The sequence below is a fragment of the Pseudomonas sp. S2_E01 genome (assembly GCF_054668365.1).
Genome location: NZ_CP162762.1, coordinates 6049779 through 6280464, shown reverse-complemented (window position 1 = coordinate 6280464; position 230686 = coordinate 6049779). Strand labels below are relative to the sequence as shown.

Here is a 230686-nt window from a genome sequence, read left to right as displayed (position 1 = left end):
TTCATACAGGACTTTGCCTGGCTGAATCTGGGCAACCCAGTATTCGACGTTACCCTTACCTTTACCCATCCGAACTTCGAGTGGCTTCTTGGAAATAGGCTTGTCCGGGAATACACGGATCCAGATCTTGCCGCCACGTTTTACGTGACGGGTCAGAGCACGACGCGCTGACTCGATCTGACGAGCGGTGAGACGACCACGAGCAACAGACTTCAGCGCGAACTCGCCGAAGCTGACTTTGCTACCGCGCAATGCCAGACCACGGTTGTGGCCGGTCATCTGCTTGCGGAACTTCGTACGCTTAGGTTGCAACATTTGGCGTACCCCTTACTTAGCAGCTTTTTTACGAGGCGCTGGTGCTTGTGGCTTCAGCTCTTCTTGGCGACCACCAATTACTTCGCCTTTGAAGATCCAAACCTTTACACCGATCACACCATAGGTGGTGTGAGCTTCGTAGTTGGCATAGTCGATGTCGGCACGCAGGGTGTGCAGTGGCACACGACCTTCGCGATACCATTCAGTACGTGCGATTTCAGCACCGCCGAGACGACCGCTCACTTGGATTTTGATGCCTTTGGCACCAATGCGCATGGCGTTCTGTACTGCGCGCTTCATAGCGCGACGGAACATTACACGACGCTCCAGCTGCTGAGCTACGCTCTGCGCAACCAGCATACCGTCGAGCTCCGGCTTGCGGATCTCTTCGATATTGATGTGCACAGGCACACCCATTTGCTTGGTCAGGTCCTGACGCAGTTTCTCAACATCTTCACCTTTCTTCCCGATAACGATACCTGGACGAGCGGTGTGGATGGTGATGCGTGCAGTTTGGGCCGGACGATGGATATCGATACGGCTTACGGACGCGCTTTTTAGTTTGTCTTGGAGGTACTCACGCACATTCAGATCTGCGAGCAAATAGTCCGCATAAGTCCGACCGTCTGCGTACCAGACGGAGGTGTGCTCCTTGACGATTCCCAGGCGAATGCCAATGGGATGTACTTTCTGACCCATCTCTTCGACTCCGTTACTTGTCAGCAACCTTGACAGTGATATGGCAAGACCGCTTGACGATGCGATCAGCACGGCCTTTGGCACGTGGCATGATGCGCTTCAGCGAACGCCCTTCGTTGACGAAAACGGTGCTGACCTTCAGGTCATCAACGTCTGCGCCTTCGTTATGCTCGGCGTTGGCTACGGCCGACTCCAGCACTTTCTTCATGATCTCGGCGGCTTTCTTACTGCTGAAAGCCAACAGGTTGAGCGCTTCGCCCACCTTCTTCCCGCGGATCTGGTCGGCGACCAAGCGGGCTTTCTGGGCGGAGATTCGAGCGCCCGACAACTTAGCGGCTACTTCCATTTCCTAACCCCTTAACGCTTGGCTTTCTTGTCAGCCACGTGCCCGCGATAGTTACGGGTACCGGCGAACTCGCCCAGTTTGTGGCCGACCATGTCTTCGTTCACGAGAACTGGGACGTGCTGACGACCGTTGTGTACTGCGATGGTCAGACCGACCATTTGTGGCAGGATCATCGAACGACGCGACCAGGTTTTCACCGGTTTGCGATCATTCTTTTCCGCCGCCACTTCGATCTTCTTCAGTAGGTGAAGATCGATAAAAGGACCTTTTTTCAGAGAACGTGGCACTGTCGTATCCCTCTATTTACTTGCGACGACGGACGATCATTTTGTCGGTACGCTTATTACCACGAGTCTTCGCGCCCTTAGTCGGGAAGCCCCATGGCGATACCGGATGACGACCACCAGAGGTACGACCTTCACCACCACCATGTGGGTGGTCAACCGGGTTCATGGCAACACCACGAACGGTTGGGCGAACGCCACGCCAGCGTTTGGCACCAGCTTTACCCAGCGAACGCAGGCTGTGCTCGGAGTTCGAGACTTCGCCCAGGGTCGCACGGCATTCAGCCAGCACTTTACGCATCTCACCAGAACGCAGACGCAGGGTCACGTAGACACCTTCACGAGCGATCAGCTGAGCCGAAGCACCAGCGGAACGAGCGATCTGTGCGCCTTTACCTGGCTTCAATTCGATGCCGTGTACGGTGCTACCAACTGGAATGTTGCGCAGTTGCAGAGCGTTGCCCGGCTTGATCGGTGCCAAGGCACCTGCGATCAGCTGGTCGCCAGCGCTCACGCCTTTAGGGGCGATGATGTAGCGACGCTCGCCATCTGCGTACAGCAGCAGAGCGATGTGAGCAGTACGGTTTGGATCGTATTCGATACGCTCGACAGTGGCAGCGATGCCATCTTTGTCGTTGCGACGGAAGTCGACCAGACGGTAATGCTGCTTATGACCACCACCAACGTGACGCGTGGTAATACGGCCATTGTTGTTACGACCACCAGACTTCGATTTTTTCTCGAGCAGCGGTGCGTGAGGAGCGCCTTTATGCAGCTCCTGGTTGACCACCTTGACCACAAAACGGCGGCCAGGGGAAGTCGGTTTGCATTTAACGATTGCCATGATGCACCCCTTCCTTACTCAGCACTGCTGCTGAAATCGAGATCTTGGCCTGGCTGAAGGGAGATAACTGCCTTCTTCCAGTCATTACGCTTGCCCAGACCGCGAGCAGTGCGCTTGCTCTTACCCAGAACGTTCAGGGTAGTAACACGCTCTACTTTCACGCTGAACAGGCTTTCGACGGCCTTCTTGATTTCCAGCTTGGTTGCGTCAGTAGCAACCTTGAAAACGAACTGGCCTTTTTTGTCAGCCAGAACCGTAGCCTTTTCGGAAACGTGCGGGCCAAGCAGAACTTTAAATACGCGTTCCTGGTTCATCCCAGCAGCTCCTCGAATTTCTTCACGGCCGACACGGTGATCAACACCTTGTCGTATGCGATCAGACTAACTGGATCGGAACCTTGCACATCACGTACATCGACGTGTGGCAGGTTGCGAGCAGCCAGGTACAGGTTCTGGTCAACAGCGTCCGACACGATCAGAACGTCGGTCAGGCTCATGTTGGTCAGTTTGCCCAGCAGGTCTTTGGTTTTCGGGGTTTCAACAGCGAAATCCTGAACCACAACCAGACGATCAGTACGCACCAGCTCAGCAAGAATGGAACGCATTGCTGCGCGATACATCTTCTTGTTCAGCTTTTGGGAGTGATCCTGAGGACGAGCTGCGAAAGTGGTACCGCCGCCACGCCAGATTGGGCTACGAATGGTACCGGCACGAGCACGGCCAGTACCTTTCTGACGCCATGGGCGCTTGCCGCCACCGGAAACGTCGGAACGGGTCTTTTGCTGCTTGCTACCTTGACGGCCGCCGGCCATGTAGGCCACGACTGCTTGGTGAACCAGCGTCTCGTTGAATTCGCCGCCAAATGTCAGTTCGGAAACTTCGATCGCTTGAGCGTCATTTACATTTAATTGCATGTCAGCTTCCCCTTAACCGCGAGCCTTGGCTGCTGGACGTACAACCACGTTGCCGCCAGTAGCGCCAGGAACAGCACCCTTGACCAACAACAGATTGCGTTCAGCGTCCACGCGCACTACTTCGAGGGACTGCACGGTCACGCGCTCAGCGCCCATATGACCGGACATTTTTTTGCCCTTGAATACACGACCAGGAGTCTGGCACTGGCCGATAGAGCCTGGAACGCGGTGGGATACGGAGTTACCGTGGGTGTTATCTTGCCCGCGGAAGTTCCAACGCTTGATCGTACCCTGGAAGCCTTTACCCTTGGACTGACCGGTTACATCAACCAGTTGACCAGCGGCGAAGAGTTCAGCGTTGATCAGATCGCCGGCCTGGTACTCGCCTTCTTCAAGGCGGAATTCCATTACGGTACGACCAGCGGCTACGTTCGCCTTGGCGAAGTGGCCAGCCTGAGCTGCTGTTACACGCGAAGCGCGACGCTCGCCGACAGTGACTTGCACTGCACGATAGCCATCGGTTTCTTCAGTTTTGAACTGGGTGACGCGATTCGGCTCGATCTCAATGACCGTGACCGGAATGGAGACACCTTCTTCGGTGAAAATACGGGTCATACCGCATTTACGACCGACTACACCAATAGTCATGTTGTAAACCTCATGAGTGTACGGGGCTTTCACCCGCTATGGCCGCCCATTTCAGAGCGTTACACGACCAAGACCGAGTCTTAGCCGAGGCTGATCTGCACTTCCACACCGGCCGCAAGATCAAGCTTCATAAGAGCATCAACGGTTTTATCCGTTGGCTGGACGATGTCCAGAACGCGCTTATGAGTACGGATCTCGTACTGGTCACGCGCGTCTTTGTTGACGTGCGGGGAGACCAGAACGGTGAACCGCTCTTTACGGGTAGGCAGTGGAATTGGACCACGCACTTGAGCACCAGTACGTTTCGCGGTTTCCACGATTTCCTGGGTTGATTGGTCGATCAGGCGATGGTCAAAAGCCTTCAACCTGATACGGATTTGCTGATTTTGCATTGGATTTCAGACTCCGGCTGCTATTCCCACCGGGCGCAATACGCCCGTTAAAAGGAGGCGCAATTCTATAGACGCCCCAGATAGGTGTCAACCCAATAAAAAAGCCCCCGCTGAGCGGGGGCTTTTTCAAAGCATCGAAGCTATCTCAAAAAGAGATTACTCGATGATTTTAGCTACGACGCCAGCGCCGACGGTACGACCGCCTTCACGGATAGCGAAACGCAGGCCGTCTTCCATCGCGATGGTTTTGATCAGGGTAACTTCCATTTGGATGTTATCACCTGGCATTACCATTTCAACGCCTTCTGGCAGCTGGCAGTTACCAGTCACGTCAGTAGTACGGAAGTAGAACTGTGGACGGTAGCCTTTGAAGAACGGAGTGTGACGACCGCCTTCTTCCTTGCTCAGAACGTAAACTTCTGCGGTGAACTTGGTGTGCGGCTTAACCGAACCTGGCTTAACCAGAACCTGGCCACGCTCAACGTCGTCACGCTTGGTACCACGCAGCAGAACGCCGCAGTTCTCGCCAGCACGACCTTCGTCGAGCAGTTTGCGGAACATTTCAACACCGGTGCAGGTGGTGGTAGTGGTGTCACGCAGACCAACGATTTCCAGTGCATCTTGAACGCGAACGATACCGCGCTCGATACGACCGGTTACCACAGTACCGCGACCGGAGATCGAGAATACGTCTTCGATTGGCATCAGGAACGGCTTGTCGATCATACGAACTGGTTCTGGGATGTAGCTGTCCAGAGTCTCTACCAGCTTCTTGACAGCGGTAGTGCCCATTTCGTTGTCGTCTTTGCCTTCCAGCGCCATACGAGCAGAACCGATGATGATTGGAGTGTCATCACCTGGGAAGTCGTAAGTGCTCAGCAGGTCGCGCACTTCCATCTCAACCAGTTCCAGCAGCTCAGCGTCGTCTACCAGGTCAGCCTTGTTCAGGAAAACCACGATGTACGGAACGCCTACCTGGCGGGACAGCAGGATGTGCTCACGGGTTTGTGGCATCGGACCATCAGCGGCCGAGCAAACCAGAATCGCGCCGTCCATCTGGGCAGCACCGGTGATCATGTTCTTCACGTAGTCAGCGTGACCTGGGCAGTCAACGTGAGCGTAGTGACGGATCAGCGAGTTGTATTCAACGTGCGCGGTGTTGATGGTGATACCACGAGCTTTTTCTTCTGGCGCGCTGTCGATCTTGTCGAATTCAACTACGGCCGAACCGAAAACTTCGGAGCAGACGCGAGTCAGAGCTGCGGTCAGAGTGGTTTTACCGTGGTCAACGTGACCGATGGTGCCAACGTTGACGTGCGGAAGGGAACGATCAAATTTTTCTTTAGCCACGACAATTAACTCCTAGCCTAAAGGGGCTGAATCAGCCTTGTTTTTTGGTTACAGTTTCGACGATGTGCGACGGAGCTGTATCGTATTTTTTGAATTCCATAGAGTAGCTTGCGCGACCCTGGGACATGGAACGAACGTCGGTCGCATAACCGAACATCTCACCCAGCGGAACTTCGGCGCGGATAACTTTGCCGGAGACCGTGTCTTCCATACCCTGAATCATGCCACGGCGACGGTTAAGGTCGCCCATCACATCACCCATATAGTCTTCAGGCGTAACAACCTCTACCGCCATGATCGGCTCGAGCAACTCACCACCGCCCTTCTGGGCCAGTTGCTTGGTCGCCATGGAAGCAGCCACCTTGAACGCCATCTCGTTGGAGTCGACGTCGTGGTAGGAACCATCGAACACAGTAGCCTTCAGGCCGATCAGCGGATAACCGGCAACTACGCCGTTTTTCATCTGCTCTTCGATACCTTTCTGGATAGCCGGGATGTATTCCTTAGGAACCACACCACCCACTACTTCGTTCACGAATTGCAGACCTTCCTGACCTTCGTCAGCAGGGGCAAAACGAATCCAGCAGTGACCAAACTGGCCACGACCACCGGATTGACGAACGAACTTGCCTTCGATTTCGCAGTTCTTCGTGATGCGCTCACGATACGAAACTTGAGGCTTACCGATGTTGGCTTCAACGTTGAACTCACGGCGCATCCGGTCAACCAGGATGTCCAGGTGCAACTCACCCATACCAGAGATGATCGTCTGACCAGTCTCTTCATCAGTCTTGACGCGGAAAGACGGGTCTTCCTGAGCGAGCTTGCCCAGAGCGATACCCATTTTTTCCTGGTCATCCTTGGTCTTAGGCTCAACGGCAACCGAAATAACCGGCTCCGGGAAGTCCATGCGAACCAGGATGATTGGCTTGTCAGCGCTGCACAAAGTCTCACCAGTGGTGACGTCCTTCATGCCGATCAAGGCCGCGATGTCACCAGCGCGTACTTCCTTGATTTCTTCACGGGCGTTTGCGTGCATTTGCACCATACGGCCCACGCGCTCTTTCTTGCCTTTGACCGAGTTGATCACGCCGTCACCGGAGTTCAACACGCCCGAATAAACACGGACGAAGGTCAGAGTACCCACGAACGGGTCGGTAGCGATCTTGAACGCCAGTGCTGCGAACGGCTCTTCGTCGTTTGCATGACGCTCCATTTCCTCTTCCTCGTTATCAGGGTTGGAACCCTTGATAGCAGGAATGTCGGTTGGAGCAGGCAGGAAGTCGATAACGGCGTCGAGAACCAGGGGAACACCCTTGTTCTTGAAGGAAGAACCGCAAACAGCCAGAACGATTTCGCCGGCGATAGTACGCTGACGCAAAGCAGCCTTGATCTCTTCGATCGACAGCTCTTCGCCTTCCAGGTACTTGTTCATCAGCTCTTCGTTGGCTTCGGCAGCAGCTTCAACCATGTTGTTGCGCCACTCTTCAGCCAGCTCTTGCAGCTCGGCAGGGATGTCCTTGCGAACAGGGACCATACCCTTGTCGGAGTCGTTCCAGTAGACAGCTTGCATGTTGATCAGATCGATCTGACCCTGGAAGTTGTCTTCGGAACCGATAGCCAACTGAATCGGCACCGGAGTGTGACCCAGACGCTGCTTGATCTGACCAATCACGCGCAGGAAGTTAGCGCCGGCACGGTCCATCTTGTTTACGTAAACAAGACGTGGAACACCGTATTTGTTGGCTTGGCGCCATACGGTTTCGGACTGCGGCTCAACGCCCGAAGTACCGCAGAACACAACGACAGCGCCGTCGAGTACGCGCAGGGAGCGCTCTACTTCAATGGTGAAGTCTACGTGGCCCGGGGTATCGATAACGTTGAAGCGATGCTCGTGCGAGTACTGCTTCTCGGAACCTTTCCAGAAGGCGGTGATGGCAGCAGAAGTAATGGTAATACCACGCTCCTGCTCCTGCACCATCCAGTCTGTGGTCGCGGCGCCATCATGCACCTCGCCCATTTTGTGACTTTTGCCGGTGTAAAAAAGGACGCGCTCGGTGGTGGTGGTTTTACCAGCATCCACGTGAGCGACGATACCGATGTTACGGTAGCGGCTAATCGGAGTAGTACGAGCCATAAAGCCCTCGCAAAATTAGTGAAGCTTAAATTAGAAGCGGTAGTGCGAGAAAGCCTTGTTGGCTTCGGCCATACGGTGCACGTCTTCACGCTTCTTAACTGCAGCACCTTTGCCTTCAGCAGCATCCAGCAGTTCGCCAGCCAAACGCAGAGCCATGGACTTCTCGCCGCGCTTGCGGGCGAAGTCTACCAACCAGCGCATTGCCAGAGCGTTACGACGGGAAGGACGAACCTCGACCGGAACCTGGTAAGTAGCACCACCAACGCGGCGCGACTTCACTTCGACCAGCGGAGCGATGGCGTCGAGTGCTTTTTCGAAGAGTTCCAGGGGATCGGTGCCAGCCTTACGAGCCGCAACGGTTTCCAGGGCACCATAAACGATACGCTCGGCAACGGCTTTCTTGCCGCTTTCCATAACGTGGTTCATGAATTTGGCGAGGATTTGGCTTCCGTATTTCGGATCGTCCAGAATCTCACGCTTTGCTGCTACGCGACGTCTTGGCATTGATAAGCCCTCAAACGGTCTTCAGGTTAGTTCGGAACAGATCTCGAGAGATACGTGCCCGACCTTACTCTTATCGACTCAATAAATTAGAAAACTGCAAAGCGGCCAATTACTTCGGACGCTTGGTACCGTACTTCGAACGACCCTGGTTACGACCTTTGACACCGGAAGTATCCAACGAACCGCGAACGGTGTGATAACGAACACCTGGCAAGTCTTTTACACGACCGCCGCGGATCAGTACCACGCTGTGCTCTTGCAGGTTGTGACCTTCACCACCGATGTACGAGGAAACCTCGAAACCGTTGGTCAGGCGCACACGGCATACTTTACGCAGTGCCGAGTTAGGTTTTTTCGGCGTGGTGGTGTACACACGGGTGCACACGCCACGACGTTGCGGGCAGTTCTGCAGCGCAGGCACGTCGGATTTCTCGACGATACGCTTACGCGGCTGACGTACCAGCTGGTTGATAGTTGCCATCTACTAGCTCCACTGTTGTCTTGCGACGCTATTGTCTTGCAAGAAAAGCAAAATGGCAGGAACGAGTTCCCGCCAAATTTAGGGGTACAAGAGTCTAAAGAGGATCTTGGCCCCAGTCAAGGCAAGGCCCCGACCTCCCCGCTCATCCAACCTCGACAATTTGTCTCGATTCGATGAACGGAATGGCCAGGGCCTTACGCTCGTTTATCGCAGAACTCAGTTACCGCTCGAGTTCAGCGCTTCGGTCAGCGCAGCTTCTACTTCACTGGCGCTTACGCGCAACGGCTTGTCGGCTTCACGGCGACGCTTACGCTCGCTGTGATAGGCCAGGCCGGTACCCGCCGGGATCAGACGACCCACGACCACGTTTTCTTTCAGGCCGCGCAGGTAATCGCGCTTGCCGGTTACCGCCGCTTCGGTCAGTACACGGGTGGTTTCCTGGAAGGAAGCCGCCGAGATGAACGATTCGGTGGACAACGACGCCTTGGTGATACCCAGCAGTACGCGAGTGAACTTGGAGACAAACTTGTCTTCCGCAGCCAGACGCTCGTTCTCTACCAGTACGTGAGTCAGTTCCATCTGGTCGCCCTTGATGAAACTGGAATCGCCGGATTCAGCGATTTCAACTTTACGCAGCATCTGACGCAGGATGGTCTCGATGTGCTTGTCGTTGATCTTCACGCCTTGCAGGCGATAAACGTCCTGGATCTCGTTCACGATGTACTTGGCCAGCGCACTCACACCCAGCAGACGCAGGATGTCGTGTGGATCGCTCGGGCCGTCGGAGATAACTTCGCCACGGTTTACCTGTTCGCCTTCGAAGACGTTCAGGTGACGCCACTTCGGAATCAGCTCTTCGTACGGATCGCTACCGTCGTTCGGAGTAATGACCAGACGGCGCTTGCCCTTGGTTTCTTTACCGAACGCGATGGTGCCGCTGACTTCAGCCAGAATCGACGCTTCTTTCGGACGACGGGCTTCGAACAAGTCGGCAACACGCGGCAGACCACCGGTGATGTCACGAGTCTTCGAGGTCTCTTGCGGGATACGAGCGATAACATCACCGATCGCGATCTTCGCACCATCCGCTACACCGACCAGGGCGTTGGCTGGCAGGAAGTACTGAGCGATAACGTCAGTGCCTGGCAGCAACAGATCCTTGCCGTTGTCGTCGACCATCTTCACGGCTGGACGAATGTCCTTGCCGGCAGCTGGACGATCTTTGGCGTCGAGTACTTCAATGTTGGTCATACCGGTCAATTCGTCAGTCTGACGCTTGATCGTGATGCCTTCTTCCATGCCCACGTAGGTCACGGTACCTTTCATTTCGGTAACGATTGGGTGAGTGTGCGGATCCCACTTGGCAACGATTGCGCCAGCGTCGACCTTGTCACCTTCTTTAACCGAAATCACAGCACCGTACGGCAGCTTGTAACGCTCGCGCTCACGACCGAAGTCATCAGCGATAGCCAGCTCACCGGAACGGGAGACAGCAACCAGGTGACCATCCACTCGCTCAACGTGCTTCAGGTTGTGCAGACGGACGGTACCGCCGTTCTTAACCTGAACGCTGTCGGCTGCGGAGGTCCGGCTTGCCGCACCACCGATGTGGAACGTCCGCATCGTCAGCTGGGTACCCGGCTCACCGATGGACTGTGCAGCGATAACGCCGACCGATTCACCGATGTTCACCTGGTGACCACGAGCCAGATCACGGCCGTAGCACTTGGCGCAAATGCCATAGCGGGTTTCGCAGCTGATCGGCGAACGCACGATCACTTCGTCGATGCTGTTCAGCTCGATGAACTCGACCCACTTCTCGTCTACCAGGGTGCCAGCAGGAACGATGACGTCCTCGGTACCCGGCTTGAATACGTCACGGGCGATGACACGACCCAATACGCGCTCACCCAACGGCTCGACAACGTCACCGCCTTCAATGTGCGGCGTCATCAGCAAGCCTTGCTCGGTCCCGCAATCGATCTCGGTCACGACCAGATCCTGCGCCACGTCTACCAGACGACGAGTCAGGTAACCGGAGTTCGCAGTTTTCAACGCGGTATCCGCCAGACCTTTACGAGCACCGTGAGTGGAAATGAAGTACTGGAGTACGCTCAAACCTTCACGGAAGTTCGCAGTAATCGGCGTTTCGATGATGGAACCGTCCGGCTTGGCCATCAGGCCACGCATACCGGCGAGCTGACGGATCTGCGCAGCAGAACCCCGTGCGCCCGAGTCGGCCATCATGTACATCGAGTTGAAGGATTCCTGGTCGACTTCGTCGCCATGACGGTCGATGACTTTCTCTTTCGAGAGGTTGGCCATCATCGCCTTGGAAACTTCGTCGTTCGCCTTGGACCAGAGGTCGATCACCTTGTTGTACTTCTCGCCCTGGGTTACCAGGCCGGAGGCGTACTGGCTTTCGATCTCTTTCACTTCGTCGGTAGCGGTACCGATGATTCGAGCTTTTTCATCCGGGATAACGAAGTCGTTAACACCGATGGAAACGCCGGAGATGGTCGAATAGGCAAAACCGGTGTACATCAACTGGTCAGCGAAGATCACGGTCTCTTTCAGACCGACCACGCGGTAGCACTGGTTGATCAGCTTGGAGATCGCCTTTTTCTTCATCGGCAGGTTGACGACGTCGAAGGACAGACCTTTTGGCACAACCTGGAACAGCAGCGCACGGCCGACAGTGGTGTCGACGATACGGGTACCGGTCACGCTACCACCGTCACGATCGTTGACGGTTTCGTTGATCCGCACTTTGACTTTCGCGTGCAGTGCGGCTTCGCCGGCACGGAACACACGGTCAACTTCCTGCAGATCCGCGAACACACGACCTTCGCCCTTGGCGTTGATCGCTTCACGAGTCATGTAGTACAGACCCAGTACAACGTCCTGCGACGGAACGATGATTGGCTCACCGTTGGCTGGCGACAGAATGTTGTTGGTCGACATCATCAACGCACGCGCTTCCAGCTGGGCTTCCAGCGTCAGCGGTACGTGCACGGCCATTTGGTCGCCGTCGAAGTCGGCGTTGTACGCAGCACAAACCAACGGGTGCAGCTGAATAGCCTTACCTTCGATCAGTACTGGTTCAAACGCCTGGATACCCAGACGGTGAAGGGTCGGTGCACGGTTGAGGAGTACCGGGTGTTCGCGAATGACTTCAGCGAGAACGTCCCATACTTCCGGCAGCTCGCGCTCGACCATCTTTTTGGCGGCCTTGATGGTGGTCGCCAGACCACGCATTTCCAGCTTGCCGAAAATGAACGGCTTGAACAGCTCGAGAGCCATTTTCTTCGGCAGACCGCACTGGTGCAGACGCAGGGTCGGACCTACGGTAATTACCGAACGACCGGAGTAGTCAACACGCTTACCGAGCAAGTTCTGACGGAAACGACCTTGCTTACCCTTGATCATGTCAGCCAGGGATTTCAGAGGACGCTTGTTCGAACCGGTAATGGCGCGTCCACGACGGCCGTTGTCGAGCAGTGCATCGACAGCTTCCTGCAACATACGCTTTTCGTTGCGCACGATGATGTCCGGAGCGGACAGATCGAGCAGGCGCTTCAAGCGGTTGTTACGGTTGATCACTCGACGATACAAATCGTTGAGGTCGGAAGTCGCGAAGCGACCGCCATCCAGCGGGACCAGTGGACGCAGATCTGGCGGCAGAACCGGCAGAACGGTCAGCACCATCCATTCTGGCAAGTTGCCGGAACCCTGGAAGGCTTCCATCAACTTCAGACGCTTGGACAGCTTCTTGATTTTGGTCTCGGAGTTGGTTTGCGGAATTTCTTCGCGCAGACGACCAATCTCGTGCTCCAGGTCGATAGCGTGCAGCAGTTCGCGGACAGCTTCGGCACCCATGCGGGCATCGAAATCGTCACCGAATTCTTCCAGCGCTTCGAAGTACTGCTCGTCGTTGAGCAACTGACCTTTTTCAAGGGTGGTCATCCCTGGATCGATAACGACATAGCTCTCGAAGTAGAGAACGCGCTCGATATCACGCAGGGTCATGTCCATCAGCAAGCCGATACGCGACGGCAGCGATTTCAGGAACCAGATGTGAGCAACCGGCGAAGCCAGTTCGATGTGCGCCATGCGCTCACGACGAACTTTGGCCAGTGCGACTTCAACGCCGCACTTTTCGCAGATCACACCACGGTGCTTCAAGCGCTTGTACTTACCGCACAGGCACTCGTAATCCTTCACCGGGCCAAAGATCTTGGCGCAGAACAGGCCGTCACGCTCAGGTTTGAACGTACGGTAGTTGATGGTTTCCGGCTTTTTAACTTCACCGAACGACCACGAACGGATCATCTCAGGCGATGCCAACCCGATACGGATGGCGTCGAACTCTTCGACTTGACCCTGGTTTTTCAGCAAATTCAGTAGGTCTTTCAAGGCCTTTCCTCCTGGCGGAGCAGAGAGCGGGCAATCCTGCCCCGCTCTCGATTCGCGTCACGTGTTATTCGGTTTCCAGATCGATATCGATGCCGAGGGAACGAATTTCCTTGATCAACACGTTGAAGGACTCGGGCATGCCCGGCTCCATACGGTGATCGCCGTCCACGATGTTTTTGTACATCTTGGTCCGACCGTTCACATCGTCCGACTTCACTGTGAGCATTTCTTGCAGAGTGTATGCAGCACCGTATGCTTCCAGTGCCCAGACCTCCATCTCCCCGAAACGCTGACCACCGAACTGCGCCTTACCACCCAGCGGCTGCTGGGTAACCAGGCTGTACGAACCGGTAGAACGAGCGTGCATCTTGTCGTCTACCAAGTGGTTCAGCTTCAGCATGTACATGTAGCCAACGGTAACCGGGCGCTCGAACTTGTTGCCGGTACGGCCGTCAGTCAGTTGCATCTGGCCGCTTTCCGGCAGGTCTGCCAGTTTCAGCATGGCCTTGATTTCAACTTCCTTGGCACCGTCGAATACCGGAGTGGCCATTGGAACGCCGCCACGCAGATTGTTCGCAAGATCCAGGATTTCCTGGTCGGAGAAGTCATCGAGGCTCTCCTGACGACCACCGATCTCGTTGTAGATCTCGTGCAGGAACTTACGCAGCTCGGCAACCTTACGCTGCTCTTCAACCATGCGGTTGATCTTCTCGCCCAGACCTTTGGCCGCGAGGCCCAGGTGGGTTTCGAGGATCTGACCAACGTTCATACGCGAAGGTACGCCCAGTGGGTTGAGTACGACGTCGACCGGCGTGCCATTGGCATCGTGCGGCATGTCTTCAACCGGCATGATCACGGAGACCACACCCTTGTTACCGTGACGACCGGCCATCTTGTCGCCCGGCTGGATGCGACGACGGATTGCCAGGTAGACCTTGACGATTTTCAGCACGCCTGGAGCCAGGTCATCGCCCTGCTGCAGTTTGCGCTTCTTGTCTTCGAACTTGTCGTCCAGCAGACGGCGGCGATCGACGATGTAAGCCTGAGCCTTCTCGAGCTGCTCGTTCAGAGCATCTTCAGCCATGCGCAGCTTGAACCACTGACCATGCTCAAGACCGTCGAGCACTTCATCGGTGATGTCCTGGCCTTTCTTCAGACCAGCGCCGCCTTCGGCTTTGTGGCCAACCAGAGCGGAGCGCAGACGTTCGAAGGTAGCGCCTTCAACGATACGGAACTCTTCGTTCAGATCCTTGCGGATCTCGTCGAGCTGGCTCTTCTCGATGGACAGGGCACGACTGTCGCGCTCAACGCCATCACGGGTGAAGACCTGAACGTCGATGACAGTACCTTTGGTACCGGTTGGTACGCGCAGGGAAGTGTCCTTAACGTCGCTAGCCTTCTCACCGAAGATCGCGCGCAGCAGTTTTTCTTCTGGCGTCAGTTGGGTCTCGCCTTTCGGAGTGACCTTGCCGACCAGAATGTCGCCCGGGCCAACTTCGGCGCCGACGTAAACGATACCGGCTTCGTCCAGCTTGTTCAGCGCAGCTTCACCCACGTTCGGGATGTCCGCAGTGATTTCCTCTGGGCCAAGCTTGGTGTCACGAGCCACGCAGGTCAGTTCCTGAATGTGGATCGTGGTGAAGCGATCTTCCTGAACCACACGCTCGGACAGGCAGATGGAGTCTTCGAAGTTGAAGCCGTTCCATGCCATGAACGCGATACGCATGTTCTGACCCAAAGCCAGTTCACCCATATCGGTGGACGGACCGTCAGCCATGATGTCGCTACGCTGAACCCGATCACCCTTACGCACCAGCGGACGCTGGTTGATGCAGGTGTTCTGGTTGGAGCGGGTGTATTTGGTCAGGTTGTAGATGTCGACACCGGCTTCGCCAGTTTCAACTTCATCATCTGCAACACGAACCACGATACGGCTGGCGTCGACGGAATCGATAACGCCGCCACGACGAGCCACGACGCAAACGCCGGAGTCACGAGCTACGTTACGCTCCATGCCGGTACCGACCAGCGGCTTGTCAGCGCGCAGCGTTGGTACAGCTTGACGCTGCATGTTCGAACCCATCAACGCACGGTTGGCGTCGTCGTGCTCGAGGAACGGGATCAGCGACGCTGCGACCGAAACTACCTGCTTCGGCGACACGTCCATCAAGGTGACGTCTTCCGGCGCCTTGACGGTGAACTCGTTCAGGTGACGAACAGCTACCAGCTCGTCGATCAGGACTTTCTTGTCGCTCATCGTGGCGGAAGCCTGGGCGATCACGTGATCAGCTTCTTCGATGGCGGACAGGAATACGATCTCGTCAGTGACCAGAGCGTCTTTCACCACACGGTACGGGCTCTCGAGGAAACCGTACTGGTTGGTGCGCGCATACGCAGCCAGGGAGTTGATCAGACCGATGTTCGGACCTTCCGGCGTTTCAATCGGGCATACACGACCGTAGTGAGTCGGGTGTACGTCACGAACTTCGAAGCCTGCACGTTCACGAGTCAAACCACCTGGGCCGAGTGCGGAAACACGACGCTTGTGGGTGATCTCGGACAGCGGGTTGTTCTGGTCCATGAACTGGGACAGCTGGCTCGAACCGAAGAACTCTTTCACCGCCGCAGCCACTGGCTTGGCGTTGATGAGGTCTTGCGGCATCAGGCCTTCGCTTTCAGCCATCGACAGACGCTCTTTGACCGCGCGCTCAACACGCACCAAGCCAACGCGGAACTGGTTTTCGGCCATCTCGCCTACACAGCGAACACGACGGTTACCCAGGTGGTCGATGTCATCGACGATGCCTTTGCCGTTACGGATGTCGACCAGCGTCTTCAGTACCGCAACGATGTCTTCCTTGGACAACACGCCCGAACCTTCGATTTCGGTACGACCGATACGACGGTTGAACTTCATCCGGCCGACCGCAGACAGGTCATAGCGCTCAGGGCTGAAGAACAGGTTGTTGAACAGGGTCTCGGCAGCATCCTTGGTTGGCGGCTCGCCTGGACGCATCATGCGATAGATTTCGACCAGCGCCTCCAATTGGTTGCTGGTGGAATCGATCTTCAGGGTGTCGGAGACGAACGGACCACAGTCGATATCGTTGGTGTACAACGTCTCGATGCGAACGACCTGAGCCTTGGCAATTTTTGCCAGCACTTCTGTCGTCAGCTCGGTGTTGCATTCAGCCAGGATTTCACCGGTAGCCGGGTGCACGATGACCTTGGCGGTGGTGCGACCCAGGACGTAGTCCAGAGGCACTTCCAGCTCTTTGATCCCGGCTTTTTCCAGCTGGTTGATGTGGCGAGCAGTGATACGGCGACCTTGCTCGACAATAACCTTGCCTTTGTCATCCTGGATGTCCAGGACCGCAATTTCACCGCGCAGACGCTGAGGCACCAGTTCCAGGCTCAGGTTTTCGCCTTTCACATGGAATACGTTGGTGGTGTAGAACGCGTCCAGCACTTCTTCAGTGGTGTAACCGAGCGCGCGCAGCAATACCGATGCTGGCAGCTTGCGGCGACGGTCGATACGCACGAACACGCAGTCTTTCGGGTCGAACTCGAAGTCCAACCACGAACCGCGGTAAGGGATGATCCGCGCCGAGTACAGCAGCTTGCCGGAGCTGTGCGTCTTGCCACGATCGTGGTCGAAGAACACGCCAGGGGAGCGGTGCAGCTGGGAAACGATTACACGCTCAGTACCGTTGATTACGAAGGTACCGTTTTCAGTCATCAGGGGAATTTCACCCATGTAGACTTCTTGCTCTTTGATGTCCTTGATCGCTTTGTTCGACGATTCTTTGTCGAAAATGATCAGGCGCACTTTTACCCGCAAAGGTACGGCGTAAGTCACACCGCGCAATACGCATTCTTTGACATCAAATGCCGGTTCGCCCAGGCGATAACCGACGTACTCCAAGGCAGCATTGCCGGAGTAGCTGATGATCGGGAAAACGGATTTGAAGGCCGCATGCAGGCCCACGTCGCGGAACTGATCTTTAGTCGCTCCCGCTTGCAAGAATTCACGATACGAATCCAGCTGGATGGCCAGGAGGTAAGGCACATCCATGACGTCCGGCAACTTGCTAAAGTCCTTGCGGATACGTTTTTTCTCAGTATATGAGTAAGCCATCAGCGTTCCCCAGCTTGGTCACCTGCTTGTTTGGCCCCTCCCGACGGGAGCAGCCAGAAAATCGTGCAAACCCCATGGTTTGCGCCACCATATCGGGTGGTTACAGCTCGTTATCAGCACCGACCCAGTCGGCTGCCAATAACGGAAAAAGGCCGGTGGCAAGAGCCACCAGCCATCAGCCTGTCGCTTAACGCTCGGGCTGGAGGAGCAAAGTCGATGCTTACTTCAGCTCGACTTTAGCGCCTGCTTCTTCCAGCTTCTTCTTAGCGTCTTCAGCAGCTTCTTTCGAAACGCCTTCAGCTACAACCTGAGGAGCGCCGTCGACTTTCTCTTTGGCTTCTTTCAGGCCCAGACCAGTCAGTTCACGAACTGCCTTGATCACGTTTACTTTCTTCTCGCCGGCTTCAAGCAGAACAACGTTGAATTCGGTTTGCTCTTCAACAACAGCGGCAGCAGCAGCTGGACCAGCAGCAGCAACAGCAGCGGTCACGCCGAAGGTTTCTTCCATTGCTTTGATCAGCTCAACAACTTCCAGAACGGTTTTCTGGCCGATTGCTTCGATGATTTGTTCGTTAGTCAGAGACATGACTTGAATCCTGTATTGGGGTGACAGCTTACGCAGCCATCAAATTAAACATATGATTTGGAAAGATTCGACTGAGCCTTAGGCTGCAGCAGCTTCTTTCTGGTCGCGAACGGCTGCCAGAGTACGAGCCAGCTTGCTGGTAGCGCCTTGAATCACGCTCATCAGTTTCGCAATAGCTTCGTCGCGGGTCGGCAGGGTAGCCAACACGTCGATCTGGTTAGCGGCAAGAAACTTGCCATCAAACGCAGCTGCCTTGATCTCGAACTTGTCCTGACCCTTGGCGAACTCTTTGAAAATCCGGGCAGCAGCGCCTGGATGTTCCTTGGAGAATGCAATCAGGGTAGGGCCGGTGAACACGTCGTTGAGGACACTGAATTCAGTGTCAGCAACAGCGCGCTTGAGCAGGGTGTTACGTACAACACGTACGTAAACGCCAGCTTCACGAGCCTCTTTACGGAGTCCGGTCATTGCGCCTACTGTTACGCCACGGGCATCAGCCACGACAGCGGACAGAGCGACTTTGGCAGCCTCGTTGACTTCAGCGACGATGGCCTTCTTGTCTTCGAGTTTAATTGCCACGGGTTTAACTCCTGCTTGTTACCGTTTCATCCAGTCGGAACCGGATGTCGTTTTGGTGTCTGATTCGGTAAGGAACCGGGAGCACCATCTGCGTAGGCTTGTGGTTTAAGACTTGCGTCGCCTACGGTCTTGGATAGCCCCCGCCAGGCAGGGACCCCAATTTTTCAATTGGCGCAATCACTTGCGCCAATTTATGTCTTACGCGTCGAGCGAGCTTTGGTCGATGACCAGACCTGGGCCCATAGTGGTGCTCAGGGTAACGCGCTTGACGTAAATGCCTTTCGAAGAAGCTGGCTTGATACGCTTCAGATCAGCGATCAGGGCTTCAACGTTTTCCTTCAGCTTGACGGCATCGAAGCCGATCTTGCCAACGGAAGTGTGGATGATGCCGTTTTTGTCGGTGCGATAACGAACCTGACCAGCCTTCGCGTTCTTGACTGCGGTAGCTACGTCTGGAGTAACGGTGCCGACTTTAGGGTTAGGCATCAGGCCACGTGGACCGAGGATCTGACCCAACTGACCTACAACGCGCATGGCATCCGGGGATGCGATAACTACGTCATAGTTCAGGTCGCCGCCTTTCATTTCGGCAGCCAGTTCGTCCATACCTACACGGTCAGCGCCGGCAGCCAGAGCGGCCTCGGCAGCTGGACCCTGGGTGAACACAGCAACGCGTACGGTCTTGCCAGTGCCGTGTGGCAGCACGGTAGCGCTACGAACGACCTGGTCGGATTTACGCGGGTCAACGCCCAGGTTTACAGCAACGTCGAACGACTCGCTGAACTTGACAGTCGACAGCTCAGACAGCAGAGCAGCAGCGTCTACAAAGTTGTAGGCCTTGCCTGCTTCGATTTTGCCGGCGATAGCCTTTTGACGCTTGGTCAGCTTAGCCATTACACACCCTCCACGTTAAGGCCCATGCTACGAGCAGAACCGGCGATGGTACGCACAGCCGCATCCATATCAGCTGCAGTCAGATCCGCGTTTTTGGTTTTCGCGATTTCTTCCAGCTGAGCACGAGTCACAGTGCCAACCTTAACGGTGTTCGGACGAGCGGAACCGCTGGTCAGACCGGCCGCCTTCTTCAGCAGAACCGAAGCAGGGGTGGATTTGGTTTCGAAAGTGAAGCTACGGTCGCTGTAGACAGTGATGATCACTGGAGTCGGCAGACCTGGCTCAAGACCCTGAGTACGGGCATTGAAAGCCTTGCAGAATTCCATGATGTTCACGCCGTGCTGACCCAGTGCAGGGCCAACAGGTGGACTTGGGTTAGCCTGAGCGGCCTTCACTTGCAGCTTGATGTAAGCGGTAATCTTCTTGGCCATGAGGCACTCCAATTACGGGTTCGAACGCCTCGAAAGGCTCCCCGGTTACTTGCGCGTTTATCCCAGTGACGACAAAACCCCACAGCCTGGGGCTGCGGGGTTGGGATGCTTGTACAGCTAGACCTTTTCGACCTGGCTGAACTCCAACTCTACCGGAGTAGAGCGACCGAAAATGAGCACCGCCACTTGGATCCGGCTCTTTTCGTAGTTAACTTCTTCAACGGTGCCGGTAAAGTCGGCAAACGGACCATCATTGACACGCACCGACTCGCCCGGCTCGAACAACGTCTTCGGCTTAGGCTTGTCGCTACCATCAGCAACGCGACGCAGAATCGCTTCCGCTTCTTTATCTGTGATAGGTGCAGGCTTGTCGGCGGTACCGCCAATGAAGCCCATCACACGAGGAGTATCCTTGACCAAGTGCCAAGTACCCTCGTTCATATCCATCTGAACCAGCACATAACCTGGGAAGAACTTACGCTCGCTTTTGCGTTTCTGGCCATTACGCATTTCAACCACTTCTTCAGTGGGAACCAGAATTTCGCCGAAGCCATCTTCCATGCCAGCCAGCTTTACGCGCTCAATCAGCGAGCGCATGACATGCTTCTCGTAACCGGAGTAAGCATGCACAACATACCAACGCTTAGCCACGGGACACCCTTAGCCGACAATCAAGGAGACAAGCCAACCGAGCAGGGAATCAAGACCCCACAACAGCAGCGCCATAACCAGCACCACAGCCACAACGATCAGCGTGGTCTGCGTGGTCTCTTGGCGCGTTGGCCATACGACTTTACGAATCTCGGTGCGAGCTTCCTTAACCAGTACAAAGAAAGACTTGCCCTTGACGGTCTGCAGGCCTACAAAGGCAGCTACAGCAGCAATGACGAGCAACGCTAGTACGCGGTACAGGATCGGCGAAGCAGAGTAATACTGATTACCAACAACGCCAACAACCACCAAAGCGACTACTACTAGCCACTTGAGCAGATCGAAGCGAGAGCCTTGAGCTTCAGCTTTAGGAGTCATCTATGAAGATCCTGTGAAAAGAAAGCCAGATGCACCGAGTGAATCTGGCAGGTCAGGAGGGAATCGAACCCCCAACCTACGGTTTTGGAGACCGTCGCTCTGCCAATTGAGCTACTGACCTAAAACAAAATCAGGCCGACCATTATGCCGGCCTGAAAAAGACATTACAACAACTTACTCGACAACCCAGCCCTCAACACCGGCGGGATGACTACCCTCCTGAGCAAAAACCCTCCCAGGAAAGGAGCAGAACAAACCAAGCAAGCCATTAAAACAAAGGCAGATATTTTCATATCTGCCTTGTTATATGGAGCTCTTGAGCGGATTTGAACCGCTGACCTCACCCTTACCAAGGGTGTGCTCTACCAACTGAGCTACAAGAGCGTAACACCTTGCAAAACCTGCAAGTTTGGAGCGGGTAGCGGGAATCGAACCCGCATCATCAGCTTGGAAGGCTGAGGTTCTACCACTAAACTATACCCGCGGAGCTTGCAGCTCTCGCTAAAAATGGTGGAGGGGGAAGGATTCGAACCTTCGAAGTCGTAGACGTCAGATTTACAGTCTGATCCCTTTGGCCGCTCGGGAACCCCTCCTAAGCGAGCCGGCATTTTACATCATGCCAGCCTTCTGTCAAGCATTTTTCTCATTAAAAACCTGAGCTTAGCTGCGTTGACCTCACTTCACACCGTAGCCCTTTAAAGGTCTTCACTGCGAAGCGGGCGCCATTCTATGCAAACTACTCGGCGGACGCAACCCCCTCGCAGGGCATTATTTTATGTTTTAAGTCATTGAATTCTCTAGAAAGGTTTTGGAGCTGCACATCGTCAAGCCAGCGTCGGCTTTCAGGGGCCACCTGCACCCAGAAACCCGCGAGTTCCGGGTTGCTCCTCGAGAGAGGCTGATATTTGATCTCCATACCTTTTAAGCGCGCTTCCACCGCCTGGAGCGACTCCTGTCGCGCGAAACCACCCAGGTAAAGACATTCATTGTCCGACTGCACAGGCTTTCCCTTGGCCCGAGACGCATCAGTCGCCTCGCTCAGCAAGCGAATATCCTGCTGATTTCCTTTGTAGAGACTCAAAGGGGTAACGTCCTTCGCGCGCAGGGGAGCCTCTTGTTGATGCCATATGTAATAGAACACATTGAGAACGAGCAGCAGCAGGAACAACCAACGCATAAGAACCTCAGGACAAAGGACATGCCATAGCCAAACCCACGAATACCAGATCAGGAACCACCCTGGCTTCAGGCACGACCCCGGACACCAACTCCGCGTCCCCTCCTGTCAGGAACAACGAAAAATCTGCCCCCCAATAGGTACGCGCAAGTTCCAGTTGAGTCAGAACGAACCCCCGCAACATCAGGGAGCAACCACGCTCTACCGCCTCGACAGTCGTCCGCCCCGGCACAAGGCTCTCCAGGGCGCGCTCGGCAGCCAAGTCTCCATAGCGAATTTTACGAGTATGGGTGCGCAGTTGATTTCGCATAAGCGGCATTCCAGGGCAAATGAAGCCCCCAAGATGCTGACCATCAGCGGCAATAAAATCCGCCGTGACGGCGGTCCCGAAATCCAGCACCAGGCATGCACCGGCAGCCAAATGATATCCGCCAAGCATCGCCAGCCAGCGATCCAGACCGAGGCGCTCGAATTCCTCGTAGCCGTTGCGGACCCCCGACATTTCGCGCGCAGGGGCCGCACATGCCACTGAAACGCCAAAGGCGCCGGTCAACAGGGCGACCAGCGCAGCAGTCTCTTCATCCGTCCTCACACTGACCAACCGGCAGAATTTGAGATCCAGCCCGGCGAGCGCTCCCAGACTTTCTAGAAGCGCGAGATTCGAATCGACGACACCTTCACCTATCGTGCGGCACTTGTCAGCAGCAAGCACCCGCCACTTGATGAAACTGTTTCCGCAGTCGAGCTCAAGAATCATCGCGCAACCTCAAACTGAGCTCACCACCACTAAAGACTTTTTCCACACCTTCCACCTTCAAGCGCAGCGCACCCTGACTATCAATACCAAGCACTTCGCCATCGACCTGGTTGACTCCAGCGATCAACGACACCGCCCGTCCCTGCCACAGATGACTCTGTTCCCACTCCACTTGGATCGCAGCAAATCCGCCATTACGATGACGATCCAAGTAAAGCCGTAGCATTTGCCCTAATTTCGCGACCAGGTGATTGCGATCGACTGCGACTCCCGACTCAAGCCGCATGGATGTCCATTGCTGATCAACCTCATCGGTCACCTGCATGTTCACATTGATTCCCACACCGAGAACGACGTGACAGACATCAGCGGGATCGCCGACCAATTCAAGCAGGATCCCGGCGATTTTCTTGCGTCCGACCAGAACATCGTTAGGCCACTTCAAACCAGCACCCGACACACCCAGGCCTCGCAAGGTTTGCATGACTGCAAGCCCGACAACAAGACTCAACCCTTCCAGCTGTCGCATGCCGCCGTCAATACGCAACACCAGGCTGTAGTAGATGTTCTCCGCGAACGGGCTCGCCCATCGGCGCCCTCGACGCCCGCGCCCTGAGGTCTGCCGTTCGGCGAGCACCAGAAATGGTGCGGCCACGCCCCGCTCTACCGCGCGCAGCGCTTCGGCATTGGTAGAGTCAATTGAGTCAAATACCAGGATGGGCCAATTACAAGCAGGCGAGTGCTCCGTGATCGCGTCCGAATCCAGCAAGGTCAACGGCGCAGCCAGTTGATAGCCACGACCTCGCACCTTATGGATAGACAGACCCAGTTCAGCCTCTAAAAGCTGAAGCTGTTTCCATACGGCACTGCGACTGACACCCAACGCAGCACCCAGCGCCTGCCCCGAATGAAATCGACCATCCTTAAGAAGCTCTAACAACGTCAGCATGCAGGTCTCGCCTCACAATGAGGCACGCATGATAGCCACGCCTTGATCCCTTGCATAGAAAGCGTGTCAGGCAGATTTGCGAGCGACAAAAACAAAACCCCAACTGCTTTCGCAATTGGGGTTTCGGAATTTAATCTTGACGATGACCTACTCTCACATGGGGAAACCCCACACTACCATCGGCGATGCATCGTTTCACTGCTGAGTTCGGGATGGGATCAGGTGGTTCCAATGCTCTATGGTCGTCAAGAAATTCTTGAGCTGACGTGTCTTTCGACATTCCAGCGAATCGGGTATGTGATGGCTTTCGGTGCTTTGTGAGCTGCAAACTTTCGGTTCGTTTCGTCTTCACAACACCGCAATCTGGCCTTTCGACTCAAATTGCTTGGGTGTTATATGGTCAAGCCTCACGGGCAATTAGTATTGGTTAGCTCAACGCCTCACAGCGCTTACACACCCAACCTATCAACGTCGTAGTCTTCGACGGCCCTTCAGGGAACTCAAGGTTCCAGTGAGATCTCATCTTGAGGCAAGTTTCCCGCTTAGATGCTTTCAGCGGTTATCTTTCCCGAACATAGCTACCCGGCAATGCCACTGGCGTGACAACCGGAACACCAGAGGTTCGTCCACTCCGGTCCTCTCGTACTAGGAGCAGCCCCTCTCAAATCTCAAACGTCCACGGCAGATAGGGACCGAACTGTCTCACGACGTTCTAAACCCAGCTCGCGTACCACTTTAAATGGCGAACAGCCATACCCTTGGGACCGGCTTCAGCCCCAGGATGTGATGAGCCGACATCGAGGTGCCAAACACCGCCGTCGATATGAACTCTTGGGCGGTATCAGCCTGTTATCCCCGGAGTACCTTTTATCCGTTGAGCGATGGCCCTTCCATACAGAACCACCGGATCACTAAGACCTACTTTCGTACCTGCTCGACGTGTCTGTCTCGCAGTCAAGCGCGCTTTTGCCTTTATACTCTACGACCGATTTCCGACCGGTCTGAGCGCACCTTCGTACTCCTCCGTTACTCTTTAGGAGGAGACCGCCCCAGTCAAACTACCCACCATACACTGTCCTCGATCCGGATAACGGACCTGAGTTAGAACCTCAAAGTTGCCAGGGTGGTATTTCAAGGATGGCTCCACGCGAACTGGCGTCCACGCTTCAAAGCCTCCCACCTATCCTACACAAGCAAATTCAAAGTCCAGTGCAAAGCTATAGTAAAGGTTCACGGGGTCTTTCCGTCTAGCCGCGGATACACTGCATCTTCACAGCGATTTCAATTTCACTGAGTCTCGGGTGGAGACAGCGCCGCCATCGTTACGCCATTCGTGCAGGTCGGAACTTACCCGACAAGGAATTTCGCTACCTTAGGACCGTTATAGTTACGGCCGCCGTTTACCGGGGCTTCGATCAAGAGCTTCGCGTTAGCTAACCCCATCAATTAACCTTCCGGCACCGGGCAGGCGTCACACCCTATACGTCCACTTTCGTGTTTGCAGAGTGCTGTGTTTTTAATAAACAGTCGCAGCGGCCTGGTATCTTCGACCGGCATGGGCTTACGGAGCAAGTCCTTCACCCTCACCGGCGCACCTTCTCCCGAAGTTACGGTGCCATTTTGCCTAGTTCCTTCACCCGAGTTCTCTCAAGCGCCTTGGTATTCTCTACCCAACCACCTGTGTCGGTTTGGGGTACGGTTCCTGGTTACCTGAAGCTTAGAAGCTTTTCTTGGAAGCATGGCATCAACCACTTCGTGTTCTAAAAGAACACTCGTCATCAGCTCTCGGCCTTAGAATCCCGGATTTACCTAAGATTCCAGCCTACCACCTTAAACTTGGACAACCAACGCCAAGCTGGCCTAGCCTTCTCCGTCCCTCCATCGCAATAACCAGAAGTACAGGAATATTAACCTGTTTTCCATCGACTACGCTTTTCAGCCTCGCCTTAGGGACCGACTAACCCTGCGTCGATTAACGTTGCGCAGGAAACCTTGGTCTTTCGGCGTGGGTGTTTTTCACACCCATTGTCGTTACTCATGTCAGCATTCGCACTTCTGATACCTCCAGCAAGCTTCTCAACTCACCTTCACAGGCTTACAGAACGCTCCTCTACCGCATCATCCGAAGATGATACCCGTAGCTTCGGTGTATGGTTTGAGCCCCGTTACATCTTCCGCGCAGGCCGACTCGACTAGTGAGCTATTACGCTTTCTTTAAAGGGTGGCTGCTTCTAAGCCAACCTCCTAGCTGTCTAAGCCTTCCCACATCGTTTCCCACTTAACCATAACTTTGGGACCTTAGCTGACGGTCTGGGTTGTTTCCCTTTTCACGACGGACGTTAGCACCCGCCGTGTGTCTCCCATGCTCGGCACTTGTAGGTATTCGGAGTTTGCATCGGTTTGGTAAGTCGGGATGACCCCCTAGCCGAAACAGTGCTCTACCCCCTACAGTGATACATGAGGCGCTACCTAAATAGCTTTCGAGGAGAACCAGCTATCTCCGAGCTTGATTAGCCTTTCACTCCGATCCACAGGTCATCCGCTAACTTTTCAACGGTAGTCGGTTCGGTCCTCCAGTCAGTGTTACCTAACCTTCAACCTGCCCATGGATAGATCGCCCGGTTTCGGGTCTATACCCAGCGACTAAACGCCCTATTAAGACTCGCTTTCGCTACGCCTCCCCTATTCGGTTAAGCTCGCCACTGAATATAAGTCGCTGACCCATTATACAAAAGGTACGCAGTCACAGAACAAAGTCTGCTCCCACTGCTTGTACGCATACGGTTTCAGGATCTATTTCACTCCCCTCTCCGGGGTTCTTTTCGCCTTTCCCTCACGGTACTAGTTCACTATCGGTCAGTCAGTAGTATTTAGCCTTGGAGGATGGTCCCCCCATATTCAGACAAAGTTTCTCGTGCTCCGTCCTACTCGATTTCATGACTAAGAGACTTTCGCGTACAGGGCTATCACCCACTATGGCCGCACTTTCCAGAGCGTTCCGCTAATCTCAAAGCCACTTAAGGGCTAGTCCCCGTTCGCTCGCCACTACTAAGGGAATCTCGGTTGATTTCTTTTCCTCAGGGTACTTAGATGTTTCAGTTCCCCTGGTTCGCCTCTTAAGCCTATGTATTCAGCTTAAGATAACCATCTTATGATGGCTGGGTTCCCCCATTCAGACATCTCCGGATCAAAGTCTGTTTGCCGACTCCCCGAAGCTTTTCGCAGGCTACCACGTCTTTCATCGCCTCTGACTGCCAAGGCATCCACCGTATGCGCTTCTTCACTTGACCATATAACCCCAAGCAATCTGGTTATACTGTGAAGACGACATTCGCCGAAAATTCGCAAAACTCTTAAGAGTCACTCACAAATTTTACCTTAGCCTGATCCGTTACCAGTGAAAGTAACGTTCAGTCTATCTTTCTATCACATACCCAAATTTTTAAAGAACGAACTAGTCAAAGACTAGAAATCAACATTCATCATCAGTTCGATGGAATGCTCATTTCTAAGCTTTTACAAACAGAAGCAGTAGTGGTGGAGCCAAACGGGATCGAACCGTTGACCTCCTGCGTGCAAGGCAGGCGCTCTCCCAGCTGAGCTATGGCCCCGTATTTCTACAGGCGTTTCCCACACAAAATTGGTGGGTCTGGGCAGATTCGAACTGCCGACCTCACCCTTATCAGGGGTGCGCTCTAACCAACTGAGCTACAGACCCAATTTCGGGCTGCTTCTTTCGTCTTCTTCAATGAATCAAGCAATTCGTGTGGGAGCTCATGGAGCAACTGAGTCGTCGATTAAGGAGGTGATCCAGCCGCAGGTTCCCCTACGGCTACCTTGTTACGACTTCACCCCAGTCATGAATCACACCGTGGTAACCGTCCTCCCGAAGGTTAGACTAGCTACTTCTGGTGCAACCCACTCCCATGGTGTGACGGGCGGTGTGTACAAGGCCCGGGAACGTATTCACCGCGACATTCTGATTCGCGATTACTAGCGATTCCGACTTCACGCAGTCGAGTTGCAGACTGCGATCCGGACTACGATCGGTTTTGTGGGATTAGCTCCACCTCGCGGCTTGGCAACCCTCTGTACCGACCATTGTAGCACGTGTGTAGCCCAGGCCGTAAGGGCCATGATGACTTGACGTCATCCCCACCTTCCTCCGGTTTGTCACCGGCAGTCTCCTTAGAGTGCCCACCATAACGTGCTGGTAACTAAGGACAAGGGTTGCGCTCGTTACGGGACTTAACCCAACATCTCACGACACGAGCTGACGACAGCCATGCAGCACCTGTCTCAATGCTCCCGAAGGCACCAATCCATCTCTGGAAAGTTCATTGGATGTCAAGGCCTGGTAAGGTTCTTCGCGTTGCTTCGAATTAAACCACATGCTCCACCGCTTGTGCGGGCCCCCGTCAATTCATTTGAGTTTTAACCTTGCGGCCGTACTCCCCAGGCGGTCAACTTAATGCGTTAGCTGCGCCACTAAAGACTCAAGGTCCCCAACGGCTAGTTGACATCGTTTACGGCGTGGACTACCAGGGTATCTAATCCTGTTTGCTCCCCACGCTTTCGCACCTCAGTGTCAGTATCAGTCCAGGTGGTCGCCTTCGCCACTGGTGTTCCTTCCTATATCTACGCATTTCACCGCTACACAGGAAATTCCACCACCCTCTACCATACTCTAGCTTGTCAGTTTTGAATGCAGTTCCCAGGTTGAGCCCGGGGCTTTCACATCCAACTTAACAAACCACCTACGCGCGCTTTACGCCCAGTAATTCCGATTAACGCTTGCACCCTCTGTATTACCGCGGCTGCTGGCACAGAGTTAGCCGGTGCTTATTCTGTCGGTAACGTCAAAATTGCAGAGTATTAATCTACAACCCTTCCTCCCAACTTAAAGTGCTTTACAATCCGAAGACCTTCTTCACACACGCGGCATGGCTGGATCAGGCTTTCGCCCATTGTCCAATATTCCCCACTGCTGCCTCCCGTAGGAGTCTGGACCGTGTCTCAGTTCCAGTGTGACTGATCATCCTCTCAGACCAGTTACGGATCGTCGCCTTGGTGAGCCATTACCTCACCAACTAGCTAATCCGACCTAGGCTCATCTGATAGCGCAAGGCCCGAAGGTCCCCTGCTTTCTCCCGTAGGACGTATGCGGTATTAGCGTCCGTTTCCGGACGTTATCCCCCACTACCAGGCAGATTCCTAGGCATTACTCACCCGTCCGCCGCTCTCAAGAGAAGCAAGCTTCTCTCTACCGCTCGACTTGCATGTGTTAGGCCTGCCGCCAGCGTTCAATCTGAGCCATGATCAAACTCTTCAGTTCAAACATCTTTGGGTTTTGAGAAAACCCTAAACTTGGCTCAGCAATCGTTGGTTACATCTTTGATTTCTCGCGGAGTAACTTGTGATGCTGATAATCTGTTGACTAGCAGTCTGACTCCACAAGCACCCACACGAATTGCTTGATTCAGTTGTTAAAGAGCGGTTGGTTAAGAGCTTTCGTCTCAACCGAGACGCGCATTCTACAGCGCCTGCTGTATCTGTCAAGCGGTTATTTTAAGAAGTTTTCAAAGTTTCCTCTGCAACTTCAACCACTTGCGCTTCCGATCTCTCGTCAGCGGGAGGCGAATTCTACAGCGTTACACGCTGCTGTCAACACCTCTTTTTCACCGCTTTCGACCGAGAAGATCGAACCGCCTATCAAGCGACAACTTCCTGCCTGACCGACTCCTTCCAGGCTTCGATGACCTGAAGCTGAACACTGCCGAAAACCGCGTAACTCGTTGTTTACCAAGGAGTTTTCCGTTTCGACTGCGCCGGAAGTGGGGCGAATTATAGACTCCTGAAATTCGCCGTCAACCCCTAATTTCAGCTTTATTCGGATTTGAGCGAAATACGCGCAAATGCCTTCTTGCCTGCCTGGCAAACGTGAGTGGCACCCAGTGCATATATAAAGGTGCGATCGACAACCTCACCATCCACACGCACACCACCGGAATTGAGCAGGTCACGCGCAACAGCCGAGTTCTTCACCAGGCCTGCTTTATTAAGCACAGCAGCGATCGGCATATCCTCAGCAGCAGACAGTTCGATTTCCGGCAGATCATCCGGCAGCTCGCCATCCTTCATACGGTTGCCAGCACCGCGATGCGCATTCGCCGCAGCCTCTTCCCCATGGAAGCGCGCAACGATTTCTTCGGCCAACTTGATCTTGATGTCACGCGGGTTGGCACCCGCCTCGACCTCGGCACGAAACGCATTGATCTCGTCCATGGACCGAAAGCTGAGCAGCTCGAAGTAACGCCACATCAGTGCATCCGGAATGGAAACCAGCTTGCTGTACATCACGCCCGGCGCTTCCTGAATACCGACGTAGTTGCCCAAGGACTTGGACATCTTTTTCACGCCATCCAGACCTTCGAGCAGCGGCATAGTCAGAATGCACTGGGGCTCCTGACCATAACCACGCTGCAATTCGCGCCCCATCAGCAAATTGAATTTCTGGTCGGTGCCACCCAGTTCGACATCCGCGCGCAGGGCAACCGAGTCATAACCCTGGACAAGCGGATAAAGGAACTCATGGATGGCGATGGGCTGATTGGTCGTATAGCGCTTGTCGAAGTCGTCACGCTCAAGCATGCGAGCGACGGTGTATTGCGAGGTCAGCCGTATGAAGTCCGCTGGCCCCATCTGATCCATCCAGGTGGAGTTGAAGGCTACTTCGGTTTTAGCCGGATCGAGAATCTTGAACACTTGAGTCTTGTAGGTCTCGGCGTTCTCGAGAACCTGCTCGCGAGTCAGCGGAGGACGCGTGGCACTTTTGCCACTCGGATCACCGATCATCCCGGTGAAGTCACCAATAAGGAAGATCACCTGATGCCCCAGCTCCTGGAACTGGCGCAGCTTATTAATAAGCACGGTGTGTCCCAGGTGCAAATCCGGCGCAGTCGGATCGAAGCCAGCCTTAATACGGAGTGGCTGGCCGCGCTTGAGCTTTTCTACCAGCTCGGACTCGACCAACAATTCTTCTGCACCACGTTTGATCAGCGCTAGCTGCTCTTCAACCGACTTCATAACAGACCCGCAAGGCTCGAATTCAAAGGGAACCAACCATACAAGATCACGCGTCAAATACAAAATTTGGCCAGCGCAATGACGCCAATCCACCGGCAGAACGTCCGCAGACTTGCTTCACAGATGATTTGGTTATATTTTATACAGTTATTTCATCTTCATCATGTCATTCATCTTTTCCAATTCATCTTTTTCAAAGTCAAAACTACTTATGACCAACGAATCGTCTAAAGCGCCGCCGCTTTACCCGAAGACCCATCTGCTCGCAGCAAGCGGCATCGCTGCCCTCTTGAGCCTGGCGCTTCTGGTATTCCCTTCCAGTGATGTAGAAGCCAAAAAGACAACCTTGAGTCTTGAACTGGAAAGCCCTGCTGAACAACTGACACAAGATCAAGACGCTGCCGATGCAGCTCAAGCCACAAATGAGGCGGTAACTTCTCCTTTCGCCCAGATCGATAACGGCACCGAAGAGGTTCAGGAAACAGCTCAGGCCGCACCTGCAACTGAAGAGATCAAAAACCCGAACCATCGGGAAGTGATCGTCGCAAAAGGCGACACGCTTTCGACTCTGTTCGAAAAGGTCGGCCTCCCTGCCACCGCAGTGCATGAAGTGCTCGCCAGCGACAAACAGGCCAAGCAGTTCAGCCAGCTCAAGCACGGCCAGAAGCTCGAATTCGAACTCAACCCGCAAGGCCAGCTGACCAACCTGCACAGCAAGGTCAGCGACCTGGAAAGCATTACCCTGACCAAAAATGACAAGGGCTATGTCTTCAACCGCATCACTACCAAGCCAACTGTGCGCTCGGCCTACGCTCATGGCGTGATCAACAGCTCGCTGTCGCAATCGGCTGCACGGGCCGGCTTGTCGCATAGCCTGACCATGGACATGGCCAGCGTCTTCGGCTACGACATCGACTTCGCCCAGGATATTCGCCAGGGCGATGAGTTCGACGTGATCTACGAACAGAAAGTCGTCAATGGCAAGTCGATTGGCAACGGGCCGATCCTCTCCGCGCGCTTCACAAACCGCGGCAAGACTTACACTGCCGTTCGCTACACCAATAAACAAGGCAACAGCAGCTACTACACAGCTGACGGCAACAGCATGCGCAAGGCGTTCATCCGCACGCCGGTAGACTTCGCCCGCATCAGTTCGAAATTCTCCATGGGACGCAAGCATCCGATCCTGAACAAGATCCGCGCCCACAAAGGCGTTGACTATGCTGCACCGCGCGGCACGCCAATCAAGGCAGCGGGAGACGGCAAGGTATTGCTGGCCGGCCGTCGTGGCGGTTACGGCAACACCGTGATCATTCAGCATGGCAACACCTACCGCACGCTATACGGACACATGCAGGGTTTCGCCAAAGGCGTACAGACCGGCAGCTCCGTCAAGCAGGGTCAGGTCATTGGCTACATCGGCACCACCGGTCTTTCCACCGGTCCACATTTGCATTACGAGTTCCAGGTCAACGGCGTACACGTAGACCCGCTGAGCCAGAAACTCGCGATGGCCGACCCCATCTCCAAGGGCGAGCGCTCGCGCTTCCTCGCCCAAAGCCAGCCACTGATGGCGCGCATGGATCAAGAGAAAGCCACCATGCTGGCTTCGAAGCGCTAAGCAATGCCGCTCTATATAGGTGTGATGTCCGGGACCAGCCTCGATGGCCTGGACATTGCGCTGATCGAACTGAATGGGGCGATCAAGCTGATCGCCACGCATTACACTCCGATGCCTGAATCCCTGCGCGCCGAGTTGCTGGGTTTGTGCGCCAGCGGGCCTGACGAGATTGCCCGCTCAGCCATTGCCGAACAGCACTGGGTGAAGCTCGCGGCAGATGGCATTCATGCCCTTCTGAATCAACACAACCTGAAAGCCCAGGACATCCTGGCGATTGGCAGCCATGGCCAGACCATCCGCCACGAGCCGGCACGCGGCTTCACCGTCCAGATTGGCAACCCTGCCCTGCTGACAGAACTGACCGGCATTACGGTCGTAAGCGACTTTCGCAGTCGAGACGTAGCGGCCGGCGGCCAAGGCGCACCTCTGGTTCCTGCATTTCACGAAGCACTCTTTGAAGAACAGGCAGGCAATCGTGCTGTGCTCAACATCGGCGGGTTCAGCAACCTCAGCCTGATCGAGCCCGGCAAACCGGTGGCCGGCTTCGACTGCGGACCTGGAAATGTGCTGCTCGATGCCTGGATTCACCAGCAACGAGGGGAAAACTTCGACCGCAACGGCCAATGGGCCGCCAGCGGCAAAGTGAAACCTGTGCTGCTCAAAGCACTGCTCAGTGACGCGTTCTTCGTGACCAAAGGCCCTAAGAGTACCGGCCGCGAAGTGTTCAACCTGCCATGGCTGACACAGCATCTTTCCGGTCTGCCACCGTTTGCCGCTGAAGATGTGCAGGCGACGCTGCTGGAGCTGACCGCGCTGACCATCATTGAATCGCTGCAAAGCGCCCAAGCGGATACCCGGGAGCTGCTGGTGTGCGGAGGTGGCGCGCACAACGCTAAGCTTATGGCGCGCCTGGCCAGCCTGCTGCCGAACGCAACGGTCAGCAGCACCGCTACGCACGGGGTTGACCCGGACTGGGTCGAGGCCATGGCTTTCGCCTGGCTGGCCCATTGCTGCCTGGAAGGCATCGCGGCCAATCGCCCGAGCGTCACCGGTGCTCGCGGCCTGCGGGTACTCGGCGCCATCTACCCGGCCTGAAGCCAGACAGCAAAACGCCGCAGGACCCGGAAGTCTTGCGGCGCTGGATACTGCCTTGAAATGCGATCAGATCGAGAACGAAGAACCGCAACCACAAGTGGTGGTGGCATTCGGGTTCTTGATGACGAAACGCGAACCCTCCAAACCTTCCTGGTAATCCACCTCGGCACCTGCCAGGTACTGGAAGCTCATCGGGTCAACGACCAGGCTCACGCCCTCGCGCTCGACGATGGTGTCATCATCGGCCACTTCCTCATCGAAGGTGAAGCCGTACTGGAAACCTGAACAACCACCGCCCGTAACGAATACGCGCAGCTTCAAGCGATCATTCCCCTCTTCATCGACCAGGCTCTTCACCTTGTGCGCGGCACCGTGGGTGAATTGCAAAGCCGTGGGGGTGAAGGATTCGACGCTCATGCTAACTATCTCCCGACGTTACGCCGCCATAATGCGTGATGACGCGCATTATCCGCTTCTCCGAGAAAATTGGTCAACTATTTGGGGAGCAGCGGCAAGCTTTGAGCTGCAAGCTTCAAGCTGCTCGCCGACAACTTGCAGCTTGCAGCTTGAGGCTGATGTCAAGGCAACATACCTGCATGGGACAAGCCCAGACGCTCATCCAGACCGAACAGGATGTTCAGGTTTTGCACCGCCTGACCGGACGCGCCCTTGACCAGGTTGTCGATCACCGACAACACCACCACCAGGTCACCGTCCTGCGGACGATGCACAGCGATACGGCAAACGTTGGCGCCGCGCACGCTGCGGGTTTCCGGGTGGCTGCCCGCCGGCATCACATCAACGAAAGGTTCATTGGCATAACGTTTTTCATACAACGCCTGCAAATCCACCGAGCGGTCAACCACTGTCGCGTAAAGCGTCGAGTGAATGCCACGGATCATCGGAGTCAGGTGAGGCACGAAGGTCAGACCGACGTCCTTACCCGCTGCACGCCGCAGGCCCTGGCGAATCTCGGGCAGGTGACGGTGACCTTTGACGGCGTACGCCTTCATGCTTTCCGACGTTTCGGAATACAGCGAACCTACCGAAGCACCACGACCGGCACCACTGACGCCGGATTTGCAGTCCGCGATCAAGCGCGTGGTATCGACCAGGCCAGCTTCAAGCAATGGCAGGAAACCCAATTGGGTGGCGGTTGGATAGCAACCCGGCACGGCGATCAAACGAGTGTGCTTGATCTGCTCGCGATTGACTTCCGGCAAGCCATAGACGGCCTCTTCCAGCAGTTGCGGGGCGCCATGCGGCTGGCCGTACCACTTGGCCCACTCGTCAGCGTCCTGCAGACGGAAGTCCGCCGACAGGTCGATAACCTTGGTCCCGGCCGCCAACAGCTCGCCGGCCAGTGCATGGGCCACCCCATGAGGCGTGGCGAAAAACACCACATCGCAGGCGCCCAAGGTCTTCACGTCCGGAACGCTGAATGCCAGGCCGTCGTAATGACCGCGCAGATTGGGATACATATCTGCCACGGCCAGGCCGGCCTCGGATCGGGAAGTGATGACGACCACTTCAGCTTGCGGATGCTGTGCCAACAGACGCAGCAGTTCGACACCGGTGTAACCCGTGCCGCCGACGATACCGACCTTGACCATAAAACTGCCCTCAACGAACCCACTGGAAAGCCGTCGATGATAGGGGCGGCGAGCGCCTGCGACAACCGTCAAGGTGACGTGCGGGCGCTCAAGCCTCTACTATTCGGGCTACCGTGAACCTGGGAATAATCAAAAATGCTTTATCTGTGGCTCAAAGCGCTTCATATCGTCAGCATGGTCTGCTGGTTTGCCGGCCTGTTTTACCTGCCGCGCCTGTTCGTCTATCACGCGCAAAGCGCAGACGCCATTAGCCAGGAACGCTTCAGCGTCATGGAGCGCAAGCTGTACCGCGGCATCATGGGGCCGGCGATGATTGCCACGCTGATCTTCGGCATCGCGCTGATTGGCCTGAACCCGAGCATCTTCAGTCAAGGCGGCTGGATTCACGCCAAGTTGACGCTGGTGGTGATCCTTATTGGCTACCATCACATGTGCGGCGCGCAGGTGAAACGCTTTGCCCGTGGCGAGAACACCCGCAGCCATGTCTTTTATCGCTGGTTCAATGAAGTGCCGGTTCTGCTATTGCTGGCTATCGTAATTCTGGTCGTCGTTCGACCGTTCTAACTTTAATCAGCCACCCCGGGGTACTGCCAATGTCGCTGCCTGCCTTGCTCGAACAACGCCTGCGCCTGCCCGTCGTGGCGGCGCCGATGTTTCTGATTTCCAATCCTCAATTGGTACTCGCCTGCTGTCGCAACGGCGTTGTCGGCAGCTTTCCTGCGCTGAACCAGCGCGAGAGCAGCGGATTTGAGGCCTGGCTGGAAGAAATCGAAACCGGCCTGGCGACATTGGAGAATCCCGCACCCTATGCGGTGAACCTGATCGTCCACAACAGCAATCCACGACTGCAAGCGGACCTGCAAATCTGCATCGAGCACAAAGTGCCGATTGTGATCACCAGCCTTGGCGCGGTGAAAGAGCTGGTCGATGCGGTTCACAGCTATGGCGGACTGGTTTTCCATGACGTAACGACGCGTCGGCATGCCGAGAAAGCCGCCGAGGCCGGCGTCGACGGTTTGATCGCTGTCGCGGCGGGCGCTGGAGGCCATGCCGGCACCTGGAGCCCGTTTTCGCTGGTCGCCGAAATCCGTCAGTTCTTCGACAAAACACTATTGCTCGCCGGCTGCTTGAACCATGGACACGAGATTCTCGCCGCGCAATTGCTCGGCGCGGATCTGGCCTACTTTGGTACGCGCTTTATCGGCACCACCGAAAGTCATGCACCTGACGCCTATAAAGACATGCTTCTGGCGTCCCGCGCCGCGGACATCATTCATACGCCTGCGGTGTCGGGTGTGCCTGCAAGCTTCATGCGGCAAAGCCTGGAAGCCGCCGGTTTCGACATGACGGCGCTGCAAAACAAGGGAGACGTCAATTTCGGTTCCAAGCTCAAACCCATAAGCGACGAGGCCAAGGCCTGGAAAACTGTCTGGTCCGCCGGACAGGGAGTTGGCGGGATCAGCGACGTGCCTGGCGTAGATCAACTGGTCGCACGGCTGGACGCGGAGTACCGCAAGGCCCTTGAGCTTTCGGCACAGCTTGCGACACGCTGGCCACGCTAAGCGGAAAACTTGGCCAGTCATCCCCGGCTGGCCGTAAACTTGCGACGCATACCCCCCACTATTCAAAACCTCGCGACAAGGATGCCTCGCAATGAGTGACAACCGTTTCAAGATCGTTTTCAACGGCGCGCTACGACCGGGTGTCGAAATCACCACGGCCAAACTCAACCTGGCGGCGTTGTACAAAAGTGATGTTGCGGCAGTGGAACGGCTATTCACCGGGCAGGCGGTGACCCTCAAACAGGGCCTGTCACAGGAGCAAGCGCAAACCTACCTGGAGGCGCTGGCCAAAACCGGGATCGATGCCCGGATTGAAGCCGAACCTGCGATTGAGTTGAGCCTGGCCGACATTCAACATGCGCCTGCCAGCAAGGCGCCCGCATTCGCTGACCCCGAGTCGCCCTATGCCCCGCCCCGCGCCAGCGTTGGCGATAAGCTCCCAGAGTTTGCCGAGCTCAAACCCTTCAGCTTCGCAGGACGCATCGGCCGCCTGCGGTACCTGGCCTGGACCATGGTCCTGATCCTCGTGGTCATCGGCGCCGGCACGACCGCAGCTGTTTTCGCCATCGGGCTGATCAGCAGCGACTCATCTGCCGGGTTGATTCTTGGCGGGCTACTGGCGTTCTTCCTGTGCCTGGCCATTGGGCTCGTCAGCATCCAGATCTGCGTTCAGCGTCTGCACGACATCGGCTGGTCCGGCTGGCTCTGGTTGTTGCACCTCGTTCCAATCGTAGGCAGCGTCTTTCCGTTCGTGATCATGTGCGTGCCGGGCAACCAGGCAGTCAACCGCTACGGCCCTCCGCCTCCGCCCAACAGCACCGCCGTCAAAGTCCTCTCATCGTTGTGGCTCGTACTGATTGCCGTCGTCTTCATTGGTGCACTGGCCGGCGGCTTCAGTACGCTGCAGCAACAATACGAAAGTGCCGCCGAAGCCAGCTACGACAGCAGTGTGATCGACGAAGTGGAAGTCGAGCCGGCCCAGGCCATCGAAATGCCGGATACCGCAGACGAAGAAACCGAACAAGTCCCGGCCCCTGTAGAATCTGCCAAAGAATGAACGGCGCTCCCCGCTCGTGACACCTGCGTCGCGGCGCGCAGCTGCTGCGATGGAGAACTGAATGACCCGTTACGCACTGATCACCGGCGCTTCCAGTGGCATCGGCCTGGCGATGGCCGAGGCGCTGGCTCGCCGTGGCCGCAGCTTGATTCTGGTGGCACGACAACGTGATCAGCTGGAAAGCATCGCCATTGAACTGACGCAGCGATTTGGCGTGGAAGTGTTGTTCCGAGCCTGCGACCTGGGCGAGCCGCTGAGGCTGTCCGGGTTCCTGCTGGAGCTGGAAGAAAGCGATCGGCAAATCGACTTGCTGGTCAACTGCGCCGGCATCGGCACCTGTGGCCCATTCCTCGCGCAAGACTGGATGACCGAGCAGGACCTGATCGAAGTGAACATTCTCGCCCTCACCCGCCTTTGCCACGCCATCGGCAACAGCATGGCGCTGCATGGGGGCGGACAGATCCTCAACGTCGCATCGCTCGCAGCTTTCCATCCCGGTCCCTGGATGAGCACCTATTACGCCAGCAAGGCCTACGTGCTGCATTTCTCCGAAGGGCTGCGCGTCGAGCTGAAGAAGTGCGCAGTCAAGGTTTCGGTGCTCTGTCCGGGCCCCACCCGCACCGCGTTCTACCGCACAGCACAGATGGACACCGACAAATTGGCCAACAGCAATCTGCTGATGAGCCCCGAGGAGGTCGCTCTCTACACCGTGCGCGCCCTGGAAAAAAACCGCGCCATCATTATTCCCGGTCGCCGCAACCGCTGGGTCGCCTGTCTGTCGCGGCTCGGGACGCGCTGGTTGAATCGGACAATCACTGGCATGGTCAACAAGGCTTACTGCCCACGCTGACGGCCGCAAGGCAAAAGGCTGGGCTCGAACAATCCCCATGGGTACACTCAGGCCAGCCCAAACAACGGAGAAAACAGCTGTGGATACTCTGTTCACCAAGATCATCAACCGGGAAATCCCGGCGAAGATTATCTACGAGGACGACCAGGTACTGGCCTTCCACGATATCGCCCCACAAGCGCCGGTACATTTTCTGGTGATCCCGAAGAAACCCGTGCGCACCCTCAACGACCTCACCGAGGACGACAAGGCACTGGCAGGGCATATTCTGTTCACTGCCCAGCGCCTGGCGCTGGAGCTGGGCTGTGAAGAGGGTTTCCGCGTAGTGATGAACTGCAACGAATTGGGTGGGCAGACCGTCTACCACATTCACATGCACGTCCTGGGTCAACGCCAGATGAACTGGCCACCGGGCTGATTGCTCCTCGCCTGTCTGTAGGAGCCAGCTTGCTGGCGATGGTCGAGAACGATATACGGGATGCCAGACAGCCCGCGTCGCCTGAACCACCATCGCCAGCAAGCTGGCTCCTACAGATACAGACGAAACCGTCGTGCAATGACCCAGCGCAAACCTTCCCCGGCCGATTGGGTTAAACTGGCGCCGAGATTCTTCCCGGAGGTCAGCATGACTACCCAACGTCACTACTCGCCCATTGATCGTCTACTGCTGCAAGCCGATGCCGCCATGCGTACCCTGCTGCCTTTCAGCGGCCAGCCGTACCGTCCGTCGCCCGCCATCGTGCAGCCGGAAGCGCAAATGAGCGACGAAGACACCCGGCATGTCGCCGGCCTGATGCGTATCAACCATACCGGCGAAGTGTGCGCCCAGGCGCTATACCAGGGGCAAGCGCTGACGGCCAAGCTGCCGCAGGTTCGCGCTGCCATGGAGCATGCTGCCGAGGAAGAAATCGACCATCTGGTGTGGTGCGAACAACGCATTCATCAGTTGGGCAGCCATACCAGTATTCTCAATCCACTGTTCTATGGCATGTCGTTCGGGATTGGTGCGGTGGCCGGGCTGATCAGCGACAAAGTCAGCCTGGGTTTCGTTGCCGCCACCGAACATCAGGTGTGCAAGCATTTGAACGAGCACCTGGAACAGTTGCCGGCAGAAGATGAGAAGTCCCGGGCGATTCTCGAGCAGATGCGTATCGATGAGGAGCATCATGCCGAGAGTGCTCTGGAAGCGGGTGGTTTCCGTTTTCCGGCGCCGGTGAAGTTCGGGATGAGTTTGTTGGCCAAGGTGATGACCAAGAGTACTTATCGAATTTGAGGTTTAGGTTGACTGGGCGGGCCTTATCGCGACGGTTCGACGCTTCGACAAGCTCGCTCCTACAGGAGCGAGCCGTGACCCAGGTATGAAAAAGGCGACTGCCGTGAGGGAGTCGCCTTTTTTGTGTTCGAAGTTCTTAGTTCGGCATGTTGCGCGCGTAGAAGATTTCGAGCATTTCGTGCTTCACACGTTCGGTCACCTGGGCGCGCTGCTCAGGGGACAGGCTACCGGTGGCGTCGCCGAACAGGTAGTTATCCAGTTCGAAGTTCTTCAGCAGCATTTTGGTGTGGAACAGGTTTTCCTGATACACGTTCACGTCGGTCATCTGATACGCGTCGCGCGTGTCGTCAGACAGGTAGTTCTGGATCGAGTTGATCTCGTGATCGATGAAGTGCTTCTTGCCTTCGACATCACGGGTGAAACCGCGTACGCGATAATCCACGGTCACGATGTCCGAATCGAACTGGTGAATCAGGAAGTTGAGCGCCTTGAGCGGTGAAATGACGCCACAGGTCGATACGTCGATATCGACACGGAAGGTAGCAATACCATCGTCCGGATGGATTTCCGGGTAGGTGTGCACCGTGATGTGGCTCTTGTCGAGGTGGGCCAGGATGATTTCCGGCAACGGGCCCGGGGACTCTTCGATCTGGCTCTCGGTCGGGGTCACCGGTTCTTCAGAGATCAGGATCGTAACGCTGGCGCCCTGCGGTTCGTAGTCCTGACTGGCGATGTTCAGGATGTTGGCACCAATGATATCGACAACTTCCGTGAGGATCTGCGTCAGACGTTTCGCGTTGTACTCTTCATTGATGTACTCGACGTAGGCCTGCTGGTCTTGCGGGGTTTCCGCGTAGCAGATGTCATAGATGTTGAAGCTCAAGGTCTTTGTCAGGTTATTGAACCCGTGGAGCTTGAGTTTGCTTTTCACCGTTAAAAACTCTCTATGTATTGCGGCCCGGCCGCGTGATCAAGCATGCCCGTCAGATGCGAACGACGCACCTGCGTAGGACGGTTAACACCTCTTCGCGATGGCGATTTTGGTTGTCTGATCGGGTAAGCGGCCTGTCGGCTGACGGGCCACCACCCTGAAAAAAGTGGCGCATTATGCAGACGTCAGCCATGGATCGCCAGAGTCTGCACTGCTTTTATGATAGTTGAATGTCGATTCAACCCAACTCGACGATTTCGTAGTCGTGGGTAATCGCAACGCCGGCGGCGCCGAGCATGATGGACGCCGAGCAATACTTCTCGGCAGACAGCTCAATGGCGCGTTTGACCTGGGCTTCTTTCAGCCCACGGCCCTTGACCACAAAGTGCATGTGAATCTTGGTGAAGACCTTTGGATCCTCGCTCGCACGCTCGGCCTCGAGGAAGGCTTCGCAGCTTTCAACGGCCTGGCGGGATTTCTTGAGGATGCTGACCACATCGAAATTGCTGCATCCACCTACACCCAGCAGGAGCATTTCCATCGGCCGCACGCCCAGGTTACGACCACCGGCATCGGGCGGACCGTCCATGACCACGACATGACCGCTACCGGACTCGCCGAGGAACATGGCTTCGCCAGCCCATTGAATGCGTGCCTTCATCGCCAAGACTCCACTGTCTAAAAAAGGGTCGCCAGCTTAGCACAGGGCCCAGGATTGACAGCGCCCGCCTTCCTAGGACATAACCGGTCGCTTTGTAGGTAAATTCTCGAATATAGCAGGGAGTGTCTGTTAAGCTGACGCCAAATAGCTGGCGCTTAGCCAGCTTTGCAGCAACCTCAGCGCCTCATAAAAAAACCAAACACACCGTGCAGTCTTTTCGAGATACAACCATGGTTGTTATTGCCCCAACCCCCAAAATCAAGAACCTCGACAAGTTGTTGATGCATTGCCAGCGTCGGCGTCATGCCGCCAAGAGCAATATCATTTGTGCAGGCGACCGCTCAGAAACGCTGTTCTACATCATTAGGGGCTCGGTCACCATCCTGATCGAGGATGACGACGGCCGCGAAATGATCATCGCCTACCTCAACACCGGGGACTTTTTTGGTGAGTTGGGCCTGTTTGAGCAAGCCGGCCAGGAACAGGAACGCAGTGCCTGGGTTCGCGCGAAAGTCGAGTGCGAGGTCGCGGAAATCAGCTACACGAAATTTCGCGAGCTCTCCCATCAAGACCCCGACATTCTTTACGCGCTTAGCGGACAAATCGCACAACGCCTGCGTAACACCACACGCAAGGTCGGCGACCTGGCCTTCTTCGACGTGACCGGCCGTGTTGCCCGCTGCCTGTTGGAACTGTGCAAACAGCCCGACGCCATGACTCACCCCGATGGCATGCAGATCAAGGTTACGCGTCAGGAGATCGGGCGGATTGTCGGGTGCTCTCGGGAAATGGTCGGGCGTGTGCTCAAGGATCTGGAAGAGCGCAACCTGGTGAACGTCAAAGGCAAGACCATGGTGGTGTTCGGGACTCGATAAGCCCAAAACTCAACCGCCGAACATCTCTCCCAGCAGTTGCCGATAGAGTTCGTCCAGACGTGTCAGCGCATCCGGCGCCGTGAATTTCTCGTGCAGGGCGATGTGGCTCTGCGCACGGACGCGTTGCTCCAGGCCACAGGCCTCGTTGAAGCGATTGACGGCCGTGACCATCGATTCACGCTCGTCATCCAGCAGCATCGCCCCGTGCACCAGCCCCACCGGACGCTGTCCACCCTGACTCTGGCGCCAGCGCTGGGCGGTGCCGACCATCTTGCGTCCGTCCAGGTTGACGTTGAAGCGGCCGTCGCAAAATGCACCGTCGATTTCCCCAAGTGACGACGCGCCACCCAGTTCGTCGAGCAATTCACAGATCGGATTACACAGGCGCAGGTAGCCGGACTCGATTCGGTTCAAATCCCCTTCGCTGCGCGGTGGTGCGTAGACGAGGGCGATATTGAGGGTGGACGCCGATTGGGGAACCGGCTCACCACCGGTTTCGCGCAGCAGCACAGGCCAGCCGGCAGCGGCACTGACTTCGCAGGCATGATCGAAATCGGGCAGACGATTCAGGCGGCGCGGCATGACCAATGCCCGGTCGCTGGGTTGCCAGAACAGCAGGCCGAACTCTGAAGCGCCGGCGCAGACCGAGGCGAGCAGGTCCTGTTCGGCTTGCAGGCCGGCGTCGATGGTCAGGGACAGGGCTCGCGACATGGGTGGCTCCGGCAGGCTTCAGTTCTTTGGGGGATTTGAAGGCCTCATCGCGGGCAAGCCCGCGATGGGGTCGACTCGATCAGTCGAGCGTGGAACCACTCACCGGAACACCACGTTCCGGGAAGAACAGGCGCTGCAACTCCATGCCCGGTTGCTCGGCGCGCATGAACGCTTCGCCCACCAGAAAGGCGTATACGTCGCTGATTTCCATCAGTTCCACATCCGCCCGATTGAGAATGCCGCTTTCAGTGATCACCAGGCGATCGCGCGGGATTCGCGGCAACAGGTCCAGTGTGGTTTCCAGGCTGACCTCGAAGGTGTGCAGATTACGGTTGTTCACACCCACCAACGGCGTGTCGAGGGTGTTCAATGCCCGCTCCAGTTCGTCGCCATCATGAACTTCCACCAGCACATCGAGGCCAACGCTCTTGGCCACCGCTGCCAGTTCGGCCATTTTCACGTCATCCAGCGCGGAGACGATCAACAGCACACAGTCAGCGCCTAATGCCCGCGCCTCGACGATCTGGTAGGGATCGATCATGAAGTCCTTGCGGATCACTGGCAGCTTGCAGGCGGCACGTGCCTGTTGCAGGTAAACATCGGCGCCCTGGAAGTAGTCGACGTCAGTGAGCACGGAAAGGCAGGTCGCGCCGCCCTTCTCATAGCTCCTGGCGATTTCCTCAGGCACAAAGTGCTCGCGGATCACGCCTTTACTTGGCGACGCTTTCTTGATTTCGGCAATCACCGCCGGCTGTTTCGACTTGGCCTGTGCGATCAATGCCTGGGCAAAGCCTCGCGGGGCGTCGGCCGCCTTGGCCAGGGTTTCCAGCTCCGCGAGGCTCACACGAGCATTACGCTCAGCGACTTCCTCGACCTTGCGCGCCAGAATTTTTTCCAGAACCGTGGGTACACTCATCCCTCATTCTCCACTTTGAATACCGCCGTAAACGCACCCAACTCCTCCAGTTTTTCTCGAGCGAGACCGGTGTGCAGCGCGTCATGCGCCAGGGCAACGCCCTCTTTCAGACTGCTGGCGTGATCGGCGGCGTACAGCGCAGCACCCGCGTTGAGCATGATCATTTCGGCAGCTTTCTGACCGTTTTCAGTTTTGCGCTTGCCCAGGGCATCGCGAATCAGCTCGTAGGAGGCTGCCGGGCTTTCCACCGCCAACCCATGCAGGCTCTGGCTCTTCATGCCCAGGTCTTCGGGCTCGACCCAATACTCGGTGATCTGGTCGTTTTTCAGTTCAGCCACAAATGTCGGCGCGGCCAGGCTGAATTCATCCAGGCCGTCCTTGGAGTGCACCACCAGCACGTGTTTGCTGCCCAGGCGCTGCAATACTTCGGCCAGAGGCCGGCACAAGGCCTGGGTGAAAACACCTACCACCTGATGCTTGACGCCGGCCGGATTCGTAAGCGGGCCGAGCATGTTGAACAGGGTACGCAGGCCCAACTCCTTGCGCGGGCCGGCAGCATGCTTCATCGCGCTGTGGTGCGTCTGCGCAAACATGAAGCCGATGCCGACGTTATCGATGCAGCGCGCCACTTGCACCGGAGTCAGGTTCAAGTAGATACCGGCCGCCTCCAGCAAGTCGGCACTGCCGCTCTTGCCCGACACCGCGCGATTGCCATGCTTGGCCACGGTGCAGCCGGCGGCCGACACCACGAACGCAGATGCGGTCGACACGTTGAAAATATTGGCGCCGTCACCACCGGTGCCCACCACATCGACTACGCCATCAAGGGTGTTGAGTTCGACTTTGTCCGCCAGCTCGCGCATGACCGACACGGCACCCACGATTTCGTCGATGCTTTCACTCTTCATGCGCATGGCCATCATGAACGCGCCGATCTGCGCATCCGTGCATTGCCCGGTCATGATTTCGCGCATTACATCGCGCATCTCTTCGGTGCTGAGGTCGAGGTGATCGACGATACGGCTCAGGGCAGTCTTGATGTTCATTGAAAGTCCTTAGCGCGTGCCGCCGGTTTGTTTAAGAAAGTTGGCAAACAGTTCGTGCCCTTGTTCGGTCAGGATCGACTCAGGGTGAAACTGCACGCCCTCGATGTTCAGTGTCTTGTGACGCAGGCCCATGATCTCGTCGATCGAACCATCTTCCAGCTGGGTCCAGGCGGTCAACTCCAAACAGTCAGGCAGAGTTTCGCGCTTGACGATCAAGGAGTGGTAGCGAGTAACTGTCAGAGGATGATTCAACCCTTCGAACACGCCCTTGTCTTCGTGGAACACCGGGCTGGTCTTGCCGTGCATCACCTGACGGGCGCGGACCACGTCACCACCGAACGCCTGGCCGATGGATTGGTGACCCAGGCAGACGCCAAGAATCGGCAATTTACCGCCAAAATGCTTGATCACGTCGATAGAAACGCCCGCTTCCGTCGGCGTGCAGGGACCAGGGGAAACCACGATCCGCTCAGGGTTCAGGGCTTCGATTTCGGCGATGGTAAGCTCATCGTTGCGCACGACCTTGACCTCGGCACCGAGCTCGCCGAGGTATTGCACAACGTTGTAAGTAAAAGAGTCGTAGTTATCGATCATCAGCAACATGGCTGGAAAACCTCTTGAATTCACTGACTTTAAAGGCTGCCTTCGAAGGAGTGACCCGCAGCGTCCAGCACTCCGTCAACCAGAGCGGCATGGCATACGGGCCGCGCTCATCGGTCAGCTTTGCGGGGTTTGCTCAGCCAGGGCGACTGCACGGAACATCGCCCGACGCTTGTTCAGGGTTTCTTCCCACTCCAGCACCGGCACCGAGTCGGCGACGATGCCGCCCCCGGCCTGCACGTGCAGTTCGCCGTCCTTGATCACCGCGGTCCGAATGGCGATCGCGGTGTCCATGTTGCCGTTCCAGGCGAAATACCCGACCGCGCCGCCGTAGACGCCCCGTTTGACCGGCTCCAGCTCGTCGATGATCTCCATTGCGCGAATCTTCGGTGCACCGGACAAGGTGCCCGCCGGCAGGATGGCGCGCAATGCGTCCATCGCCGTCAACCCGGCCTTCAACTGGCCAGTGACGTTGGAAACGATGTGCATGACGTTTGAGTAACGTTCGATGACCATCTTTTCCGTGAGTTTTACCGAGCCGACTTCCGACACGCGACCGGTGTCATTGCGCCCCAGGTCGATCAGCATCAGGTGTTCGGCGATTTCCTTGTCGTCGGACAGCAGGTCCTTTTCCAGGGCCAGATCCGCCTCTTCAGTGGCGCCGCGCGGCCGAGTACCGGCGATCGGGCGCACCGTGATCAGGTTGTCCTCGACCCGCACCAGCACTTCCGGCGAGCTGCCGACGACGTGGAAGTCGCCGAAGTTGAAGAAGTACATATAAGGCGTCGGGTTGAAGCAACGCAGCGCCCGGTACAGATCGATAGGCGCAGCCTTGAAGTCGATCGACATGCGCTGGGACGGCACGACCTGCATGCAGTCACCGGCGAGGATGTATTCCTTGATGGTGTCGACGGCTTTTTCGTAATCGTGCTGGGTGAAACTGGAGCGGAATACAGGATCAGCGGCTTGCTGCTGACTGAAATCCAGGCCCCGGCGCGGGGTGATCGGCTGACGCAGTTTTTCCAGCAACGCTTCCAGGCGCACGCGCCCTTGCTCGAAGGCGTCTTCCTGCGCCGGATCGGCCAGGACGATTGCGTGCATCTTGCCGGCGAGGTTGTCGAACACCACCACGGCATCGGAGACCATCAGCAGAATATCCGGCACGCCCAGCGGGTCCGGGTTGGGGCATTTTCCGAGACGTTTTTCCACGTAACGCACGCAGTCGTAACCGAAGTAGCCCACCAGTCCGCCATTGAAGCGCGGCAGCCCCGGGATGGTCGGGACGTTGTAACGGGCCTTGAAGGTTTCGACGAACGCCAGCGGATCGTCCACGTCATGGCTTTCGATCTCGACACCGTCATGGGTCACGCTGACGTGATGATCGTGTACCCGCAGCACGGTACGGCATGGCAGGCCGATGATCGAGTATCGGCCCCACTTCTCACCGCCTTGCACCGATTCGAGCAGGTAGGAATTAGGTTCGTCGGCCAGTTTCAGGTAGATCGACAGCGGCGTGTCGAAGTCGGCCAGGGTTTCGCAGGCAAGCGGAATGCGGTTGTAGCCGGCAGCGGCCAAGCGCAGGAATTCTTCGCGGATCATGGTGTAGCCTCGTGGCTTGAGGTGCGAACAGTCAGGTATGCAAACGCGCCGGACATACCGGCCAGGAAAAAGTCAGGCGCGCCAACGCCAGCGGGCCAGGGCCTTGATAACTTTCATCCAGAGTTTGCGAGTGACCACCACGATGGCGTTTCCAGAAGGGGATTGAACAGCGTCGCCCAACGTTATCTCAGCAGCCGGATCCAGGCAACCGGGAATTAACGTGCGCAGATCGTCAATGACCAGTGCTGGCGACTCTTCGGCAATCGGGCGACCGTGGTTGTAGCCATAGCTCAAGGCCACGCACTTGACCCCCGCCGCCTTCGCCGCCAGCACATCGCTGCGCGAATCGCCGACAAACAACGATTGCGACGCCGGGACGTTGGCCATTTTCATCACGAAAAACAGCGCAGCCGGGTCGGGTTTCTTCTGCGGCAGGGTATCACCACCGATGATCCACTTGAAATAACGGCCGATTTTCATCTGATCCAGCAGCGGCGCGACGAAGCGCTCCGGCTTGTTGGTGATCAGGGCCATTTCCACGCCTTGCTTGCTCAACCACTTGAGGGTGTCACGCACACCGGGGTAAACCACTGTCAGCTCGTGGCCATCCTCATAGAAACCGTTGAATAACTGCAGGGCATGCTCGGCCTCGACCTCATCGACACCCTCGGCATCGATGTGATTGGCCAGGGCGCGGCGCACCAGCATGTGTACGCCATTGCCAACCCACTGGCGCACCGCATCGATACCGGCCGGTGGGCGCCCGAGCTTGAGCAGCATGTTGTCCACCGCCGCCGCGAGGTCAGGGACGGAATCGATCAGAGTGCCATCCAGATCGAACATCACCAGACGCGGCAGGCGGCCGGGGAACAGCTGCTCGAAGCCACTCATGGGCGAGTCAGCGCCAGTTCGGCGCGCATCTTCTCGATCACTTCCTGATAGTTCGGCGCATTAAAGATCGCCGAGCCCGCCACGAAGGTGTCGGCGCCAGCGGCGGCGATTTCACGGATGTTGTTGACGTTCACGCCGCCATCGATTTCCAGGCGGATATCGCGACCGGACGCATCGATCAGCGCGCGGGCTTCACGCAGCTTGTCGAGGGTGCCCGGGATGAATTTCTGCCCGCCAAAGCCCGGGTTTACGCTCATCAGCAGAATCATGTCAACCTTGTCCATCACGTACTTGAGCACGTCCAGCGGAGTCGCCGGGTTGAACACCAGGCCCGACTTGCAGCCGCCTTCGCGGATCAGTTGCAGGGAACGGTCGATGTGCTGAGTGGCTTCGGGGTGGAAGGTGATGTACGTCGCGCCCGCTTCGATAAAGTCACCGACGATGCGGTCCACCGGGCTGACCATCAGGTGCGCGTCGATCGGCGCGGTCACGCCATACTTGCGCAGCGCAGCGCAGACCATCGGGCCGATGGTCAGGTTCGGTACGTAATGGTTGTCCATGACATCGAAGTGTACGAAGTCGGCGCCGGCGGCCAGGACATTGTCCACTTCCTCGCCCAGACGGGCGAAGTCGGCGGAGAGAATCGACGGAGCAATTACGAAGGGCTGCATGACGCACCTTTTCTGAGCTAAATCACGATGGCGCGCATTGTATACCTCATGCTTTGGCGTGCGCACCGTGAGCGCGATGATCAGTAGGCCGAGCGATAGATCTTCTCGATATCAATGGCGCTCAACTTGCGCGGATTGTTGCGCATCAAGCGCTCGATACCTGCGGCTTCCGCCGCCATGGCGGGAATGGCATCCTCCGGGACCCCGAAACTGCGCAAACCTGGCGGAATTTCCACTGCCGCGCATAACTCGGTCATCGCCTCGACGGCTTTGTCGGCCGATTCGTGGGCACTCAGGTGAGCGGTTTTCACCCCCATGGCTTCGGCAATATCCTGCATGCGCTCGACACAGGCCATCTTGTTCCAGGTCATGACATAGGGCAGCAACAAGGCGTTGCTGACACCGTGGGCGATGTTGAAACGCCCACCCAGCGGATACGCCAACGCATGCACCGCCCCAACACCGGCATTGCCGAAGGCCATGCCGGCCATCAAGCTGGCGGTGGCCATGTCTTCGCGCGCTTGCAGGTTGGATGGGTTGGCATAGGCCTTGGGCAGCGCCTTGGCGATCAGCTTGATCGCACCGATGGCCAGCGCATCGGTAATCGCCGAGGCGTTGATCGACAGATAGGCCTCGATGGCGTGCACCAGCGCATCAACGCCACTGGCGGCGGTCACGCTGCGCGGGCAGGTCAGGGTCATTTGCGGGCTGACCAGCGCCACGTCGGGCAACAGATAGTCACTGACGATGCCTTTTTTCAGCTGCGCGGCCTTGTCGGAGAGGATCGCAACGTTGGTCACTTCAGAGCCGGTGCCGGCGGTGGTTGGGATCGCGATCAGCGGTGGACCCTTGCGCGGCACCTGGTCGACGCCGAACAGATCTTCCAATGCGCCGTGATAACCGGCGTACGCCGCGACACATTTGGCGATGTCAATGGCACTGCCACCCCCGAGGCCGATCAGGCCGTCATGTCCGCCTTCGCGGTAAACCCGCATGCAGTCTTCGACGATGGCGATTTCCGGATCGGGCAGCACACGGTCAAAAATCTCGTAAGTACGATCACCCAGCTGTGCCAGCGCCAGGGCAACCGTGCCGGACTTGACCAACGCCGCATCCGTGACGATCAGCGGGTTGTCGATGTCCAGACGGTTGAGTTCGGCGGACAACTGCTCGATGGCAGCGGCGCCCGTGATCAGTTTGTGAGCGATTTTGAACGAGGAAAGACTCATCGTGCGCAGCCTCTTATAGCTAGGGGAGCTGGGCACAATAGTAGCTGGGGAATTGGGGTTGTCTCCCATTCAGGTTGTGAATGGGAGACAGGGGCGGCATTTACACCTGCGCGGTCCGCAATTTCTCGCTACGGCCACGCAGCCATTCCAGGGTCAGCAGCAGGATCACCGAGAAAGCGATCAGCAGCGTTGCGGCGGCGGCGATGGTCGGGCTGAGGTTTTCGCGAATGCCGCTGAACATCTGCCGTGGCAGGGTCGCTTGCTCAGGACCGGCGAGGAAAAGCGTCACCACCACTTCATCGAACGAGGTAGCGAAGGCAAACAGCGCCCCCGAGATCACGCCCGGCGCAATCAGCGGCAACGTCACCCGGCGGAACGTCGTCAGCGGCGAAGCCCCGAGGCTGGCAGCGGCGCGCACCAGGTTGTGGTTGAAGCCCTGCAAGGTCGCCGACACGGTAATGATCACGAACGGTACTCCCAGCACCGCATGCACCACGATCAGCGAGAAGAAGCTGTTGCCCAGGCCCAGTGGCGCGAAAAACAGATAACTCGCTACACCGATGATGACCACCGGCACCACCATCGGCGAAATCACCAGCGCCATTACCAGGGATTTGCCCGGGAAGTCCCCGCGCGTCAGACCAATCGCCGCCAGCGTGCCGAAAACCATCGCCAGTGCCGTAGCCGCCGGGGCGACGATGATGCTGTTCTTCAGCGCGCGCATCCATTCCGCCGAGGCGAAGAAATCGTGGTACCACTGCAACGAGAAGCCCTGTAGCGGATACACCAGGAAACTGCCGGAGTTGAACGACAACGGGATGATCACCAGCACCGGCAGCACCAGGAACAACAGGATCAGGCCGCACAGAATCCGCAAACTGTAGAACCACACCCGCTCGATGGGCGACATATAAGGACTCAGCATTTCAATCTCCCCTTAGCTCAGACGCAGGCGACTGGCGCCCACCAGCCAGCTGTAAATCAGATAAAGCACGACGGTTGCCAACAGCAGCAGCCCACCGAGTGCGGTCGCCATCCCCCAGTTGATGCTTGTGTTGGTGTAGAAGGCGACGAAGTAGCTGACCATCTGATCGTTCGGGCTGCCCAGCAGTGCCGGGGTGATGTAGTAGCCAATGGCAAGGATGAATACCAGCAGGCAACCAGCGCCGACACCGGCATAGGTTTGCGGGAAGTACACCCGCCAGAAACTCGCGAACGGATGGCAGCCGAGGGAAATCGCTGCGCGCATGTAAGTCGGCGAAATGCCCTTCATCACGCTGTAGATGGGCAGAATCATGAATGGCAGCAGGATGTGCACCATGGAGATGTAGACCCCGGTGCGGTTGAACACCAGCTCCAGCGGCTTATCGATGATGCCCATGGCCATCAGCGCGCTGTTGATCAGGCCGCCCGACTGCAGCAAAACGATCCACGCGGCGACCCGCACCAGGATCGACGTCCAGAACGGCAACAGCACCAGAATCATCAACAGGTTGCTCTGGCGCGCTGGCAGGTTTGCCAGCAGATAGGCCAATGGATACGCCAGCACCAGGCAGAGCGCAGTGATGATCAGGCCCATCCAGAACGTACGGGCGAAAATGTCGAGATAGATCGCTTGATCGGGGGTGGCCGGTGCCACCTCTCCAAGGTCATCGATGCGATGATCGACCGCAGCCAGCAGGTAATATGGCGTGATGCTGCTAGTGTTGCGGCGCACCGCTTGCCAATAGGCCGGATCGCCCCAGCGCTCATCGAGGCCTTCCAGCGCATCTTTATAAGAAGCCGGCACATCGGCGAATGGCAAGGCACGGGCGGTTTTGGTCAGCAGGCTGCGATAGCCGGCCAACTCCATGTTCAGGCGCTTGGACAAGTCACCCAGGGTCTGATTCTTGCGGGCTTCGGCGAGGTCTTCGGCGGCCGCTTTGTACACAGGTTCTGCGGGCAGGCCGCGGCCGTCCCAACTGGCAATGGCCTCGACCGTGCGCGGCATGCCGCCGACCACTTCAGGGTTGCCAACGCTTTTGTAGAGCAGCGCCACGATCGGCACCAGGAACACCAGCAACAGAAACAGCACCAGCGGCGCAATCAACGCCTGGGCTTTCCAGCGGTTGACACGCTCGGCGTGCTTGAGCCGCTGCTTCAAAGTGGGGTCAGTGCCCGCGTTCGCGGGAACGGCGATAGCCATGGCGTACTCCGGAAATCTATTGTTCTAATTCAAACGAACGGTAGGAGCGGGCTTGCCCGCGATTGTGTCGGCGAATTCAACAGCAATGGCGACTGGCAGACCGCTATCGCGGGCAAGCTCGCTCCTACAGGGGTGAGTGGTTAGCCCACCCCGGCAGGTGTTGCTTATTTGGCAGCCCAGGCGTTGAAGCGCTGTTCCAGTTGCTCGCCGTTGTCAGCCCAGAAGCTGACATCGATCTGCACCTGGTTGGCGATGTTTTCCGGGGTGGTCGGCATGTCTTTCAGGACATCCTTGTTCAACAGCGGCACAGCCTGGGTGTTGGCCGGGCCGTAGGCGATGTTTTCCGAGTAGGTCTTCTGCTGTTGCGGCTGCACCGAGAAGGCGATGAATTTCTTCGCCGCTTCGGCACGCGCCTTGTCCAGCCCACGTGGAATGGCCCATGCGTCAAAGTCATAGATGCCGCCGTTCCACACGACCTTCAGGTTGCTTTCTTTCTGCACCGCAGCGATACGACCGTTGTAGGCCGAGCTCATGACCACGTCACCAGAGGCCAAGTATTGCGGCGGTTGTGCGCCCGCTTCCCACCACTGGATGTTTGGCTTGAGTTCATCGAGCTTTTTGAATGCGCGGTCCTGGCCATCTTTGCCGGCCAGCACTTTGTAGACGTCTTTTGGCGCAACGCCGTCGGCCATCAGGGCGAATTCCAGGGTGTACTTGGCGCCTTTACGCAGGCCGCGCTTACCCGGGAATTGCTTGGTGTCCCAGAAGTCCGCCCAACTGGTTGGTGCGGTTTTCAGTTTGTCGGCGTTGTAGGCCAACACGGTGGACCACACGAAGAAGCCCACGCCGCAAGGCTGGATGGCGCCCTTGACGTAGTCTTCGGTCTTGCCGAACAGCGCAGGGTCGAGCTGCTCGAACATGTCTTCGTCGCAACCACGGGACAGTTCCGGCGATTCAACTTCCACCAGGTCCCAGGACACGCTCTTGGTGTCGACCATGGCCTTGACCTTGGCCATTTCACCGTTGTACTCGCCCGCTACGATCTTGCCGTTACCCGCCGCTTCCCACGGTGCGTAGAAGGCTTTGACTTGCGCCGCCTTGTTCGCCCCACCAAAGGAGACGACGGTCAGGTCCGGGCCCGCCGCCATCGCGTGTGCCGCACCGATCATGCCCATGACCAGGGCGGTGAATTTCAGGGATCTCAACATTTATTGTTTTCTCCATGTGCAGGGTTGGTTGAAGCAGGGGGGCGATTAATTCGCCTCTAAAAGAGGGTCGAGCGCGCGAACGTGTTCGACCTGCCAGCCAAGCGGTACCACGTCACCGACGGCGAGCTGCGGATCGAGCTCGGCAATCGGTTGTTTCACGAAGAAGTCAGTCTTGCCGCAGACTTCCAGGCGAACTCGGACGTGGTCGCCCAGATAGATGAATTCCGCCACCCTCCCTGAGAAGCGGTTGACGCAGGACTCGCTCGAACCATTGAGGCTCACGCGCTCCGGACGAATCGACAGCGTGACGGGTTCGCCGGTCTTGCCGACATTGACCGCCAGGGCTTCAACCTTTTCACCACGACCTAACTCGACGACGCAGCGGTCGCCGGTCTGGCTGTGCAAACGGCCATTGAGACGGTTGTTCTCGCCGATAAAGTTAGCGACGAAGGTGTTTTTCGGTTCTTCATAAAGGTGGCGCGGTGGGGCGATCTGCTGGATTTCGCCCTGGTGGAACACCGCCACGCGGTCGGACATGGTCAGGGCTTCGCCCTGGTCGTGGGTCACGTAAACCACGGTTACGCCGAGGCGCTCGTGCAGGTGCTTGATCTCCATCTGCATGTGTTCACGCAGTTGCTTGTCCAATGCGCCGAGCGGTTCGTCCATCAGCACCAGTTGCGGTTCGAATACCAAGGCGCGAGCCAGGGCTACACGCTGTTGCTGTCCACCCGACAGTTGCGCCGGGTAGCGTTGGGCGAAGGTATCCAATTGCACCATGCTCAGGACACGTTTGACCCGTTCGCTGACATCACTTTTGTTCAGGCCACGCACGGTCAACGGGAACGCGAGGTTCTCCGACACGGTCATGTGGGGGAACAGCGCGTAGTTCTGGAACACCATACCGATGTCACGTTTGTGCGGCGGCACGTTGTTGATGGAGCGCCCCGCCAGAAGGATTTCACCGGCGGTCGGGGTTTCGAAACCGGCGAGCATCATCAGGCTGGTGGTCTTGCCCGAGCCCGAGGGCCCGAGCAAGGTGAGGAACTCGCCTTTGCGAATGTCCAGGTTGAGGTCTTTGACGATCAGGTTCTCGCCGTCGTAGCTCTTCTGCACTCCACGAAAGCTGACCAGAATGTCACTGGCCCCTGCGCTTGAATCAACCTGGCTCATACCCACACCTTTGTTATTGATGACTGCTGTGGACTAAGCCTAGTGGACGCTTTGGAGCACGCAAATCGGGGCGCAGGAGAGAATCGCCTCAGCAGGACGGAAGGTCGAGGGTAGGGATTGCCCTACAAGGATGGCGCGCATTGGCATCCGCAGTTGTGAGCTTCAAGCGGCAAACCGCAAGCAATGGCAAAAGCGGTGCGCGGGCGTGTCGCAAATGGATATGAACACCGCATATACCCTGTAGGAGCGAGCTTGCTCGCGATTGCGTAGCGCGGGCTTGCACATTGAGATCTGACACACCGCATCGCGAGCATGCTCGCTCCTACAGGGCGGGATGCGTAGGCCTTAGAGGAGCTTATGCTCCATCGCGTACTTCACCAATTCGGCCAGGGAGGTGATGTTGAGTTTTTGCATCAGCCGCGCCTTGTGGGTGCTGATGGTCTTGTTGCTCAGGGCCAGTTGCTGGGCGATGTCATTGACGTTGGCGCCCTGGGCCAAGCGTTCGAACACCGAGAACTCACGCTCCGAGAGCAACGAATGCAAAGGCCGCGAATCGGTCAGACCGACTTCGAAGACCATGCGGTCGGCCAGTTCCGGGTCGATGTAGCGCCCGCCGGAGGCAACTTTACGGATCGCCGTCAGCAATAGCGCCGGGTCGCTGTCCTTGGTGGCATAACCCGCCGCGCCAACTTTCAAGGCCCGTGCCGCCATTTGCGCTTCGTCGTGCATCGACAACACCAGGATAGCCGGCGGATTGTTCAGCGCGCGGATCCGCGGAATCGCCTCCAGGCCATTGACCCCGGGCATGGAGATGTCCAGCAGCACCACTTCACACGGGACATGACGCAAGGTCTCGAGCAATTGCTCGCCATTGCTCGCCTCCCCCGCCACCTGCAGATCCTTGGCCAGGCCAATCAACTGTTTGATGCCTTCGCGAACGATGGTGTGGTCTTCGGCTACCAGTACACGGATCACTTTCTTCTCCAGATCAGGCCTTATCCACCGGTACGCGCACACTCAACGTCGTGCCCTCCCCCGGCTCACTCTCCAGCAACAACTGTCCACCCATGATCAGCACCCGCTCGCGCATGCCGACCAAACCAAAGGATGTTGGCCGACCAGTGGCGGCGATAAATCCTACGCCATCATCGCTGATCGTAAGACACAACTCGTCGCCTTCTAGAGTCAGTGTCAATTCGACAGTATGCGCCTGAGCGTGGCGCATGACATTGGTCAGCGCCTCCTGAAGGATTCGGAACAGGCCGATGGCCTTGGCATCACTGAGCACTGGCAGACTCTCCGGCACTTGCACCAGGCACGGGATCTGTGTGCGCGCCTCGAAGCGCCGCGCCTGCCATTCGATGGCCGAGGCAATCCCTGCATCGAGAATCGGTGGACGCAGCGCCGTCGCGACATCACGCACCAATTGGAACAACTGGGCAATCAGGCGCTTCATGCTATTGAGGCGTTCGTTCAGACCCGGGTCCAACTGGGCGTAGGCCAGTTCGCACATGGACGTTTCGAGCTTCAATACCGTCAACATCTGGCCCAATTCATCATGAACTTCGCGAGCGATCCGCGCCTTTTCCTCTTCCCTCACACTTTCCAGATGCGCGGACAACTCGCGCAGTTGTTCGCGTGAACTGGCCAGCTCCAGTTCGATACGCTTGCTCTCGCTGATATCCCAGACAATACCGTCCCACACCGAGCTGCCATCCTCGAGTCGACGGGTAATGGCCTTGATCTCGGCCCAGCGCAACTCACCCAGACGCGTGAGAATCCGTCCCTGCCACGACCAGTCGCTGTCAGTGTCCAGCGCCTGATCCTGGGTCTGGTGGTAACTGGCCTTGTCCTCCGGGTAAACCAGGCTGCGCAAGCCCTTGTCGCGATGGGCCAGGGTTGCCGGCGAGTAACCCACCAAGCTTTCACTGCCCTCACTGATGTAGGCAAAGTCGATCTGCCCGGTGACCGGTGCACGCTCCAGGCGAAAGACCAGTCCCGGTACGTTGGCGGCGATCCCTTGCAGGCGAGCCTCGCTTTCCTGCAAGGCAGCCAGTGCGCGACGGCGCTCGGTCACATCGTTGAGGTAAACCACCAGGTATTCGCCACCACGAAAACGCAGGAAGCTCAGGGAAACATCGGTTGGGAGTATGCTGCCATCGGCCCGCAAGCAATTGGTTTCGAAGCTGAGCGGTCCTTCCTCACTGGCCCGCGCACGTTTCCACAGGTTCAACCAGCGGTCCATGTGCAGTCCGGGTTCGAAGTCGATCAGCGGCCGGTCGATGATGCCTCCCACGGGATAGCCGAGCATGGCTTCGGCCGCGCGGTTGGCATAGCGCACGTGGCTGTCCCAGTTCACCCAGAGGATACCGACAGTACTCTGGTCAATGGAAAACTGAGTCAGGCGCAGCGCTTCTTCACTGGCGACGCGCAGGGCAATGTCCTCCCGGGCGGCGAGCAGGCGCTGCTCCAGGCTGTGTTGCTGCCGACGCTGCCAGAACACGATGGCCATGCTGCTCAACATCAACACGGCCAACAGCAGGCTGAGGTTCTGCCAAAACCCCCGAGATTCGGTCAGGCGTGGATACTTGGGTTGCAGCCATTGATTGTGCAACTGCTCCAGGTCCTTGGCAGGAATCACCCGCAGTGCGCTTTCAACAATGCCGGCGAGTTCCGGCCAGTCGCGCCGCGTGGCCACGCGCAGCAGTTGGGGCAAACCGATGTCGCCGACCACCACCAAGCCCGCAAAATCCGGCTCAACCGACAGCCGCCCCAGCTGCGCTTCGTCTATCACCGCGTAGCTGGCCTGCTGGCTGACGAGCAACTGCAAGGCCTGGCGCTCGAGGGGAACGCCCTGAAGATTCAAATGCGGGTAATTGCTGCGCAGGTAGTCGGCGGTGGCGCTGGGCATGCGCACGGCAACGCGCACCTGGCTGTCGAGTTTTTCCAGCTCCACCAACCCCGTGGCTTTCTGGTCACTGACCACCAGTTGCGGCACCCGCATGTACGGGTCGGAAAATTGCCACAGGCGCAGGCCGCCGGGGGTTTGCGCCAGCCCAGGGGCGATGTCGATTTCGCCTTCGCGGAGGGCGGCCTCCAGTTGCGCCAGATCGGGAAAGTTGCGCCAACTCAGCTCGACCTTGAGCGACTTCGCCAACCACTTCATCAGCTCGATGTTCACCCCGGACAGACGCTGCAAACGGCGATCGTATTGGGCAAAGGGAGCCTGCAAGACTACGCCGACGCGGAGTTCATTGTGCTGCGCCAGCCATTGTTGCTGGCTGGCAGACAGCGGCGCGACCTGCACAGGTGGCGCAGGCGTGGCCCAGCTCATCAAGGGAAACCACAAACAGCCGATAACCCACAGGCAGCGAAAACGCTTCATCGAAATCTCACACACTGACAAATACTGACCAACCCATTAGGCTGCCGGAATAACTTCTGGCCTGGAATATCCGATGCCCCCTGTCTTTCGCCTGGCACTGCCAGCATTGTGCCTGTCGCTGATCCTGCCTTGTGCCTTTTCCGTCGAGGCCGCTGACCCGACACCCGCTGCTGCGCAACAACCCGCCGACGAGAAGCCGGTGGAACGTCAGCCGCTGCTTGAGCGTAGCCAGGAAGAATCGACAGCACTTGAACGAAAAATCCCGCCGCAGGAACAGCAACAACTGCAGGCCGGCAGCGATACGTTTCTGGCCTTGTGGAAACCGGCCAACACTGCCGAACCCAAGGGTGCAGTCATTATCATCCCGGGCGCCGGTGAAACCGTTGACTGGCCGCAAGCAATCAGTCCACTGCGCCAAAAACTTCCGGACGCGCAGTGGAGCAGCCTGAGTATCACTCTGCCCGATCAACAAAGCGATGTCATCGCGCCCCGGGTTATCGAAGTCCCTTCCACGGTAAAAGCGCCTGATGTCGGCAGCAAGGACTCGACCACTGCCGCCCCCATCGAGCAGGCGGCCGGCGGTGAAACCGATATGGTTGACAAGGCGGTTGTCGAAACCAGCGACGAACAAGCCAAAGCCGATGCCGAGCGGATCTTCGCACGCATCGATGCCGCCATGGCCTACGCCGAACAACAAAGCGCTCGCAGCATCGTGCTGCTCGGCCATGGCACGGGCGCCTATTGGGCGGCGCGTTATCTGAGCGAGAAACAGCCCTCGCAGGTGGAAAAGTTCGTGATGGTTGCGGCCCAGGCACCCACGGCGGTGAAGCCTGAGCTGGTGGAGTTGACGCCAACCCTGAAACTGCCAACGGCCGACATCTTCTACATGGACAAGCGGCTGGATCGCAACGCAGCGCTGGAACGCTTGCAGGCCAGCAAGCGCCTGAAGGCGTCGGCATACAGCCAGGTGTCGCTCAAGACGATACCGGGCAACGATAAAGACCAACAGGAACAATTGGTGCGTCGGGTGCGAGGGTGGTTGAATCCTCAGTCCCAAACGGATTGATAGACCGAGTCGCCTCCATCGCGAGCCTGCTCGCGATGGGCGCACCAACAATCTCCCTGCTAAAAATCCCGTTTCTGACGAATCAACGTGTAGGCACTATGTAATTCACGCGTCATATCAGTGGCCTCTCGCACCTGGGCTGCCGTGGCGCCGCTGCCGGCGACCTTGTCGGGATGATGCCGACTGAGCATGCGTCGATAGGCGCGTTTGATCTGCGCCGGCTCTGTGTCAGCGGCCACCCCCAGTAACTGCATGGCGTCCTTGTAAACCTGGGTACTGTTGGGCATTGAGCGTCTGGCGGGCTCGTAATCCGCCGCCAGTGCCTGCACCTGATATGACTTCCAGCCGAGCCACTTGCCCCATTGTGCGATCAGCTTGCGCTCGGCAGTACCGGCGCGACCGTCAGCCCAGACCATTCGCCAGCAGGCGCGCAATACGCCCTCGGCCGCATGAGGCTGAACACTCAGTCGGCGCAGGTAGCGGCGTAATGGGTCATGACCTGACTTTCCCCGGTTGAATGCCGCGATGGCCCGCTGCCTGGCCGCCTCAGTCATCTCCAGCGACTCCATTTCCCGTCTCGCCTGCTGGATATGGCCGTCCATCACCCTTCCGTTACTCTTGGCCAACCGCCCCAGCAGCACGAATAACAATTCATCGTTACGCAGGGCCGACCGACCACCGAGCATTTCGCGCAACTGCGCCCAACTGTGCAATTGCAAGCGTCGATCCAGTGCCTGGCCCAGTAAAGCGCCAAGCAAGGCCCCCGGAATGCTGGCGACAAAAAAGCCTGCTCCGGCTCCAATCAGAGTCCCTGGCCACAACATGTCAGCGACCCGATTCGATCAAGGTTTCGACTTGCGCAAGTCGCTCGAGCGTGCCGACATCCACCCAACGACCACACAACCGCTCCCCAGTCACTTGCCCTTCAGCCATCGCCTTGCGCAACAGCGGCGCCAGCTTGAACGCTCCGGCCGAACAGCCATCGAACAATTGCGGATGCAGCACAGCGATACCGCTGTAGGTCAGGTTCGACCCTTTCGGTTGACCGTCCTGTACTTCACCATCGACCAGCAGGAAATCACCGCCCGGGTGATGAAGCGGGTTATCCACAAGCACCAAATGAGCCAAGCCGGTGATTGGCTGGTGCAACACGCTGAAATCGTAATCGGTCCAGATATCGCCATTAACCACCACAAACGCTTCATCGCCGAGCAACGGCAACGCACGGAAGATTCCGCCGCCAGTTTCCAGCGGCTCACCTTCCGGCGAGTACTCAATGTTCACGCCATACCGTGAGCCGTCACCCAGATAGTCTTCAATCTGCTGACCCAGCCACGCATGGTTGATCACGATGTCGGTGAATCCTGCACCAGCCAGTGCGTGCAGGTGATACTCGATCAACGGAACGCCGTTGGCTCGCACCAGGGGCTTGGGTGTCGTCAGTGTCAGGGGGCGCATGCGTTCCCCCTTGCCAGCCGCGAGAATCATTGCCTTCATGCATTGGCTCCGGCACGCAGACTGAGAAGTAGCACATCCAGTTCGGCCAGTTCTGGCCGGCGAGCGATCACCGCCTCTATATAAGCAAAGAATCGCGGCACGTCAGCCAGGTAACGTGGTTTGCCGTCACGGTGGCAGATGCGGGCGAAAATGCCGATGACCTTCAAATGACGCTGAACGCCCATCAGGTCGCTGGCCCGCAGGAAGTCCTCGAAGTCAGGCTGTACCGGAATGCCCAGGGTAGCGGCCTGCTTCCAGTAATTTTCCAACCAGCCGAGCACCCGCTCTTCCGGCCAACTGAGGAAAGCATCCTTGAACAGGCAAGTGACGTCATAGGTCACGGGGCCGTAGACCGCGTCCTGGAAATCCAGCACGCCGGGGTTGGGTTCACTGAGCATCAGATTGCGCGGCATGTAGTCGCGATGAACCAGCACTTTGGGCTGGGCCAGGGCACTGTCGATCAACAACTGCGTCAAGTTATCCCAGAGCACTTGTTGAGCCGGGTCGAACTCTATGCCCAACTCGCGCTTCACGTACCACTCGGGGAACAACTCCAATTCGCGACGCAGCAGCGCTACGTCATAACTGGGAAGCGGCGCAACCATCGGCAACTGCTGAAAAGCGAGCAAGGCTTGCAACGCATCGCTGAACAAACCGTCTGCATTTTCATTGTCAATGACGTCCAGATACGTCTTGTTGCCCAGGTCATTGAGCAAAAGAAACCCGCGCTCGAGGTCTTCGGCATAAATTTTCGGCACATTTATTCCGGATTTCGCCAATAAAAAAGCGATATCCACGAAGGGTTTGCAGTTTTCCTGGGGTGGAGGAGCGTCCATGACGATAAAACTTCTTCCCGCTCCCTCCCACCGGAAATAGCGTCGAAAACTCGCGTCACTACTGGCCGCAGTCAACGTGGCCGGGGGTACGGCGCCCCAACCCTGCTCTGCAAAGAGGACCGCCAATTGCTCATCGAGCCAAACTTTCAGGTGTTGCAAACGTACATCTTGGTCAGGCATTACAAGGGTCTCCGACGGCCCTAGCCGTCAAGCGGGTCATGCTTTATTATCCAGCATCTTTTTCAGACCATCGAGAGGCGTGCGGCCCACACCGCGGGCAGATGGCACGCAGGAAGCCCGGACTAATAAGATGGCATTGAAATCCCCCGCGTTTCGTAAAAAATTTCCGTTGTTGGTTACCGGCAGTCTGCTGGCCCTGCAACCTTTAGCCACTTCGTACGTGGTCGCTGCGGAACAGTATGACTGCTCCGTCTCTGCTTCGGGTGCCTGGGACTGTGCGCCCAAGACGCCGGCGGCGGCATTGCCACCGCGTCCCGTCCATGACGGCAGCGCAGTCAGCTCCAGTGGCGACGCTCCGGCGCAGACCGGCTCAAGCGAAGAAACAGGCACCAAGCCTGTGCTGGTTACCGAATCAAAAGGTCGCGGCCTCAAGTCCCGTAGCGAAGACTACAGCCACCTTGACTGGGTTCCGCGCGAGAAGCTCACCGCAGCGCAATTGGCCGAAACCGGTCCTTACTGCTCTGGTTCCTATATCGAACCGATTCGTCCTGGCATGAATGACAAGACGAATAAAAGTGACGCCCCGACCTTCGTCGGCGCCAAGGCATCGCGTTACAAGCAGGATGAGCAGATTGCTACCCTCGCCGGCGACGTGGTCCTTCGCCAGGGCAGCATGCAGGCGGAAGCCGACGAAGCGAACCTCTACCAGGCTGAAAGCCGTGGTGAACTGGACGGCAACGTGCGCATTCGCGACAACGGCGCGCTGATCGTCGGTGACCACGCCGAAGTGCAACTCGACACCGGCGAAGCCAAGGTCGACAACGCCGAATACGTGATGCACAAGTCGCGTATTCGCGGTAATGCGCTGTACGCCAAGCGTGCCGAGAACGCGATCATCCGCCTCAAGGATGGTACGTACACCACGTGCGAACCGAACAGTAACGCCTGGCAGCTCAAGGGCAACAACATCACCTTGAACCCGGCCACCGGTTTTGGTACCGCGACCAACGTGACACTGCGGGTCAAGGACATTCCAGTCCTGTACACGCCGTACATCTACTTCCCGATCGACGACCGTCGCCAGTCCGGCTTCCTGCCGCCGACCATCGGCAGCGGCAGCGATACCGGCTTCCTGTTGGTCACGCCGTACTACTTCAACCTGGCACCGAACTACGACGCCACGTTGTATCCGCGTTACATGAGCAAGCGCGGCCTGTTGATGGAAGGCGAGTTCCGCTACCTGACCAAGTCCAGCGAAGGTCAGTTCGGCGCCGCGTACCTCAACGACGAGGATACCGATCGCAGCAAGCAGACCGACTACGAAAAAACCCGCTACATGTACAACTGGCAGCACCAGGGTGGTCTGGACTCTCGCGTCTACACCCAGGTTGACTACACCAAGATCAGCGATCCGTATTACTTCCAGGATCTGCAGACTGACCAGATTGGCGTGAAAAGTGAGGACTACGTCAACCAGCAGGGCTCGGTCAGCTACCGTGGCGACAGTTATACCGCTCGCATAAATGCACAGGCCTATCAACTGGCGACCGTTTCGAATATCACTCCGTATGATCGTCTGCCGCAGATCACCTTCGTTGGTCAGTTGCCGATGCACCCTAACGGCCTGAATTTCGACTACGAGACCGAGCTCGTACGGTTTGATCGTGACTTGAAGACCGGTCAGTTCTCCGATGAAAATGGCACACTGTCGCCTCGCCTGGACACCAACGTGTTCGGCCTGGCTCGTGCCAACGGTGACCGCCTGAACCTCAAGCCGGGTGTCAGCCTGCCAATGAACTGGACCTATGGCTTCGTGAAGCCATCGCTCAAGTATCAATACACCCAGTACCAACTGGATCTCGACGCACAGGGCAAAGCCGACATCGCCGGCCAGGACGCCGAAGGCAATCGCCTCAACGGCACCTTCAGCAGCAACCAGAACCGTGGCGTGCCGATTGCCAGCATTGACAGCGGCCTGTACTTCGATCGCAACACCAACTGGTTCGGCAAAGACTATCGCCAGACCCTCGAACCTCGTCTGTTCTACCTCTATGTTCCGGAGAAAGACCAGAGCGATATCCCTGTGTTCGACACCGGCGAGTACACCTTCAACTACTCGTCGCTGTTCCGCGACAACCGCTTCTCAGGATCTGACCGCGTCGGTGACGAGAACAAACTGTCGTTGGGTGTGACCAACCGCTGGATCGAAGACAATGGCTTCGAACGTCAGCGCATCAGCGTGGGCCAGGCCTACTACTTTAAAGACCGCAAAGTACAGTTGCCGGGTATCGATGCACGAACCCGCAAAGACTCGCAGTCGGACGTTTCGCCCTACGCGCTGGAATACGAATACCGCTGGAACCGTGATTGGCGCACCACTGCCGATTACAACTGGGACCCGGACAGCCGCAGCCCTCGCTCCGGCAGCGCGATGTTCCATTACCAGCCAGAAGACAACCCGAACAAGGTCATCAACGCCGGCTATCGCTATCGTAATGACCAGGTCCGTTACGACCAGAACACCGGTAAATGGTCGGTGGGTGGTGGTGACTACGGCACACCGGGCCAACCTGGCTACGTGAAGGACTACTACAAGATCCAGCAGCACGACTTCTCGGTTATCTGGCCGATCGTGCCGCAGTGGAACGCCATCAGCCGCTGGCAGTATGACTACAACCGCAACCGTACCCTGGAAGCCTTTGGTGGTTTTGAGTACGACAATTGCTGCTGGAAACTGCGCCTGATCAACCGTTACTGGGTTTCCTACGACGAATTCAGTCAGGAAGCGCCACAAAACGAAAAAGGCGACCACGGCGTCTTCCTACAAATCGTTCTGAAAGGTCTCGGCGGCCTCACCGGCGCCAAAGTAGAGAGCTTCCTCGACAAAGGCATCCAAGGTTATCGTGAACGTGAAGACCAAGCTTTCTGATTGTCTGCGCCCGCTCGTACTGGGCGCGCTGTTCCTGGGTACTGCGGCGAATGCCGCAGTACAGTCCATCGATAAAGTGGTGGCCATTGTCGATAACGATGTGGTCATGCAGAGCCAACTGGACCAGCGTGTTCATGAAGTTCAGCAAACCATCGCCAAGCGCGGCTCTGCCATACCGCCGGCCGGCGTGCTGGACCAGCAGGTGCTGGAGCGCCTGATCGTCGAAAACCTGCAACTGCAGATCGGCGAACGTTCCGGCATTCGCATCACTGACGAAGAACTGAACCAGGCGGTTGGCACCATTGCCCAGCGCAATAACATGTCGCTTGAACAGTTCCGCGCCGCACTGTCGCGTGATGGCCTGTCCTACGAGGACGCTCGCGAGCAGATTCGTCGCGAGATGATCATCAGCCGTGTGCGCCAGCGTCGTGTGGCCGAGCGCATTCAGGTTTCCGAGCAAGAAGTGAAGAACTTCCTCGCCTCTGACCTGGGTAAAATGCAGCTGTCCGAAGAGTTCCGCCTGGCCAACATCCTGATCCCTACGCCGGAAAGCGCCAACTCCGACGCGATTCAGAATGCAGCCAAACAGGCAGACGCGGTTTACCAGCAACTGCAGCAAGGCGCTGACTTTGGTCAAATGGCAATTGCCAAATCCGCCAGCGAAACCGCACTGGAAGGCGGCGACATGGGCTATCGCAAGGCTGCCCAGTTGCCACCTCCGTTCGATCGTATGCTGAGCACCATGAAAGTCGGTGATATCACTCCGCCGATGCGCACCCCGGGCGGTTTCATCATCCTGAAGATCCTCGACAAGCGTGGCGGCGAAACCCAGACACGTGACGAAGTTCACGTGCGGCATATTCTGGTCAAGCCAAGCCCGATCCGCGACGAGGCAAAAACCAAGGCGCTGGTTGAGTCACTCTACAGCCGCATCGAGGCGGGTGAAGATTTCGGTGAGCTGGCCAAAAGCTATTCGGAAGATCCGGGTTCCGCCCTCAACGGCGGTGACTTGAACTGGATCGATCCAAATGCACTGGTACCCGAATTCCGCGAAGTGATGGCCAAGACCCCGCAAGGTCAGTTGTCCAAGCCGTTCCAGACCCAATACGGCTGGCACGTACTGGAAGTCCTAGGCCGTCGCGCTACCGACAGCACCAACCAGGCGCGGGAGCAGCAAGCCATGACCGTGCTGCGTAACCGCAAGTACGACGAAGAGCTGCAAACCTGGCTGCGTCAGATCCGTGACGAAGCCTATGTAGAAATCAAACTTCCTGGCGCAGACCAGGCAGCGCAGTGAAACCCAAACGTTTCGCGCTGACACCCGGCGAACCAGCGGGCATCGGTCCAGACCTGTGCCTGTTGCTCGCCTCGCAACCCCAGCCACACCCCCTGATTGCCATTACCAGCCGCGACCTGCTTGTTGAGCGGGCCGCGCAGCTGGGCGTGGCCGTCGATTTGCTATCGGTGACGCCGGACAACTGGCCGAATGTACCCGCGCCAGCTAACAGCCTTTACGTCTGGGACACGCCGCTCGCGGCGCCCGTGACGGCAGGCCAGCTCGATACGGTCAATGCCCCATTCGTTCTGCAAACCCTGACCCGCGCAGGCCAGGGCTGCCTGGACGGGCATTTCGCCGGCATGATCACCGCGCCGGTGCACAAGGGCGTGATCAACGAATCGGGGATCGCCTTTTCCGGCCACACCGAGTTTCTTGCCGACCTGACGCATACCGCACAGGTGGTGATGATGCTCGCCACTCGCGGCTTGCGCGTGGCACTGGTAACCACTCACCTGCCCCTGCGCGACATTGCCGATGCAATCACGCCGGAGCGCCTGGAGCGGGTCACGCGGATCCTGCACACCGACCTGCAACAAAAATTCGGCATCGCCCAGCCACGTATCCTGGTCTGCGGGCTCAACCCCCATGCCGGTGAAGGCGGTCACCTGGGCCATGAAGAAATCGACATCATAGAACCCACCCTTGAGCGCCTGCGCGGCGACGGCATGGACCTGCGTGGTCCCCTGCCAGCCGACACGCTGTTTACCCCAAAATATCTGGAGCACTGCGACGCGGTGCTGGCGATGTACCACGATCAGGGTCTGCCCGTACTGAAATACAAAGGTTTCGGCGCGGCAGTCAATGTGACTTTGGGGCTGCCGATCATCCGCACCTCAGTCGACCACGGCACCGCCCTGGACCTGGCCGGCAGCGGCAAGATCGACACCGGCAGCCTGCAGGTCGCCCTGGAAACCGCCTACCAGATGGCCGAGACCCGTTTATGACCGAGCACTACCAACACAAGGCGCGCAAACGCTTTGGCCAAAACTTCCTGCACGATGCCGGCGTTATCGACCGCATCCTGCGCGCCATTCATGCCAAACCCGATGACCGGCTGCTGGAAATCGGCCCAGGTCAGGGTGCCCTCACCCAGGGTTTGCTGGGCAGCGGAGCCCAGTTGGACGTGGTGGAGCTGGACAAGGACCTGATCCCGATCCTCAACCAGCAGTTCGCCGGCAAGAGCAATTTCAACCTGCATCAGGGCGACGCGTTGAAGTTCGACTTCAACAGCCTGAACGCCGCGCCGAACAGCCTGCGAGTCGTCGGCAATCTGCCGTACAACATCTCCACGCCACTGATTTTCCACCTGCTCAACAACGCAGGGATCATCCGTGACATGCACTTCATGCTGCAAAAGGAAGTGGTCGAGCGCCTCGCTGCGGGTCCTGGCGGCGGCGACTGGGGTCGCTTGTCGATCATGGTTCAGTATCACTGCCGTGTAGAGCACCTGTTCAATGTCGGGCCGGGTGCATTCAACCCGCCACCGAAAGTTGATTCGGCCATCGTTCGCCTGGTGCCGCATGCCGTCCTGCCGCATCCGGCCAAGGATCATCGCCTGCTGGAGCGTGTCGTGCGCGAAGCCTTCAACCAGCGCCGCAAAACCCTGCGCAACACCCTCAAATTACTGCTGAGCAGCGACGACATCACTGCCGCCGGCGTAGACGGCAGCTTGCGTCCGGAACAGCTCGACCTGGCCGCCTTCGTGCGCCTGGCCGACAAACTCAGCGAACAATCCCCGCAAAAGCCCGCCGCCGACTGACAGGCTTCGAACGCCATCGGGTAGGACACCAGCCATCATGTCTGGTTTACTACCCGATACTTGGCCTAGACTGAGTCTCATCAGCTACGCCCCGCGTCCCGCTTCGTTTTTAAGGCCTTTTGAATGTCCGATCCTCGTTATCAGGTCGACGTCAGCGTCGTCACCCGCTATCTGGCAGAACAATCGCAACCCGAGCACAACCGCTTTGCCTTCGCCTACACCATTACCGTGCACAACAATGGCGAATTACCCGCCAAATTGCTGTCTCGGCACTGGGTGATCACTGATGGTGACGGTCATGTCGAGGAAGTGCGTGGCGCCGGGGTCGTGGGTCTGCAACCGTTGATTGCGGTCGGTGATAACCATACCTACAGCAGTGGCACGGTGATGACGACCAAGGTCGGCACCATGCAAGGCACCTATCAAATGATTGCCGACGATGGGAAACACTTCGACGCCATCATCGCCCCCTTCCGGCTGGCCGTGCCGGGAGCACTGCACTGATGACAACGTACGCCGTCGGAGACTTGCAAGGGTGCCTCGAACCGCTCAAGTGCTTGCTTGAGCAGGTCGCCTTCGACCCGATCCGTGACAAATTATGGCTCGTGGGCGATCTGGTCAACCGCGGCCCACAGTCCCTGGAAACCTTGCGCTTCCTTTATGGCATTCGCCAGTCCCTCGTGTGCGTGCTCGGCAACCACGACCTGCACTTGCTGGCGGCCGGGCACAACATCGAGCGCCTGAAGAAATCCGATACCCTGCGCGAAATCATTCAGGCTCCTGACAGTGCAGATTTGCTTGAGTGGCTGCGCCAGCTGAAGCTCATGCATTACGACGAGCAGCGCAACATTGCCCTGGTACACGCGGGCATCCCGCCACAGTGGTCCTTGCGCAAGGCCCTCAAGTACGCGGCAGAAGTCGAGGAAGTGCTGCGTGACGACAACCGCCTGACGCCTTACCTCGACGGCATGTACGGCAACGAACCGTTGAAATGGGACAACAACCTCAAAGGCGTGTCTCGCCTGCGAGTGATCACCAACTATTTCACCCGCATGCGCTTCTGCACCAGCGAGGGCAAGCTGGATCTCAAGAGCAAGGAAGGCGTTGATACCGCCCTGCCCGGCTACGCCCCCTGGTTCAGCCACAAAGAGCGCAAGACCAAGGACGTGAAGATCGTCTTCGGCCACTGGGCAGCGCTTGAAGGCCGGTGTAGCGAGCCTGGAATCTTTGCCCTCGATACCGGTTGCGTCTGGGGTGGATCGATGACCCTGATGAACGTCGACACCCTCGAGCGCCTTCAATGCAAATGTGACGATCACGGCCATGCCCTGCCGCCAGTCGTCCCATCCACTTCCGTATCTACGCCAGCCAGCGCCCAGCGCTAGACTGCGCGTTCAGCCGAGCCACAGGAACCCGCCATGAGCGAATTCAAACGCATCCCCCCAGAACAGGCCCAGGCCCTGCGCGAAAAAGGCGCGGTGGTCGTCGATGTCCGAGACCCTGCGACATTCGCCGCCCTGCACATCAGTGGCTCGAAGCATCTGGACAATCATTCCCTCCACGCTTTCGTCCAGGGTGCTGACCTGGACGCGCCGACGGTGGTGGTCTGCTATCACGGCAACTCCAGCCAGGGAGCGGCCGCCTATCTGGTCGGCCAGGGCTTCTCGGATGTCTACAGCCTGGATGGCGGTTTTGAGCTGTGGCGTACGACCTACCCGACAGAAACATCCCAAGACCCTGGCGAATAATTTTTTTGTAACACGCAAGCCCCGGCTCCCGCGGGCTTGCGCGACACCAGACGAACGGTCTGCCACAACTAATTACGTATCCGCCCTTTACCTCCCGAATTCCCAACTATCCTTAAGCGCAGGCCATCCAAAACAGGGGAGAGCCGGTACACCGGCGCGCGGATCATCGGGAGTAGCCTTCGCAATTGTCAGTAGCGAGGGGTTTCTGGGGGGTAAACAGCAACTGCCTGTTCGGTTGCTGCCAGCATCGACTGAGTGATCCGGCGTCGGCTCCACGTATCGAGCGAGGTGACGTCATGAGTATCTTTAGCCACTTCCAACAACGCTTCGAGTCCACACGCCAGGAAGAACTCTCGCTGCAAGAGTACCTGGAGCTGTGCAAAACGGACCGCAGTGCCTACGTTTCCGCCGCCGAGCGACTTTTGCTGGCCATCGGAGAACCGGAGCTGCTGGATACTTCCACCAACTCGCGGCTTTCGCGAATTTTCTCCAACAAGGTGATCCGGCGTTATCCGGCCTTTGAAGACTTCCACGGGATGGAAGAATGCATTGACCAGATCGTGTCGTATTTCCGCCATGCCGCTCAGGGCCTGGAGGAGAAGAAACAGATTCTCTATCTGCTTGGCCCTGTCGGCGGCGGTAAATCGTCCCTGGCCGAGAAACTCAAACAACTGATCGAAAAGGTGCCCTTCTACGCCATCAAGGGCTCGCCGGTTTTCGAATCGCCCCTGGGTCTGTTCAACGCCACCGAAGATGGCGCGATCCTTGAGGAAGACTTCGGCATTCCACGGCGCTACCTCAATACCATCATGTCGCCTTGGGCGACCAAGCGTCTGGCCGAGTTCGGTGGAGACATCAGCCAGTTCCGCGTGGTGAAACTCTATCCTTCGATCCTCAACCAGATCGCCGTGGCCAAGACCGAGCCGGGAGATGAAAATAACCAGGACATCTCGGCACTGGTGGGTAAGGTCGATATCCGCAAACTGGAGGAATTCCCGCAGAACGATGCCGACGCCTACAGCTACTCGGGTGCCTTGTGCCGGGCCAACCAGGGCTTGATGGAATTTGTCGAAATGTTCAAGGCGCCGATCAAGGTGCTGCACCCATTACTGACGGCCACTCAGGAAGGTAACTACAACAGTACCGAAGGCCTGGGCGCCATTCCGTTTACCGGCATCCTGCTCGCCCACTCCAACGAGTCGGAATGGCACACCTTCCGCAACAACAAGAACAACGAAGCCTTCATTGACCGGATCTACATCGTCAAAGTGCCGTACTGCCTGCGCGTCAGCGACGAAGTGAAGATCTACGACAAGCTGCTGTTCAACAGCTCGCTGGCCAAGGCGCACTGCGCGCCCGACACCTTGAAGATGCTCGCCCAGTTCACTGTGCTTTCTCGCCTGAAAGAGCCGGAAAACTCGAACATCTATTCGAAGATGCGTGTGTACGACGGCGAAAACCTCAAGGACACCGACCCGAAGGCCAAGTCGATCCAGGAATACCGCGACAACGCCGGTGTCGATGAAGGCATGAACGGCCTGTCGACGCGCTTCGCGTTCAAGATCCTGTCCAAGGTGTTCAACTTCGACCCACACGAAATCGCCGCCAACCCGGTCCACTTGCTGTATGTGCTGGAACAGCAGATCGAACAGGAACAATTCCAGGCTGAAACCCGCGAGCGCTACCTGCGCTACCTCAAGGAATACCTGGCTCCTCGATACATCGAGTTCATCGGCAAGGAAATCCAGACGGCCTACCTCGAGTCCTACAGCGAGTACGGCCAGAACATCTTCGATCGCTACGTGCTCTACGCCGACTTCTGGATCCAGGACCAGGAATACCGCGACCCGGAAACCGGCGAAATCCTCAATCGCGTAGCATTGAACGAAGAACTGGAAAAAATCGAGAAACCGGCCGGCATCAGCAATCCGAAGGACTTCCGCAACGAAATCGTCAACTTCGTGCTGCGCGCCCGAGCCAACAACAACGGCAAGAACCCGACCTGGCTCAGCTACGAAAAACTGCGGGTGGTCATCGAGAAGAAAATGTTCTCCAACACCGAAGACCTCCTGCCGGTCATCAGCTTCAACGCCAAGGCCAGCAAAGAGGATCAGCAGAAACACAACGACTTCGTCACACGAATGGTCGAGCGCGGTTACACCGACAAACAGGTACGGCTGCTGTCCGAATGGTACCTGCGAGTCAGGAAATCTCAGTGAAGCAGCTGCAAGCTACAAGTTACAAGCTGCAAGGAAAAAGCGGTTGAGTCCCGGTTTCGGGAGTTGAAGGCGCTTCCACTTGCAGCTTGAAGCTTACAACTTGAAGCTCCCCGGAGGGGCCTATGAGCTATGTGATCGACCGACGTCTCAATGGCAAGAACAAGAGCACGGTAAACCGCCAGCGGTTTCTGCGGCGCTATCGTGATCACATCAAAAAGGCTGTCGAAGAGGCAGTCAGCCGCCGTTCCATCACTGACATGGAACACGGCGAACAGATCAGTATTCCCGGCCGCGACATCGACGAGCCGGTGCTTCATCATGGTCGCGGGGGCAAGCAAACCGTCGTACACCCCGGCAACAAGGAGTTCACCACCGGCGAACACATCGCCCGTCCGCCAGGAGGTGGTGGCGGCAGAGGGCCCGGCAAAGCAGGCAACTCCGGCGAAGGCATGGACGAATTCGTCTTCCAGATCACCCAGGAAGAATTCCTCGAATTCATGTTCGAGGACCTCGAGCTACCGAACCTGGTCAAACGTAACCTGACAGGCACGGACGCGTTCAAGACCGTTCGCGCAGGGATCAGCAACGAAGGCAATCCCTCACGAATCAACATCATCCGCACCTTGCGATCAGCCCATGCGCGGCGCATAGCCTTGTCTGGCAGCAGCCGGGCGAAACTGCGCGACGCTAAAGAAGAACTTCTGCGACTCAAGCGCGATGAACCCGACAACCTCGGCGATATTCTGGAAATTGAAGCGGAAATTGAAAAACTCAGCGCGCGCATTCACCGCGTTCCGTTTCTCGACACTTTCGACCTCAAGTACAACCTGCTGATCAAGCAGCCCAATCCCAGCTCAAAGGCCGTCATGTTCTGCCTGATGGACGTATCCGGCTCCATGACACAAGCGACCAAGGACATCGCCAAGCGCTTCTTCATTCTTCTTTATCTGTTCCTCAAGCGTAACTACGACAAGATTGACGTGGTATTCATTCGCCACCACACCAGCGCCCGGGAAGTCGACGAGGAGGAGTTTTTCTACTCTCGCGAGACGGGCGGCACCATCGTCTCCAGCGCGTTGAAGCTGATGCAAGAGATCATGGCCGAGCGCTATCCGGCCAACGAATGGAACATCTACGCGGCCCAGGCTTCCGACGGGGATAACTGGAACGATGACTCGCCGATTTGCCGCGACATCCTGATCAACCAGATCATGCCGTTTGTGCAGTACTACACTTACGTTGAGATCACCCCCCGCGAACACCAGGCACTGTGGTTCGAGTACGAGCGCATCGCCGAAGCCTTTTCCGACACTTTTGCCCAGCAACAACTGGTCTCGGCCGGGGATATCTATCCGGTCTTCCGTGAACTCTTCCAGCGCAGGTTAGTGACATGACCGCCAAAGAGCAGAAGCGCCAACCCATTTCCACCGGTTCCGAGTGGACGTTTGAGCTGATCCAGGCCTACGACCGGGAAATCAGTCGTATTGCGGCTCGTTACGCGCTCGATACCTACCCCAACCAGATCGAAGTGATCACCGCCGAGCAGATGATGGATGCCTATGCCTCGGTCGGCATGCCGCTGGGCTACCACCACTGGTCCTACGGCAAACACTTCCTGAGCACTGAAAAATCCTATTCGCGAGGCCAAATGGGACTGGCCTACGAGATCGTGATCAACTCGGACCCTTGCATCGCCTACCTGATGGAGGAAAACACCATCTGCATGCAGGCTTTGGTAGTGGCGCATGCCTGCTATGGACACAACAGCTTCTTCAAGGGCAATTACCTGTTCCGCACCTGGACAGACGCCAGCTCGATCATCGATTACCTGGTATTTGCCAAGCAGTACATCATGCAATGCGAGGAGCGCCACGGCATAGACGCAGTCGAGGACCTGCTCGACTCCTGCCATGCGCTGATGAACTACGGGGTCGACCGTTACAAACGCCCCTACCCGATTTCTGCCGAGGAGGAACGCCGCCGGCAAAAGGATCGGGAAGAGCATATGCAGAAACAGATCAACGACCTGTGGCGAACCATTCCCAAAGGCGCCGACAAGTTCAGCGACAAGGACAACGCACGCTTCCCCGCAGAGCCGCAGGAAAACATCCTGTACTTCATCGAAAAACATGCGCCGCTGCTGGAACCCTGGCAGCGGGAGATCGTACGAATCGTGCGCAAGATCGCCCAATACTTCTACCCGCAACGCCAGACCCAGGTGATGAACGAAGGCTGGGCCACCTTCTGGCACTACACCCTGATGAACGACCTGTACGACGAAGGCCTGGTCACCGACGGCTTCATGATGGAATTCCTCACCTCGCACACCAGCGTGGTCTTCCAGCCCGGCTTCGACAGCCCGTACTACAGCGGCATCAACCCCTATACCCTGGGCTTCGCCATGTACCGGGACATCCGACGCATGTGCGAAAACCCTACCGAGGAGGATCATCGCTGGTTCCCGGACATCGCCGGCTCCGACTGGCTGTCCACCATCAAGTTCGCCATGAGCAGTTTCAAGGATGAGAGTTTCATCCTGCAGTACCTGTCACCTACGGTGATCCGCGACCTGAAGCTGTTCAGCATTCTCGATGACGATCAGAAGGACGATTTGCTGGTACCCGCGATTCATGATGAAGAAGGCTACCGCACCATCCGCGAAATCCTGGCCGCGCAGTACAACCTGGGCAATCGCGAACCCAACGTGCAGATCTACAGCATCGACCGCCGGGGTGACCGATCCCTGACCCTTCGTCACCAGCAACATGACCGTAAACCTTTGGGCGAGTCCACCGAGGAAGTACTCAAGCACCTGCATCGCCTGTGGGGCTTCGACATTCACCTGGAAACCCTGCAAGGGGATCAGGTGATGAAAACCCACCATGTTCCACCGCGAAACGAGCAAAGCGAGGGCGACTACGGCCGACTGGACCTGGCCGTCATTCATCTTTGAACCTGTTTTCGCCTCCGAAAGCCCGGCACAACGGTTATCCTGTCGGGCTAACGGAGGTTTTTTATGCAGATCTATAAGGTCGGTGGAGCGGTTCGTGATCGCCTGCTGGGCAAACCGGTTACCGATATTGATTGGGTGGTGGTCGGTGCCACCACTGAAGAAATGCTCGCCAAGGGATTTCGTCCGGTAGGGTCTGACTTTCCCGTTTTCCTGCACCCCAAAACCGGCGAGGAGTACGCTCTGGCCCGCACCGAGCGCAAGAGTGGCCGTGGTTATGGCGGGTTCACCTTTCACGCCAGCCCTGAGGTCACCCTTGAAGAAGACCTGATCCGCCGCGACCTGACCATCAATGCCATGGCCGAAGATGATCAGCAGAACTTGACCGACCCTTACCATGGACAACGCGACCTTGAAGCTCGCCTGCTTCGGCACGTTTCGCCTGCTTTCGCCGAAGATCCGCTCCGCGTCCTGCGCGTTGCCCGATTTGCGGCGCGTTACGCCTGCCTGGGCTTTACCGTCGCACCTGAAACGCTGGAACTGATGCACGAGCTAAGCGGGTCGGGAGAACTGGAGGCACTGACCGCAGAGCGCAGCTGGAAGGAGATTTCCCGGGCGCTGATGGAAGATCAACCTCAGGTTTTCATCCAGGTATTGCGCGACTGCGCTGCCTTGAAGGTACTGATGCCGGAAGTCGACGCGCTGTTTGGCGTCCCGCAACCGGAGGCTCACCACCCGGAGATCGATACAGGCGTTCACACCCTGAGCGTGCTGGAACAAGCCGCCCGGCACCGCCAACCGCTGACCGTGCGGTGGGCCTGCCTGCTGCATGACTTGGGTAAGGGCCTCACGCCTGAAGACCAATGGCCCAGGCACATTGCCCACGAACACACGGGCCTGAAGCTGATCAAGGCAGTCAACGAGCGCTTCAAGGCGCCAAAGGATTGCCAGGAATTGGCGCTACTGGTGGGTCAGTACCACACCCATGGCCACCGGGCCCTGGATTTGAAGCCATCGACGCTACTGGAGCTGCTGCAGAGTTTTGATGTTTACCGTCGGCCGCAACGATTCGAAGAGTTCATTGCGGCGTGCGAGATGGACGCGCGGGGCCGCAAAGGTTTCGAAGAGCGAAGTTATCCACAGGCCGACTACCTGCGCGGCGCGGCTGACGCGGCTCGCGGGGTCGCGGTTCAGCCGCTGTTGGAGAAGGGATTCAAGGGGCCCGAGCTGGGCGAGGCGATAAAGTGCGAGCGGCTCAAGGCGTTGAAAGCCTACAAGCAGGCGGCGCCCAACTGAAAATCTCCCACAGAAGGGCCGGATAACCACCGGCCACTGTGGGAGCGAGCCTGCTCGGGATTGTTGTCAGCCGCCCAGTAAATTTGAAGGCGTCAACTGCCCCCCACGCCACTCAAACGCCACCGGCGCCAGCACTTGGTCAATCTGCGCCTCTTCCCACAATTGGGCAAAGGTTTTGCCAACCCCCGGATGCACACGATCCGGCGCAATCAGCGACAAAGGCCACAGGACGAAAGCGTTCTTGAGAATCTCCGCCCGCGGCAGGACAAGGCCGTCGAAGTTGCCCACCAGATCGCCAAACAGCAGGACATCGATATCCAGCGGCAGCCCTTTGCGGTCCGGTGCATAGCGACCATTGTCCGCTTCGATGAACTTGAGCCGGCGATCAAGCTCCATCAGTGGCAGATCGGTGTAGGCCGAGACCACAAAATTGAAAAAAGGGCCGCTCTTGATGCCCACCGGCTGGCTTTCGAATACGGCCGAACAGCGTATATCCGAGAGAAAACCCGCCAGGGCTTCCAGGCCAGCCTGCAAATGGGTTTCGCGCTCGATATTGCTACCGAGGCCGAGGTACACCTGGGTCAGAGGCATCCGCGCTCGATCTCCACGCCCACACCACCGGTAGCCGCCGGGACGGCACCTGGCTTGGTCAGCTTGAGGCGGACCCAGGAGATATTGAACTCACTCATCAACACCGCCACCAGACGCTCGGCAAAGGTCTCGACCAACTGGAATTGCGCCTGCTCGGCAAACGCCTGGATGCGCGTTGAAACGCTTGCGTAATCGAGGGCCAGGGTCAGGTCATCACCTGCAGCGGCCGGTCGATTATCCCATGCGAAGCTCAGATCAAGACGCAGACACTGTCGGATGCCTCGCTCCCAGTCGTAGGCACCGATTACGGTGTCAACTTCCAGGCCCTCGATAAACACTCTGTCCAAGCACTTTTCTCCGCTGCACGACAAGGGCGCAATGCGCCGTTAGAATCAGGGCGTCCCCGCCCGGAATAGTTAGCATGTTTTGGTTACTGGCGACTCTCGCCTACCTGCTCGGCTCGCTGTCCTTCGCCATTTTGCTCAGCCGCCTGACCGGAAATCCCGACCCGCGAATGAGTGGCTCGGGCAATGCCGGCGCCACCAACATGTTGCGCCTGGCCGGCAAAAAGCTCGCCATCCTCACCTTGCTCGGCGACCTCTGCAAAGGCCTGCTGCCGGTATTGATCGCTGGGCTTGCGGGCCTGTCGTTGCAAGAACAGGCCTGGATCGGCGTCTGCGCCGTCATCGGTCACCTGTTCCCTGTGTACTTTCGCTTTCGTGGTGGAAAGGGTGTCGCCACCGCCGCCGGCATGCTGCTGGGCCTTTATCCGCCGGCAGCCCTGCTGGCGGTATGCGCATGGCTGCTGACGTTTTATCTGACCCGCACCAGCTCACTGGCTGCCCTTATCGCCACCCCGCTTACCCTGCCGCTGCTGGCCTGGCAGGAACCGGCGGCCCTGCTGCCCATGAGCGCGCTCACGGGGCTGATCGTCTGGCGCCATCGCGGCAATCTACGCGACCTGCTCGCCGGGCGCGAACGGCATTTCTAGATGCCGCAGGTGAGCGCCGCTCATCATAGCCCCGACAACTGCTCCATCGGCCAACGCGCCTGCACGCTGATTGCGAGGCTTTCGTGCTGGCCGGCCTGCAAACGCTGGCAACCAGCAAACGCTATCATCGCGCCATTATCGGTACAGAACTCGGGGCGAGCGTAGAACACATCACCCTTCAGATCCCCGAGCATTTTCTCAAGCGATAAGCGCAGTGCCTTGTTTGCGCTGACGCCGCCGGCAATCACCAGGCGCTTCATACCCGCTTGTTTAAGGGCACGCTTGCACTTGATGGTCAAAGTCTCTACCACGGCCTCCTGGAACGCCAGCGCGATGTCGCAACGGGCTTGCTCGCTGTCGTCCCCGGCGCTGACGCTCTGCTGCCAGGTGTTGAGGGCAAAGGTTTTCAGGCCACTGAAGCTGAATGCCAGGCCTGGACGGTCGCACATCGGACGCGGGAAGGTGAAACGTCCTGCAACCCCACGCGCCGCCAGGCGTGCGATTTCCGGACCGCCCGGATAATTCAGACCCATCATCTTCGCCGTCTTGTCGAACGCTTCGCCCGCCGCATCGTCGAGGCTCTCGCCCATGAGCGTGTACTGGCCGATTCCGTCGACCTGAACCAGCTGCGTATGCCCCCCGGACACCAACAAAGCGACGAACGGAAATTCCGGCGGATGAGACTCCAGCATCGGGGCCAACAGGTGGCCTTCCATGTGATGCACGCCCAGCGCCGGAATGCCCCACGCGAAGGCCAGCGCCTGGGCGCATGAAGCCCCCACCAGCAGCGCACCGACCAGCCCGGGTCCCGCGGTGTAGGCGATCGCGTCGATTTCCGTTGGCACGCAGTCAGCTTCGGCCAGCACCTGACGAATCAAGGGCAGCATCCGTTTGACGTGATCACGCGAGGCCAGCTCCGGCACCACACCACCATAGGCTCGATGCAGGTCGATCTGGCTGAACAGCGCGTCGGCCAGCAGGCCCCGTTCACTGTCGTATAATGCGACTCCAGTTTCGTCGCAGGAAGTTTCCATTCCCAGTACTAGCATGGGTTTGCGCCTTGTTTAGGCCGAATTCGAAGGCGCGCATAATAGTCGCCGCGTGATGCGCCGACCAGCGGTTTTCGATCAGAGGCTTTGCATTCCGAGCGATGAGGGGTTAACATCCGCAACCCTTAAAAACCGACGTCTTCAAGTGCTCTTTTGCCGCGAGGATGTTGACCCCGGTAATGAATGAAGGTAGCTCTGGATGCCAGCCGTCAAAGTAAAAGAGAACGAACCCTTCGACGTAGCTCTGCGTCGTTTCAAGCGCTCCTGCGAAAAAGCCGGTGTACTGGCTGAAGTTCGTAGCCGCGAATTTTACGAGAAGCCAACTTCTGAGCGTAAGCGCAAGGCAGCTGCTGCTGTTAAGCGTCACGCCAAGAAAGTTCAGCGCGAACAGCGCCGCGCCGTTCGTCTGTACTAATACACAGACGATCGTAGCAAGCTTCTGCCAAGCCCGGCCCTCAGCCGGGCTAATGGCATTTGCGGAAAACGCTTGATGCTTCAACGTCGAAGCCGCACACGCGACCGAGACAAACTGCTTCACCGCGTCAGACCTGGCTTTTTTGCCAGCGGTGCACGTCTTTTCTGACGAGCCTTTCAAGGCTACTGACGAGCACACCCACTGATTCCTCTCACGACGATCAGCCCAAGGCGCCGCTTGCGTGCCGCATGATGAGCTATCCGAGACCGATGACTGGTCGCAGCCGGATTCAGCGAAACACTTTCAAATAGTCGAATACTGATTGGAATTAACGTCAGTGGATTTTCGGCAGATACACTTCCCGACAGCGATTACGCAGACGACACCGATCGAGCCGCACACCTTGTGCGCTTCATACCCGCGTTCGGCCGCCCACCGCTACGGTACCCTTTCATCGCAGACGACGAGAACGCCATGGCCGGGCTGATCCCCCAGAGCTTCATTGACGACCTTCTGAACCGCACCGACATCGTCGACGTGGTCAGCTCGCGCCTGCAACTGAAAAAAGCCGGCAAGAACCACACCGCCTGCTGCCCGTTTCATAAGGAAAAAACCCCGTCGTTCAGCGTCAGCCCCGACAAACAGTTCTATTACTGTTTTGGCTGCGGCGCCGGCGGCAACGCCCTCGGTTTCATCATGGACCACGACAACCTGGACTTTCCCCAGGCTGTCGAGGAACTGGCCAAAGCCGCCGGCATGGAAATCCCCCGCGAGGAAAGTGGCAGGGCGCGCAAACCGCGGCAGCCGACCGATTCGCCGCTGTATCCGCTGCTCACAGCCGCCGCCGACTTTTACCGCCAAGCACTCAAAAGCCACCCATCGCGCAAAGCCGCGGTGGATTACCTGAAGGGTCGTGGACTGACAGGGGAAATCGCCCGGGACTTCGGCCTCGGCTTCGCCCCACCCGGTTGGGACAACCTGTTCAAGCACTTGAGCAGCGACACCCTGCAACAGAAAGCCATGATCGATGCTGGCCTGCTGATCGAGAACGCCGAAACCGGCAAACGCTATGATCGTTTCCGCGATCGCGTCATGTTCCCGATTCGCGACAGCCGGGGTCGCATCATCGCCTTCGGCGGTCGGGTACTGGGCGATGACAAGCCCAAATACCTGAACTCACCGGAGACCCCGGTTTTTCACAAGGGCCAGGAGCTTTACGGCCTTTATGAAGCGCGCAAGAACAACCGCAACCTCGACGAAATCATCGTCGTCGAAGGCTACATGGACGTCATTGCGCTCGCCCAGCAAGGCCTGCGCAATGCCGTCGCCACGCTGGGTACGGCCACCAGCGAAGAGCACTTGAAGCGGCTGTTCCGCGTCGTACCGAACGTATTGTTCTGCTTCGACGGCGACCAGGCAGGCCGCAATGCTGCGTGGCGAGCCCTCGAAGCGACGCTATCGAGCTTGCAGGATGGACGCCGCGCACGCTTCCTGTTCCTGCCCGAGGGCGAAGACCCGGACACCCTGGTTCGCTCTGAAGGCACCGATGCCTTCCGCGCACGGATCAATCAGCACGCACAGCCCCTGGCGGATTACTTCTTCCAGCAACTGACTGAAGAAGCCGATCCACGCTCGCTCGAGGGCAAGGCGCACATGGCCACGCTTGCCGCGCCGCTGATCGATAAGGTTCCGGGTGCCAACCTGCGCACCCTGATGCGCCAGCGCCTGCTGGAAATCACCGGGCTGAGCGGTGAAGCCGTCAGCCAGCTGGTACACAGCGCACCACAGGACGCGCCGCCCGTCTATGACCCCGGCATGGACTACGACGCCATGCCCGATTACTCCGACTTCCATCAACCTCAGGAGGCCTACGCCCCCCAGCAGGAATGGACGCCGAAAAAATCCGCTACCGGCGGCAAAAAAAAATGGGACAAGAAACCGTGGAGCAAGGACGGCAAGCGTGGCGATCGCGAAGAGTACGCCCCGCGCACGCCCGTGGCGGTGGAAGCCCCGACGCTTATTGCCCTGCGCACGCTTATTCACCACCCCCAATTGGCCGGCAAGGTTGAAAGTGCCGATCACTTTGCCAACGAGAGCAACGTTTACGCCCAGGTGCTGATCGCCCTGATCGAAGCGGTGCAGAAAAATCCTCAGCTAAACTCTATTCAGTTGATGGCGCGCTGGCATGGCACCGAACAGGGGCGTTTGTTGAAGGCCCTTGCAGAAAAGGAGTGGTTGATTGATGGCGATAACCTTGAACAGCAATTTTTAGACACCATTAACAGGTTATCTGCGGGTCAACATACGCAGACCCTCGACGAACTTATCAAGAAAGCCAGGCAGCCGGGTTTATCGGCTGACGAGCAAATCCAGATAGCAAAACAGATGCGCGACCTCTTAAAACAGAACGTTTGCGCATCAAACCCGACCTCAACTGGCGCGTGAGGTCATAGCTCAGGTATAATCCTCGGCTTGTTTTTTGCCCGCCAAGACCTTCAGTGGATAGGGTGTTATGTCCGGAAAAGCGCAACAGCAGTCTCGTATTATTGAGTTGATCAAACTGGGCCGTGAGCAGAAGTATCTGACTTACGCCGAGGTCAACGACCACCTGCCCGAGGATATTTCAGATCCAGAGCAGGTGGAAGACATCATCCGCATGATTAATGACATGGGGATCCCCGTACACGAGAGTGCTCCGGATGCGGACGCCCTTATGCTGGCCGACGCCGATACCGACGAAGCCGCTGCCGAAGAGGCAGCAGCAGCGTTGGCAGCGGTCGAGACCGACATTGGTCGCACCACCGACCCTGTGCGCATGTATATGCGTGAAATGGGTACGGTAGAGCTCCTCACTCGTGAAGGCGAAATTGAAATCGCCAAGCGTATCGAGGAAGGCATCCGTGAAGTGATGGGCGCTATCGCGCACTTCCCTGGCACGGTCGACCATATTCTCTCCGAATACACTCGCGTCACCACCGAAGGTGGACGCCTGTCCGACGTTCTGAGTGGCTACATCGACCCGGATGACGGTATTACGCCGCCTGCCGCGGAAGTGCCGCCACCGGTCGACGCGAAAGCTGAAAAAGCCGACGACGACAGCGATGACGAAGAGGGCGAATCTTCGGACGACGAAGAAGAAGCCGAAAGCGGTCCGGATCCGATCGTCGCAGCCCAGCGTTTTGGTGCTGTCTCCGATCAGATGGAGATCACTCGCAAGGCGCTGAAAAAGCACGGTCGCGACAACAAGCAGGCAATTGCCGAGCTGTTGGCCCTGGCTGAGCTCTTCATGCCGATCAAGCTGGTACCCAAGCAATTCGAAGGCTTGGTCGAGCGTGTTCGCAGTGCCCTGGATCGTCTGCGTCAGCAAGAGCGTGCGATCATGCAATTGTGCGTTCGTGATGCCCGCATGCCGCGTGCCGATTTCCTGCGCCAGTTCCCGGGCAACGAAATCGACGAAAGCTGGACCGACGCGCTGGCCAAAGGCAAAAGCAAGTACGCCGAAGCCATTGCTCGCCTGCAACCGGACATCGTTCGTTGCCAGCAGAAGCTGTCCGCGCTGGAAGCCGAAACCGGCTTGACTATCGCCGAGATCAAGGACATCAACCGTCGCATGTCGATCGGTGAGGCCAAAGCCCGCCGCGCGAAGAAAGAGATGGTCGAAGCGAACTTGCGTCTGGTGATTTCCATCGCCAAGAAGTACACCAACCGTGGCCTGCAATTCCTCGACCTGATCCAGGAAGGCAACATCGGCTTGATGAAAGCGGTAGACAAGTTCGAATACCGTCGCGGCTACAAGTTCTCGACTTATGCCACCTGGTGGATCCGTCAGGCGATCACTCGCTCGATCGCCGACCAGGCACGCACCATCCGTATTCCGGTGCACATGATCGAGACGATCAACAAGCTCAACCGTATTTCCCGCCAGATGTTGCAGGAAATGGGTCGTGAACCGACTCCGGAAGAGCTGGGCGAACGCATGGAAATGCCTGAGGACAAGATCCGCAAGGTATTGAAGATCGCAAAAGAGCCGATTTCCATGGAAACCCCGATCGGTGATGACGAAGACTCCCATCTGGGCGACTTCATCGAAGACTCGACCATGCAGTCGCCTATCGATGTCGCCACCGTTGAGAGCCTCAAGGAAGCGACTCGCGAAGTACTGTCCGGCCTCACGGCACGTGAAGCCAAGGTCCTGCGCATGCGCTTCGGCATCGACATGAACACCGACCACACGCTCGAAGAGGTTGGTAAGCAGTTCGACGTCACCCGCGAGCGGATTCGTCAGATCGAAGCCAAGGCGTTGCGCAAGCTGCGCCACCCGACGAGAAGCGAGCATCTGCGCTCCTTCCTCGACGAGTAATCCAGAACCCCCGGCCCAGGCCGGGGGTTTTGCTTTTTGCAGATAAAATCCCCCGCACTTCGCTCCCGCCGTATAGCCCGTCTACACTCGAAACATTCCCCGAGCCATAACGAGACCGTTATGACCAGACTGCCGACCGTGCTTTTTTTGCTGTCGCTGATGACCTGGACTGCAACGGCTGGCGCGCTGACTCTGACCGACGAAGAACGTAGCTGGCTGACCGCCCACCCGGACTTGCGCCTGGGGGTCGATGCCTCATGGCCACCTTTTGAGTTTCGTGACGACCAAGGCCGTTATCAGGGGCTTGCAGCGGACTATATCGACCTGATCCGACAACGACTGGCCATCAACCTCACGCCCATCGAGCCCGTCAGCTGGACGGTCGTACTGGAGCAGGCCAGACAGGCCAAACTCGACCTGTTGCCTGGCATCATGTCGACCCCGGAACGCCAGACCTATCTATCGTTTACGCGACCCTATCTCGACTTCCCGATTGTCATCCTAGCCCACGTGGGGGGTGCTCAGCCGCGCAAAATCGAAGACCTGTACGGCCTGAAAATCGCTGTAGTGGAGGACTACGCCCCCCATGAACTGCTGCGCACCCATCATCCAGACCTGAACCTTGTGGGCATGCCCAACGTTGCCTCGGCGCTACAGGCATTGGCAACCGATGAAGTGGACGCCGTGGTGGGTGACCTGGCATCCAGCGTCTGGAGCCTGCGCCAGCTCAAGCTCGACGGCTTGTACGTCAGCGGTGAAACGCCTTATCGCTATCAGTTGGCGATGGGCGTTCCCCGCGAAAACAAGACTCTGGTGGGCATTCTGGACAAGGTGCTGGCCGATATGGCCCCGGAAGAAATCAGTTCGATCCAGGAACGCTGGATCGGCAACGTGCTGGACCATCGCACGTTTTGGTCCGACCTGCTGGTTTACGGCCTCCCCGGGCTGCTGCTACTGGTCACCATATTGGCCGTGGTCATCCGCATCAACCGCCGCCTGAGTTCAGAAATTGCTCGTCGTGTCGACCTTGAACAGGAGCTGCGCAGCAGCGAATACCATTACCGTGGGCTTGTGGAGAGTCTTTCGGCCATTGCCTGGGAAGCTCGGATTACCGATTTTACTTACAGCTACGTGTCACCCCATGCCGAAGAGCTGCTCGGCTACCCACTGGCCCATTGGCTCATTCCAGGCTTCTGGCGCAACATCATCCACCCCGCCGACCTGACCCGTGCCCAGACCTTCTGCGATCACGAAGTGCTGGCCGGTCGCGATCACAGCCTCGATTACCGGGTCATCACCGCCGACGGCCGCTGCATTTGGGTGCGCGACATTGTCAGCTTGATCGAGCATGGGCATGAACCCGTAATGCGCGGGCTGATGATCGACATCAGCGAGGCCAAACGCACCGAGGAGGCCTTGCGCCTGTCCGAGCAGAAGTTTGCCTCGGTATTCCAGCAGTGCCCGGACATCCTGGTCATCGCACGACTCTGCGACGGCTGCCTGCTGGAGGTCAACGAAGCCTTCGAAGAACAGATCGGCCTCAAGGCTGAAGATGTCATTGGCCAGACCGCCTCCGACCTGAACATCTGGGGCATTCCCGGGGTGGGGCCGGGGCTGTTGCAACGCTTGCAGGCCGGCAGTATCCGCAATCTGGAGATGCTTTTCAGGCGCAACAATGGTCAGGTGTTTACCGGCCTGATCTCGGCCGAACCGTTCGACCTCGATACCACGCCGGCGCTGGTGGTGGTCGTGCGTGACATCCACCAACTCAAGGAAACCCAGCAACAGCTGCAAACTTCTGAAGAAAAATTTGCCAAGGCCTTCCACGCCTCGCCCGACGGTCTGCTACTGTCGCGACAGAGCGACGGCCTGCTACTGGAGGTCAACGAAGGCTTCAGCCGCATCACCGGTTTTAACAGTGCCATGTCGGTGGACCGCTCATCGCTGGAACTGGGCATCTGGGTCAATCTCAATGAGCGCAAGCAGATGCTTGACCTGCTGCACCGCGACGGTTTCGTTCGTGACTTCAGCTGCCACATTCGCCGCAGCGACGGTCAGATCCGGCTTTGCGAAGTGTCGAGCCGGCCACTGCCCATCGGCGATGAAGACTGCATGCTCACCATCGCCCGGGACATCACCGAACGACACCTGATGCAGGAAAAACTGCAACAGGCCGCGACCGTGTTCGAAAGCACCGCCGAGGGCGTATTGATCACCGACACCCAGCAACACATCAGCGCGGTCAATCGCGCCTTCACTGAAATCACCGGCTACAGCGAAAGTGAAGCATTGGGCCACACCCCTCGCCTGCTCGCCTCCGGCCTGCACGACAGTGCGTTCTATGCAGCCATGTGGCATCAACTGACTGCCGAGGGACACTGGCAGGGGGAAATTTCCAACCGGCGCAAAAATGGCGAGCTGTACCCCAGCTGGCTGACCATCAGCGCGGTGCGCAACCGCGACAAATTCATCACCCACTTCGTTGCCGTGTTCGCGGATATTTCCAGCCTCAAGCACGCCCAGGCCAAGCTCGATTACCAGGCCCACCACGACCCATTGACCGGCTTGCCGAATCGCACGCTGTTCGAAAGCCGGCTGCAAACAGCACTGAACAACCAACGTGAAAACGGGGGCCAGGGCGCGGTGCTATTTCTCGATCTGGACCGATTCAAACACATCAATGACAGCCTGGGTCACCCGGTCGGCGACCTGCTCCTCAAAGGTATCGCGGTGCGCCTCAAGGAGCAGTTGCGCGACATCGACACCGTGGCGCGCCTGGGCGGCGATGAGTTCATCATCCTGCTGCCCGGCCTGCAACAGTGCAGCGACGCCGACAACATCGCGATCAAACTCCTCAACTGTTTCTGCGCCCCCTTCCAGGCTGGCGAGCATGAGTTCTTTATCAGCGCCAGCATCGGGACCAGCCTGTATCCAAAAGACGGCTGTGACGTGGCCACCCTGGTCAAGAACGCCGACGCGGCGATGTACCGCTCCAAGGCCAAGGGTCGCAATCGAGTCGAGAGCTACACTCGCGACTTGACCGCCCAGGCCAGCGAGCGCATCGCTCTGGAGTATGAACTGCGCCGCGCCATCGAGCGTAATGAGCTGTTGCTGCACTATCAGCCAAAAATCAGCCTTGAGGACAATCGCCTGGTCGGCGCCGAGGCTCTCATTCGCTGGCACCACCCGACCTTTGGCGAAGTACCGCCAGAACACTTCATTTCGTTGGCCGAAGAAAACGGCATGATCCTGCAAATCGGCGACTGGGTACTCGAAACCGCCTGCCGACAGATGTACGAATGGAGCCTGACGTATGAAAGCCTCGGGCCATTGTCGGTCAATCTTGCGGGCGCCCAATTGCGCCAGCCCAACCTGCTCGGACGGATCGACCAACTGCTCAAGGACAACGGACTTAAGCCCGGATTACTGCAACTGGAAATTACCGAAAACTTCATCATGAGCCAGGCCGAGGAAGCGCTGGCGGTGTTGCATCAACTCAAGCACCTGGGCGTGCAACTGGCCATCGATGATTTCGGCACCGGTTATTCGTCCCTCAGCTACCTCAAGCGACTGCCGCTGGACATCCTCAAGATCGACCAATCATTCGTTCGCGGCCTGCCGGATGACCCCCACGACGTGGCAATCGTGCGCGCCATCATCGCCCTGGGGCGCAGCATGCAGTTCACCGTCATCGCCGAAGGTGTCGAGACCTTGGCACAACAGCAATTCCTGGCCCAGGAAAGCTGTGAACAAATCCAGGGTTACATCGTCAGCCCCCCCATGCCCGCCGACGAATTCGCCGCGACGTTTCTTCGCATAGCCATATCGGATTTTTCGGATAGCACAGCCGAGAAACCGTCGTTATAATCCGCGACCTACTGAGGGCCTATAGCTCAGTTGGTTAGAGCAGAGGACTCATAATCCTTTGGTCCACGGTTCAAGTCCGTGTGGGCCCACCAAACAAGAAAGCCGCGCACTGCGCGGCTTTTGCGTTTTTATGAATAGGCCGATCTACATGAGAACGCGCTAGCCGAAACTTTGTATAAAGGGTCCGGCGCATCGCCGGATCGCTCCTGTCACATTCGGCGCCCGCTCACTCCGCTCGAGTGATCGATTCAGTACCCCCCTCCAGCGCTGATTACGGATCCCGCCTACCTGAAAAAATTGATCACCGCACACTCACGCGGTCGAAATTCTGCGTTAAAAAAACCCTTTTACCTTACAGGATAAGGACCTATAAAAATCTCAATCCGCAGGTGAAAAAAAGATGTTTCGGACTGCTACAATTCCCCCGAACGCCTGCAGTGTTATTTTCAATGGGCAGCAAAAAAATGGCGCCAGTAGTAGGACGCGCCCGGCAGGAAATACCACTTAGCCGTCAAGGATTCCTGTGAGGGGAATATGATCAACGAGCCATACATCCTGTTCACAAGAATCCCGATCAAAAAGGATGATCATGGCAACCTGTTCGCCGACCCTCTTTGGGCCAAAGATATAGAGTTGCATCTGGACTACATCCAGAGCTTTGGAATTTGCTGCCCTGTTGAAAAAAGCAATAAAGTCGACGGCTTGAAAAACATCACCAGCTTGAACATACAATGGCTCTACGGACTAAAAAACGACTACGGGCTAGTGTCCGTTGTTAAAAATCTTGTTCCAAACTTTATAACCGTCATAAAAGCCTGTAGAACCGCCCGAATTGTTCATTCCGATGGGGCAGGCTGGGCATTCCCGTTGTCTTTTTATCTTCTGCCACTCAAGCCGCTCATGCGCTTCCAATGGATCATTGTCATTGAGTCTTCATTCTGGATGCTCAGTCAGGGGGAGCCCAGGACCTTTAGAAAGGCCATTGAACACTACGCGCACAAGATTCTGTTGAAACGCTGTTTGAAGCGGGCAAACGCAAGGATATTTACCCAGTCATTTTATCGGGAATATTTTCTGGGCGACGATGACAGCCGAGCTTTGATAAACCATGCCACTTGGGTGGACAAACAACACGTCACCAATCAAGAGGCGGTCGAAAACAAATTCAGAGACCGGCTCGATGGCGCACTCAATATCTTTTACCCATCGCGTCTGGCGGAGGATAAAGGTGTACTCGTTGTACTCGATGCCATAAAAAAATTGAAACATGACAACTTGAACATTAATGTAACCGTCATGGGTTCAGGCGATCTTAAAGAGCATTGCCAGCGATTTGCCGAAGAAGATCACGGGGGCGTAAAAGTCCGGTTTCAGGACGCCGTCAATTATGGGGAGGACTTTTTCAACGTCATTTCCCAATATGACTGGTTGCTCGTCCCGACCCTGAAACAGGAGCAGCCCCGGATCATTTTTGACGCCTTCAGCCAGGGCGTGCCGGTCATCGCCTCCGACACCTCGGGAATTCTGGACATCACCAATGAGGACAACGCCCTGATCTTTGAAACGGGCAATTCGTCCAGCCTGGCAGACAGCATTCGGCATATCGCCCGGCATCCCGAACTGGCATTGAAAATGGGGCTGGCCGGTCTGGAATACGCGACTGGCAAAACCCACCTACAGATGCACCAGGACCGGGAAAAATTCCTCAAGAACAGTCTGGAACCCTACGCCAGCCTCCCAACCTGAGTGCCGCGCTCACACGCGCAACAATGGAATGGCCTGAACTATCGGCAATCTTTCCAGCGAGTCTCGGCCGAACACCACCTCGTAGGTATCCGCCGCCCTCCCCCACTGTTCGACGATCGCCATGCCGCCAACCAGCAAGCTTCCCAGTTCGATGATCGTGTCGGCCTGGTCCTCGACGACGGTTTGAGTTCGAACCCAGATCCCATCCGTCAGGGTCTTCAGCTCGGTCGCGATGCGCTCGGGCGACCCTGGATCCGTTTCGGGATAGCAGATGTTGCGCAGCAAATGCTGTAGTTCTTTGACCTTCGCGTAATCCTGTTCCGCTCCCAACGCACCTTTGAGAATGGCGATTGCCTTCGTTTTGTCGACCCCAGCCGGAGAAAGTGTCTGCGCCATGACGCCGGCAAAGAGCACCATCATCCGCGCTTCCAGGTGCGCTTTCATGACCGCCATCGACGCAATTGGCTTCGCCAGGGTGATGGTGGCACCTCCGTGATGCCTCAAGTCCATGGTCACGGCCAGGGTCACACCGCCGGTTGCAAACCCCAGGGTGCGCGCCACGACATAGTGGCCCATTTCGTGATGAGCGATCTGCAAAGCATGTTCGCGTACCGCGCTGGGCATGATCCTGGACATTTCTGCGCCTCGCTTCCTTCGATTCTGCATTCCACTATGGGCAATACATGACTGTCCAGACCCGATATCAAGCATTTACTGCCGCCAGCGTCTGCGGTGCCTGTAACATGTTCAATCCTGGATCTGTACCGCTGGAGCCCACCCATTGCACGACATCCGTCCGCCCGTTCTTGACGAAATCGACCGCCAACTGATCGCAGCCCTGCAGATCAATGCCCGCGAGAGCGTGGCCATGCTTGCCCGGCAACTGGGTATCGCGCGCACCACCGTCACGTCCCGGCTGGCGCGCCTGGAAAAGGCCAAGGTGATTACCGGATACGGTGTGCGCCTGGGTCAGCGGGTGGTGGACGGCGGCTTGCAGGCCTATGTCGGCATTACCGTGCAACCACGCTCCGGCAAGGAAGTACTGCGTCGTCTCAGCGCCATGGCGCAGGTGCAACAGTTGTGCGCGGTCAGTGGCGAATTTGATTATGTGGCGTGGCTGCGCACGGACTCGCCGGAGCAACTGGATCAATTGCTGGACCAGATTGGCTCGGTCGACGGGGTAGAGAAGACCACCACCTCGATCATCCTGAGCAGCAAAATTGATCGGGGCCAGCCGGTTTGAAGGGTTCGTAAAGCAACAACTATGATGTCGTCATTCGTCATATTGACTCAATAACAACCAGAATGACGACACTTTGCGCCTTATTAACGTGTTCTGCGCTCTCTAGAATGGCTGGCATCTTTTCCTATACTCAGACGCGCATCCCGTGTCCGGTCGCCAGTAAGGTCAGCCATGAACAAGAACAATCGCCACCCTGCAGACGGTAAGAAACCAGTCACCATTTTCGGCCCGGATTTCCCATTCGCCTTCGACGACTGGATCGAACACCCGGCGGGCCTGGGCAGCATTCCTGCACACCATCACGGCGCCGAAGTGGCGATCGTCGGCGCGGGCATCGCTGGTCTGGTGGCGGCCTACGAGCTGATGAAGCTGGGGCTTAAACCGGTCGTCTACGAAGCCTCGAAATTGGGTGGGCGCCTGCGCTCGCAAGCGTTCAACGGCACCGACGGGATCGTCGCCGAGTTAGGCGGCATGCGGTTTCCAGTGTCCTCCACCGCGTTCTACCACTATGTGGACAAACTGGGTCTTCAGACCAAGCCTTTCCCCAACCCCCTGACGCCTGCCTCCGGCAGCACCGTCATCGACCTGGAAGGCACCACTCACTACGCACAGAAACTGGCTGACCTTCCCGCACTGTTCCAGGAAGTGGCTGACGCCTGGGCTGACGCGCTGGAGGCTGGATCGCAATTCTCCGACATCCAGCAAGCGATCCGCGACCGCGACGTACCGCGCCTCAAAGAGCTGTGGAACACCCTTGTCCCATTATGGGACGACCGCACCTTCTACGACTTCGTTGCGACTTCCGAAGCGTTCGCCAAGCTATCTTTCCACCATCGGGAAGTGTTCGGCCAGGTTGGATTCGGCACGGGCGGCTGGGACTCGGACTTCCCGAACTCGATGCTGGAAATTTTCCGCGTGGTCATGACCAACTGCGACGATCACCAACACCTGGTGGTCGGCGGCGTGGAGCAAGTCCCACAGGGTATCTGGCGGCATGCTCCAGAGCGTTGCGTACACTGGCCGCAAGGCACCAGCCTCAAGTCACTGCACCGTGGAGCACCGCGCTCCGGGGTGAAAAAAATAGCTCACGCCGCCGATGGCCGATTTGCCGTCACCGATAACAACGGCGATACCCGCGAATACGCGGCGGTGCTGACCACTTGCCAAAGCTGGCTGTTGACGACCCAGATCGAATGCGACGAAACCCTGTTCTCGCAAAAAATGTGGATGGCCCTGGACCGTACCCGTTACATGCAATCCTCGAAGACCTTCGTGATGGTCGACCGCCCGTTCTGGAAGGACAAGGACCCGGAAACCGGCCGCGACCTGATGAGCATGACCCTCACCGACCGCCTGACCCGTGGCACGTACCTGTTCGACAACGGCGACGACAAACCCGGGGTCATCTGCCTGTCGTACTCGTGGATGAGCGACGCGCTGAAAATGCTCCCACACCCGGTGGAGAAACGCGTGAAGCTGGCGCTCGACGCCCTCAAGAAGATCTATCCGAAAGTCGACATTGCCGCACGGATCATCGGCGACCCGATCACCGTCTCCTGGGAGGCCGACCCGCACTTCCTCGGGGCCTTCAAAGGTGCGCTGCCCGGTCACTATCGCTACAACCAACGCATGTACGCGCACTTCATGCAGGACGAAATGCCGGCAGAACAGCGCGGGATTTTCATTGCGGGCGACGATGTATCGTGGACGCCAGCATGGGTCGAAGGCGCGGTGCAGACCTCACTCAATGCGGTCTGGGGCATCATGAAACACTTCGGCGGTGAAACTCACGCCGAGAACCCGGGTCCAGGAGATGTGTTCAAAGAGATCGGTCCGATCGCCCTGCCCGAGTAAGAGGAATCCCAAATGCGCGTAGCTCTTTACCAATGCCCACCGCTGCCCCTGGATGTCGCCGGTAACCTGCAACGCCTGCATCAGCTGGCGCTGGAGGCCAAGGGCGCCGACCTGCTGGTGGTGCCGGAGATGTTCCTGACCGGCTACAACATCGGCGTCGATGCGGTCAGCGTGCTGGCCGAGGTGTACAACGGTGAGTCGGCCCAGCAAATCGCGCGCATCGCCAAAGCCGCCGGGATTGCCATTTTGTATGGTTATCCCGAGCGCACCGAGGATGGGCAGATCTACAACGCGGTACAGTTGATCGACGCTAACGGCGAGCGCCTGTGCAACTACCGCAAGACTCACCTGTACGGCGACCTCGACCGCTCGATGTTCAGCGCCGGTCGCGACGATTTCCCAATCGTGGAGATTAACGGCTGGAAGCTCGGTTTCCTGATCTGCTACGACCTGGAGTTTCCAGAGAACGCGCGGCGCCTGGCCCTGGCGGGTGCCGAGCTGATTCTGGTGCCAACGGCGAACATGATTCCCTACGACTTTGTCGCCGACGTGACCGTGCGCTCTCGGGCCTTCGAAAACCAGTGCTACGTGGCTTACGCCAACTATTGCGGCAGCGAAGGCGACATTCAGTATTGCGGACAGAGCAGCATCGCCGCGCCGGATGGAAGCCGCGTCGCCCAGGCTGGCCTGGATGAAGCACTGATCGTCGGGGAGCTTGATCGCCCGTTGCTGAACGACTCCCGCGCAGCCAATCGCTACTTGCTCGATCGTCGCCCGGAGCTATACGGCGAGCTGAACAAGCGCTGATCCATCGTTATCCGCTAGCATGGGCGCTTCTCTGTCCTGGAAGTGCTCATGCCTGCGCCGATTCCCTCTCGCCCCCACACGGAAACCCTGGCCAACGGCTTGCGGGTGACGCTACGTCATGCCCCTGACTTAAAGCGCTGCGCGGCGGCATTAAGGGTCGCGGCAGGCAGTCATGATGTGCCGCTGGCCTGGCCGGGCCTGGCGCATTTCCTTGAGCACCTGCTGTTTCTCGGCACAGACCGCTTCCCTGGAAATCAAGGGTTGATGGCCTACGTTCAATGTCACGGCGGGCAGGTCAATGCGCGAACCAGTGAGCGCACGACCGACTTCTTTTTCGAGCTGCCCCCCAAGCATTTCAGCGCAGGGCTTGAACGACTGTCAGACATGCTCGCTCATCCGCGAATGAGTCCGGACGATCAACAGCGTGAACGCGAGGTGTTGCACGCTGAATTTGTCGCCTGGTCGCAGGATGCGCGGGCGCAACAGCAGCTGGCGCTGTTCGATGGGCTGTCGGCGGGTCATCCATTACGAGGGTTTCACGCTGGTAATCGCGACACGTTGCCGGTGCCGGAAGCGGACTTTCAACTGGCACTGAAGGATTTCCATCAGCGTTTCTACCAGACCGGACAGATGACCTTGAGCCTGGCGGGGCCACAGAGTATCGAAGATCTGCGGCAACTGGCGCTGGGTTTCGGTGCAGTGATTACAACCGGAGAAAACATCCCACAGACAAAACCGTTGGCGCTGATGGCGTCCTCAGACAGCACGTATCAACAGGTGAGCGAGCGCCGGCTCGATCTACTCTTCACGTTTGAATCGCTGCCTCCTTTCTCGGGTGAGGCGCTGGCGTTCCTGTGTCACTGGCTGAACCTCGGAAGACACGGAGGGTTGCTGTCACAGTTGCGTGCCAGTGACTTGGCGGAGCGTTTGAAGGCGCAGGTGCTGTATCGGTTTGCCGAACAAGCCGTGCTGCATATCGAGGTCGCCACAACAGCCCCGCCGAACGTAGTCCGCGAGAACCTCCTCGACTGGCTGGGCTTCTTTGCCAAGCAGGATTGGTCGGCTCTGCGTGACGAATACACGGTATTGCAGGCGCGTCAGCAACAGATGAGCAGCGCCCTGCAATTGGCCCGCCTGGACAGTGAACAGCTCGAAATCGGTTTATCCAATCAAGGTGTCGTCGCGCTTGAACACATTCTGAAGACTATGGGCGCTGTGGATAACTTCAGCGGTGAATGGCAGTTGCCCGCACCCAATCCGTTCCTGCACCTCGAAGCTCCCGCCCAGAATGCTGGCCTTATTCGCGGTCAAACCAGCAAACACCGTGGCCTGAGAACCTTTGCCCAGGATCGCTCGCGCAACCGTCGTGAAACTTCGCCGATGCAATTCAGCCAGGCCCTGCCAGACAACACGGCACAAGGGGCAATCTACCTGCGCTGGCGACTGCAGGCCTCGCCTCAGCCACGTCTGCAACAACATCTTGAGGACCGACTGCAACCGCTGTGCGAAGAAGCCCGCCAAGCCGGCGTCGAGATATCATTCAGCGCGTCGGGCAATGAATGGCTGCTGAGAGTGACGGGGCTGCAGGAGTCGATGCCGAGTATTTTGGAACACGCGCTGAAAGAACTGACGACGCCCGTCAGTGGCTGCTCACTTGAGGTGTCGAAAAATCCTGCGCCGATCCCAATCAAGCAGTTGCTCAAAGTCTTGCCCGATCATTGCCTTGAGCCGACGGCGCTCTGCGATGATGCGCAGCAGCTGTGGTCCACCGCACGGTGGGAAGGCCTGGCCGTCGGTCTCTCAGCGCAGACGCAGGCCGCATTGGGGTTAGCCCTGAGCCGCACACCCGGTATTGCCGATGGCCAAGTGGCAACCGCACGCTCGATCAACGGGCAGCGTCTGTGGACAACGTTGGATACCGGCTCCAGCGAACACGCGATTCTGCTGTTCTGTCCGACAGCTACGCGGGAAATCTCCGACGAGGCTGCCTGGCGCCTCTTAGGGTTGGTCTGTCAGACGCCGATCTATCAGCGTCTGCGTGTTGAACTGCAATTGGGTTATGCCGTCTTCAGCTCTCTGCGCCAGATCCATGGGCGGACCGGACTGCTGATAGGCGTACAGTCGCCAAGTACCCCACCCCTGCAATTGCTGGAACACATTGAACGCTTCTTCGGCGAGCTACCCGCCATGATCGAGGCGATCGATGCCGCCACATTCATCTCCCAGCGCCAGTCGCTCGCCGAGCAATTCGATCCAGCCCTATTGCCGCTGGCCCAGGCCGCCGAACAGCTCTGGCAGGGTAAACAGGCAGGCCACTCGTCGGATTACCTGGCTCAGTTGCCATTGGCGATTCAGGCCCTCCAACACAGCGATTTGATCGCCGCCGCCCACCGACTGAACGATACCGAAGGTGGCTGGCGATGCCTGGCCACCCATTCTGAACCGCCGCCTCCCTGGCGCTTGACGCGAGGATCTTTACCGCTGGTGCAATGAGCTTTTTCCGAGATTGCCGGCCATTCATTTGTAAATTTGAGTAACATAGCCACCTAACTATCTGAACATCTCCGGTTGGAGGTGGACTATATGTATAGCTATCAACCGTCCCATCACCACAAGGAGCGCTCCCATGTCCTGGTCCAAGCCTGCTTACACCGACCTGCGTATCGGCTTTGAAGTCACCATGTACTTCGCCAGCCGCTAAGGTTGTAGACTCAAAGCGATGTGCAACGCCTCGGTTTACCGGGGCGTTTTTATTTTCAGAGTTGAATGACGGAGCGCCCATGTTTGTCCAGATCCTAGGTTCCGCTGCCGGCGGCGGTTTCCCCCAGTGGAACTGCAACTGCGTGAACTGCGCAGGTTTTCGCGACGGCAGCCTGAATGCCAAGGCCCGAACCCAGTCATCCATTGCGATTTCCGATGACGGTATCAACTGGGTCCTGTGCAACGCCTCGCCGGACATCCGTGCCCAGCTCCAGAGCTTCGCCCCAATGCAACCGGGCCGGGCCCTTCGCGACACCGGCATCAGCGCCATTGTGTTGATGGACAGCCAGATCGATCACACCACCGGCCTGCTCAGTCTGCGTGAGGGATGCCCGCACAACGTCTGGTGCACCGACATGGTCCATGAAGACCTGAGCACCGGTTTCCCGCTGTTCACCATGCTTACCCACTGGAACGGCGGGCTAAGCTGGAACCGCATCGAGTTGGACCGCAGCTTCACCATTCCCGCTTGCCCGAACCTGCGTTTCATCCCACTGCCACTGCGCAGTGCGGCGCCACCGTATTCACCGCATCGCTTCGACCCGCATCCTGGCGACAACATCGGGCTCATCGTTGAGGACCTGAACACCGGCGGCAAGCTGTTCTACGCCCCCGGCCTGGGCAAGGTGGACGCGCCGCTGATGCAGATCATGGCAGGCAGCGACTGCCTGCTGGTGGATGGCACGTTATGGGATGACGACGAAATGCAACGCCGCGGCGTCGGCACCCGCACCGGCCGTGAAATGGGACACTTGGCACAGAACGGCGCCGGCGGCATGCTCGAGGTGCTGGATCAGTTGCCCAAGCAGCGCAAGGTGCTTATCCACATCAACAACACCAACCCGATTCTCGATGAAGACTCGCCGGAGCGCGCGGAGCTGGTTCGGCGTGACGTCGAAGTGGCGTATGACGGGATGAGTATTGTTTTGTAAGAGGCCAAGACCGCTTCGCGGCCTATCGCGAGCAGGCTCGCTCCCATACGATGACGGGCTGCCTGCATTTACAGCAAAGCTCGCGATGAGGCCCTACCCGACACCGCTGGAGCCCCGAAATGACTGACACCCCGCTCTCCCCCGCCGAATTCGAAGCCGCCCTGAAGGCCAAGGGCGCCTATTACCACATCCATCACCCCTACCACGTGGCGATGTACGAAGGCCGGGCGACCCGGGAGCAAATCCAGGGCTGGGTCGCCAACCGTTTCTACTATCAGGTGAACATCCCCCTGAAGGACGCGGCCATCCTGGCCAACTGCCCGGACCGCGAAATCCGCCGCGAGTGGATTCAGCGCCTGCTCGATCACGATGGCGCCCCTGGCGAAGACGGCGGAATTGAAGCCTGGTTGCGCCTGGGCCAGGCTGTCGGCCTCGACCCTGACCAATTGCGTTCCCAGGAACTGGTCCTGCCCGGTGTGCGTTTTGCCGTGGACGCCTACGTCAACTTCGCCCGCCGTGCGAGCTGGCAGGAAGCCGCCAGCAGCTCGCTGACCGAACTGTTCGCGCCACAGATACACCAGTCGCGCCTGGACAGCTGGCCCCAGCATTACCCGTGGATCGACCCGGCCGGCTACGAATACTTTCGCACTCGCCTGGGCCAGGCGCGGCGCGATGTCGAGCATGGACTGGCGATCACCCTGCGACACTACACGACACGGGAAGGCCAGGAGCGCATGCTGGAAATTCTCCAGTTCAAACTGGACATTCTTTGGAGCATGCTCGACGCCATGAGCATGGCCTACGAATTGAAACGCCCGCCGTATCACAGCGTGACCGAACAACGGGTCTGGCATAAAGGAATCAACCTATGAGTTTCGACCGCAGCAAAACCCCGACCTGGCGTCCCGGCTACCGTTTCCAGTACGAACCGGCGCAAAAAGGTCACGTGCTGCTGTACCCCGAAGGCATGATCAAACTCAATGACAGTGCCGCGCTGATCGGTGGTTTGATCGACGGCCAGCGCGACGTCGCGGCGATCATCACCGAGCTCGACAAGCAGTTCCCCGGGGTACCGGAACTGGGTGACGACATCGAGCAATTCATGGAGGTTGCCCGTGCTCAGCACTGGATCGAACTTGCCTGACGACGTGTCGGATAAGTTACCGCCCAAGCCGGACGTCGGCCTGCCGCTGTGGCTGCTGGCCGAGCTGACCTATCGTTGCCCATTGCAATGCCCCTACTGCTCCAACCCGCTGGACTTCGCCGAGCAAGGCAAAGAGCTGAGCACCGAGCAGTGGATCAAGGTGTTTCGTGAAGCGCGGGAAATGGGCGCGGCGCAACTGGGCTTTTCCGGTGGCGAACCGCTCGTGCGCCAGGACCTTGCGCAGTTGATTGGCGAGGCGCGCAAGCTCGGTTTCTATACCAACCTGATCACTTCGGGCATTGGTCTGACCGAGCAGAAAATCAGTGACTTCAAAAAGGCCGGCCTGGACCATATCCAGATCAGTTTCCAGGCCAGCGACGAGCAAGTGAACAACCTGCTGGCCGGTTCAAAAAAAGCGTTCGCGCAGAAACTGGAGATGGCCCGTGCAGTAAAGGCCCATGGCTATCCAATGGTGCTGAACTTCGTTACCCATCGGCACAACATCGATAAAATCGACCGCATCATCGAGCTGTGCATTGCCCTCGAAGCCGACTTCGTTGAACTCGCCACCTGCCAGTTCTACGGTTGGGCACAACTCAATCGGGTGGGCCTGCTGCCGACCCAGGAACAACTGACGCGCGCTGAACGCATCACCAACCAATATCGCGCCAAACTGGAAGCAGAAGGACACCCCTGCAAGCTGATTTTCGTCACTCCGGACTATTACGAAGAACGCCCGAAGGCCTGCATGAACGGCTGGGGCAGTATTTTTCTGACAGTGACACCCGACGGTACAGCCCTTCCCTGTCACGGTGCCCGACAGATGCCGGTGCAATTTCCCAATGTGCGCGATCACAGCATGCAACACATCTGGTACGACTCCTTTGGCTTCAACCGTTTTCGCGGCTACGACTGGATGCCCGAGCCTTGTCGCTCCTGCGACGAAAAAGAAAAGGACTTTGGCGGCTGTCGCTGTCAGGCGTTCATGCTCACCGGTGACGCCAGCAACGCCGACCCGGTGTGCAGCAAATCGCAGCATCACGGCATGATTCTCAAGGCCCGCGAAGAGGCCGAGCACGCCACCGAAACCATCGAACAACTGGCCTTTCGCAATGAACGAAACTCACACCTCATCGCCAAAAGCTGAACCGCTGAGCGCCGCCAATGCCGTGGCCGCTGGCGTCGACTTTGCCGAACTGCTGGTCGGGCAGCATGGCCTGTTCTGGAATGAATACCGCCCCGAAGACGCCGCATGCCGCATCTGGCATTGGCGTGACGACCAGGCACATTGCCTGACGCCCGACGGTTTCAGCGTACGCAGTCGCGTGTACGAATATGGCGGTGGAGCGTTTTGCCTGACAGACGATGGAATCGTGTTCGTCAACGAAGCAGACCAACAGTTGTATCGCCAATCGCTGCAGGGCGAAACACCCGTGCCGCTGACGTCCGGTGAATGCCGGTATGGCGATCTGAAGTTCGCCGAGGGTCAGGTTCTGGCCGTGGAAGAACAGCGCAATCACCACCGTCTGGTGGCCATTGATCTGGCGAGCGGGAACCGCCATCTGTTGGCCGAGGGTGCTGATTTCTATGCCGCGCCGACGCTGAGCCCCGACGGACAGCGCCTGGCCTGGATCGAATGGAGCCGTCCGGATCAGCCCTGGACCGCTACGCGCCTGATGGTCGCCGAGCGCACAAACGGCGGCGTTTTTCCCCCTGCTCGCTGCGTGGCCGGCGAAGAAACTCAGGAATCGGTACAACAGCCCCGTTTCGATGAGCATGGTCGTCTTTATTGCCTGACGGATCGCGCCGGGTACTGGCAGCCTTGGGGGGAGTCACCGGACGGTTTGCGAGCGTTGCCCAGCGTTGCGGCCGACCACGGCCCCGCGCCTTGGCAACTGGGTGGCTGCACCTGGCTGCCACTCGCAGATAACGCTTTTCTGGCCAGTTGGACCGAAGACGGTTTCGGCCGACTCGCCATCTGCACGGAAACCGTTGAAGACTTCACCGGCGACTACAGCCGTTTCCGACATTTGGCCATGGATGAAGATTTCATCTACTGCATCGCTGCCTCCCCCGTCAGACCATCCGCGATCATCGCCATCGAGCGCACTACCGGACAAGCGAAAGTGCTGGCGGGCGGCGTGGCACCATTGCCGGCAGAACGGATCAGCGTCCCGCAAACCCTGCGTTACCCGAGCGGCTCGGGCGAGGCACACGGATTCTTTTATCCCGCGATGTCCGGCGAGGCGAAACCGCCGCTGGTGGTATTCATCCACGGCGGCCCGACGTCAGCGTGCTACCCGATACTGGATCCGCGCATTCAGTATTGGGCGCAACGCGGTTTCGCCGTGGCCGACCTCAATTACCGTGGCAGCAGCGGCTATGGGCGGGCGTACCGCCAAGCGCTGTATTTGAGCTGGGGGGAAGTGGATGTAGAGGATGCTTGCGCGGTGGTGACACATCTCGCCAACCGTGGCTTGATCGATGGCGACAGAGCGTTCATCCGCGGTGGCAGTGCCGGTGGCTACACCACGTTGTGCGCGCTGGCGTTCAACACGGTGTTTCGCGCCGGTGCGAGTCTCTACGGGGTCAGCGATCCCGTGGCGCTGGGCCGGATCACCCACAAGTTCGAGGGTGATTACCTGGATTGGCTGATCGGCGATCCCGACAGGGACGCCGAACGCTACGCCGCCCGTACGCCTCTGCTTCATGCAGGAAACATCCGCGTACCGATGATCTTCTTCCAGGGTGAACTCGACGCCGTCGTGGTGCCTCAACAGACCCGCGACATGGTCGAGGCTCTACAGGAAAACGGCATCCTGGTTGAAGCCCATTACTATCCCGACGAACGCCATGGTTTCCGCAAGGCGGGGAACCAAGCCCATGCACTGGAGCACGAGTGGTTGTTTTACAAGCGGGTGATGAAATCATCCACTTGAGATAGCGTCGTTCCAATTGCTGGCAAGCCAGCTCTACAAGATACGCAATCCCCTGTAGGAGCTGGCTTGCCAGCGAAAACTACCTATCGGTCGCAGCGACTCTCAGCGCTTGGCGATGATGTAGACCGCGTGCACGATCCCCGGAATGTAACCGCACAACGTCAGCAGAATATTCAGCCAGAACGCCCCACCGAAGCCGACCTGAAGAAACACACCCAGTGGCGGTAGAAGAATAGCGATGATGATGCGAATGAAATCCATGGGGCAGCTCCTGATTTGAAGTGGGCGCGTGCGCCCTACAGCTAATCGACCTGCGCCGTTCGTCAGGGTTCAGTTCGCGAATTCAGGCCAGTATTTCCAGCCCGTGTTTCTGCACGATGCTCAGCAGTTTGAGCGCCATGCCACTGGGATGTTTGGCGCCGGCTTCCCATTGCTTTACCGTCGATGCACTGGTGTTCAGATAACGTGCGAACACCGGCTGGCTGACATTGTTGCGCTCGCGCAGCGCCTTGATCTGCTCCGCCGGGATCGCATCGGGAACGGTTGCAAGGCAGGACTCATCGAACTCGCGCATGGTTGCCTTGCTGATTGCGCCGATGGCGTACAGGGCGCCGGCGGATTCGTGTACCGATTCCAATGCCTCACTTTTGAACTTTCTACTCATGAAAAACCTCCAAAAACTCCTTTGTATCCAGCAGGGACTGGAGTTGCAGTTCTGTCAGCATCTCGTAGGTCTTCGCCACTTTCCGAAAGCCGATCAAATCCGCTTGACTGATATTGCTTTGATCTTTTTTGGCGTACAGGAATTGATACTCCCAGTAACGCTCACCCTTGGCCACAACAATCGAGCGATGTCGATTGGCATTCAAGCGTTTCTTCCAAACCCCACCGCCGAGGCTTTCGGCCTGGCCCCTTAGCATTTGCGCAAAAGCGTCGCGAAGCTCGTCATCGCCAATCCATGCCTTGCCAGCCTGCACGGCAAAACGCTTGGTCTTGAACAACCGGGGTCTCATCGGCATCCCTTCCTAAAAAAACATACCACTTAGTGGTATATAAATCAAAGCCTGCTGAATGACTCTGTCACTCTGCGGGCATCGGCACTCCTTGCCGACGTGCACTAAAAAACCACCGATCGCGCCATCGCTCAAGCACCGATTGGCATCTGGAAAAATGCAGAGACAAAAAAACGCCCCACGTCAAAAGAATCAAACGTGGGGCGACGCGTTATACCGCGAGACGGTTCGGAAATTCGTGCAGGACGTTGCTGTCAGACGGCAATCCCTTTGCGGCATTGCAGTTGTGCCGTCCGCACGCGGGAGAAGGCACGGGCCAGGCGCAGGAGCATTTCGTCGATGTTGGCGTTGCTGACCGTGAGCGCCGGGGTGAAACGCAAGCAATCGGGTTGCGGGGCGTCGAGCAGCAGGCCTTCGGACATGGCGGCCTTGACCACTGCCCCAGCCGAAGCGTCGGACAGGGTCAGGCCCCAAAGCAGCCCCTGGCCTCGCAATTGGCCATGGCCATAGCGATGCGCCAGTCGCGCCAGGCCTTCGCGCAAATGCTCGCCAGTCTCCCCGACATGCTTGAGAAACCCCTTGTCCTGCACGCTGCCGAGTACGGCAAGCGCGGCCGCCGTCATCAAAGCATTGCCGTGATGAGTACCCGTCAGCTCGCCCACATCGAAACAGCAGGCTTTGCCCCGGGCCAGGAGTGCCGCAACCGGTACTCCGCCACCCAGCCCTTTACCGAGCACGACGATATCTGCCCGCACGCCGTAGGATTGCTCCGCGAGCAAGGTGCCGAGACGACCGACGCCGGTTTGCACTTCATCCAGGATCAACAGAATGCCCAGCTCACGGCACAGGCGCTCAACGCCCTTGAGGTAATGCTCGGTGGCGGGAATAACCCCGGCTTCGCTCTGGACCGGTTCAAGCATGATCGCGACGGTTTGTGCGTCGACGGCGGCATGCAACGCGGCCAGATCGTTGAACGGCACATGGCTGAAGCCCGGCAGCTGTGGCTCGAAACGGTTGGCCAGGTTGACACTGTCTGACGCCGGAATAGTCCCGAGACTGCGGCCGTGGCACCCATTGTTGGCGACGATGATCCCCGAAGCGCCTCCGCGGTGCAGTTGGCCCCACTTGCGTGCCAGCTTGATCGCCGCCTCACACGCCTCGCTGCCAGTGTTGAGCAGGTACGCCTGATCGCTGCCGGCACTGGCGCAAAGACGTTCAGCGAGATTGAGCATGCCGCGGTTATGCAGACCAAAGCCTGGATTGATCAGCGACTGAGCCTGAGCAGAAATGGCGTTGACCAACACTGATGGGCTGTGCCCAAGACTATTGGCGCCGTTACCCTGAGAGAAATCGAGGTAAGCGCGATCATCGCTGTCCCACAACCATGAACCCTGCCCTCGCACAAAGACCTGCTTGGGCCGCTCGACGCTGGGCATCAGGTATTCGCTGGACGAGGCGTCGTCCGTGGACGGCATGAACGCCTCCTCACTCAGGTCTTCGAGGCTGGGGGTACTCCGCCGCAAACTGAACAAATTCATACAAAAAAACCTTCATTGAGGTTTTTTGCCTTACCTATGCAAACACCCTTTCGGTGAATGGTATTCATCGCGCTCTCTGGCCCTGTAAGCCTAGTGAATGCGGTTAGACTAGGCCTATGCCGGTCCCTGGACCATTTCGTTTTTCCAGTATTTTCAATAAGTAAAACTTATGGATTTCAAACAACTGCGTTATTTCGTCGCGGTCTACGAAGAGGGCCATGTCGGACGGGCCGCCGAGCGTCTGTCGATCTCTCAACCAGCGCTGTCCCAACAGATTCGCCAGCTTGAGCAGAACCTCGATCTCAGCTTGTTCGAGCGCAGCAGCAAACGCCTGCTGCCGACCCTGGCTGCCCACACGCTGTACAACCACGCCCTCCCCTTGCTCGACGGCTTGCAACGGGCCCGTGAAGCGATGGGCAACTTCAAGGGTCAGGCCCTGCGAACACTGGCCATCGGCGTGCTGCAAACGGTGCACAGCAGCCTAGTGCCGCAGCTGCTCGAGCGTGTGCGCAAGGCGCAGCCGCATCTGGTGGTGCAGATCTATGAGCTCTCGGGTCTGGAGATTGAGCGACGCCTGCTCAGTGGTACCCTGGACATCGGCATCAGCTACCTGCCACCACGCCAACCGGGATTGCATGGCGTGATGCTGTACGAAGACGAACTGACTCTCGTCATCCCGGCTGATCATCCGTTGCGCGAATTCAAGAAGGTTTCCATGGGGCAGGCAGCCGAACTGCCGATGTTGCTGCTGGGCGAGGAGTTTCAGGTGCGGCAGATCTGGCAGACGCAACTGGCCAGCCTGGGGCGGCGACCGCAAGTGCAGGCGGAGTTGAATAACATGGCGGGGATTCTCGACAGCCTGCCCCACACCCGCTTGGCAACCGTGCTGCCGGGGCGATCACAAAAAGTACTGGGCAGCCATGAGCTGCTGTGGAAGCCTCTGACCGAACCGCGAGTACCGCTGAAAGTCGGGCTGGTATGTCGTGACGTACAACGTCAACAGGCATCAATGACGTTGTTACGCAATTTGCTGGAAGAAGTGATGAGTGCCACGGATGATCGCTCGATAAACCCTGACGGGCTGAGCGGATAACTTTTCTGCGGGCATAAGAAAACCCCGCCGAAGCGGGGCTTTGCAGACTGTTTCCCTGACATCCATTTCACTCCGCCGTCCTGGCAGAATCCTACGTGTCCGTGTTGTAACTTGCGCTTTCCTGCGCGACGTCCATGTGAAGTAGATTAGCCGTGGATCCAATCTGCATCTATGGGAGATGAGCAGCACGTCGTGTAAGAGAATGCTTACACGGCGTTTCACAATCAGAACTGTGCGGCATCCAGCAGGAACAGCGACTCGCTGCCTGCCCGCACCGATGCGCTGAGCGAGTGAATTCGTGGCAGCAAGCGTGCGAAATAGAAGCGCGCTGTACCCACTTTGCTCGCATAGAAATCGTCCTGTGTTTCCTTGCCCAGCGCCGCCTTGGCCATCAATGCCCACATGTAGGCGTAGGCAACATAACCGAAGGTTTGCAGGTACTCGACCGAAGCCGCGCCGATTTCATTCGGGTTGTTCTTAGCCCGGTCCAGCAGCCAGGCGGTCAGTTCATCCAACGTGGTCAACGCGTCATTCAGCGGTTGGGTGAACTCGCCCAGATCGGCACTGGCCGTTGTGGTGAAGTGCCGAATCTCATCGGCGAACAGCTTGTAGAAAGCTCCGCCGCTGCCAACGACCTTGCGCCCCACAAGGTCCAGCGCCTGAATGCCGTTGGTGCCTTCGTAGATCTGGGTGATGCGCACGTCACGCACCAACTGCTCCTGGCCCCACTCACGGATGTAACCGTGGCCGCCGAACACCTGCTGGCCGTGAACGGTGGTTTCCAGGCCGAGGTCGGTCAGGAATGCCTTGGCTACCGGAGTCAGCAGCGCCACCAGGTCTTCTGCACGCTTGCGGGTGGCGGCGTCTTCGCTGAACTTGGCGGTGTCCAACTGCATGGCCACGTAAGTGGAGAACGCGCGGCCGCCTTCGTTCGCAGCTTTCATGGTCAGCAGCATGCGGCGCACGTCCGGATGCACGATGATCGGGTCTGCAACCTTGTCTTTGTTCTGCGCACCCGTCGGTGAACGGCTTTGCAGGCGATCGCGGGCATACTCGACGGCGTTCTGGTAGGAACGCTCACCCGTCGCGAGCCCCTGGATGCCTACGCCCAGGCGCTCGTAGTTCATCATGGTGAACATTGCCGCGAGGCCCTTGTTCGGCTCGCCGACCAGATAACCCACGGCTTCATCGAAGTTCATCACGCAGGTGGCGGACGCCTGGATACCCATTTTATGTTCGATCGAGCCGCAATTTGCAGGGTTGCGCTCACCCAGGCTGCCGTCGGCGTTGACCAGGAACTTGGGCACCAGAAATAGCGAAATACCCTTGGGCCCTGCCGGTGCGTCCGGCAGTTTCGCCAGCACCAGGTGGATGATGTTCTCGGTCAGGTCATGTTCACCGCCAGTGATGAAGATCTTGGTGCCGCTGACCTTGTAGGAACCGTCCGCTTGAGGCTCGGCCTTGGTACGAATGATCCCCAGATCCGTGCCGGCATGCGGCTCGGTCAGGCACATGGAACCTGCCCAGATACCGGCGTACATGTTCGGCAGGTAAGCCGCCTTCAGCTCGTCGCTGGCGTGGGCGTTGATCGACAGGCAAGCGCCCGCCGTCAGCATCGGGTACAGACCGAACGCCAGGCTCGAGGAGTTGACCATTTCCTCGACCTGGGCCGAGACCGCCTTGGGCATGCCCATGCCGCCGTAAGCCGGGTCACCGCCCACACCGACCCAGCCGCCTTCGGCATACGTCTGGTAAGCCTGTGGGAAACCTGCTGGCGTGGTAACAGCGCCATCCGCCCAATGGCAACCTTCTTCGTCGGCCCCACGGCTCAGCGGCGCGATGCTTTTACTGGTGACCTTGCCGGCTTCTTCAAGAATGGCCTCGACCGTTTCCGCGTCGACGGTCTCGGCCAGTGCAGGCAACTCGGCCCACAATTTGGCAACCTCGAACACTTCATTGAGGACGAAGCGCATATCACGCAGGGGCGCTTTGTAGTCAGCCATGGCAAACCTCGCAAGATCTTTTACAGGTGATGTGTAGGAAGAGTGTCTCGTTGGGCCCGAGTGTACCCCAACAACTTTTGCGACACATAGGGTCAACTAGTGACCCTTTTGTAATTTTTGGTCACCAGTATTTCATGAGCCCTGCAGCGAGCTTGTGAGCCTGCCGGATTAGCGAAGGCTCACGAAGCGTTCACCGCCAGTCGTCAGAGCGCAAATGATTCCGCCGACAGCGACATCAGGCAATCGCTGCCCGCTTCGATGGCGGCGCGGTGAGAAGCGGTACGCGGCAACAAACGCTTGAAGTAAAACTCGTTGGTCGCCAGCTTGCCTCGATGGAACTCCGCCTCGCCCTCGCCCGATTCCTGGCGTGCCTGCGCCACAAGGGCCATGCGCAGCCACAGGTAGCCCAGCACGATGTAGCCGCTGTACATCAAGTAGTCCACGGATGCAGCGCCGACCTCATCCGGGTTTTTCATTGCCGCCATGCCCACCCGAGTCGTCACCTCGCCCCACTGCTGGTTGAGTTCATTGAGCTGCGCCACGTAACTGCCCAGTTGCGGATGCCCGGCGTTCGCCGTACAGAACTTGTGGACGATCCTGGTGAAGCCACGCAACAGCTTGCCCTGGCTACCGAGCACTTTTCGCCCCAGCAGATCCAATGCCTGAATACCGTTGGTGCCTTCATAGATAGGTGCAATCCGGCAATCGCGAACCAGTTGCTCCATGCCCCATTCTCGAATGAAACCGTGGCCGCCGAACACCTGCATGCCGAGGTTGGTCACTTCCAGCCCGGTGTCGGTCATGAAGGCCTTGCAGATCGGCGTCAGGAAGGCCAGCAAGTCTTCGGCGTTCTGACGTGCCGTTTCGTCCGCACTCAAATGCGCGACGTCCAGTAACTGGGCGGTGAAGTAGGTGAGCGCGCGGTTGCCTTCGTTGAAGGCCTTCATGGTGAGCAACATCCGTCGTACGTCAGGATGAACGATGATCGGGTCGGCGGCTTTTTCCGGTGCTTTAGCGCCGGTCAGCGCGCGCATTTGCAAGCGATCATTGGCGTACTTGATCGCTCCCTGGAAGCTCGCTTCACCAAGACACAGGCCCTGCATCCCGGTGCCCAGCCGCGCATGGTTCATCATGGTGAACATGCAGTTCAGGCCCTTGTTCGGCTCACCGATGAGAAAGCCCCTCGCGTCATCGAAGTTCAGCACGCAGGTGGCAGACGCCTTGATACCCATCTTGTGTTCGATGGAGCCACAGGAAACACCGTTGCGCTCGCCGGCCTCACCGTGTGCATCGGGCAGGAATTTGGGAACGATGAACAACGAAATGCCCTTGGTGCCCGGCGGAGCATCCGGCAGTTTCGCCAACACGAGGTGAACGATGTTTTCGCTCATGTCGTGTTCTCCGGCGGAGATGAAGATCTTGCTGCCGGAAATCGCATAGCTGCCGTCCGCAGTGGGTACGGCGCGTGTCTTGATGATGCCCAGGTCGGTGCCGCAATGGGCTTCGGTCAGGCACATGGTGCCCGTCCATTGGCCGGCGGTCAGTTTGCTCAGGTAGGTGTTTTTCTGCGCCTGCGTGCCATGCGCGTGAATTGCCGACATCGCCCCGTGCGTCAAGCCCGGGTACATGCCCCACGAGGTGTTGCTGGACCCGACCATCTCGCTGATGACCAGTCCCAACGAAGTGGGTAGTCCCTGGCCACCGTACCCAGGGTCGGCGGCCAGGCCATGCCAGCCACCTTCGACATACTGGGCGAAAGCCTGCTTGAAACCGGCCGGCGTCGTCACTACACCATTGTCGAAATGACAGCCTTCCTCATCACCGCTTCTATTGAGTGGGGCGAGCACGTTCTCGCAGAACCTCGCCCCCTCTTCGAGGATCGCATCGACCATGTCCGGGCTGGCCTCCGTGGCGCCCAGCGCAGCGTAATTGCTGTGAAAATCGAACACGTGATTGATCAGAAAGCGCATGTCGCGCAAGGGTGCCTTGTACTCGGGCATGGTGACTTCTCCGGTAGCAGATGCCCTAAACCTACTGCCACCGAACCCACACCGACAATCACAGTCCAGACGCTGAATGCGCCGTCATCACTCAACCGGCAGCCGCCTCCGTGCGCACCGCACCGCGCCGATTCTGCCCATAGGCGACCACGCAGTTGCGTCCGGCGCCCTTGGCGGCATAAAGCGCCTCGTCAGCGGACTTGAGCACTTTTTCCGGGTTACGTTGGTCTACGCGCTCGGCGACGCCGATGCTGACAGTGACCGATACCGTGGAGGCTGCGGAGCCGGAGCGGCGCTGGCGCCCCTGCTGGTCGTCCTGGGGACGGTTGTCCTGGTTGCGCAAATGGATGCTGTAAGTCTCGATCGATTCGCGAATGACCTCCAGGTGCGGCATGCATTCCTCAAGCGTCTTGCCGGCGAACACCAGGGCAAATTCCTCACCGCCGTAGCGATACGCCCTACCGCCGCCACCGATCTTCGACAACTTGCTGGCCACCAGCCGCAGCACCTGATCGCCGACGTCGTGACCGTGGGTATCGTTGAATTTCTTGAAGTGATCGACGTCGCTCATGGCCAGCACGTAGTTGCGCCCCAATCGCTGCATGCGCTCGTTCAAGGCACGGCGACCCGGCAAGCCGGTAAGCTCATCACGGAACGCCATTTGATAGGCTTCGTGGGCGACGGCGGCAGCGATCATCAACATCACCTGGCTGCACATGATGTTGAGGGTGAAGGGCAGGATGAAGGTCTTCGGCAACGCCCAGAACAACCCCAGCAGCCCCACCAGTTGAGCCGCGTGCAAAGGGCGCGGGTTGCGCCAGTATTGCCAGCCCAGCAGCACGAACACGCTGAAGAATACCGGATAGGACAATTGGATGAGGCTCATCCAGGCGCCATGCAAGGCCGGCCAGCGGATTTCCGACAACCACATCAGCAAGGGCTGCGGATAACTCTGCTCCAGGCCCAACGCCACGCTGCCGACAGCCAGCAGCACCGCAAACCGCGCCACCATGTCCTGGAACAGATGGGTTCGCTCCTGCCACGCTGCGAACAGGCCGAACATCAGGGGCAGCAGCAGGCAACACAGGTGGAAAACCACCGCAGCGTCTTCACGCACGCGGCCATTGTCACGGTAATAATCGGTCTGGGTATCGAGCAGAAAGTAGGCGATGTACACCGTGACCATCAGAAACAGCTCACGCTGGCGTCGGTAAACCCCGCAGTAGGCACCGCCGAGCAACAGCACCAACGTGGGCAGCACGTTGAACAGTGAGGTGAAGAAGACGTTCAGATCCTTGACGTACGCCGCCGCCAGTCCCGAGAACAACAGCAGAAGTGACGGCAGAAAATGACTGAAACGTACTGCGGAAGAACGCGGCAAGGGTAAAGCTCCGACCCGTCTGATCAATAGATGGCAATGTGCCCACATACTGTAACGGCAGTCCCCCTGACTTTCTGAGTTATTTAGTCAGGTTTTTTTGTTGCGGCTATGTAACGGGATGCAACTGCGCAGCCCGTCACTCGCATCGAAGTCTTAAAGGTCGTTGTCAAACGTCCGCAATGGCCCCTCCGAAACACCACGCCCCTCCGCCCCCACCGGCTTGAGCGTCAGCAACGCATCGGCTGCCTGGCGAGTGGTGATCTTCGGGCTGACCGGTTTCGGAGTCACAGCGTTCTCATCTCCCACGTGCCCCAAGGGGATGACCAGCGACGGGTGATCGAAAGGCGCCTGCTCCCAGGCCACGCGAGGATCGGTCAGGCCGACCTCCATGAACTTGACCAATGCATCGATCTCATCGGGGGTCAGGTTCAATGATGTCATGTCCGGATCGAGGTTTGAGGTGTTGTGCTGATTGACACTGGCATGATCGAAGCCGCTGGTGTTGTTGGCATCCGAACCCCGCCGATCGCCACCGCGATTGTAAAACTCCATGACCTGCTTGAGTGTCGACCGGCTGCCGTTGTGGAAGTAAGGCCCGGTGAGTGCGATGTTGCGCAGCGTCGGCGTCTTGAAGGCGCCATCGACTGCGTCGCGGAATCCGACAGTGGGCTTGAGCGTCGCGTCGCAGGGGATCGCCGCGCTCAACGGCGCTTCGAATGTGCACACATCGACATCCAGCGGATCTGGCACCCTGGCACCCTGAATCTGGCTGTTGTACTCGCGAGTGAAGGCCAGCGGATTGCCCCAGGCGTCGGTGCCGCCGAGCGCCAGGTCTTCGGAAGTCGGGCGCACCCCGGTGTTATAAAAGCCGTTGTCGTACAGCGTGGTCAGGTTGTCCGCCATGACCATACGCTCGATTCGCTCACGCGGATGGAACAGCAGCCGGCTGCCAGCGTTGGTCAGCTCCGCACCTCCATGACAACTGACGCATTTGCCCTTGCCGAGGAACAGGTTCATCCCTTCGACCTGCTGCGCATTCAATGCTTGATGATCACCTTGCAGATAGGCGTCGAGCGGAGCCTGGTCGGAAATCAGCGTGGATTCGTACATCTGGATCGCCAGTCCGAAGAACAAGGGAAAGTTCGCCTCCATCTGGGTGTACGAGGCACCGCCCAGCGAAACCGGTTGTGTGGCATTCCAAAGCCGCGGGTGGAAAGCGGCCTTGATCAGCTCGCGGTACGTTGGCCGGCGTGCGCCGGACACCGGGCCAAGCACCGAGTCTGTGGAGGAAATACGCTGCTGCTTGAGCATCAGCGTGTCGAGCATCCGTCGGCCAATGTCGGCGAAGGTGCGCCCGCCGCAGGACATTTCCACCGCGCTCCCCGGCGGTCCTACGGCTTGCGAGGCGGCAGACGCATCATTGAGCGCCAGGCGCACTTTGGTCGCCACGCCACTGCGATCGCTGGTGACAAAAATTCCGGCATCGGGATCGCGATTACCAAAAGGCGAAAAGCCGTTGAACACGTTGTTGGCCCGGCCATCCCAGAAGTTGCGCACGTTGAACGCGGCGTTGATCACCGACGGCGCGTTGCGCCCGGTCGCACGACGGACGTTGATCCCGCCAACTTGGAAAATACCATCCGGCTGCTGCGTGCACTTATCGAAACGCGGCTGGTTGGGCTTGACGAAATTGGCGTCGAACACGCCTTGCGAGCCGATCACATCGTCGGTTGAATAAGCGATGGGCGAGTCACGGTCCAACGGGTTGACCGGCAGATGGGTGGGGAAATCGGTTTTCTTCAGCGTGTAGTTCGGGCCGCCCTTGCCACCGGACAGCGTCGCGTAGGACGCCACGTCACCGGGGATGTCGGATGCGGTGAACGGTTTGTTGAATATCGAGGCCACGTTGGCGTTGGTGTGCGCCTGGCCAGGGTTGACCTGATTGGTGATCCGATGATCAACCCCGGCGTGAAAGTGGCAGGACGCGCACGCCGTGGCGCTATCGCTGCCGACTTCCATGTCCCAGAACAACGCCTTGCCCAACAGGATTGCAGCACCGCGATTGAGGACGTAATCGGTCATCAGGTCGACTTTGCGTCCGCCCTCGGTGCCTGATGGGTCGGGCGGCTGCATGCCACGCAACGATTGCAGGCTGGGGACCTCCGGCACGGGCGGATCCACTTCGGCGACAGTGGCCGCCATGACGCCGTGAGCGGACAGTGCGATGGGTAACCAGAAGGTCAAACGAACGAGGCGACTGATGTTCATGAGCTTCACCCTGACTGTTGTTGTTAAGTGGCCGGGCGTGAGGCTTGTTCGAGCGAGACAGTTCTTTGCAGCACCGGTTGATGGGTGCGGTGCAATTAATTTGCCACTCCATGTAGAAACATTTTGAATCAATTAACTCAACGTTTTCGGAAGCCGAGCGTTGAGCATGCTGGGGAAAGGCACCCGACTTCGGGGGAAAACGAGCAAAAAAAAACCGCTACCCCCAAAGGAGCAGCGGTTTTCTGCGAGGCCGCGTACAGGCTTAGTAGCCCAGAGCGAAGTCTTCTTCTTTCATGTCCATCAGATTGTTGGCACCCGACAGCATGGTTGCCACGTGAGTGCGTGTACGCGGCAGGATGCGCTGGAAGTAGAAGCGCGCAGTCTGCAGCTTGGCGGTGTAGAACGCCGTGTCGCTGGTGCCGGCTGCCAGCTTCTCGGCTGCCAGGCGCGCCATGTCAGCCCAGAAGTAGGCCAGGCAGGCGTAACCGGAATACATCAGGTAGTCCACGGAGGCCGCGCCGACTTCCTCACGGTCTTTCATGGCAGCCATACCGACCTTCATGGTCAGTTCGCCCCATTCCTTGTTCAGTGCAGCCAACGGTGCGACGAATTCCTGAACGGCTTCGTTGCCTTCGTTGTTCTGGCAGAACTTGTGGACAATCTTGGTGAAGCCTTTGAGCGCTTCACCTTGGGTCATCAGTACTTTACGACCCAGCAGGTCGAGTGCCTGGATGCCGGTGGTGCCTTCGTACAGCATCGAGATGCGGCTGTCGCGAACGTTCTGCTCCATGCCCCACTCGGCGATAAAGCCATGGCCGCCGTAGATCTGCACGCCGTGGTTGGCCGATTCGAAACCGACTTCGGTCATGAAGGCCTTGGCGATTGGCGTCATGAACGCCAACAGCGCATCAGCCTTTTTCTTCTCTTCTTCGTCCACACCGTATTTGACGATGTCGACCTGCTTGGCCGTGAAGTAAACCATCGCGCGGTTGCCTTCGGCGAACGCCTTCATGGTCAACAGCATGCGACGCACATCCGGGTGCACGATGATCGGGTCAGCGGCTTTGTCCGGTGCTTTCGGGCCAGTCAGCGAGCGCATTTGCAGGCGATCGCGAGCGTATTTCAGGCCGCCCTGGAAGCCGATTTCGGCGTGGGCCAGGCCTTGCAGCGCGGTGCCCAGGCGAGCGGTGTTCATGAAGGTGAACATGCAGTTCAGGCCTTTGTTCGCCGGGCCGATCAGGAAACCGGTGGCCGCGTCGAAGTTCATCACGCAAGTGGCGTTGCCGTGGATGCCCATCTTGTGTTCCAGGGAACCGCAGGACACGGCGTTACGCGCGCCGATCGAGCCGTCTGCGTTCGGCAGGAACTTGGGCACGATGAACAGCGAAATACCTTTGGTGCCAGCCGGTGCATCCGGCAAGCGCGCCAACACGATGTGGACGATGTTGTCGGCCATGTCGTGTTCACCGGCCGAGATGAAGATCTTGGTGCCGGAAACTTTATAAGAACCGTCGGCCTGAGGTTCGGCCTTGGTACGCAGCATGCCCAGGTCGGTGCCGCAGTGCGGTTCGGTCAGGCACATGGTGCCGGTCCACTCGCCGGAAACCAGCTTGGTCAGGTACGCCTCTTGCTGCTCAGGGGTGCCGTGCTCGGAGATGGTGTTCATCGCACCATGGGACAGGCCTGGGTACATGCCCCACGACCAGTTGGCTTCGCCGACCATTTCGCTGACCGCCAGGCCCAGCGACTCAGGCAGACCCTGACCGCCGTGCTCGACGTCGTGGGCCAGGCTCGGCCAACCGCCATCGACAAATTGCTTATAGGCTTCTTTGAAGCCGGTCGGGGTTTTCACACCGGACTCGCTCCAGGTGCAGCCTTCAAGGTCGCCCACGCGGTTCAGCGGTGCCAGCACCTGCTCACAAAACTTGGCGCCCTCTTCGAGAATGGCGTCAACCATGTCCGGCGTGGCGTCTGCGCAGGCCGGAAGGCTCTGATAGTGCGCTTCGTAGCCGAGCAGTTCGTCACGAACGAAGCGAATATCACGCAAGGGGGCCTTGTAGTCAGGCATAGCGATAAACCTCTGCTGATGTAACCGGGGATGGACGACCGCTGGAATTGTTGTAACGGTCAAACAGTTGTTTGAAACATACGTTTACGCCTAAATCTTGTCAAGCATCGATCTTTTGCCGTTCGTCATCGCCGCATGCAAATGCCGGACGCACGAAGATGCGACACGGCGACACAGGCGGACCGTCGTGCGGAAAAGTTTAGTTGGCAGAGAAAGACTTACAGACAAAAACGCCGCGAAAGGTCGCGGCGATGACGGTGCGGAGTCAGCAGAAAATCAGGCGAAGGTATCGATCAGCGTACCGAGCATTTCGTCGGAAGCCTTGGCCACCTTGACGCCCGCCTCGACCTGGAACTTGCCTTGAGCCATTTCGATCGCGTTGCTGGCGAGATCCGACTGCTGGCTGCGATCAACCCCACGCAGGCGATCGACCTGAACTTCGGAGGACTGGCTGGTAACCGAACGCTCGATCGTATTGTTGGCGATCTGGCCCGCAGCCTGATCGACGCGGTTCTGCCCTGTCTGAATAGTACTCAGACCGGCGTAGAAAGCGGTATTTCCTGAGATTTCCATGGGAGAACTCGTCCTGAAAAAGGATCAACAGCGCCTATTGAAGCAGAGATGACCCTATTACGCCCGACAAAAACACTAATGGCACAGTGCCTTGTCATAGCAAAAACCAAACGTCAGTCGAGCAGGTCCAACTGAAGATGTTCGGCAACCGCCTCAGCCGTCACCAGCTTGAGTTTGGGCACTCGGCCCAGGCAGGGTGCGGGAATGCGCTCGGCGAGAGTCGCCAGGTTTTCCTCCAGGCGCGACGTTTTCGGATCGATGACATTGGCCACCCAGCCCGCCAGCTGCAAACCGTCATGGGCAATTGCTTCGGCCGTCAGCAACGCGTGGCTGATACACCCCAACCGAACGCCGACCACCAGGATCACCGGCAGGTCCAGCGCCATGGCCAGGTCCGACAGGTTGTCCTGGTCCGCCAACGGCACACGCCAGCCACCCGCGCCTTCGATCAGGGTGAAATCCGCCTCCATCTGCAGAATCTCACGCATCGGCGCAAGCAGCGACTGCACCGTCAACGCCACGCCCGCCTCACGCGCCGCCAGATGCGGAGCGATGGCCGGCTCGAACGCGACCGGATTGACCTGGGCATAGGTCAGCGGCAACGAACACTCGGCCTGCAGTGCCAGTGCATCGGCGTTGCGCAACCCCTTGGGCGTCACGTCGCAACCCGAGGCCACCGGTTTGCCCGCCGCCGTACTCAGCCCCGCCAACCGAGCAGCATGCAAAAGGCCCGCGGCGACGGTGGTCTTGCCGACATCGGTATCGGTACCGGTGATGAAATACGCTGCGCTCATAAGGGTTTCTCCAAAACGGCGTACACCACTTGATAAGTCGCCGGCAGGCCACTGGCCTGACGAAACTGCTCATAAGCCTCGACCAGGCCGAGAATCCGCGCCCGCCCGGTCAATCCTCCCGGTCGCCCGGGGTTGAGGTTGTGCGCACCCAGCGCCTTGAGTTCGTGTGTCAGGGTGCGTACATCCGGGTAGTGCAACACATGGGGTCGGGTTTGCAGCCCTACAACCCGCAGACCGCTGCCCCCGCACAGCTGTTGATATCCGGCGAACTCGCGAAAACGATTGACGTGGACCATGCGATCCACTTGACGCCAGCTTTCGCGCAGCTCTGACAGCGTGCCCACGCACAGACTAGCAAACGCAAAAATACCACCAGGTTTGAGTACGCGCCGGGCTTCACTGAGTACCGCAGCGAAGTCGTCACACCACTGCACTGCCAGGCTGGAGAAAATCAGGTCACAGGTCGAATCCTGCAACGGCAGGCGCTCGGCATCACCCGCGATGAAGTGCGTGGCGCCACCCAACGGACGGGCGTGATTGAGCATGCCTTCGGCGATGTCCAACGCAACGCCTTTCGTCTCAGGAAAACGCTCATCCAACGCCCGGCTGAAATACCCGGTGCCGCACCCCAGGTCGAGCCAGCGGTCCGGTACGAAGTCGCCTGGTAATCGGCTCAGCAACTGGTTGCCCACATCACGCTGCAATTGGGCGACGCTGTCGTAACTGGCCGCTGCGCGGGAGAAGGATGCCGCCACCTGGCGCTTGTCCGGCAAGGCACCGGGCAGGTTGGGAATGGATAAATCAGTCATCACCGCTCTCATGCAAAAAGGCCTGGATCGCCCCCGCCACTCCGTGCGGGTCCTCCAGGAGAAACGCGTGGCTGGCCTGTTCGATCAGACCGATTTCGACATCCGGCAACAACGCCAGCAACTCGCCGGCCGTTTCGGCGGGCACCAGTCCATCGAGTCCGGCGAACAAATGCAGTTGCGGACCGCGAAACCCTTGCAACGCCTGACGGGTATCCAGTTGCGCCAGCAACTCCAGGCCACTCATCAACACCGATGTTGCCGTGTTTGGCGCGCCACCGAGCAGCAGCCGTGACAGGCCGCGCGGGTCTTCGGCACCTTGGGCACAAAGCAGCGAAAAGCGCTTGAGCGTCAATCGTGGATCGGCGTTGCAGCCCGCCAGAAAAGCGTCAAAGGTCTCACCGGGCATCGCGCTCGGCCACAGCTCATGGGCAACGAAAGAAGGATTGCTCGCCAGGGTCAGCAAGCCACAGCAGCGATCACCGCGCCGCGACGCGAGTTCAGAAGCGAGCATGCCCCCCAGCGACCAGCCGCCGAGCCAGGCATCCTGGGGCACGCTGGAGTCGAGTTCGTCGAGCCAGTCTTCCAGATCACTGGAGTCCAGTTCCGGCAGCGGTTCGATCTCCACGCGCAGGTGTTCATCCAGCCCTTGCAGCGCAGCGGCCAAGGGTTCCAGCGGTGAAATGCCGAGGCCCCAGCCAGGCAACAGAATCAGGCGATCACGCATGGCTTGGCTCCGCTCCCAGTTTTTCAAAACAATCGGCCAGTCCTTCTAACAATAGCTGCACCTGCGCCTCGCTGTGAGCCGCGGTCAGGGTCACGCGCAAGCGCGCGCTGCCGGCGGGGACGGTGGGTGGGCGGATCGCAGTCACCATCAAGCCGCGCTCGCGCAGCATCTGCGACAGGCGCACCGCACGCCCGGCATCGCCAATCATGATCGGCTGGATCGGGGTGAAGCTATCCATCAATTCCAGGCCGATTTGCTCGGCGCCGTGGCGGAACTGGCGAATCAGCCGGTCCAGATGCTCGCGTCGCCAATGCTCGGTGCGCAGCAGATCGAGGCTTTTGAGGGTCGCACATGCCAGCGCCGGCGGTTGGCTGGTGGTGTAAATGTAGGGGCGGGCGAACTGGATCAGGCTTTCGACCAACTCTTCGCTACCGGCGACGAAGGCACCCGCCGTACCGAATGCCTTGCCGAGGGTGCCGACCAGCACGGGCACATCGTCCTGGCTGAGGCCGAAATGCTCGACGATCCCACCGCCATTGGCCCCCAACGGACCAAAACCGTGGGCGTCATCGACCATCAGCCACGCGCCTTTGGCTTTGGCCGCACGGGCCAGCGCCGGCAGGTCGGCGATATCGCCATCCATGCTGAACACGCCATCGGTGACCACCAGCGTGTTGCCAGTGGCCTTTTCCAGACGACTGGCCAGGCTTGCAGCGTCGTTATGCAGGTAGCGACTGAAACGCGCACCGGACAACAGGCCGGCATCGAGCAATGAGGCGTGATTGAGGCGGTCTTCCAGCACCGTATCACCCTGCCCCACCAACGCCGTCACCGCGCCGAGGTTAGCCATGTAACCCGTGGAGAACAACAGGACACGTTGGCGGCCGGTCAGGTCCGCCAAGGCTTCTTCCAACGCATGGTGAGGACCGCTGTGGCCAATCACCAGATGCGAAGCGCCGCCACCGACGCCCCACTTTGCGGCACCCGCGCGCCAGGCCTCGATCACCTGGGGGTGATTGGCCAGGCCCAGGTAATCGTTGTTGCAAAACGCCAGCAACGGCTGGCCATCGACAACCACCTCAGGGCCTTGCGGGCTTTCGAGCAGGGGGCGTTGCCGGTAAAGATTTTCGGCACGGCGGGTAGCCAGGCGTGCAGCGAGATCGAAAGACATGCAGGCCTCAGACAGCAATCAATGTAAAACCGGACATGTGGGAGCGGGCTTGCCCGCGATAGCAATCAGTCTGTCGACATCTGTGTTGAATGTGACAAAGCCATCGCGGGCAAGCCCGCTCCCACAAGGTGTGGGGTTGTACTCAACCAGCGAGATCAAACAGCCGCGTTGTAAAACATCTCGCTGCTCTTCTGCTCCACCAGTGCCTGCTCGATCGCCGCCTGATGCACCTCGTCGGCATGTTCTTCCCGCGCTTCGGGCTGAATGCCCAGTCGCGAGAACAGTTGCATGTCCTTGTCGGCCTGCGGGTTGGCGGTGGTCAGCAGCTTTTCACCGTAGAAAATCGAGTTGGCGCCCGCGAAGAACGCCAGGGCCTGCATCTGCTCGTTCATGGCCTCGCGGCCGGCGGACAGGCGCACGTGTGATTGCGGCATCAGGATGCGTGCCACGGCGAGCATGCGGATGAAGTCGAACGGGTCGACGTCTTCGGCGTTTTCCAGCGGCGTGCCGGCGACTTTCACCAGCATGTTGATCGGCACCGATTCCGGATGCTCTGGCAGGTTGGCCAGCTGGATCAGCAGGTTGGCGCGGTCGTCCAGGGATTCGCCCATGCCGAGAATGCCGCCGGAACAGATCTTCATCCCCGAATCACGCACGTAGGCCAGGGTTTGCAGGCGCTCGCTGTAGGTGCGGGTGGTGATGATGCTGCCGTAGAACTCCGGCGAGGTGTCGAGGTTGTGGTTGTAGTAATCGAGGCCGGCCTTGGCCAGCGCTTCGGTCTGCTCCTGGTCGAGGCGACCCAGGGTCATGCAGGTTTCCAGGCCCATGGCTTTCACGCCTTCGACCATTTTCAACACGTAGGGCATGTCCTTGGCCGACGGGTGTTTCCACGCCGCGCCCATGCAGAAACGGGTCGAGCCGATGGCCTTGGCGCGAGCGGCCTCTTCGAGGACCTTCTGCACTTCCATCAGTTTTTCTTTTTCCAGGCCGGTGTTGTAGTGACCGGACTGCGGACAGTATTTGCAATCTTCCGGGCAAGCGCCGGTTTTGATCGACAGCAGCGTGGACACTTGCACGCGGTTGGCGTCGAAATGCGCGCGGTGCACGGTCTGCGCCTGAAACAACAGGTCATTGAATGGCTGTACGAAGAGTGCTTTGACTTCGGCCAAAGACCAGTCATGACGCAAAGTGGCAGAGGTGCTGGCGCTCATGGGCGTTACCTTTATTCTGAACGGGGCAAGGCTGGCGACTGCGGCAGGGAATAACCACAGGCGCTACACGGATGTTTGGCATATTTAAGGAAGAGCGATGCGCTGTCAACCGCACTACGATGGACCGGTTTACATCTGGTTAAAAAACAAACAAATATGTTTGCTTTGCAGCGAGCCAGCCGATGAAGCCACGCCCATCTGCACCGATTGCGAAACCGAATTGCCGTGGCTTGGCGATCATTGCCAAACCTGCGCCCTGCCCCTGCCGGCTCCGGGGCTGACCTGTGGCCAGTGCCTGCACGAGCCGCCGCCGTTCCAGCGGGTGATCGCACCGTGGCTGTACGACTTTCCGCTGGACAGCCTGATCACCCGCTTCAAACACAGCGCAAAGTGGCCCTACGGTCGCCTGCTCGGCGAACTTCTCGCCCAGTTCCTGCAGCACCGCTTTGACGAAGGGCTGGCATGCCCCGACGCCCTGGTGCCGGTGCCGCTCGCGGTCAAGCGATTGCGTCAGCGCGGGTTCAACCAGGCGGCGATGCTGGCCCGCTGGTTGGGCGACAGCCTGGGAATCGCCAGCGACGAACACCTGCTCAAGCGCGTGCAAGACACCAGTGCCCAACAGGAACTCAAGGCCGAGGCGCGCAAGAAGAACCTGCGCCATGCCTTTGCCTTGATGCCTGGTGCGCAGGTGGTGGGCCGCCACCTGGCACTGGTGGATGACGTGCTCACTACCGGCGCCACCGCCCAGGCGTTGGCGCACCTGTTGATGGAGGCCGGTGCGGCGCGGGTCGATGTGTATTGCCTGGCGCGAACACCAAAACCGGCCTGATCGGTGTTCCTGTGGGAGCGAGCTTGCTCGCGATGGTCGCCAACGATAACGTTGACTCCCTGACACTGCGCGGCGTTTCAGAGATCATCGCGACGGTTCGACAAGCTCGCTCCTGCAGTCACTCAATCATTCACCCACCGAAGCAACCCGCCATGCCTCTGTCCACCCTGTTGTCCCAACACATCATTCGCCGCCCGCAGCGCATCGCGTTGCTGCAACACATTGCCGAACAGGGCTCGATCACCCGTGCCGCAAAAAGTGCGGGGCTGAGCTACAAGGCGGCGTGGGACGCCATCGATGAGTTGAACAATTTGGCGCAAAAGCCGCTGGTGGAGCGCAGTGTCGGTGGCAAGGGCGGTGGTGGTGCCAAGCTGTCGAGCGAGGGTGAGCGCGTGTTGCGCCTGTATCAGAAGCTGCAAACATTGCAGGCACAGGTGCTGGAAGCTGCCGAAGAAGCCAGCGACCTCGACCTGCTCGGGCGGCTCATGCTCAGGACCAGCGCGCGCAATCAGTTGCACGGCAAAGTCAGGACGATCGAAGCACAGGGCCGCAATGACCTGATTCGCCTGGAGCTGGCTGCAGGGCTGGCGCTCGATGCACAGATCACCCATGACAGCACCGTGCGCCTGGCACTGGAGCCCGGCAGCGAAGTGGTTGCGCTGATCAAGGCAGGCTGGCTCGATTTGCTGGCGGTCCAAGCCCCGGCAACACCGGGACACAATGACCTGACCGGCATCATCGAAGAGATCCTCGACGCACAGGACGGCCCCAGTGAAGTGCGCATTGGCCTGCCCAATGGCCAGACATTGTGCGCTCTGGCCGAATCCCAGGACCTGCGCGCCCGTGGCCTGAGCGTCGACAAACCGGTGCGAGTGCAGTTTGCCGCGTCACACGTGCTGCTCGGTACACAGCTCTGAAACACAAGCGTCATTTAAGCGCTTTAAGGTGACTGCAAAAACCGCAGGGAGCCTGACGTGAGCCTATTAGAAGAGAACCAATCCACCGACCTCGAGAAGATGGTCGGCCTAAGCCGCCGTGGCTTCATCAGCGCCGGTGCCTTGTGCGGTGCCGCGATGTTCCTCGGCGGCAACCTGCTGAGTCGCAGCGTAATGGCCGCCAGCGTCAGCGCCGGCAACAGCCAACTGCTGGGCTTTGCCAGCATCCCTGCTGCTACCAGCGACGCTATCACCCTGCCTCCGGGCTACAAGTCCTCGGTGCTGATCAGTTGGGGCCAGCCCTTGCAAAAGGACGGCCCGGCATTCGATCCGAGCGGCAACGGCACCGCTGCCCAGCAGGAAGTGCAGTTTGGCGACAACAACGACGGCATGAGCCTGTTCGAGTTCCCCGGCGAGAAAGACCGTGCGCTCATGGCGATCAACAACGAATACACCAACTACCGCTACCTCTACCCCCACGGCGGTATGCCGCAGTCGGCGGAAGAAGTGCGCAAGGCATTGGCCTGCGAAGGCGTGACGGTGATCGAAGTACAGCGCAAGAATGGCCAATGGAAGTTCGTCCAGGGTTCGCGCTACAACCGGCGCATCCACGGCAATGCGCCGATCACACTCAGCGGCCCCGCTGCCGGCCATGACCTGCTCAAGACCAGCGCAGACCCGCAAGGCAAGAACGTCCTCGGTACGTTCCAGAATTGCGCCAACGGCAAGACGCCGTGGGGCACGTACCTGACCTGCGAAGAGAACTTCACCGACTGCTTTGGCAGCAGCAATGCCGAGCAAAAATTCGATGCCACGCAGAAACGCTACGGGGTGGTGGCCGCCAGCAAGGAGATCAACTGGCACCCTCACGACGAACGTTTTGACCTGGCGAAAAACCCCAACGAACTCAACCGTCACGGTTGGGTGGTGGAAATCGATCCGTTCGATCCGAAGTCGACGCCGGTCAAGCGCACGGCCCTGGGCCGTTTCAAACATGAAAACGCCGCCCTGGCCGAGACCCGCGACGGTCACGCCGTGGTGTACATGGGCGACGACGAACGTGGCGAGTTCATCTACAAGTTCGTCAGCCGCGACAAGATCAACCACAAAAACCCCAAGGCCAACCGCGACCTGCTGGACCACGGCACCCTGTACGTGGCGATTTTCGATGCCGGCGATGGCAACACGGATCACCCGAAAGGCAAAGGCCAATGGGTCGAGCTGACCCACGGCAAGAACGGCATTGACGCCAGTAGCGGCTTCGCCAGTCAGGCCGAAGTGCTGATCAACGCACGCCTGGCGGCCTCTGTGGTGAAAGCCACGCGCATGGACCGCCCGGAGTGGATTGTCGTCAGCCCCAAGGATGGCCAGGTCTATTGCACCCTGACCAACAATGCCAAGCGCGGCGAAGACGGTCAGCCTGTGGGCGGGCCAAACCCGCGTGAAAAGAACGTCTACGGACAGATTTTGCGCTGGCGCACCGATCGCGACGATCACGCCTCGAACACCTTCGGCTGGGACCTGTTCGTGGTGGCCGGCAACCCTGGCGTCCACGCGGGCACGCCCAAGGGAGGCTCGTCCAACATCACCCCACAGAACATGTTCAACAGCCCCGACGGCCTGGGTTTCGACAAGGCCGGCCGGTTGTGGATCCTCACTGACGGCGACTCGAGCAACACCGGTGACTTCGCCGGCATGGGCAATAACCAGATGCTCTGCGCCGACCCGGTGAGCGGCGAGATCCGCCGCTTCATGGTCGGACCGATTGGTTGCGAGGTCACGGGGATCAGCTTCTCGCCGGATCAGAAGACCTTGTTCGTGGGGATTCAGCATCCGGGGGAAAACGGCGGATCGACCTTCCCCGAGCATTTGCCGAACGGCAAGCCACGCTCCTCGGTGATGGCGATCACCCGTGAGGATGGCGGGATCGTCGGCGCCTGACAGGCCCTCACCGCGGGCAAGCCCGCTCCCACGGGACCATCAAAATCCTGTGGGAGCGAGCCTGCTCGCGATGGCTTCAGCACAGCCACAACCCTTGCAAGGCAGTCTGCGCTACCATGCCTGGCCGGACGCAGCAGCCTGCTGCGCGCAGGAGTCAGCATGGCCCACCCGTTTGCAACCCTTACCCCAGACCTCGTGCTCGATGCCGTCGAAAGCATCGGTTTTCTCAGCGACGCGCGCATCCTGGCGCTCAACAGTTACGAGAACCGCGTCTATCAAGTCGGCATCGAAGACTCGGAACCGCTGATCGCCAAGTTCTACCGTCCGCAGCGCTGGACCAACGAAGCGATCCTGGAAGAACACCAATTCACCTTCGAACTCGCCGAGTGCGAGGTGCCGGTGGTGGCACCGTTGATCCACAACGGCACCAGCCTGCACGAACACAACGGGTTTCGTTTCACCCTGTTTCCACGCCGTGGCGGACGCGCGCCCGAGCCCGGCAATCTCGATCAACTGTATCGCTTGGGCCAGTTGCTCGGACGCTTGCACGCCGTTGGCTCGACCAAGCCGTTCGAACACCGCGAAGCATTGGCGCCGCAGAACTTCGGTCATGATTCGCTGAACACATTGCTCGAAGGCCATTTCATCCCCAAAAGCCTGTTGCCGGCCTACGAGTCGGTGGCGCGCGACCTGCTCAAGCGCGTGGAGGAGGTTTACCAGGCCACACCGCACCAGAACATCCGCATGCATGGCGATTGTCACCCCGGCAACATGATGTGTCGCGACGAAGTCTTCCACATCGTCGACCTTGACGATTGCCGCATGGGTCCGGCGGTACAGGACATCTGGATGATGCTTGCCGGTGATCGTCAGGCCTGCCTGGGGCAGTTGTCAGAACTGATGGACGGCTACAACGAGTTTCACGACTTCGACCCGCGGGAGCTCGCGCTCATCGAACCTTTACGTGCGTTGCGCCTGATGCACTACAGCGCGTGGCTGGCCCGCCGCTGGGACGATCCGGCATTCCCGCACAGTTTTCCGTGGTTCGGCACCGAGCGGTATTGGGGCGATCAGGTGCTGGCGTTGCGCGAGCAGTTGGCGGCGTTGAACGAAGAGCCATTAAAACTCTTCTAATCATCGCCACACCCCCTGTAGGAGCGAACTTGAACTGGCCTAATGATTTTGGACACTTCAATCGGGCGCTATGATAGCGCCCAAATCTGAGGTGTTTGGATATGCGTAAATCCTATTCGAGTGAGTTCAAGCTCAAGGCTGCCAGCATGGTGTTGGATGAAGGTCAGCCGGTTACCGAAGTCTGTGCCAGCCTGGATATCGGCCCCACAGCCCTGCGCCGTTGGGTTGATCAAGTGCAAAAAGAGCGCTTGGGCTCGACTCCGGTGGGGGCCAAGGCGATTACCGCTGATCAACGAGAAATCCAGAGACTCAAAGCTCTGCTCAGAGAGAAAGACCTGGATATCGAAATCCTAAAAAAGGCCAGTGCTCTCCTGCTTTTGGACGCCAAAGATCATTCACGCTGATCGATGAGCTGGGCGAGCAGTACGGCGTTAAAAAGTGTTGCCGGGCGTTTGGGGGCAACCGCAGTAGCTTTTACGCCTGGCGCCAGCGCCAAGGCAGAGCAAATCCTGAACGGGACAAGCTCAAAGCCGCGTTGGTCAGGCACCACAAGGCGTCCAGAGAGTCGGCCGGCGCACGTACTTTGTCCAAGGAGCTACAAGCCAAAGGGCATCGTATCGGGCGTTATATGGCTCGCAGTTTGATGCGCGAAGCTGGCATCGCTAGTCGTCAGCGCCGGCGCCATAAGTACAAGTCGCCGGGTGTGGAGGCCTTGGTGGCGCCGCACGTGCTCAAGCGAAAATTTGATGTGACGGCGGTTAATCAGGTGTGGTGTGGCGACGTGACATACATCAAGGTCGGCAAGCGGTGGATGTACTTCGCCGCCGTTTTGGATCTGTACGCTCGCAGGATCGTAGGGTGGTCGTTTTCGATGATTTCTGATGCCAACCTGACCTGCGAAGCGCTACGCATGGCGGTTGAGCTGCGCGGCCATCCCCAGGATGTGTTGTTTCATTCTGATCAAGGTTGCCAGTACACCAGCCATAAATTCCGAAATGCGCTTGTGAAACATCGGTTCAGGCAAAGTATGAGCCGTAAAGGCGAGTGCTGGGACAATGCCCCGATGGAGCGTTTCTTTGGTAGTTTGAAGTCCGAGTGGGTGCCTGAAACGGGCTACAAACTGGAGCATGAGGCCCGGGCAGATGTGCAGCGCTATGTCTCGCGCTACAACATCAGCAGGCCTCACAGCTATAACGACTACAGGTCGCCGGTCGTGAAGGAAAGATTGGCGGCGTGAACCGTAATCAGTGTCCAAGATTACTTGACCAGTTCAACTTGCTCGCGATTGCGGTGTATCAGTCGGCATCAATGTCGGCTGGCCCACCGCAATCGCGAGCATGCTCGCTCCGACAGTTAATGTGCCTACCTTTGTATATGGGACATTTGTAGACAAACTTCCTTACAATCACTCTTTTGTTAGCTGCCTAAGCAAGGATTCTGCATGCAAGCTGCCAACCCGCGTCGCGGGTACATTCTGGGCCTGACTGCCTACATCATCTGGGGCTTGTTCCCGATCTACTTCAAAGCCATCGCCAGCGTGCCCGCCGTCGAGATCATCATCCACCGGGCGATCTGGTCAGCACTGTTCGGCAGCCTGTTGCTGCTGGTCTGGAAGCACCCGGGCTGGTGGCGCGAGTTGCGCGACAACCCCAAACGCCTGGCCATACTTGCCCTGAGCGGCACGCTGATCGCTGCCAACTGGCTGACGTATGTGTGGTCAGTGAACAACGGTCGCATGCTCGAAGCCAGTCTCGGCTACTACATCAACCCGCTGGTGAACGTGCTGCTGGGGATGCTGATCCTCGGCGAACGCTTGCGTCGCATGCAGTGGATCGCGGTGGGGTTGGCCGCAGTCGGCGTGGCGCAGCAGGTGTGGCAGGTCGGCAGCTTGCCGTGGGTCTCGCTGGTACTGGCGTTGACGTTCGGCTTCTACGGCCTGATCCGCAAGCAGGCACCGGTCAAGGCCTTGCCTGGCCTGGTGGTGGAAACCTGGATGCTGGTACCGCTGGCCATGGCGTGGCTGTTGTTCAATCAGACAGCCATGACCGCCCAGCCCGAATTCTGGACAACCAATGAAGCCTGGTGGCTGATCGCCGCTGGGCCGGTCACCCTGGTGCCGCTGGTGTGTTTCAACGCTGCCGCACGGCACCTGCCCTACACCACCCTGGGGTTCCTGCAGTACCTGGCGCCGACATTGGTGCTGCTGCAAGCCGTGCTGCTGTTTGGCGAACACCTTTCGTCCACCACGCTGGTCGCCTTCCTGTTCATCTGGGCGGGCCTGGCGGTTTACAGCGTCGATGCGTGGATAAGTCTGCGCCGCCGCAGTTGATCAAAAATCGTACAGAACGCTACAGGCCACATTCCGCGTGGCCTGCATCCATCCTTCCCAAGGTTATCCACAACCTGATCCCCGATGTTTGTGCGCAAGTCACTGAATGTTGGCGGTTTTTTGAGCAATACTGGCCAACCCCCGTATTACGTGGCCTGGCGGGCAGTCTCTACAGGTTATCCACAGGCAGGTGCACGTTAAAACTGGATAAGCCGTTTAGGCTTCGCTGCGCAAAACCAGTTCCACCATCAAGTCATCCGCCAGGGTTTCCAGGCGCGATTGCAGCACATCCAGTGACAAGGTCAGCGGCACGGCGAGAATCGCCTCGGCGTGGAACAGCGGCTCACTGCTCATGGGCGCCGGACGCACTTCGGTAACCAGTCGTTCCAGGCTCACCCCTTGTTCACTCAACAAGCGCGTGATGTCGCGCACGATCCCGGGGCGATCATTGCCCACCAACTCCATCGCAATCGGCTTCCAGGTGCAGGACTGTTCGATCGAGCTTTCGGCAATCAACACGCGAATGCCCTGGCCCGACAACCCTTGCAGGGCATCGACCAAGGCGTCGTAGGCTTCTGCCGGTACGCCCACCCGAAGAATCCCGGCGAACTGCCCGGCCATGCGCGACATGCGGCTCTCCAGCCAGTTACCACCCTGCTCGGCGATGCACTGAGCAATGCGCTCGACCTGGCCGGGCTTGTCTGGAGCAAAAACAGTCAGTACGAGGTGGTCCATGGCGCAGCCCTCTCTGGTCATGATTTTTGTCGTTGAGAGGGAAGTATAGGCAAGAGGGGGTTGTGTGTTGTCTGGGCGGGCCTCATCGCGGGCAAGCCCGCTCCTACAGGGATCGGGACACCCCAAAGCAAGGGTGAACAACAAATCGTGTACAACTCAGATATTTAACTGGAACAATCCATAAGTTTTTTGAGAACATCCCGTACCCCGCCGTGACTGCAATGCGTCACGAGGTCGCAGAACGACGTAATTAGTCTAATTTTCACAAGCGCAACTGATCATGTAGTATGCCGCAGCGCGCACTACATAACGTTGGATCGATGTCTGCCGCAGGCACGTTCGCAACCCCCAAAGCCCTGTCAGCAAGGCCTCAAAGCCGTTGATCGGTTCCATCCCAGCCGCCTGAAATGGCATGTACTGGGGGAAGGGGTTTGTGGTTTAAATAGCCGAGGCTTCATTGTCATTTGAAGAATAAAAGCGAAATAGCTGAGCAGAGTGAGGCAAGCAATGACTGAACACGTTCAAGTCGGTGGCCTGCAGGTCGCCAAAGTCCTGTTCGACTTCGTGAACAACGAAGCCATTCCCGGAACCGGCCTGACTGCCGAAACGTTCTGGGCCGGTGCCGACAAGGTCATTCATGACCTGGCGCCGAAGAACAAAGCCCTACTCGCCAAACGCGATGATTTCCAGGCTCGTATCGACGCCTGGCACCAGGAGCGCGCAGGCCAGGCGCACGACGCCGTGGCCTACAAGGCGTTCCTGCAAGACATCGGTTATCTGCTGCCAGAAGCGGCCGATTTCCAGGTCTCGACGCAAAACGTCGATGAAGAAATCGCCCACATGGCCGGTCCGCAACTCGTGGTGCCGGTGATGAATGCCCGTTTCGCGCTCAATGCCTCGAACGCCCGTTGGGGTTCGCTGTACGACGCGCTCTACGGCACCGACGCCATCAGCGAAGCTGACGGCGCGGAAAAAGGCAAAGGCTACAACAAGGTTCGCGGCGACAAGGTCATCGCCTTCGCCCGTGCCTTCCTCGACGAGGCCGCACCACTCGCCGCCGGCTCCCACGTCGATGCCACCCGTTACAGCATCGCGGACGGCAAACTGCTGGTCGCCCTCAAAGGTGGCAGCAACAGCGGCCTGCGCAACGATGCCCAGTTGATCGGTTTCCAGGGCGATGCCTCGGCACCCATCGCAATCCTGCTGAAAAACAACGGCCTGCATTTCGAAATCCAGGTCGATGCCAGCACCCCCGTCGGCCAGACCGACGCTGCCGGCGTCAAAGACATCCTGATGGAAGCCGCGCTGACCACCATCATGGACTGCGAAGACTCCGTCGCTGCTGTCGATGCCGATGACAAGGTGGTGATCTACCGCAACTGGCTCGGCCTGATGAAGGGCGACCTGTCGGAAGAAGTCGCCAAGGGCGGCAAGACCTTCACCCGCACCATGAACGCCGACCGGACCTACACCGCCGTCGACGGCAGCCCGTTGAGCCTGCACGGTCGTTCGCTGCTGTTCGTGCGTAACGTCGGCCACCTGATGACCATCGATGCGATTCTCGACAGCCAAGGCAACGAAGTGCCGGAAGGCATCCTCGACGGTTTGGTGACGTGCCTGGCCGCCATGCACAACCTCAACGGCAACACCTCGCGCAAAAACACGCGCACCGGCTCGGTCTACATCGTCAAACCGAAAATGCACGGTCCGGAAGAAGCAGCGTTCACCAACGAGCTGTTCGGTCGCGTCGAAGACGTACTGGGCCTGCCGCGCAATACCCTCAAAGTCGGAATCATGGACGAGGAGCGCCGTACCACGGTCAACCTCAAGGCCTGCATCAAGGCGGCCAGCGAGCGCGTCGTGTTCATCAACACCGGTTTCCTCGACCGCACGGGCGATGAAATCCACACCTCCATGGAAGCCGGCCCAATGGTGCGCAAGGCGGACATGAAGGCGGAAAAATGGATCGGCGCCTACGAGAACTCCAACGTCGACATCGGTTTGAGCACCGGCCTGCAAGGTCGTGCGCAGATCGGTAAAGGCATGTGGGCCATGCCTGACCTGATGGCAGCGATGCTCGAACAGAAAATCGCTCACCCAATGGCCGGCGCCAACACCGCCTGGGTTCCATCGCCAACCGCCGCCGCGTTGCATGCGCTGCACTACCACAAGGTCGACGTGTTCGCGCGCCAGGCCGAACTGGCCAAGCGTGCGCCGGCGTCGGTGGACGACATCCTGACCATCCCGCTGGCGGTCAACCCGCAGTGGAGCGCCGAACAGATCAAGAACGAACTGGACAACAACGCCCAGGGCATTCTCGGTTACGTGGTGCGTTGGATCGATCAGGGCGTGGGTTGCTCGAAGGTGCCGGACATCAATGACGTCGGCCTGATGGAGGACCGTGCCACCCTGCGCATTTCCAGTCAGCACATCGCCAACTGGCTGCGTCACGGCATCGTCACCCAGGAACAAGTACTGGAAAGCCTCAAGCGCATGGCGCCGGTGGTTGACCGTCAGAATGCCAACGACCCGCTGTACCGGCCTCTGGCACCGAACTTCGACAGCAACATCGCCTTCCAGGCGGCGGTCGAATTGGTGATCGAAGGCACCCAGCAGCCGAACGGCTACACCGAGCCGGTCCTGCACCGTCGCCGCCGCGAGTTCAAGGCGGCCAATGGCGTGTAACTGAAGCCCATGAAAAAGCCCTGATCTGTCGATCAGGGCTTTTTTGTATGTGCTGTCTTGATGTCTGTAGGAGCGAGCATGTCGAAACGTCGAACCGTCGCGATGGACGTTAACGATAACGCTGGCAAACTGATGCCCAACGGTGCCTTGAAGACCATCGCGAGCATGCTCGCTCCTACAGAAATGTGTGTACCGATTCGGTCAGGGCTCCATCCCCAACTCATGCTTGACCAGCGCCAGCAACTTGCCGGTGTCGATGGGTTTGAGCAGGAAGTCCACCACGCTCAAATGCATCGCGGCGATCGCGTCCTTCACGTCGGCATCGCCGGAAACAATAATGAACGGCATCGCCGCCCGTACCGATTCGCGAACCTGGCGGATCAAATCCAGCCCATTGACGTGCCCCATCCGCAGATCGGTGATCACCAGACCGATCGAAGGTTTTTCGCTCAGCATCTTCAGCGCCGTTTCGCCGCTGGCGGCGGTCATGCAGCGAATGCCATCCAAACCCAATATTTCCGACAACAGCTCGCGAGCGTCCTTGTCGTCATCGACGATCAGCACCCGTTGCGGGGGCAAATCGGGCTCCAGCATGACGGCACTCAGCGCTTCGCGTTCGGCGTCACTCAAAATATCGTGGTCGGACATGGCTTTCTCTAAGTGATCGAGTTCTTTCCCTGGCACAGTGGTGAGACATCGCCGAGCAGACCTTCTAATGTGCACTTCGTCGGATTTTTTGCCTATAAGGGAAAGGATAGGTTCTCCCTCGATTTTCGTAAGGGTTTTCCCAAATCTCACCTCACAAAGCCATCCTAGACTTACGTCCAATGGGCACTGCGCGTTCAGAAGCTGACCATGGCCGAGTCATCCGACAACAACAATTTCAAAAAAGACTGCGGTAATGGTTATGAGTAAAGCGGACGCCTTCACCCAGGCAGGGAAAACCGCGGTGTTGCAGAACATCCAGGGAACCCTGCAATTCCTCCAGCGCTTCCCCCCTTTCAATCAGATGGAACACGCTCACCTGGCGTACCTGGTTGAACAATGTCAGCTGCGTTTCTATGCGCCCGGCGAGAGCATCATCAAGCCCGCCGATGGCCCGGTCGAGCATTTCTACATCGTCAAGCAGGGCCGCGTGGTGGGTGAGCGTCCCCACAGCGCCAAGGGCGGCACCGAAACCACCTTCGAAATCACCGGCGGCGAATGCTTTCCCCTCGCCGCCCTGTTGGGTGAACGTGCGACCCGTACCGAACACCTCGCGGCCGAAGACACCTTTTGCCTGCAACTGAACAAGCTCGCTTTCATCAAGCTGTTTGCCCTGTCCACCACCTTTCGCGACTTTGCCCTGCGTGGCGTCAGCAGCCTGCTGGACCAAGTCAACCAGCAAGTGCAGCAAAAAGCCGTGGAAACCCTCGGCACCCAGTACTCTCTCAACACTCGCCTGGGCGAACTGGCCATGCGTCACCCGGTGACGTGCGGCCCCGACACCCCCCTGCGCGAAGCCGTGACGTTGATGCACGAGCAGCAGGTCGGCAGCATCGTGGTGGTCAACGAACACAAGGCGCCCCAGGGGATTTTTACGCTGCGTGACCTGCGCCAGGTGGTGGCAGGCGGCACCAACGATTTCAACGAGTCCATCGAGCGACACATGACCCGCGCGCCGTTCTTCCTGAGCCCGGATCACAGCGCGTTCGATGCAGCGATTGCCATGACCGAGCGGCACATCGCCCACGTCTGCCTGGTCAAGGATCAGCGCCTGTGTGGTGTGGTGTCGGAGCGTGATCTGTTCTCCCTGCAACGGGTCGATCTGGTGCACCTGGCTCGCACCATCCGCAGTGCCCAGCGCGTGGAAAACCTGGTGGTGCTGCGCGGCGAGATCGGCCAGCTGGTGGAGCGCATGCTCGCCCATGGCGCGTCGTCGACCCAGATCACCCACATCATCACCCTGCTCAACGATCACACCGTGTGCCGGGTCATCGAACTGACGCTCGCCGAAAAAGGCGACCCCGGCGTGCCGTTCAGTTGGTTGTGCTTCGGCAGCGAAGGCCGTCGCGAGCAGACGCTGCACACCGACCAGGACAACGGCATCCTCTTCGAAGCCCGTGATGCGGCGCACGCCGCCGAGATTCGCGGCAAGCTGCTGCCCATCGCACAACACATCAACCAGAGCCTGGCGTTGTGCGGCTTCACCCTGTGCAAGGGTAACATCATGGCCGGCAACCCCGAGCTGTGCCTGTCTCGCGCCGAATGGGCGCGCCGCTTTTCGGCGTTCATCCGTGAAGCGACGCCGGAGAACCTGCTGGGCTCAAGCATCTATTTCGACCTGCGGGTGGTCTGGGGCGACGAGCAAAGCTGCGATCAATTGCGTCGGGGAGTTCTCGACCAGGTCGCCGACAATCGTCTGTTCCAGCGCATGATGGCCGAAAACGCCCTGCGCAATCGCCCGCCCGTAGGACGGTTCCGCGAGTTCGTGCTGGCGCGCAAGAATGGCGAGAAAGCCACGCTGGACCTGAAGGTCCAAGGGCTGGGGCCGTTCGTCGAGGGCGCTCGATTGCTCGCATTGGCCCACGGCATCGAGGCAAACAATACCCTGGAGCGTTTTCGTCAACTGGTGGAAAAGCAGGTGATCGATCAGCTCGATGGTGCGGCCTACGAAGAGGCGTACCACTTCATTCAGCAAACCCGCATGCAGCAACATCAGCGACAGACGCGGGAGAACCTGCCCTACTCCAACCGGGTCGATCCCGACAGCCTCAACCACCTGGACCGCCGGATCCTGCGTGAGTCCCTGCGCCAGGCACAACGCCTGCAAAGCAGCCTGACCCTGCGGTATCAACTATGAGTCTGTTTTCCTGGCTGCGCCCGGCAGGTCCGATGTTATCTGGCCAACTGCAGCAACGCCTCAAGGACTTGCCGGTGGAGGCCGCGCTGGGTGAGTGCAGCCTGCGCGAACAGCGCTGGGTGGTGGTGGACCTGGAAACCACCGGGCTGAACCTGAACAAGGACCGTGTGCTGTCCATCGGCGCCGTGGTGATCGAAGACGGCGCCATCGATTTCAGCCAACAGTTCGAACGCACCCTGCAATGCGCCGACATGAAAGTGGCGCCCAGTGTGCTGATTCACGGCCTGGGACCCAGCGCGATAGCCGCCGGCACGGATCCGGCGCAGGCACTGATCGAGTTCATGGAGTTTGTCGGCGACAGTCCGCTGCTGGCGTTCCATGCGCCCTTTGACCAGCACATGCTCGGGCGCGCGCTGAAAGATCATCTGGGGTACAAGTTGCAGCATCCGTTTCTGGACGTGGCCGACATCGCGCCGCTGCTGTGCCCGCAGGCGAACATTCGCGAGGCCGGCCTGGATGAGTGGATCAATTGGTTCAAGCTCGAAGTGATCGAACGCCACAACGCCAGTGCCGATGCGCTGGCCACCGCAGAATTGGCTCTGATCCTGTTCAGCCGGGCACGGCAGCAGCAGATTCATAGCCCGTTGAACCTGCAACAGCGGTTGAGCCAGTGGAAGCGGCGGCAGAATTCGCCGTCGTTTTGATTTGCGGCGCCTGATCGGGCGCCATCGCGGGCAAGCCCGCTCCTACAGGATGGTCGGCGCTCAGAGATCTCTGTAGGAGCGGGCTTGCCCGCGATGAACGATAACGCGGTCCATCGCCTTGTCCACCAGCCGACCAGCGGCCAATTGCTTCCCTCCCGCGCCTCTGCCACAATCGCGAACAATTCTCGTTAGTTAACACTTCTTAATCGGTGATGCGTCGTGGCGTCAGTCCCCAGCCCTCAAAGTGAACTCGTCGGTGCGTTGTATCGTGACCATCGCAGTTGGCTATTGGCCTGGCTTCGGCGCAACGTCGCCTGCCCGCAGCGGGCCGAGGACCTGAGCCAGGACACCTTCGTACGCTTGCTGGGCCGCGAGGAACTGACAGCGCCGCGCGAACCCCGGGCGTTCCTGGTGGCGATCGCCAAGGGCCTGCTGTTCGACTACTTCCGACGGGCCGCGCTGGAACAGGCCTACCTCACCGAATTGATGCTGATTCCCGAAGAAGAACACCCTTCGGCGGAAGAACAGCAAATGATCCTCGAAGACCTGAAAAACATCGACCGCCTGCTCGGCAAGCTGTCGAGCAAGGCGCGAGCGGCGTTTCTCTACAACCGTCTCGACGGCTTGAGCCACGCAGAAATCGCCCAGCGCCTCGGCGTTTCGGTGCCACGGGTGCGCCAATACCTGGCCCAAGGCATTCGCCAGTGCTACATCGCCTTGTACGGGGAGCCCGTATGACCCCGGCCAGCTCCAGACCCGTCTCGGCACAGGTGCTGGACGCGGCGATTGCCTGGCAATTGTCGCTGGACTCTGACAACCCGGTGGAGCGCGAAGAGTTCGCCAAGTGGCACGCCGCCCACGAGGAACACGCCCGCGCCTGGCGCCAGCTGGGCATGCTCGATCAGCGTTTCAGCGTGGTCAGCGGGCCGGCGCGCACCGCGTTGCTGCAATCACGCGAAGGCATTCGACGGCGGGTGCGCAAGCTGGGCAATGGCCTGGCAACCGTCGTAGCGGTGATCGGCCTGGCGCTGTTCGCCGGTGAGCGCTACCTGCCAGTCGATTACTGGCTGGCCGATCAACGTACCGCCACCGGCGAGCAACGCACCTTGCGCCTGAGCGACGGCACCGTGATCAACCTCAACACCCACAGCGCGGTGGATGTGCGCTTCGACGAGAAGCAACGGCGGGTAATACTTCAGGACGGCGAAATCCTCGTCGAGACGGGTCACGGCGACGCCCGGCCGTTCATCGTCGAAACCCGTGAAGGCAGCATGCGTGCACTGGGGACGCGCTTCCTGGTCAAGCGCGAAGAGGAAGGCACGCGCCTGAGCGTGTTGAAGTCCGCCGTGGCGGCGCATCCCGAGTCCAGCCCCGACGAACAGATTCTGCAGGAAGGCCAGCAAGTGCTGATGCGCAGCAACGGCCTGGGGCCGATCGCCGCGCTGGACCTCGGCGCCGACGCCTGGACCCGGGGCATGCTGGTGGTGGACAACGCACGCCTGGAGGACCTGGTACATGAACTGGGTCGCTACCGTCGTGGACACCTTGGGGTCGCGCCAGAAGTGGCAGATTGGCGGATTACCGGCAGCTTTCCGTTGAACGACACCGACCTGGCGTTGAGCGCCCTGCTGCCGACGTTGCCGGTGCAGATCGAGCAGCGCACGGCTTGGTGGGTGACGGTGGCGAAGGCCGATGCGAAGCCTTGAGAGCGTTGGCGTCTGAAAGTGCGGCGCCATCGGGGGCAAGCCCCCTGTAGGAGCGGGCTTGCCCCCGATGGCGGCCTATCAGCCCCACCGAACCCCCTGAATAAAAATTATTTTCATCCACCCCTATCACTTTGCACATCTCGTTCGGCACACAGGCAATTGAGAAGTATTCCCTTTCAGGAGCCATCCCATGTCCCGTTCGCTCGACACCTTGTTGCGCCCCAGTTTGCTGGCGGTAGCCATTGCCCTCTGTACCCCGCTGGCCAGCAGCCCACTGATCGCCGCTGAGCAAGCGTCCAACGTTCGCGCCTATAACCTGCCGGCTGCGCCTTTGGCCAGCACCCTGAACCAGATCGCCAGCCAGTCGGGCCTTGCCCTTTCGTTGAACCCATCCCTGGCGGCGGGAAAGACATCGGCTCCGGTCAGCGGCCAGTACGACGCCGTTGGCGCCTTGCGCGCTGCCCTGCGTGGCACCGGCTTGCAACTGGAACAGAGCGGCACCGGCACCTACAGCCTTGTGGCCGCACCAGAGGGCGTGATGGCGCTGCCGGAAACGGCGATCATCGGTGTCGAGAACACCGAAAGCGCTTGGGGGCCGGTGGAGGGATATGTGGCTACCCGCACGGCTGCCGGCACAAAAACCGATACGCCCATTGTCGAAGCACCACGCTCGATGTCGGTGATCACCCGCGCGCAGATGGAAGATCGTGGCGTGCAGAATCTCGATGACGCCGTGCGTTACATGCCAGGCGTGATCGCCAGTAGCTACGGCAGCGACTCGCGGGCCGACTGGCTGCGCGTACGTGGCTTCGAACCGACCCAGTTCCTTGATGGCCTGCCGCTGCCAAAAGGTTCCTACGCCAACCCCAAGGCCGAAACCTGGGACCTGGAACGCATCACGCTCCTGCGCGGGCCTGCCTCTTCGGTATACGGCCAGACTCCACCGGGCGGCATGCTCGATATGGTCAGCCGCCGTCCAGATGCCATTGCCAGCCACGAAGTACGCGCTGAAGTGGGCAGCAATAACCGCAAGCAGATGAGCTTCGACAGCACCGGCAAGATCGATGACGAAGGTCAGTTTCTCTACCGCGTCGACGGCGTGGTGCGTGACAGCGGTATGCCGGTCGACCACACCGATGACAAGCGCTATAACTTGGCACCGAGCCTGACCTGGAATGTCGACGATGACACGCACCTGACATTCCTCTCGCAGTTCACTCGCGACGATACCGGGGTCAGCGGTCAATTCCTGCCATTGCAAGGCACCAAGCTGGCCTCGCCGGCCGGGGCGAAAATTTCCCACCACAAGAACCTGGGTGATCCGGACTCCGATCACTATGATCGCACCTACTACGCCCTGGGCTACGCCTTCGACCATCGCCTGAACGATGTCTGGCAGTTCAAACAGAACCTGCGCTATACCAAAAGCGATCTGTCCTTCCAGCAAGCCTACGCGTCCTTCGGTGACGTCGTAGCGCCGGACGGCACCCTGAGCCGCTTGGTCGACAAGGTCGACGAGGACATCAGCCAGTTCGCCGTCGACAACAACTTTCAGGCTGACTTCCAGACCGGTGCGCTAAGCCACGTCGTCCTGCTGGGCCTGGATCACCAGCGCACAAACACCAACTACAAATGGCTGGAAGGCACTGCGCCAACCAGCAACGTGATTCACCCGATTCGTGGTGCGGACTTCTCAAATGTTTCCTACGCCACGTTCTACGACTACAACCAGAAGACCAACCAGACCGGCCTCTATGCTCAGGACCAGATTTCCTTGGACAAATGGCGCCTGACCTTGGGTGGCCGTGAGGACTGGATTCACAGCGCGACGACATTCAACAACCAGAACGATGCGACCAACACCCAGCGCGACAAGGCCTTCAGCGGTAATGCCGGCCTGAGCTATGTCTTTGACTCCGGTATCACCCCCTACATTTCCTACACGGAGTCGTTCCAGCCGTCGATGGGTGCCGACGCCCGTGCGACCGAGGGATTCAAGCCCACTGAAGGCAAGCAGACCGAGATCGGCGTGAAGTACCAGCCGCCGGGCAGCCGCACCCTGCTCACCGCTGCCGCGTTCGACCTGCGCCAGGAAAACGTATCGGTTTCGCAGAACAACGTCACCAGCCAGATCGGCGAGCTGAAAGTGCGCGGTATTGAGCTTGAAGCCACGTCCGACGTGACCGACAACCTGAAACTGGTGGGTTCCTACACCTACACCGATACCGAGATCCTCAAGGGCGACGATAAGGGCAACCGGATGAAACTGGTCCCGCGTAACCAGGCCTCGTTGTGGTCCGACTACACGTGGCACGCGGGCGTGCTCGACGGGTTCGGCGTAGGGGCTGGCGTGCGTTATGTCGGCGACACTTACGGCAACACCGCTAACACCGCCAACGGTCATGTAGGTTCCTACACCGTTTACGACGCCGCCGTGCATTACGACTTGAGCCGCCTGAACCCGGCGCTGGCAGGGATCTCGGTGGATGTCACCGCGAAGAACCTGTTCAACAAGGATTATCTGTCGACCTGTGACGGCACGTGGTGCTACTACGGCGACGAACGTAACGTCATCGCGGGCGTGAACTACAAGTGGTAAGCCACTGAGCGGTGCGCAACCACCCAGGGGTCACGGTCAGCCGTGACCTTTTGGCATTTGGATGGGTTATGAAAAGCAAAACAATCCGCCGCTGGTCCTTCGTCCACACCTGGACCAGCTTGATCTGCACGGTATTCCTGCTGATGCTGGCACTCACCGGCCTGCCGCTGATCTTCCATCACGAGATCGATCATCTGCTGGGTGATGCACCGGAGTTGAAGGTCATGCCGGCCGATACCCCGCAGCTTAATTTGCAGCAACTGGTGCAGGCAGCAGAAAAACATCGTCCCGGCGAAGTCATGCAGTATTTCGGCTTCGACGAAGACGAACCCAATGGCGCCATTGCGATCATGGCAGCCACCGCTGGCACCGAGCCCAACTCGTCGCACACGTTCATGCTCGACGCCCGCACCGGGCAAGCGCTGGAAATGCCGTCGGCCAACGGCGGTTTCATGATGTTCATGCTGCGCCTGCACGTGGACATGTTTGCCGACTTGCCGGGCAAGCTGTTGCTGGCGTTCATGGGCATCCTGTTCGTGGTGGCGATTGTCTCCGGGACGGTGTTGTACCTGCCGTTCATGCGACGGCTGAAATTCGCCACCGTGCGCCAGGACAAATCCACCCGCCTGCGTTGGCTCGACCTGCACAACCTGATAGGCGTGGTCACCCTGACCTGGGCGCTGGTGGTGGGCGTTACCGGCGTGATCAGCGCCTGCGCCGACTTGCTCATCGCCCAATGGCGCAACGACACGCTCAGCACGATGATCGCGCCGTACCGCGATGCGCCGCCGCTGACCCAACTGGCCCCGGCCACCCGCCTGCTCGACATCGCCCGCGATGCTGCACCTGGCATGCGTCCGGATTTCATCGCCTTCCCCGGTACGCGTTTTTCCAGCGAGCACCATTACGCGGTGTTCATGAAAGGCAGCACGCACCTGACCTCGCACCTGTTGACGCCGATCCTGATCGACGCCAGCAATCTTGAGGTCACCGCCGTGGTCGAGCGCCCCTGGTACATGGACGCCATGGGCATGTCGCAGCCCCTGCACTTCGGTGATTACGGCGGCATGCCGATGAAAATCCTCTGGGCCACCCTCGACGTGCTGACCATCATCGTGCTCGGCAGCGGTGTTTACCTGTGGGTAGTGCGGCGCAAGGCCGCCAAACCCGTCTTGGAAAAAGCCGAGGCCAGCGCATGAGGCCCCGGCAATCGAACTTCTGGAAAGTCTTCGCCACGCCCACGGTGATCGCCTTGCTGACCGCCGCAGGGTTGTTTGCCGCGTTGCTCGGCGACGGCGCCTGGGATGCGCTGAGCTGGCTCGGCTTGGGCATTCCCGCCGCCCTGGCCCTGCGCGGCCTGCTGCGTCGACACTAACCGCCCCCTGTAGGAGCGAGCTTGCTCGCGATGCGGTGTATCAGTTGATAGCAATGCTGGCTGACACACCGCCATCGCGAGCAATCGAGCGTCGACCGGCTGCTCCTACAGGGGGAATGGAGTATTCAAGCCCCTGCCCCAACACGCTATGCTGCCCACCTCCGCCACCGCCCGAGACGCAGCCATGTCCACCCCGAGCATGATCCTGTACCACAACCCCCTCTCGCCCTTCGTTCGCAAAGTCATGGTGCTGCTGCACGAAACCGGCCAGCAGGACCGCGTCGCCCTGCAAAACTGCGTACTCACGCCGGTCGACCCGGACCAGGCGCTGATCGACGACAACCCCCTGAGCAAAATCCCGGCCCTGCGCCTCGCCGACGGCAGCGTCATCCACGACAGCCGGGTGATCCTCGACTACCTCGACCACCAGCACGTCGGCAACCCGCTGATCCCCCGCGAGGGCTCGGCCCGCTGGCGCCGCCTGACCCTGGCCTCGATGGCCGACGGCATCATGGACGCCGCCGTGCTGGTCCGCTACGAAGTCGCCCTGCGTGCCCCGCAAAAACACTGGGCCGAGTGGCTCGATGGCCAGCGCGACAAAATCCGCCGCGCCCTGGCCCTGCTGGAAAAAGACGCGATCGCCGAACTGACCAGCCACTTCGACGTGGCCGCCATCAGCGTCGCGTGTGCCCTGGGCTACATCGATCTGCGCCACCCGGACCTGGCCTGGCGCGAGGCCAACCCGCAACTGGCCGCCTGGTTTTTCGAAGTCAGCCAACGGCCGTCGATGCTGGCGACGATGCCCAAGGTTTAGGTTTTCGCTGACCGGGTTGGCCTCATCGCGAGCAAGTCGAATCGTCGCCCCCACAGTTGATCGCGTTGTTGCTCACGGCTCGATCTAAGGAGGGAGCGACGGGGCGACGATTCGATCTGCTCGCGATGCCATCCCACCGGCTCCGACGCAAACAACTCACAGACCAATACCACCAGCCTCTCCCCTTCTCGCTGATCCTCCCGCAACCCCACCCACCGGCTCATTTCACCTCTCCCAGATCAAACGCCACCGGCTTGCCCACCTTCTGCCCCACCCCATACCAATCCAGCTTCCGGGTCAGCACCATGAACACCCCCAACACCCCAAACAACAACCCCGAGCCCATCAACAACGCGTAATCCTCGGCGCTCAACAGCCCGTATAGCAGGCCATACAACGCCGCCAGTCCCGCCGAAAAACTCAGGCCGTGGCGCACGCTGTGCAGCACGTGGCAGACGTAGAAGCCGATCAACACCACACAGGCACTGGCCGACGCGAGATAGGCCAGGGCGAAGCCGATGTGTTCGGACAACGACAGCAACAGCAGGTAGAAGAACGCCAGGGCCACCCCCACCAACGCGTACTGCACTGGGTGCACCGCGAGGCTTTTCAGCACTTCGAAGAGGAAGAAGCCAGCGAAGGTCAGGACGATGAACAGCAGCGCGTACTTGATCGCCCGGTCGCTTTTCAAATACTGATCCACCGGGTCGATGAAGCTCACCCCGAAGCTGCGGCCATTGAACGCTTCGCAGCTGCGGCGCAGCACGCAATCGTTCAGGGCTTCTTGCAGGTTGGTGGAGAAAAACGTTGTTTGCCATTCGGCGGAGAAGCCTTGGTCGGTGATGTCACGCTTGGCCGGCAGGTAGTTGCCGATGAAGCTGGGGTGCGGCCAGTTGGCGGTCAGGGATACGCTGCTGGTTTTGCCCACAGGCAGCACCTGCAACTGCCCGGTGCCTTGCAGCTTCAGGTTGAACGCGAATGCCAGCTCGGTGTTTTGTTTCGCATCCAGCGCCGGCAACATCACGTGAACACCCTCGCCCAGCCACCCCACCTGACTGCCCGGCACGAAGTCCAGGCGCTGGCCGTTGAGTTCGAGTTTCAGGGCGTTCTCGATGCCGCGAATGTCGCTGATGCCCACCGCCAGGAACGGCTGGTCGAACTGGTAATCGGCAAAGTCCTCCTTGATGCCCAGTTGCGCCGGCAGGGAAAAATGCCCGTTGATGCGATTGTCAGCATGGAACAGTCGCGCCTGATAAATACCCCGGGCGCGCAGTTCGGTGGCCACCTCGCCGTCGAGTTCGAAGCGCTCCGGCAGGAAGTACAGGCGACCGCGCTCCTCGCCCACCTCCTGATAACGCTTGTTGGTCTTTTCGTTGAGTTTCCAGGTGCGCACCACCTTGCGATACGGCACCACCATCAGCGGCCCGCTCAATTGCTGGCTGTAGCTGGAGCTGCGGGCGATGTCTTCCAGCACACCGTCACGCAGTTGCTGGCGCTCCTGGATGACGCCGTTGATCATCAACAGCGGGATCAGCAGCAGCAAAATCAGCAGGGCAATGGCCCCGAGTTTCAAGGTCAGATTGCGGTTCATGGGACTCTCCCTGTTTGGATGGGGAAAGTCTGGCGTTTGCGTGTGGGCGCTTTATGTGGGGTTTATGGAGATTGTGTGGAGACAGGGTGGGTCTGATCCTACAGGAACCGCGCTCACCTGTAGGAGCGAGCTTGTCGAAGCGTCGAACCGTCGCGATGGCGGCAACTCGGTCTCAAGGCAAGCACAAGATGACTTCCACCCCACCCTCAACATTGCCAATCCTCAACACTCCACCATGCAACTTGGCCACTTCCTCGACAAAATTAAGCCCCAACCCGGTGCTCTTGCGCCCACTGTCCGGACGCGGCAGCGAATAGAAACGCTCACTTAAACGCGGCAATGCATAGTCGGGAATCGCTTCAGCCTGGTTGAACAGTTTGAATTCGACCTGCCCGCCAACTCGTGCGGCACTGAAACGCAACAGCCCCTGAACCGGCGTGAAATCCAGGGCATTTTCCAGCAGATTCGCCAGCGCCTGGCGCAGCAGGAACGGCTCACCGTTCACCAGCAGATCATCAGGAATAGCCCGTTCCACGCGCAACTGCTTGCCTTCGATACGCCCGGCCTGAGCACCCAGCAACTCATCCACCAGACCCGCCAGCGGCACCGCCACGCGCTCTTCCAGCCCCTGACGTTGTTCCACCAGCGCCAGATTCAACAACCGCTCGATCAACTGCTGCATCCGCACGCTTTCATTGTCGATGTTGCTGACAAAACGCTGGCGTTGCGTCAACGGCATCTCGCCCTGCAACAGCTCCGCCGCACCGCGAATCGCCGCCAGCGGGCTTTTCAATTCATGGGTAAGGGTGTGTACGTAGCGCTCCACGTAAGCCTTGCCTTCGAGCTGGGTGCGCATCTGTTCCACGGCCGTCGCCAGTTGCTCCAGCTCGCCGCCACGGTAGTGCGGCACCTCAACCCGTCGCCCCTCGCTCACCGCCTGCGCATATGCGGTCAGGCGTCGCAATGCTGCACTCAGCCACCACGACAATAACGCGCCGAACAACAGGCCCAAGCCGATCAACCCGGCGCCATAGGCCAACAACCGACGCTCGGTGCGATCCACATAGGGCTGCAGCGAACTATTGGGCTTCGCCACCGTGACCACGCCTATGATCTGGCCGTTGTCGCGAATCGCCGCGCCCACGTGCATCACCGAAGAGCTGGCATCGTTCGGATCGCTGCGAGTCGAACGCGCACCGTACTCGCCGCGCAGGGTCAGGTACACATCGTTCCAGCGCGAGTAATTCTGGCCGACAGCCGTGCCGCTGGAATCCAGCACCACGATGCCCTTGGCGTCGGTGACGTAGATGCGATGGTTGACCTGATTTTTCGGCAAACCCCAGATGCTCGCCTTCGGCTGCCGTTCGCCGTAGGCCTTGAGCAACTGCGGCCAGCGGTTCTGGTTGAGGGTGCCGGCCTTGAAGTCGTCGCGCAGGATCTCCGCCATCAGGTTGGCCGTGTCCACCAGGGTTTCCTCCGTGGACTGGCGCACGCCGGGGCGGATTTCCTCCATCACCGTACTCAGCACGAAATAACCGGTCAGGCCAACGAACAGCACATACACCAGGAAAATCCGGATGCCCAGCGACATCAGCTGTTACCCGGGCTGTAGCTGTAACCGAGCCCGCGATGGGTCTGGATCGGCTCGGCGTCGGCCTTCACCCCGCGCAACTTGGCGCGCACGCTCTTGATGTGGCTGTCGATGCTGCGTTCGTAACCGGCGTCAGGAGCCACGCCAAGCGCATCGAGCAACTGCTCGCGGCTGAACACCCGCTCGGGTTGCTCGAGCAGGCATTGCAGCAGGCGGAATTCGTGACGGGTCAGGGTCAGCGGCTGGCTGCGATAACTGATCTGCACCCGCTCAGGGTCGATGCGAAACAGTGTGGAATCAGTTTCAGCGGCCGTTCTCGGCGCCACGCGCTTGAGGATCGCCCGAACCCGGGCCGTCACCTCGCGGGGGCTGAACGGCTTGACCACGTAATCGTCAGCGCCAATCTCCAGGCCCACCACCCGATCGATCTCCGCGTCCCGCGCCGTGAGAAAAATCACCGGGACCTCGGAGAAACGCCGCAATTGCTTGCAGGTTTCAAAACCTGTGATGTCAGGCAGGCCGACGTCAAGAATGATCAGGTCCGCCGGCGTCTGTTGCTGATGCTCCAGCGCCGCCGCTCCAAGGGTCAGCCACGTGGTGCTGAAACCCTCGCCCTGCAAGGCAAAAATCAGCGTATCGGCAATCGCCGCTTCGTCTTCGACAATCAGGATATGAGGCATGGCGTCCGAGCCCGGTCAGTGGAGTGGGCGAACGGTGACGCAAGCCTCACATCACGTCAATCGAACGGAATGAATTCAGCAATCCGGCTTATCCGCAGTGTATCGCCGAGCCGGGTTCACCGCCGCGCCAAACTCGCGCAGTGCCTTGGCACCGATCAGCAGAGGATAATTGAAGCTGCTGCGGTCGGTGAGGTTGACCTCGACGGTGCGCTTGACGTTGCCCAGGCACAGTTCCAGGTCGACCACCGGGCGCTTGGTCGGTGACGCCACTTCTTCGTCGTCATCCTCTTCGGAGCGGGTCTTGATCTTGCTGATGCGCGCGATCTTGTGCTCGTACACCTTGTTGCTCGCGCCCTTGGTGGCCAGGCGGAACCGCACCCAGTCTTCGCCGTCGCGGGTGAAGGTTTCGATGTCCTTGGCCGACAGGGAGGCGGTCAGGGCGCCGGTGTCCATTTTCGCCTTGAGCACTTCACCGCCGATTTCCGGCAGGGCGATGTATTCGTAGCGGCCGTACAGGGTGGGTTCGGCGGCCATGACTGGCAGGGCGACGAGGGACAAAATGGCGAGTAAAGATTTCACGTGATCGGTGTCCTTTAGAAAGGGGCAGCGGGATTTTAGACCGTCAGCGAGGGATTGGTTCGCTCTGAAATCGCTATCGCGGGCAAGCCCGCTCCCACAGGTATCGCGCCGCCCCTGTGGGAGCGGGCTTGCTCGCGAAGGGGCCGACATGTCAGGCCAAATTTCTGTGAGTTTACCGATTGCCAGGTGAAACATTCGTCACCACGAATTTGGCCTCCCACCCGAACCTGCTTATCATGGCCCGCTCAACCGCTTTCAAGAGTCACCCATGCGCCGCCTGCTCACTGGCTGTTTCGTCGCCCTGCTGCTGTTGCTCAACACCCTGATCCTGATCGGGCCGTTGATGGTGTTTGCCCTGCTCAAGCTGGTGCTGCCCGGCCGCTTTCGCGACTACGCGTCCGGGGCGGTGATGTGGATCGCCGAGACCTGGTCGGAAATCGACAAACTGATCTTTCACCTGTGCATCCCGACCCAATGGGACATTCGCGGCGACGATGGGCTGCAGCGCGACACTTCGTACCTGGTGATCAGCAACCATCAATCCTGGGTCGATATCCCGGCGCTGATCCAGACACTCAACCGACGCACACCGTTCTTCAAGTTCTTCCTCAAGAAAGAACTGATCTGGGTGCCGTTCCTGGGGCTGGCGTGGTGGGCGCTGGATTACCCGTTCATGAAGCGCTACACCAAGGCGTTTATCGCGAAAAATCCGGAACTGGCAGGCAAGGACCTGGAAATCACCAAAGCCGCCTGTGAGCTGTTCAAGCGCCAGCCGGTGACCGTGGTGAATTACCTGGAAGGCACCCGTTACACCCCGGCAAAAAGCACCCAGCAGCAATCACCGTTCAGCCACCTGCTCAAGCCCAAGGCGGGCGGCGTGGCGTTCGTACTGGCGGCGATGGGTGAACAGCTGGACGCGATTCTCGATGTGACGGTGGTTTACCCGCAGGCGAAGATCCCGGGGTTCTGGGACCTGATCAGCGGCAACGTGCCAAGGGTGATCATCGACATCCGGACCCGCGAACTCGACCCGGTGCTGTGGCAGGGCGATTACGAAAATGACCCGGTGTTTCGCGAATCGGTGCAGAACTGGGTCAACCAGCTCTGGACCGAGAAAGACCAGCGCATCGCCGCCCTGCGCAGCGAAAGCCGCTGAATCAGCTGCCGGTGCCCCAGATACCGCCCAGGCTTTGCAGCAGCGAGCCGCCAACGCCCTGCTGACCGAGGTACTGCAAAATGACCGGGGCAAATTGGCCGATCATGCCGCTGTCCATGCCCAGCGCGCTGAATGCATTGTTCAGGTCGTTGGTGTCCTTGACGTTGCCCAAGGCGTTGTCGAGGCCGGCGGCCTTGCCATTGGAACCGAGCAGGCTGGCCAGCGCGCCCAGCTCGCCGCCGCCCGACAACTTGTCGATGCCCGGCACACTCTTGGCCAGTTCGGCGTAGTCGGTGGTGCTCAATTGATTTTTGGCCAGACCGAGCATCGCCCCGGCGCCGCCGACGGCTTGTTGCGGGGTCACGTCCAACTGGCTGAGCGCGCCGAGCAGATCAGCCGTCTCGGAGGTCGGCGCGGCCTCTGTGGCAGCGTTGTCACCCTTCATGCCCGCAATGGCATTGGCCGCATCGCCCAGGCTGAACTGCGCAAACACCGGCCCGGCGGCCAGAGTCATGAGCGATGCCAGTACCAAACCGCGTGAAACCTTCATCCAGACACCCTCAACGAAAAACCGCCCGGGAATGGGCGGTTGAAACAGTTCGTTGGACTGGGATCGGCAGGTATTGTTCCCTGTGGGAGCGGGCTTGCCCGCGAAGACGGCCGCCAGCACACCGAAGCTGTCAGAGCTTTCCCGATAACCCTCTGGAAACAATCACCCAAAGGCAAAACCCGTCAGAAACCCTCCCTGTTTATCGGTGATGTTTAAAACCACCTCCAGTTACTTCCTGAAAGCCACAAAACCTTGCGTCGTTCCCTACGCCCCACCCAGAATCCGCCGGCTAGTGCAGCCAGGACGGCCGGCTTTATCGTTGACTCGCCACTGACACCTCAGTGGTCGGGCTTAGCGGCCGACGATCCCCCAGCTTGCACATGCGTCCACCGAACAGGCATCTCCCCATGCCTGCGGTTTCATGGTGGCTGCACGCAGGGCGCCTTCGGGCGCACCGGCTGAGGGATCCCGGTCCGCTAACCTGCGTGCAGCTGCCACCCCACTTCGCTTAGCGGCACACAGGGGAAGGCATCCAACAGAGGTCCCTCCGATGCGCAAGGCCAAACCAGATTCACCCGACACCGACGAAACCCCACTCTCCGCCGCCGACATCAAAGCCAAACCCCGCAAACCGTGTTCGATGTACAGCGTCAATCCCAACGTCCACGTCCAGGACCTGCTCGGCAGTATCAGCGAATCACTGGCCTCGGCCAACGTCATCACCCTGGACCTCGCCGACCGCGAAACCGGCGCCGGCCGCAACACCCTGCTGGGCATCGCGCAAATCGTAATGCTGGCGGAAATCTCGGTGAACCGCGTGCTGGATCAACTCGACCCAATTGCCTGAAAAAAACCCTGTAGGAGCGAGCTTGCTCGCGATGGCCCTCAACGATAACGCTGGGTACCTGACACCCCGTGGCGTTTTCGAGTCCATCGCGAGCATGCTCGCTCCTACAGGGGCGGGGGCGGGCCAATAGAAAAGGGCGACATTGCGTCGCCCTTTTCCTTGCGCGTATTACTTACGCCGCACTAAACATCTTGTGCGGGTCGATCACAAACTTCTTCGGCACGCCGGCATCGAACTCGCCGTAGCCTTCCGGTGCCTGGTCCAGGCTGATCACCTGCACGCCCACCACTTCGGCGATGTTGATGCGGTCCCACATGATGGCTTGCATCAGCGCACGGTTGTACTTCATCACCGGGGTCTGGCCGGTGTGGAAGCTGTGGGATTTGGCCCAGCCCAGGCCGAAGCGGATGCTCAGGCTGCCCATTTTGGCGGCAGCGTCGACAGCGCCCGGGTCTTCGGTGACGTAGAGGCCAGGGATGCCGATCTTGCCGGCAACGCGTACCACGCCCATCAGGGAGTTGAGCACGGTAGCCGGGGCTTCGTGTTTCACGCCGTCATGGCCGTGGCCACGGGCTTCGAAGCCCACGCAGTCCACTGCGCAATCCACTTCCGGCTCGCCCAGCAGCGCGGCGATCTGCTCGTGCAGCGGCGCGTCCTTGGACAGGTCGACGATTTCAAAACCCTGGGCCTTGGCGTGGGCCAGGCGGATGGTGTTGACGTCGCCGATGATCACCACCGCCGCACCCAGCAGGCGCGCCGAAGCGGCAGCGGCCAGGCCGACCGGGCCGGCACCGGCGATGTACACGGTGCTGCCTGGGCCGACACCGGCGGTGACGGCACCGTGGTAGCCGGTGGGCAGGATGTCGGAGAGGCAGGTCAGGTCGCGGATTTTCTCCATGGCCTTGTCGCGGTCCGGCAGTTTCAGCAGGTTGAAGTCAGCGTACGGCACCAGCACGTATTCGGCCTGGCCGCCGGTCCAGTCGCCCATGTCGACGTAGCCGTAAGCGCCACCGGCACGGGCCGGGTTGACGGTCAGGCACACGCCGGTGTGTTGCTCCTTGCAGGAACGGCAGCGCCCGCAAGCCACGTTGAACGGCACGGACACCAGATCGCCGATTTTCAGGTTCTCGACGTCGCTGCCCTTCTCGATCACTTCACCGGTGATTTCGTGACCCAGGACCAGACCGGTTTGAGCGGTGGTACGGCCACGCACCATGTGCTGGTCGGAACCACAAATGTTGGTGGACACCACACGCAGGATGACACCGTGCTCGATCTTCCTGCCGCGCGGGTCCTGCATTTTCGGATAGTCGATTTTCTGTACTTCGACCTTGCCAGCGCCGAGATACACCACACCACGATTGCCAGACATGCCATCACCTCTGTAATTGTTGTTGGATAGAGCGTGGTTGAGCTTCCAGCGGCAAGCTACAAGCCGCAAGAAGTGTACACACCGCGTTTTCTTGCGGCTTGGAGCTAAAGGCTTGCAGCTATAAAACGACTGTCCTGTTCGCGTTGAGGAACACTCTTCTTTCGATGTGATACCCCACCGCCCGCGCTAACGTCAGGCCTTCGATATCCCGCCCCTTGGCGATCAAGTCTTCCGGGTAATGGCTGTGATCCACCACCTCCACGCCCTGGGCGATGATCGGGCCTTCGTCCAGGTCGTTGTTGATGTAATGCGCCGTCGCGCCGACCAGTTTCACGCCCTTGTTGTAAGCCTGGTGGTAAGGCTTGGCGCCCTTGAAACCGGGCAGTAGGGAGTGATGGATGTTGATCGCCTTGCCATCGAGCTTGCGGCACAGTTCCGGCGACAACACCTGCATGTAGCGCGCAAGGATCACCAGTTCGGCACCGGCCTCTTCGATCACCTGCAATACCTGGCGCTCCTGCGACGGCTTGTCGTTCGGGTCCAGGGGGAAATGGTAGTACGGAATCTGGTGCCAGTCGGCCAGCGGCTTGAGATCCGGATGGTTGGACACCACCGCCGCCACGTCCATCGACAACTGGCCGATGCGCTGGCGATAAAGCAGGTCGTTGAGGCAGTGATCGGCCTTGGAGACCATGATCACCACTTTCGGCCGGTAATGCGGCGGCGTCAGTTCGAAGACCATGCCGAACGTCTCGCCACGCTCTTGCAGGCCGGCGCGGAAAGACTGTTCGTCGAAGCCGTCGGGCTGACGGAATTCCACTCGAATGAAAAAGCGGCCCGAGAGCCGGTCATCGAACGAATGGTGCTCGGTGACGTAGCAGCCCTGCTCGAACAGAAAGCGGGTCACCGCGTCCACGGTGCCGAGTACGCTGGGGCAGTCGGCGGTCAGGATCCATGTGTCTGGGGCGCGGCTCATAGCGGGTGACTCCAGAAGCGAAAGTGGCCTGTAGGAGCGAGCATGCTCGCGATGGTCTTCAACGATGACGTTGGCTTTCTGAATACCAGCGGTGTCTGGGCCACCATCGCGAGCATGCTCGCTCCTACAGGAAGAGCAGTCATCAGGGCTGCACGGCCAGGCCGTACTCGGCCGAGGCGTCTTGCAGCCACAGCCACCAGTAGTCCGAGAAGCTGCGGCGGATCAGCAGTTCCCAGGTGTCTTCGGCGGTGTGGCGGATCACCAGTTGCGACTTGGCGAACACGGTGCCAACGGCCTTACCCACTGGGAAACTGTTGGGGTGTACGTCGTAGCTGGTGGACTTCATCAGCACCTGGCGCACGTTGGGGCCACTCAGTTCAAGTATCTGCTGGCCGCCGCTGACGTTGACGATCTGGATGTGCAGGTCGCCCAGGGCTTCACGCAGCTTTTTCTCGGCCTCGAATTCTTCACCGCTCGGCACGATCAGCAGCCATTCGTCCGGGCCCATCCATTGCAGACTGGTCTCGCCCTTGACGATGACGGTCAGCGCACCCGGCAGTTCGATGCCCAGGGCCTTGTGCACGCCGGCGGCGAACGCGGCGTCATGAGCATCGCCACGAATGGTCAGGTGGCCGAGCAGTTTTTTCTCGCGCACGGTCACGCCGGCGCTCTTGCGACCCTTGCCCACCAGGCTGGCGAGGTCGGCATGATGCAGCGACGACTCGGCTTTAGCCCCGGTGGTTGGGCGTTGTTGGTAAACGTTGGCTGCGGTCATAAGGCACCCTTTCTGAATTCTGTGTTCTCTGTGGGAGCTGGCTTGCCAGCGATAGCGGTATGTCAGTCACAGTTGTTTTGTCTGGCCTGACGCTATCGCGGCGATGCGGCGGGCCGACAAGCCCGCTCCCACAGGGACTGTGGTGTTAAACGTTCTGGCGCTCACCCTTCGGATCAAAGAACACCGAAGAAACAATCTCTGCCTCGATCACGCTGCCGTCGGCCAGCGGTGCGAACACGCGCTCACCCAGGCGCTTCAGCCCACCCTTGACCACGCCCATGGCAAACGAATAACCCAGGGAGTTGTGCAGGTAGCTGGAGGTGACGTGGCCGACCATGGTCATCGGGATCGACTGCTTGGTGTTGAACACCAGTTGCGCACCTTCCGGCAGCCATTTGGTCGGGTCGACCGGCTTGAGGCCCACCAGTTGCTTGCGCTGGTCACGTACGCAGTCTTCACGGTTCATGCCGCGCTGGCCGATCCACGAGAACGGTTTGGTGCGACCCACGCACCAGCCCATGTTCAGGTCGTCGGGGGTCATCGAGCCGTCGGTGTCCTGGCCGACGATGATGAAGCCCTTCTCGGCCCGCAGGATGTGCATGGTTTCGGTACCGTACGGCGTCAGGTTGTACTTTTTGCCAGCCTCGACGATTTTCTCGAGCACGCCCATCGCGTAATCGGCCTGCACGTTGACTTCGTACGACAGCTCACCGGTAAACGAAATCCGGAACACACGCGCCGGCACGCCACCCACCAGGCCTTCTTTCCAGGTCATGAACGGGAACGCTTCGTTGCTCAAATCAACGTCGGTGACTTCGCTGAGCAGCTTGCGGCTGTTCGGCCCGGACAGGGTCATGGTCGCCCAGTGATCCGTCACGGAGGTGAAGTACACCTTCAGGTCAGGCCATTCGGTCTGCTGGTAGATTTCCAGCCATTGCAGCACACGTGCCGCGCCGCCGGTGGTGGTGGTCATGACGAAATGGTTGTCGGCGAGACAGGCGGTTACGCCGTCGTCGAACACCATGCCGTCTTCCTTGCACATCAGGCCGTAACGCGCCTTGCCCACGTCCAGCTTGGTCCAGGCGTTGGTGTAGATGCGGTTGAGGAACTCACGCGCGTCCGGCCCCTGGATGTCGATCTTGCCCAGGGTCGAGGCGTCCAGCAGGCCGACGCTGTCGCGCACGGCTTTGCATTCGCGTTTGACCGCCGCGTGGATGTCTTCACCGTTTTTCGGGAAGTACCACGGACGCTTCCACTGACCGACGTCTTCAAACTCGGCGCCGTTCTTCACGTGCCAGTGATGCAGCGCGGTGAAACGCACTGGCTCGAAGATGTGCCCACAGTGACGACCGGCCACGGCGCCGAAGGTCACCGGCGTGTAGTTCGGACGGAACATGGTGGTGCCCATCTGCGGGATGGTCACGTTCAGCGAACGGGCAGCGATGGCCAGGCCGTTGACGTTGCCGAGCTTGCCCTGGTCGGTACCGAAGCCCAACGCGGTGTAGCGTTTGACGTGCTCGACCGACTCGAAGCCCTCGCGGGTCGCCAGTTCGATACCCCCCGCCGTCACATCGTTTTGCAGGTCGACGAATTGCTTCGGTGCACGCGCCGAGTTCTTCTCGTGCGGCACCTGGAATAGCGCCAGGGTCGGTTCTTCGAGACGGCTCAGGGCTTTGGGCAAGGTGCCTTCGACCACGGCGAAACCGGCTTCGCTGGCCGCACGAGCGCCTCCTTCAAAACCGTCGGCCAGGGAATCACCCAGCGCGTAGACACCATTGATGCCACCGACGCACACGCGCTTCTGCGGTGCTTCGCCCGGTACGAAACCGAGGATGTCTTCACGCCAGATCGGCTTGCCACCCAAGTGCGAGGCCAGGTGAACCACCGGGCTGTAACCACCGGAGCTGGCAATCAGGTCGCAATCGAGCCATTCGCCCGGGCTGGTCACCGCATGGGCTTTTACATCGATCGCGGCCACGCGGGCAGCGGTCACGCGTTTGGTGCCACGGGTCTCGATCACGGCGCTGCCGGTCAGGATGCGAATGCCTTTGGCGCGCGCTTCTTCCACCAACGCACCGCGCGGGTTGCTGCGGGCGTCGGCGATGGCCACCACTTGCAGGCTGGCATCGAGCCAATCCAGGGCCACGCGGTAGGCGTGGTCATTGTTGGTCGAGAGCACCAGTTTCTTGCCCGGTGCCACGCCGTAACGACGGACGTAAGTCGACACCGCGCCGGCCAGCATGTTGCCCGGCACGTCGTTGTTGCCGTAAACCAATGGACGCTCGTGAGCACCGGTCGCCAGGACCACGCGCTTGGCGCGAACCCGGTGGATGCGCTGGCGAACCTGGCCAATCGGGGCGCGATCGCCCAGGTGATCGGTCAGGCGCTCGTGAATGGTCAGGAAGTTATGGTCGTGGTAGCCGTTGACGGTGGCGCGCGGCAACAGCAGCACGTCCGGGGTGTTCGTGAGTTCCGAAATGACGCTGGCGACCCATTCCATGGCCGGCTTGCCGTCCAGGCTTTCGCGGGAGTCGAGCAGGCTGCCGCCGAACTCTTCCTGTTCATCGGCGATGATCACCCGGGCGCCGCTGCGCGCAGCCGCCAGTGCAGCGGCCAGGCCTGCGGGGCCGGCGCCGACGATCAGCACGTCGCAGTGCTGGTTCATGTAGTCGTAGGTGTCCGGATCGTTCTCGGTCGGCGAACGGCCGAGGCCCGCCGCCTTGCGGATGTACTTTTCGTAAGTCATCCAGAACGATTGCGGGTACATGAAGGTTTTGTAGTAGAAGCCCGGAGGCATCAGCTTGCCGCCGACCTTGCCGAGAATCCCCATCATGTCGTTGTTCACGCTTGGCCAGCCGTTGGTGCTGGTGGCGACCAGGCCTTGGTACAGCGCTTGTTGAGTGGCGCGCACGTTCGGGATTTGCGTGGCTTCGGTGGCGCCGATCTGCAGCACCGCGTTCGGCTCTTCGGCACCGGCAGCGAAAATGCCGCGTGGGCGCGAATATTTGAAGCTGCGACCGATGATGTCAACGCCGTTGGCCAGCAGCGCTGCGGCCAGCGAGTCGCCTTCAAAACCTTTGTAGCTCTGGCCGTTGAAGGTGAAGCTCAGGACTTTGTTGCGGTCGATCCGTCCGCCGTTGGACAGGCGATTGGTCTGGCTCATACCTTCTCTCCCAGAGCCGTGGCGGCCGCTTTCGGGCTCTCGGTCTTGTCGGTGAATTGGGGCTTGGTGCCGATCTTGTAGGTTTCCAGAATCTCGTAGGTCACGGTGTCGCGGGTGGCGTTGAAGTACTGACGGCAACCGGCGGCGTGGATCCACAGTTCATGGTGCAGGCCGCGAGGGTTGTCGCGGAAGAACATGTAGTCGCCCCACTCCTCGTCGGTGCAGCTGTTGGGGTCCAGTGGACGCGGGATGTGCGCCTGGCCGGATGCGTGGAATTCCTCTTCGGAGCGCAGTTCGCCGCAGTGAGGACAGAAGATATGCAACATGGGGATTTCTCCTGTTAGTGGGCAACCGCAGCAGCGCCGTGTTCATCGATCAACGCACCGTTGTGGAAACGGTCGATGGAGAAAGGGGCGGCCAACGGGTGCATTTCACCCTTGGCCAGGCTCGCGGCAAATACGTTGCCCGAGCCAGGTGTCGCCTTGAAGCCACCGGTGCCCCAACCGCAGTTGAAGAACATGTTCGGGACCGGGGTTTTGGAAATGATCGGGCAGGCATCCGGAGTGGTGTCGACGATGCCGCCCCACTGACGGTTCATGCGCACCCGCGACAGCACCGGGAACATCTCGACGATGGCCTGGATGGTGTGCTCGATCACCGGGTACGAACCGCGCTGGCCGTAGCCGTTGTAGCCGTCGATACCGGCGCCGATCACCAGGTCGCCCTTGTCGGACTGGCTGATGTAACCGTGCACGGCGTTGGACATGATCACGCTGTCGATAATCGGCTTGATCGGCTCGGACACCAGCGCTTGCAGCGGGTGCGATTCGATCGGCAGGCGGAAACCTGCCAGCTTGGCCATGTGCCCGGAGTTTCCGGCGGTCACCACGCCGACGCGCTTGGCGCCAATGAAACCCTTGTTGGTTTCGACACCGATGCACACGCCGTTTTCCTTGCGGAAACCGATCACTTCGGTCTGCTGGATCAGGTCCACGCCCAGGGCGTCGGCAGCCCGGGCAAAGCCCCAGGCCACCGCATCGTGACGGGCCACGCCGCCGCGACGCTGGACGGTGGCGCCCATCACCGGGTAGCGGGTGTTTTTCGAGCAGTCCAGGTACGGAATTTCGTCGGCGACCTGCTTGGCATCGAGCAGCTCACCATCCACGCCATTGAGGCGGTTGGCGCTGACCCGGCGCTCGGAATCGCGAATGTCCTGCAGCGTGTGGCACAGGTTGTAGACGCCGCGCTGGGAGAACATCACGTTGTAGTTGAGGTCCTGGGACAGGCCTTCCCACAGTTTCATCGCGTGTTCGTACAGGTGCGCCGACTCGTCCCACAAGTAGTTGGAGCGAACGATGGTGGTGTTGCGCGCGGTGTTACCGCCGCCCAGCCAGCCCTTTTCGACCACGGCCACATTGGTGATGCCGTGTTCCTTGGCCAGGTAGTAGGCAGTCGCCAGGCCATGCCCGCCACCACCGACGATGACCACGTCGTAGACCTTCTTGGGTGTGGGCGTGCGCCACATGCGCTGCCAGTTTTCGTGATGGCTCAGAGAGTGCTTGAAGAGGCCGAAGCCTGAGTAGCGTTGCATAGTCATTTACTCCAAAACTGCACTCAGCGATAAACCGGGAAGTCTGCGCACAGGGCCGATACCTGCTCGGCGACGTTGGCCTCGACATCGGCATCGCCGAGGTTGTCGAGGATGTCGCAGATCCAGCCGGCCAGCGTGACGCACTGGGTCACCTTGAAACCGCGCGTGGTCACCGCCGGGGTGCCGATACGCAGGCCGGAGGTGACGAACGGCGACTGCGGGTCGTTCGGCACGGCGTTCTTGTTCACGGTGATGTGGGCGCGACCGAGGGCGGCGTCTGCGTCCTTGCCGGTGAGGCCCTGACGGATCAGGCTGACCAGGAACAGGTGGTTATCGGTGCCGCCGGACACTACATCGTAGCCGCGTTTGATAAACACGCCGGCCATGGCCTGGGCGTTCTCGATCACTTGTTGCTGATAGGCCTTGAAGCCTGGTTCCAAAGCTTCCTTGAAGCACACGGCCTTGCCCGCAATCACGTGCATCAGCGGGCCGCCCTGGGCGCCGGGGAATACGGCGGCGTTGAGCTTCTTCTCGATTTCTTCGTTGGACTTGGCCAGGATCAGGCCGCCACGTGGACCGCGCAGGGTCTTGTGGGTGGTGGTGGTGACCACGTCAGCGAACGGAATCGGGTTCGGATACAGGCCAGCAGCGACCAGGCCGGCCACGTGGGCCATGTCGACGAACAGCAACGCCCCCACCTTGTCGGCGATCTGGCGGAAGCGTGGGAAATCCAGGGTTTTGGAGTAGGCCGAGAACCCGGCAACGATCATCTTCGGCTTGCATTCAACGGCCAGACGCTCGACTTCGTCGTAATCGATCAGGCCGGTATCGGTGTTGATGCCGTATTGAACGGCGTTGTACAGCTTGCCCGAGGACGAGACTTTGGCGCCGTGGGTCAGGTGACCACCGTGGGCCAGGCTCATGCCCAGGATGGTATCGCCGGCTTGCAGCAGGGCCAGGTACACGGCGCTGTTGGCCGAGGAACCGGAGTGCGGCTGCACGTTGGCGTAATCGGCGCCGAACAGTTGTTTGGCGCGTTCGATGGCCAGAGCTTCGACCTTGTCCACGTGCTCGCAGCCACCGTAGTAGCGTTTGCCCGGGTAGCCTTCGGCGTATTTGTTGGTCAGGCCGCTGCCTTGGGCTTGCATGACGCGTTTGCTGGTGTAGTTCTCCGACGCGATCAGCTCGATGTGATCTTCCTGACGTTGCTCCTCGGCATTCATCGCCGCCAGCAGTGCATCGTCGTAACCCTGGATCTGGTCTTGCTTGCTGAACATCGCGTCTCTCCCAGCGGCATCTGTGCGCCATTCGTCTCGGTGAGGCACCGGTTTTTCGGCAGTGCCCTTTGAATGCGATGGTATGGCCGGCGTCGAGAGGCCAAATGCCTACGGACGCCACGCAAAGGCGCGTTTACGACATGGCGTAAACAGCCGAGACAGAACGTGACACCGGGAACAACTCAAAACCTTGTGGGAGCGGGCTTGCCCGCGATTGCGGTGGGTCAGCTGCATCTATGTTGGCTGATACACCGCTATCGCGAGCAAGCCCGCTCCCACAAAGGCTCGTACTGCATAGAGAACCAGGAAATGCCCCGGATAAAGCGCATACGCCCACCGGCGCATCGGCGGTGGTTTTACGCCCTGTGCATGTCGCAACAGGAACAGTCCCAGCCATGGCGCAATCAGACACGTGATAACGGCCGCCATCGCGACGGGGCTGCCCAGGCGGATCGAGTGATACAGCACCGACCACTGGTTGGCCGCCAGGCACACCAGCCCCGGCAACAGGGCGAAATACCAGGGTTTGCGATACACCAGCAGCGTCGCCAGCGGCAACAGCACGCCAAACACGCCGAACATCAAATGCCCCGAAAACAGCAGCGCCAGCACCATGGCCGACACCCCCAATACCCTTGCCTGTAAACCCGGCGCCTGCCAGCCCCGCGCCACCAACAGCCCCAGTGACAGGGTGGGGAGTACGTTCAAGGTGTCGGCATCGGCGATGAACAGCCGATAGGGGATCTCGCTCACCGCACTGAACAGCACCAGCCAGCCCAGGTAGCGCCATTGCCCGGTGACGACGGCCGGCCCGCGCGCCAAATTGGTTGCCATCGCCAGGCAGAACCATGGGAACGCCAATCGCCCCGGCACGTACAGCCAATCGGCGGAGAACCCGACATATCGCAGGTGATCGAGCACCATGCTCAGCAGCGCCAGCCACTTGAGCAAATCCAGTGCCCCATCCCTGTGCGTCATGTGCATAATTGGCCGTCGTCCTTGAGTTTGTTTGTCTGACGCATCCCGTGTGCTCCCCGGATGATCTTCGGTAGAGTGCGCACCATCAATGACCTTGAGCCGCTTCACCATAGGCGTCTCGACCACGGAAAGCAGGGCCATGACCGATAAGAGCCAACAATTCGCCAGCGATAACTATTCCGGTATCTGCCCTGAAGCCTGGGCGGCGATGGAGCAGGCCAACCATGGCCATCAGCGCGCCTACGGCGACGATGAATGGACCGCCCGCGCGTCTGATCAATTCCGCAAATTGTTCGAAACCGACTGCGAAGTATTTTTCGCCTTCAACGGCACCGCTGCCAACTCCCTGGCCCTGTCGTCGCTGTGCCAGAGTTACCACAGCGTGATCTGCTCGGAAACCGCCCACGTCGAAACCGATGAATGCGGTGCGCCGGAGTTTTTCTCCAACGGCTCCAAACTGCTGATCGCCGGCACCGAAAACGGCAAGCTGACCCCGGAATCGATCCGAGAGGTCGCCCTCAAGCGCCAGGACATTCACTACCCCAAACCGCGGGTGGTGACCCTGACCCAGGCCACCGAAGTCGGCAGCGTCTACACCCCGGAAGAAATCCGCGCCATCAGCGCCACCTGCAAGGAACTGGGCCTGAACCTGCACATGGACGGTGCCCGTTTCTCCAACGCTTGCGCGTACCTGGGCTGCACGCCCGCCGACCTGACCTGGAAGGCCGGCGTCGACGTGCTGTGTTTTGGCGGTACGAAAAACGGCATGGCGGTGGGCGAGGCCATTCTGTTCTTCAACCACAAACTGGCGGAAGACTTCGACTACCGCTGCAAACAGGCCGGGCAACTGGCCTCGAAAATGCGCTTCCTCTCGGCGCCCTGGGTCGGCATCCTTGAAAACGACGCCTGGCTCAAATATGCCCGCCACGCCAATCGCTGCGCGCAATTGCTCGCCGAACTGGTCAGCGACATTCCAGGGGTAGAACTGATGTTCCCGGTGCAGGCCAACGGCGTGTTCCTGCAACTCTCGGAACCGGCCATCGCTGCCCTGACTGCCAAGGGCTGGCGTTTCTACACCTTCATCGGCAAGGGCGGCGCTCGCTTCATGTGCTCCTGGGACACCGAGGAAGACCGTGTCCGCGAACTGGCCGCCGATATCCGCGAAGTGATGACTCGCTGAGCACTAACTGAGAAATCACTCATCCCTGTGGGAGCGGCGGTGCGACTGAAGACTTCGTCTACATTGTTTCTCGAGCCTTTGCTCGAATAACAATAATCAGGAGCACGCGCATGTCCTTGCAAGGCAAAACCCTGTTCATTACCGGCGCCAGCCGTGGGATTGGTCGTGAGATTGCCCTGCGCGCTGCGCGCGATGGCGCCAACATCGTGATTGCCGCCAAGAGTGCCGAGCCGCACGCCAAGTTGCCCGGGACGATTTACAGCGTGGCCGAGGAAGTCGAGGCCGCCGGCGGCAGGGCGCTGGCCCTGCAAGTGGATGTGCGTGACGAGGTCGCCGTGCATCAGGCCCTGGCGCAGGCCAATGAACATTTCGGCGGTATCGATGCGCTGGTCAACAACGCAGGCGCCATCAAGCTGACTGGCGTTGCGCACCTGGAGCTCAAGCGCTTCGACCTGATGCATCAGATCAACACTCGCGCGGTATTGCTATGCAGCCAGGCTGCCCTGCCCTACCTGAAGAAATCCGCCGGGCACATCCTCAACCTGTCCCCGCCGCTGAACCTGGATACCCAATGGTTCGCCCAATACAGCCCATACACCGTGACCAAATACGGCATGAGCATGCTGACCCTCGGGATGAGCGAGGAATTTCGTCACGTCGGGATCAGCGTCAATTCGCTGTGGCCGCAAACCATGATCGCCACCGCGGCCATCGAGTTCCAACTGGGCTCGCGCGAATCGTTCAAGCACGCCAGGACCCCGGCGATCATGGCCGATGCCGCCCACGTGATTCTCGGCAGCTCTGGCCGAACACTGACCGGGCGTTTGTTGATCGATGAGCAGGTATTGCGCGACAGCGGCGTAACCGAGTTCGAACACTACCGATTCGAACCGGGCAGCAGCGCCCCGTTGATGCCGGATTTATTCATCGACTGAACACCCCGAACCCTGTAGGAGCGAGCTTGCTCGCGATGGAAGCCCAGGCACCGCTGGCATTCAGACAGCCAGCGTCATCGTTGACGACCATCGCGACGGTTCGACGCCTCGACATGCTCGCTCCTACAGAAAGCAGGGGACTATCAGAATTCGATCCGCACATCGCCTTTGGGCACGCTGCAGCACGACAGGATATACCCCTCAGCTTCGTCTTCCTCGGTGATCCCGCCGTTGTGCTCCATCTCGACTTCGCCGCCCAGCTTCAGCACTTTGCAGGTGCCGCAGATGCCCATGCCGCAGGCCTTTGGGATCAGCAGGCCAACCTTGGCCGCCGCCGCATGCACGGTTTCGCCCGGCGCCACACGAATGCTCTTGCCCGAGGAAATGAATTCCACCTGATGCAGGTCCGCGGCATCGACTTCCGGCGCATCCGCCGCCTGCTCGGCCTGTTCCACCGCGTCGGCCCGGGCCTCTTCCGGCGTCGCGCCGAAGGATTCCTCGTGATAACGCTTCATGTCGAAGCCAGCGGACTCGAGCATGCGCTTGACCGCGTTCATGTAGGGCGTCGGGCCGCAGCAGAACACTTCGCGCTCCATGAAGTCCGGGGTCATCAGTTCGAGCATCTTGTGGTTCAGGTAACCGCGATAACCGGCCCAGGGTTCACCCAGACCATGCTTTTCGCAGATCAGGTGCAGGCTGAAGTTATCGATGCGCGACGCCATGTGTTCCAGCTCGCGGTGGTAAATGATGTCTTTGGGCGAGCGGGCGCTGTGGATAAACACCATGTCCACGTTGCCGTTGGTGTCATAGAACCAGCGGGCCATGGACATGCACGGCGTGATGCCGACACCGCCGCTGAGGTACAGCACTTTCGGCGCCGGGAAGTCGATGGCATTGAACAGCCCGACCGGCCCGTGCACCGCCAGCTCCTGTCCTTCATGCAGGGTGTCGTGCAACCAGTTCGATACCTTGCCGCCCGGTACGCGCTTGATGGTCACCGAGAAGCTGTAAGGCACCGATGGCGAACTTGAAATGGTGTACGACCGCATGATCGGCTGGCCTTCGATTTCCAGTTCCAGGGTGACGAACTGCCCCGGCTTGAAGAAGAACATGATCGGCTGGTCGGCCATGAAGCAGAAGGTGCGCACGTCCCAGGTTTCCTGGATGACTTTGACGCAACGCACGATATGACGGCCGTTGGCCCAGGTCTGGGTGGTTACCGTGTTCAGGAAGTTATTGGACATGCTGTTCTCCGTAGCCGATGGTCGGCCGTATGGTGGCGATTCTGCGTATAGCGCAAACCGCCCATTTACCTACCAGCGACATTCACATACTTATCGCGACCAGCCCATAACCACCGGGGGTTGCGCGTCGGGAACAGATTGGGCCATGTCGCCCATGGATAAGGTTGCGAGCAACGCCGGCCCCACACTCGCCCCATACCAAGACAGACATTCAAACCCTTGCGTAGCAACCCTGATTAGCCACTTTCGCTGGCCACACAGAATGGCCTTGAGGATCACAATGATGGACGTCACCACTACCCTGAGCCTGGGCGATCCGCTGGAACCCGCACGCAAGGCCACCGCCCAGATGCTGCAAGAGCGTGAGCGCACCTTCTCGCTGCCCCAGCCGTTCTACTCCGACGAGCGCCTGTTCGATATCGACATGCAGGAGATCTTCCAGAAAGAGTGGCTGATCGCCGGCATGACCTGCGAAATCCCAGCCAAGGGCAACTACCTGACCCTGCAGGTCGGCAAGAACCCGATCATCGTCATCCGTGGCGCTGAAGGCGTGGTTCATGCCTTCCACAACGTCTGCCGCCACCGTGGATCGCGCCTGTGTACCAGCGACAAGGGCAAGGTCGCCAAACTGGTTTGCCACTACCACCAGTGGACCTACGAACTCGACGGTCGCCTGTTGTTCGCCGGCACCGAAATGGGTGCCGACTTCGACATGAAGCAATACGGCCTCAAGCCTGTGAACGTGAAAACCGCCGGCGGCTATATCTTCATCAGCCTGGCGGAAAACCCGCCGGCCATCGACGAGTTCCTGTCGACACTCAACCACTACATGGAACCGTACGACATGGAAAACACCAAGGTGGCGGTGCAAACCACCTTGATGGAGAAGGCCAACTGGAAATTGGTGCTGGAAAACAACCGCGAGTGCTACCACTGCAACGCATCGCACCCGGAACTGCTCAAAACCCTGCTGGAATGGGACGACGTTACCGACCCACGTGCCGACCAGGCGTTCAAGGACCACGTTGCCGCCTCCGCGGCCGCCTGGGAAGCGGAAAAGATCCCTTACGCCCACGCCAGCTTCGGCCTGCGTAACCGCATCGTGCGCATGCCGCTGCTCAAAGGCACCGTGTCGATGACCATGGACGGCAAACAGGGCTGCGCCAAGCTGATGGGCCGCATCAAGAACCCGGACCTGGGCTCGATGCGCATCCTGCACCTGCCGCACTCGTGGAACCACTGCATGGGCGACCACATCATCGTGTTCACCGTCTGGCCGATCAGCGCCCAGGAAACCATGGTCACCACCAAGTGGCTGGTGCACAAGGACGCGGTCGAAGGGGTGGACTATGACGTGGAGCGCATGCGCCAGGTCTGGGACGCCACCAATGACCAAGACCGTCGTCTGGCCGAAGAGAACCAGCGCGGTATCAACTCGTCGGCCTACCAGCCAGGCCCCTACTCCAAGACCTATGAGTTCGGTGTGGTGAACTTCATCGACTGGTACAGCGGCCGCATGCTCAACAACCTCGGGGCTGAGCCTGCGCCTTACCTCAAAGGGGTGGCGGTCAGCGGTTAAGCGCAAAAAGCATCGCGGGCAAGCCCGCTCCCACAGGTTCTGCGAAAATCCCCCTGTAGGAGCGGGCTTGCCCGCGATGGCATCTTTCCAATCACCAAACATCTCAAGGGATAGAACTGTACGAAATTTAACCTATTCCATTCAGCACTAAGCCCGCCGCACCTCCCAGCCTTCCGCAAACAAGTTATCCACACCTCCACCCACAGCAACTGGGGACAACTGTGGATACCTGACCATTTCCATTCACAGAAACTGAAGAAAATCCGTGACTTATCCAAAAGCATGTCTTTGGATAACCAATGGCTACTTTTTGATCAACCCTATGTAGCCCTCTATATACAAGGCCTGTAGAGGATGGCGAACACGTTATCCACAGAAGCACCAACAGACTTTGGGGGCAACTTTAGCGCCGCTGTGGAAAAGTGCCACGGACATTGAAAAACAAAGGTTTTCAGTGTGTTCGGAGAGTAAATAAGCCACTTTGGCTATTTTTTGATCAACTTCGTGAAAGACCCGTTTTTAGAGGCTTTGGGGCGATAGCAAACATCTTATCCACAGATGCGCCAACAGCGTTTGTGAGTAATCCATGTCGAGCAGTCGTAGCCCCGACGAATAGCTGCCTAAACTGGAGTTCTATGGCCGATACATCAAGTACGCCTCACCGGTCACCCGAATCATCGGATGCGGCGTGATCTGGCAGGTATCGACGATGCGAAAGCCGTGGCGCTCGTAGAAACGCCGGGCCCCGGTGTTGGCGGCGTAGTCGATCAGGCTCAGGCCGTTGAGGCCGAGCTGGTTGGCGCGGTCGTAGGCGTAGGCGAGGAACTCCTTGCCCAGGCCCTGGCCGCGCCAGCCCTCATGCAGCGCCAGGCTGGAGATGTAGAGGGTGTCGGGTATTTCCATGGTGGCATAGGGCGCGAGCACCGGATCGGTGGTGGGTTCTGCCAGGGGGTCATGGCGCATGACATAGCTGTGCATCATGCCGATCACTTCGCCGTTCGCTTCGGCAATCAGGCAGTTCTGGTACGAGAAGTCCACGTCGTCGCGGGCGTAGCGAACAGCGCCCACGTCCAGCAGGTCCTGGCCGGGTTCGGCGAGCTGGCTCCAGATGTAATCGGAGGCACCTTCAGAGGAAATCTGAAACAGACGGGCAATCTCCCGCGCGTCGCTGCGCAGGGCTGGACGGAATTCGACGGTCATTGGGTGTTTCCAAGTGGGAGACTTTATGGGGATCCCTGTGGGAGCGGGCTTGCCCGCGATTGCGGTGTGCCTGTCCAAGGCTGTGTAACTGATACGCCGCCATCGCGGGCAAGCCCGCTCCCACATTGGATATTCAACGTCAAAGCAATCAGCGCACCACACCTTCCTCGATCAACAACTTGAGAATCGCCTCGGCACCGGCCTGCGCACTCACGCCCTTGAGCACCTGCCCGCCTCCGCCGCTGGCCTTGGCCGTGGCGGCTTTCATGCGGTCGGCGCCGCTCTTGGCCTTGATCACCTTGAGGCGTTTGGGTCGCGGCTTGGCCGGTTGCAGGGTCGCCACCGCCAGCAGCTCATCGTCGACCACTTCTACGTCATCGGCCTGCAACACACCGCGCCGCGCCGGACCATAGGCGCTCTGGCGTGGCTTGGGCGCCGCGTTATCCACAGTGGCCAGGAATGGCAGACGCACCTTCAGGCGACGACGTTGACCACGTGGCAACGCCTGGAGCACCAGGGCCGAACTGCCGTCGATGGATTCCACCTGCGCCAGCCCCACCACCAGCGGCCAACCAAGGCCCTCCGCCAGCAAAAACGGCAGCATGCCCGAGCCTTCGCCGGTTTCCGCCTGGCTGCCGGTCAGCACCACCTGGGCGCCTGCTTCACGCAGGTAAGCGGTCAGCGCCGGCAGCGCGTCGGCACCCGCCGGTTGCTCGAGCACATGCATCTGTTCCAGCCCCATGCCCAGGTAGGCCCGTAACGCAGGTTCTGCGACGTCCCCGGCATGCAGCACCTGCAAGTTATCCCCAGCCAGTTGCAGGCCCAGTTCCACTGCCCGCGCATCCTGCTCCGCACGGCGTGGACGGCCGGAGGTCGGGTGGGCGCCGATGGACACCAGGCTGACGATTTTCGTGCTCATAACCCTTTCCTTCCCTTAAGCCGCATCGCGCTTGGCGTCGTTGCGATAAGCCGCTATTGCATCGATCAAGGCTTGAAGAAGCTCGGCGCTTTCGCCGATCACCGACAGGTCGGCCCGTTTGATCATGTCGCAGCCCGGGTCGAGGTTGATCGCCACCACCTTGTCGCAGGCGCCAATGCCCTGCAGGTGCTGGATCGCCCCGGAAATCCCCACCGCCACGTAGACCCGTGCCGTGACCCAGGTGCCGGACGCACCGACCTGACGGTCGCGCGCCATGAAGCCATCGTCCACCGCGACCCGCGAGGCGCCCTCGGTGGCGCCAAGTGCCTGGGCCGTCCTGTGGAAAAGCTCCCAGTCCTTGACCCCGTTGCCGCCGGAGAAAATGAATTCGGCTTCGGCCATCGGAATCGCCGCCGGATCCACCGCCACCGAACCCAGATCCTCGATACGCGACAAGCTGCGCGCCACGGCTGTGGATAACTCCACCGGCAACACTTCGTGACGAGTTTCGCTGACCGGTTCTGCGCATTCGACGGCGCCCAGAATCAGACGCGCGAGCGGACGCGCAAGGTCCTGCAAGCCCGCACCGGCGCGGCCGACGCATTGCTCATCCTTGACCTGCCAGACCCGTGTTGCCGGGCGCTCGCCCAAGGCAGCAGCGAAACGCCGGCCGAGTTCGCCGCCACCCGTGCGGCTGTCCGGCAGCAGCCAGTGCCGGGGGTTGAACTGGTTATCCACAGCCCGAAGACCCTGGATGCGTTGCTCCGGTGCATAACCGCTGAACTCGTCACCTTCGAGTACCAGCAGGCGATCGACGCCAGCGCTGGCAAACGCATTTTCCTTGTGCTCGCCAAATACCACCGCCAACACCGCACCCTCCTTGCCCGCCAACTGATGGGCAAGGCCGAGCAAGTCGCGGTCGTGGCTGCTCAGACGGCCACCGACCATGTCCGGCACCACGCTGATGTAGAACGCCGGTTGTGGAACCTGATGCAGCGGCAGTTGCACCTCTACGGCGGCCGAACGTTTGGCCGAGCCACCCTGTTGCGCGCCGCTGCGATCGATGCGCTTGATGCCGTTGGGGCCGATGAAGCCCATGCCATGGGGATTCTTGCGAATGACGCCATTGGGCCCCATCCAGCTGTGCTGCGCCGGTTGCATGGCCGCGTGCAGCGGGTGCAGGCGGTTACGGGCAATCCATTCGGCGCGGGGGTCGCGGCGGATAATGTCGCTCATCAGTGCACCTCCGCAGGTTCGCGTTTGGCCGGCGCGGCGGATTTCGGCGCGTCTTCTTCAAGCAGCGCATCAGCCACCAGTTCGGCAATGTCCTTGATCAACGGCCGGGGCTCGACCACGCCTTCGAGCATCGCGGTGCACTGCGGACAGCCCACGGCGACCAGTTCGGCGCCGGTTTCGCGGATGTCTTCCATGCGCATGTCGGGGATCCGTTGCTTGCCCGGAATGTCGGTGATTGGCGCGCCGCCACCACCACCGCAGCACCGGGAGCGGAAACCGGAACGTTGCATCTCTTTCACTTCGATCCCAAGGGCACGCAGCACTTCGCGCGGCGCCTCGTATTCACCGTTGTAGCGACCGAGGTAACACGGGTCGTGATAGGTCACGCTGTCGCCTTTGTGCTGGCCGAGGTTCAGTGCGCCGGTTTTGATGATTTCCGCCATATAGGTGCTGTGGTGCTGCACCCGGTAGTTGCCATCGAAAGCCCCGTACTCGTTTTTCAGCACGTGGAAGCTGTGCGGATCACAGGTGACGATGCGGTTGAAGCTGTACTTGGCGAGGGTCTGGATGTTGCGTTTCGCCAGCAACTGGAAGGTCGCTTCATCGCCCAGGCGACGGGCCACGTCGCCGCTGTCGCGCTCTTCGAGGCCGAGTACCGCGAAGTCGATTTTGGCCGTTTTCAACACTTTGACGAAGGCGCGCAGTGTGCGCTGGTTGCGCATGTCGAAGGCGCCATCACCCACCCAGAACAGCACGTCGGTGGATTTCTTCTCGCTGAGCAGGTTGAGATTGAGGTCCGCCGCCCAGTTCATCCGCCCACCCGGGGCGAAACCGCCGGGGTTGTCGGTGGCGATCAGGTTTTCCAGCACCTCGGCGCCCTTGTTCGGGGTCGCGCCTTTTTCCAGGGTCAGATGCCGGCGCATGTCGACGATGGCATCGACGTGCTCGATCATCATCGGGCATTCCTCGACGCAGGCGCGGCAGGTGGTGCACGACCACAGGGTTTCAGCGTCGACCAGACCGTTGACGATCGGTTGATGTGGATTGCCCGAGTGTTCGCCAATCGGTTTGCCCGGATAGGGGCTGCCGGCAAACTTCGCGTCAGTACCGCCCGCGAGGCCGACGACCATGTCCTGTATGAGTTTTTTCGGGTTCAGCGGCTGGCCGGCGGCGAAGGCCGGGCACGCCGCTTCGCACTTGCCGCACTGCACGCAGGCATCGAAGCCGAGCAACTGGTTCCAGGTGAAATCCTTGGGTTTTTCCACGCCCAGCGGCGCGGTCGGGTCGCCCAGGTCCAACGGTTTCAAACCGGTGGAGCGGCCGCCGCCAAAACGCTCGGCACGACGGTGCCAGGCCAGGTGCAAGGCACCGGCGAAGGCGTGCTTCATCGGCCCACCCCAGGTCATGCCGAAAAACAGCTCCGACACGCCCCATAACACGCCGATACCGAGAATCACCGTCAGCAGCCAGCCACCGAAGTTTTCCGGCAGGATGCCGGCCACCGGCAAGGTCACCAGGAAAAACGAGGCCGAGAAGGCCAGCAGGCTTTTCGGCAAGCGCATCCACGGGCCTTTCGACAGCCGCGACGGCGGGTTGCGCCGACGCAGGTACATGAAGATCGCCCCGACGAACATCACCGCTGACATCAACAGCAGTGCATAGCCGAGCCAGCGGTTATGCAGGCCAAAGCCGTGCACCAGGATCGCCAGGACGATGGACGCCACCGCGCCACCGGCCGTGGCCACGTGGGTGTTGGCAATGTATTTGTCCCGCGCCACCACATGGTGCAAATCGACCATGTAGCGCTTGGGCATGGCGAACAGGCCGCCGATCAGGTCGACCTTGGAGGCTCGACCCCGACGCCACATGGCCACCCGCCGCAGCGCACCCAGGGCCGCAAGGCCCAGGGCGGCGAACAACAGGATTGGAAGAAGGGTGTTTAACATCAGAGTCACCTCTGGCGAGGTGCAAGCTGCAAGCTGCAAGCTGCAAGAAAGAGCCGCGATGAGGCTGTGCTTTTACTTGTCGCTTGTAGCTTGCGGCTTGCAGCTACGCCGTCAAAAATCCTTACAGAGCCGGAGTGCGTCATAGATGGCAGCGTGCACGTTACGCTGTGCCACGCAGTCGCCGATGCGGAACAGCAGGTAGCCGTCGCCGCTCTGCTCGAGGCATGGTTGCGGCTTGATAGCGAACAGCGCCTCGACGTCGATCTGGCCCTTGTTGCGCGCACCTTCCTTCAACGCGTAGTAGATTTCCTCGTCCGGACGCACGCCGTTTTCGACGACAACCTGGTCCACTACCCGCTCCTCCTTGGCGCCGGTGTATTCGTTTTCCAGGACCGCCACCAACTTGTCGCCTTCGCGGTAGACCTTCTCCAGCATCATGTCGCCGGTCATGATCACTTCTTTGGGGTACATGCTGCGGTAGTAGGTCGGGAACGACGTACCGCCGATTGCCACACCCGGCTTGATGTCGTCGGTGACGATCTCGACCTGGCTGCCCTTGTCCGCCAGGAAGTCGGCGGTGGACATGCCGGTGAACTCGCAGATGGTGTCGTACACCAGTACGTTCTTGCCCGGTGCAACCTTGCCGTCAAGCACGTCCCAGCTGCTGACCACCAGGCCTTCAGCCGCACCCCAGTGCTCGTTCTGTTCGAGGAACGGATGACCGCCGACCGCCAGCACCACCACATCCGGACGCAGGTCCATGATGGTCGGCGCATCCGCCGCCGTGCCCAGGCGCAGGTCGACTTTCAGACGAGCCAGCTCCAGTTGATACCAACGGGTAATACCCGCGATCTGATCCCGTTGCGGGGCTTTCGCCGCCGTTGTGATCTGCCCGCCGATGAATTCCTTCTTCTCGAACAGGGTCACGTCATGGCCACGCTCGGCGGCCACACGCGCCGCCTCCATCCCCGCAGGCCCGGCGCCGACCACCACCACCTTGCGTTTTACGCCGGTGGTTTTTTCGATGATGTGCGGCACACCCATGTATTCACGGGAGGTCGCGGCGTTCTGGATGCACAACACATCCAGGCCCTGGTACTGACGGTCGATGCAGTAGTTGGCACCGACGCATTGCTTGATCTGGTCGATCTGGCCCATCTTGATCTTGGCGATCAGGTGCGGATCGGCGATATGCGCACGGGTCATGCCGACCATGTCGACGTAACCGCCCTCCAGGATCCGCGTCGCCTGGTTCGGGTCCTTGATGTTCTGCGCGTGCAGCACCGGAACCTTGACCACTTCCTTGATACCGGCCGCCAGGTGCAGGAACGGCTCCGGCGGATAACTCATGTTCGGGATCACGTTGGCCAGGGTGTTGTGGGTGTCGCAACCCGAACCCACGACACCGATGAAATCGAGCATGCCGGTGTCGTCGTAATACTTGGCGATCTGTTTCATGTCTTCATGGGACAGGCCGTCCGGGTGGAACTCGTCACCGCACAGGCGCATACCCACGCAGAAGTCGTCGCCAACTTCGGCGCGCACAGCCTTGAGCACTTCCAGGCCGAACTTCATGCGGCCCTCGAAGCTGCCGCCCCATTCGTCGGTGCGCTTGTTGACCCGTGGGCTCCAGAACTGGTCGATCATGTGCTGGTGCACGGCCGACAGTTCGACGCCATCGAGGCCACCGGCCTTGGCGCGGCGGGCCGCTTGTGCGTAGTGGCCGATCACCCGCCAGATTTCTTCCGGCTCGATGGTCTTGCAGGTAGCGCGGTGCACCGGTTCACGGATGCCGGACGGCGACATCAGTGTCGGCCAGTTAAAGCCGTCCCAGCGCGAGCGTCGCCCCATGTGGGTAATCTGGATCATGATCTTGGCGCCGTGCTTGTGCATGGCGTCGGCCAGGTTCTGGAAGTGCGGAATGATGCGGTCGGTGGACAGGTTCACCGAACTCCACCATTCCTGCGGGCTGTCGATGGCCACCACCGACGAACCGCCGCAGATTGCCAGGCCGATCCCGCCCTTGGCTTTCTCTTCGTAGTACTTGACGTACCGGTCGGTGGTCATGCCGCCGTCGGTCGCGTAGACCTCGGCGTGGGCGGTGCTGATCACGCGGTTGCGGATGGTCAATTTACCGATCTGGATCGGCTGGAACATAGCTTCGAAAGCCATGGCGGTCTCCTCAAATCGTTAAAAAACTACTGCGCTCGACCATGCTGCGTTGAAATCAGACTCGAAATGCTCATTGACTAAAGTCAACTGTGCTTTCTCGCCTGACTTCGCCTTGCCTGGCCTTCGCTCGCTACGTTTTTTCAACGATTTGCTTATTGTTTAGGTTTGACGGTGAACAAACCGTCGTCGTGGCCTTCTTCGGAGCCACCGTAGACCTGCTCGGCCACGGTGCGGATCTTGCTGCCGCGTGCGGCGAGGATCTGGTCCATGGCACCGGCGAACCAGCCAGTGAACATGTAATCGACCTTGCGCCCGACCTTGCCGTAGACGTAGACGAATGCGGAGTGTTCGAGCTTGACGCTGGCGGTGCCTTTGTCGAGGTCGATGTCCTGGATCTTGAACAGGCCCCAGCCGCGTTGCGACAGGCGCTTCATGTAGTGCTCGAACACCGCGACGCCTTCCAGGCCGTGGCATTCGGCTTCTTTTTCACACCAGTGCCAGGCGGACTTGTAGCCGGCCTTGTAGAGGATCTCGGCATAGGCGTCGGCGCCCAGCACTTCCTCGATGCCCATGTGGTTATTCACGAAGAAATGACGTGGCACGTACAGCATCGGCAGGGCGTCGGACGTCCAGACACCGGTCTCGCTGTCGACTTCGATAGGCAATTGCGGGGCGATCTTGGCCATGGAAACTTAACTCCAGAAGAATTTTGGTGTTGCCCCCGGCGCGGACGGCCGGGGGAAAAGGATTCAGCGCGCGGCGGTTTATTCGCCCCAAACGTCTTTTAAGACGTTCACCCAGTTTTCGCCCATGATCTTGCGCACCACCCGTTCGGAGTGGCCGCGCTTGAGCAGGGTTTCGGTCAGGTTCGGGAACTCGCCGACGGTGCGGATGCCCAGCGGATTGATGATCTTGCCGAAGCTGGTCAGACGGCGGGCGTAGCCCTTGTCATGGGTCAGGTATTCGAAGAAGTCCTGGCCATGGCCCTGGGTAAAGTCGGTGCCGATGCCGATGGCGTTTTCGCCGACGATGTTCATGGTGTATTCGATCGCTTCGGCGTAGTCGTCGATGGTCGAATCGATGCCCTTGGCCAGGAACGGCGCGAACATGGTCACACCGACGAAACCGCCGTGATCGGCGATGAACTTCAGTTCTTCATCGGATTTGTTGCGCGGGTGAACCTTCAGGCCAGATGGCAGGCAGTGCGAGTAGCACACCGGTTTCTTGGATTCGAGGATGACCTCTTCGGAGGTTTTCGAGCCAACGTGGGACAGATCGCACATGACGCCGACGCGGTTCATCTCGGCAACGATTTCACGACCGAAGCCCGACAGGCCACCATCACGCTCGTAGCAACCGGTGCCCACCAGGTTCTGGGTGTTGTAGCACATCTGCACGATGCCGACGCCGAGCTGCTTGAAAATCTCGACATAGCTGATCTGGTCTTCGAATGCGTGAGCGTTCTGGAAACCGAAGAGGATGCCGGTCTTGCCCTGCTCCTTGGCCTTGCGGATGTCAGCCGTCGTGCGGACCGGAATCACCAGGTCGCTGTTCTCGCGGATCAGTTTCTGGCTGGCGGCGATGTTATTGACAGTGGCCTGGAAGCCCTCCCACACCGACACGGTGCAGTTGGCCGCGGTCAGACCGCCCTTGCGCATGTCTTCGAACAGCTCACGGTTCCATTTGGCAATAATCAGCCCGTCGATAACGATGCTGTCGGCGTGCAGTTCGGCTGGGCTCATCAGGCTGTCCCCTATTGTCGATTCATGCGCCGAATCGTGTGCCGGCGCTTTGGGGCCAGCATATGCCTCGGTGCCTTGGCAGCCGGGTGCAAAAACGACAGGGGAATTGCCGAAAGCGTCAATCCGCGACAAAGGGTCATCGCAAGCCGACACAGGCCACCTGTTCAAGGGCCTGCGCATGGGCCAGAATTCGCGCCATTACGGAATTTGGGGGTGATGCGATGAAATCTGTTTTGCTGGCCTTGCTACTGATAACGACCGGCGCACACGCGGCGCAGGAGTCCGACACCAACCCTTGCGATACCGTCGAAAACGACGTGCAGACCCTGGAATGCTCGGTGTACGGCCGCACCACCGCCGAAGACCTGCTCAAGGACAACCTCCAGAGCCTGACGGAGCGGCTGCAAGGCCTGTACGGCAAAAACCCGACGCAACTGGCCGACATCACCGCCAAACTCAAGAACGCCCAGCAACAATGGCTGAAAACCCGCGACGCCGACTGCGCCGTCGAGGCCTTTCCGGCGACCAGCGGCAGCAAGGCGTTCACCATCGTGCAAAACGATTGCGTGGCGCGCATGAGCGACGAGCGGTCGGAGTTTTTGGAGTCGATTGGGCAGGAGTGAAATGACGCTTTTACAGAGAGCTGGCATTCTTGCCAGCTCTCTCCTACACACCTTGCAGAGCCTGCCTACAGACCCCGCATCACCCCGTGTCGGACCCTCTCCTTGGGCAACACCCCGACATGTTTTGTTGATTGGCCCGCAGAGAAATATAAGTAAATATTGGAAATCTTATAAAAGACTTATATTCTCTCATGAACAGTATCCACTGGACTCGAAAGGCCGTTAAGCAACTCCTGAAATTGCATTCCTCTCATCAGAGCCAGGTTCGCGATGCCGTGACGTCGCTGGCTGACATGCCCGATACGGGCAACGTCAAAGCACTCGTCGGCCATCTGTATGCCTATCGACTTCGAGTAGGCCATTACAGAGTTATGTTCGATTGGGATGGAGCAATCAAAGTGGTCAGTATTCAAGAGGTCAAAAAACGTGATGAACGCACCTACTGACGTTCAAATCATCAACGACGCAGACGGAAATCCTGCCTTCGTGGTCATTCCCTACGCACAATATGTGGCACAGAAGGTCGAACCCGATCTGATTCCCCACGAAGTGGTCAGTCGTATCGTCGACGGGGCGACACCGATTCGCGCCTGGCGCGAACACTTGAACCTTACCCAGGATGAAGTGGCCCAACGCATGGGTATTTCGCAACCGGCCTTTGCCCAGCAGGAAACCGTCGCGAAGCCGCGTCGGGCCACCCGCGAGAAAATTGCGGCGGCGTTTGGCATCACGGCCAATCAGCTTGAGCTTTGAGCTGCACTCCAACCATTGTGAAAAGGATCGACATGAAAATCTGCGGCATCGAAATCAAAGGCAGCGAAGCCATTATTGCCGTGGCGGCGCTCGACGGTCAGGCGCTGCGCCATGTCGCGCTCAACACCAAGAAGATCGCCCTTGAAGATGACGACGAAGCGGCGAACGTCAAAGTCTTTGCCGCTCAGGTTGCGTCGTTTGTACGTGAAAACTCCATCGACCGGATCGCGATCAAGAAGCGCAGCAAGAAAGGCGAATTCGCTGGTGGACCGACAACGTTCAAGATCGAGGGCGTCTTCCAGTTGCTGGAGAGTTGCGAGGTGTCGCTGCTGTCGCCGCAGACGATTAATGCGCAGGCCAGGAAGCACGGTTTTGAACTGCCGGCGACGCTGAACAAGTATCAGCATGAGGCCTACAAAGCGGCCTGTTCGGCGTTGATGAAGAAGTAACCCCGTCACGCACCTGTTACTTGTGACAGTAGCCAGCAGGGGAAAATCGGCGCATAGGTTGGCAACTTTCATCAGAGCCGCCGATGATGACCGCCAACCTGCACCACAATACGCCCACCCTGGCGGTTTACGACCCGCGCAGCCAGGCGATTCGCAGTGTGGCTTACCACCGCGCCCAGCCGGATGAAACGCCGCAATCGCACATTACTCGTCAGGCCTACAACGCCAGCGGGCATTTGGTGGCTGGCTGGGACCCGCGTCAGTGGGTCACGGAGGGCGATCCTTCGTCGACAAATGTGCATGCCCTCTCTGGGGGATCTTTGCTGAGCAGCAGTGCTGACGCAGGCTGGAAAGCCGGCATGTTGGGCAACGCCAACGAACTGCGCTTCGAATGGGATGGCCGGCAGCTTCTTCGACAAGTCGACTACGACGATCAGCTACGTCCGACGACCATTACCGAGCAGGTCGACGGCGCCCCGCCTGTTGTCAGCGAACGAATGGTCTATGGCGAAGACGGCGTTGAATTCGCCTCACGCAATCAATGCGGGCGCCTGATTCGCCACGACGATCCGGCCGGTAGCCTGCATGCCGACGCCTACGACCTCCGAGGTTCAAGAGTCAGCGAGTCCAGGCACTTCACAAATGACCTCTCGCAGCCCGATTGGCCAGTCAGTCTAAATGAGCGTGATCAAAAACTGGTCGCCGATGGCGAAACCACGATCTGGCAATTCGACGCCTTGGGCGCTCTTCTGTCCCTGGCCGATGCACGGGAAAACCGACGCCTGTTCGCCTACGACATGGCAGGCCAGTTGCTACGGATAAATCTCAAGCGCGACGGTTTGCCCGATGCCCCTTTGCTCAGTGACAGGCGCTATAGCGCAACGGGCCAGATAGAACATGAAACCGCCGGCAATGGCGTCGAAACGACCCGTCGTCATGACGCTCAGGACGGTCGCCTGTTGCAACTCACGTCCGCTCGCTCGGGCCGCACCTTCCAGGACCTTGTCTACGACTACGACCCCGGGGGCAACATCAGCCGGATCCACGACTTTGTCCCGGCCACGCGTTACTTCAAAAACCAACGCACTGACGCCATCAACCACTACCGCTATGACTCGCTGTCACAACTGGTTCAAGCCAGCGGACGAGAATGTATCGCCAGCGCGGACGCGATGACGGCGTATACACAGACCTTTTCATATGACCAGGCGGGGAATTTGCTGAGGCTTGTCCATGAAGGCGTTCAGGGTTACACCCGTGACATGGTCATCGCGCCCTCAAGCAACCGAAGCCTGCTGAAACCGCAGGCGGGCGAAGCGGATTTCATCAACAGTTTTGACGAAAACGGCAACTTGCGGGTTTTGGCACCTGGTGCGCAGGCGATGCTCTGGGATTGTCGCAACCAACTGAGCAAAGTCATTCAAGTCATCAGGAATGATGAACAGAACGACGATGAACTCTATCGCTACGACGCTGGCGGCCAGCGGCTGCGCAAGGTGCTCCAGCGCAAGACTAAAACGGCAACTGCAACCCGCGAAGTGCGTTACTTGCCAGGGCTGGAGATCCATGACACCGGCAATAACGAAGTGCACTATGTGATCAGTGTCGACACCGGCAACTGCATCGTCCGGGCTGTGCATTGGCATCAGCCACCCCGGAAAATATCGCCAACGATCAGATCCGCTATAGCCTGGGGGACCACCTTGGCTCCTGCACTTTGGAACTGGACGAAAATGCAGCGCTGATCAGCCAGGAGTGGTACTACGCCTTCGGCGAAACGGCCTGTTGGTCGGCGCGAAGTGAAGTGGAGGGAAGCTACAAGACCCTTCGGTATTGCGCGAAGGAACGGGATGCCACCGGGCTTTACTACTATGGGTTTCGTTATTACGCGCCTTGGTTACAGCGGTGGATCAACCCGGATCCGGCGGGTGATATCGATGGCTTCAATCGCTATCGGATGGTTCGCAATAACCCGCTGCGATTAAAGGACAGTGAGGGTTTGAATCCGATGGATGAACTGAAACCCGTTGATGAGATCGAAACAACATTTGTCGGCTGGGGGCAGAAGATACTGCATCGCCGGGCCAGCGCTTTGCCTGACGAAAAGAGAAACGAATTCAAACACGATTTATTGAACATGATCCGCTTCACCACTGCTGCGCTTACGGATTTGCGCCAAAGCCCTCTATCGGCGGAAACTCTGCAAAAATTGAAATACATTTATGGAGAGCAAGCGAGCCCGCAATACTTGGAAATGGCTGCAATGGCAGCTAAAGAAAAACTGAAATGGATACTTTCCGGAGCCTTACAGGATTACGAAAGCGGTGAGCGTTTTGTATTTGTCGAGATACTTCCTGATGGACCTTTCGAGCGTGGATTTACCTACGCTCAAACTTCGGATAGGAACAAGTTCGTTTACCTCACCCCTCATTATCATCAGGAGTCGGCGACATTGCGACCGGGAATAATCTTTCATGAGCTCTCCCATGTTCACGGCGATGCTTATGACTACTGGCCGGTGTTTTCTTTAACCTCACGTGATGCTACATCAGAGACATCTGATTCAATCGTGCAGTCAAACATTGAAAATTCCTTGGGGACTCACTTAACTCCCAATATTTCAGACTTGGGCCAGAGGGAACGTGATTCCATACAACGGCATATTGACCAGGCGAAACGAATGTACCCGGACTTAGAACGCCAAAGGTGGGCTTCACGCATCGCAATCACAACTCACAACGCTGATAGCTTGACTGCTTTGATGCTTCAGTTCAGGCATCGATAGATTCACTGAACCATGGGCGGCTTGGAGACGGTCGCCAATGCGATGGTTGCGACTTGTCGCCCAACACCGTTGCGCCGATCCTCCCGCGGGCAGCGCTCGAACTTTGCCCGATAACTGCGGGTGAAATACGACGGCGATTCAAACCCGCAGGCAATGCTCACCTCCAGCACGCTCATGTCGGTCTGGCGCAACAACTTGCGGGCCTTTTCCAGCCGCAACCTCAGGTAGAAATTGCTCGGTGTGTCGTTCAGATGTAGGCGAAACAGCCGCTCCAGTTGCCGGCGCGTCACCTTGATCGATTCGGCCAGTTGCAGGGTGGTCAGCGGCGGTTCGCTGTGTTGCTCCATTTCGCCAATGACTTGCACCAGTTTTTTGTTGCTGATGCCATACCGCGTGGCGACTTCCATGCGCTGGTGGTCCTTGCGCGGACGGATGCGGCCGAGCACGAATTGTTCGCTGACCTGGATCGCCAGTTCCGGGCCGTGGGCCTGGGCGATGAGGTCGAGCATCAGGTCGATGGAAGCGGTGCCGCCCGCCGAGGTGATGCGCCGACGGTCGATCTCGAACAGCTCCTGGGTGACGCTCAGTTGTGGATAAGACTCCTTGAACGCGTCGATGGCTTCCCAGTGCAAGGTCAGGCGATGGCCGTCAAGCAAGCCCGCTTCGGCGAGGACGAAACTGCCGGTGTCGATGGCACCGAGGGTCACGCCTTCCATGTCCAGCCGGCGCAGCCAGTGTTCCAGTGCGGGCGTGGCGAACTTCAGCGGTTCGAAGCCAGCGACCACCAACAGCGTCGCGCCTTTCTTCAAAGGCTCCAGCGCGGCATCGGCGTTGACCGACATGCCATTGCTGGCCAGGACCGCGCCGCCATCGGCGCTCAGGACATGCCAGCGGTACAGCTCGCCGCGAAAGCGATTGGCCACCCGCAGCGGCTCGATGGCCGAGATGAAACCGATGGCCGAAAAACCCGGCATCAACAAAAAGTAGAAATCCTGGGACATGGCGCACTCGATCAGCCAGTAACGTGAGACCGCTAGCGTGTGGACGTTGATACGCCACTTGTACCCAGCATTCAAGAGCACAGGTCGCTGCAGTGCAAGAGCTGGTCGCCGCAGTGCGTTTTCAGGGGGCCAAGGCTGCGTAACGTTGGCATCACCGGCGCACAGACACCGGGCCCCACAATAACGATCTGCCGAGGAAACCTGTGATGAAACGACTGATCAGCAGCTGTGTTCTTGCACTCAGTGGTACCGCTTTGCTGAACGCCAGCGTCATGGCGGCCGAACCTGCGTCGTGCCAGAACGTGCGCATGGGCGTGGTGAACTGGACCGACGTAATCGCCACCAGTGCCATGACCCAGGCCCTGCTCGACGGCCTCGGCTACAAGACCAAACAGACCAGCGCCTCCCAGCAGATCATCTTCGCCGGGATCCGCGACCAACGCCTGGACCTGTTCCTGGGCTACTGGAACCCGCTGATGACCCAGACCATCACCCCGTTCGTCGAGGCCAATCAGGTCAAGGTATTGAAAGAACCAAGCCTGAAAGATGCACGCGCCACGCTGGCGGTGCCTACCTACCTGGCGGACAAGGGCCTGAAAACCTTCGCCGACATCGCCAGGTTCGAAAAAGAACTGGGCGGCAAGATCTACGGCATCGAGCCGGGGTCGGGCGCCAACACCCAGATCAAGGCAATGATCGCCAAGAATCAGTTTGGCCTCGGCAAGTTCCAGTTGGTGGAATCCAGTGAGGCCGGCATGCTCGCCGCCGTCGATCGCGCCGTGCGCCGCAAGGAAGCCGTGGTGTTCTTCGGCTGGGCGCCGCACCCGATGAACGTCAATGTGCAAATGACTTACCTGACCGGCAGCGACGATGCCCTGGGCCCGAACGAAGGCATGGCCACCGTGTGGACCGTGATTGCGCCAACCTATGCCGAGCAGTGCCCGAACATCGGGCGCCTGCTGACCAACCTGACTTTCACCGCCGAAGACGAGAGCCGGATGATGCAGCCGCTGCTGGATCACAAGGACGCCCTCGAATCGGCCCGCCAATGGCTCAAGGATCACCCGCAGGACAAGGAGCGCTGGCTTGAAGGCGTCACCACCTTCGATGGCAAGCCGGCGGCTGAGAACCTGCAACTGACCAGCAAATAACCCCACAACCGAACCACCGATTCGCAGTCCCGAGGACTGCGAACGGCGCCCATACGCCACCTGAAAAGTACTCGCCTGTAAGGAACCGCCCAATGAACCATGACGTCATCATCACCTGCGCACTCACCGGTGCTGGCGACACGACCGCCAAGAGCCCACACGTGCCGGTCACCCCCAAGCAAATTGCCGCCGCAGCCGTAGAGGCCGCCAAGGCTGGCGCCACCGTGGTCCACTGCCACGTACGTAACTCCGAGACGGGCAAGTTCAGCCGCGACGTGGCGTTGTACCGCGAAGTCATGGAGCGCATCCGCGAGGCCGACGTCGACATCATCGTTAACCTCACTGCGGGCATGGGCGGCGACCTGGAAATCGGCGCCGGTGAGAATCCCATGGAGTTCGGCCCCAACACCGACCTGGTCGGCCCGTTGACCCGCCTGGCCCACGTAGAGGAACTGCTGCCGGAAATCTGCACACTGGACTGCGGCACCCTCAACTTCGGCGATGGCGACACCATTTACGTCTCGACCCCGGCGCAACTGCGCGCGGGCGCCAAGCGCATCCAGGAGCTCGGTGTTAAGGCCGAACTGGAAATCTTCGACACCGGACACCTGTGGTTCGCCAAGCAGATGATCAAGGAAGGGTTGCTCGACGATCCATTGTTCCAACTGTGCCTGGGCATCCCGTGGGGCGCGCCGGCGGACACCACCACCATGAAGGCCATGGTCGACAACCTGCCGGCAGACGCCGTCTGGGCCGGCTTCGGCATCGGGCGCATGCAGATGCCGATGGCGGCGCAAGCGGTGCTGCTGGGCGGGAACGTGAGGGTCGGCCTTGAAGACAACATCTGGCTGGACAAGGGTGTCCTGGCCACCAACGGCCAACTGGTGGAACGCGCCAGCGAAATCCTCAGCCGCCTGGGCGCCCGCGTCCTGACCCCGGCTGAGGGCCGCAAGAAGATGGGGCTGAAACAGCGCGGCTGACCACTTTTCACCTTCCCCCTGTAGGAGCGAGCTTGCTCGCGATGACGTCAGCACATTCAGCATTGATGTCGACTGGCCCGCCGCTATCGCGAGCAAGTCGAAGCGTCGAACCGTCGCTCCTACAGTTTTTTTGAGCCAAATTCAGGATGCGATCATGAGCTTCATCACAGAAATCAAAACCTTCGCCGCCCTCGGCAGCGGTGTCATCGGCAGCGGCTGGGTGTCTCGCGCCCTCGCCCATGGCCTGGACGTTATCGCCTGGGACCCGGCCCCCGGCGCCGAAGCGGCGTTGCGCAAACGCGTGGCCAATGCCTGGGGCGCTCTGGAGAAACAAGGCCTGGCGCCCGGTGCGTCGCAAGATCGCCTGCGCTTTGTTGCCACGATCGAAGAATGCGTGCGAGACGCCGACTTCATCCAGGAAAGCGCCCCGGAACGCCTTGAGCTCAAACTCCACCTGCACAGCAAGATCAGTGCGGCGGCCAAGCCCAATGCCCTGATCGGCTCCAGCACTTCGGGCCTGCTGCCCAGCGAGTTCTACGAGAGCGCCACTCACCCGGAACGCTGCGTGGTCGGTCACCCGTTCAACCCGGTGTACCTGCTGCCCTTGGTGGAAGTGGTCGGCGGCAAGGACACCGCCCCGCAAGCCGTGCAGGCCGCCATGCAAGTCTACGAATCCCTGGGGATGCGCCCGCTGCATGTGCGCAAGGAAGTGCCGGGGTTCATTGCCGACCGCCTGCTCGAAGCGCTGTGGCGCGAGGCACTGCACCTGGTCAACGACGGCGTGGCGACCACCGGCGAAATCGACGACGCCATCCGTTTTGGCGCAGGTCTGCGCTGGTCATTCATGGGTACGTTCCTCACCTACACCCTGGCCGGGGGCGACGCGGGCATGCGCCATTTCATGGCGCAGTTCGGCCCGGCGTTGCAGTTGCCGTGGACTTACCTTCCTGCGCCGGAGCTGACCGACAAGCTGATCGACGATGTGGTCGATGGCACCAGCGATCAACTGGGATCACACAGCATTTCGGCGCTGGAGCGCTATCGTGATGATTGCCTGATGGCGGTGCTTGAGGCGGTGAAGGCGACCAAGGCCAAGCATGGCATGAGTTTCAGCGAATAGCAGGTCTGGCCTCATCGCGGGCAAGCCCGCTCCCACAGGTTTTGCGGTGCTCACGAATCCTGTGGGAGCGGGCTTGCTCGCGATGACGGCCTCTGAATCCCCCCACACTTCGGATCAATCACCATGCCCACCCTCACCACCTACCAGACCCGCATCATCCCCGACTGGGTCGATTACAACGGCCACCTGCGCGATGCGTTCTACCTGCTGATCTTCAGCTACGCCACCGATGCCCTGATGGATCGCCTGGGGCTCGACAGCGACAACCGAGAAGCCAGCGGCCATTCGCTGTTCACCCTGGAACTGCACCTCAACTACCTGCACGAAGTGAAACTCGACGCTGACGTTGAAGTGCGCACGCAGATCATCGGCTACGACAGCAAGCGCCTGCATCTCTATCACAGCTTGCATTTGGCGGGTGATGACAAGGAGCTGTCGGGGAACGAACAAATGTTGCTGCACGTCGACCTCGCCGGCCCGCACTCCGCGCCGTTCAGCGAATTGACCCTGGGCAAACTGCAAGCCATCGTCGCCGATCAGGCCGATCTTCCGGCCCCCGCGTACATCGGCCGAGTGATCGCCTTACCTGCAAAAAAATAACAAGGACACGCCATGAACACCGCTGCCGCTTTAGCCGATTTTCGTACGTATCCGTTGATCAGCGCGCTCGGTAGCGTGCGAACCCTGACGGATCGTATCGTGGTGACCTGGGCCGACCAGCGATTCAGCCCCTTCCATCATCCATGGCTGCGGGACAATTGCCCGTGCACCCAATGCGTTTACAGCGTCACCCGCGAGCAGGTACTGGAGATTGTCGATGTCGCCCAGGACCTGGCGGTGACCAACGTATGCATCGACGAGCACGGTTGCCTGAATATCGACTGGCAGGACGGCCATCAGAGCCGCTTCGATCCAGGCTGGTTACGCGCCCATGCCTATGACGATGAATCCCGAGCCGAACGCCTGTCGACCAAGCCCAGGGCGAAGCTCTGGCACAGCGATCTGAAACTGCCGGTGTTCGACTATCAAAAGCTGATGAACGACAACGACGCCCTGTTGCAATGGCTGTTGGCCGTGCGTGATATCGGCCTGACCCAGGTCCGAGGGGTGCCCGTCGAACCCGGCTCGCTGAAGCTGATCGCGCAACGCATTTCCTTCATCCGCGAGAGCAACTTCGGCGTGTTGTTCAACGTGCAATCCAAAGCCGACGCCGACAGCAATGCCTATACCGCTTTCAACTTGCCGTTGCACAGCGATTTGCCGACCCGCGAGTTGCAACCGGGGCTGCAATTTCTGCATTGCCTGGTCAACGATGCCGAGGGGGGCGAAAGCATTTTCGTCGATGGTTTTGCCATCGCCGAGGCACTGCGCCAGGAAGACCCTGAGTCGTTCCAGACGCTGTGTGACATTCCCGTGGAGTTTCGCAACAAGGACCGCCACAGCGACTATCGCTGCCTGGCACCGATCATCGCATTGAACGCTCTGGGGCAGGTTTCGGAAATCCGCATGGCCAACTTTCTGCGTGGGCCGTTCGATGCCTCGGTGGAGCAGATGCCCAGGCTGTATCGGGCCTATCGCCAATTTATCGCCATGACCCGCGAAAACCGGTTTCGCCTGATGCAAAGGCTCCAGCCCGGTGAGCTGTGGTGCTTTGACAACCGGCGCACGTTGCATGCGCGCAATGCGTTCGACCCGGCCACCGGCGCGCGGCATTTCCAGGGATGCTATGTGGATCGGGATGAGTTGCTGTCGCGCATCCTGGTGTTGCAACGTTAGACCGCATCGACTTCATCGTCGGAACGCCGCCCGGACCAAGCCCGCTCCTACAGAAGATTTGTGCCAGCCACTGATCCACTGCAGGAGCGAGCTTGCTCGCGATGAGGCCCTCCCAGACAACACAAAACCCAAGAATTCACAGACAAAAAAAGCCCCGATACAAGCCGTGACTGAATCGGGGAAGAGGGTACTGTTGAGGAGCCGCCATGCGAGGGTGACCAAACCTTCGTGAAGCAAGCTGGGTCCAGTGTGCCGGCTCCCGGGCAAGGCAAGTTAGCCGAAAACGACATGTTCATAGTCAATGCGGCCATAACGACAAATCGCCCTTGCCGAGCCCCCTCACCCCTACCAGAATCGAGCCACGACATCGTTCCCGGAAGAAGGACTTACGCCATGATGCATGCCGATTTGATCGATCAGGAAGACCTGTTGGGGCAACTCAAATCACTGGGTTTCCAGGTCCCTAACGGCTCCACCGCCGAACAAGCCTGCGAGTGCGCCGTACGCGGTTTGAACGACGAACGTGCGATGACCCTGCGTACCATGGTCAAGCAGATGTACACCAGCAGCGCCACCATTCTCCCGGCCGTACGCCAGGCGATTGATCGGCAGTTGCTGCCGGCGTTGGCGGCGTATCAGCAAGGTCGTGCGGTGTAAAAACTCGCCCCCCTGTAGGAGCGAGTTTACTCGCGATGGTAGCCCAGACACCGCGGGCATCCAGACACCCCGCGTCATCGTTAACGACAATCGCGAGCAAGCTCGCTCCTACAGAAGAGGATGAGGTTTCTAGAGCCTCACACTGGCAAATGTCGACTCGTTGCGCGCCTGGCTCAACGCCGATAGCGGTCCGGAAAGTGGCGACAGCACCAGCGCTTGTGGCAGCGGCATCAGTGCCACTTGCTGGGTGGTATTGGAGCCGACGCGTTCGTCACGCGGCGGGATGCCGAAGTACTCACGGTAGCACTTGGAGAAGTGCGGTGTGGACACAAAACCGCAGACCGACGCCACTTCGATGATCGACATCGGCGTTTGCTTGAGCAACTGCCGGGCGCGGATCAGACGAAGCTTCAGGTAGTAACGCGATGGCGAGCAATGCAGGTATTTCTGGAACAGCCGTTCGAGCTGGCGACGGGATACGGCGACGTACACCGCCAGTTCGTCGAGATCGATCGGCTCTTCAAGGTTGGCTTCCATCAGCGCGACGATTTCCTGCAGCTTCGGCTGGTTGGTGCCCAGCATGTGCTTGAGCGGTACGCGCTGGTGATCCTGTTCGTTACGGATACGCTCGTAGACGAACATCTCCGAAATTGCTGCCGACAACTCACGACCGTGGTCGCGGCTGATCAGGTGCAGCATCATGTCCAGCGGCGCGGTGCCACCGGAGCTGGTGAAGCGGTTACGGTCCAGGGTGAAGAGGCGAGTGCTCATGGCCACACGCGGGAAGGCTTCCTGCATCGAGGCCAGGCATTCCCAGTGCACGCTGCAATCGAAGCCGTCCAGCAAACCGGCGCAGGCCAGGGCCCAACTGCCGGTGCAGACCGCGCCAAGGCGCTTGGACTGACGCGCCTGGCTTTGCAGCCACGACACGTGCTCACGGGTTACGGTGCGTTGAATACCGATACCGCCGCAGACAATGATGGTGTCCATGGGCGGTGCTTTGTGCATGGAGGCGTCGGGGGTGATCTGCAGGCCGTCACTGGCCCAGACCTGGCCGCCATCGACGGTGAGCGTGGTCCAGCGATACAACTCGCGACCGGACAATTGGTTGGCCATGCGCAGGGGTTCTACGGCAGAGGCCAGGGAAATCAGCGTGAAATTGTCCAGCAGCAGAAAGCCGATGGATTGAGGCGCACGGTTCTGGGGTTGAGCCCCGGAGTTGAACGACGTCATCGCGGTATCTCCTCACACAAAGCAGGTGATGGCCTCAGGCGGAGGCTCTTGTTATGGCCATCGTTCTCGCTCGGGAGACGGGCTTTGTAATGACAGAGCAAATGCCATGCCTAAACTTGAATACGCGTTCAATAAATCCTGAAAACGACCTATGGGCGTGTCTATATAAGCCGCGTCATGAAGAGGTTAATAAGTGCCATCAGGGGGGCAAAGCGCCGTGTGGCGAGCGGCGTGAGCAGTTCGGTAGCACTTGTGGGAAGGGGCTGTGGGCGATCTGAGGGGAGTGTCACCCCTGGCACGGGATGACGGGTGGCCTGAGCGGCAAACATACCTCACCGTAAGTGGGGGCATTTATCTGTGAGCGACGCGCTAAAAGGTGGCGTGATAGGCCGAGGGTGTTCGATTTGCGCGCAGTTTTGACTGGTCTACCACTATCGCGGGCAAGCCCGCGATGCAGGTGACTTGGTCCTGAAGACTCAACACTCCACCGCACTCACCGCCAAGCCACCGCGCGATGTTTCTTTATATTTGTCATGCATGTCCGCCCCGGTGTCACGCATGGTGCGGATCACCCGATCCAGGGAAATGAAATGCTGGCCATCACCACGCAGCGCCATTTGCGCCGCGTTGATCGCTTTCACTGCGGCAATCGCATTGCGTTCGATGCACGGAACCTGGACCAGTCCGCCCACCGGGTCGCACGTCAGCCCAAGGTTGTGTTCCAGGCCGATTTCCGCCGCGTTGCACAATTGCTCCGGCGTGGCGCCCAGAATCTCCGCCAGGCCTGCTGCCGCCATGGCGCAGGCCGAACCGACTTCGCCCTGACAACCGACTTCGGCACCGGAAATCGATGCGTTTTTCTTGCACAGGATGCCCACCGCTGCCGCACCCAGGAAATAATCGACCACGTTGGCATCCGTGACCGCTTCGCTGAACTTCATGAAGTAGTGCAACACCGCCGGAATGATCCCCGCAGCGCCGTTGGTCGGCGCCGTCACCATGCGCCCCCCGGCGGCGTTTTCTTCGTTGACCGCGAGGGCAAACAGATTGACCCACTCCATGGCGCTCAAGGTGGAGCCGATGACATTGGGCTTGTTCAACTCCTGCAGGCTGCGGTGCAACTTGGCCGCGCGCCGACGCACATTCAAGCCGCCGGGCAGGATGCCTTCGTGCTTGAGGCCGTGCTCAACGCAGTCCTGCATGGCCCGCCAGAGCTTCATCAGGCCGGCGCGGATTTCTTCCTCGCTGCGCCAGACGAGTTCGTTGGCCATCATCAGTTCGGCAACCCGCAGGTTGTGACGCTTGCAGAGTTCGAGCAGCTCCACGGCGCTGGAAAAATCGTAAGGCAATTCGGTGCGGTCCAGATCGACCACGCCGCTGCTGGCCTGCGCCTCATCGACGACAAAACCACCACCGACGGAATAATAAGTGTCGCGATGCAGCTCGCCGTCATCGCCTTCGGCGACCAGGGTCATGGCGTTGGGATGGAACGGCAGGTTTTCATCGATCAAGCGCATGTCCCGTGTCCAGATGAACGGCACGGGTAGGCGACTGTCGAGCAGCAGGGTGTCGGTTTCGCGCAGGGTGGCGATGCGAATGCCTATTTGCGAAGGATCGATCGCGTCCGGCCACTCGCCCATCAGGCCCATGATCACCGCGTTGTCGCTGCCGTGGCCAATGCCGGTGGCCGACAACGAGCCATACAGCTGGACTTCGACACGCCGCACCTGCTCCAGCACCCCTTGTTCACGCAAACCCTGCACGAACAGCGCTGCGGCGCGCATGGGTCCCACAGTGTGCGAACTGGACGGTCCGATGCCGATTTTGAACAGGTCGAAAACGCTGATAGCCATTGCTGCCGAACTCCTGGATATGCCGATTCCAGGCGCACAGGCGCCCGGTGACGGAGCTGCTACGCTCAAGCTGCAATCCGCCGAGATGGCCGCATCATCGGGCTTTTACGGTGTCGTGCGACGTCTCGAACCGACGCACTCATGTCCACAAACGCCGCTGGCGTTTTACGCCATGTTTCGCCGGTTTTTTGCAGCTCAGCGCGGCAAAAGGACCTGAAAAAATCTGTAAACGACGTCACCAACACTGGATGCGACCATCCCTGTACTGGATACGACGCCCCCTGTAGGCGTCAGATTTTCACTGGTACATGATCTTAATCGACTCGATTGCAGGCGCTGCGGTAAGAGCTGTCTCAAGAACGCCACCCAACCGCAACCCATAAGTGCGGTGGTCCCAGTCGGAACACTGCCAAAAAAAAACACCAAGGAGTCCATTCATGAAAGGTTCCCCGTCGTTGTTGTTGGCCGCCATGCTTAGCCTGCCGCTTCTGGCACAGGCCGCTGAACCCGCACAATGCAATACCGTGAACTTCTCCGATGTCGGCTGGACCGACATCACCGCAACAACCGCCACCACCAGCGTCGTGCTCAACGCACTGGGCTATAAAACCAAGACCACCATGATTTCCGTCCCGGTGACCTACAAGTCCCTGGCCGATGGCAAGAACATGGACGTTTTCCTCGGCAACTGGATGCCGACCATGGAAAACGACATCAAGGCCTATCGCGACGCGGGCACCGTCGAAACCGTGCGCACCAACCTCAAGGGCGCCAAGTACACCCTGGCCGTGCCTCAAGCCCTGTACGACAAGGGCCTGCATGACTTCGCCGACATCGCCAAATTCAAGAAAGAGCTGGACGGCAAGATCTACGGTATCGAGCCGGGCAATGACGGCAACCGCCTGATCCAGAGCATGATCGACAAGAACGCCTTCGGCCTGAAGGACGCCGGTTTCAAGGTCGTCGAATCCAGCGAAGCGGGGATGCTGTCGCAGGTCGACCGCGCGCAGAAACGCGACACCGCCGTCGTTTTCCTCGGCTGGGCGCCACACCCGATGAACAAGCGTTTCAAGATCCAGTACCTCACCGGTGGTGACGATTTCTTTGGCCCCGATTTCGGCGCCGCCACCGTGGCAACCAACACCCGCAAGGGTTACGCCGAGGAATGCAGCAACGTGGGCCAACTGCTGAAAAACCTGGAGTTCACGGTCGACATGGAAAGCGAACTCATGGGCAACATCCTGGACGACAAGATGAAGCCTGACGCGGCCGCCAAGGCGTGGCTGAAAAAGAACCCACAGGTGCTCGATACCTGGCTCGCTGGCGTGACCACCACTGACGGTAAACCTGGCCTGGAGGCCGTGAAAGCCAAGCTTGCGCAGCCTTGATGTAAGAGGCATCGCTTATGCCGGACGGCCTCGGCCGTCCAGGCTGTTTATTTCCTTGCATGCGGACGTTCACTACCATGCTGATTGATCAGAAAATACCTCTAGGCCAGTACATTGCAGGCTTCGTTGAATGGTTGACGCAACACGGCGCCAACACCTTCGACGCCATCGCCGTGTCACTGGAAACGATGATCCACGGCGTGACGTTCGCGCTCACCTGGTTCAACCCGCTGGTCTTGATCGGACTTATCGCCCTACTGGCGCACTTCATCCAACGCAAATGGGGCTTGACCGCCTTCGTCGTTGCCTCCTTTCTGCTGATCCTCAACCTGGGGTACTGGCAGGAAACCATGGAAACACTCGCCCAGGTGATGTTCGCCACCCTGGTCTGCGTACTCATCGGCGTGCCGCTGGGCATCGTCGCCGCGCACAAACCGATGTTCTACACTCTAATGCGACCGGTACTGGATCTGATGCAGACCGTACCGACATTCGTATACCTCATTCCTACCCTGACCCTCTTCGGGCTGGGTGTGGTCCCGGGCCTGATTTCGACGGTGGTGTTCGCGATTGCCGCTCCCATCCGCCTGACTTACCTGGGTATCCGCGATGTTCCACAGGAACTGATGGACGCTGGCAAGGCCTTCGGCTGCTCGCGACGTCAACTGCTGACCAGGATCGAACTGCCCCACGCCATGCCGAGCATCGCGGCCGGCATCACCCAGTGCATCATGCTGTCGTTGTCGATGGTGGTGATCGCGGCACTGGTGGGCGCCGACGGACTCGGCAAACCGGTGGTCAACGCACTGAACACTGCTGATATCGCCCTGGGCTTCGAAGCGGGCCTGGCGATCGTACTGCTGGCGATCATGCTCGACCGTATCTGCAAACAACCCGACGCCAAAGTAGGGGGTGACGCATGAGCATAATTCGCTTCGAAGACGTCGACGTAATCTTCACCAAGGATCCGCGCGAGGCACTCAAGCTGCTGGATCAGGGCATGACCCGTAACGAAATCCTGAAAAAAACCGGGCAGATCGTTGGCGTTGAAAAGGCCAGCCTGGATATCGAGAAAGGCGAAATCTGCGTGTTGATGGGCCTGTCCGGTTCCGGCAAGTCCAGTCTGCTGCGTTGCATCAACGGCCTCAACACCGTCAGTCGGGGCAAGCTGTTCGTCGAGCACGAAGGCCGGCAGATCGACATTGCCTCCTGCTCCGCCGCGGAACTTAAAATGATGCGCACCAAGCGCATCGCGATGGTGTTCCAGAAATTCGCCCTGATGCCTTGGCTGACAGTGCGCGAGAACATCAGCTTCGGCCTGGAAATGCAGGGTCGCCCGGAGAAGGACCGCAGGAAACTGGTCGATGAAAAACTCGAACTGGTGGGCCTGACCCAATGGCGCAACAAGAAACCCGATGAGCTGTCCGGCGGCATGCAGCAGCGTGTGGGCCTGGCACGCGCCCTGGCGATGGACGCCGACATCCTGCTGATGGACGAACCGTTCTCCGCTCTCGACCCGCTGATCCGGCAGGGCCTGCAGGATGAACTGCTGGAGCTGCAACGCAAGCTGAGCAAAACCATCGTGTTCGTGAGTCACGACCTCGACGAAGCGCTGAAGCTGGGCAGCCGAATCGCGATCATGAAAGACGGACGGATCATCCAGTACAGCAAGCCTGAAGAGATCGTACTGAACCCGGCGGACGACTATGTGCGTACCTTCGTCGCCCACACCAACCCGCTGAACGTGTTGTGCGGCCGCAGCCTGATGCGCACCCTGGACAACTGCAAGCGTATCAACGGCTCGGTATGCCTGGATCCGGGCGGTGATTCCTGGCTGGACCTGGCGGAAGGCAACACCATCAAGGGCGCCCGCCAGAATGGCTCAAGCCTGGACCTGCAAAACTGGGCGCCAGGGCAAGCCGTGGAAGAGTTGGGCCGCCGACCTACGCTGGTGGACTCGAACATCGGCATGCGCGATGCGCTGCAAATCCGCTACCAGACCGGCAACAAACTGGTGCTGCACGACAACAACAAGGTGGTGGGGATTCTGGGCGACAGTGAGCTGTATCACGCACTGCTGGGCAAGAACCTGGGCTGAGGCCACAGAAACGAAAGCGCCGCGAGAGATCGCGGCGTTTTTATTTTGGGGTCGTCGGTTACTCACCTTTGAGGCTCATGTCCCCTCCGCGGGCAAGCCCGCTCCCACAGTTCTGGTGGTTGCTCCCAAATATTGTGGCCACCGCCAATCTACTGTGGGAGCGGGCTTGCTCGCGATGAAGGCGGCGCGGTGCTGCGAAAGAACAAATACCCGACCAGCGGGTGTTATAAAGACATCCCGAAAAAGCCCAAAACCCTGCAAGCGCTTGCGCACGCAGGTTTGGAGCTTTTGGGGATGTCGGATTGTCACCACCTGCAAAGTGGAAAAGCCGGCAAGGAGCGACGTTTCGTCGTAGAGCTCACTTTTTGTTGATTGAACGTTCAATCAAAACAAAATAGACTGGCCGCAAGCCGGTAGTCGTTTGACGTCTACCGAAAAGGCCCAAGGAGATGCGCAAGATGCCCAAGGTCGGTATGCAACCCATCCGTCGCCAGCAATTGATCGAAGCCACGTTGCTGGCGGTCGATCAGGTCGGAATGGGGGACGCCAGCATTGCGCTGATCGCCCGTTTGGCCGGTGTCTCGAATGGCATCATCAGTCACTACTTTCAGGACAAGAACGGCCTGATCGCTGCCACCGCGCAGTACCTGATGACGGTCCTGGCCGAGAACGTCACCGCACGTCGTCAGGCGCTGACAGATGACAGCCCGCGGGCGCATCTGCAGGTGATCATCGAAGGCAACTTCGACGCCAGCCAGGTCAATGGCCCGGCAATGAAAACCTGGCTGGCCTTCTGGGCCACCAGCATGCACCACCCGTCCTTGCACAGGTTGCAGCGGATCAACGATCACCGCCTGTATTCCAACCTGTGCTGCCAGTTCCGCCGCGAATTGCCGCTCGATGATGCGCGCAGTGCAGCCCGGGGCCTGGCGGCACTCATTGACGGTTTGTGGTTGCGCGGCGCGCTGTCGGGAGATGCTTTCGACACCGAACAGGCGCACCGGATCGCTTACGAATACATGGATTTCCAACTGGCCAAGCGGGTGAGTTAGAGCACACCTAGAACGCTCAATACCCCCGATCGAGCCAATCACTGATGCACTTGCGAGGACTTTATGGCCCGTTTCGAACTGCAAAAACTCTACATCGATGGCGGTTACAGTGACGCTGGCAGCGATGCCACCTTCGAAACCATCAACCCGGCTAACGGTGAAGTCCTCGCAAAAGTACAACGCGCCACCAGGGACGACGTCGAGCGCGCCGTGGTCAGCGCCGAAAAGGGCCAGAAAATCTGGGCCGCCATGACCGCCATGGAGCGTTCGCGCATCCTGCGTCGCGCCGTGGAAATCCTGCGTGAGCGCAATGACGAACTGGCCGCGCTGGAAACCCTGGACACCGGCAAGGCCTACTCCGAGACCCGCTACGTCGACATCGTGACCGGCGCTGACGTGCTGGAATACTACGCGGGCCTGGTGCCTGCCATCGAAGGCGAGCAAATCCCGCTGCGCACCACATCGTTCGTCTACACCCGTCGCGAGCCACTGGGCGTCGTGGCTGGTATCGGTGCGTGGAACTACCCGATCCAGATCGCCCTGTGGAAATCCGCACCGGCCCTGGCCGCGGGCAACGCGATGATCTTCAAGCCGAGCGAGGTGACCTCGCTGACCACCCTGAAACTGGCCGAGATCTACACCGAAGCCGGCGTTCCGGCCGGTGTGTTCAACGTGTTGACTGGCAGCGGTCGTGAAGTCGGTACCTGGCTGACCGAGCACCCGCGCATCGAAAAAGTGTCGTTCACCGGCGGCACCGACACCGGCAAGAAAGTCATGGCCAGCGCCTCCAGCTCTTCGCTCAAGGATGTGACCATGGAACTGGGCGGCAAATCGCCGCTGATCATCTGCGATGACGCCGACCTGGATCGCGCCGCCGACACCGCGATGATGGCCAACTTCTACAGCTCCGGCCAGGTCTGCACCAACGGCACTCGCGTGTTCGTGCCCAGCCACCTCAAAGCCGCGTTCGAAGCCAAAATCGCCGAGCGTGTGGCGCGCATTCGCATCGGCAACCCGGAAGACGAAAACACCAACTTCGGCCCGCTGGTCAGCTTCGCTCACATGGAAAGCGTGTTGGGTTACATCGCCAAAGGCAAGGAAGAAGGCGCTCGCGTGCTCTGCGGTGGCCACCGTCTGAGCGAAGGCGAATTCGCCAAGGGCGCGTTCGTGGCGCCAACCGTGTTCACCGACTGCACGGATGACATGACGATCGTGCGTGAAGAAATCTTCGGCCCGGTGATGGCGATCCTGACCTACGACACCGAAGAAGAAGTGATCCGCCGCGCCAACGACACCGACTTCGGCCTGGCCGCCGGCGTGGTGACCAAGGACCTGAACCGCGCCCACCGCATCATCCATCAACTGGAAGCGGGCATCTGCTGGATCAACGCCTGGGGCGAATCCGACGCCAAGATGCCGGTCGGTGGCTACAAGCAGTCGGGTGTGGGCCGGGAGAACGGCATCAGCTCGCTGAACAACTTCACGCGTATCAAATCGGTACAGGTCGAGCTGGGCGATTACGCATCAGTGTTCTGATGAGCCCCGAGCGGCAAGCTTCAAGCTGCCAGTAAAAGCAGTTTGGCTTGCCGCATCTCTTCGATACGCCGCTCGCTGCTTTTTCTTGCAGCTTGAAGCTTAGAGCTCGCAGCTCTCAAGGAGCCCCCATGACTCAAGAATATGACTACATCATTGTTGGCGCAGGATCGGCAGGCAACACCTTAGCCACCCGCCTCACCGAAGACGCTGGCGTTACCGTGCTGCTGCTCGAAGCAGGCGGCCCGGATTACCGCCTCGATTTCCGTACACAAATGCCGGCCGCCCTGGCCTTCCCGTTGCAAGGTCGCCGCTACAACTGGGCGTACGAAACCGATCCTGAGCCGCACATGGACGGGCGCCGCATGGAGTGTGGTCGCGGCAAGGGCCTGGGTGGCTCTTCGTTGATCAATGGCATGTGCTACATCCGTGGCAACGCCATGGACTACGACGGCTGGGCCAAACTGCCTGGCCTGGACGACTGGTCCTACCTCGATTGCCTGCCGTATTTTCGCAAGGCGGAAAGCCGTGACATCGGTCCCAATGACTACCACGGTGGCGATGGCCCGGTCAGCGTGACCACGCCCAAAGCTGGCAACAATCCGTTGTTCCACGCCATGGTTGAAGCCGGCGTGCAGGCCGGCTACCCGCGTACGGAGGACCTCAACGGGTTCCAGCAGGAAGGTTTCGGCCCCATGGACCGCACCGTGACACCGAAGGGCCGCCGCGCTTCCACTGCCCGCGGTTACCTGGACGTGGCGAAGAAGCGTTCGACCCTGACTATCGTCACCCACGCCTTGACCGACAAGATCATTTTCGAAGGCAAGCGCGCCGTCGGCGTGCGCTACCTGGTGGGTGCTGCCGAAGAGCGCGTCGAAGCCCGCGCGCGCAAGGAAGTGCTGGTGTGCAGCGGTGCAATCGCCTCGCCGCAGCTGTTGCAACGCTCCGGTGTTGGCCCGGCCAAACTGCTGCAAAGCCTGGACATCCCAGTGGTCCACGACCTGCCGGGTGTCGGTGAAAACCTGCAGGATCACCTCGAACTGTACCTGCAATATGCCTGCACCCAACCGGTCTCGCTGTACCCCTCGCTGCTCTGGTACAACCAGCCGGCCATTGGTGCCGAGTGGCTGTTCAACGGTACCGGCATCGGCGCCAGCAACCAGTTCGAAGCCGGCGGTTTTATCCGCAGCCGCCCGGAATTCGAGTGGCCGAACATCCAGTACCACTTCCTTCCGGTGGCGATTAACTACAACGGCAGCAACGGTGTGAAGGAACACGGTTTCCAGGCGCACATGGGTTCGATGCGTTCGCCGAGTCGCGGGCGCATCCAGGTCAAGTCCAAGGACCCGCGCCAGCACCCGAGCATTCTGTTCAACTACATGGCCACCGAGCAGGACTGGCAGGAATTTCGCGATGGCATCCGTCTGACTCGGGAAATCATGCAGCAGCCAGCACTGGATGCGTATCGTGGTCGTGAGATCAGCCCGGGCATCGAAGTGCAAACCGACGAGCAGCTCGATAAATTCATCCGCGAGCACGCCGAAACCGCGTTCCACCCGTCCTGCTCGTGCAAGATGGGCACCGACGACATGGCAGTGGTCGATGGCCAGGGTCGTGTACACGGCATGCAGGGCCTTCGTGTGATCGATGCCTCGATCATGCCCATCATCACCACGGGCAACCTGAACGCGCCGACGATCATGATCGCCGAAAAAATTGCCGACAAAATCCGTGGTCGCCAGCCATTGCCGCGCAGCACGGCGGATTACTATGTGGCCGGCGATGCGCCAGTGAAGGGCAAGGCGGTGCGGGAAGTCAGCCAGCCAGCTTAAGACCGCGTCGCCCCAATCGCGGGCAAGCCCGCTCCCACAGGTTTTCGGTCGGAACACAAATTTGTGATTCAGCCGAGAGACTGTGGGTGCGGGCTTGCCCGCGAATAGGCCCTCACAGGCACCAAACATGATCGTTCTGGCAGTGCACCAACCTTGATCCCTCCCCCTGGCAGGCCTACTCTAGCGCCACGCGACCGTTTCACCCTCCCCCCGCAACGCCGCTCCACCATCACTCCATCGCCAGGAGGTTCAGGCATGTTCGATTTCCACCCCCAGCTCAAGCAGCGCTTCGCTGCCTTGCGCACGGGCGCTGACTTCTTTTCATTGCGTTATGTACGCGAGTCCGGCCAGTACTTGTCGGTGCGCAAGAACGTCGCCGAACCGCCGAGCCTGCGGCGTGACGAAGGTGCGATGCTGACCGTGCGCGTGAACGGCGTCGAAGCCTACGCCGCCACCAACGACTTGTCGCAAACCGGCCTGCAGGCCGCACTGGAAAAAGCCGAACAGCAAGCGCGCCAGCTCAAGCCCCATGCCTTGCTCGACCTGCGCGAGCAGCGCGTGTCCAGTGACCGCGCCGATTACTTTTCGCCAAACCTCGACCAGCCCTTCCCTTCCTTGAGCGAATGCTACGAGTTGCTGGGCGCCGAATCCGCCGCAGTGCCCAAGGACGAGCGACTGGTGAACTGGCAGGTGAGCATCGGCATCACCCACGTCGAGCAGATCTACTTGAGCAGCGCGGGCGCCGAACTGCGCCAGGCCCAACGTTTCGTCTACCCGGGCCTGGACGTCACCGCCTACGACGGCAATGACAGCCAGACCCGCAGCCTGGGGCGCGAGAACTTCGGTCAGCAGGGCGGCGCGGACGTGATCAACCGATGCGGCTTGATCGGTGCTGGCCCGAAAGTCGCCGACCAGGCGCTGCAATTGTTGTTGGCGCCAAACACTCCACAGGGCCCTCGGGACCTGTTGCTGATGCCCGATCAGATGATGCTGCAGATCCACGAGTCCATTGGCCACCCGCTCGAGCTGGACCGCATCCTCGGCGACGAGCGCAATTACGCCGGCACCAGCTTCGTCAAGGCGCAGGACTTCGGCCATCTGCAGTACGGCTCGAAGCTGCTCAACGTGACCTTCGACCCCGACATTCCCGAGCAATTGGCCAGCTACGGTCATGACGACGACGGCGTTGCTGCGACCAAGCAGTTTTTGATCAAGCAAGGATTGCTCCTGCGACCACTGGGCGGAGCGCTGTCGCAATTTCGCGCCGGCATGGACGGCGTCGCCAACAGCCGCGCATGCAGCTGGAACCGTCCGCCCATCGACCGCATGGCCAACCTCAACATCGAACCCGGCGATCAGCCGCTGGCGCAACTGATCGGCAACATCGAGCACGGCATCCTGATGTCCACCAATCGCTCGTGGTCAATTGACGATGCGCGCAACAAATTCCAGTTCGGCTGCGAGTGGGGTCAATTGATCGAGAATGGCGAACTCAAGGGTGTGGTGAAAAACCCGAATTACCGGGGCGTTTCCGCGCAGTTCTGGAAGAGCCTGAGCGCCGTTGGCGATGCAGACACCTTCCAGGTATTGGGCACTCCGAACTGCGGCAAGGGCGAGCCCAACCAGGTCATCCGCGTCGGCCACGCGTCGCCGGCCTGTGTGTTCAGCCATATTGATGTATTCGGGGGAGAAGCCTGATGCCGCTATCCAATCCAGCCAACAGTCAGGCCGAGTCGTTCAAGGCGCTGGTCAAAGGCCTGCGCGAAGCGATTCGTGAGCCTGAACAATTCACCCTCAGCTATGGTGCCGAATCGTCAGCCTTCGTGCGTTTCAACCATGGAAAAGTGCGCCAGGCCGGCCAGGTGCAGCAGGCGAGCATCGGATTGAAGCTGATCAGCGAAGGCCGGCATGCCGACCTCGATATCACGCTGACAGGTGAGGCGCAGGTGGATCAACAGCGCTTGGCCGAGGGCCTTCAACAACTGCGCGAGACCCTGCCGTTGCTACCGCAGGACCCTTATTTGCTGCTCAATCACAACGGCTGGCAAAGCAACAACGTGCAGGCGCATCCGCTACCGGACACCGAACACGTCGTTGGCCTGATTACCCGAGCCGCCGTAGGCCTGGATCTGGTGGGTTTCTATGCGGCAGGCCCGATCAGCCGGGGCTTCGCCAGTTCGGCGGGCGCGTTCGGCTGGCATCAGGCGAACAGCTTCAACTTCGACTTCAGCCTGTTCCATGAAAATGGCCAGGCAGTGAAAGCCAGCTATGCCGGGCACGACTGGAGCGCTGACAGCTTCACCCGACGTTTCTCCCAGGCGCGCGAGCAACTCGAACTGCTGGGTCGGCCCCTGCGCACCCTGGCACCCGGACAATACCGCGCCTACCTGGCGCCCGCCGCGCTGGAAGAAATCATGGGTTTGTTGAGCTGGGGTGGTTTCTCGGCGCAGTCGATCGCCAGCAAAAGCAGCCCGTTGCAGAAACTCTATGCCGGCGACCAGTCGTTCAGCCCGCTGGTGTCCATCGATGAGCGGGTCAGCGGTTCGTTGAGCCCGGCATTCTCTGGCGAAGGTTATCCGCGCAGCGATCTGAAACTGATCACCCAAGGTCGGGCCGACGCGCAACTGGTGAGTTCACGCAGCGCCGCCGAATACGGCCTGACAGCCAACGGCGCCAGCGGCTACGAAGCACCGAGTGCCTTGAACATGGCCGCCGGAACGCTGCCTGACGCAGACGTTCTCAAACAACTGGGCACGGGCCTGTACATCAGCAACCTGTGGTACCTCAACTACTCGGATCAACCGGGTGCCCGCATGACCGGCATGACCCGCTTTGCGACATTCTGGGTGGAGAATGGCAAGATCCAGGCGCCCGTCAGCACCATGCGTTTCGATGACAGCGCCTTCAGTCTGCTCGGCTCACAACTGGAAGCGCTGACCCAGGAGCGGGAACTACTGCTGTCAGCGAGCACCTATAGTCAGCGGGCAACGGATTCGGCGTTGTTGCCGGGGGCGTTGGTGAGCAAACTGACCTTGACCTTGTAAACACAGAAACTGTGGGAGCGGGCTTGCCCGCTCCCACAGTTTCTGGTTACCCGACCATTCAAAAGAGGCCCCATGCCCAACCGCCCCGCTCTCGATGCTGTCACTGCCCGCTGGTTGCCGTGGGTGGTGGCGATTGCATTCTTCATGCAGTCCCTGGACGGGACCATTCTCAACACCGCCCTGCCGGCCATGGCCCGCGACCTGGCGGAAGACCCCTTGCGCATGCAGGGCGTGATCATCGCCTACATGCTCACGGTCGCCTTGCTGATCCCCGCTTCGGGCTGGATTGCCGACCGCTTTGGCACCAAGAAAATCTTCTTTGGCGCCATCCTGCTGTTCAGCATCGGCTCACTGCTCTGCGCCCTGTCGAGCAGTCTGAGCATGCTGATTGGCGCCCGGGTGATCCAGGGCCTGGGAGGCGCACTGATGCTGCCGGTTGGGCGGCTGGTGGTACTGCGCGCTTACCCGCGCTCGGAACTGGTGCGGATCATGGGCTTCATCACCATCCCGGGCCTGCTCGGTCCCTTGATCGGCCCGACCATGGGTGGCTGGATGGTCGAGTACTTGACCTGGCACTGGATCTTCCTCATCAACCTGCCGGTCGGCGCCATCGGTTGCTACGCCGTGTGGAAATTCATCCCCGACCTGCGCGGCAGTGAACGTACCCGCTTCGACGGCCTCGGTTTTCTGCTGTTCGGTGCGGCGATGATTCTGATCACCATCGCCATGGAAGGTTTGGGCGAGCTGCACCTGCCGCACTTGCGAGTGATGTTGCTGCTGTTTGGCGGCATGGCGTGCCTGGCGGCTTACTGGCTGCGAGCCGGGCACATTGATAATCCTTTGTTCTCGCCGTCGCTGTTCAAGACCCGAACGTTCGCCGTCGGCATTCTCGGCAATCTGTTTGCCCGCCTGGGCAGCGGGGCCCTACCGTTCCTGGTGCCGTTGCTGCTGCAAGTGGCGCTCGGGTACTCGCCGTCCCAGGCCGGGATGAGCATGCTGCCGCTGGCTGCCGCAGCGATGGTCGCCAAGTCGGTCGCACGGCCGATGATCGAGCGCCTGGGCTATCGCATCGTTCTGACCGGCAACACCCTGGCGCTGGGCCTGATGCTGGCGAGCATGGGCCTGGTCAGCGAGCAGACGCCCTACTGGCTGCTGCTGGGCATGCTTGCGGTGTTGGGGGCGATCAACTCGTTGCAGTTCACTGCAATGAACACCGTGACCCTGATCGACCTCGATGATGCCAGCGCCAGCAGCGGCAACAGCCTGCTGTCGGTGGTTGCGCAATTGTCCCTGAGCCTGGGCGTGGCCTGCGCGGGCGCATTGCTGGGCGGGTTTACAGCGCAAGTCGGCAATGACGGTGTGGACACGGTGCTGGGCGCATTCCAACTGACATTCGTCACGGTTGGCATCATGGCAATGCTCGCGGCGACGATCTTTTCCCAGCTATCGCCCAACGACGGGCGCCGGGTGGTCAATCGCGAGCACGATATCGACCACTGAGCGAGCATGGCGGCCAAAGGCTATTCGTCCAGAATTTGCAGGTAGTGTGGGCGGGACTGGTACACTGCGCGACATTTTGTTTTGCAGGCCCGTCCCGTGACCACCATTGCCACCGAATTTAATACTCTGCCGCTGTCTGCCGCCATGCTGGCTAACCTCGAATCCCTCGGTTATGCCCAGATGACGCCGGTCCAGGCGCAGAGCTTGCCGGTGATCCTCAAGGGGATGGACCTGATCGCCCAGGCCAAGACCGGCAGCGGCAAGACCGCTGCCTTCGGCATCGGCCTGCTCAACCCGATCAACCCACGCTACTTCGGTTGCCAGGCACTGATCCTGTGCCCGACCCGCGAGCTGGCCGACCAGGTCGCCAAGGAAATCCGTCGCCTGGCCCGCGCCGAAGACAACATCAAGGTCCTGACCCTGTGCGGCGGCGTGTCCCTGGGTCCGCAGATTGCCTCCCTGGAGCACGGCGCGCACATCATCGTGGGCACGCCGGGCCGCATCCAGCAGCACCTGCGCAAGGGTTCGCTGGTGCTGCATGGCCTGAACACGCTGATCCTCGACGAAGCCGATCGCATGCTCGACATGGGTTTCTACGACTCCATCGAAGAAATCATCATGCAAGCCCCGGAGCGTCGCCAGACCCTGTTGTTCTCCGCCACCTACCCGGTCGGCATCAAGCAACTGGCAGCGAAGTTCATGCGCAACCCGCAGCAGGTCAAGGCCGAGGCGTTCCATGACGACTCGCAGATCGAGCAGCGCTTCTACGAGATTTCTCCAGAAGAGCGCATGAGCGCGGTGACCAAGGTGCTTGGCCACTTCCGCCCGGCGTCCTGCGTAGCGTTCTGCTTCACCAAGCAGCAGGTACAGGAAACCGTCGACCACCTGACCGCCAAGGGCATCTCCGCGGTCGGCCTGCATGGCGACCTGGAACAACGTGACCGCGACCAGGTGCTGGCAATGTTCGCCAACCGAAGCACCTCGGTGCTGGTGGCCACTGACGTCGCTGCCCGCGGCCTGGACATCGATTCGTTGGACATGGTGATCAACGTCGAGCTGGCCCGCGATTCGGAAATCCACATCCACCGCGTGGGCCGTACCGGCCGTGCCGGTGAGAAGGGGCTGGCTATCAGTCTTGTGGCACCTGCCGAAGCACAGCGCGCGCAGGCCATCGAAGCGCTGCAGAAGTCGCCATTGACCTGGGACCAGGTGGACAACCTGACCGCCAAGGGCGGCGGCCCGTTGCTGCCGCAGATGAGCACCTTGTGCATCGCCGCCGGGCGCAAGGACAAGGTGCGTCCGGGCGACATCCTGGGTGCACTGACCGGTGACGCCGGCATTCCCGGCGCACAGGTCGGCAAAATCGCGATCTTCGATTTCCAGGCCTACGTCGCGGTGGAACGCGGCGTCGCCAAACAGGCCTTGCAGCGCCTGAATGACGGCAAGATCAAGGGCAGATCGTTGCGGGTGCGGATCCTTTAAGACCTGACCGCATTCCCTGTGGGAGCGGGCTTGCCCGCGATGACGGCCTGACAGACAACTACTTTGTTGGATGTGCCGACCTCATCGCGGGCAAGCCCGCTCCCACAGTTTGTTTTGTGTGTACGTGTTGTTTTGTGGTGAATGAAGAGGACACCGTTTTGCGCTCTACCGAAGTCGTGATCATTGGCGCAGGCGCCGCAGGGTTGATGTGTGCACTGACCGCCGCCGGACGTGGGCGTCAGGTGCTGTTGCTCGACCATGCGAACAAGGCCGGCAAGAAAATCCTGATGTCGGGCGGTGGCCGCTGCAACTTCACCAACATGTACACCGAACCTGGCAATTTCCTCTCGCAGAACGCACATTTCTGCAAGTCCGCCCTGGCCCGCTATACCCAGTGGGACTTCATCGGGATGGTTGCCAAGCATGGCGTGCCCTACCACGAGAAAAAACTCGGGCAGTTGTTCTGCGATAACAAATCCAGCGACATCCTCGAAATGCTGCTCAACGAGTGCGACCAGGCCGGCGTCAGCCTGCACCTGGATACTTCGATCCAGAGCATCGAGAAGCTGGAGCGCGGCTACCTGCTGGACACCACCCTCGGCCAGGTGACGTGCCAATCACTGGTGATCGCCACCGGCGGCCTGTCGATTCCGACCCTGGGCGCCACGGGTTTCGGTTATCAGGTGGCCAAACAATTCGGTCACGAATTGCTCCCCACCCGCGCCGGCCTGGTGCCGTTCACCATCACCGACCAGCTCAAGGCGTTGTGCAGCGAGCTGTCCGGGACCTCGGTGGATTGCCTGGTGAGCTGCAACGATCAGAGCTTTCGCGAAAACATACTGTTCACCCATCGCGGCCTCAGCGGTCCGGCGATTCTGCAGATTTCCTCGTTCTGGCAGCCAGGCGACACGGTTGAAATCAATCTGTTGCCTGACCACGACGTGCCGGGCTGGCTGCAACAACAGCAAGCCGAACGCCCGAACAGCGAGCTGAAGACCCTGCTCGGTGAGATTTTCACCAAGAAGATGGCCAATCTGCTGGCGGACAACTGGTTCGCATCCAAGCCGATGAAGCAGTACACCCACGCCGAAATGGCCGACATTGCGCAGAAACTGGCGAGCTGGAAAGTCGTGCCGGCGGGCACCGAAGGCTATCGCACGGCCGAGGTGACCCTGGGCGGCGTGAACACCAACGAGGTGTCGTCCAAGACCATGGAGTCGCTTAAAAGCCCAGGCCTGTATTTCATCGGCGAGGTCCTGGATGTCACCGGGCACCTGGGTGGCTTCAACTTCCAGTGGGCCTGGGCCTCGGGCTATGCGGCTGCGCAGTACGTCTGATTGAGCGCATCCCCCCTGTAGGAGCGAGCATGCTCGCGATGGAAAAAGAACACCGCTGGGCGTCAGACAGCCAGCGTTATCGTTGACGACCATCGCGACGGTTCGACGCCTCGACATGCTCGCTCCTACAGTGGGGGGGTGACGCGATGCAGGGATAAGGAACAGATTTTGCTGTCACATGTGATCGGCGCCATTGCGCCGACGTCATTAGTGGCTCAATTTAGCGGCATTGCCTCGGAAGGCCTTCGCACTTCATGTCATCGACCCCTCTTCGTCAGTCTCTGCGTCGTATCTGGGCGCTGGATAAATTCAGCTACAGCGTGCGGGTATTCATCGCCCTGACCGGCAGCATGGCGCTGTGCTGGTATCAGGATGAAATGGGCCTGCTGATTCCGTTGTTCCTCGGCATCATCGCCTGCGCCCTGGCCGAGACCGATGATAGCTGGCAAGGCCGCCTCAACTCGCTGGCGGTGACGCTGGTGTGTTTCACCATCGCCGCGCTGTCGGTCGAATTGCTGTTCCCCTACCCGATCATTTTTGTCGTTGCCCTGGCCCTCGCCGGTTTCGGCCTGACCATGCTGGGCGCGCTGGGCGAGCGTTACGGAGCGATCGCTTCCGGCACGTTGATTCTGTCGGTCTACACCATGATCGGCGTGGACCAGCGCGGTGGTGCGGTCACCGATTTCTGGCATGAACCGATGCTGCTGGTCGCGGGGGCGGCGTGGTATGGCCTGCTCTCGGTGTTGTGGCAGGCGCTGTTTTCCAACCAGCCCGTACAGCAAAGCCTGGCGCGTCTGTTCCGGGAGCTGGGCTTTTACCTCAAGCTCAAATCGTCGCTGCTCGAACCGGTCCGAGGGATGGACGTGGAAGCGCGCCGGCTGGAACTCGCCCAGCAAAATGGCCGGGTGGTCGCCGCGCTGAACGCCGCCAAGGAAATCATCCTGCACCGGGTCGGCAACGGCCGGCCAGGCTCGAAAGTCAGCCGTTACCTGAAACTCTATTTCCTCGCCCAGGACATTCACGAACGCGCCAGTTCCTCGCACTATCCGTATAACGCCCTGGCCGAAGCATTTTTCCACAGCGACGTGCTGTTCCGCTGCCAGCGCCTGCTGCGCCAGCAAGGCAAGGCCTGCCGCGCCTTGGCCGAGTCGATCCAGATGCGCCAGCCGTTCATCTACGACGCCAGTTTCGCCGAGGCCTTGGGCGACCTGCACGCTTCACTCGAACACCTGCGCATCCAGAGCAACCCGGCCTGGCGTGGATTGCTGCGATCCTTGCGCGCGCTGGCCGCCAACCTTGGCACCATGGATCGCCTGCTCAGCGACGCCAGCAACCCCGACGCCCTCGCCGACGCCAGCGACAGCAGCCTGCTCGACCGTTCGCCGCGTAACCTCAAGGACGTGTGGGTTCGCCTGCGCACGCAATTGACACCCACGTCGCTGCTGTTTCGCCACGCCCTGCGGTTGCCCCTGGCCTTGAGCATCGGCTACGGCATGGTGCACTTGATACACCCTTCCCAGGGTTACTGGATCATCCTCACCACCCTCTTCGTCTGCCAGCCGAACTACGGTGCCACGCGACGCAAGCTCGGGCAGCGGATCATCGGCACCGCCATCGGCCTGACCGTGGCCTGGGCGCTGTTCGACCTGTTCCCCAACCCGCTGGTGCAGTCGTGCATCGCCATCGTTGCCGGGGTGGTGTTCTTTATCAGCCGCACCACCCATTACACCCTCGCCACCGCCGCTATCACCCTGATGGTGCTGTTCTGCTTCAATCAGGTGGGCGACGGCTACGGACTTTTCCTGCCTCGCCTGTTCGATACCCTGCTGGGCAGCCTGATCGCCGGCCTCGCGGTGTTCCTGTTCCTGCCAGACTGGCAGGGCCGACGCCTGAACAAGGTGCTGGCCAACACGCTGACCTGCAACAGCATCTACCTGCGCCAGATCATGCAGCAATACGCCGCCGGCAAAAGCGACGACCTCGCCTATCGCCTGGCCCGACGCAACGCCCACAACGCCGATGCGGCGCTGTCGACGACGCTGGCCAACATGCTGATGGAGCCTGGGCATTTCCGTAAGGAGGCCGATATAGGATTCCGCTTTCTGGTGTTGTCGCACACCTTGCTCAGCTATCTCTCAGGGCTGGGCGCCCACCGGGAAACCCAATTGCCAGCGGAAGTGCGTGAGCACCTGATCGAAGGTGCAGGAGTGAAACTGGCGAGCAGCATCGATGAAATCGCACAAGGACTGACCAGCAAAATGCCCATCGCGATTCAGAGCGATGAAGAAGAAGCCATGGCCAACGAACTGGAACAGATGCCGGATGAGATCGACGAAGGCCAGCGGCTGGTACAAACCCAACTGGCGCTGATCTGCCGACAACTGGGGCCGCTACGCACGTTGGCAGCACACCTGATCAAAGACACCAGCGAAACCCCATGACTTGAAGCTCGAAACTTGCAGCTTGCAGCTTGAAGCTAATGCCTACATCCCATGCTGCTTCAACAACCGCGCATAACTGCCATCAGCCTTCATCCCGGCAATTGCGCGATCGAACCCGGCAACAATCTGCTCATGCTGGGGGTTTTTCAGGCTAACCAGAATGTGCAGGCTGTTTTCGCTCAGGGGCTTGGGCAGGAATTCCACGGCGTTGCGCACCTTGGCTGATTCGCGAGCCAGGTAGTAACGCGCAACGTATTCGTCCTCCAGAGTCAGCTTGACCCGGTCGGCGGCGACCATGCGCACCGCCATGGCAAAGCTGTGCACAGGGACTTTTTGCAGCGACGGATCGTTCTCGAACGCCGGCGAATAGGCATAACCGCGCACCACGGCAATCGGGTACATGTGCAGTTGTTGAAGGTTATCGAATTCGATCGGGGCATCCTTGCGCTTCAGGAAGCGCACGCGATTGATCAGGTATTCGGCGGAGAACTGCCCCAGCTTGGTGCGTTCCTCGGCGTACCAGGCATTCACCAGCACGTCGTAGCGCCCCTCTCCAATCCCCATCAGCGCACGCGCCCAGGGCACCTGCTCAAACTCGCTAGCGAAGCCGGCGCGGGTCAGCGCGGTGGCGACTATATCGGTGGCCAGTCCGCCGTTGACCAGCGTAGCGTCGGTAAAGGGTGGCCAGGTGTCGGCGACCAGTCGCAGCTTCTCAGCGGCCGCGTTTTGGGTCAGCAACAACCAAGCCATCAAGGCCCACGCTCGATTCAATCGCGGCATGCTCGAAAATCCTTAGCGGGCAGGTTGCCCACGTGTTTTCAACCAAAACTCGACGGTCCCTTACCGGCACACCAGGTACTAACCTTAGCTCATCGAAATCGCTGCACAGCTTCAATCCCAGATTACACAAAGAAGACAACTGCGCGCGAAATGAATGATGGCATTTTGGACTTTGTCACAGATTTCTCCGCCATACAGACATCCCTCTTCCAGACGCTTAGTATCGCAAGCACTGAGTGAAGGAAAACGCAAAGATGACAATCGATTGGGTCTGCAAACATCACAGCGATCTGGGCAAGGAGCAGCTGTACGCCATTTTGCAATTGCGCGCTGACGTGTTCGTGGTGGAACAGAAATGCCTGTATCAGGACATCGACGGCCAGGACCTGGAAGGGGACACCTTCCACCTGATGGCTTGGGACACAGATCGGCTGGCGGCCTACCTGCGCTTGCTCGACCCGCAACTACAGGGCGGCGATGTGGTCATCGGCCGGGTGATCACGGCGCCTGATTATCGCGGCCAGGGGCTGGGTCATGAGCTGATCGCCCAGGCCTTGAAACAGGCACAAAAGCACTGGCCGGATATGCCGATCTATCTGTCGGCCCAGGCGCATTTGCAGGGGTATTACGGGCGCTACGGGTTTGAGGTGGCGGGCGAGGAGTACCTGGAGGACGGGATTCCACACATAGGCATGCGGCGGTCCTGAGTAACATCTCGCGAGCAGGCTCCCACAAAGTACACGTCGCCCCTGTGGGAGCGGGCTTGCCCGCGATGGGGCCAGACCAGGCCCCACAACCATCACGGGTATTCCAACACCGCCTTGATCTGCCGCAGATTGCGCTCGATCCACCCCCGATCAATCGCCCCCCAATCGCGAATACGGTAGCGTCCGGCGTGGTTACGCGCGCCCTCTTCCTGCTCGAACTCGCACACAATGTCCAGGTCCGCCAACGCGGCGATGGTGTCCTGGGCCGTGCGCCGGGGCATGCCAGTCACGTCGGTCAGGGCCGGCACACTGCTGGCCAAACCGCTGTCGATCAGATACGCCACATACAGACGGCGATAGAAGCTGCTCTTGGTCTTGCTCACGTCCATCCCCACACCCCTTGGTTACTGCATTTCCCGCCACGTCAGGTACACCCGCAAGTCGAACTCGACCTGGTGGTACCCCGGCAACATGTGCTCGCACAACTTGTAGAACGCCTTGTTGTGATCCGACTCCTTGAAGTGCGCCAGCTCATGCACCACGATCATTTTGAGAAACTCGGCGGGCGCTTCCTTGAACAGTGAGGCGACGCGAATTTCCTTCTTGGCCTTGAGCTTGCCCCCCTGCACCCGGGAGATCGTGGTGTGCAGGCCCAACGCGCGGTGCGTCAGATCCAGGCGATTGTCGAACAGCACCTTGTCGATGGCCGGGGCATTACGCAGGTGGGCCTGCTTCAGGTCCAGGGCATAGGTGTACAGCGCCTTGTCGCTCTGCACATCATGCTTTTGCGGGTAACGCCGGCTCAGGTAGTCGCCCAGGCGATCCTCCGTGATCAGCTGGCGCACCTGCTCCTGCAACGCAGCAGGATAGGCCTGTAGGTACTTCAAGGGAGTCATCGCAGCGCAGGGTATCAATTACGGACAGGCCGCCAGTGTAGCGAATTCAGTCCGTCAGCGCGCTCCAGTCGAAGGGTTGCGCAAAGCCTGCGGCGTCCTCGGCGACCATCGGATGTGCCACCAGGAAACCTTGCACGTACTCGCAGCCATTGGCGCGCAGCCACTCATACTGCTCGACGGTTTCCACGCCTTCGGCGATCACCAGAATCCCGTATTCCCTGCACAGGCCGATCACATTGTGTACCAGTGCCGCATCTCGAGGTGAGCCAGGCAAGCGGGCGATCACGTGGCGGTCGAGCTTGAGTGTGTCCAGCTCCAGATCGCGCAGATGCGACAGCGAGCAAGGCCCGGAACCGAAGTCATCCAAAGCCACGCGCACCCCCAGGTTTCGCAGCAACCGCAGCTGCTTGCGCGTCTCCTCCGGGTTTTGCATCAGCGCCTCTTCAGTGACCTCGACCTCCAGATGGCGCGCCTGCAAATCATGACGCTCCAACACCAGGCGCAGCTCGGTCACCAGGTTGGGCATGCCGAACTGCGTGCTGCTCAAGCTGACGCCCAACACCAAATCCTCGCCGAACAGGGTTTCCCAGGCCTTACGTTGCCCGGCGCTACGCTCATAGATCCAGGTGCTCAGGCGGCTGATCAAACGTGCCTCCTCCAGCAAGGGCATGAACAGCCCAGGAGGTACGTCACCGACACTCGGGTGCTGCCAGCGCAGCAGCGCCTCGAAACCACGAATCCGTCCGCCCCCGATGGCCACCTGCGGCTGATACACCAGGTTGAAATCCCGGTTTTCGATGGCCGTGCGCACGCTTTCTTCGAGCATCAACCGTGAGCGCGCCCGGCCGTTCATGTCGTGGTCATAGAACCGATATTGCTGGCGACCTGCACGCTTGGCCTCGTACATGGCGATGTCGGCCGCTCGCAGCAAACCATCGAGGTTGGACCCGCAGTCCGGGAACGTGGCAATGCCAATACTGGCGCCCAGTGCGATGTCCAGGCCGTCGATCTGCTGACAGACGGACACACGCTCGATGATTTTCTCGGCAATCTTCGCCGCTTGCTCGGGAAACTCCAGGTCCAGCAGCGCCGTGAATTCGTCACCGCCCATGCGCGCAAGAATGTCGACAGGCCGCAAGCAGGTCTTCAGTTGCTCGGAAACCCAGCGCAGCGCCCGGTCGCCGGCGTCATGACCGAGGCAATCGTTGACCCGCTTGAAGCCATCGAGATCCAGGTACAACAAAACCCACGCACGCTCGGAGCGCTCGCCGCGCACCAGCAGGTTTTCCACCGTCTGGTAGAAACCCCGGCGATTGAGCAGGCCAGTCAACGGGTCGGTGACGGCCTGGAATTCCAGTTGCTGGTGTAGATGGCGCACCACCGACATGTCCAGCACCGTTACCACCATCGCGCGCTGTTCGGCCGGTAGCGGCGCACAAGACAACGCCACGGGCACCTGTTGCCCAGCGGCGGTACGCAGAGAGGCATCATGCAGGCGGAAGGTTTCGCCACGCTTATAACCGCAGAACAACTCGGAATCGGCCCAGACTGGAATGTGCGGTTTTTGCAGGTAATCAAGAAACTCCTTGCCTTGCAAATCCTGCTGCGTCGCATTGAGCAGCCGCGACATGGCCGGGTTGGCAAAGCGGATCATCCCGTCCTCATCAACCACCACAATGCCCTCGGCCGCGTTGTCCAGCACCGATGCATTGAACGCCCGCGCCGCTTCCAGATCATGGCTCAGGCGTTGCAACGCCCGGCGATTGCGCTGGTGCTCCAGCAAGGCCTGCACCTTGGGTTTGAGTATCTGGGGGTCGAAGGGTTTGAACAGGTAATCCACCGCACCGCTGGCGTAGCCCTTGATCACCGCATCCTTGGATTGCTCGTTGGCAGTGAGGAAAATGATCGGCGTCAGACGGGTTCGCTGGCTGCCGCGCATCAGGCGGGCGACCTCGAAACCATCCATACCCGGCATCTGCACATCCAGCAGCACCAGGTCGATATCGTGTTCAAGTAACAGACTGAGGGCTTCGAAACCGGAGGCAGCCGTAATGACCTGCCAATCCTGACGCTGCAACAACGCACGCATACTGACCAGGTTTTCCGGGTAATCATCGACGATCAAAAGGGTTGAGCTGCCTTCAACTGGCGTAGTTTGCGCGCATTCCATGCTGCTTCTCTTGTAGGGACGTCAGGCCGGTTTCTCGTGAAAATCGGACAGTACAATGCGTTCACTCTAGACCGGGAACCGCGAAAGCAGAAGCTGTCAGTACGCCATCATTTACCCACTGCATTCATTTACCGACTAACGGTAGCCTCTACAGCCCGCTAAATACGGGAAAGATGGCGTTTTAACAGGATTTTGACGCCATCCATTTGTCAGGCCAGCATTAACAAAAGAGTTCACTACTATTATAAAGGCCGCGCTCAAACGCCCGTGCTAGAGCTTCTGGCACGTGCGTACCGAAACCAGACACCGTGGAAGCTTCGCTATGATTGACCTTGCATCCTGGAATCTCAGTGTTCCTGTCGGCAGCCCGCCGTACACAGTTGAAACCCGAAAACTGGTGACAGGCTACAAGAATCAATACTTCCATTCCGACACGGGCACCCTCTTTTTCTGGTCGCCCGTCACGGGGACCCGGACGGAGAACGCCAAATTCCCGCGCACCGAACTGCGCGAAACCTACAGCAACGGCACCCTGAAAAACTGGTACTACCCCGATGCCGACAACTCCCTGCGTGCCACGCTGGCGGTCAACCAGGTGCCCAGTTCGGGGAAGATCGTCATCGGCCAGATTCATGCTTATCAAAGCCAAAAACCCATGGTCAAAGTCGAGTACCAATACAAGGACGCCACCAAGGCCGGCAACATCGTCGCCAAGGTACGCATGCGCCCCGATGATAGTGAAGGCAGGGTGATCACCATCGCCACCGGGGTGAAACTGGATCAGGAGTTTTCCTACCTCATTCACCTGAGCCCCGGCGGCGCCCTCGGCATCAGCGCGGCGGGCTACCAGTGGGATACCAAAATCAGCGCGACCTGGCGGGTAAAACCGCTGTACTTCAAGGCAGGCGTCTATGTGCAGGACAACACCGGCTACACGAGCGAAGGTGGCAAGGTGACTTTCAGCAAGCTGGACATCGATCACGACAAGTAAATTTGAGGCATAAAAAACCCGCATTTCTGCGGGTTTTTCATGAGCAGTCGCTGAAGGCTTAGTTGACCTTGGCGTTCAACTCACCTTTCAGATAACGCTGGTACATCGCTTCCAGCGAGATCGGCTTGATCTTCGAGGCATTGCCGGCGGTGCCGAACGCTTCGTAACGTGCGATGCACACGTCGCGCATGGCGGTCACGGTGGCGCCGAAGAACTTACGCGGATCGAACTCGCTCGGGTTGGTGGCCATCAGGCGACGCATCGCACCGGTGGACGCCAGGCGCAGGTCAGTGTCGATGTTGACCTTGCGCACGCCGTACTTGATGCCTTCGACGATTTCTTCAACCGGCACGCCGTAGGTCTCTTTGATGTCGCCGCCGTACTGGTTGATGATCGCCAGCCACTCTTGCGGAACCGAAGACGAACCGTGCATCACCAGGTGAGTGTTCGGAATGCGCTTGTGGATTTCCTTGATGCGGTCGATCGCCAGCACGTCACCGGTAGGCGGCTTGGTGAACTTGTAGGCGCCGTGGCTGGTGCCGATGGCGATGGCCAGGGCGTCGACCTGGGTGCGCTTGACGAAGTCGGCCGCTTCTTCCGGGTCGGTCAGCATCTGGCTGTGATCCAGAACACCTTCGGCACCGATGCCGTCTTCTTCACCGGCCATGCCGGTTTCCAGGGAACCCAGGCAACCCAGTTCGCCTTCTACCGAAACGCCGCAGGCATGGGCCATGGCAACGGTTTGCTGGGTAACACGTACGTTGTAGTCGTAATCGGTCGGGGTCTTGCCGTCTTCGCCCAGGGAACCGTCCATCATCACCGAGCTGAAGCCCAACTGAATGGAGCGCTGGCAGACGTCAGGGCTGGTGCCGTGGTCCTGGTGCATGCACACCGGGATGTGCGGGAATTCTTCGATTGCCGCCAGGATCAGGTGACGCAGAAACGGCGCACCGGCGTATTTGCGAGCACCGGCCGAAGCCTGGACGATCACCGGAGAGTCAGTCTTGTCAGCGGCTTCCATGATGGCGCGCATCTGCTCAAGGTTGTTGACGTTGAAGGCTGGAACGCCGTAGCCGAACTCGGCTGCGTGGTCCAGCATCTGGCGCATGCTGATAAGTGCCATTGTGTCTCTCTCTCCCGGTTTGGGTCGTTAATCGTGCCAGCCTGCCGGAGCGGCGGCGGCTATTCAAGTTTTTGCAGATCGGGGGTTGGCCGGTCTGGTGCAACGCAAATTCAATGAAACCCTGTAGGAGCGAGCATGCTCGCGATGGAAGACCTGTCACCGCGGGGTGTCAGGCAGCCAACGTTATCGTTGACGACCATCGCGAGCATGCTCGCTCCTACAGGTATGGCGCAGGGCCTTATTGCGCCTTGCAACCACGGCCAATCAAATCATTGGTGGCGACCCAGTAAACCAGGCCTTCCTCACCTTTCATGTGAAACGCCAGCATGTCGTTGCTGTACAGTACACCCGACGCACCCGGCTCTTCCTTCAGGCGATACACCTGATCGGCACCGCCGAGGCGCACATCGACGGCCTTGCGGCTGTCGTCAGCGAAACGCCAGAGCACCTGGGCCTGGCTGTCACAGGTCCAGGTGGTCCAGTTGCCCGCAGGTTCGGCGCTCTTGAACAGGTCAAAATTCGAGCAGCCCGCCAGCAGTGCCAGCGCCGTAATGGCGATAAAACCTTTCATCCGTGTTCCTCGACCAACGGCACACGCCGCCAGCCCCGAGTAAGGAATCAGACCCGTCAAGGGCAACCACGTTCCTTGGCGGGGGTCTGAGTTTCGTATTTGTCCAGGCCATCAGGCCCGGAACGCTTGTTGAGCACCGGGTTGGTTTCCGCCTGCCAGTCAGCCTGGTAGCAGCCCTTGTCCACCGCTTGCGGTGCGGGTTCGGGCGCAGCCTTGGGGTTACTCCCGCACGCCGCCAGCGAACCTGCAACCATCAACAGCGCAAGCAACCTGACCATGTGAACACTCCCTTGCCTGGTCAACTCAATGACCTCAGGCCTTGGCACGGCTTTCCAGGACTTCGACCGCCGGCAGCACTTTGCCTTCGACGAACTCGAGGAACGCACCACCACCGGTGGAAATGTAGGAAATCTGCTGGGCAACGCCATACTTGTCGATGGCCGCCAGTGTGTCACCGCCACCCGCGATGGAGAATGCCGCGCTGTCCGCGATGGCCTGGGCCAGCACCTTGGTACCGTTGCCGAACTGGTCGAACTCGAACACGCCAACCGGACCGTTCCACAAAATGGTCCTGGACGATTTCAGCAGCTCAGCGAAATTTGCCGCCGTCTGCGGACCGATATCCAGGATCATGTCATCGGCCGCCACGTCGGCGATCAGCTTGACGGTGGCCGTAGCGCTTTCAGCGAATTCCTTGGCAACCACGACATCCACCGGCAACGGCACACTGACCTTGGCCGCGATGGCGCGGGCAGTGTCCAGCAGGTCCGGCTCGTACAGGGACTTGCCGACCGGGTGACCGGCAGCCGCCAGGAACGTGTTGGCGATGCCGCCACCGACGATCAACTGGTCGCAAATCTGGCTCAAGCTGTTGAGTACGTCGAGCTTGGTCGAGACCTTGGAGCCGGCAACGATCGCGGCCATTGGCTTGGCGGGAGCGCCCAGCGCCTTGCCCAGGGCATCCAGCTCAGCGGCCAGCAACGGACCTGCAGCGGCAACCTTGGCGAACTTGGCCACGCCGTGGGTCGAGCCCTCGGCACGGTGAGCGGTGCCGAAGGCGTCCATCACAAAAACGTCGCACAGGGCAGCGTATTGCTGGGCAAGCTCGTCGGCGTTCTTTTTCTCGCCCTTGTTGAAGCGCACGTTTTCGAACAGCACGATGTCGCCGGCCTTGACGTCCACGCCGCCCAGGTAATCGGCCACCAGCGGCACGTCACGACCCAGCGCGCGGCTCAGGTAGTCAGCGACAGGCTTGAGGCTGTTTTCGGCCGAGAACTCGCCTTCGGTCGGACGGCCAAGGTGCGAGCAGACCATCACCGCCGCGCCTTTTTCCAGGGCCAGCTTGATGGTCGGCAGCGAAGCCAGGATTCGCGCATCGCTGGTGACTACACCGTCCTTGACTGGGACGTTGAGGTCTTCGCGGATCAGTACGCGCTTACCTTGCAGATCGAGGTCGGTCATCTTCAACACGGTCATGGGTCGCATTTCCTACTGGTTTGCAGAGCAGTGTTTTGGAGCGCCGGCTGTCTGCAGATAATGCTCTGCAACATCCAGCATTCGGTTGGCAAAACCCCATTCGTTGTCGAACCAGGCCAGGATGTTCACCAGCCGTGGGCCGGAAACGCGGGTCTGACTGGCATCGACGATCGCCGAATGTGGGTCATGGTTAAAATCACAACTGGCGTGAGGCAACTCGGTGTAGGCCAGGAGGCCCTTGAGGGGGCCGCTGGTGGCGGCCTCGCGCAGTATCCGGTTGACCTCGTCGGCGTCGGTGTCGCTGACGGTCTGCATCGTGATATCCAGGCACGATACATTCACCGTCGGTACGCGTACGGCTTTGGCCTGAATTCGCCCGGCAAGTTCCGGCAGCAGGCGCTCAATGCCTCGTGCCAGACCAGTGGACACCGGGATCACCGACTGGAACGCCGAGCGGGTGCGACGCAGGTCTTCGTGGTGATAGGCGTCGATGACGGGTTGATCGTTCATCGCCGAGTGAATGGTGGTGATCGACACGTACTCCAGACCAATGGCCTGGTCCAGCAACCGCAACAGCGGCACGCCGCAATTGGTGGTGCAGGATGCGTTGGATACCAGCAGCTCTTGCCCGGTCAGGCAATCCTGGTTCACCCCGTAGACGATGGTGGCGTCGACATCCGTCTCACTGGCCATCGGTTGGGAAAACAGCACACGAGGCGCGCCGGCGTCCAGGAAACGCTGGCCATCCTCGCGGGAGTTGTAAGCGCCGGAGCACTCCAGCACCAGATCGACGCCCAACGACGCCCAATCGATCCCTTCGGGGGTGGCACTGCGCAGGACCTTCACGCAGTCGCCATTGATATGCAGACAATCGCCATCGACCTTCACCTCGCCGGGAAAACGCCCGTGAGTGGAATCGAAGCGTGTCAGGTATTCGATGCTGGCCATGTCGGCCAGATCGTTGATCGCGACAATCTCGAACCCAGCCTTCTCGCCTCGTTCGAACAACGCACGCAAGACGCAACGACCAATCCGGCCGTAGCCGTTGAGTGCAACTTTGTAGGGACGCGGTTGAGGCATGGGGTTCTCGATTACCGTGGTGAATCCGTCAGTACTGTGGTGCCTGACCGATCGCTATCGCGGGCAAGCCCGCTCCTACAGGTCCTGTGTAATCCCCTGTAGGAGCGGGCTTGCCCGCGACGGCGCCAGTTCAGGCACCACACTTTCTGGATCAGTCTTCCAGCAGCTCTTCAGCCTGACCCAGGATGTTGTCCAGGGTGAAACCGAACTCTTCGAACAACGCCGAAGCAGGAGCCGACTCGCCGTAGGTGGTCATGCCGATGACGCGACCTTCCAGGCCCACGTACTTGTACCAGAAGTCCGCGTGAGCAGCTTCGATGGCGATACGGGCACCCACCTGCAACGGCAGGACTGCTTGCTTGTAGCTGGCGTCCTGGGCATCGAACACGCTGGTGCAAGGCATGGAAACCACACGCACCTTGCGGCCTTGCTCAGTCAGTTTGTCACAGGCCTGAACGGCCAGGCCGACTTCGGAACCGGTGGCGATCAGGATCAGCTCCGGCTCGCCGGCGCAGTCCTTGAGCACATAACCACCACGGGCGATATCGGCGATCTGGCCGGCATCACGGGGTTGGTGTTGCAGGTTCTGACGCGAGAAGATCAGCGCCGACGGGCCATCCTTGCGCTCCAGCGCAGACTTCCAGCTCACCGCCGATTCAACGGCGTCGGCTGGACGCCAGGTGTCCAGGTTAGGCGTGCTGCGCAGGCTCGTCAGTTGCTCGATCGGCTGGTGCGTCGGGCCGTCTTCGCCCAGGCCGATGGAGTCGTGGGTGTAGACGTGGATCACACGCTGCTTCATCAGCGCCGACATGCGCACCGCGTTACGGGCGTATTCCATGAACATCAGGAAAGTCGCGCCGTAAGGCACCAGGCCACCGTGAAGGGCAACGCCGTTCATGATCGCGGTCATGCCGAACTCACGAACGCCGTAATACATGTAGTTGCCGCTCGCGTCTTCTGCGGTGACACCTTTGCAACCTTTCCACAGGGTCAGGTTGGAACCGGCCAGGTCGGCCGAGCCGCCCAGGAATTCAGGCAGCAGCGGGCCGAAGGCGTTCAGGGTGTTCTGGCTGGCCTTGCGGCTGGCGATGGTTTCGCCCTTGGCGGCCACTTCCGCGATGTAGGCATCGGCCTTGTCGCTGAAATCAGCCGGCAGCTCGCCGCTCAGGCGACGAATCAGCTCATTGGCTTCGGTCGGGAAAGCAGCGGAATAGGCAGCAAAACGCTGATCCCACTCGGCTTCGGCAGCGCGGCCGGCTTCCTTGGCGTCCCACTCGGCATAGATGTCGGCCGGGATTTCGAAAGGACCGTGATTCCACTTCAGCGCCGCACGGGTCAAGGCGATTTCCGCGTCACCCAGCGGAGCACCGTGGCAGTCTTCCTTGCCTTGCTTGTTCGGCGAACCGAAACCGATGGTGGTCTTGCAGCAGATCAGCGTTGGCTGTGCACTTTTACGCGCCGTCTCGATGGCAGTCTTGATCTCTTCAGGATCGTGACCGTCGACATTGCGGATCACCTGCCAGTTGTAGGCCTCAAAGCGCTTGGGTGTGTCGTCGGTGAACCAGCCTTCGACTTCGCCGTCGATGGAAATACCGTTGTCATCGTAGAAGGCAATCAGCTTGCCGAGGCCCAGTGTGCCGGCCAGCGATCCAACTTCATGGGAAATGCCTTCCATCATGCAGCCATCACCCAGGAACACGTAGGTATGGTGATCGACAATGTTATGGCCGGGACGGTTGAACTGCGCCGCCAACACTTTTTCCGCCAGGGCAAAACCCACTGCGTTGGCCAGACCCTGACCCAGTGGACCGGTGGTGGTCTCGACGCCTGGGGTGTAGCCCAGCTCGGGGTGACCCGGAGTGCGGCTGTGCAATTGACGGAAGTTTTTCAGGTCTTCGATCGACAGGTCATAGCCAGTCAGGTGCAGCAGCGAGTAGATCAGCATCGAACCGTGACCGTTGGACAGCACGAAGCGGTCACGGTCGGCGAACGATGGATTGCTCGGGTTGTGCTTCAGGTAGTCACGCCACAGTACTTCGGCGATATCCGCCATACCCATCGGGGCACCGGGATGGCCGCTGTTGGCTTTTTGCACGGCATCCATGCTGAGGGCACGAATGGCGTTGGCACGCTCACGACGGCTGGGCATCGCTGATCTCCTAGGGTTTGAATAAAACGAAACGGAAAAAAGGCGAGCATTTTCCCTCACCGACCCGCTTGGGGCAATGACAGATAAGCATCCGGGCGTGTTTTTCCACCGGATAAATTCTCATTCGCCTGGTGAAACCTTTCCGCTGACCATTTGTAGAGTGAGGGCCAGCCGGAGAAGTGCCATCTATCGAGCAATATCAAAACTTTTTGATATTGCTCTTGCGACACTTACTTACCGTCACTAGACTGCTGGCCCTATGAACTTGCGCGTGCCTTCCATTCAACATGACGATTGCGACGAACTGGCCGCCCTGTGCAAGGCCGGCGGCGATCCGCTGCGTTTGAATGTACTGCGCGCGCTCGCCAACGATTCGTTTGGCGTACTGGAGTTGGCACAGATCTTCGGCATCGGCCAGTCGGGCATGAGCCATCACCTCAAGGTGTTGGCCCAGGCCGGTCTGGTGGCAACTCGCCGCGAGGGCAACGCGATCTTCTATCGCCGCGCCCTGCCGCATACCGAGCAATTGGGCGGCAAGCTGCACGCCGCGCTGCTCGACGAAGTGGATATCCTGACCCTGCCTGCCGACGTGCAGTCACGGATCGGTCAGGTCCATGGCCAGCGAGCAGCGGCCAGTCAGGATTTTTTCGCTCGGGTGGCGGAGAAGTTTCGCGCCCAGCAGGATTTGATTGCCGGCTTGCCACAGTACCGCGAAAGCGTTGTGGCCCTGCTCGACAAGCTGAGCTTCAACGAAGGCGCCACCGCCATCGAAGTCGGTCCCGGCGACGGCGCTTTCCTGCCGGAACTGGCGCGCCGCTTCAATCATGTGACGGCTTTGGACAACAGCCCGGCCATGCTCGAGCTGGCACGCCAGGTGTGTGAACGTGAAACGCTGGCTAACGTCAGCTTGCAACTGGCCGATGCACTGACAGGCGTCAGCCTGCAGGCCGATTGCGTGGTACTGAACATGGTGCTGCACCACTTTGCCGCACCGGCCGATGCGCTCAAGCACATGGCTGGCCTGCTGCAACCCGGTGGTAGCCTGCTCGTGACAGAGTTATGCAGCCACAACCAGAGTTGGGCCAGGGAGGCCTGCGGTGATCTTTGGTTGGGGTTTGAACAGGACGACTTGGCCCGTTGGGCCACCGCTGCGGGACTCGTTCCCGGGGAAAGCCTCTATGTAGGCTTACGTAATGGTTTCCAGATTCAGGTCCGCCATTTTCAGCGGCCAACTGGCGACACTCACCATCGGTAAATTCAGGAAAACATCGAGATGAGCGAATACTCCCTCTTCACCTCCGAGTCCGTGTCCGAAGGGCATCCGGATAAAATCGCCGACCAGATTTCCGATGCTGTGCTGGACGCCATCATTGCTGAAGACAAGTTCGCCCGCGTAGCGTGCGAGACGCTGGTAAAAACCGGCGTGGCGATCATCGCAGGCGAAGTCACCACCTCGGCCTGGGTCGACCTGGAACAGATCGTTCGCGATGTGATTTGCGATATCGGCTACACCAGCTCCGACGTCGGCTTCGACGGCGCCACTTGCGGCGTGATGAACATCATCGGCAAGCAGTCCCCAGACATCAACCAGGGTGTAGACCGCGCCAAGCCTGAAGATCAGGGCGCCGGTGACCAGGGTCTGATGTTCGGCTATGCCAGCAACGAAACCGACGTGCTGATGCCAGCACCGATCACCTTCTCGCACCAACTGGTGCAGCGTCAGGCCGAAGCCCGTAAATCCGGCCTGCTGCCTTGGCTGCGCCCGGACGCCAAGTCGCAAGTGACTTGCCGTTACGAAGGCGGCAAGGTTGTCGGTATCGACGCCGTGGTTCTGTCGACCCAGCACAACCCTGAAGTGTCGTACAAGGACCTGCGCGAAGGCGTGATGGAACTGATCGTCAAGCACGTGCTGCCTGCCGAGCTGCTGACCAAGGACACCCAGTTCCACATCAACCCGACTGGCCAGTTCATCATCGGTGGCCCGGTGGGCGACTGCGGCCTGACCGGTCGCAAGATCATCGTCGACAGCTACGGCGGCATGGCCCGTCACGGCGGTGGCGCGTTCTCCGGCAAGGACCCATCGAAGGTTGACCGTTCGGCAGCCTACGCGGGTCGTTACGTGGCGAAAAACATCGTGGCGGCCGGCCTGGCCGAGCGTTGCGAGATCCAGGTTTCCTACGCGATCGGTGTGGCTCAGCCAACCTCGATCTCGCTGAACACCTTCGGCACCGGCAAAATCAGCGATGACAAAATCATCAAGCTGGTTCGTGAAGTGTTCGACCTGCGCCCTTACGCAATCACCACCATGCTCGACCTGCTGCACCCGATGTACCAGGACACCGCGGCATACGGCCACTTCGGCCGCACCCCGGCGACCAAGACCGTGGGCGAAGACACCTTCACCACCTTCACCTGGGAAAAAACCGACCGCGCCGACGACCTGCGTTCGGCTGCCGGCCTGTAAGACCTTCCCGGCGATACCAAAAGCCCCGCACGGTTCGCCGTGCGGGGCTTTTTCATTCCAGAACTGCAGGAGCGAGCAGTGCCGGCGAATGAAACACCAGGCAAAACACCCACCGTCCCCTGCCAAATTTCCTGACTAACCTTCAAGCATCCCCATCGAGCAAGGATGCTCAAGATGCTTCTACGACTGCTCCGCGCCTTCATCCTGCCGCTGCTTTGCACAACGACCCACGCGGCCGATTGCCCGGACTGGCCAATCGCTCGGGGCCTCAGCGAAATCACCGCCCTGCAAAAACAGATCGACACGTGGGACGCCAGCTACCACCGCGACGGCCATTCGATGGTGGCCGACGAACTCTACGATCAAGCCCGCTCGCGCCTGACCGAATGGCGTGAGTGTTTTGCCGCCGGCCCCGCACCACAACCGTTACGCACCGCCGGCGGCAAGCTCGCCCACCCGATCGCCCATACCGGCCTGGAAAAACTCCACGATGCTCGAGAGGTCGAGGATTGGCTGCGCGACCGCAAGGACATCTGGATACAACCCAAGGTGGATGGAGTGGCTGTGACCCTGATCTACCGAAAAGGCGCACTGCATCAGGTAATCAGTCGTGGCGACGGCCAGAGCGGGCAGGACTGGACGCTTGCGGCACGAAAAATCCCCGCCATCCCCAGCCAACTGACACAGCCGCTGGATGTGCTGGTGCAAGGCGAGCTCTATTGGCGCCTGACCAACCATGTCCAAGCCAGTGCAGGCAGCCTCTTTGCCCGCAGTACCGTGGCGGGCCTGATGGCCCGCAAGGCCCTCGCACCTGGACAAGCCACCAATATCGGGCTGTTTGTGTGGGACTGGCCCAAAGGCCCCGTCGACTTGCCCTCGCGCATCGACGCAATCGATCGACTGGGTTTCCCTGGCACGGCATCTTACAGCCAGCCCGTCCGGTCATTCGCCGATGCCGAGCACTGGCGCGATCACTGGTATCGCTCGCCTCTGCCCTTTGCCAGTGACGGTGTGGTTTTACGCCAGAGCCGTCGTCCCTCGGCCGAGCGCTGGCAAGCGACACCGCCTTACTGGGCCGTCGCGTGGAAGTACCCCTTCGCCCAGGCGCTGGCCGAAGTGCGAAAAGTCGAGTTCAAGGTCGGCCGTACCGGGAAAATCACGCCGGTGCTGGTAATCAAACCGGTGATGCTCGATGACCGGCAGATCAAGCGGGTGAGCGTCAGCTCCCTGCGACGCTGGCAAGAACTGGATATCCGTCCCGGGGACCGGGTGTCCATCAGCCTGGCCGGGCTCACCATCCCAAGGCTGGACGGCGTGGTACTGCGTGCGGTCGAGCGCATGGTGTTGGACGTACCGCTGAGCGCCGATTTTCATCCGCTGAGTTGCTGGCAACCGGCGCCAGGGTGCGAGAGCCAGTTTCTCGCTCGGCTGGCCTGGCTCAGTGGCAAGCAGGGACTGGACTTGCCCCATGTCGGCCCCGGCACCTGGGAGAAACTTTTCGAAACGGGTCAACTCGGCGGCCTGCTGGATTGGTTGACCCTCGACCCTCAGGAGCTTGCTACCATTGATGGCTTCGGCGAGCGCCAAACGGCTCGTCTTTTAAACAGTTTCAAGAGTGCCCGCCAGCGTCCTTTTTGGCGCTGGCTCAAAGCCCTGGGATTACCGCCGACCGGCCAGGCACGACTTGCTGATTCATGGCAGGCGTTGGCTCAACGAAACACCGCACAATGGCAGGCCGAGGCCGGTATAGGCCCGGGACGCGCGGCGCAGTTAAACGCCTTTTTTCGCGACCCGCAGGTGCTGGCCTTGAGCGAGACATTGCGCGCGGCAGGGATCGACGGTTTCCATTGACCGCGATAGCTCGCCCCTACCGGGAACCCAACGTTACCGGTGGGCTCAAAGGCCCATCGCCGCATCGACTGATTGCATATTGCACATGGAGCTTTTATGAAATTTCTTTCACCGCTCGCCTTGTTGACCCTTTGTGGCGTGATGGCGGCTCCACTGATGGCCGCCGAACAAGCACCGGACCTGACCGGTTGCGCCGCCAAGAAACAGAACATCGTCAACCAGCTCGAACTGGCGAAAAGCCAGGGCAATACCGATCAACAGGCGGGCCTCGAAAAGGCCCTGAGTGAAGTCACCACCCATTGCACCGATACCTCCCTGAAAAAAGAACGGGAGAACAAGGTGCTGGACGCACGGCACGAAGTCAGCAAGCGTCAGGCGGACCTCGAAAAAGCCATGAAGAAGGGTGATCCCGAGAAGATCAACAAGCGCAAGGACAAGCTGGCAGAGTCCCGCAAGGAACTGCAGGACGCACTGGATGAACTGGACAAATGAGATGGCGAGTGACGGCATTCGTCGCAGGTGTCACTCGCATCGCATGTCAATGATCGCGGAATTCCTTATGGCACGCACTGCAGGCATCTTCGACTTTCTGCACCGCCGGGCCAAGGTTACTGGCCTTGTAAGGCTGGACTTTACTGGCAACCACCAATTCACCGGTGGCCGTCTCAAGGGTGCGGGCCATTTCCTGGAAGCGTGCCTGTTTCTGCCAGACATCATCCTTGGCGCTGGTGTGATCTTCTTCGCGCACCTGCGGGAAATGCTTCCACGGCTCGTGGGACAACGCATCGAGCTTCACGGCGCCTTCGGCGAACTTGGCGCCGTCGAATGCAATACGCCCGCGCAACATGCCGCCCAGGTCTTCACCGGTCTTGAGCATCTGTTTGAAGATCGCCTTACGCTGACCCAGCGGCGAATTCGGGTCGACGCCTCCGCACGCGGACAACGTCAGGCAGGCCAGCAATACAACGCAAATTTTTTTAAAAGTCATGGTGGCTTCAGGTCGCTGAAAACGGCGGCCAGTATCCTCGCGTCACCGTCAAACACCAATACCCCTATTAACAATAAGGGTTGCCTGAGCGTGCGAAGCGCCCGGGCAACTGCTTCAGGAATGATTTCATGAACAGCCGTTTCAAGGCATGGCGAGCCCACCTCGCGTGGACACTGCCGATGGTCGCCGTACTCGCGGGCTGCACCGGCGGGGATAACAAACAGCCGAAGACCCACGCCCTGGCCACATACGCCAGCGCCTCTTGGGAAGCCCTGCCCGCCGTCACCGATGACGATCTGATCGCGGGTTTCGGTTCATGGCGCAGCGCCTGCACCCGACTCAAGGCCGATGCGGTCTGGGGCTCGACCTGCGCCGCTGCCGCCAACGTGCCACAAACCGCCAACGATATTCGCGGCTTTCTCAAGCAACACCTCGACGTCTACGGCCTGCGCGCCGCCAATGACAATCCCAACGGCCTGATCACCGGCTACTACGAACCGGTCTACCCCGGCAGCCTGACCCAGACGTCGGCGGCGAACATCCCGGTGTACGGCGTGCCCGAGGACATGATCATCGTCGCGCTCGACAGCCTGTATCCGGAGCTCAAGGGCAAACGCCTGCGCGGCAGACTCGAAGGCCGCGTGCTCAAGCCATACGATGATGCGGCCACGATTGAAAGCAAAGGGGTCAAGGCGCCAGTGGTGGCGTGGCTGACCGATCCGATGAACCTGCAATTCCTGCAAATCCAGGGTTCAGGCCGCGTCCAGCTTGACGACGGTCGCCAGCTCCGAATTGCCTATGCCGATCAGAATGGTCATCCCTATCGACCGATCGGCCGCTGGCTGGTGGAACAGGGCGAACTGAAAAAAGAAGACGTGACCATGGGCGCGATCAGCGCCTGGGCAAAGGCCAATCCACAACGCATTCCCGAACTGCTCGGCAGCAACCCCAGCTACGTATTCTTCACTCGCAACCCGGACAGCAACGAGGGCCCTCGCGGCTCGCTGAACGTTCCGCTCACCGCAGGCTACAGCGCAGCCGTTGACCGCAAAGTGATTCCACTGGGTAGCCTGATGTGGTTATCCACCACCAAACCCGACGGCACCTCGCTGGTTCGCCCAGTGGCGGCACAGGACACCGGTGGTGCAATTACCGGCGAGGTCCGGGCAGACCTGTTCTGGGGCACCGGTGAGGCAGCCGGACAACTGGCGGGCGACATGAAACAACAAGGGCAGATCTGGATGCTTTGGCCCAAAGGCGCGGCATTGCCCCAGGTGCCGCAGGTGGCGGACGAGGTCAAGGCCAAGCCTTGAATCTTCGCGGGCTAGCCCCATACGGGTACTGGATCCACCGGACCCGTGTGGGAGCGAGCCTGCTCGCGAGAGGTTCCGCGCAACAGCAAAGATTCAGGCAGACACCACAAAGAAACTGACAATCAAACCCATACCCACAAACCATACCAACGATCGCAGGATCGCCCAGTCCGCCAGGTAGCAAATGATGTAGAGCAAGCGACTGGTGATGAACAGAACCGACAAGACATTGAGCGTTACCAGTTCGGCGTTACCCACCAGGTGCGCAACGACCACAGCCGCCGCAAACGCCGGGGCGATCTCAAAACTGTTCAACTGCGCCGCATGCGCACGCCGGGCGAAACCCTCGAGCGATTCGAGAAAATCCCTGGGATCGTGATTGTCACTCAGCCGGTATCCCCCGCTGACCTTGGCCACCAGCGTGCACAGATACGGCAATAAAAACGCAATCAAGACGCACCACAGCGCTACATTCATAAACGTCATCCCTTGTTGGCTTCCAGGTATGGAGGCAATAATTTGGCGGGTCAGAGCTTCATGACCATCATGCCGATCAATACCAGCCCACAGGCTAAGAGCCGCGGTCGACCGAAAGGTTCTTTCAGGTAGCGCATACCAAACAGCACCACCAGAATCACACTGATCTCGCGCAAGGCCGCAGCTTCGGCAATCGACCCCAACTGCATCGCCCACAGCACCAGAGCGTAGCTGAACAACACGCAAAACCCGACCGCCAGGCCCAATCGCCACTGCTCACGCCAGAACAGCATGAAGGCCGGACGCTTGCGCACCAGTGCCAGTAATGGAAACGGCCAGGCGCTGAGCAGGTTGACCCAGGCCAGGTAGTCCAGCGGGTACGACCAGCGCCGCAAGGCCTGGCCATCGATAAAGGTGTAGCAGCCGATGCACAGGCCAATCAGCGCCACCACAGGCAACATCGACCATGGCAACCGCGCCCCGCCCCCGCCCTGCCACAGCAGACAGAGCATGCCGAAGGGAATCAGCAGGATGCCGAAGATCTGCTGATGGGTCAGCACTTCCCCGGCGAAAATCAGCGTCAGTGCCAGCACCACCAGAGGCGACAGGCCGCGCATCAATGGATAGACCAGCCCCAGGTCGCCGACCCGATAGGCCTGGACGAGCAAATAGCGATAGAGCAATTCGAACGCCGCCGACGCCAGGATCCATGGCCAGATTTGCAGCGGCGGCAACGCCACGAAAGGCAGCATCAGCGCGACGAACAATAGCGCCACGCTGTCCATGCAGGCCACCACCAGCAATCGTTCAGCGCTGAACTTGATCAGCGTATTCCACGCTGCATGTAACAGCGCCGCTACCAACACCAAAGCCGTTGCAAGCACGGCAGACTCCTTTTTGCTCGCCCCCACCCCTTCCCTGTAGGAACAACGAGACGGGAGAATTGATTCGCCATATTTCAGCAGCTGTTTATACTGCAAGCGACCACGCCGCACTCAGTTACGCACAGACCAATTCCAATAATTCCTGCCTCGGTCCGTTTTCTCAAGCTAACGGCCCCGGGCATGCGCCTGCCTGATCGTAGCGTCAAGACTATAGAAAAGAGACCTTGCGCATGCCCCTCGCCTTGCTTGCCCTCGCTGTCGCCGCGTTCGGCATCGGCACTACTGAGTTTGTCATCATGGGCCTGCTGCCCGATGTCGCCCGCGACCTCGCAGTCAGCATTCCCCACGCCGGATTGCTGATTACCGGCTACGCCCTGGGCGTGGTGTTCGGTGCACCGATCCTCGCCGTCGGCACCGCCAACATGCCACGCAAAGCCACTTTGCTGGGTATGACACTGATGTTCATCCTCGGCAACATGCTCTGCGCACTGGCACCCAACTACGCCACGCTGATGGCGGCTCGTGTGGTGACCGCGCTGTGCCATGGCGCATTTTTCGGCATTGGGTCGGTGGTAGCCGCCGGGCTGGTGGCACCGAACAAACGAGCCCAGGCCATCGCCATGATGTTCACCGGCCTGACCCTGGCCAACGTGCTCGGCGTGCCCCTGGGCACCGCACTGGGACAATACGCCGGCTGGCGCTCGACGTTCTGGGCGGTGTCAGTGATCGGTGTGATTGCCGCCATTGCGCAATGGGCCTGGTTGCCGAAGCACATCGCCATGGACAAGGCCAACCTGGCCAGCGAGTTCAAGGTGCTGGGCAAGGCCAACGTACTGCTCGCCCTGGGTATGAGCGTATTGGCCTCGACCAGCCTGTTCAGCGTGTTCACCTACATCGCGCCGATCCTGCAGGACATCACCGGCGTCAGCCCCCACGGGGTGACGATCATGTTGCTGTTGTTCGGCGTCGGCCTGACCGCCGGCAGCATGCTTGGTGGTCGCTTGGCCGACAGTCGCCTGCTGCCTTCGCTGGTGGGCATGGCCCTGGCGGTGGTATTGGTCCTGGCCGCTTTCACCCAGACCAGCCATTCGGTGATCCCGGCAGCGATCACCCTGGTGTTGTGGGGGATTTTTGCCTTCGCCCTGTGCCCGATCCTGCAACTGTTGATCATCGATCAGGCCCATGAGGCGCCGAATCTCGGTTCAACCCTGAACCAGAGCGCCTTCAACCTCGGCAATGCGGCGGGTGCCTGGGTCGGTGGCCTGGTGGTTGCCAGCGGCGCCGACCTGGCTGACCTGCCCTGGACCGGCGCGCTGGTCAGCGGCCTCACGGTGCTGACTGCGTTGTATTTCATTTATCGACAACGTCGCACCGCAGCGGCGTTCGATGTCACCGGTTGAGCGAGCAAACCATCCGACAGCCAGTCAGAAACGCGCTGCTCAACTTCAAGGCAATCTGGACGCAAGCTGTATGACCTGTCCTAAGGCGTCTGCCTCTGCCTGCTAAACCACTGCTGAAAGGCCCAGGCCAGAGCCTTTCAGCGCTTTTTCAGCGACGTCATGAACCGGCATGCGGGCATATGTAGCAACTCATTGCTCCATGCGCTCACCCCCTCTCAACTCGTCTAGAGTGCCGCCTCTACCAGCACACTCAACGGACGAGACACCATGCCCCGCCTCACCCTCTCCCCCGCCATTCCCCCAATTTCTCTGCCGCAAACACCGGTTCAGCGCCCATCGACAGGCACCACGAACACCGACTGGAGTGACTTCATCAAGGGGACGGCACACGTCGGTCAGGGCCGATCTGAAACCCTGGTGCACTCATTGACCGATCGCAACCTGTCGATTCGCCGTTTTGAAAACGGTGTGATCGAAATGGACCTCAAGCGTCCACCCATCGATCGCCTGGTGCTCAGCGGCGGCGGCGCCAAAGGCGTGGCATTCTCCGGAATGGTCAAGGCACTGGAGGAAAGCCAGACCATAGGCACCCTGCGCATCCTCTCGGGATCATCCGCCGGGGCAATTTCCGCGGCGTTTCTGGCCAGCGGCATGACTTACGCGGACTTCGACAAGATGTCGGACGAAACCAACCTCGTGTCACTGCTCGACAGTCAAAGCAAAGTACTGGGACCGATACAGCACGCCAGCTCTACGGTTGGCCGAGGCATCGTGAAGATTCCGGGCAAGGTCGGCAGTATCGGGCGGCTGTTGTGCGACCTGATGCCCCGCCTGCAATCCAAGGCCTCGCCGCTGGAGGCTCTGATTCACGAAAAAATGGTCGAGTCGGTCCTGTCGCGTGCCAATCAGGCGCTCAACGACCGACAGCCACTTTCGCAGGCAAGTCGCACTTGCCTGGAGAACATGAAAACCAACGGCTACGTAACTTTTGGCGACCTGGCGACGCTGAGCAAGGACCTGCCCGAAATCAAGCAATTGCACATCACCGGCACCGCCATGTTCGACGGGCGTCCGCAAATGGTGGTATTCAACGCCAGCCTGACCCCAGACATGGACGTGGCTCGCGCAGCCCATATTTCAGGCTCGCTGCCGGTTGTCTTTGCCAAGCCGTCTGAGCAACAGCTGCCATTTCAGGTGGATGGAGAGCACACGTCGTTTCAGGACGGCGGCATCATGCTCAACACGCCGATCATGGATTTGTACGAACCACAATTCGCGATGAGTGCGATTCCCGATAGTGAACAGTTGATACTCAAGTTCCAGAGTGGGGGCGCCGGCAAGAAGAAAGATCACGGCACACTGCTCTCGGCAGTGGCCGACAAATTTATCGGCGCGCCCTATTCCGCCCGGCACGCACACCAAACCGATGCCATCAAAGGGTTTGCCGACAGTATCGTCACCGTTCGACTGAAGACCGAACGGGGCAACTTCACGGGTACGTTACAAGGCACCGTCAATTTCAACATGGCGACAGAGCTGAAAAATCATTTGCAGGAAGAACTGCACATCGATGTGCAACGGTACCTGGAGCGCCATGAGGACAGCGAAACCTACCGCTTCAGCTCCATAGGCGGAGCACTGCTGGCACTGGACGATTCGATGTTCGCAGCAGCCGCCGACGAACTGCTAGATGATCCGGAATCAGCGGCAGTCATCGAGTTCCGGCAGCACGCTCAACAGGCGCTGGAAAACTTGAAGCAAGCCCTGACCGATGCCACCGCCACAACGAAGGAGGGTTCCCTGGCACTCGACGCACCTACACGCGATGCCATGCGCACACTGGATCAGCTCGGTGACGCCCCCGGGAAAATCGATTGGCTGGCCAGAAAGCTCAACCACGGCAACGATCCGGCGTATATGTTGCTGCTTCAAACCATCAAGCGCCTGGATGCCGGAGCAACCGGGCCGAAGTCGATGGTGTTGAGCGCGGCGATCAAGGAAATGGGCGTGCGCGATATCGTCACCAAAAGCGAGAATTTCATTCGCGAGGTGATCTACCCCTCGCTGTATCGACTCGACCAGCCGAATTCGAACGTCAAGCTGCTGAATGGCGCCATTGCCGATTTGCGTGAAGCCCAGGACAGCCATGGTTTTAATGCCGTGTTGCGCCGGATCGCCGATCAATATGTTTCGCGCACTTTCCCGTCCTCATCGCTGCCGTTCAACTCGACAACGGTCGATCAGGCTCGCGCGTGGCTGATTCCCGGGGTGTAACCGCCCCCCCCGAAAGCGTGAACCAACATCGACGCCTCGCTCCGGCTCATCACCGGTCGTCGTCCTCATCGACCGGAGCGCTCGCGACGCTCTGGTCTTTGGGCGTGCCGGACTCGCTGCGAATCTGCGCGTGACTGATCAACGCGAAGATGAAGCTGCCACCAATGATGTTCCCCGCCAGCGTGGGACCGGCGAACACCAGCCAGAAATCCTTCCAGGGCAGTTCTCCGGCGAACACCAGGTAAGAAACCTCCAGCGACCCGACCACGATGTGGGTGAAGTCGCCCAGTGCCATGAAGTAAGTGATAAGCACGATGATCCACACTTTCGCGCTTTCCATGGACGGGATCATCCAGACCATGGTTGCGATCATCCAGCCGGAAATGATGCCCTTGGAGAACATCTGGCTGGGATCGCCTTCCATGACCTTGCGCCCGATGTCGAGGAAGGCAATGTCGGTCTTGCTGTCAAAAATCGGCAATTCCAGCATCACATACGCCACCAGAAGGGTGCCGCATAGGTTACCTACCAACACCACCGACCACAGCCGCAGCAATCGGGCGAAGTTGCCAAGCGTGGGGTTGCTCATGATCGGCAGCACGGCAGTCAGGGTGTTTTCGGTGAACAGTTGCTGGCGGGCGAGGATCACCGCAAGGAAGCCCGCGCAGTAACCGAAACTGGCGATCACCTTGAAGCCGTCGCCCTCCGGCAGACGTGAGTTCAGCAATCCCATGGCCATCAGCGACAGGCCCATGGTCAAGCCGGCGGCGAGAGCCGACCACCAGAGTGCAGCGATGCTGCGCTCCAGTTCCTGATCGCCTTGGGTGCGAATGATTTCATGCAGCACCGCTGCGCGCGGCGGCTGGTTTTTCTCGACCTCATGCTGTTCCTTGGGCGTGAGATCGGGGGTCGTACCGTTTGTTGGCGTAGTCATGGCCTAAACATCAGTGATGGATGATTTAGCTACGACCTCTGCCACCGTCAATACGTTCTGTACCCCCTGAACCTGAACCTGTGGGAGCGGGCTTGCCCGCGATGGTCGTCAACGATAACGCGGGAAATCTGGCTCCCCGCGGTGCCTGAGCCACCATCGCGACGGTGAGACAATTCGACTTGCTCGATCCTGAAGAATGAGGGGGAAAAGTCACTCGTCCTTGAACTGATCCTTGACGTACTTGATCTCGGTCCGGCCATGGGGCGCGGGCAGGCCGTCTTCGCCGAGGTTGACGAAGACCATCTTCTCCACCGTCAGGATGCTTTTGCGGGTGATCTTGTTGCGCACTTCGCAGGTGAGGGTGATCGACGTACGGCCGAATTCGGTGGCGGTGATGCCCAACTCGATGATGTCGCCCTGACGTGAGGCGCTGACGAAGTTGATTTCGGAAATGTACTTGGTGACCACGCGCTGATTGCCCAGCTGGACGATCGCGTAGATCGCCGCTTCTTCATCGATCCAGCGCAATAGGCTGCCGCCGAACAGCGTGCCGTTGGGGTTGAGGTCTTCGGGTTTGACCCATTTGCGGGTGTGGAAATTCATGGGGGCTCCGGGCATGGGTTGTGGGGGCGATAGGGGTTTGGCCCCCAGCTTCAAGTTTTAAGCGGCAAGCTGCAAGCCACAAGTCAAAAGTCGATCCGCATTTACTTGCCGCTTGTAGCTTGTCGCTTGCCACCAGGCGGATAAAGAAAGCTATAATCACCGCCGATTTCAAAACGGCTCCTACCGTTTTCCCGCCACCTGTCCGAGGGGCGCTGCAGCAGGTTCGACCTGTCAGGCTCGGATGGGGCGTTGTCAGGCTTATGCCCGACGCCAAACGCACAACGGCGCCCATTCGCATACATTACGAATGGAGGCTCTCATGAGCGCTGTAATCACGCCCGCAGATTTTACCGACTACAAAGTCGCCGACATGTCCCTGGCCGCCTGGGGCCGCCGTGAAACCATCATCGCCGAGTCGGAAATGCCTGCCCTGATGGGTCTGCGCCGCAAGTACGCCGAAGAGCAACCGCTCAAAGGCGCTAAAATCCTCGGCTGCATCCACATGACCATTCAGACTGCCGTGCTGATCGAAACCCTGGTTGCCCTGGGTGCCGAAGTGCGCTGGTCGTCCTGCAACATTTTTTCGACCCAGGACCAGGCCGCTGCCTCCATCGCCGCAGCCGGCATCCCTGTTTTTGCCTGGAAAGGCGAAACCGAGCAAGAGTACGAGTGGTGCCTGGAGCAAACCATCCTCAAGGACGGCGCCCCTTGGGATGCCAACATGATCCTCGACGACGGCGGTGACCTGACCGAGCTGCTGCACAAAAAATACCCGCAGGTGCTGGAGCGCGTTCACGGCGTGACCGAAGAAACCACCACCGGCGTACACCGTCTGCTGGACATGCTGGCCAAGGGCGAACTGAAGATCCCGGCCATCAACGTCAATGACTCGGTGACCAAGAGCAAGAACGACAACAAATACGGCTGCCGTCACAGCCTGAACGATGCCATCAAGCGCGGCACCGACCACCTGCTGTCCGGCAAGCAAGCGCTGGTTATCGGTTACGGTGACGTGGGCAAAGGCTCCGCTCAATCCCTGCGTCAGGAAGGCATGATCGTCAAGGTTTCCGAAGTTGACCCGATCTGCGCCATGCAAGCCTGCATGGACGGTTTTGAACTGGTCTCGCCTTTCATCGACGGTATCAACGATGGCACCGAAGCCAGCATCGACAAGGCCCTGCTGGGCAAGATCGACCTGATCGTGACCACCACCGGTAACGTCAATGTTTGCGACTCAAACATGCTCAAGGCCCTGAAGAAGCGCGCTGTTGTCTGCAACATCGGCCACTTCGACAACGAAATCGACACGGCTTTCATGCGCAAGAACTGGGCATGGGAAGAAGTGAAGCCACAGGTACACAAGATCCACCGTACCGGTGCTGGTGCATTCGACGCCCAGAACGACGACTACCTGATCCTGCTGGCCGAAGGCCGCCTGGTGAACCTGGGCAACGCCACCGGTCACCCAAGCCGCATCATGGACGGTTCGTTCGCCAACCAGGTACTGGCGCAGATTTTCCTGTTCGGCCAGAAGTACGCCGACCTGTCGCCAGCCCAGAAAGCCGAGCGCCTGACCGTTGAAGTACTGCCCAAGAAACTCGACGAAGAAGTGGCCCTGGAAATGGTCCGCGGTTTCGGCGGTGTCGTGACTCAACTGACCAAGACCCAGGCCGACTACATCGGCGTGGCCGTCGAAGGTCCGTTCAAGCCGCACGCGTACCGGTACTAAAAGCAGCTACGAGCTTTGAGCTTCAAGCGGCAAGCAAGGTCAAAAGCCGGCCTCGCTGCACGAAGTTCAGCGCTCTGCACCCATTTGCGAATACAGCCTCATGTTGCAAACCCCAGGCACGAGAGACGAGCGCACCTGCGCTTCTCTTACAGCTTGTGGCTTGCAGCTTGAAGCTGGAGGCCCCCTCCATGTCCCAAGACCGTCGCTACAGCTTCGAATTCTTCCCTACGAAGACCGACGCTGGGCATGAAAAGCTGATCGCCACTGCCCGTCAGTTGGCTACCTACAACCCCGATTTCTTCTCCTGCACCTATGGCGCTGGCGGCTCGACCCGTGATCGAACCCTCAACACCGTTTTGCAGCTGGAAAGCGAAGTCAAAATCCCGGCCGCCCCGCACCTTTCGTGCGTCGGCGACAGCAAGGACGACCTGCGCGGCCTGCTGAACGAGTACAAGGCTGCCGGCATCAAGCGCATCGTTGCCCTGCGCGGTGACCTGCCGTCCGGCATGGGTATGACCAGCGGCGAGCTGCGTCACGCCAATGAGCTGGTTGAATTCATCCGTG

200 protein-coding genes, 7 tRNA genes, 3 rRNA genes and 1 riboswitch (2 of these 211 only partly in view) are annotated in these 230686 nt (G+C 59.4%); of the genes, 94 read left to right on the top strand and 116 right to left on the bottom strand.

From position 1 onward, the window contains the following. From rplP to tyrS, 34 genes are all read right to left on the bottom strand, one after another. Positions 1–315, bottom strand: the 5' portion of a protein-coding gene (rplP, locus tag AB4O36_RS29000) for a 50S ribosomal protein L16 (RefSeq protein WP_003228729.1). It extends 99 nt beyond the left edge of the window; 315 of the gene's 414 nt are visible here — the first part of the coding sequence; its start codon is at positions 313–315; its stop codon lies off the left edge, out of view. Positions 316–327: 12 nt separating this feature from the next. Next, positions 328–1014 carry a 30S ribosomal protein S3 gene (gene rpsC / locus AB4O36_RS28995; protein ID WP_007970424.1) on the bottom strand — a complete coding sequence of 229 codons (687 nt, stop codon included), beginning with the start codon at positions 1012–1014 and terminating at the stop codon, positions 328–330. Between the two features lie 13 nt (positions 1015–1027). Beyond that, positions 1028–1360, bottom strand: coding sequence for a 50S ribosomal protein L22 (rplV, locus tag AB4O36_RS28990; RefSeq protein ID WP_003103908.1), 333 nt, complete (start codon positions 1358–1360; stop codon positions 1028–1030). Positions 1361–1371: 11 nt separating this feature from the next. Then, a complete protein-coding gene (rpsS, locus tag AB4O36_RS28985; protein ID WP_085585806.1) occupies positions 1372–1647 on the bottom strand; it encodes a 30S ribosomal protein S19 in 276 nt (91 codons plus the stop codon). Between the two features lie 16 nt (positions 1648–1663). Then, positions 1664–2488, bottom strand: a complete 825-nt coding sequence (gene rplB, locus AB4O36_RS28980) for a 50S ribosomal protein L2 (protein ID WP_007924198.1) — start codon at positions 2486–2488, stop codon at positions 1664–1666. Between the two features lie 14 nt (positions 2489–2502). Further along, positions 2503–2802, bottom strand: coding sequence for a 50S ribosomal protein L23 (gene rplW / locus AB4O36_RS28975; protein ID WP_002555488.1), 300 nt, complete (start codon positions 2800–2802; stop codon positions 2503–2505). Next, positions 2799–3401: a 50S ribosomal protein L4 gene (rplD, locus tag AB4O36_RS28970; protein WP_460120420.1), complete on the bottom strand. Its 603-nt coding sequence runs from the start codon at positions 3399–3401 to the stop codon at positions 2799–2801. Before rplD ends, rplW begins: the two co-directional genes overlap by 4 nt. A gap of 12 nt (positions 3402–3413) precedes the next feature. Then, positions 3414–4049, bottom strand: a complete 636-nt coding sequence (gene rplC / locus AB4O36_RS28965) for a 50S ribosomal protein L3 (protein WP_460120419.1) — start codon at positions 4047–4049, stop codon at positions 3414–3416. Between the two features lie 80 nt (positions 4050–4129). Next, positions 4130–4441, bottom strand: coding sequence for a 30S ribosomal protein S10 (rpsJ, locus tag AB4O36_RS28960; protein ID WP_003186070.1), 312 nt, complete (start codon positions 4439–4441; stop codon positions 4130–4132). A gap of 156 nt (positions 4442–4597) precedes the next feature. Beyond that, a complete protein-coding gene (gene tuf, locus AB4O36_RS28955; RefSeq protein WP_460120417.1) occupies positions 4598–5791 on the bottom strand; it encodes an elongation factor Tu in 1194 nt (397 codons plus the stop codon). Positions 5792–5822: 31 nt separating this feature from the next. After that, positions 5823–7928 (bottom strand): elongation factor G, encoded by a 2106-nt coding sequence (gene fusA / locus AB4O36_RS28950; RefSeq protein ID WP_460120415.1) that lies wholly within the window; start codon positions 7926–7928, stop codon positions 5823–5825. 30 nt (positions 7929–7958) lie between these two features. Further along, a complete protein-coding gene (gene rpsG, locus AB4O36_RS28945; protein ID WP_016772941.1) occupies positions 7959–8432 on the bottom strand; it encodes a 30S ribosomal protein S7 in 474 nt (157 codons plus the stop codon). Between the two features lie 109 nt (positions 8433–8541). Next, the gene (gene rpsL / locus AB4O36_RS28940) at positions 8542–8913 is read right to left on the bottom strand and encodes a 30S ribosomal protein S12 (protein ID WP_003186084.1); all 372 of its coding nucleotides are present in this window, start codon (positions 8911–8913) and stop codon (positions 8542–8544) included. 216 nt (positions 8914–9129) lie between these two features. After that, on the bottom strand, positions 9130–13329 hold the full coding sequence (rpoC, locus tag AB4O36_RS28935) for a DNA-directed RNA polymerase subunit beta' (RefSeq protein WP_460120413.1): 4200 nt from the start codon (positions 13327–13329) through the stop codon (positions 9130–9132). Between the two features lie 64 nt (positions 13330–13393). Next, positions 13394–17467 carry a DNA-directed RNA polymerase subunit beta gene (gene rpoB, locus AB4O36_RS28930; RefSeq protein ID WP_460120411.1) on the bottom strand — a complete coding sequence of 1358 codons (4074 nt, stop codon included), beginning with the start codon at positions 17465–17467 and terminating at the stop codon, positions 13394–13396. Positions 17468–17687: 220 nt separating this feature from the next. Continuing rightward, entirely contained in the window at positions 17688–18053 is a 366-nt protein-coding gene (gene rplL / locus AB4O36_RS28925; RefSeq protein ID WP_033703494.1) for a 50S ribosomal protein L7/L12, read from the bottom strand. A gap of 78 nt (positions 18054–18131) precedes the next feature. After that, on the bottom strand, positions 18132–18632 hold the full coding sequence (rplJ, locus tag AB4O36_RS28920) for a 50S ribosomal protein L10 (protein WP_018925653.1): 501 nt from the start codon (positions 18630–18632) through the stop codon (positions 18132–18134). A 198-nt stretch (positions 18633–18830) separates the two neighbouring features. Then, a complete protein-coding gene (rplA, locus tag AB4O36_RS28915; RefSeq protein WP_460120408.1) occupies positions 18831–19526 on the bottom strand; it encodes a 50S ribosomal protein L1 in 696 nt (231 codons plus the stop codon). Beyond that, entirely contained in the window at positions 19526–19957 is a 432-nt protein-coding gene (gene rplK / locus AB4O36_RS28910) for a 50S ribosomal protein L11 (protein WP_003176435.1), read from the bottom strand. Before rplK ends, rplA begins: the two co-directional genes overlap by 1 nt. Before the next feature lie 117 nt (positions 19958–20074). Then, positions 20075–20608: a transcription termination/antitermination protein NusG gene (gene nusG, locus AB4O36_RS28905; RefSeq protein WP_007933727.1), complete on the bottom strand. Its 534-nt coding sequence runs from the start codon at positions 20606–20608 to the stop codon at positions 20075–20077. A gap of 9 nt (positions 20609–20617) precedes the next feature. Further along, positions 20618–20986, bottom strand: coding sequence for a preprotein translocase subunit SecE (secE, locus tag AB4O36_RS28900; protein ID WP_007896620.1), 369 nt, complete (start codon positions 20984–20986; stop codon positions 20618–20620). 45 nt (positions 20987–21031) lie between these two features. Beyond that, positions 21032–21107, bottom strand: a tRNA-Trp gene (locus AB4O36_RS28895). Between the two features lie 187 nt (positions 21108–21294). Beyond that, positions 21295–21370 (bottom strand) — tRNA-Thr (locus AB4O36_RS28890). Positions 21371–21396: 26 nt separating this feature from the next. After that, positions 21397–21470 (bottom strand) — tRNA-Gly (locus AB4O36_RS28885). Between the two features lie 24 nt (positions 21471–21494). Continuing rightward, positions 21495–21579 (bottom strand) — tRNA-Tyr (locus tag AB4O36_RS28880). A gap of 143 nt (positions 21580–21722) precedes the next feature. Further along, positions 21723–22163 carry a hypothetical protein gene (locus tag AB4O36_RS28875; RefSeq protein ID WP_460120405.1) on the bottom strand — a complete coding sequence of 147 codons (441 nt, stop codon included), beginning with the start codon at positions 22161–22163 and terminating at the stop codon, positions 21723–21725. Between the two features lie 7 nt (positions 22164–22170). After that, positions 22171–22920: a pantothenate kinase gene (locus AB4O36_RS28870; RefSeq protein ID WP_460140818.1), complete on the bottom strand. Its 750-nt coding sequence runs from the start codon at positions 22918–22920 to the stop codon at positions 22171–22173. Continuing rightward, positions 22910–23869, bottom strand: a complete 960-nt coding sequence (gene birA / locus AB4O36_RS28865; RefSeq protein WP_460140817.1) for a bifunctional biotin--[acetyl-CoA-carboxylase] ligase/biotin operon repressor BirA — start codon at positions 23867–23869, stop codon at positions 22910–22912. Before birA ends, AB4O36_RS28870 begins: the two co-directional genes overlap by 11 nt. Positions 23870–24003: 134 nt before the next feature. After that, a 5S ribosomal RNA gene (gene rrf, locus AB4O36_RS28860) occupies positions 24004–24119 on the bottom strand. Between the two features lie 146 nt (positions 24120–24265). Next, positions 24266–27159 (bottom strand): 23S ribosomal RNA (locus AB4O36_RS28855). 245 nt (positions 27160–27404) lie between these two features. Next, a tRNA-Ala gene (locus AB4O36_RS28850) sits at positions 27405–27480 on the bottom strand. Positions 27481–27510: 30 nt separating this feature from the next. Then, positions 27511–27587: transfer RNA gene (locus tag AB4O36_RS28845), tRNA-Ile, on the bottom strand. An 80-nt stretch (positions 27588–27667) separates the two neighbouring features. After that, positions 27668–29204, bottom strand: a 16S ribosomal RNA gene (locus AB4O36_RS28840). Together the 16S, 23S and 5S rRNA genes with 2 tRNA genes alongside form the textbook arrangement of a ribosomal RNA operon. 551 nt (positions 29205–29755) lie before the next feature. Next, positions 29756–30955 (bottom strand): tyrosine--tRNA ligase, encoded by a 1200-nt coding sequence (tyrS, locus tag AB4O36_RS28835; RefSeq protein WP_460126881.1) that lies wholly within the window; start codon positions 30953–30955, stop codon positions 29756–29758. A 211-nt stretch (positions 30956–31166) separates the two neighbouring features. On the opposite strand from tyrS, the gene AB4O36_RS28830 reads away from it, so the two are divergent. Both AB4O36_RS28830 and AB4O36_RS28825 read left to right on the top strand, forming a co-directional pair. Continuing rightward, positions 31167–32576, top strand: a complete 1410-nt coding sequence (locus AB4O36_RS28830) for a peptidoglycan DD-metalloendopeptidase family protein (protein ID WP_460140816.1) — start codon at positions 31167–31169, stop codon at positions 32574–32576. A gap of 3 nt (positions 32577–32579) precedes the next feature. After that, on the top strand, positions 32580–33671 hold the full coding sequence (locus AB4O36_RS28825; protein WP_460140815.1) for an anhydro-N-acetylmuramic acid kinase: 1092 nt from the start codon (positions 32580–32582) through the stop codon (positions 33669–33671). 66 nt (positions 33672–33737) lie between these two features. Here AB4O36_RS28825 and erpA read toward each other — a convergent pair whose 3' ends face one another. Both erpA and argC read right to left on the bottom strand, forming a co-directional pair. Beyond that, complete coding sequence (erpA, locus tag AB4O36_RS28820) at positions 33738–34088, bottom strand: iron-sulfur cluster insertion protein ErpA (protein ID WP_007906865.1); 351 nt, start codon at positions 34086–34088, stop codon at positions 33738–33740. 161 nt (positions 34089–34249) lie between these two features. Next, entirely contained in the window at positions 34250–35284 is a 1035-nt protein-coding gene (argC, locus tag AB4O36_RS28815) for an N-acetyl-gamma-glutamyl-phosphate reductase (protein ID WP_460140814.1), read from the bottom strand. A 135-nt stretch (positions 35285–35419) separates the two neighbouring features. Between argC and hemJ the strand changes: the two genes are divergently transcribed. The 6 genes from hemJ to coq7 all read left to right on the top strand — a co-directional run bounded on the left by hemJ (position 35420) and on the right by coq7 (position 40026). Next, a complete protein-coding gene (hemJ, locus tag AB4O36_RS28810) occupies positions 35420–35848 on the top strand; it encodes a protoporphyrinogen oxidase HemJ (protein WP_460140813.1) in 429 nt (142 codons plus the stop codon). A gap of 29 nt (positions 35849–35877) precedes the next feature. Beyond that, entirely contained in the window at positions 35878–36846 is a 969-nt protein-coding gene (locus AB4O36_RS28805; protein WP_460140812.1) for an NAD(P)H-dependent flavin oxidoreductase, read from the top strand. A 91-nt stretch (positions 36847–36937) separates the two neighbouring features. Continuing rightward, positions 36938–37903, top strand: a complete 966-nt coding sequence (locus AB4O36_RS28800; protein WP_460120389.1) for a DUF805 domain-containing protein — start codon at positions 36938–36940, stop codon at positions 37901–37903. A gap of 61 nt (positions 37904–37964) precedes the next feature. Beyond that, a complete protein-coding gene (locus tag AB4O36_RS28795; protein WP_460120387.1) occupies positions 37965–38753 on the top strand; it encodes an SDR family NAD(P)-dependent oxidoreductase in 789 nt (262 codons plus the stop codon). Between the two features lie 79 nt (positions 38754–38832). Next, entirely contained in the window at positions 38833–39171 is a 339-nt protein-coding gene (locus AB4O36_RS28790) for a histidine triad nucleotide-binding protein (protein WP_017128660.1), read from the top strand. Between the two features lie 207 nt (positions 39172–39378). Beyond that, the gene (coq7, locus tag AB4O36_RS28785) at positions 39379–40026 is read left to right on the top strand and encodes a 2-polyprenyl-3-methyl-6-methoxy-1,4-benzoquinone monooxygenase (RefSeq protein WP_460140811.1); all 648 of its coding nucleotides are present in this window, start codon (positions 39379–39381) and stop codon (positions 40024–40026) included. Positions 40027–40162: 136 nt separating this feature from the next. Here the strand turns inward: coq7 and speD are convergent, their stop codons facing one another. Together speD and AB4O36_RS28775 are read right to left on the bottom strand one after the other, a co-directional pair. Beyond that, a complete protein-coding gene (gene speD / locus AB4O36_RS28780; protein ID WP_460120383.1) occupies positions 40163–40957 on the bottom strand; it encodes an adenosylmethionine decarboxylase in 795 nt (264 codons plus the stop codon). 238 nt (positions 40958–41195) lie between these two features. After that, positions 41196–41618 (bottom strand): OsmC family protein, encoded by a 423-nt coding sequence (locus tag AB4O36_RS28775; RefSeq protein WP_285419348.1) that lies wholly within the window; start codon positions 41616–41618, stop codon positions 41196–41198. Between the two features lie 230 nt (positions 41619–41848). On the opposite strand from AB4O36_RS28775, the gene crp reads away from it, so the two are divergent. Next, on the top strand, positions 41849–42493 hold the full coding sequence (crp, locus tag AB4O36_RS28770; RefSeq protein WP_460140810.1) for a cAMP-activated global transcriptional regulator CRP: 645 nt from the start codon (positions 41849–41851) through the stop codon (positions 42491–42493). Positions 42494–42502: 9 nt separating this feature from the next. On the opposite strand, the gene AB4O36_RS28765 is transcribed toward crp, so the two are convergent. The 14 genes from AB4O36_RS28765 to AB4O36_RS28700 form a co-directional block, all read right to left on the bottom strand. After that, the gene (locus tag AB4O36_RS28765; RefSeq protein ID WP_460140809.1) at positions 42503–43204 is read right to left on the bottom strand and encodes a lipoate--protein ligase family protein; all 702 of its coding nucleotides are present in this window, start codon (positions 43202–43204) and stop codon (positions 42503–42505) included. Positions 43205–43283: 79 nt separating this feature from the next. Then, entirely contained in the window at positions 43284–44120 is an 837-nt protein-coding gene (gene trpC / locus AB4O36_RS28760) for an indole-3-glycerol phosphate synthase TrpC (RefSeq protein ID WP_460120377.1), read from the bottom strand. After that, positions 44117–45166 carry an anthranilate phosphoribosyltransferase gene (gene trpD / locus AB4O36_RS28755; RefSeq protein WP_460140808.1) on the bottom strand — a complete coding sequence of 350 codons (1050 nt, stop codon included), beginning with the start codon at positions 45164–45166 and terminating at the stop codon, positions 44117–44119. Before trpD ends, trpC begins: the two co-directional genes overlap by 4 nt. A 9-nt stretch (positions 45167–45175) precedes the next feature. Then, positions 45176–45769: an aminodeoxychorismate/anthranilate synthase component II gene (locus AB4O36_RS28750; protein WP_201191896.1), complete on the bottom strand. Its 594-nt coding sequence runs from the start codon at positions 45767–45769 to the stop codon at positions 45176–45178. A gap of 114 nt (positions 45770–45883) precedes the next feature. After that, positions 45884–47365, bottom strand: a complete 1482-nt coding sequence (gene trpE / locus AB4O36_RS28745) for an anthranilate synthase component I (protein WP_460140807.1) — start codon at positions 47363–47365, stop codon at positions 45884–45886. Positions 47366–47437: 72 nt separating this feature from the next. Beyond that, positions 47438–48256 carry a phosphoglycolate phosphatase gene (locus tag AB4O36_RS28740; protein ID WP_460120368.1) on the bottom strand — a complete coding sequence of 273 codons (819 nt, stop codon included), beginning with the start codon at positions 48254–48256 and terminating at the stop codon, positions 47438–47440. Continuing rightward, positions 48253–48927, bottom strand: coding sequence for a ribulose-phosphate 3-epimerase (gene rpe, locus AB4O36_RS28735; protein ID WP_460120366.1), 675 nt, complete (start codon positions 48925–48927; stop codon positions 48253–48255). Before rpe ends, AB4O36_RS28740 begins: the two co-directional genes overlap by 4 nt. Before the next feature lie 80 nt (positions 48928–49007). After that, positions 49008–50156 (bottom strand): iron-containing alcohol dehydrogenase, encoded by a 1149-nt coding sequence (locus tag AB4O36_RS28730; RefSeq protein WP_460140806.1) that lies wholly within the window; start codon positions 50154–50156, stop codon positions 49008–49010. A 100-nt stretch (positions 50157–50256) separates the two neighbouring features. Further along, positions 50257–51081, bottom strand: coding sequence for an ABC transporter permease (locus tag AB4O36_RS28725; RefSeq protein ID WP_460120361.1), 825 nt, complete (start codon positions 51079–51081; stop codon positions 50257–50259). Positions 51082–51093: 12 nt separating this feature from the next. Beyond that, positions 51094–52341, bottom strand: a complete 1248-nt coding sequence (locus tag AB4O36_RS28720; RefSeq protein ID WP_460120360.1) for an ABC transporter permease — start codon at positions 52339–52341, stop codon at positions 51094–51096. 164 nt (positions 52342–52505) lie between these two features. After that, entirely contained in the window at positions 52506–53549 is a 1044-nt protein-coding gene (locus AB4O36_RS28715; RefSeq protein ID WP_460120358.1) for an ABC transporter substrate-binding protein, read from the bottom strand. Positions 53550–53594: 45 nt separating this feature from the next. Next, positions 53595–54719: an ABC transporter ATP-binding protein gene (locus AB4O36_RS28710; RefSeq protein WP_460120356.1), complete on the bottom strand. Its 1125-nt coding sequence runs from the start codon at positions 54717–54719 to the stop codon at positions 53595–53597. A gap of 345 nt (positions 54720–55064) precedes the next feature. Further along, entirely contained in the window at positions 55065–55694 is a 630-nt protein-coding gene (locus AB4O36_RS28705) for a response regulator (protein ID WP_368555640.1), read from the bottom strand. 13 nt (positions 55695–55707) lie between these two features. Continuing rightward, complete coding sequence (locus AB4O36_RS28700; RefSeq protein WP_460140805.1) at positions 55708–58104, bottom strand: PAS domain-containing sensor histidine kinase; 2397 nt, start codon at positions 58102–58104, stop codon at positions 55708–55710. A gap of 73 nt (positions 58105–58177) precedes the next feature. Here AB4O36_RS28700 and AB4O36_RS28695 point away from each other — a divergent pair, with 73 nt between their 5' ends. Then, the gene (locus tag AB4O36_RS28695; RefSeq protein WP_460140804.1) at positions 58178–59170 is read left to right on the top strand and encodes an alpha/beta hydrolase family protein; all 993 of its coding nucleotides are present in this window, start codon (positions 58178–58180) and stop codon (positions 59168–59170) included. A 59-nt stretch (positions 59171–59229) separates the two neighbouring features. On the opposite strand, the gene AB4O36_RS28690 is transcribed toward AB4O36_RS28695, so the two are convergent. From AB4O36_RS28690 to AB4O36_RS28680, 3 genes are read right to left on the bottom strand one after another with little or no spacing between them, the layout of a single operon-like run. After that, the gene (locus AB4O36_RS28690; protein ID WP_460140803.1) at positions 59230–59994 is read right to left on the bottom strand and encodes a TerB family tellurite resistance protein; all 765 of its coding nucleotides are present in this window, start codon (positions 59992–59994) and stop codon (positions 59230–59232) included. A 1-nt stretch (position 59995) separates the two neighbouring features. Further along, positions 59996–60667 (bottom strand): N-acetylmuramate alpha-1-phosphate uridylyltransferase MurU, encoded by a 672-nt coding sequence (murU, locus tag AB4O36_RS28685; RefSeq protein WP_460140802.1) that lies wholly within the window; start codon positions 60665–60667, stop codon positions 59996–59998. Beyond that, on the bottom strand, positions 60664–61683 hold the full coding sequence (locus AB4O36_RS28680) for an aminoglycoside phosphotransferase family protein (RefSeq protein ID WP_460140801.1): 1020 nt from the start codon (positions 61681–61683) through the stop codon (positions 60664–60666). The genes murU and AB4O36_RS28680 overlap by 4 nt, the downstream gene beginning before the upstream one ends. 130 nt (positions 61684–61813) lie before the next feature. Here AB4O36_RS28680 and AB4O36_RS28675 point away from each other — a divergent pair, with 130 nt between their 5' ends. The 11 genes from AB4O36_RS28675 to AB4O36_RS28625 all read left to right on the top strand — a co-directional run bounded on the left by AB4O36_RS28675 (position 61814) and on the right by AB4O36_RS28625 (position 75923). Further along, a complete protein-coding gene (locus AB4O36_RS28675) occupies positions 61814–64612 on the top strand; it encodes an LPS-assembly protein LptD (RefSeq protein ID WP_460120345.1) in 2799 nt (932 codons plus the stop codon). Beyond that, entirely contained in the window at positions 64587–65909 is a 1323-nt protein-coding gene (surA, locus tag AB4O36_RS28670) for a peptidylprolyl isomerase SurA (RefSeq protein ID WP_460120343.1), read from the top strand. Before AB4O36_RS28675 ends, surA begins: the two co-directional genes overlap by 26 nt. Then, positions 65906–66895, top strand: a complete 990-nt coding sequence (gene pdxA / locus AB4O36_RS28665) for a 4-hydroxythreonine-4-phosphate dehydrogenase PdxA (protein ID WP_460140800.1) — start codon at positions 65906–65908, stop codon at positions 66893–66895. The genes surA and pdxA overlap by 4 nt, the downstream gene beginning before the upstream one ends. Next, positions 66892–67710 (top strand): 16S rRNA (adenine(1518)-N(6)/adenine(1519)-N(6))-dimethyltransferase RsmA, encoded by an 819-nt coding sequence (gene rsmA, locus AB4O36_RS28660; protein ID WP_460140799.1) that lies wholly within the window; start codon positions 66892–66894, stop codon positions 67708–67710. The genes pdxA and rsmA overlap by 4 nt, the downstream gene beginning before the upstream one ends. Before the next feature lie 123 nt (positions 67711–67833). Then, positions 67834–68214 carry a Co2+/Mg2+ efflux protein ApaG gene (apaG, locus tag AB4O36_RS28655; protein ID WP_460140798.1) on the top strand — a complete coding sequence of 127 codons (381 nt, stop codon included), beginning with the start codon at positions 67834–67836 and terminating at the stop codon, positions 68212–68214. Beyond that, complete coding sequence (locus AB4O36_RS28650; protein WP_460140797.1) at positions 68214–69095, top strand: symmetrical bis(5'-nucleosyl)-tetraphosphatase; 882 nt, start codon at positions 68214–68216, stop codon at positions 69093–69095. Before apaG ends, AB4O36_RS28650 begins: the two co-directional genes overlap by 1 nt. A gap of 33 nt (positions 69096–69128) precedes the next feature. Further along, positions 69129–69458: a thiosulfate sulfurtransferase GlpE gene (glpE, locus tag AB4O36_RS28645; RefSeq protein WP_460140796.1), complete on the top strand. Its 330-nt coding sequence runs from the start codon at positions 69129–69131 to the stop codon at positions 69456–69458. Positions 69459–69754: 296 nt separating this feature from the next. Then, complete coding sequence (locus AB4O36_RS28640) at positions 69755–71677, top strand: PrkA family serine protein kinase (RefSeq protein WP_460120329.1); 1923 nt, start codon at positions 69755–69757, stop codon at positions 71675–71677. Between the two features lie 122 nt (positions 71678–71799). Then, positions 71800–73071: a YeaH/YhbH family protein gene (locus AB4O36_RS28635; protein ID WP_460140795.1), complete on the top strand. Its 1272-nt coding sequence runs from the start codon at positions 71800–71802 to the stop codon at positions 73069–73071. Continuing rightward, positions 73068–74630 (top strand): SpoVR family protein, encoded by a 1563-nt coding sequence (locus AB4O36_RS28630; RefSeq protein ID WP_460140794.1) that lies wholly within the window; start codon positions 73068–73070, stop codon positions 74628–74630. The genes AB4O36_RS28635 and AB4O36_RS28630 overlap by 4 nt, the downstream gene beginning before the upstream one ends. A gap of 63 nt (positions 74631–74693) precedes the next feature. Further along, on the top strand, positions 74694–75923 hold the full coding sequence (locus AB4O36_RS28625; RefSeq protein ID WP_460140793.1) for a multifunctional CCA addition/repair protein: 1230 nt from the start codon (positions 74694–74696) through the stop codon (positions 75921–75923). A 66-nt stretch (positions 75924–75989) separates the two neighbouring features. Here AB4O36_RS28625 and folK read toward each other — a convergent pair whose 3' ends face one another. Together folK and folB are read right to left on the bottom strand one after the other, a co-directional pair. Continuing rightward, positions 75990–76514: a 2-amino-4-hydroxy-6-hydroxymethyldihydropteridine diphosphokinase gene (gene folK / locus AB4O36_RS28620; protein WP_460120320.1), complete on the bottom strand. Its 525-nt coding sequence runs from the start codon at positions 76512–76514 to the stop codon at positions 75990–75992. Continuing rightward, positions 76505–76861: a dihydroneopterin aldolase gene (gene folB, locus AB4O36_RS28615; RefSeq protein ID WP_460120318.1), complete on the bottom strand. Its 357-nt coding sequence runs from the start codon at positions 76859–76861 to the stop codon at positions 76505–76507. Before folB ends, folK begins: the two co-directional genes overlap by 10 nt. 74 nt (positions 76862–76935) lie before the next feature. On the opposite strand from folB, the gene plsY reads away from it, so the two are divergent. Further along, on the top strand, positions 76936–77505 hold the full coding sequence (gene plsY, locus AB4O36_RS28610; RefSeq protein WP_460120316.1) for a glycerol-3-phosphate 1-O-acyltransferase PlsY: 570 nt from the start codon (positions 76936–76938) through the stop codon (positions 77503–77505). Between the two features lie 23 nt (positions 77506–77528). On the opposite strand, the gene tsaD is transcribed toward plsY, so the two are convergent. Then, positions 77529–78554, bottom strand: a complete 1026-nt coding sequence (gene tsaD / locus AB4O36_RS28605) for a tRNA (adenosine(37)-N6)-threonylcarbamoyltransferase complex transferase subunit TsaD (RefSeq protein WP_460120314.1) — start codon at positions 78552–78554, stop codon at positions 77529–77531. Positions 78555–78753: 199 nt separating this feature from the next. On the opposite strand from tsaD, the gene rpsU reads away from it, so the two are divergent. The 6 genes from rpsU to AB4O36_RS28575 all read left to right on the top strand — a co-directional run bounded on the left by rpsU (position 78754) and on the right by AB4O36_RS28575 (position 88942). Next, a complete protein-coding gene (gene rpsU, locus AB4O36_RS28600) occupies positions 78754–78969 on the top strand; it encodes a 30S ribosomal protein S21 (RefSeq protein WP_002551877.1) in 216 nt (71 codons plus the stop codon). Positions 78970–79443: 474 nt separating this feature from the next. Continuing rightward, the gene (gene dnaG / locus AB4O36_RS28595) at positions 79444–81414 is read left to right on the top strand and encodes a DNA primase (protein ID WP_460120313.1); all 1971 of its coding nucleotides are present in this window, start codon (positions 79444–79446) and stop codon (positions 81412–81414) included. A 67-nt stretch (positions 81415–81481) separates the two neighbouring features. Continuing rightward, positions 81482–83329, top strand: a complete 1848-nt coding sequence (rpoD, locus tag AB4O36_RS28590; protein ID WP_460120311.1) for an RNA polymerase sigma factor RpoD — start codon at positions 81482–81484, stop codon at positions 83327–83329. Between the two features lie 120 nt (positions 83330–83449). After that, positions 83450–87196, top strand: a complete 3747-nt coding sequence (locus AB4O36_RS28585) for an EAL domain-containing protein (RefSeq protein ID WP_460120309.1) — start codon at positions 83450–83452, stop codon at positions 87194–87196. 15 nt (positions 87197–87211) lie between these two features. Continuing rightward, positions 87212–87288: transfer RNA gene (locus AB4O36_RS28580), tRNA-Ile, on the top strand. Positions 87289–87730: 442 nt separating this feature from the next. Further along, positions 87731–88942 carry a glycosyltransferase family 4 protein gene (locus tag AB4O36_RS28575; RefSeq protein ID WP_460120307.1) on the top strand — a complete coding sequence of 404 codons (1212 nt, stop codon included), beginning with the start codon at positions 87731–87733 and terminating at the stop codon, positions 88940–88942. Positions 88943–88951: 9 nt separating this feature from the next. On the opposite strand, the gene AB4O36_RS28570 is transcribed toward AB4O36_RS28575, so the two are convergent. Then, positions 88952–89578: a peptidase M41 gene (locus AB4O36_RS28570; RefSeq protein ID WP_460120305.1), complete on the bottom strand. Its 627-nt coding sequence runs from the start codon at positions 89576–89578 to the stop codon at positions 88952–88954. A 145-nt stretch (positions 89579–89723) separates the two neighbouring features. On the opposite strand from AB4O36_RS28570, the gene AB4O36_RS28565 reads away from it, so the two are divergent. The 10 genes from AB4O36_RS28565 (at position 89724) to AB4O36_RS28520 (ending at position 100621) form a co-directional block, all read left to right on the top strand. Continuing rightward, positions 89724–90185: an Lrp/AsnC family transcriptional regulator gene (locus AB4O36_RS28565; protein WP_460120303.1), complete on the top strand. Its 462-nt coding sequence runs from the start codon at positions 89724–89726 to the stop codon at positions 90183–90185. A gap of 171 nt (positions 90186–90356) precedes the next feature. Continuing rightward, complete coding sequence (locus tag AB4O36_RS28560) at positions 90357–92039, top strand: flavin monoamine oxidase family protein (RefSeq protein WP_460120301.1); 1683 nt, start codon at positions 90357–90359, stop codon at positions 92037–92039. 12 nt (positions 92040–92051) lie between these two features. Beyond that, positions 92052–92846, top strand: coding sequence for a carbon-nitrogen hydrolase family protein (locus AB4O36_RS28555; protein WP_460120299.1), 795 nt, complete (start codon positions 92052–92054; stop codon positions 92844–92846). 48 nt (positions 92847–92894) lie between these two features. After that, positions 92895–95339: a pyrroloquinoline quinone biosynthesis protein PqqF gene (pqqF, locus tag AB4O36_RS28550; RefSeq protein ID WP_460140792.1), complete on the top strand. Its 2445-nt coding sequence runs from the start codon at positions 92895–92897 to the stop codon at positions 95337–95339. A gap of 133 nt (positions 95340–95472) precedes the next feature. After that, positions 95473–95547 (top strand): pyrroloquinoline quinone precursor peptide PqqA, encoded by a 75-nt coding sequence (gene pqqA / locus AB4O36_RS28545; protein ID WP_009045898.1) that lies wholly within the window; start codon positions 95473–95475, stop codon positions 95545–95547. Positions 95548–95626: 79 nt separating this feature from the next. Continuing rightward, complete coding sequence (gene pqqB / locus AB4O36_RS28540; RefSeq protein ID WP_460120295.1) at positions 95627–96538, top strand: pyrroloquinoline quinone biosynthesis protein PqqB; 912 nt, start codon at positions 95627–95629, stop codon at positions 96536–96538. Between the two features lie 119 nt (positions 96539–96657). After that, positions 96658–97410 carry a pyrroloquinoline-quinone synthase PqqC gene (gene pqqC / locus AB4O36_RS28535; RefSeq protein ID WP_460120294.1) on the top strand — a complete coding sequence of 251 codons (753 nt, stop codon included), beginning with the start codon at positions 96658–96660 and terminating at the stop codon, positions 97408–97410. Further along, positions 97407–97682: a pyrroloquinoline quinone biosynthesis peptide chaperone PqqD gene (gene pqqD / locus AB4O36_RS28530; RefSeq protein WP_460120292.1), complete on the top strand. Its 276-nt coding sequence runs from the start codon at positions 97407–97409 to the stop codon at positions 97680–97682. Before pqqC ends, pqqD begins: the two co-directional genes overlap by 4 nt. Before the next feature lie 4 nt (positions 97683–97686). Beyond that, entirely contained in the window at positions 97687–98829 is a 1143-nt protein-coding gene (gene pqqE / locus AB4O36_RS28525; protein WP_460126878.1) for a pyrroloquinoline quinone biosynthesis protein PqqE, read from the top strand. Then, complete coding sequence (locus AB4O36_RS28520) at positions 98795–100621, top strand: S9 family peptidase (protein ID WP_460140791.1); 1827 nt, start codon at positions 98795–98797, stop codon at positions 100619–100621. Before pqqE ends, AB4O36_RS28520 begins: the two co-directional genes overlap by 35 nt. 102 nt (positions 100622–100723) lie before the next feature. Here the strand turns inward: AB4O36_RS28520 and AB4O36_RS28515 are convergent, their stop codons facing one another. The 4 genes from AB4O36_RS28515 to AB4O36_RS28500 all read right to left on the bottom strand — a co-directional run bounded on the left by AB4O36_RS28515 (position 100724) and on the right by AB4O36_RS28500 (position 103172). Next, a complete protein-coding gene (locus AB4O36_RS28515; protein WP_003228885.1) occupies positions 100724–100882 on the bottom strand; it encodes a YqaE/Pmp3 family membrane protein in 159 nt (52 codons plus the stop codon). 82 nt (positions 100883–100964) lie between these two features. Then, positions 100965–101285 carry a helix-turn-helix domain-containing protein gene (locus AB4O36_RS28510; RefSeq protein ID WP_460140790.1) on the bottom strand — a complete coding sequence of 107 codons (321 nt, stop codon included), beginning with the start codon at positions 101283–101285 and terminating at the stop codon, positions 100965–100967. After that, entirely contained in the window at positions 101278–101634 is a 357-nt protein-coding gene (locus tag AB4O36_RS28505) for a type II toxin-antitoxin system RelE/ParE family toxin (protein WP_460140789.1), read from the bottom strand. Before AB4O36_RS28505 ends, AB4O36_RS28510 begins: the two co-directional genes overlap by 8 nt. A gap of 254 nt (positions 101635–101888) precedes the next feature. After that, on the bottom strand, positions 101889–103172 hold the full coding sequence (locus AB4O36_RS28500) for an aspartate aminotransferase family protein (protein ID WP_460120285.1): 1284 nt from the start codon (positions 103170–103172) through the stop codon (positions 101889–101891). 169 nt (positions 103173–103341) lie between these two features. Between AB4O36_RS28500 and AB4O36_RS28495 the strand changes: the two genes are divergently transcribed. Then, positions 103342–104265 carry a LysR family transcriptional regulator gene (locus AB4O36_RS28495; protein WP_460120283.1) on the top strand — a complete coding sequence of 308 codons (924 nt, stop codon included), beginning with the start codon at positions 103342–103344 and terminating at the stop codon, positions 104263–104265. A gap of 224 nt (positions 104266–104489) precedes the next feature. Here AB4O36_RS28495 and AB4O36_RS28490 read toward each other — a convergent pair whose 3' ends face one another. The 11 genes from AB4O36_RS28490 to bioB form a co-directional block, all read right to left on the bottom strand. Next, positions 104490–106268: an acyl-CoA dehydrogenase C-terminal domain-containing protein gene (locus tag AB4O36_RS28490; RefSeq protein ID WP_460140788.1), complete on the bottom strand. Its 1779-nt coding sequence runs from the start codon at positions 106266–106268 to the stop codon at positions 104490–104492. Positions 106269–106471: 203 nt separating this feature from the next. After that, entirely contained in the window at positions 106472–108268 is a 1797-nt protein-coding gene (locus AB4O36_RS28485; protein ID WP_460140787.1) for an acyl-CoA dehydrogenase C-terminal domain-containing protein, read from the bottom strand. A gap of 91 nt (positions 108269–108359) precedes the next feature. Further along, complete coding sequence (locus AB4O36_RS28480) at positions 108360–109649, bottom strand: GGDEF domain-containing protein (protein ID WP_460120277.1); 1290 nt, start codon at positions 109647–109649, stop codon at positions 108360–108362. Positions 109650–109802: 153 nt separating this feature from the next. Beyond that, on the bottom strand, positions 109803–111917 hold the full coding sequence (locus AB4O36_RS28475; protein WP_460140786.1) for a cytochrome-c peroxidase: 2115 nt from the start codon (positions 111915–111917) through the stop codon (positions 109803–109805). A gap of 262 nt (positions 111918–112179) precedes the next feature. After that, complete coding sequence (locus tag AB4O36_RS28470; protein WP_460120274.1) at positions 112180–113985, bottom strand: phenylacyl-CoA dehydrogenase; 1806 nt, start codon at positions 113983–113985, stop codon at positions 112180–112182. A gap of 276 nt (positions 113986–114261) precedes the next feature. Next, entirely contained in the window at positions 114262–114558 is a 297-nt protein-coding gene (locus tag AB4O36_RS28465; RefSeq protein WP_460120272.1) for a pyrroloquinoline quinone biosynthesis protein PqqE, read from the bottom strand. A 113-nt stretch (positions 114559–114671) separates the two neighbouring features. Further along, complete coding sequence (bioD, locus tag AB4O36_RS28460; RefSeq protein ID WP_460120270.1) at positions 114672–115352, bottom strand: dethiobiotin synthase; 681 nt, start codon at positions 115350–115352, stop codon at positions 114672–114674. Beyond that, positions 115349–116161: a malonyl-ACP O-methyltransferase BioC gene (gene bioC, locus AB4O36_RS28455; RefSeq protein ID WP_460120268.1), complete on the bottom strand. Its 813-nt coding sequence runs from the start codon at positions 116159–116161 to the stop codon at positions 115349–115351. Before bioC ends, bioD begins: the two co-directional genes overlap by 4 nt. Then, the gene (locus AB4O36_RS28450) at positions 116154–116885 is read right to left on the bottom strand and encodes an alpha/beta fold hydrolase (RefSeq protein WP_460140785.1); all 732 of its coding nucleotides are present in this window, start codon (positions 116883–116885) and stop codon (positions 116154–116156) included. Before AB4O36_RS28450 ends, bioC begins: the two co-directional genes overlap by 8 nt. Further along, entirely contained in the window at positions 116878–118056 is a 1179-nt protein-coding gene (gene bioF / locus AB4O36_RS28445) for an 8-amino-7-oxononanoate synthase (protein WP_460140784.1), read from the bottom strand. The genes AB4O36_RS28450 and bioF overlap by 8 nt, the downstream gene beginning before the upstream one ends. 155 nt (positions 118057–118211) lie before the next feature. After that, on the bottom strand, positions 118212–119267 hold the full coding sequence (bioB, locus tag AB4O36_RS28440; protein WP_460120262.1) for a biotin synthase BioB: 1056 nt from the start codon (positions 119265–119267) through the stop codon (positions 118212–118214). 97 nt (positions 119268–119364) lie between these two features. On the opposite strand from bioB, the gene AB4O36_RS28435 reads away from it, so the two are divergent. The 6 genes from AB4O36_RS28435 to rarD all read left to right on the top strand — a co-directional run bounded on the left by AB4O36_RS28435 (position 119365) and on the right by rarD (position 126435). Next, the gene (locus AB4O36_RS28435) at positions 119365–120096 is read left to right on the top strand and encodes a double zinc ribbon domain-containing protein (RefSeq protein WP_460140783.1); all 732 of its coding nucleotides are present in this window, start codon (positions 119365–119367) and stop codon (positions 120094–120096) included. Between the two features lie 152 nt (positions 120097–120248). Beyond that, on the top strand, positions 120249–121013 hold the full coding sequence (locus AB4O36_RS28430) for a TOBE domain-containing protein (RefSeq protein ID WP_460140782.1): 765 nt from the start codon (positions 120249–120251) through the stop codon (positions 121011–121013). Positions 121014–121070: 57 nt separating this feature from the next. Further along, complete coding sequence (locus AB4O36_RS28425; protein WP_460140781.1) at positions 121071–122972, top strand: PhoX family protein; 1902 nt, start codon at positions 121071–121073, stop codon at positions 122970–122972. Between the two features lie 159 nt (positions 122973–123131). Then, entirely contained in the window at positions 123132–124106 is a 975-nt protein-coding gene (locus tag AB4O36_RS28420; protein WP_460140780.1) for a serine/threonine protein kinase, read from the top strand. A gap of 101 nt (positions 124107–124207) precedes the next feature. After that, positions 124208–125343, top strand: a protein-coding gene (locus AB4O36_RS28415) for an IS3 family transposase (protein WP_460140388.1) whose coding sequence is annotated in 2 segments (ribosomal slippage) — positions 124208–124457 and positions 124457–125343 — 1137 coding nt in all. Because the reading frame shifts where the segments join, the coding sequence is not laid out codon by codon here. A gap of 204 nt (positions 125344–125547) precedes the next feature. Continuing rightward, positions 125548–126435 (top strand): EamA family transporter RarD, encoded by an 888-nt coding sequence (gene rarD / locus AB4O36_RS28410; RefSeq protein ID WP_460140779.1) that lies wholly within the window; start codon positions 125548–125550, stop codon positions 126433–126435. A gap of 216 nt (positions 126436–126651) precedes the next feature. On the opposite strand, the gene AB4O36_RS28405 is transcribed toward rarD, so the two are convergent. Further along, positions 126652–127170, bottom strand: a complete 519-nt coding sequence (locus AB4O36_RS28405; RefSeq protein WP_460120249.1) for a glycine cleavage system transcriptional repressor — start codon at positions 127168–127170, stop codon at positions 126652–126654. Positions 127171–127677: 507 nt separating this feature from the next. Here AB4O36_RS28405 and AB4O36_RS28400 point away from each other — a divergent pair. Beyond that, entirely contained in the window at positions 127678–129855 is a 2178-nt protein-coding gene (locus AB4O36_RS28400; RefSeq protein WP_460140778.1) for a malate synthase G, read from the top strand. Positions 129856–130056: 201 nt separating this feature from the next. Here the strand turns inward: AB4O36_RS28400 and AB4O36_RS28395 are convergent, their stop codons facing one another. Further along, positions 130057–130503, bottom strand: a complete 447-nt coding sequence (locus AB4O36_RS28395) for a response regulator (RefSeq protein WP_460120244.1) — start codon at positions 130501–130503, stop codon at positions 130057–130059. A 259-nt stretch (positions 130504–130762) separates the two neighbouring features. Between AB4O36_RS28395 and AB4O36_RS28390 the strand changes: the two genes are divergently transcribed. The 8 genes from AB4O36_RS28390 to AB4O36_RS28355 all read left to right on the top strand — a co-directional run bounded on the left by AB4O36_RS28390 (position 130763) and on the right by AB4O36_RS28355 (position 139895). Then, positions 130763–132697 carry a putative nucleotidyltransferase substrate binding domain-containing protein gene (locus tag AB4O36_RS28390; protein ID WP_460140777.1) on the top strand — a complete coding sequence of 645 codons (1935 nt, stop codon included), beginning with the start codon at positions 130763–130765 and terminating at the stop codon, positions 132695–132697. After that, complete coding sequence (locus AB4O36_RS28385; RefSeq protein ID WP_460120240.1) at positions 132694–133401, top strand: 3'-5' exonuclease; 708 nt, start codon at positions 132694–132696, stop codon at positions 133399–133401. The genes AB4O36_RS28390 and AB4O36_RS28385 overlap by 4 nt, the downstream gene beginning before the upstream one ends. A gap of 219 nt (positions 133402–133620) precedes the next feature. Beyond that, entirely contained in the window at positions 133621–134139 is a 519-nt protein-coding gene (locus tag AB4O36_RS28380; RefSeq protein ID WP_460120238.1) for an RNA polymerase sigma factor, read from the top strand. Beyond that, complete coding sequence (locus tag AB4O36_RS28375; protein WP_460120236.1) at positions 134136–135107, top strand: FecR domain-containing protein; 972 nt, start codon at positions 134136–134138, stop codon at positions 135105–135107. The genes AB4O36_RS28380 and AB4O36_RS28375 overlap by 4 nt, the downstream gene beginning before the upstream one ends. A 190-nt stretch (positions 135108–135297) precedes the next feature. Next, the gene (locus AB4O36_RS28370; protein WP_460120234.1) at positions 135298–137706 is read left to right on the top strand and encodes a TonB-dependent siderophore receptor; all 2409 of its coding nucleotides are present in this window, start codon (positions 135298–135300) and stop codon (positions 137704–137706) included. Between the two features lie 68 nt (positions 137707–137774). Further along, positions 137775–138905, top strand: coding sequence for a PepSY-associated TM helix domain-containing protein (locus AB4O36_RS28365; RefSeq protein WP_460120232.1), 1131 nt, complete (start codon positions 137775–137777; stop codon positions 138903–138905). Next, a complete protein-coding gene (locus AB4O36_RS28360; RefSeq protein WP_460120230.1) occupies positions 138902–139081 on the top strand; it encodes a hypothetical protein in 180 nt (59 codons plus the stop codon). Before AB4O36_RS28365 ends, AB4O36_RS28360 begins: the two co-directional genes overlap by 4 nt. A 148-nt stretch (positions 139082–139229) precedes the next feature. Continuing rightward, positions 139230–139895, top strand: coding sequence for a glutathione S-transferase (locus AB4O36_RS28355; protein ID WP_460140776.1), 666 nt, complete (start codon positions 139230–139232; stop codon positions 139893–139895). A 220-nt stretch (positions 139896–140115) separates the two neighbouring features. Here AB4O36_RS28355 and creD read toward each other — a convergent pair whose 3' ends face one another. The 4 genes from creD to rloA2 all read right to left on the bottom strand — a co-directional run bounded on the left by creD (position 140116) and on the right by rloA2 (position 144336). Then, positions 140116–141486: a cell envelope integrity protein CreD gene (gene creD / locus AB4O36_RS28350; RefSeq protein ID WP_460140775.1), complete on the bottom strand. Its 1371-nt coding sequence runs from the start codon at positions 141484–141486 to the stop codon at positions 140116–140118. Between the two features lie 172 nt (positions 141487–141658). Then, entirely contained in the window at positions 141659–143077 is a 1419-nt protein-coding gene (gene creC, locus AB4O36_RS28345) for a two-component system sensor histidine kinase CreC (protein ID WP_460140774.1), read from the bottom strand. Then, complete coding sequence (gene creB, locus AB4O36_RS28340; RefSeq protein ID WP_460120222.1) at positions 143077–143757, bottom strand: two-component system response regulator CreB; 681 nt, start codon at positions 143755–143757, stop codon at positions 143077–143079. The genes creC and creB overlap by 1 nt, the downstream gene beginning before the upstream one ends. Before the next feature lie 75 nt (positions 143758–143832). After that, on the bottom strand, positions 143833–144336 hold the full coding sequence (rloA2, locus tag AB4O36_RS28335) for a retropepsin-like aspartic peptidase RloA2 (protein WP_460120218.1): 504 nt from the start codon (positions 144334–144336) through the stop codon (positions 143833–143835). Positions 144337–144604: 268 nt separating this feature from the next. Between rloA2 and AB4O36_RS28330 the strand changes: the two genes are divergently transcribed. Next, complete coding sequence (locus tag AB4O36_RS28330; protein WP_460140773.1) at positions 144605–145492, top strand: acyltransferase; 888 nt, start codon at positions 144605–144607, stop codon at positions 145490–145492. Between the two features lies 1 nt (position 145493). Here the strand turns inward: AB4O36_RS28330 and AB4O36_RS28325 are convergent, their stop codons facing one another. Further along, on the bottom strand, positions 145494–146042 hold the full coding sequence (locus AB4O36_RS28325) for a DUF2780 domain-containing protein (RefSeq protein WP_460140772.1): 549 nt from the start codon (positions 146040–146042) through the stop codon (positions 145494–145496). A gap of 550 nt (positions 146043–146592) precedes the next feature. Here AB4O36_RS28325 and AB4O36_RS28320 point away from each other — a divergent pair. Further along, positions 146593–146889: a DUF6124 family protein gene (locus AB4O36_RS28320; RefSeq protein WP_460140771.1), complete on the top strand. Its 297-nt coding sequence runs from the start codon at positions 146593–146595 to the stop codon at positions 146887–146889. A gap of 172 nt (positions 146890–147061) precedes the next feature. Here the strand turns inward: AB4O36_RS28320 and fdhA are convergent, their stop codons facing one another. From fdhA to AB4O36_RS28280, 8 genes are all read right to left on the bottom strand, one after another. After that, positions 147062–148261: a formaldehyde dehydrogenase, glutathione-independent gene (fdhA, locus tag AB4O36_RS28315; RefSeq protein WP_027617107.1), complete on the bottom strand. Its 1200-nt coding sequence runs from the start codon at positions 148259–148261 to the stop codon at positions 147062–147064. 118 nt (positions 148262–148379) lie between these two features. Continuing rightward, the gene (gene purU / locus AB4O36_RS28310) at positions 148380–149237 is read right to left on the bottom strand and encodes a formyltetrahydrofolate deformylase (RefSeq protein WP_460120210.1); all 858 of its coding nucleotides are present in this window, start codon (positions 149235–149237) and stop codon (positions 148380–148382) included. A gap of 142 nt (positions 149238–149379) precedes the next feature. Continuing rightward, entirely contained in the window at positions 149380–150012 is a 633-nt protein-coding gene (locus AB4O36_RS28305) for a sarcosine oxidase subunit gamma (protein WP_460140770.1), read from the bottom strand. Between the two features lie 145 nt (positions 150013–150157). Beyond that, on the bottom strand, positions 150158–153175 hold the full coding sequence (locus AB4O36_RS28300) for a sarcosine oxidase subunit alpha (protein ID WP_460120206.1): 3018 nt from the start codon (positions 153173–153175) through the stop codon (positions 150158–150160). Continuing rightward, positions 153172–153501 carry a sarcosine oxidase subunit delta gene (locus AB4O36_RS28295; protein ID WP_368555738.1) on the bottom strand — a complete coding sequence of 110 codons (330 nt, stop codon included), beginning with the start codon at positions 153499–153501 and terminating at the stop codon, positions 153172–153174. Before AB4O36_RS28295 ends, AB4O36_RS28300 begins: the two co-directional genes overlap by 4 nt. Positions 153502–153515: 14 nt before the next feature. Further along, a complete protein-coding gene (locus AB4O36_RS28290) occupies positions 153516–154766 on the bottom strand; it encodes a sarcosine oxidase subunit beta (RefSeq protein WP_007980419.1) in 1251 nt (416 codons plus the stop codon). 23 nt (positions 154767–154789) lie between these two features. Beyond that, the gene (gene glyA, locus AB4O36_RS28285; protein WP_460120204.1) at positions 154790–156043 is read right to left on the bottom strand and encodes a serine hydroxymethyltransferase; all 1254 of its coding nucleotides are present in this window, start codon (positions 156041–156043) and stop codon (positions 154790–154792) included. 234 nt (positions 156044–156277) lie between these two features. Beyond that, positions 156278–157027: a TraX family protein gene (locus tag AB4O36_RS28280; RefSeq protein ID WP_460120202.1), complete on the bottom strand. Its 750-nt coding sequence runs from the start codon at positions 157025–157027 to the stop codon at positions 156278–156280. A 133-nt stretch (positions 157028–157160) separates the two neighbouring features. On the opposite strand from AB4O36_RS28280, the gene AB4O36_RS28275 reads away from it, so the two are divergent. Both AB4O36_RS28275 and AB4O36_RS28270 read left to right on the top strand, forming a co-directional pair. Then, complete coding sequence (locus AB4O36_RS28275) at positions 157161–158201, top strand: threonine aldolase family protein (protein WP_460120201.1); 1041 nt, start codon at positions 157161–157163, stop codon at positions 158199–158201. A gap of 110 nt (positions 158202–158311) precedes the next feature. Further along, on the top strand, positions 158312–159136 hold the full coding sequence (locus AB4O36_RS28270) for an SDR family oxidoreductase (protein ID WP_460120200.1): 825 nt from the start codon (positions 158312–158314) through the stop codon (positions 159134–159136). Here the strand turns inward: AB4O36_RS28270 and AB4O36_RS28265 are convergent. Beyond that, complete coding sequence (locus tag AB4O36_RS28265; protein WP_460140769.1) at positions 159126–159251, bottom strand: hypothetical protein; 126 nt, start codon at positions 159249–159251, stop codon at positions 159126–159128. The genes AB4O36_RS28270 and AB4O36_RS28265 overlap by 11 nt on opposite strands. A gap of 28 nt (positions 159252–159279) precedes the next feature. After that, positions 159280–160380 (bottom strand): glycine-betaine demethylase subunit GbcB, encoded by a 1101-nt coding sequence (gene gbcB, locus AB4O36_RS28260; protein WP_460120198.1) that lies wholly within the window; start codon positions 160378–160380, stop codon positions 159280–159282. A gap of 283 nt (positions 160381–160663) precedes the next feature. Between gbcB and gbcA the strand changes: the two genes are divergently transcribed. Then, positions 160664–161959: a glycine-betaine demethylase subunit GbcA gene (gene gbcA, locus AB4O36_RS28255; RefSeq protein ID WP_460120196.1), complete on the top strand. Its 1296-nt coding sequence runs from the start codon at positions 160664–160666 to the stop codon at positions 161957–161959. A gap of 633 nt (positions 161960–162592) precedes the next feature. On the opposite strand, the gene AB4O36_RS28250 is transcribed toward gbcA, so the two are convergent. The 7 genes from AB4O36_RS28250 to AB4O36_RS28220 form a co-directional block, all read right to left on the bottom strand. Beyond that, the gene (locus tag AB4O36_RS28250; RefSeq protein ID WP_460120195.1) at positions 162593–163159 is read right to left on the bottom strand and encodes an N-acetyltransferase family protein; all 567 of its coding nucleotides are present in this window, start codon (positions 163157–163159) and stop codon (positions 162593–162595) included. A gap of 148 nt (positions 163160–163307) precedes the next feature. After that, a complete protein-coding gene (etfB, locus tag AB4O36_RS28245; RefSeq protein ID WP_460120193.1) occupies positions 163308–164078 on the bottom strand; it encodes an electron transfer flavoprotein subunit beta in 771 nt (256 codons plus the stop codon). Between the two features lie 15 nt (positions 164079–164093). Beyond that, positions 164094–165314 (bottom strand): electron transfer flavoprotein subunit alpha, encoded by a 1221-nt coding sequence (gene etfA, locus AB4O36_RS28240; protein ID WP_460140768.1) that lies wholly within the window; start codon positions 165312–165314, stop codon positions 164094–164096. Then, on the bottom strand, positions 165314–167260 hold the full coding sequence (gene dgcB / locus AB4O36_RS28235; protein ID WP_460140767.1) for a dimethylglycine demethylation protein DgcB: 1947 nt from the start codon (positions 167258–167260) through the stop codon (positions 165314–165316). Before dgcB ends, etfA begins: the two co-directional genes overlap by 1 nt. A gap of 111 nt (positions 167261–167371) precedes the next feature. After that, entirely contained in the window at positions 167372–169432 is a 2061-nt protein-coding gene (gene dgcA, locus AB4O36_RS28230; protein WP_460140766.1) for a dimethylglycine demethylation protein DgcA, read from the bottom strand. Positions 169433–169584: 152 nt separating this feature from the next. Continuing rightward, positions 169585–170118, bottom strand: coding sequence for a DUF5943 domain-containing protein (locus tag AB4O36_RS28225; protein WP_108589013.1), 534 nt, complete (start codon positions 170116–170118; stop codon positions 169585–169587). A gap of 78 nt (positions 170119–170196) precedes the next feature. Then, positions 170197–171174, bottom strand: coding sequence for a dipeptidase (locus AB4O36_RS28220; RefSeq protein WP_460140765.1), 978 nt, complete (start codon positions 171172–171174; stop codon positions 170197–170199). Between the two features lie 221 nt (positions 171175–171395). Here AB4O36_RS28220 and AB4O36_RS28215 point away from each other — a divergent pair, with 221 nt between their 5' ends. The 6 genes from AB4O36_RS28215 (at position 171396) to AB4O36_RS28190 (ending at position 175784) form a co-directional block, all read left to right on the top strand. Further along, the gene (locus AB4O36_RS28215) at positions 171396–171797 is read left to right on the top strand and encodes a lysozyme inhibitor LprI family protein (RefSeq protein ID WP_460140764.1); all 402 of its coding nucleotides are present in this window, start codon (positions 171396–171398) and stop codon (positions 171795–171797) included. 191 nt (positions 171798–171988) lie between these two features. Then, positions 171989–172243, top strand: coding sequence for a type II toxin-antitoxin system RelE family toxin (locus tag AB4O36_RS28210; protein ID WP_460126876.1), 255 nt, complete (start codon positions 171989–171991; stop codon positions 172241–172243). Next, positions 172227–172550, top strand: a complete 324-nt coding sequence (locus tag AB4O36_RS28205) for a helix-turn-helix domain-containing protein (protein WP_460120184.1) — start codon at positions 172227–172229, stop codon at positions 172548–172550. Before AB4O36_RS28210 ends, AB4O36_RS28205 begins: the two co-directional genes overlap by 17 nt. Positions 172551–172582: 32 nt before the next feature. Further along, positions 172583–172999, top strand: a complete 417-nt coding sequence (locus AB4O36_RS28200; protein ID WP_460120181.1) for a DUF3010 family protein — start codon at positions 172583–172585, stop codon at positions 172997–172999. Positions 173000–173082: 83 nt separating this feature from the next. Then, a complete protein-coding gene (locus tag AB4O36_RS28195) occupies positions 173083–174744 on the top strand; it encodes an RHS repeat domain-containing protein (RefSeq protein ID WP_460140763.1) in 1662 nt (553 codons plus the stop codon). Next, complete coding sequence (locus AB4O36_RS28190; RefSeq protein WP_460140762.1) at positions 174717–175784, top strand: RHS repeat-associated core domain-containing protein; 1068 nt, start codon at positions 174717–174719, stop codon at positions 175782–175784. The genes AB4O36_RS28195 and AB4O36_RS28190 overlap by 28 nt, the downstream gene beginning before the upstream one ends. Positions 175785–175786: 2 nt before the next feature. On the opposite strand, the gene AB4O36_RS28185 is transcribed toward AB4O36_RS28190, so the two are convergent. Continuing rightward, a complete protein-coding gene (locus tag AB4O36_RS28185; RefSeq protein WP_460140761.1) occupies positions 175787–176785 on the bottom strand; it encodes a GlxA family transcriptional regulator in 999 nt (332 codons plus the stop codon). Positions 176786–176991: 206 nt separating this feature from the next. Between AB4O36_RS28185 and AB4O36_RS28180 the strand changes: the two genes are divergently transcribed. The 6 genes from AB4O36_RS28180 (at position 176992) to AB4O36_RS28155 (ending at position 182469) form a co-directional block, all read left to right on the top strand. Further along, positions 176992–177936 carry a choline ABC transporter substrate-binding protein gene (locus tag AB4O36_RS28180; protein WP_460140760.1) on the top strand — a complete coding sequence of 315 codons (945 nt, stop codon included), beginning with the start codon at positions 176992–176994 and terminating at the stop codon, positions 177934–177936. A 92-nt stretch (positions 177937–178028) separates the two neighbouring features. After that, positions 178029–178916, top strand: coding sequence for a beta-keto acid cleavage family enzyme (locus tag AB4O36_RS28175; RefSeq protein WP_460140759.1), 888 nt, complete (start codon positions 178029–178031; stop codon positions 178914–178916). Positions 178917–179070: 154 nt separating this feature from the next. Further along, complete coding sequence (locus AB4O36_RS28170; RefSeq protein WP_460140758.1) at positions 179071–180036, top strand: L-carnitine dehydrogenase; 966 nt, start codon at positions 179071–179073, stop codon at positions 180034–180036. A gap of 123 nt (positions 180037–180159) precedes the next feature. Beyond that, positions 180160–180636, top strand: a complete 477-nt coding sequence (locus AB4O36_RS28165) for a thioesterase family protein (RefSeq protein ID WP_460120170.1) — start codon at positions 180160–180162, stop codon at positions 180634–180636. Positions 180637–180648: 12 nt separating this feature from the next. Further along, positions 180649–181812, top strand: a complete 1164-nt coding sequence (locus AB4O36_RS28160) for a gamma-butyrobetaine dioxygenase (RefSeq protein ID WP_460140757.1) — start codon at positions 180649–180651, stop codon at positions 181810–181812. A 393-nt stretch (positions 181813–182205) separates the two neighbouring features. Continuing rightward, on the top strand, positions 182206–182469 hold the full coding sequence (locus tag AB4O36_RS28155) for a hypothetical protein (protein WP_460120166.1): 264 nt from the start codon (positions 182206–182208) through the stop codon (positions 182467–182469). 129 nt (positions 182470–182598) lie between these two features. On the opposite strand, the gene gbdR is transcribed toward AB4O36_RS28155, so the two are convergent. Continuing rightward, positions 182599–183702: a choline metabolism transcriptional regulator GbdR gene (gbdR, locus tag AB4O36_RS28150; RefSeq protein WP_460120164.1), complete on the bottom strand. Its 1104-nt coding sequence runs from the start codon at positions 183700–183702 to the stop codon at positions 182599–182601. 476 nt (positions 183703–184178) lie between these two features. Beyond that, a complete protein-coding gene (locus AB4O36_RS28145) occupies positions 184179–185555 on the bottom strand; it encodes an L-serine ammonia-lyase (protein WP_460120162.1) in 1377 nt (458 codons plus the stop codon). A gap of 437 nt (positions 185556–185992) precedes the next feature. Here AB4O36_RS28145 and AB4O36_RS28140 point away from each other — a divergent pair, with 437 nt between their 5' ends. From AB4O36_RS28140 to yccS, 12 genes are all read left to right on the top strand, one after another. Next, on the top strand, positions 185993–186943 hold the full coding sequence (locus AB4O36_RS28140) for a choline ABC transporter substrate-binding protein (protein ID WP_460120160.1): 951 nt from the start codon (positions 185993–185995) through the stop codon (positions 186941–186943). A gap of 77 nt (positions 186944–187020) precedes the next feature. Next, positions 187021–187866: a choline ABC transporter permease subunit gene (choW, locus tag AB4O36_RS28135; RefSeq protein WP_192306691.1), complete on the top strand. Its 846-nt coding sequence runs from the start codon at positions 187021–187023 to the stop codon at positions 187864–187866. Continuing rightward, entirely contained in the window at positions 187863–189041 is a 1179-nt protein-coding gene (gene choV, locus AB4O36_RS28130; RefSeq protein ID WP_460120158.1) for a choline ABC transporter ATP-binding protein, read from the top strand. The genes choW and choV overlap by 4 nt, the downstream gene beginning before the upstream one ends. Before the next feature lie 458 nt (positions 189042–189499). After that, entirely contained in the window at positions 189500–190093 is a 594-nt protein-coding gene (gene betI / locus AB4O36_RS28125; RefSeq protein WP_368555772.1) for a transcriptional regulator BetI, read from the top strand. 63 nt (positions 190094–190156) lie between these two features. Next, entirely contained in the window at positions 190157–191629 is a 1473-nt protein-coding gene (gene betB / locus AB4O36_RS28120; protein WP_460120156.1) for a betaine-aldehyde dehydrogenase, read from the top strand. Between the two features lie 128 nt (positions 191630–191757). Continuing rightward, positions 191758–193458 (top strand): choline dehydrogenase, encoded by a 1701-nt coding sequence (gene betA / locus AB4O36_RS28115; RefSeq protein WP_460120154.1) that lies wholly within the window; start codon positions 191758–191760, stop codon positions 193456–193458. A 255-nt stretch (positions 193459–193713) separates the two neighbouring features. Further along, on the top strand, positions 193714–195156 hold the full coding sequence (locus AB4O36_RS28110; protein WP_460120152.1) for a TldD/PmbA family protein: 1443 nt from the start codon (positions 193714–193716) through the stop codon (positions 195154–195156). Beyond that, on the top strand, positions 195156–196502 hold the full coding sequence (locus AB4O36_RS28105) for a TldD/PmbA family protein (protein WP_460140756.1): 1347 nt from the start codon (positions 195156–195158) through the stop codon (positions 196500–196502). Before AB4O36_RS28110 ends, AB4O36_RS28105 begins: the two co-directional genes overlap by 1 nt. A gap of 72 nt (positions 196503–196574) precedes the next feature. Continuing rightward, positions 196575–198002 carry a multidrug transporter subunit MdtD gene (gene mdtD, locus AB4O36_RS28100; RefSeq protein WP_460120148.1) on the top strand — a complete coding sequence of 476 codons (1428 nt, stop codon included), beginning with the start codon at positions 196575–196577 and terminating at the stop codon, positions 198000–198002. A 144-nt stretch (positions 198003–198146) separates the two neighbouring features. Continuing rightward, positions 198147–199484, top strand: coding sequence for an ATP-dependent RNA helicase DbpA (gene dbpA / locus AB4O36_RS28095; protein WP_460142183.1), 1338 nt, complete (start codon positions 198147–198149; stop codon positions 199482–199484). Between the two features lie 158 nt (positions 199485–199642). Next, the gene (locus AB4O36_RS28090; protein ID WP_460140755.1) at positions 199643–200821 is read left to right on the top strand and encodes a BaiN/RdsA family NAD(P)/FAD-dependent oxidoreductase; all 1179 of its coding nucleotides are present in this window, start codon (positions 199643–199645) and stop codon (positions 200819–200821) included. Between the two features lie 254 nt (positions 200822–201075). Further along, entirely contained in the window at positions 201076–203262 is a 2187-nt protein-coding gene (gene yccS / locus AB4O36_RS28085; protein ID WP_460120145.1) for a YccS family putative transporter, read from the top strand. Between the two features lie 42 nt (positions 203263–203304). Here yccS and AB4O36_RS28080 read toward each other — a convergent pair whose 3' ends face one another. Further along, positions 203305–204042, bottom strand: coding sequence for a substrate-binding periplasmic protein (locus tag AB4O36_RS28080; protein WP_460140754.1), 738 nt, complete (start codon positions 204040–204042; stop codon positions 203305–203307). Between the two features lie 254 nt (positions 204043–204296). Here AB4O36_RS28080 and AB4O36_RS28075 point away from each other — a divergent pair, with 254 nt between their 5' ends. Next, entirely contained in the window at positions 204297–204749 is a 453-nt protein-coding gene (locus AB4O36_RS28075) for a GNAT family N-acetyltransferase (protein ID WP_460140753.1), read from the top strand. A 92-nt stretch (positions 204750–204841) separates the two neighbouring features. On the opposite strand, the gene AB4O36_RS28070 is transcribed toward AB4O36_RS28075, so the two are convergent. From AB4O36_RS28070 to AB4O36_RS28060, 3 genes are read right to left on the bottom strand one after another with little or no spacing between them, the layout of a single operon-like run. Beyond that, on the bottom strand, positions 204842–205138 hold the full coding sequence (locus AB4O36_RS28070) for a winged helix-turn-helix domain-containing protein (protein WP_427581334.1): 297 nt from the start codon (positions 205136–205138) through the stop codon (positions 204842–204844). A gap of 15 nt (positions 205139–205153) precedes the next feature. Next, complete coding sequence (locus tag AB4O36_RS28065; protein ID WP_460120139.1) at positions 205154–205645, bottom strand: M48 metallopeptidase family protein; 492 nt, start codon at positions 205643–205645, stop codon at positions 205154–205156. Positions 205646–205691: 46 nt separating this feature from the next. Next, entirely contained in the window at positions 205692–207815 is a 2124-nt protein-coding gene (locus AB4O36_RS28060; RefSeq protein WP_460120137.1) for a putative bifunctional diguanylate cyclase/phosphodiesterase, read from the bottom strand. Between the two features lie 322 nt (positions 207816–208137). Between AB4O36_RS28060 and AB4O36_RS28055 the strand changes: the two genes are divergently transcribed. Then, the gene (locus AB4O36_RS28055) at positions 208138–208806 is read left to right on the top strand and encodes a polysaccharide lyase family 7 protein (protein ID WP_460120135.1); all 669 of its coding nucleotides are present in this window, start codon (positions 208138–208140) and stop codon (positions 208804–208806) included. A 58-nt stretch (positions 208807–208864) separates the two neighbouring features. Here the strand turns inward: AB4O36_RS28055 and fba are convergent, their stop codons facing one another. The 6 genes from fba to tkt all read right to left on the bottom strand — a co-directional run bounded on the left by fba (position 208865) and on the right by tkt (position 215205). Then, positions 208865–209929, bottom strand: coding sequence for a class II fructose-bisphosphate aldolase (gene fba, locus AB4O36_RS28050; protein WP_007913760.1), 1065 nt, complete (start codon positions 209927–209929; stop codon positions 208865–208867). Between the two features lie 238 nt (positions 209930–210167). Continuing rightward, the gene (locus AB4O36_RS28045; protein ID WP_460140752.1) at positions 210168–210500 is read right to left on the bottom strand and encodes an MliC family protein; all 333 of its coding nucleotides are present in this window, start codon (positions 210498–210500) and stop codon (positions 210168–210170) included. A gap of 56 nt (positions 210501–210556) precedes the next feature. Then, on the bottom strand, positions 210557–210778 hold the full coding sequence (locus tag AB4O36_RS28040) for a hypothetical protein (protein ID WP_460120132.1): 222 nt from the start codon (positions 210776–210778) through the stop codon (positions 210557–210559). 34 nt (positions 210779–210812) lie between these two features. Then, positions 210813–211976: a phosphoglycerate kinase gene (locus AB4O36_RS28035; RefSeq protein WP_460120130.1), complete on the bottom strand. Its 1164-nt coding sequence runs from the start codon at positions 211974–211976 to the stop codon at positions 210813–210815. 12 nt (positions 211977–211988) lie between these two features. Further along, entirely contained in the window at positions 211989–213056 is a 1068-nt protein-coding gene (epd, locus tag AB4O36_RS28030; RefSeq protein WP_460120128.1) for an erythrose-4-phosphate dehydrogenase, read from the bottom strand. A 151-nt stretch (positions 213057–213207) separates the two neighbouring features. Beyond that, positions 213208–215205 (bottom strand): transketolase, encoded by a 1998-nt coding sequence (gene tkt, locus AB4O36_RS28025; RefSeq protein WP_460120126.1) that lies wholly within the window; start codon positions 215203–215205, stop codon positions 213208–213210. Positions 215206–215464: 259 nt separating this feature from the next. Between tkt and AB4O36_RS28020 the strand changes: the two genes are divergently transcribed. The 4 genes from AB4O36_RS28020 to AB4O36_RS28005 all read left to right on the top strand — a co-directional run bounded on the left by AB4O36_RS28020 (position 215465) and on the right by AB4O36_RS28005 (position 220012). Continuing rightward, the gene (locus AB4O36_RS28020) at positions 215465–216460 is read left to right on the top strand and encodes an ArsR/SmtB family transcription factor (protein WP_460120125.1); all 996 of its coding nucleotides are present in this window, start codon (positions 215465–215467) and stop codon (positions 216458–216460) included. An 18-nt stretch (positions 216461–216478) separates the two neighbouring features. After that, entirely contained in the window at positions 216479–217669 is a 1191-nt protein-coding gene (gene metK, locus AB4O36_RS28015) for a methionine adenosyltransferase (protein ID WP_460120123.1), read from the top strand. Positions 217670–217843: 174 nt separating this feature from the next. After that, on the top strand, positions 217844–219520 hold the full coding sequence (gene ligB / locus AB4O36_RS28010) for an NAD-dependent DNA ligase LigB (RefSeq protein ID WP_460140751.1): 1677 nt from the start codon (positions 217844–217846) through the stop codon (positions 219518–219520). Between the two features lie 96 nt (positions 219521–219616). After that, entirely contained in the window at positions 219617–220012 is a 396-nt protein-coding gene (locus tag AB4O36_RS28005) for a DUF1090 domain-containing protein (protein WP_460120119.1), read from the top strand. A 46-nt stretch (positions 220013–220058) separates the two neighbouring features. On the opposite strand, the gene AB4O36_RS28000 is transcribed toward AB4O36_RS28005, so the two are convergent. Continuing rightward, positions 220059–220508: a c-type cytochrome gene (locus AB4O36_RS28000; protein WP_460140750.1), complete on the bottom strand. Its 450-nt coding sequence runs from the start codon at positions 220506–220508 to the stop codon at positions 220059–220061. Positions 220509–220636: 128 nt separating this feature from the next. Between AB4O36_RS28000 and mltA the strand changes: the two genes are divergently transcribed. Further along, complete coding sequence (gene mltA, locus AB4O36_RS27995) at positions 220637–221821, top strand: murein transglycosylase A (RefSeq protein WP_460120115.1); 1185 nt, start codon at positions 220637–220639, stop codon at positions 221819–221821. Positions 221822–221914: 93 nt separating this feature from the next. On the opposite strand, the gene AB4O36_RS27990 is transcribed toward mltA, so the two are convergent. Together AB4O36_RS27990 and AB4O36_RS27985 are read right to left on the bottom strand one after the other, a co-directional pair. Further along, positions 221915–222298, bottom strand: coding sequence for an MAPEG family protein (locus tag AB4O36_RS27990; RefSeq protein ID WP_460120113.1), 384 nt, complete (start codon positions 222296–222298; stop codon positions 221915–221917). Between the two features lie 50 nt (positions 222299–222348). Continuing rightward, a complete protein-coding gene (locus tag AB4O36_RS27985; protein WP_460120111.1) occupies positions 222349–223182 on the bottom strand; it encodes an EamA family transporter in 834 nt (277 codons plus the stop codon). A 230-nt stretch (positions 223183–223412) separates the two neighbouring features. Between AB4O36_RS27985 and AB4O36_RS27980 the strand changes: the two genes are divergently transcribed. Together AB4O36_RS27980 and AB4O36_RS27975 are read left to right on the top strand one after the other, a co-directional pair. After that, positions 223413–224582, top strand: coding sequence for an MFS transporter (locus AB4O36_RS27980; RefSeq protein ID WP_460120109.1), 1170 nt, complete (start codon positions 223413–223415; stop codon positions 224580–224582). Positions 224583–224849: 267 nt separating this feature from the next. Then, the gene (locus tag AB4O36_RS27975; protein ID WP_460140749.1) at positions 224850–226856 is read left to right on the top strand and encodes a patatin-like phospholipase family protein; all 2007 of its coding nucleotides are present in this window, start codon (positions 224850–224852) and stop codon (positions 226854–226856) included. Positions 226857–226905: 49 nt separating this feature from the next. On the opposite strand, the gene AB4O36_RS27970 is transcribed toward AB4O36_RS27975, so the two are convergent. Both AB4O36_RS27970 and AB4O36_RS27965 read right to left on the bottom strand, forming a co-directional pair. Continuing rightward, entirely contained in the window at positions 226906–227790 is an 885-nt protein-coding gene (locus tag AB4O36_RS27970) for a formate/nitrite transporter family protein (RefSeq protein ID WP_460120105.1), read from the bottom strand. A gap of 210 nt (positions 227791–228000) precedes the next feature. Next, positions 228001–228393 carry an acyl-CoA thioesterase gene (locus tag AB4O36_RS27965; protein WP_008033312.1) on the bottom strand — a complete coding sequence of 131 codons (393 nt, stop codon included), beginning with the start codon at positions 228391–228393 and terminating at the stop codon, positions 228001–228003. A gap of 198 nt (positions 228394–228591) precedes the next feature. Then, positions 228592–228690, top strand: a riboswitch (S-adenosyl-L-homocysteine riboswitch). 22 nt (positions 228691–228712) lie between these two features. Here AB4O36_RS27965 and ahcY point away from each other — a divergent pair. Further along, on the top strand, positions 228713–230122 hold the full coding sequence (gene ahcY / locus AB4O36_RS27960; protein ID WP_460140748.1) for an adenosylhomocysteinase: 1410 nt from the start codon (positions 228713–228715) through the stop codon (positions 230120–230122). A gap of 188 nt (positions 230123–230310) precedes the next feature. After that, positions 230311–230686 carry the start of a methylenetetrahydrofolate reductase [NAD(P)H] gene (gene metF, locus AB4O36_RS27955; protein ID WP_460120102.1) on the top strand. It continues 470 nt past the right edge of the window, so the window shows 376 of its 846 coding nt (coding positions 1–376); the start codon lies at positions 230311–230313; its stop codon lies off the right edge, out of view.

Bases quoted from the DNA above. Each gene is read 5' to 3' on its own strand.
- rpsC (WP_007970424.1), bottom strand. From the start codon at position 1,014: ATGGGTCAGAAAGTACATCCCATTGGCATTCGCCTGGGAATCGTCAAG.
- rplV (WP_003103908.1), bottom strand. From the start codon at position 1,360: ATGGAAGTAGCCGCTAAGTTGTCGGGCGCTCGAATCTCCGCCCAGAAA.
- rplB (WP_007924198.1), bottom strand. From the start codon at position 2,488: ATGGCAATCGTTAAATGCAAACCGACTTCCCCTGGCCGCCGTTTTGTG.
- rplW (WP_002555488.1), bottom strand. From the start codon at position 2,802: ATGAACCAGGAACGCGTATTTAAAGTTCTGCTTGGCCCGCACGTTTCC.
- rplD (WP_460120420.1), bottom strand. From the start codon at position 3,401: ATGCAATTAAATGTAAATGACGCTCAAGCGATCGAAGTTTCCGAACTG.
- rplC (WP_460120419.1), bottom strand. From the start codon at position 4,049: ATGACTATTGGTGTAGTCGGTCGTAAATGCGGTATGACCCGTATTTTC.
- rpsJ (WP_003186070.1), bottom strand. From the start codon at position 4,441: ATGCAAAATCAGCAAATCCGTATCAGGTTGAAGGCTTTTGACCATCGC.
- fusA (WP_460120415.1), bottom strand. From the start codon at position 7,928: ATGGCTCGTACTACTCCGATTAGCCGCTACCGTAACATCGGTATCGTC.
- rpsG (WP_016772941.1), bottom strand. From the start codon at position 8,432: ATGCCAAGACGTCGCGTAGCAGCAAAGCGTGAGATTCTGGACGATCCG.
- rpsL (WP_003186084.1), bottom strand. From the start codon at position 8,913: ATGGCAACTATCAACCAGCTGGTACGTCAGCCGCGTAAGCGTATCGTC.
- rpoB (WP_460120411.1), bottom strand. From the start codon at position 17,467: ATGGCTTACTCATATACTGAGAAAAAACGTATCCGCAAGGACTTTAGC.
- rplL (WP_033703494.1), bottom strand. From the start codon at position 18,053: ATGTCTCTGACTAACGAACAAATCATCGAAGCAATCGGCCAGAAAACC.
- rplA (WP_460120408.1), bottom strand. From the start codon at position 19,526: ATGGCTAAGCTGACCAAGCGTCAAAAGGCTATCGCCGGCAAAATCGAA.
- rplK (WP_003176435.1), bottom strand. From the start codon at position 19,957: ATGGCCAAGAAGATTACCGCTTACATCAAGCTGCAAGTGAAGGCCGCT.
- secE (WP_007896620.1), bottom strand. From the start codon at position 20,986: ATGACTCCTAAAGCTGAAGCTCAAGGCTCTCGCTTCGATCTGCTCAAG.
- AB4O36_RS28875 (WP_460120405.1), bottom strand. From the start codon at position 22,163: ATGCGTTGGTTGTTCCTGCTGCTGCTCGTTCTCAATGTGTTCTATTAC.
- AB4O36_RS28870 (WP_460140818.1), bottom strand. From the start codon at position 22,920: ATGATTCTTGAGCTCGACTGCGGAAACAGTTTCATCAAGTGGCGGGTG.
- birA (WP_460140817.1), bottom strand. From the start codon at position 23,869: ATGCTGACGTTGTTAGAGCTTCTTAAGGATGGTCGATTTCATTCGGGG.
- tyrS (WP_460126881.1), bottom strand. From the start codon at position 30,955: ATGAAGTCGGTTGAAGAGCAGCTAGCGCTGATCAAACGTGGTGCAGAA.
- AB4O36_RS28830 (WP_460140816.1), top strand. From the start codon at position 31,167: ATGACCAACGAATCGTCTAAAGCGCCGCCGCTTTACCCGAAGACCCAT.
- AB4O36_RS28825 (WP_460140815.1), top strand. From the start codon at position 32,580: ATGCCGCTCTATATAGGTGTGATGTCCGGGACCAGCCTCGATGGCCTG.
- erpA (WP_007906865.1), bottom strand. From the start codon at position 34,088: ATGAGCGTCGAATCCTTCACCCCCACGGCTTTGCAATTCACCCACGGT.
- argC (WP_460140814.1), bottom strand. From the start codon at position 35,284: ATGGTCAAGGTCGGTATCGTCGGCGGCACGGGTTACACCGGTGTCGAA.
- hemJ (WP_460140813.1), top strand. From the start codon at position 35,420: ATGCTTTATCTGTGGCTCAAAGCGCTTCATATCGTCAGCATGGTCTGC.
- AB4O36_RS28805 (WP_460140812.1), top strand. From the start codon at position 35,878: ATGTCGCTGCCTGCCTTGCTCGAACAACGCCTGCGCCTGCCCGTCGTG.
- AB4O36_RS28800 (WP_460120389.1), top strand. From the start codon at position 36,938: ATGAGTGACAACCGTTTCAAGATCGTTTTCAACGGCGCGCTACGACCG.
- AB4O36_RS28795 (WP_460120387.1), top strand. From the start codon at position 37,965: ATGACCCGTTACGCACTGATCACCGGCGCTTCCAGTGGCATCGGCCTG.
- coq7 (WP_460140811.1), top strand. From the start codon at position 39,379: ATGACTACCCAACGTCACTACTCGCCCATTGATCGTCTACTGCTGCAA.
- AB4O36_RS28775 (WP_285419348.1), bottom strand. From the start codon at position 41,618: ATGAAGGCACGCATTCAATGGGCTGGCGAAGCCATGTTCCTCGGCGAG.
- crp (WP_460140810.1), top strand. From the start codon at position 41,849: ATGGTTGTTATTGCCCCAACCCCCAAAATCAAGAACCTCGACAAGTTG.
- AB4O36_RS28765 (WP_460140809.1), bottom strand. From the start codon at position 43,204: ATGTCGCGAGCCCTGTCCCTGACCATCGACGCCGGCCTGCAAGCCGAA.
- trpC (WP_460120377.1), bottom strand. From the start codon at position 44,120: ATGAGTGTACCCACGGTTCTGGAAAAAATTCTGGCGCGCAAGGTCGAG.
- trpD (WP_460140808.1), bottom strand. From the start codon at position 45,166: ATGAACATCAAGACTGCCCTGAGCCGTATCGTCGATCACCTCGACCTC.
- AB4O36_RS28750 (WP_201191896.1), bottom strand. From the start codon at position 45,769: ATGTTGCTGATGATCGATAACTACGACTCTTTTACTTACAACGTTGTG.
- trpE (WP_460140807.1), bottom strand. From the start codon at position 47,365: ATGATCCGCGAAGAATTCCTGCGCTTGGCCGCTGCCGGCTACAACCGC.
- AB4O36_RS28740 (WP_460120368.1), bottom strand. From the start codon at position 48,256: ATGAGTGGCTTCGAGCAGCTGTTCCCCGGCCGCCTGCCGCGTCTGGTG.
- rpe (WP_460120366.1), bottom strand. From the start codon at position 48,927: ATGCAGCCCTTCGTAATTGCTCCGTCGATTCTCTCCGCCGACTTCGCC.
- AB4O36_RS28730 (WP_460140806.1), bottom strand. From the start codon at position 50,156: ATGAGTCTTTCCTCGTTCAAAATCGCTCACAAACTGATCACGGGCGCC.
- AB4O36_RS28725 (WP_460120361.1), bottom strand. From the start codon at position 51,081: ATGCTGAGTCCTTATATGTCGCCCATCGAGCGGGTGTGGTTCTACAGT.
- AB4O36_RS28720 (WP_460120360.1), bottom strand. From the start codon at position 52,341: ATGGCTATCGCCGTTCCCGCGAACGCGGGCACTGACCCCACTTTGAAG.
- AB4O36_RS28715 (WP_460120358.1), bottom strand. From the start codon at position 53,549: ATGTTGAGATCCCTGAAATTCACCGCCCTGGTCATGGGCATGATCGGT.
- AB4O36_RS28710 (WP_460120356.1), bottom strand. From the start codon at position 54,719: ATGAGCCAGGTTGATTCAAGCGCAGGGGCCAGTGACATTCTGGTCAGC.
- AB4O36_RS28700 (WP_460140805.1), bottom strand. From the start codon at position 58,104: ATGAAGCGTTTTCGCTGCCTGTGGGTTATCGGCTGTTTGTGGTTTCCC.
- AB4O36_RS28695 (WP_460140804.1), top strand. From the start codon at position 58,178: ATGCCCCCTGTCTTTCGCCTGGCACTGCCAGCATTGTGCCTGTCGCTG.
- AB4O36_RS28690 (WP_460140803.1), bottom strand. From the start codon at position 59,994: ATGTTGTGGCCAGGGACTCTGATTGGAGCCGGAGCAGGCTTTTTTGTC.
- murU (WP_460140802.1), bottom strand. From the start codon at position 60,667: ATGAAGGCAATGATTCTCGCGGCTGGCAAGGGGGAACGCATGCGCCCC.
- AB4O36_RS28680 (WP_460140801.1), bottom strand. From the start codon at position 61,683: ATGCCTGACCAAGATGTACGTTTGCAACACCTGAAAGTTTGGCTCGAT.
- AB4O36_RS28675 (WP_460120345.1), top strand. From the start codon at position 61,814: ATGGCATTGAAATCCCCCGCGTTTCGTAAAAAATTTCCGTTGTTGGTT.
- rsmA (WP_460140799.1), top strand. From the start codon at position 66,892: ATGACCGAGCACTACCAACACAAGGCGCGCAAACGCTTTGGCCAAAAC.
- apaG (WP_460140798.1), top strand. From the start codon at position 67,834: ATGTCCGATCCTCGTTATCAGGTCGACGTCAGCGTCGTCACCCGCTAT.
- AB4O36_RS28650 (WP_460140797.1), top strand. From the start codon at position 68,214: ATGACAACGTACGCCGTCGGAGACTTGCAAGGGTGCCTCGAACCGCTC.
- glpE (WP_460140796.1), top strand. From the start codon at position 69,129: ATGAGCGAATTCAAACGCATCCCCCCAGAACAGGCCCAGGCCCTGCGC.
- AB4O36_RS28640 (WP_460120329.1), top strand. From the start codon at position 69,755: ATGAGTATCTTTAGCCACTTCCAACAACGCTTCGAGTCCACACGCCAG.
- AB4O36_RS28635 (WP_460140795.1), top strand. From the start codon at position 71,800: ATGAGCTATGTGATCGACCGACGTCTCAATGGCAAGAACAAGAGCACG.
- AB4O36_RS28630 (WP_460140794.1), top strand. From the start codon at position 73,068: ATGACCGCCAAAGAGCAGAAGCGCCAACCCATTTCCACCGGTTCCGAG.
- AB4O36_RS28625 (WP_460140793.1), top strand. From the start codon at position 74,694: ATGCAGATCTATAAGGTCGGTGGAGCGGTTCGTGATCGCCTGCTGGGC.
- folK (WP_460120320.1), bottom strand. From the start codon at position 76,514: ATGCCTCTGACCCAGGTGTACCTCGGCCTCGGTAGCAATATCGAGCGC.
- plsY (WP_460120316.1), top strand. From the start codon at position 76,936: ATGTTTTGGTTACTGGCGACTCTCGCCTACCTGCTCGGCTCGCTGTCC.
- tsaD (WP_460120314.1), bottom strand. From the start codon at position 78,554: ATGCTAGTACTGGGAATGGAAACTTCCTGCGACGAAACTGGAGTCGCA.
- rpsU (WP_002551877.1), top strand. From the start codon at position 78,754: ATGCCAGCCGTCAAAGTAAAAGAGAACGAACCCTTCGACGTAGCTCTG.
- dnaG (WP_460120313.1), top strand. From the start codon at position 79,444: ATGGCCGGGCTGATCCCCCAGAGCTTCATTGACGACCTTCTGAACCGC.
- rpoD (WP_460120311.1), top strand. From the start codon at position 81,482: ATGTCCGGAAAAGCGCAACAGCAGTCTCGTATTATTGAGTTGATCAAA.
- AB4O36_RS28585 (WP_460120309.1), top strand. From the start codon at position 83,450: ATGACCAGACTGCCGACCGTGCTTTTTTTGCTGTCGCTGATGACCTGG.
- AB4O36_RS28575 (WP_460120307.1), top strand. From the start codon at position 87,731: ATGATCAACGAGCCATACATCCTGTTCACAAGAATCCCGATCAAAAAG.
- AB4O36_RS28570 (WP_460120305.1), bottom strand. From the start codon at position 89,578: ATGTCCAGGATCATGCCCAGCGCGGTACGCGAACATGCTTTGCAGATC.
- AB4O36_RS28560 (WP_460120301.1), top strand. From the start codon at position 90,357: ATGAACAAGAACAATCGCCACCCTGCAGACGGTAAGAAACCAGTCACC.
- AB4O36_RS28555 (WP_460120299.1), top strand. From the start codon at position 92,052: ATGCGCGTAGCTCTTTACCAATGCCCACCGCTGCCCCTGGATGTCGCC.
- pqqF (WP_460140792.1), top strand. From the start codon at position 92,895: ATGCCTGCGCCGATTCCCTCTCGCCCCCACACGGAAACCCTGGCCAAC.
- pqqB (WP_460120295.1), top strand. From the start codon at position 95,627: ATGTTTGTCCAGATCCTAGGTTCCGCTGCCGGCGGCGGTTTCCCCCAG.
- pqqC (WP_460120294.1), top strand. From the start codon at position 96,658: ATGACTGACACCCCGCTCTCCCCCGCCGAATTCGAAGCCGCCCTGAAG.
- pqqD (WP_460120292.1), top strand. From the start codon at position 97,407: ATGAGTTTCGACCGCAGCAAAACCCCGACCTGGCGTCCCGGCTACCGT.
- AB4O36_RS28520 (WP_460140791.1), top strand. From the start codon at position 98,795: ATGAACGAAACTCACACCTCATCGCCAAAAGCTGAACCGCTGAGCGCC.
- AB4O36_RS28515 (WP_003228885.1), bottom strand. From the start codon at position 100,882: ATGGATTTCATTCGCATCATCATCGCTATTCTTCTACCGCCACTGGGT.
- AB4O36_RS28510 (WP_460140790.1), bottom strand. From the start codon at position 101,285: ATGAGTAGAAAGTTCAAAAGTGAGGCATTGGAATCGGTACACGAATCC.
- AB4O36_RS28505 (WP_460140789.1), bottom strand. From the start codon at position 101,634: ATGAGACCCCGGTTGTTCAAGACCAAGCGTTTTGCCGTGCAGGCTGGC.
- AB4O36_RS28500 (WP_460120285.1), bottom strand. From the start codon at position 103,172: ATGAATTTGTTCAGTTTGCGGCGGAGTACCCCCAGCCTCGAAGACCTG.
- AB4O36_RS28495 (WP_460120283.1), top strand. From the start codon at position 103,342: ATGGATTTCAAACAACTGCGTTATTTCGTCGCGGTCTACGAAGAGGGC.
- AB4O36_RS28490 (WP_460140788.1), bottom strand. From the start codon at position 106,268: ATGGCTGACTACAAAGCGCCCCTGCGTGATATGCGCTTCGTCCTCAAT.
- AB4O36_RS28485 (WP_460140787.1), bottom strand. From the start codon at position 108,268: ATGCCCGAGTACAAGGCACCCTTGCGCGACATGCGCTTTCTGATCAAT.
- AB4O36_RS28475 (WP_460140786.1), bottom strand. From the start codon at position 111,917: ATGAACATCAGTCGCCTCGTTCGTTTGACCTTCTGGTTACCCATCGCA.
- AB4O36_RS28470 (WP_460120274.1), bottom strand. From the start codon at position 113,985: ATGCCTGACTACAAGGCCCCCTTGCGTGATATTCGCTTCGTTCGTGAC.
- AB4O36_RS28465 (WP_460120272.1), bottom strand. From the start codon at position 114,558: ATGGAAATCTCAGGAAATACCGCTTTCTACGCCGGTCTGAGTACTATT.
- bioD (WP_460120270.1), bottom strand. From the start codon at position 115,352: ATGAGCGCAGCGTATTTCATCACCGGTACCGATACCGATGTCGGCAAG.
- bioC (WP_460120268.1), bottom strand. From the start codon at position 116,161: ATGACTGATTTATCCATTCCCAACCTGCCCGGTGCCTTGCCGGACAAG.
- AB4O36_RS28450 (WP_460140785.1), bottom strand. From the start codon at position 116,885: ATGCGTGATCGCCTGATTCTGTTGCCTGGCTGGGGCCTCGGCATTTCA.
- bioF (WP_460140784.1), bottom strand. From the start codon at position 118,056: ATGTCTTTCGATCTCGCTGCACGCCTGGCTACCCGCCGTGCCGAAAAT.
- bioB (WP_460120262.1), bottom strand. From the start codon at position 119,267: ATGAGCGCCAGCACCTCTGCCACTTTGCGTCATGACTGGTCTTTGGCC.
- AB4O36_RS28435 (WP_460140783.1), top strand. From the start codon at position 119,365: ATGCGCTGTCAACCGCACTACGATGGACCGGTTTACATCTGGTTAAAA.
- AB4O36_RS28430 (WP_460140782.1), top strand. From the start codon at position 120,249: ATGCCTCTGTCCACCCTGTTGTCCCAACACATCATTCGCCGCCCGCAG.
- AB4O36_RS28420 (WP_460140780.1), top strand. From the start codon at position 123,132: ATGGCCCACCCGTTTGCAACCCTTACCCCAGACCTCGTGCTCGATGCC.
- rarD (WP_460140779.1), top strand. From the start codon at position 125,548: ATGCAAGCTGCCAACCCGCGTCGCGGGTACATTCTGGGCCTGACTGCC.
- AB4O36_RS28405 (WP_460120249.1), bottom strand. From the start codon at position 127,170: ATGGACCACCTCGTACTGACTGTTTTTGCTCCAGACAAGCCCGGCCAG.
- AB4O36_RS28400 (WP_460140778.1), top strand. From the start codon at position 127,678: ATGACTGAACACGTTCAAGTCGGTGGCCTGCAGGTCGCCAAAGTCCTG.
- AB4O36_RS28395 (WP_460120244.1), bottom strand. From the start codon at position 130,503: ATGTCCGACCACGATATTTTGAGTGACGCCGAACGCGAAGCGCTGAGT.
- AB4O36_RS28390 (WP_460140777.1), top strand. From the start codon at position 130,763: ATGAGTAAAGCGGACGCCTTCACCCAGGCAGGGAAAACCGCGGTGTTG.
- AB4O36_RS28385 (WP_460120240.1), top strand. From the start codon at position 132,694: ATGAGTCTGTTTTCCTGGCTGCGCCCGGCAGGTCCGATGTTATCTGGC.
- AB4O36_RS28375 (WP_460120236.1), top strand. From the start codon at position 134,136: ATGACCCCGGCCAGCTCCAGACCCGTCTCGGCACAGGTGCTGGACGCG.
- AB4O36_RS28370 (WP_460120234.1), top strand. From the start codon at position 135,298: ATGTCCCGTTCGCTCGACACCTTGTTGCGCCCCAGTTTGCTGGCGGTA.
- AB4O36_RS28365 (WP_460120232.1), top strand. From the start codon at position 137,775: ATGAAAAGCAAAACAATCCGCCGCTGGTCCTTCGTCCACACCTGGACC.
- AB4O36_RS28360 (WP_460120230.1), top strand. From the start codon at position 138,902: ATGAGGCCCCGGCAATCGAACTTCTGGAAAGTCTTCGCCACGCCCACG.
- AB4O36_RS28355 (WP_460140776.1), top strand. From the start codon at position 139,230: ATGCTGCCCACCTCCGCCACCGCCCGAGACGCAGCCATGTCCACCCCG.
- creD (WP_460140775.1), bottom strand. From the start codon at position 141,486: ATGAACCGCAATCTGACCTTGAAACTCGGGGCCATTGCCCTGCTGATT.
- creC (WP_460140774.1), bottom strand. From the start codon at position 143,077: ATGTCGCTGGGCATCCGGATTTTCCTGGTGTATGTGCTGTTCGTTGGC.
- creB (WP_460120222.1), bottom strand. From the start codon at position 143,757: ATGCCTCATATCCTGATTGTCGAAGACGAAGCGGCGATTGCCGATACG.
- AB4O36_RS28330 (WP_460140773.1), top strand. From the start codon at position 144,605: ATGCGCCGCCTGCTCACTGGCTGTTTCGTCGCCCTGCTGCTGTTGCTC.
- AB4O36_RS28325 (WP_460140772.1), bottom strand. From the start codon at position 146,042: ATGAAGGTTTCACGCGGTTTGGTACTGGCATCGCTCATGACTCTGGCC.
- AB4O36_RS28320 (WP_460140771.1), top strand. From the start codon at position 146,593: ATGCGCAAGGCCAAACCAGATTCACCCGACACCGACGAAACCCCACTC.
- fdhA (WP_027617107.1), bottom strand. From the start codon at position 148,261: ATGTCTGGCAATCGTGGTGTGGTGTATCTCGGCGCTGGCAAGGTCGAA.
- purU (WP_460120210.1), bottom strand. From the start codon at position 149,237: ATGAGCCGCGCCCCAGACACATGGATCCTGACCGCCGACTGCCCCAGC.
- AB4O36_RS28305 (WP_460140770.1), bottom strand. From the start codon at position 150,012: ATGACCGCAGCCAACGTTTACCAACAACGCCCAACCACCGGGGCTAAA.
- AB4O36_RS28300 (WP_460120206.1), bottom strand. From the start codon at position 153,175: ATGAGCCAGACCAATCGCCTGTCCAACGGCGGACGGATCGACCGCAAC.
- AB4O36_RS28295 (WP_368555738.1), bottom strand. From the start codon at position 153,501: ATGTTGCATATCTTCTGTCCTCACTGCGGCGAACTGCGCTCCGAAGAG.
- AB4O36_RS28290 (WP_007980419.1), bottom strand. From the start codon at position 154,766: ATGCAACGCTACTCAGGCTTCGGCCTCTTCAAGCACTCTCTGAGCCAT.
- glyA (WP_460120204.1), bottom strand. From the start codon at position 156,043: ATGTTCAGCAAGCAAGACCAGATCCAGGGTTACGACGATGCACTGCTG.
- AB4O36_RS28280 (WP_460120202.1), bottom strand. From the start codon at position 157,027: ATGCACATGACGCACAGGGATGGGGCACTGGATTTGCTCAAGTGGCTG.
- AB4O36_RS28275 (WP_460120201.1), top strand. From the start codon at position 157,161: ATGACCGATAAGAGCCAACAATTCGCCAGCGATAACTATTCCGGTATC.
- AB4O36_RS28270 (WP_460120200.1), top strand. From the start codon at position 158,312: ATGTCCTTGCAAGGCAAAACCCTGTTCATTACCGGCGCCAGCCGTGGG.
- AB4O36_RS28265 (WP_460140769.1), bottom strand. From the start codon at position 159,251: ATGTCGAGGCGTCGAACCGTCGCGATGGTCGTCAACGATGACGCTGGC.
- gbcB (WP_460120198.1), bottom strand. From the start codon at position 160,380: ATGTCCAATAACTTCCTGAACACGGTAACCACCCAGACCTGGGCCAAC.
- gbcA (WP_460120196.1), top strand. From the start codon at position 160,664: ATGGACGTCACCACTACCCTGAGCCTGGGCGATCCGCTGGAACCCGCA.
- AB4O36_RS28250 (WP_460120195.1), bottom strand. From the start codon at position 163,159: ATGACCGTCGAATTCCGTCCAGCCCTGCGCAGCGACGCGCGGGAGATT.
- etfB (WP_460120193.1), bottom strand. From the start codon at position 164,078: ATGAGCACGAAAATCGTCAGCCTGGTGTCCATCGGCGCCCACCCGACC.
- etfA (WP_460140768.1), bottom strand. From the start codon at position 165,314: ATGAGCGACATTATCCGCCGCGACCCCCGCGCCGAATGGATTGCCCGT.
- dgcB (WP_460140767.1), bottom strand. From the start codon at position 167,260: ATGTTAAACACCCTTCTTCCAATCCTGTTGTTCGCCGCCCTGGGCCTT.
- dgcA (WP_460140766.1), bottom strand. From the start codon at position 169,432: ATGGCTTTCGAAGCTATGTTCCAGCCGATCCAGATCGGTAAATTGACC.
- AB4O36_RS28225 (WP_108589013.1), bottom strand. From the start codon at position 170,118: ATGGCCAAGATCGCCCCGCAATTGCCTATCGAAGTCGACAGCGAGACC.
- AB4O36_RS28220 (WP_460140765.1), bottom strand. From the start codon at position 171,174: ATGAGCCCAGCCGAACTGCACGCCGACAGCATCGTTATCGACGGGCTG.
- AB4O36_RS28215 (WP_460140764.1), top strand. From the start codon at position 171,396: ATGAAATCTGTTTTGCTGGCCTTGCTACTGATAACGACCGGCGCACAC.
- AB4O36_RS28210 (WP_460126876.1), top strand. From the start codon at position 171,989: ATGAACAGTATCCACTGGACTCGAAAGGCCGTTAAGCAACTCCTGAAA.
- AB4O36_RS28205 (WP_460120184.1), top strand. From the start codon at position 172,227: ATGAACGCACCTACTGACGTTCAAATCATCAACGACGCAGACGGAAAT.
- AB4O36_RS28200 (WP_460120181.1), top strand. From the start codon at position 172,583: ATGAAAATCTGCGGCATCGAAATCAAAGGCAGCGAAGCCATTATTGCC.
- AB4O36_RS28195 (WP_460140763.1), top strand. From the start codon at position 173,083: ATGATGACCGCCAACCTGCACCACAATACGCCCACCCTGGCGGTTTAC.
- AB4O36_RS28185 (WP_460140761.1), bottom strand. From the start codon at position 176,785: ATGTCCCAGGATTTCTACTTTTTGTTGATGCCGGGTTTTTCGGCCATC.
- AB4O36_RS28180 (WP_460140760.1), top strand. From the start codon at position 176,992: ATGAAACGACTGATCAGCAGCTGTGTTCTTGCACTCAGTGGTACCGCT.
- AB4O36_RS28175 (WP_460140759.1), top strand. From the start codon at position 178,029: ATGAACCATGACGTCATCATCACCTGCGCACTCACCGGTGCTGGCGAC.
- AB4O36_RS28170 (WP_460140758.1), top strand. From the start codon at position 179,071: ATGAGCTTCATCACAGAAATCAAAACCTTCGCCGCCCTCGGCAGCGGT.
- AB4O36_RS28165 (WP_460120170.1), top strand. From the start codon at position 180,160: ATGCCCACCCTCACCACCTACCAGACCCGCATCATCCCCGACTGGGTC.
- AB4O36_RS28160 (WP_460140757.1), top strand. From the start codon at position 180,649: ATGAACACCGCTGCCGCTTTAGCCGATTTTCGTACGTATCCGTTGATC.
- AB4O36_RS28155 (WP_460120166.1), top strand. From the start codon at position 182,206: ATGATGCATGCCGATTTGATCGATCAGGAAGACCTGTTGGGGCAACTC.
- gbdR (WP_460120164.1), bottom strand. From the start codon at position 183,702: ATGACGTCGTTCAACTCCGGGGCTCAACCCCAGAACCGTGCGCCTCAA.
- AB4O36_RS28145 (WP_460120162.1), bottom strand. From the start codon at position 185,555: ATGGCTATCAGCGTTTTCGACCTGTTCAAAATCGGCATCGGACCGTCC.
- AB4O36_RS28140 (WP_460120160.1), top strand. From the start codon at position 185,993: ATGAAAGGTTCCCCGTCGTTGTTGTTGGCCGCCATGCTTAGCCTGCCG.
- choW (WP_192306691.1), top strand. From the start codon at position 187,021: ATGCTGATTGATCAGAAAATACCTCTAGGCCAGTACATTGCAGGCTTC.
- choV (WP_460120158.1), top strand. From the start codon at position 187,863: ATGAGCATAATTCGCTTCGAAGACGTCGACGTAATCTTCACCAAGGAT.
- betI (WP_368555772.1), top strand. From the start codon at position 189,500: ATGCCCAAGGTCGGTATGCAACCCATCCGTCGCCAGCAATTGATCGAA.
- betB (WP_460120156.1), top strand. From the start codon at position 190,157: ATGGCCCGTTTCGAACTGCAAAAACTCTACATCGATGGCGGTTACAGT.
- betA (WP_460120154.1), top strand. From the start codon at position 191,758: ATGACTCAAGAATATGACTACATCATTGTTGGCGCAGGATCGGCAGGC.
- AB4O36_RS28110 (WP_460120152.1), top strand. From the start codon at position 193,714: ATGTTCGATTTCCACCCCCAGCTCAAGCAGCGCTTCGCTGCCTTGCGC.
- AB4O36_RS28105 (WP_460140756.1), top strand. From the start codon at position 195,156: ATGCCGCTATCCAATCCAGCCAACAGTCAGGCCGAGTCGTTCAAGGCG.
- mdtD (WP_460120148.1), top strand. From the start codon at position 196,575: ATGCCCAACCGCCCCGCTCTCGATGCTGTCACTGCCCGCTGGTTGCCG.
- dbpA (WP_460142183.1), top strand. From the start codon at position 198,147: ATGCTGGCTAACCTCGAATCCCTCGGTTATGCCCAGATGACGCCGGTC.
- yccS (WP_460120145.1), top strand. From the start codon at position 201,076: ATGTCATCGACCCCTCTTCGTCAGTCTCTGCGTCGTATCTGGGCGCTG.
- AB4O36_RS28080 (WP_460140754.1), bottom strand. From the start codon at position 204,042: ATGCCGCGATTGAATCGAGCGTGGGCCTTGATGGCTTGGTTGTTGCTG.
- AB4O36_RS28075 (WP_460140753.1), top strand. From the start codon at position 204,297: ATGACAATCGATTGGGTCTGCAAACATCACAGCGATCTGGGCAAGGAG.
- AB4O36_RS28070 (WP_427581334.1), bottom strand. From the start codon at position 205,138: ATGGACGTGAGCAAGACCAAGAGCAGCTTCTATCGCCGTCTGTATGTG.
- AB4O36_RS28065 (WP_460120139.1), bottom strand. From the start codon at position 205,645: ATGACTCCCTTGAAGTACCTACAGGCCTATCCTGCTGCGTTGCAGGAG.
- AB4O36_RS28060 (WP_460120137.1), bottom strand. From the start codon at position 207,815: ATGGAATGCGCGCAAACTACGCCAGTTGAAGGCAGCTCAACCCTTTTG.
- AB4O36_RS28055 (WP_460120135.1), top strand. From the start codon at position 208,138: ATGATTGACCTTGCATCCTGGAATCTCAGTGTTCCTGTCGGCAGCCCG.
- fba (WP_007913760.1), bottom strand. From the start codon at position 209,929: ATGGCACTTATCAGCATGCGCCAGATGCTGGACCACGCAGCCGAGTTC.
- AB4O36_RS28045 (WP_460140752.1), bottom strand. From the start codon at position 210,500: ATGAAAGGTTTTATCGCCATTACGGCGCTGGCACTGCTGGCGGGCTGC.
- AB4O36_RS28040 (WP_460120132.1), bottom strand. From the start codon at position 210,778: ATGGTCAGGTTGCTTGCGCTGTTGATGGTTGCAGGTTCGCTGGCGGCG.
- AB4O36_RS28035 (WP_460120130.1), bottom strand. From the start codon at position 211,976: ATGACCGTGTTGAAGATGACCGACCTCGATCTGCAAGGTAAGCGCGTA.
- epd (WP_460120128.1), bottom strand. From the start codon at position 213,056: ATGCCTCAACCGCGTCCCTACAAAGTTGCACTCAACGGCTACGGCCGG.
- tkt (WP_460120126.1), bottom strand. From the start codon at position 215,205: ATGCCCAGCCGTCGTGAGCGTGCCAACGCCATTCGTGCCCTCAGCATG.
- AB4O36_RS28020 (WP_460120125.1), top strand. From the start codon at position 215,465: ATGAACTTGCGCGTGCCTTCCATTCAACATGACGATTGCGACGAACTG.
- metK (WP_460120123.1), top strand. From the start codon at position 216,479: ATGAGCGAATACTCCCTCTTCACCTCCGAGTCCGTGTCCGAAGGGCAT.
- ligB (WP_460140751.1), top strand. From the start codon at position 217,844: ATGCTTCTACGACTGCTCCGCGCCTTCATCCTGCCGCTGCTTTGCACA.
- AB4O36_RS28005 (WP_460120119.1), top strand. From the start codon at position 219,617: ATGAAATTTCTTTCACCGCTCGCCTTGTTGACCCTTTGTGGCGTGATG.
- AB4O36_RS28000 (WP_460140750.1), bottom strand. From the start codon at position 220,508: ATGACTTTTAAAAAAATTTGCGTTGTATTGCTGGCCTGCCTGACGTTG.
- mltA (WP_460120115.1), top strand. From the start codon at position 220,637: ATGAACAGCCGTTTCAAGGCATGGCGAGCCCACCTCGCGTGGACACTG.
- AB4O36_RS27990 (WP_460120113.1), bottom strand. From the start codon at position 222,298: ATGAATGTAGCGCTGTGGTGCGTCTTGATTGCGTTTTTATTGCCGTAT.
- AB4O36_RS27980 (WP_460120109.1), top strand. From the start codon at position 223,413: ATGCCCCTCGCCTTGCTTGCCCTCGCTGTCGCCGCGTTCGGCATCGGC.
- AB4O36_RS27975 (WP_460140749.1), top strand. From the start codon at position 224,850: ATGCCCCGCCTCACCCTCTCCCCCGCCATTCCCCCAATTTCTCTGCCG.
- AB4O36_RS27970 (WP_460120105.1), bottom strand. From the start codon at position 227,790: ATGACTACGCCAACAAACGGTACGACCCCCGATCTCACGCCCAAGGAA.
- AB4O36_RS27965 (WP_008033312.1), bottom strand. From the start codon at position 228,393: ATGAATTTCCACACCCGCAAATGGGTCAAACCCGAAGACCTCAACCCC.
- ahcY (WP_460140748.1), top strand. From the start codon at position 228,713: ATGAGCGCTGTAATCACGCCCGCAGATTTTACCGACTACAAAGTCGCC.